This window comes from Klebsiella sp. JB_Kp042 (assembly GCF_040065275.1).
Classification (GTDB): domain Bacteria; phylum Pseudomonadota; class Gammaproteobacteria; order Enterobacterales; family Enterobacteriaceae; genus Klebsiella; species Klebsiella quasipneumoniae.
The window spans coordinates 1-165843 of record NZ_JBEAJL010000098.1 but is presented as its reverse complement, the minus strand read 5'-3'; the positions used below and the strand labels follow the sequence as shown (position 1 = coordinate 165843).

At 57.6% G+C, this 165843-nt stretch carries 174 protein-coding genes, 1 tRNA gene, 5 pseudogenes and 1 riboswitch; of the genes and pseudogenes, 85 read left to right on the top strand and 95 right to left on the bottom strand.

Annotation, left to right across the window (positions count from 1 at the left end; genetic code table 11):
• Positions 1-408 precede the first annotated feature (408 nt).
• Positions 409-1785, top strand: coding sequence for a cystathionine beta-synthase (locus ABLV54_RS20350; protein ID WP_072096605.1), 1377 nt, complete (start codon positions 409-411; stop codon positions 1783-1785).
• A gap of 10 nt (positions 1786-1795) precedes the next feature.
• A complete protein-coding gene (locus tag ABLV54_RS20345; protein WP_050533741.1) occupies positions 1796-2944 on the top strand; it encodes a PLP-dependent aspartate aminotransferase family protein in 1149 nt (382 codons plus the stop codon).
• Here the strand turns inward: ABLV54_RS20345 and ABLV54_RS20340 are convergent, their stop codons facing one another.
• Entirely contained in the window at positions 2945-3856 is a 912-nt protein-coding gene (locus ABLV54_RS20340) for a LysR family transcriptional regulator (protein ID WP_050533740.1), read from the bottom strand.
• Positions 3857-3953: 97 nt separating this feature from the next.
• On the opposite strand from ABLV54_RS20340, the gene ABLV54_RS20335 reads away from it, so the two are divergent.
• The 3 genes from ABLV54_RS20335 (at position 3954) to ABLV54_RS20325 (ending at position 5375) form a co-directional block, all read left to right on the top strand.
• Positions 3954-4556 (top strand): short chain dehydrogenase, encoded by a 603-nt coding sequence (locus ABLV54_RS20335; RefSeq protein WP_050533739.1) that lies wholly within the window; start codon positions 3954-3956, stop codon positions 4554-4556.
• 86 nt (positions 4557-4642) lie between these two features.
• Positions 4643-4981, top strand: a complete 339-nt coding sequence (locus ABLV54_RS20330; protein WP_023291012.1) for a hypothetical protein — start codon at positions 4643-4645, stop codon at positions 4979-4981.
• A gap of 205 nt (positions 4982-5186) precedes the next feature.
• Complete coding sequence (locus ABLV54_RS20325) at positions 5187-5375, top strand: hypothetical protein (RefSeq protein ID WP_004205204.1); 189 nt, start codon at positions 5187-5189, stop codon at positions 5373-5375.
• A 195-nt stretch (positions 5376-5570) separates the two neighbouring features.
• On the opposite strand, the gene ABLV54_RS20320 is transcribed toward ABLV54_RS20325, so the two are convergent.
• The 3 genes from ABLV54_RS20320 to ABLV54_RS20310 all read right to left on the bottom strand — a co-directional run bounded on the left by ABLV54_RS20320 (position 5571) and on the right by ABLV54_RS20310 (position 8967).
• The gene (locus ABLV54_RS20320) at positions 5571-6752 is read right to left on the bottom strand and encodes a PLP-dependent aminotransferase family protein (RefSeq protein ID WP_023291014.1); all 1182 of its coding nucleotides are present in this window, start codon (positions 6750-6752) and stop codon (positions 5571-5573) included.
• A gap of 150 nt (positions 6753-6902) precedes the next feature.
• Positions 6903-8768 (bottom strand): bifunctional glutathionylspermidine amidase/synthase, encoded by a 1866-nt coding sequence (gene gss, locus ABLV54_RS20315; RefSeq protein WP_044524715.1) that lies wholly within the window; start codon positions 8766-8768, stop codon positions 6903-6905.
• A gap of 76 nt (positions 8769-8844) precedes the next feature.
• Positions 8845-8967 (bottom strand): hypothetical protein, encoded by a 123-nt coding sequence (locus ABLV54_RS20310; protein ID WP_032454061.1) that lies wholly within the window; start codon positions 8965-8967, stop codon positions 8845-8847.
• A 20-nt stretch (positions 8968-8987) separates the two neighbouring features.
• Between ABLV54_RS20310 and ABLV54_RS20305 the strand changes: the two genes are divergently transcribed.
• Positions 8988-9548, top strand: coding sequence for a thioredoxin domain-containing protein (locus tag ABLV54_RS20305; RefSeq protein ID WP_048337265.1), 561 nt, complete (start codon positions 8988-8990; stop codon positions 9546-9548).
• A gap of 47 nt (positions 9549-9595) precedes the next feature.
• Complete coding sequence (gene yghU / locus ABLV54_RS20300) at positions 9596-10462, top strand: glutathione-dependent disulfide-bond oxidoreductase (RefSeq protein WP_032454062.1); 867 nt, start codon at positions 9596-9598, stop codon at positions 10460-10462.
• 72 nt (positions 10463-10534) lie between these two features.
• On the opposite strand, the gene ABLV54_RS20295 is transcribed toward yghU, so the two are convergent.
• The 5 genes from ABLV54_RS20295 to exbB all read right to left on the bottom strand — a co-directional run bounded on the left by ABLV54_RS20295 (position 10535) and on the right by exbB (position 13707).
• Complete coding sequence (locus ABLV54_RS20295; protein WP_002916743.1) at positions 10535-10822, bottom strand: DUF2623 domain-containing protein; 288 nt, start codon at positions 10820-10822, stop codon at positions 10535-10537.
• Between the two features lie 78 nt (positions 10823-10900).
• On the bottom strand, positions 10901-11788 hold the full coding sequence (yghX, locus tag ABLV54_RS20290) for a YghX family hydrolase (RefSeq protein WP_050533738.1): 888 nt from the start codon (positions 11786-11788) through the stop codon (positions 10901-10903).
• Between the two features lie 120 nt (positions 11789-11908).
• Positions 11909-12403, bottom strand: a complete 495-nt coding sequence (locus ABLV54_RS20285) for a TIGR00645 family protein (protein ID WP_004105804.1) — start codon at positions 12401-12403, stop codon at positions 11909-11911.
• A 140-nt stretch (positions 12404-12543) separates the two neighbouring features.
• Positions 12544-12969, bottom strand: a complete 426-nt coding sequence (gene exbD / locus ABLV54_RS20280; protein ID WP_002916785.1) for a TonB system transport protein ExbD — start codon at positions 12967-12969, stop codon at positions 12544-12546.
• A 6-nt stretch (positions 12970-12975) separates the two neighbouring features.
• Positions 12976-13707 carry a tol-pal system-associated acyl-CoA thioesterase gene (gene exbB, locus ABLV54_RS20275; protein WP_004174395.1) on the bottom strand — a complete coding sequence of 244 codons (732 nt, stop codon included), beginning with the start codon at positions 13705-13707 and terminating at the stop codon, positions 12976-12978.
• Positions 13708-13957: 250 nt separating this feature from the next.
• Here exbB and metC point away from each other — a divergent pair, with 250 nt between their 5' ends.
• Together metC and yghB are read left to right on the top strand one after the other, a co-directional pair.
• Positions 13958-15145 carry a cystathionine beta-lyase gene (gene metC / locus ABLV54_RS20270; protein ID WP_050533737.1) on the top strand — a complete coding sequence of 396 codons (1188 nt, stop codon included), beginning with the start codon at positions 13958-13960 and terminating at the stop codon, positions 15143-15145.
• A 131-nt stretch (positions 15146-15276) separates the two neighbouring features.
• On the top strand, positions 15277-15936 hold the full coding sequence (gene yghB, locus ABLV54_RS20265; protein ID WP_248860912.1) for a DedA family general envelope maintenance protein YghB: 660 nt from the start codon (positions 15277-15279) through the stop codon (positions 15934-15936).
• A gap of 49 nt (positions 15937-15985) precedes the next feature.
• Here yghB and ABLV54_RS20260 read toward each other — a convergent pair whose 3' ends face one another.
• On the bottom strand, positions 15986-16885 hold the full coding sequence (locus ABLV54_RS20260) for an AraC family transcriptional regulator (RefSeq protein ID WP_032454066.1): 900 nt from the start codon (positions 16883-16885) through the stop codon (positions 15986-15988).
• Positions 16886-17081: 196 nt separating this feature from the next.
• Here ABLV54_RS20260 and yqhD point away from each other — a divergent pair, with 196 nt between their 5' ends.
• Positions 17082-18245, top strand: coding sequence for an alcohol dehydrogenase (yqhD, locus tag ABLV54_RS20255; RefSeq protein ID WP_023291020.1), 1164 nt, complete (start codon positions 17082-17084; stop codon positions 18243-18245).
• Positions 18246-18389: 144 nt separating this feature from the next.
• Positions 18390-19217, top strand: a complete 828-nt coding sequence (gene dkgA / locus ABLV54_RS20250) for a 2,5-didehydrogluconate reductase DkgA (protein WP_032454068.1) — start codon at positions 18390-18392, stop codon at positions 19215-19217.
• A 146-nt stretch (positions 19218-19363) separates the two neighbouring features.
• Here dkgA and ABLV54_RS20245 read toward each other — a convergent pair.
• The 6 genes and pseudogenes from ABLV54_RS20245 to ABLV54_RS20220 form a co-directional block, all read right to left on the bottom strand.
• Positions 19364-21576: pseudogene (locus ABLV54_RS20245) on the bottom strand (YgiQ family radical SAM protein); the annotation flags it as partial.
• Positions 21577-21609: 33 nt separating this feature from the next.
• Positions 21610-23022 carry a cell division protein FtsP gene (gene ftsP, locus ABLV54_RS20240; protein WP_044524723.1) on the bottom strand — a complete coding sequence of 471 codons (1413 nt, stop codon included), beginning with the start codon at positions 23020-23022 and terminating at the stop codon, positions 21610-21612.
• An 83-nt stretch (positions 23023-23105) separates the two neighbouring features.
• Positions 23106-23843 carry a 1-acylglycerol-3-phosphate O-acyltransferase gene (plsC, locus tag ABLV54_RS20235; protein WP_004205223.1) on the bottom strand — a complete coding sequence of 246 codons (738 nt, stop codon included), beginning with the start codon at positions 23841-23843 and terminating at the stop codon, positions 23106-23108.
• A 191-nt stretch (positions 23844-24034) separates the two neighbouring features.
• Positions 24035-26293, bottom strand: a complete 2259-nt coding sequence (gene parC, locus ABLV54_RS20230; protein WP_004205224.1) for a DNA topoisomerase IV subunit A — start codon at positions 26291-26293, stop codon at positions 24035-24037.
• 120 nt (positions 26294-26413) lie between these two features.
• The gene (locus tag ABLV54_RS20225; protein ID WP_050533736.1) at positions 26414-27283 is read right to left on the bottom strand and encodes an AraC family transcriptional regulator; all 870 of its coding nucleotides are present in this window, start codon (positions 27281-27283) and stop codon (positions 26414-26416) included.
• Positions 27284-27360: 77 nt separating this feature from the next.
• Positions 27361-27768 (bottom strand): YgiW/YdeI family stress tolerance OB fold protein, encoded by a 408-nt coding sequence (locus tag ABLV54_RS20220; protein WP_023291025.1) that lies wholly within the window; start codon positions 27766-27768, stop codon positions 27361-27363.
• A 149-nt stretch (positions 27769-27917) separates the two neighbouring features.
• Here ABLV54_RS20220 and qseB point away from each other — a divergent pair, with 149 nt between their 5' ends.
• From qseB to ABLV54_RS20200, 4 genes are all read left to right on the top strand, one after another.
• Positions 27918-28577 (top strand): quorum sensing response regulator transcription factor QseB, encoded by a 660-nt coding sequence (gene qseB / locus ABLV54_RS20215; protein ID WP_044524726.1) that lies wholly within the window; start codon positions 27918-27920, stop codon positions 28575-28577.
• Positions 28574-29923 carry a quorum sensing histidine kinase QseC gene (qseC, locus tag ABLV54_RS20210; RefSeq protein WP_050533735.1) on the top strand — a complete coding sequence of 450 codons (1350 nt, stop codon included), beginning with the start codon at positions 28574-28576 and terminating at the stop codon, positions 29921-29923. Before qseB ends, qseC begins: the two co-directional genes overlap by 4 nt.
• A gap of 106 nt (positions 29924-30029) precedes the next feature.
• Positions 30030-30611, top strand: coding sequence for an NAD(P)H-dependent oxidoreductase (locus ABLV54_RS20205; RefSeq protein WP_023291028.1), 582 nt, complete (start codon positions 30030-30032; stop codon positions 30609-30611).
• Between the two features lie 81 nt (positions 30612-30692).
• A complete protein-coding gene (locus ABLV54_RS20200) occupies positions 30693-31007 on the top strand; it encodes a putative quinol monooxygenase (protein WP_050533734.1) in 315 nt (104 codons plus the stop codon).
• Between the two features lie 73 nt (positions 31008-31080).
• Here the strand turns inward: ABLV54_RS20200 and parE are convergent, their stop codons facing one another.
• Genes parE through nudF form a run of 5 tightly spaced genes read right to left on the bottom strand, consistent with a single transcriptional unit; the run spans position 31081 to position 35485 of the window.
• Positions 31081-32976: a DNA topoisomerase IV subunit B gene (gene parE, locus ABLV54_RS20195; RefSeq protein WP_004205235.1), complete on the bottom strand. Its 1896-nt coding sequence runs from the start codon at positions 32974-32976 to the stop codon at positions 31081-31083.
• 30 nt (positions 32977-33006) lie between these two features.
• The gene (yqiA, locus tag ABLV54_RS20190; protein ID WP_004205236.1) at positions 33007-33582 is read right to left on the bottom strand and encodes an esterase YqiA; all 576 of its coding nucleotides are present in this window, start codon (positions 33580-33582) and stop codon (positions 33007-33009) included.
• Complete coding sequence (gene cpdA, locus ABLV54_RS20185; protein WP_050533733.1) at positions 33582-34409, bottom strand: 3',5'-cyclic-AMP phosphodiesterase; 828 nt, start codon at positions 34407-34409, stop codon at positions 33582-33584. The genes yqiA and cpdA overlap by 1 nt, the downstream gene beginning before the upstream one ends.
• A gap of 24 nt (positions 34410-34433) precedes the next feature.
• Entirely contained in the window at positions 34434-34856 is a 423-nt protein-coding gene (locus ABLV54_RS20180; RefSeq protein ID WP_348814215.1) for a DUF1249 family protein, read from the bottom strand.
• A complete protein-coding gene (nudF, locus tag ABLV54_RS20175) occupies positions 34853-35485 on the bottom strand; it encodes an ADP-ribose diphosphatase (RefSeq protein ID WP_004205241.1) in 633 nt (210 codons plus the stop codon). The genes ABLV54_RS20180 and nudF overlap by 4 nt, the downstream gene beginning before the upstream one ends.
• A gap of 196 nt (positions 35486-35681) precedes the next feature.
• Between nudF and tolC the strand changes: the two genes are divergently transcribed.
• From tolC to ABLV54_RS20160, 3 genes are all read left to right on the top strand, one after another.
• Positions 35682-37142 (top strand): outer membrane channel protein TolC, encoded by a 1461-nt coding sequence (gene tolC, locus ABLV54_RS20170; RefSeq protein ID WP_023291030.1) that lies wholly within the window; start codon positions 35682-35684, stop codon positions 37140-37142.
• Positions 37143-37309: 167 nt separating this feature from the next.
• The gene (locus tag ABLV54_RS20165) at positions 37310-37981 is read left to right on the top strand and encodes a DUF1190 family protein (RefSeq protein ID WP_002916849.1); all 672 of its coding nucleotides are present in this window, start codon (positions 37310-37312) and stop codon (positions 37979-37981) included.
• Positions 37982-37986: 5 nt separating this feature from the next.
• Positions 37987-39147, top strand: a complete 1161-nt coding sequence (locus ABLV54_RS20160; RefSeq protein WP_023291031.1) for a glutathionylspermidine synthase family protein — start codon at positions 37987-37989, stop codon at positions 39145-39147.
• A gap of 42 nt (positions 39148-39189) precedes the next feature.
• On the opposite strand, the gene ygiD is transcribed toward ABLV54_RS20160, so the two are convergent.
• Complete coding sequence (ygiD, locus tag ABLV54_RS20155; RefSeq protein WP_004205244.1) at positions 39190-39981, bottom strand: 4,5-DOPA dioxygenase extradiol; 792 nt, start codon at positions 39979-39981, stop codon at positions 39190-39192.
• Positions 39982-40167: 186 nt separating this feature from the next.
• On the opposite strand from ygiD, the gene zupT reads away from it, so the two are divergent.
• Complete coding sequence (gene zupT / locus ABLV54_RS20150) at positions 40168-40938, top strand: zinc transporter ZupT (protein WP_048335299.1); 771 nt, start codon at positions 40168-40170, stop codon at positions 40936-40938.
• A gap of 63 nt (positions 40939-41001) precedes the next feature.
• Here the strand turns inward: zupT and ribB are convergent, their stop codons facing one another.
• A complete protein-coding gene (ribB, locus tag ABLV54_RS20145; RefSeq protein WP_023159075.1) occupies positions 41002-41655 on the bottom strand; it encodes a 3,4-dihydroxy-2-butanone-4-phosphate synthase in 654 nt (217 codons plus the stop codon).
• Between the two features lie 105 nt (positions 41656-41760).
• A riboswitch (FMN riboswitch) is annotated at positions 41761-41912 on the bottom strand.
• 120 nt (positions 41913-42032) lie between these two features.
• Between ribB and ABLV54_RS20140 the strand changes: the two genes are divergently transcribed.
• Positions 42033-42305 carry an accessory factor UbiK family protein gene (locus ABLV54_RS20140; RefSeq protein WP_004174355.1) on the top strand — a complete coding sequence of 91 codons (273 nt, stop codon included), beginning with the start codon at positions 42033-42035 and terminating at the stop codon, positions 42303-42305.
• Positions 42306-42339: 34 nt separating this feature from the next.
• Here the strand turns inward: ABLV54_RS20140 and glgS are convergent, their stop codons facing one another.
• Positions 42340-42537: a cell surface composition regulator GlgS gene (gene glgS / locus ABLV54_RS20135; RefSeq protein WP_004205248.1), complete on the bottom strand. Its 198-nt coding sequence runs from the start codon at positions 42535-42537 to the stop codon at positions 42340-42342.
• On the opposite strand from glgS, the pseudogene ABLV54_RS20130 reads away from it, so the two are divergent.
• Positions 42529-42675: pseudogene (locus ABLV54_RS20130) on the top strand (hypothetical protein); the annotation flags it as partial. The gene glgS and the pseudogene ABLV54_RS20130 overlap by 9 nt on opposite strands.
• A gap of 80 nt (positions 42676-42755) precedes the next feature.
• Here ABLV54_RS20130 and hldE read toward each other — a convergent pair.
• Genes hldE through ABLV54_RS20115 form a run of 3 tightly spaced genes read right to left on the bottom strand, consistent with a single transcriptional unit; the run spans position 42756 to position 48404 of the window.
• Positions 42756-44189: a bifunctional D-glycero-beta-D-manno-heptose-7-phosphate kinase/D-glycero-beta-D-manno-heptose 1-phosphate adenylyltransferase HldE gene (gene hldE / locus ABLV54_RS20125; protein ID WP_023291033.1), complete on the bottom strand. Its 1434-nt coding sequence runs from the start codon at positions 44187-44189 to the stop codon at positions 42756-42758.
• A 58-nt stretch (positions 44190-44247) separates the two neighbouring features.
• Complete coding sequence (glnE, locus tag ABLV54_RS20120; protein ID WP_072096604.1) at positions 44248-47085, bottom strand: bifunctional [glutamate--ammonia ligase]-adenylyl-L-tyrosine phosphorylase/[glutamate--ammonia-ligase] adenylyltransferase; 2838 nt, start codon at positions 47083-47085, stop codon at positions 44248-44250.
• A gap of 20 nt (positions 47086-47105) precedes the next feature.
• Positions 47106-48404 carry an inorganic triphosphatase gene (locus tag ABLV54_RS20115; protein WP_050533731.1) on the bottom strand — a complete coding sequence of 433 codons (1299 nt, stop codon included), beginning with the start codon at positions 48402-48404 and terminating at the stop codon, positions 47106-47108.
• A gap of 214 nt (positions 48405-48618) precedes the next feature.
• Between ABLV54_RS20115 and ABLV54_RS20110 the strand changes: the two genes are divergently transcribed.
• Together ABLV54_RS20110 and ABLV54_RS20105 are read left to right on the top strand one after the other, a co-directional pair.
• Positions 48619-49239 carry a TIGR04211 family SH3 domain-containing protein gene (locus tag ABLV54_RS20110; protein ID WP_023291036.1) on the top strand — a complete coding sequence of 207 codons (621 nt, stop codon included), beginning with the start codon at positions 48619-48621 and terminating at the stop codon, positions 49237-49239.
• Positions 49240-49300: 61 nt separating this feature from the next.
• The gene (locus ABLV54_RS20105; protein WP_050533730.1) at positions 49301-50542 is read left to right on the top strand and encodes a multifunctional CCA addition/repair protein; all 1242 of its coding nucleotides are present in this window, start codon (positions 49301-49303) and stop codon (positions 50540-50542) included.
• A gap of 11 nt (positions 50543-50553) precedes the next feature.
• Here ABLV54_RS20105 and bacA read toward each other — a convergent pair whose 3' ends face one another.
• Together bacA and folB are read right to left on the bottom strand one after the other, a co-directional pair.
• A complete protein-coding gene (gene bacA, locus ABLV54_RS20100; protein ID WP_023291038.1) occupies positions 50554-51375 on the bottom strand; it encodes an undecaprenyl-diphosphate phosphatase in 822 nt (273 codons plus the stop codon).
• Positions 51376-51573: 198 nt separating this feature from the next.
• Positions 51574-51957, bottom strand: a complete 384-nt coding sequence (gene folB, locus ABLV54_RS20095) for a bifunctional dihydroneopterin aldolase/7,8-dihydroneopterin epimerase (protein ID WP_004150923.1) — start codon at positions 51955-51957, stop codon at positions 51574-51576.
• Between the two features lie 107 nt (positions 51958-52064).
• On the opposite strand from folB, the gene plsY reads away from it, so the two are divergent.
• Both plsY and ABLV54_RS20085 read left to right on the top strand, forming a co-directional pair.
• Entirely contained in the window at positions 52065-52682 is a 618-nt protein-coding gene (plsY, locus tag ABLV54_RS20090) for a glycerol-3-phosphate 1-O-acyltransferase PlsY (protein WP_004205257.1), read from the top strand.
• 149 nt (positions 52683-52831) lie between these two features.
• A pseudogene (locus ABLV54_RS20085) lies at positions 52832-52933 on the top strand (hypothetical protein); the annotation flags it as partial.
• 10 nt (positions 52934-52943) lie between these two features.
• On the opposite strand, the gene ABLV54_RS20080 reads toward ABLV54_RS20085, so the two are convergent.
• Positions 52944-53090, bottom strand: a complete 147-nt coding sequence (locus ABLV54_RS20080) for a hypothetical protein (protein ID WP_032428993.1) — start codon at positions 53088-53090, stop codon at positions 52944-52946.
• On the opposite strand from ABLV54_RS20080, the gene ABLV54_RS20075 reads away from it, so the two are divergent.
• From ABLV54_RS20075 to ABLV54_RS20040, 8 genes are all read left to right on the top strand, one after another.
• On the top strand, positions 53080-53904 hold the full coding sequence (locus ABLV54_RS20075; RefSeq protein WP_050533728.1) for an urease accessory protein UreD: 825 nt from the start codon (positions 53080-53082) through the stop codon (positions 53902-53904). The genes ABLV54_RS20080 and ABLV54_RS20075 overlap by 11 nt on opposite strands.
• Before the next feature lie 9 nt (positions 53905-53913).
• Positions 53914-54216, top strand: coding sequence for an urease subunit gamma (locus ABLV54_RS20070; RefSeq protein ID WP_002916871.1), 303 nt, complete (start codon positions 53914-53916; stop codon positions 54214-54216).
• Positions 54217-54225: 9 nt separating this feature from the next.
• Positions 54226-54546, top strand: a complete 321-nt coding sequence (locus ABLV54_RS20065) for an urease subunit beta (protein WP_023291040.1) — start codon at positions 54226-54228, stop codon at positions 54544-54546.
• Entirely contained in the window at positions 54539-56242 is a 1704-nt protein-coding gene (gene ureC / locus ABLV54_RS20060; RefSeq protein WP_023291041.1) for an urease subunit alpha, read from the top strand. The genes ABLV54_RS20065 and ureC overlap by 8 nt, the downstream gene beginning before the upstream one ends.
• Positions 56243-56251: 9 nt before the next feature.
• Positions 56252-56728 (top strand): urease accessory protein UreE, encoded by a 477-nt coding sequence (ureE, locus tag ABLV54_RS20055; RefSeq protein ID WP_044524740.1) that lies wholly within the window; start codon positions 56252-56254, stop codon positions 56726-56728.
• Between the two features lies 1 nt (position 56729).
• Positions 56730-57404 carry an urease accessory protein UreF gene (locus ABLV54_RS20050; RefSeq protein WP_032428994.1) on the top strand — a complete coding sequence of 225 codons (675 nt, stop codon included), beginning with the start codon at positions 56730-56732 and terminating at the stop codon, positions 57402-57404.
• A gap of 8 nt (positions 57405-57412) precedes the next feature.
• Positions 57413-58030, top strand: coding sequence for an urease accessory protein UreG (gene ureG / locus ABLV54_RS20045; RefSeq protein WP_023291043.1), 618 nt, complete (start codon positions 57413-57415; stop codon positions 58028-58030).
• Between the two features lie 152 nt (positions 58031-58182).
• A complete protein-coding gene (locus ABLV54_RS20040; protein WP_044524742.1) occupies positions 58183-59790 on the top strand; it encodes a cytosine permease in 1608 nt (535 codons plus the stop codon).
• A 44-nt stretch (positions 59791-59834) separates the two neighbouring features.
• Here ABLV54_RS20040 and tsaD read toward each other — a convergent pair whose 3' ends face one another.
• Positions 59835-60848, bottom strand: coding sequence for a tRNA (adenosine(37)-N6)-threonylcarbamoyltransferase complex transferase subunit TsaD (gene tsaD, locus ABLV54_RS20035; RefSeq protein WP_002916879.1), 1014 nt, complete (start codon positions 60846-60848; stop codon positions 59835-59837).
• Positions 60849-61085: 237 nt separating this feature from the next.
• Between tsaD and rpsU the strand changes: the two genes are divergently transcribed.
• From rpsU to rpoD, 3 genes are all read left to right on the top strand, one after another.
• Positions 61086-61301 (top strand): 30S ribosomal protein S21, encoded by a 216-nt coding sequence (gene rpsU, locus ABLV54_RS20030; RefSeq protein ID WP_001144069.1) that lies wholly within the window; start codon positions 61086-61088, stop codon positions 61299-61301.
• A gap of 111 nt (positions 61302-61412) precedes the next feature.
• Complete coding sequence (gene dnaG, locus ABLV54_RS20025) at positions 61413-63158, top strand: DNA primase (RefSeq protein ID WP_017899733.1); 1746 nt, start codon at positions 61413-61415, stop codon at positions 63156-63158.
• Between the two features lie 219 nt (positions 63159-63377).
• A complete protein-coding gene (gene rpoD / locus ABLV54_RS20020) occupies positions 63378-65219 on the top strand; it encodes an RNA polymerase sigma factor RpoD (protein ID WP_004174339.1) in 1842 nt (613 codons plus the stop codon).
• Positions 65220-65305: 86 nt separating this feature from the next.
• On the opposite strand, the gene mug is transcribed toward rpoD, so the two are convergent.
• Positions 65306-65812, bottom strand: coding sequence for a G/U mismatch-specific DNA glycosylase (gene mug / locus ABLV54_RS20015; RefSeq protein ID WP_002917636.1), 507 nt, complete (start codon positions 65810-65812; stop codon positions 65306-65308).
• Positions 65813-65936: 124 nt separating this feature from the next.
• Between mug and ABLV54_RS20010 the strand changes: the two genes are divergently transcribed.
• Positions 65937-66012 (top strand) — tRNA-Ile (locus ABLV54_RS20010).
• 158 nt (positions 66013-66170) lie between these two features.
• Here the strand turns inward: ABLV54_RS20010 and ABLV54_RS20005 are convergent.
• From ABLV54_RS20005 to ABLV54_RS19935, 15 genes are all read right to left on the bottom strand, one after another.
• Positions 66171-66389 (bottom strand): DNA-binding transcriptional regulator, encoded by a 219-nt coding sequence (locus tag ABLV54_RS20005; RefSeq protein ID WP_080936111.1) that lies wholly within the window; start codon positions 66387-66389, stop codon positions 66171-66173.
• 68 nt (positions 66390-66457) lie between these two features.
• Positions 66458-67624, bottom strand: a complete 1167-nt coding sequence (locus tag ABLV54_RS20000) for a phage late control D family protein (protein WP_248860914.1) — start codon at positions 67622-67624, stop codon at positions 66458-66460.
• A complete protein-coding gene (locus ABLV54_RS19995) occupies positions 67624-68103 on the bottom strand; it encodes a phage tail protein (RefSeq protein ID WP_248860951.1) in 480 nt (159 codons plus the stop codon). The genes ABLV54_RS20000 and ABLV54_RS19995 overlap by 1 nt, the downstream gene beginning before the upstream one ends.
• An 11-nt stretch (positions 68104-68114) precedes the next feature.
• The gene (locus tag ABLV54_RS19990; RefSeq protein ID WP_248860915.1) at positions 68115-70553 is read right to left on the bottom strand and encodes a phage tail tape measure protein; all 2439 of its coding nucleotides are present in this window, start codon (positions 70551-70553) and stop codon (positions 68115-68117) included.
• Complete coding sequence (locus tag ABLV54_RS19985; RefSeq protein ID WP_014838982.1) at positions 70546-70665, bottom strand: GpE family phage tail protein; 120 nt, start codon at positions 70663-70665, stop codon at positions 70546-70548. Before ABLV54_RS19985 ends, ABLV54_RS19990 begins: the two co-directional genes overlap by 8 nt.
• Before the next feature lie 32 nt (positions 70666-70697).
• Complete coding sequence (locus tag ABLV54_RS19980) at positions 70698-70973, bottom strand: phage tail assembly protein (protein ID WP_165551464.1); 276 nt, start codon at positions 70971-70973, stop codon at positions 70698-70700.
• 60 nt (positions 70974-71033) lie between these two features.
• Positions 71034-71549: a phage major tail tube protein gene (locus ABLV54_RS19975; protein WP_014838984.1), complete on the bottom strand. Its 516-nt coding sequence runs from the start codon at positions 71547-71549 to the stop codon at positions 71034-71036.
• A 13-nt stretch (positions 71550-71562) separates the two neighbouring features.
• Positions 71563-72744: a phage tail sheath protein gene (locus ABLV54_RS19970; protein WP_248860916.1), complete on the bottom strand. Its 1182-nt coding sequence runs from the start codon at positions 72742-72744 to the stop codon at positions 71563-71565.
• 110 nt (positions 72745-72854) lie between these two features.
• Entirely contained in the window at positions 72855-73928 is a 1074-nt protein-coding gene (locus ABLV54_RS19965) for a phage tail protein (protein ID WP_248860917.1), read from the bottom strand.
• Positions 73929-73979: 51 nt separating this feature from the next.
• On the bottom strand, positions 73980-75098 hold the full coding sequence (locus ABLV54_RS19960) for a hypothetical protein (protein ID WP_348814214.1): 1119 nt from the start codon (positions 75096-75098) through the stop codon (positions 73980-73982).
• A gap of 9 nt (positions 75099-75107) precedes the next feature.
• Entirely contained in the window at positions 75108-77057 is a 1950-nt protein-coding gene (locus tag ABLV54_RS19955; RefSeq protein WP_248860919.1) for a CotH kinase family protein, read from the bottom strand.
• A gap of 1 nt (position 77058) precedes the next feature.
• Positions 77059-77718 carry a phage tail protein I gene (locus tag ABLV54_RS19950; protein WP_248860952.1) on the bottom strand — a complete coding sequence of 220 codons (660 nt, stop codon included), beginning with the start codon at positions 77716-77718 and terminating at the stop codon, positions 77059-77061.
• Positions 77719-77725: 7 nt separating this feature from the next.
• Positions 77726-78634 (bottom strand): baseplate assembly protein, encoded by a 909-nt coding sequence (locus ABLV54_RS19945; protein WP_248860920.1) that lies wholly within the window; start codon positions 78632-78634, stop codon positions 77726-77728.
• Between the two features lie 4 nt (positions 78635-78638).
• Complete coding sequence (locus ABLV54_RS19940; RefSeq protein WP_248860921.1) at positions 78639-78986, bottom strand: GPW/gp25 family protein; 348 nt, start codon at positions 78984-78986, stop codon at positions 78639-78641.
• Positions 78983-79576, bottom strand: coding sequence for a phage baseplate assembly protein V (locus tag ABLV54_RS19935; protein ID WP_248860953.1), 594 nt, complete (start codon positions 79574-79576; stop codon positions 78983-78985). Before ABLV54_RS19935 ends, ABLV54_RS19940 begins: the two co-directional genes overlap by 4 nt.
• Before the next feature lie 393 nt (positions 79577-79969).
• Here ABLV54_RS19935 and ABLV54_RS19930 point away from each other — a divergent pair, with 393 nt between their 5' ends.
• The 4 genes from ABLV54_RS19930 to ABLV54_RS19915 are packed head-to-tail and all read left to right on the top strand — an operon-like array spanning position 79970 to position 81609.
• Positions 79970-80770 (top strand): ATP-binding protein, encoded by an 801-nt coding sequence (locus ABLV54_RS19930; protein ID WP_248860922.1) that lies wholly within the window; start codon positions 79970-79972, stop codon positions 80768-80770.
• A gap of 11 nt (positions 80771-80781) precedes the next feature.
• Positions 80782-81009, top strand: a complete 228-nt coding sequence (locus tag ABLV54_RS19925) for a hypothetical protein (protein ID WP_248860923.1) — start codon at positions 80782-80784, stop codon at positions 81007-81009.
• Positions 81002-81247, top strand: coding sequence for a hypothetical protein (locus ABLV54_RS19920; RefSeq protein WP_248860924.1), 246 nt, complete (start codon positions 81002-81004; stop codon positions 81245-81247). Before ABLV54_RS19925 ends, ABLV54_RS19920 begins: the two co-directional genes overlap by 8 nt.
• A complete protein-coding gene (locus ABLV54_RS19915; RefSeq protein ID WP_248860925.1) occupies positions 81244-81609 on the top strand; it encodes a hypothetical protein in 366 nt (121 codons plus the stop codon). The genes ABLV54_RS19920 and ABLV54_RS19915 overlap by 4 nt, the downstream gene beginning before the upstream one ends.
• Positions 81610-81771: 162 nt before the next feature.
• Here ABLV54_RS19915 and ABLV54_RS19910 read toward each other — a convergent pair whose 3' ends face one another.
• The 11 genes from ABLV54_RS19910 to ABLV54_RS19860 all read right to left on the bottom strand — a co-directional run bounded on the left by ABLV54_RS19910 (position 81772) and on the right by ABLV54_RS19860 (position 87523).
• The gene (locus tag ABLV54_RS19910; protein WP_248860926.1) at positions 81772-82221 is read right to left on the bottom strand and encodes a phage virion morphogenesis protein; all 450 of its coding nucleotides are present in this window, start codon (positions 82219-82221) and stop codon (positions 81772-81774) included.
• On the bottom strand, positions 82214-82681 hold the full coding sequence (locus tag ABLV54_RS19905; RefSeq protein WP_248860927.1) for a phage tail protein: 468 nt from the start codon (positions 82679-82681) through the stop codon (positions 82214-82216). Before ABLV54_RS19905 ends, ABLV54_RS19910 begins: the two co-directional genes overlap by 8 nt.
• Positions 82644-82895 carry an Rz1-like lysis system protein LysC gene (gene lysC, locus ABLV54_RS19900; RefSeq protein ID WP_248860928.1) on the bottom strand — a complete coding sequence of 84 codons (252 nt, stop codon included), beginning with the start codon at positions 82893-82895 and terminating at the stop codon, positions 82644-82646. The genes ABLV54_RS19905 and lysC overlap by 38 nt, the downstream gene beginning before the upstream one ends.
• Positions 82777-83208 carry an Rz-like lysis system protein LysB gene (lysB, locus tag ABLV54_RS19895; RefSeq protein WP_248860929.1) on the bottom strand — a complete coding sequence of 144 codons (432 nt, stop codon included), beginning with the start codon at positions 83206-83208 and terminating at the stop codon, positions 82777-82779. The genes lysC and lysB overlap by 119 nt, the downstream gene beginning before the upstream one ends.
• Complete coding sequence (locus ABLV54_RS19890; protein ID WP_248860930.1) at positions 83205-83702, bottom strand: glycoside hydrolase family 104 protein; 498 nt, start codon at positions 83700-83702, stop codon at positions 83205-83207. Before ABLV54_RS19890 ends, lysB begins: the two co-directional genes overlap by 4 nt.
• Complete coding sequence (locus ABLV54_RS19885; protein WP_004175164.1) at positions 83689-83979, bottom strand: phage holin family protein; 291 nt, start codon at positions 83977-83979, stop codon at positions 83689-83691. The genes ABLV54_RS19890 and ABLV54_RS19885 overlap by 14 nt, the downstream gene beginning before the upstream one ends.
• A gap of 4 nt (positions 83980-83983) precedes the next feature.
• Positions 83984-84187, bottom strand: coding sequence for a tail protein X (locus ABLV54_RS19880; protein ID WP_248860931.1), 204 nt, complete (start codon positions 84185-84187; stop codon positions 83984-83986).
• Complete coding sequence (locus tag ABLV54_RS19875; RefSeq protein WP_248860932.1) at positions 84187-84693, bottom strand: head completion/stabilization protein; 507 nt, start codon at positions 84691-84693, stop codon at positions 84187-84189. The genes ABLV54_RS19880 and ABLV54_RS19875 overlap by 1 nt, the downstream gene beginning before the upstream one ends.
• Positions 84694-84789: 96 nt before the next feature.
• Positions 84790-85533 carry a terminase endonuclease subunit gene (locus tag ABLV54_RS19870; protein WP_248860933.1) on the bottom strand — a complete coding sequence of 248 codons (744 nt, stop codon included), beginning with the start codon at positions 85531-85533 and terminating at the stop codon, positions 84790-84792.
• A gap of 3 nt (positions 85534-85536) precedes the next feature.
• Positions 85537-86595 carry a phage major capsid protein, P2 family gene (locus ABLV54_RS19865; protein WP_248860934.1) on the bottom strand — a complete coding sequence of 353 codons (1059 nt, stop codon included), beginning with the start codon at positions 86593-86595 and terminating at the stop codon, positions 85537-85539.
• Between the two features lie 73 nt (positions 86596-86668).
• Positions 86669-87523 carry a GPO family capsid scaffolding protein gene (locus ABLV54_RS19860; RefSeq protein ID WP_348814213.1) on the bottom strand — a complete coding sequence of 285 codons (855 nt, stop codon included), beginning with the start codon at positions 87521-87523 and terminating at the stop codon, positions 86669-86671.
• Positions 87524-87688: 165 nt separating this feature from the next.
• Between ABLV54_RS19860 and ABLV54_RS19855 the strand changes: the two genes are divergently transcribed.
• The 3 genes from ABLV54_RS19855 to ABLV54_RS19845 all read left to right on the top strand — a co-directional run bounded on the left by ABLV54_RS19855 (position 87689) and on the right by ABLV54_RS19845 (position 91580).
• Complete coding sequence (locus tag ABLV54_RS19855) at positions 87689-89458, top strand: terminase ATPase subunit family protein (RefSeq protein WP_248860936.1); 1770 nt, start codon at positions 87689-87691, stop codon at positions 89456-89458.
• The gene (locus ABLV54_RS19850) at positions 89458-90498 is read left to right on the top strand and encodes a phage portal protein (protein ID WP_248860937.1); all 1041 of its coding nucleotides are present in this window, start codon (positions 89458-89460) and stop codon (positions 90496-90498) included. The genes ABLV54_RS19855 and ABLV54_RS19850 overlap by 1 nt, the downstream gene beginning before the upstream one ends.
• 95 nt (positions 90499-90593) lie before the next feature.
• Complete coding sequence (locus tag ABLV54_RS19845; RefSeq protein WP_248860938.1) at positions 90594-91580, top strand: hypothetical protein; 987 nt, start codon at positions 90594-90596, stop codon at positions 91578-91580.
• A gap of 354 nt (positions 91581-91934) precedes the next feature.
• Here ABLV54_RS19845 and ABLV54_RS19840 read toward each other — a convergent pair whose 3' ends face one another.
• From ABLV54_RS19840 to ABLV54_RS19795, 10 genes are all read right to left on the bottom strand, one after another.
• The gene (locus ABLV54_RS19840) at positions 91935-92552 is read right to left on the bottom strand and encodes a hypothetical protein (protein WP_348814212.1); all 618 of its coding nucleotides are present in this window, start codon (positions 92550-92552) and stop codon (positions 91935-91937) included.
• Positions 92553-92817: 265 nt separating this feature from the next.
• The gene (locus tag ABLV54_RS19835) at positions 92818-93258 is read right to left on the bottom strand and encodes a DinI-like family protein (RefSeq protein WP_052454855.1); all 441 of its coding nucleotides are present in this window, start codon (positions 93256-93258) and stop codon (positions 92818-92820) included.
• Positions 93259-93375: 117 nt separating this feature from the next.
• Positions 93376-95445 (bottom strand): replication endonuclease, encoded by a 2070-nt coding sequence (locus ABLV54_RS19830; RefSeq protein WP_348814216.1) that lies wholly within the window; start codon positions 95443-95445, stop codon positions 93376-93378.
• 146 nt (positions 95446-95591) lie between these two features.
• Entirely contained in the window at positions 95592-96872 is a 1281-nt protein-coding gene (locus tag ABLV54_RS19825) for a phosphoadenosine phosphosulfate reductase family protein (RefSeq protein WP_248860939.1), read from the bottom strand.
• Positions 96873-97094 (bottom strand): TraR/DksA family transcriptional regulator, encoded by a 222-nt coding sequence (locus ABLV54_RS19820; RefSeq protein WP_248860940.1) that lies wholly within the window; start codon positions 97092-97094, stop codon positions 96873-96875.
• Positions 97094-97321 carry a DUF2732 domain-containing protein gene (locus ABLV54_RS19815; RefSeq protein ID WP_248860941.1) on the bottom strand — a complete coding sequence of 76 codons (228 nt, stop codon included), beginning with the start codon at positions 97319-97321 and terminating at the stop codon, positions 97094-97096. The genes ABLV54_RS19820 and ABLV54_RS19815 overlap by 1 nt, the downstream gene beginning before the upstream one ends.
• A 67-nt stretch (positions 97322-97388) precedes the next feature.
• Positions 97389-97727, bottom strand: a complete 339-nt coding sequence (locus ABLV54_RS19810; protein WP_248860942.1) for a DUF5347 domain-containing protein — start codon at positions 97725-97727, stop codon at positions 97389-97391.
• Positions 97691-97891, bottom strand: coding sequence for a phage filamentation protein Fil family protein (locus ABLV54_RS19805; protein WP_248860943.1), 201 nt, complete (start codon positions 97889-97891; stop codon positions 97691-97693). The genes ABLV54_RS19810 and ABLV54_RS19805 overlap by 37 nt, the downstream gene beginning before the upstream one ends.
• A 7-nt stretch (positions 97892-97898) precedes the next feature.
• Positions 97899-98408 carry a phage regulatory CII family protein gene (locus ABLV54_RS19800; protein WP_248860944.1) on the bottom strand — a complete coding sequence of 170 codons (510 nt, stop codon included), beginning with the start codon at positions 98406-98408 and terminating at the stop codon, positions 97899-97901.
• A 20-nt stretch (positions 98409-98428) separates the two neighbouring features.
• On the bottom strand, positions 98429-98704 hold the full coding sequence (locus tag ABLV54_RS19795) for a hypothetical protein (RefSeq protein WP_020437882.1): 276 nt from the start codon (positions 98702-98704) through the stop codon (positions 98429-98431).
• A 132-nt stretch (positions 98705-98836) separates the two neighbouring features.
• Between ABLV54_RS19795 and ABLV54_RS19790 the strand changes: the two genes are divergently transcribed.
• The 3 genes from ABLV54_RS19790 to ABLV54_RS19780 are packed head-to-tail and all read left to right on the top strand — an operon-like array spanning position 98837 to position 101324.
• A complete protein-coding gene (locus ABLV54_RS19790; protein WP_248860945.1) occupies positions 98837-99412 on the top strand; it encodes a phage repressor protein CI in 576 nt (191 codons plus the stop codon).
• A complete protein-coding gene (locus tag ABLV54_RS19785) occupies positions 99412-100416 on the top strand; it encodes a tyrosine-type recombinase/integrase (protein WP_248860946.1) in 1005 nt (334 codons plus the stop codon). Before ABLV54_RS19790 ends, ABLV54_RS19785 begins: the two co-directional genes overlap by 1 nt.
• Positions 100417-100418: 2 nt before the next feature.
• Positions 100419-101324 (top strand): hypothetical protein, encoded by a 906-nt coding sequence (locus ABLV54_RS19780; RefSeq protein WP_248860947.1) that lies wholly within the window; start codon positions 100419-100421, stop codon positions 101322-101324.
• 335 nt (positions 101325-101659) lie between these two features.
• Here the strand turns inward: ABLV54_RS19780 and ABLV54_RS19775 are convergent, their stop codons facing one another.
• The 3 genes from ABLV54_RS19775 to ABLV54_RS19765 are packed head-to-tail and all read right to left on the bottom strand — an operon-like array spanning position 101660 to position 103978.
• Positions 101660-102232 (bottom strand): GNAT family N-acetyltransferase, encoded by a 573-nt coding sequence (locus ABLV54_RS19775; protein ID WP_049015112.1) that lies wholly within the window; start codon positions 102230-102232, stop codon positions 101660-101662.
• A 1-nt stretch (position 102233) separates the two neighbouring features.
• On the bottom strand, positions 102234-103046 hold the full coding sequence (locus tag ABLV54_RS19770) for a TSUP family transporter (protein WP_223825684.1): 813 nt from the start codon (positions 103044-103046) through the stop codon (positions 102234-102236).
• Positions 103047-103057: 11 nt separating this feature from the next.
• Positions 103058-103978 carry a TauD/TfdA family dioxygenase gene (locus tag ABLV54_RS19765; RefSeq protein WP_050533727.1) on the bottom strand — a complete coding sequence of 307 codons (921 nt, stop codon included), beginning with the start codon at positions 103976-103978 and terminating at the stop codon, positions 103058-103060.
• 750 nt (positions 103979-104728) lie between these two features.
• Between ABLV54_RS19765 and ABLV54_RS19760 the strand changes: the two genes are divergently transcribed.
• A complete protein-coding gene (locus ABLV54_RS19760) occupies positions 104729-105574 on the top strand; it encodes an MBL fold metallo-hydrolase (protein ID WP_050533726.1) in 846 nt (281 codons plus the stop codon).
• Between the two features lie 31 nt (positions 105575-105605).
• A pseudogene (locus tag ABLV54_RS19755) lies at positions 105606-105683 on the top strand (hypothetical protein); the annotation flags it as partial.
• Between the two features lie 71 nt (positions 105684-105754).
• Here ABLV54_RS19755 and ABLV54_RS19750 read toward each other — a convergent pair.
• The gene (locus ABLV54_RS19750) at positions 105755-106120 is read right to left on the bottom strand and encodes an HdeA/HdeB family chaperone (RefSeq protein ID WP_072096603.1); all 366 of its coding nucleotides are present in this window, start codon (positions 106118-106120) and stop codon (positions 105755-105757) included.
• A 301-nt stretch (positions 106121-106421) separates the two neighbouring features.
• On the opposite strand from ABLV54_RS19750, the gene evgA reads away from it, so the two are divergent.
• Both evgA and ABLV54_RS19740 read left to right on the top strand, forming a co-directional pair.
• On the top strand, positions 106422-107036 hold the full coding sequence (gene evgA / locus ABLV54_RS19745) for an acid-sensing system DNA-binding response regulator EvgA (RefSeq protein ID WP_023291050.1): 615 nt from the start codon (positions 106422-106424) through the stop codon (positions 107034-107036).
• 4 nt (positions 107037-107040) lie between these two features.
• Entirely contained in the window at positions 107041-110283 is a 3243-nt protein-coding gene (locus tag ABLV54_RS19740; RefSeq protein ID WP_050533725.1) for a transporter substrate-binding domain-containing protein, read from the top strand.
• 90 nt (positions 110284-110373) lie between these two features.
• Here ABLV54_RS19740 and ABLV54_RS19735 read toward each other — a convergent pair whose 3' ends face one another.
• Complete coding sequence (locus tag ABLV54_RS19735) at positions 110374-111036, bottom strand: YfdX family protein (RefSeq protein ID WP_072096602.1); 663 nt, start codon at positions 111034-111036, stop codon at positions 110374-110376.
• Positions 111037-111276: 240 nt separating this feature from the next.
• Here ABLV54_RS19735 and ABLV54_RS19730 point away from each other — a divergent pair, with 240 nt between their 5' ends.
• Positions 111277-111852: an HdeD family acid-resistance protein gene (locus ABLV54_RS19730; RefSeq protein ID WP_044524797.1), complete on the top strand. Its 576-nt coding sequence runs from the start codon at positions 111277-111279 to the stop codon at positions 111850-111852.
• A gap of 26 nt (positions 111853-111878) precedes the next feature.
• On the top strand, positions 111879-112184 hold the full coding sequence (hdeB, locus tag ABLV54_RS19725; RefSeq protein ID WP_023291054.1) for an acid-activated periplasmic chaperone HdeB: 306 nt from the start codon (positions 111879-111881) through the stop codon (positions 112182-112184).
• Positions 112185-112252: 68 nt separating this feature from the next.
• On the opposite strand, the gene ABLV54_RS19720 is transcribed toward hdeB, so the two are convergent.
• Genes ABLV54_RS19720 through ABLV54_RS19700 form a run of 5 tightly spaced genes read right to left on the bottom strand, consistent with a single transcriptional unit; the run spans position 112253 to position 117638 of the window.
• A complete protein-coding gene (locus ABLV54_RS19720; RefSeq protein WP_044524799.1) occupies positions 112253-113056 on the bottom strand; it encodes an MIP/aquaporin family protein in 804 nt (267 codons plus the stop codon).
• A 53-nt stretch (positions 113057-113109) separates the two neighbouring features.
• Positions 113110-114933, bottom strand: coding sequence for a diol dehydratase reactivase subunit alpha (locus ABLV54_RS19715; RefSeq protein ID WP_050533724.1), 1824 nt, complete (start codon positions 114931-114933; stop codon positions 113110-113112).
• Positions 114934-114945: 12 nt separating this feature from the next.
• Entirely contained in the window at positions 114946-115371 is a 426-nt protein-coding gene (locus ABLV54_RS19710; protein ID WP_050533723.1) for a glycerol dehydratase small subunit DhaB3, read from the bottom strand.
• 2 nt (positions 115372-115373) lie between these two features.
• Positions 115374-115958: a propanediol/glycerol family dehydratase medium subunit gene (locus ABLV54_RS19705; protein WP_050533722.1), complete on the bottom strand. Its 585-nt coding sequence runs from the start codon at positions 115956-115958 to the stop codon at positions 115374-115376.
• Between the two features lie 12 nt (positions 115959-115970).
• Complete coding sequence (locus ABLV54_RS19700) at positions 115971-117638, bottom strand: propanediol/glycerol family dehydratase large subunit (protein ID WP_050533721.1); 1668 nt, start codon at positions 117636-117638, stop codon at positions 115971-115973.
• Positions 117639-118053: 415 nt separating this feature from the next.
• Between ABLV54_RS19700 and ABLV54_RS19695 the strand changes: the two genes are divergently transcribed.
• The 4 genes from ABLV54_RS19695 to ABLV54_RS19680 are packed head-to-tail and all read left to right on the top strand — an operon-like array spanning position 118054 to position 120572.
• Positions 118054-118482 (top strand): heme-binding protein, encoded by a 429-nt coding sequence (locus ABLV54_RS19695; protein WP_032454130.1) that lies wholly within the window; start codon positions 118054-118056, stop codon positions 118480-118482.
• 21 nt (positions 118483-118503) lie between these two features.
• Positions 118504-119667, top strand: a complete 1164-nt coding sequence (gene dhaT / locus ABLV54_RS19690; protein WP_050533720.1) for a 1,3-propanediol dehydrogenase — start codon at positions 118504-118506, stop codon at positions 119665-119667.
• A gap of 20 nt (positions 119668-119687) precedes the next feature.
• Positions 119688-120041: a glycerol dehydratase reactivase beta/small subunit family protein gene (locus ABLV54_RS19685; RefSeq protein WP_023291062.1), complete on the top strand. Its 354-nt coding sequence runs from the start codon at positions 119688-119690 to the stop codon at positions 120039-120041.
• Positions 120042-120572, top strand: a complete 531-nt coding sequence (locus tag ABLV54_RS19680; protein WP_044524805.1) for a cob(I)yrinic acid a,c-diamide adenosyltransferase — start codon at positions 120042-120044, stop codon at positions 120570-120572.
• Here the strand turns inward: ABLV54_RS19680 and dhaR are convergent.
• Together dhaR and ABLV54_RS19670 are read right to left on the bottom strand one after the other, a co-directional pair.
• Positions 120550-122475: a dihydroxyacetone kinase operon transcriptional regulator DhaR gene (gene dhaR, locus ABLV54_RS19675; protein ID WP_050533719.1), complete on the bottom strand. Its 1926-nt coding sequence runs from the start codon at positions 122473-122475 to the stop codon at positions 120550-120552. The two genes, ABLV54_RS19680 and dhaR, sit on opposite strands and share 23 nt — an antisense overlap.
• 101 nt (positions 122476-122576) lie before the next feature.
• The gene (locus ABLV54_RS19670) at positions 122577-123674 is read right to left on the bottom strand and encodes a glycerol dehydrogenase (protein ID WP_008806556.1); all 1098 of its coding nucleotides are present in this window, start codon (positions 123672-123674) and stop codon (positions 122577-122579) included.
• Between the two features lie 251 nt (positions 123675-123925).
• On the opposite strand from ABLV54_RS19670, the pseudogene ABLV54_RS19665 reads away from it, so the two are divergent.
• The 5 genes and pseudogenes from ABLV54_RS19665 to ABLV54_RS19645 all read left to right on the top strand — a co-directional run bounded on the left by ABLV54_RS19665 (position 123926) and on the right by ABLV54_RS19645 (position 129153).
• Positions 123926-124128: pseudogene (locus ABLV54_RS19665) on the top strand (hypothetical protein).
• Between the two features lie 155 nt (positions 124129-124283).
• Positions 124284-125354, top strand: a complete 1071-nt coding sequence (dhaK, locus tag ABLV54_RS19660) for a dihydroxyacetone kinase subunit DhaK (protein ID WP_050533718.1) — start codon at positions 124284-124286, stop codon at positions 125352-125354.
• Positions 125355-125364: 10 nt separating this feature from the next.
• The gene (gene dhaL / locus ABLV54_RS19655; protein ID WP_017899726.1) at positions 125365-125997 is read left to right on the top strand and encodes a dihydroxyacetone kinase subunit DhaL; all 633 of its coding nucleotides are present in this window, start codon (positions 125365-125367) and stop codon (positions 125995-125997) included.
• Between the two features lie 10 nt (positions 125998-126007).
• Positions 126008-127429, top strand: coding sequence for a dihydroxyacetone kinase phosphoryl donor subunit DhaM (gene dhaM, locus ABLV54_RS19650; RefSeq protein ID WP_050533717.1), 1422 nt, complete (start codon positions 126008-126010; stop codon positions 127427-127429).
• Positions 127430-127503: 74 nt separating this feature from the next.
• Complete coding sequence (locus tag ABLV54_RS19645; RefSeq protein ID WP_050533716.1) at positions 127504-129153, top strand: glycerone kinase; 1650 nt, start codon at positions 127504-127506, stop codon at positions 129151-129153.
• Positions 129154-129254: 101 nt separating this feature from the next.
• Here ABLV54_RS19645 and ABLV54_RS19640 read toward each other — a convergent pair whose 3' ends face one another.
• The gene (locus ABLV54_RS19640) at positions 129255-130031 is read right to left on the bottom strand and encodes a siderophore-interacting protein (protein ID WP_072096601.1); all 777 of its coding nucleotides are present in this window, start codon (positions 130029-130031) and stop codon (positions 129255-129257) included.
• A 238-nt stretch (positions 130032-130269) separates the two neighbouring features.
• Between ABLV54_RS19640 and ABLV54_RS19635 the strand changes: the two genes are divergently transcribed.
• Complete coding sequence (locus ABLV54_RS19635) at positions 130270-130824, top strand: PadR family transcriptional regulator (protein ID WP_023291070.1); 555 nt, start codon at positions 130270-130272, stop codon at positions 130822-130824.
• Positions 130825-131081: 257 nt separating this feature from the next.
• Positions 131082-132461 (top strand): putrescine aminotransferase, encoded by a 1380-nt coding sequence (ygjG, locus tag ABLV54_RS19630; RefSeq protein ID WP_023291071.1) that lies wholly within the window; start codon positions 131082-131084, stop codon positions 132459-132461.
• A gap of 69 nt (positions 132462-132530) precedes the next feature.
• Here ygjG and lsrG read toward each other — a convergent pair whose 3' ends face one another.
• The 6 genes from lsrG to lsrA are packed head-to-tail and all read right to left on the bottom strand — an operon-like array spanning position 132531 to position 138261.
• Positions 132531-132827, bottom strand: coding sequence for a (4S)-4-hydroxy-5-phosphonooxypentane-2,3-dione isomerase (lsrG, locus tag ABLV54_RS19625; protein WP_004181386.1), 297 nt, complete (start codon positions 132825-132827; stop codon positions 132531-132533).
• The gene (gene lsrF, locus ABLV54_RS19620; RefSeq protein WP_023291072.1) at positions 132824-133711 is read right to left on the bottom strand and encodes a 3-hydroxy-5-phosphonooxypentane-2,4-dione thiolase; all 888 of its coding nucleotides are present in this window, start codon (positions 133709-133711) and stop codon (positions 132824-132826) included. The genes lsrG and lsrF overlap by 4 nt, the downstream gene beginning before the upstream one ends.
• Positions 133712-133722: 11 nt before the next feature.
• On the bottom strand, positions 133723-134736 hold the full coding sequence (gene lsrB / locus ABLV54_RS19615) for an autoinducer 2 ABC transporter substrate-binding protein LsrB (RefSeq protein ID WP_050533714.1): 1014 nt from the start codon (positions 134734-134736) through the stop codon (positions 133723-133725).
• Between the two features lie 7 nt (positions 134737-134743).
• Complete coding sequence (gene lsrD / locus ABLV54_RS19610; protein ID WP_072413577.1) at positions 134744-135742, bottom strand: autoinducer 2 ABC transporter permease LsrD; 999 nt, start codon at positions 135740-135742, stop codon at positions 134744-134746.
• On the bottom strand, positions 135743-136777 hold the full coding sequence (lsrC, locus tag ABLV54_RS19605; RefSeq protein ID WP_023291075.1) for an autoinducer 2 ABC transporter permease LsrC: 1035 nt from the start codon (positions 136775-136777) through the stop codon (positions 135743-135745). It abuts the gene before it with no gap.
• A complete protein-coding gene (gene lsrA / locus ABLV54_RS19600) occupies positions 136774-138261 on the bottom strand; it encodes an autoinducer 2 ABC transporter ATP-binding protein LsrA (RefSeq protein WP_023291076.1) in 1488 nt (495 codons plus the stop codon). The genes lsrC and lsrA overlap by 4 nt, the downstream gene beginning before the upstream one ends.
• 218 nt (positions 138262-138479) lie before the next feature.
• Between lsrA and lsrR the strand changes: the two genes are divergently transcribed.
• From lsrR to ABLV54_RS19585, 3 genes are all read left to right on the top strand, one after another.
• Positions 138480-139451 carry a transcriptional regulator LsrR gene (gene lsrR, locus ABLV54_RS19595; RefSeq protein WP_348814211.1) on the top strand — a complete coding sequence of 324 codons (972 nt, stop codon included), beginning with the start codon at positions 138480-138482 and terminating at the stop codon, positions 139449-139451.
• A 37-nt stretch (positions 139452-139488) separates the two neighbouring features.
• The gene (gene lsrK, locus ABLV54_RS19590; protein WP_050533711.1) at positions 139489-141087 is read left to right on the top strand and encodes an autoinducer-2 kinase; all 1599 of its coding nucleotides are present in this window, start codon (positions 139489-139491) and stop codon (positions 141085-141087) included.
• A 220-nt stretch (positions 141088-141307) separates the two neighbouring features.
• On the top strand, positions 141308-143329 hold the full coding sequence (locus ABLV54_RS19585; RefSeq protein ID WP_248860949.1) for an NADPH-dependent 2,4-dienoyl-CoA reductase: 2022 nt from the start codon (positions 141308-141310) through the stop codon (positions 143327-143329).
• Between the two features lie 155 nt (positions 143330-143484).
• On the opposite strand, the gene rlmG is transcribed toward ABLV54_RS19585, so the two are convergent.
• Together rlmG and ABLV54_RS19575 are read right to left on the bottom strand one after the other, a co-directional pair.
• Positions 143485-144615 (bottom strand): 23S rRNA (guanine(1835)-N(2))-methyltransferase RlmG, encoded by a 1131-nt coding sequence (rlmG, locus tag ABLV54_RS19580; protein ID WP_023291080.1) that lies wholly within the window; start codon positions 144613-144615, stop codon positions 143485-143487.
• 85 nt (positions 144616-144700) lie between these two features.
• On the bottom strand, positions 144701-145408 hold the full coding sequence (locus tag ABLV54_RS19575; protein ID WP_048298386.1) for a B3/4 domain-containing protein: 708 nt from the start codon (positions 145406-145408) through the stop codon (positions 144701-144703).
• 43 nt (positions 145409-145451) lie between these two features.
• On the opposite strand from ABLV54_RS19575, the gene ABLV54_RS19570 reads away from it, so the two are divergent.
• From ABLV54_RS19570 to sstT, 5 genes are all read left to right on the top strand, one after another.
• On the top strand, positions 145452-146054 hold the full coding sequence (locus ABLV54_RS19570; protein ID WP_043520967.1) for an XRE family transcriptional regulator: 603 nt from the start codon (positions 145452-145454) through the stop codon (positions 146052-146054).
• A 19-nt stretch (positions 146055-146073) separates the two neighbouring features.
• Positions 146074-146574 (top strand): M48 family metallopeptidase, encoded by a 501-nt coding sequence (locus ABLV54_RS19565; protein ID WP_032454156.1) that lies wholly within the window; start codon positions 146074-146076, stop codon positions 146572-146574.
• Between the two features lie 73 nt (positions 146575-146647).
• Positions 146648-147637 carry a Gfo/Idh/MocA family oxidoreductase gene (locus ABLV54_RS19560; protein WP_050533709.1) on the top strand — a complete coding sequence of 330 codons (990 nt, stop codon included), beginning with the start codon at positions 146648-146650 and terminating at the stop codon, positions 147635-147637.
• Between the two features lie 272 nt (positions 147638-147909).
• On the top strand, positions 147910-148881 hold the full coding sequence (locus ABLV54_RS19555; RefSeq protein WP_004188496.1) for a TerC family protein: 972 nt from the start codon (positions 147910-147912) through the stop codon (positions 148879-148881).
• A 267-nt stretch (positions 148882-149148) separates the two neighbouring features.
• On the top strand, positions 149149-150396 hold the full coding sequence (gene sstT, locus ABLV54_RS19550; RefSeq protein ID WP_023291085.1) for a serine/threonine transporter SstT: 1248 nt from the start codon (positions 149149-149151) through the stop codon (positions 150394-150396).
• A 15-nt stretch (positions 150397-150411) separates the two neighbouring features.
• Here sstT and ABLV54_RS19545 read toward each other — a convergent pair whose 3' ends face one another.
• The 3 genes from ABLV54_RS19545 to uxaC form a co-directional block, all read right to left on the bottom strand.
• Positions 150412-150966: a YgjV family protein gene (locus ABLV54_RS19545; protein ID WP_049013415.1), complete on the bottom strand. Its 555-nt coding sequence runs from the start codon at positions 150964-150966 to the stop codon at positions 150412-150414.
• A gap of 130 nt (positions 150967-151096) precedes the next feature.
• Positions 151097-152584 (bottom strand): altronate dehydratase family protein, encoded by a 1488-nt coding sequence (locus ABLV54_RS19540; RefSeq protein WP_044524824.1) that lies wholly within the window; start codon positions 152582-152584, stop codon positions 151097-151099.
• A gap of 18 nt (positions 152585-152602) precedes the next feature.
• Positions 152603-154015, bottom strand: coding sequence for a glucuronate isomerase (gene uxaC / locus ABLV54_RS19535; RefSeq protein ID WP_023291088.1), 1413 nt, complete (start codon positions 154013-154015; stop codon positions 152603-152605).
• Positions 154016-154495: 480 nt separating this feature from the next.
• Between uxaC and ABLV54_RS19530 the strand changes: the two genes are divergently transcribed.
• From ABLV54_RS19530 to ABLV54_RS19480, 11 genes are all read left to right on the top strand, one after another.
• Complete coding sequence (locus ABLV54_RS19530) at positions 154496-155797, top strand: MFS transporter (protein WP_023291089.1); 1302 nt, start codon at positions 154496-154498, stop codon at positions 155795-155797.
• 130 nt (positions 155798-155927) lie between these two features.
• Entirely contained in the window at positions 155928-156704 is a 777-nt protein-coding gene (exuR, locus tag ABLV54_RS19525; protein ID WP_004206120.1) for a transcriptional regulator ExuR, read from the top strand.
• Positions 156705-157045: 341 nt separating this feature from the next.
• A complete protein-coding gene (yqjA, locus tag ABLV54_RS19520) occupies positions 157046-157708 on the top strand; it encodes a DedA family general envelope maintenance protein YqjA (RefSeq protein ID WP_050533708.1) in 663 nt (220 codons plus the stop codon).
• A gap of 8 nt (positions 157709-157716) precedes the next feature.
• Entirely contained in the window at positions 157717-158094 is a 378-nt protein-coding gene (gene mzrA / locus ABLV54_RS19515) for an EnvZ/OmpR regulon moderator MzrA (protein WP_072096611.1), read from the top strand.
• A 149-nt stretch (positions 158095-158243) separates the two neighbouring features.
• A complete protein-coding gene (locus ABLV54_RS19510) occupies positions 158244-158612 on the top strand; it encodes a DUF1090 domain-containing protein (RefSeq protein ID WP_050533707.1) in 369 nt (122 codons plus the stop codon).
• Between the two features lie 45 nt (positions 158613-158657).
• Positions 158658-158963, top strand: coding sequence for a YqjD family protein (locus tag ABLV54_RS19505; protein WP_002917916.1), 306 nt, complete (start codon positions 158658-158660; stop codon positions 158961-158963).
• A 2-nt stretch (positions 158964-158965) separates the two neighbouring features.
• The gene (locus ABLV54_RS19500) at positions 158966-159364 is read left to right on the top strand and encodes a phage holin family protein (RefSeq protein WP_023291093.1); all 399 of its coding nucleotides are present in this window, start codon (positions 158966-158968) and stop codon (positions 159362-159364) included.
• A complete protein-coding gene (locus tag ABLV54_RS19495) occupies positions 159361-159657 on the top strand; it encodes a YqjK-like family protein (RefSeq protein WP_023291094.1) in 297 nt (98 codons plus the stop codon). The genes ABLV54_RS19500 and ABLV54_RS19495 overlap by 4 nt, the downstream gene beginning before the upstream one ends.
• Positions 159658-160017: 360 nt before the next feature.
• A complete protein-coding gene (locus ABLV54_RS19490) occupies positions 160018-160410 on the top strand; it encodes a DoxX family protein (RefSeq protein ID WP_002917920.1) in 393 nt (130 codons plus the stop codon).
• 79 nt (positions 160411-160489) lie between these two features.
• Positions 160490-161476 carry a glutathione S-transferase family protein gene (locus tag ABLV54_RS19485; protein ID WP_023291095.1) on the top strand — a complete coding sequence of 329 codons (987 nt, stop codon included), beginning with the start codon at positions 160490-160492 and terminating at the stop codon, positions 161474-161476.
• A 126-nt stretch (positions 161477-161602) separates the two neighbouring features.
• Positions 161603-161971, top strand: coding sequence for a DUF805 domain-containing protein (locus ABLV54_RS19480; protein ID WP_004206131.1), 369 nt, complete (start codon positions 161603-161605; stop codon positions 161969-161971).
• A 39-nt stretch (positions 161972-162010) separates the two neighbouring features.
• Here the strand turns inward: ABLV54_RS19480 and ABLV54_RS19475 are convergent, their stop codons facing one another.
• Positions 162011-162907 (bottom strand): LysR family transcriptional regulator, encoded by an 897-nt coding sequence (locus ABLV54_RS19475; protein ID WP_004144865.1) that lies wholly within the window; start codon positions 162905-162907, stop codon positions 162011-162013.
• Positions 162908-163011: 104 nt separating this feature from the next.
• On the opposite strand from ABLV54_RS19475, the gene ABLV54_RS19470 reads away from it, so the two are divergent.
• Positions 163012-163713: a pirin family protein gene (locus ABLV54_RS19470; RefSeq protein WP_023291096.1), complete on the top strand. Its 702-nt coding sequence runs from the start codon at positions 163012-163014 to the stop codon at positions 163711-163713.
• Positions 163714-163737: 24 nt separating this feature from the next.
• Entirely contained in the window at positions 163738-163905 is a 168-nt protein-coding gene (locus ABLV54_RS19465) for a hypothetical protein (RefSeq protein ID WP_004206134.1), read from the top strand.
• A 73-nt stretch (positions 163906-163978) separates the two neighbouring features.
• Here ABLV54_RS19465 and ABLV54_RS19460 read toward each other — a convergent pair whose 3' ends face one another.
• Together ABLV54_RS19460 and ABLV54_RS19455 are read right to left on the bottom strand one after the other, a co-directional pair.
• Positions 163979-164386 carry a Spy/CpxP family protein refolding chaperone gene (locus ABLV54_RS19460; RefSeq protein ID WP_049013644.1) on the bottom strand — a complete coding sequence of 136 codons (408 nt, stop codon included), beginning with the start codon at positions 164384-164386 and terminating at the stop codon, positions 163979-163981.
• A 149-nt stretch (positions 164387-164535) separates the two neighbouring features.
• A complete protein-coding gene (locus tag ABLV54_RS19455) occupies positions 164536-165399 on the bottom strand; it encodes a mechanosensitive ion channel domain-containing protein (RefSeq protein WP_050533706.1) in 864 nt (287 codons plus the stop codon).
• Positions 165400-165843: the final 444 nt, after the last annotated feature.

Below are 165843 nucleotides of genomic sequence, written 5' to 3'. Positions count from 1 at the left end.
AGTCCGGGCACCACTATTTAAAGAACCCGCCCAAAAGGCGGGTTTTTGCTTTTCTACATCCGGACTCTCCATCGAACTGCGTTAACCCGTGATTTCCCTGCTGCGCTTTTCTCCTGGCCAGCCCGCTGCCACTTAACGGCAAGCGCAGGCTTGTTCCCCATAGAATCTTTTCGCAAATACATTGCCAGATATCAGATAACACGCTGATTAAAATCGCCTTTTTGTCGCCAAAAGCGGCTAAAAACGCCCTTTTCTGGCAATCGATCCGCCCAGGCGGCTACCCTGCTTTCCCTCCGGATGGCTGAATAGCATCTTATATTCCATTTTGCGCTAAATGACAGAGAAATATTCTTTAAATAACCGATTTCACAGACCTACCATGCAAAAATATCTTAAACGAGTGGGTAAATGGTTATGTCACTGTTTCATTCCGTGAGCGACCTGATCGGTCATACTCCCCTGCTCCAGTTGCACAAACTGGATACCGGCCCCTGCAGTCTGTTTTTAAAACTGGAAAATCAGAATCCGGGCGGCTCAATTAAAGATCGGGTTGCGCTGTCGATGATTAACGAAGCCGAGCGCCAGGGAAAACTGGCGCCCGGCGGGACAATTATCGAAGCCACCGCCGGCAATACCGGCCTCGGCCTGGCGCTGATTGCGGCGCAGAAAAATTACCGCCTGATCCTGGTGGTGCCGGACAAAATGAGCCGCGAGAAAATTTTTCACCTGCGGGCGCTGGGCGCGACGGTGCTGCTCACCCGCTCCGACGTCAATAAAGGCCACCCGGCCTACTACCAGGATTATGCCCGCCGCCTTGCCGATGAAACGCCGGGGGCTTTTTACATCGACCAGTTTAACAACGACGCTAATCCGCTGGCGCACGCTACCTCCACCGCGCCGGAACTTTTCCAGCAACTGGAGGGCGACATAGACGCCATCGTCGTCGGCGTTGGCTCCGGCGGCACGCTGGGCGGGCTTCAGGCCTGGTTTGCAGAACATTCGCCGAAAACGGAATTTATCCTCGCCGATCCGGCGGGCTCGATCCTTGCCGATCAGGTTGATACCGGACGCTACGGCGAAACGGGATCCTGGCTGGTCGAAGGGATTGGAGAAGATTTCATCCCGCCGCTGGCCAGGCTGGAAGGGGTGCATACCGCCTATCGCGTCAGCGACCGCGAAGCGTTCCACACCGCGCGCCAGCTGCTGCAGGTCGAGGGGGTACTGGCCGGCTCCTCCACCGGCACCCTGCTCAGCGCCGCGCTGCGCTACTGCCGGGCGCAAAGCCGTCCGAAGCGGGTGGTGACCTTCGCCTGCGACAGCGGCAATAAATACCTGTCAAAAATGTTCAACGACGACTGGATGCGCCAGCAGGGGCTGATCGCCCGCCCCGAACAGGGCGATCTCAGTGATTTTATCGCCCTGCGCCATGACGAAGGCGCCACCGTCACGGCCGCGCCGGACGACACCCTGGCCGCAGTATTTACCCGCATGCGGCTGTATGACATCTCCCAGCTGCCGGTGCTGGAGGATGGCCGCGTGGTCGGCATCGTCGATGAGTGGGATTTGATCCGCCACGTAAGGGGCGATCGCCAACGCTTCTCTCTGCCGGTCAGTGAAGCGATGAGCCGCCATGTTGAAACTCTCGATAAGCGTGCGCCAGAGAGCGAACTGCAGGCCATTCTCGATCGCGGTCTGGTGGCAGTGATCGCTGACAACGCGCGTTTTCTTGGCCTGGTCACCCGCAGCGATGTACTGACCGCCTGGCGTAACCGAGTCGCACAATAAGGAATTTTTTATGTCATCTATCCACACCCTGAGCGTACATAGCGGAACCTTCACCGACAGCCACGGCGCAGTGATGCCGCCGATTTACGCCACCTCCACTTTTGCTCAGCCGGCGCCGGGGCAGCATACCGGCTATGAATATTCCCGTAGCGGAAACCCTACCCGCCACGCGCTGGAGACGGCGATCGCCGACCTGGAAAACGGCACGCGCGGCTACGCGTTCGCCTCCGGGCTTGCCGCCATCTCCACCGTGCTGGAGCTGCTGGATAAGGACAGCCACCTGGTGGCGGTCGATGATGTGTATGGCGGCACTTACCGCCTGCTGGAAAACGTTCGCCGCCGTAGCGCTGGTCTGCAGGTGAGCTGGGTGAAACCCGACGACCTGGCGGGGATTGAAGCGGCGATCCGCCCCGATACGCGCATGATCTGGGTGGAGACGCCCACCAACCCGCTGCTGAAGCTGGCGGATCTCAGCGCCATCGCCGCCATCGCGCGCCGCCATAACCTGATCAGCGTCGCCGATAACACTTTCGCCTCGCCGGCGATCCATCGCCCGCTGGAGCATGGGTTTGATATTGTGGTCCACTCCGCGACCAAGTACCTCAACGGCCATTCCGATGTCGTCGCCGGCCTGGCGGTGGTTGGCGATAACGCTGAGCTCGCGGAAAAGCTTGGCTACCTGCAGAATGCGGTAGGCGGTGTACTCGACCCGTTCAGCAGCTTCCTGACGCTACGCGGCATCCGCACCCTGGCGCTGCGGATGGAGCGCCACAGCGCGAACGCGCTGCAGCTCGCCGAATGGCTGGAACAGCAGCCGGAGGTGGAGCGAGTCTGGTTCCCCTGGCTGGCCTCGCACCCGCACCATCAGCTGGCGCGCCAGCAAATGGCCCTGCCCGGCGGCATGATTTCCGTCGTGGTGAAGGGCGATGACGGTTACGCCGAACGCATTATCAACAAGTTGCGCTGGTTCACCCTTGCGGAGAGTCTGGGCGGCGTGGAGAGCCTGGTGAGCCAGCCCTTCAGCATGACCCACGCCTCGATCCCGCTGGAGAAGCGCCTGGCGAACGGCATCACGCCGCAGCTGATCCGCCTGTCGGTCGGGATCGAAGATCCTCACGATCTGATTGCCGACTGGCAGCAGGCGCTACGGGAGGAGTAATTATTCCGACGCGCGGGTCGTCGCCAGCGCGTCGGCCATTCCCTGCTGAAGGTGGGCGATAAACTGCGTCAGCTTCGGCAGGGGCCGGCGATCCTGACGCCAGAGCAGATGTACAGGCCTCGGCTGTGGGGTCCACGCCTCCAGCACCCGCATCAGGCTGCCGCTGGCCAGCGCATCGGCCAGCAGCACCTCCGGCTGCATCAGCAGCCCGGCCCCGGCGATCGCCGCCTGGCGCAGCGCATAGCCATCGTTGCAGCGCAAAACCGCATCGCGCTTCCAGCGCACTTCTCCCTCCATGCCCGGCAGCCGCCACTCGTTGCGCGCGGTCCAGACCGTATGGGACAGGCAGAGATGATCGGCGAGATCTTCCGGCGTCCCTGGCGTTCCGTAACGCGCCAGATAAGCCGGCGCGGCGCAGATCACCATCCGATAGGGCGCCAGATAGCGGGCCACCAGATCCTCCTGATGGATCTCGCCAATGCGGATCGCCAGATCGAAACCTTCATCCACCAGATCGACCATCCGGTTGGTCAGATCCAGTTCCACCCGGACCGCTGGCCAGGCCTGCAGAAAGGTGGCGGTCAGGGGAGCGATCACGCTGGCGCCGAACGAGGTGGGCGCGCTCACCCTCAGGGTGCCGGCGGGCGCCAGCCGCAGCCGCTCAACGGCGCTTTCGGCGATGGAGACCTGCTCCATCACCCGTTTTGCTTCGTCAAAATAGACCCGCCCGGCGTCGGTGAGGCTCTGGCGTCGGGTGTTACGCTCCAGCAGACGCGTCGCCAGCTGGGTTTCCAGCTGGGCGATGTATTTCCCGACCATTACCGCCGACAGCCCCAGGCGCGACGCCGCCCCGGTAAAGCTGCCGCACTCCACCACGGCAATAAACGTCTCCATCCCTCGCAGCTTATCCATATTGCTAACCTCTGGTTAGTAATGTTCTAACTTTTAGCCAGTTTATCCGATATCCGTTTTATTAAAGAATAGGCTTTCACCTCACCAGGAGTCAGCCATGAAAATTATCGTTATCGGTGCCAGCGGCACCATTGGTCGCGCGGTCAGCGAAGAACTGGGCCAGAGACATGACGTTATCCGCGTCGGCCGCACCCGGGGGGATTATCAGGTGGATATTACCTCCCAGGGGAGCGTCGAGGCGCTGTTTGCGCAGACCGGCGAAGTAGACGCCATCGTCTCCACCACCGGCAATCTGCACTTTGGGCCGTTAAGCACCATGACCGATAGCCAGTTCAACCTCGGTCTGCAGGACAAGCTGCTGGGGCAAATTCGCCTGGCGCTGATAGGCCAGCATTTCCTGCGCGACGGCGGGTCGATTACTCTGGTCAGCGGCATTGTCGCGCAGGAGCCGATTGCTCAGGGCGTTAATGCCACGACGGTTAACGCCGGTCTGGAAGGCTTTGTGCGCGCCGCCGCCTGCGAACTACCGCGCGGGCTCCGCATTAATCTCATCAGCCCCACCGTGCTCAGCGAGTCGCTGGCGGCCTACGGCGACTTTTTCCCGGGCTTTGCCAGCGTCCCCGCCGCCGCCGTGGCGCAGGCCTATCGCCGCAGCATTGAAGGGGTGCAGACCGGCCGCATTTACCCGGTCGGCTACTAGCCTGCGCCGGCCCGCCGGGGCCGGCGCTTACATCCTGACGTCGTTGCAGGTACACTGACGGCTGATTGTCTCCGGCCGAAAAACTGATGTTGAAAAAATTACCCTTTATTATCCCGCTGCTGGCGCTTACCGCGCTGCTGGTCTGGTGGTTCACCCCCCATTACACCGAGGAAGACGAAGCTTACTACCGGGCGGTATTTTGCGTGATCGATCATGACGACAGCCGCCAGTTCCTCGACGATATGCAAAACATCGTCGAGGGGGGGAATTCTGACTACGCGCTGCATAAAGCGCATTACCTGCCGGCGCTGGGGCAGCGGATGCTGGACACCTGGCATCAGCTCAGCCCGCAGGAACAGCAGACGCTGCGTCAGGACCGGCAGCGCTGCGGCGAGATATTACGGGCAAAACAGCAGGGTGAATAATCCCGGCGGGCTGGCGAAACAGCAGCCCGTCCCAGCGTCCGATAAGATCCCGCTGTTGATGAGCCGATCGCTGTCACAAAATCCTCCTCTATCGCCGGGCCACGGGATGTCGTTTTTTTCTGCGGTCGCATACGATAAAAAGTAGTTGATCTGGTACGAACTAACTCTTATTTTGCTTCTCAGTTTTCAAAATGAGATAAAACTGATGCCTGTCATTATTGCCAGTAGTGTTAAAGAAGCCAAAGCGTTAATTAACGGTGGGGAATACAGGGAAATTATTCTTAACTTCGATATTGATGCCGATGACTTTTTCTCTCTCGCCAGCCATTCGGCTGGGACAAAAATCTCCATCTCCGACCGAAACGATCGCTCTCCGGTAAAATCAGCAAAATAATTAACCCGTGAGGGACATCTATGTGGTTGTTTATTGGTACCTTTGCGGTGGCTTTTCTCGCAGCGCTGATGTTGGTCTGGCTGGATGATCGCATCGCCGATACGGAGTGACCCCTGCGCTGAACGCTAGCGTCACCCCCTCTCGCTACTGAGGCGAAGAGGGTGCGCCGCCGCTTAGCGGCGCACAGCAGGGTCGTTACAGGGAGGCCGCCAGCCGCTCAACGGCGGTCAGCAGCCCCGCTTCCGACACCGTGGAGTAGGAAAGGCGCAGGGTACGGGTATCCGGATTATCGTGATAGAACGCTTCCCCCGGGACGTACACAACGCCGTTTTCCAGCGTTTTCTTCATCCATGCCATGGTATCGAACGGATAGCGGAAACGCGCCCACAAGAACATTCCACCCTGTGGGCGGCTGAATTCCAGATGCTCGCCAAGGCGACTCTCCAGCGCGTCGGCCAGCGCCACGCACTTCTTGCGATAGTCTTCGCGAATCAACGCAATCTGATTTTGCAGCCGGTTCAGGCTGAGGTATTCCGCGGTGATCACCTGCGACAGCATATTGGTATGCAGATCCGCCGCCTGCTTAACGATCACCGTCTGCTGCGCCAGCCAGTCCGGCATGACGATCCAGCCGATACGCATCCCCGGCGCTAGGATCTTTGAAAACGTCGAGGTGTAAACCACCTGATCTTCACAGCCCAGCTCAACGGCGTGCTGATAGAGCGGACGTCGCACGGCGTCAGTAAAGCTAATTTCACCGTAGGGATCGTCTTCCAGAATGACGAAGTCATATTTTTTCGCCAGCTCGACCAACCGGCGACGACGCGCCTCGCTCAGCGTTTTACCGCCGGGGTTGCCGAACGTCGGCACCAGGTAGACGGCTTTGACGCGGGTGGTCTCCAGCAGGTCGGCCAGTTGCTCCACCAGCATCCCGTCATCATCGGTATCGACGCTGAGGATATTGGCCTGCGCCAGCTGAAACACCTGCAGCGCCGCCAGATAGGTGGGTCGCTCAACGACGATAGTATCGCCTGGATCGAGCAGCGTACGGGCAACGATATCCAGCGATTGCTGGGAGCCGGAGGTAATATAGACCTGAGCGGCTGAACAGGTCACGCCACGGGCGTGGCAGATTTCACTCACCGCCTGACGCAGCGGCGGGTAGCCCTCGGTCAGACCGTACTGAAATGCGTCATGAAAACGCTCGCTCATCACCTTCTGCACCGCCAGCTCCAGGCCTTCGGTATCAAACAGTTCCGGGGCCGGAATGCCGCCGCCAAGCGAGATCACGCCCGGCAGTTTACTGTGCTTGAGAAGTTCGCGGACGGCGGAGGGCTTGAGTTCACCCGCGCGGGCGGCGAGACGCCGATCGTGCATACTATTTTCCTTTTCTGTCTTGTTGTTGTGTTAATTATCTTGGCTTTGTTGCAGGTGTTCCCCAGCGGCGCTTACCGGACCGGGCTATCCTGGTTCGTGTCTCTGCGCTCTCCCCGGACAGGGCGCGAGCCGCTATCCGGGGTCAGCACATCACGCTTTATCTTTCAATACGATCAGCGGCTCTATGTCGCTCTCTTTTTTCACCACCAGCGACGAATCGCCGCGCAGGCAGGTACCGCCGTAGTTACCGCCGACGGTAAAGGTGCACACCTGGATATACTTGCCATCCACTTTCGGCAGGCACCACAGCTGCTGGTAGATATTCTTACGATCGACAAACTGGCCGCTGGTCTGATCCAGAACCTCATCCTGCGGCCCGATCAGGTCGATATTGTTCCCGCAGCGTCCGGAAATGGGCTTCACGGCATAACCGGTTTTCGCCAGCTCGTCGTTAACCACAAAATCGGTATCCAGCAGATAGCGATGATGCGGGAACAGCGACCACAGCACCGGCAGGATCGCTTTGTTGCCCGGGATCACCGTCCACAGGGGTTCGAATACCAATACTTCAGGACGCAGCAGGACGTCAATCAGTCGCACCTCATTCTGCGGATGTCCGGTACGAATCGGCACCGCCGCGTACTCATCGGCGCTGACTTCGCGCACCTGCTCAATGGCGGTTTCCCATGCCCAGGTTTTCCAGACGCAGTTCACCAGCCGCCCGTCGGCGTCGATCAGCTGGCCGGCGGCATCCCAGCGCAGTTCATCGAGGCCAAAGAGAATTTTGCTCTCGAAACCGGCCTGGGTCAGCGAACGCTGGATAAACTTCGCGTGGTAATTCTCTTCCAGATCCTTGTCCTGCATGATGTGCACGAAAGGCCGCGCCCGGCTGTGTTTCCACGCCCCCGCCAGCTCATCGAGCAGACCTTCAGCCGGATTGTGACCCGTGCCGTAGTAGCCCTGCTTCAGCCACTGCTCGAGGATCAGCCCGCCTTCGGTATGGCAGGAGGCGGAGTCGGCATTGTACTCGTACACCTTCAGCCCGCGCTCGTCCATGCAAAAATCCATGCGCCCGGTGATCATATGATGACGCCGGCGCTGCCACGAGAGACGCAGACGCGGCCAGAGGATTTTCGGGATATCAAACAGCGCCAGCAGGTTATCATCCTTCATTACCTTATCGGTGGCGTGCAGATACATCAGGTGCAGCTCGTTGGTGGCTTTAATCAGCTCCTGTTCGGCGCTTTCGCTGATGGTGAAATACTGATAGGGATCCTGATTGATAAAATGGCCGTTGGCCGCCACGTAGGCTTTCTGCAGCGGATCTTTCTCGTTCAGCCATTTGCCGCGGAACTGGCCGTTGTTCGGCAGCCGCGCGCCCTTGATCGCCATCGCCTCGCCCGGCAGCACCGGCTGCGGCAGGCTGTGTTCGGTATCGTCGGTCTGGATCATCCAGCCTAAAATTTCGGTATCGGCAAAGGTATCTTTGATGGTGTACCGGCCGGCGTTGACCTCGAGGGTCAGCTCGCGGGTCCACTGCTGGCCCTGCGGCAGCGGCGAGTGAATGACGTTCTGCTCGGCGATACGCACCTTATTGCCGACAAGCTGGGTGATCACCGCGACGTGGCCGGTGTGCTTAAACTCGCCGCCCTTCTGCCAGATCAGCAGCGAACCGGCGATCGGCGGACGACGGGCGCCGTTGGCGAAGGCCTGCAGCGGGAGAATATTGTCATTGACCACTTCGCGCAGAAAGCGCAGGGAGAAGATTTCATAGGCCATCCCCACATCGGTAAAGACAAACCCGTAGGTCAGGAACAGAAAGCGGCGCGCAAATTCAACGCACTGCCATTTATGCCCCATATACTCATTGCCGATGTAGCTGCGAAACGTCGCGTCATCCGGATAGTCCTGCGGATTTAAGCTACTGTAATTCGATGAATAAATTGCCACGCCGCCGGGCGCGTAGCCTAACAATGTCCCAAACGGGGCGTCACTGCTTGTCGATCCTTTGCTCATTTAGCCTGACCTCAAATAAATGCAGCCCGGGCAGTTGGCGAAACAAAACTCCCTCTTCTTATCCTGCCGCAGGCACTTACCAGACAGAGGTGTAACGATGATACCACTCATTCGTTTCGCTAATCGTGCCGTTAAGGAAAATAACCCTGCAGCCGAAAGCAGAAGTGATATCGTTATCGGTGATATAACAAAAAAACAACGCAACATCAGGAGTCGACAATGAGCACACCCTCGCATCTGAATGCCCAACCGCTGGTCTGGGGACACGGCCCGCGGACGTTTGAGGTGTTCCTTGAGCCCACCTGCCCCTACTCTGTCCGCGCGTTTAATAAACTCGACGATCTGCTCGATGAGGTCGGCGCCGATAACGTAACCATCAAGATACGGCTGCAGTCGCAGCCGTGGCATCTGTTCTCCGGGGTGATTGTCCGCTGCATCCTCGCCGCGTCCACCCTGCCGCATGGCAGAGAGCAGGCGCATAAGGTGATGCAGGCCGTGGCAGACCATCGGGAAAAGTTTGAATTTACCGATCACTGCAGCGGGCCGAACATGAACGCCACGCCGCAGCAAATCATTGAACGCATTGAGCGCTACAGTCACGTCCTGCTGGGAGCCGCCTTTGCCCGCCCGGAGCTGCAGGACGTGATCAAGTGGCACAGCAAATATGCCCGCCAGAACGGCATCCATGTCTCGCCGACCTTTATGGTCAATGGTCTGGTGCAGCCGGATCTGGGCAGCGGCGATGATGTCAGCGTGTGGGCCGCGCGGATTATGGCCTGAGGTCACCTGCTACACTTTTTGTACATCCACGAAAAAGGCAAACCAGCATGTCAGAGCAAAACTACCAGCCACCAAAAGTGTGGGAATGGAAGCAAAACAGCGGCGGCGCGTTCGCCAACATCAACCGTCCCGTTTCCGGCGCGACTCATGAACGCGTCCTGCCGGTGGGAACCCATCCGCTCCAGCTATACTCACTTGGCACGCCCAACGGCCAGAAGGTGACGATCATGCTGGAGGAGCTGCTGGCGCTGGGCGTCAGCGGCGCGGAGTACGACGCCTGGCTGATACGCATTGGCGAAGGCGATCAGTTTTCCAGCGGCTTTGTCGACATCAACCCGAACTCGAAGATCCCGGCGCTGAGCGATCACTCCACCACGCCGCCCACCCGAGTATTCGAATCCGGCAACATTCTTCTCTATCTGGCGGAAAAATTTGGCTTCTTCCTGCCGAAGGATCCCGCCGGCCGCACTGAAACCCTTAACTGGCTGTTCTGGCTGCAGGGCGCCGCGCCCTTCCTCGGCGGCGGCTTCGGCCACTTCTATAACTATGCGCCGGTGAAGATCGAGTACGCGATCGATCGCTTTACCATGGAAGCCAAACGCCAGCTCGACGTGCTGGACAAACAGCTCGCCCGCGGTCGCTATGTGGCCGGCGAGGAGTATACCATCGCCGATATGGCGGTCTGGCCATGGTATGGCAACGTGGTGCTGGGCAATGTCTATAACGCGGCGGAGTTCCTCGACGCCGGGAGCTACACCAACGTGCTGCGCTGGGCGCAGGATGTCGGCAACCGCCCCGCCGTCAAGCGCGGACGCATCGTTAACCGCACCAACGGCCCGCTCAATGAGCAGCTGCATGAGCGCCACGACGCCCGCGACTTTGACACCCAAACGGAAGATAAGCGCCAGGCGTAAGGTCTTCACCCTTTCCCGTTGACGGGAAAGGGTTCCCACCACAGGACGGTTCCGCCTGCGAAGCCGTCCTGTTTAGCTTTCCAGCCGATAGCCCGCCAGAAAATAGCGCATCGCCATACCCGACCCACCTTCTTTGAAGAAATCCATCACCATATCCCTGTCCAGGCCATAGCGACGAGTGAGGATCCCCGCTTCCCAGGCGCTGAGCTGGCGGTCGCCGGTTTTTTCAAACATGCGGTGCGAGTAGCCGAGCACAAACCCGCGTTTATAGTCGGCGCAAAAATTCGCCGCATGCGCGGCGGTGTCAGCATAGGATGCCTGTAGCCCCGCCATTAAGCCTTTGCCAAAATGATTTTCCATCGCGCCCTCCCAATCGTTATATAATAAATTATATAGCGTTTTTTTGAGCGAGCGGTAGCGCTATTTATGACGGTTGCGCTAGCGTAAATACTTCTCAAACCATGCCAGCGTGCGTTGCCAGGCCAGGTCCGCCGCAGCCCGATCGTAGCGCGGCGTGGAATCATTATGAAAGCCGTGATTCACGCCCTGATAGAGATAGGCCTCATAGATTTTATGATGTTCCTTCAACGCCTGTTCATAGGCGGGCCAGCCTTCATTAATGCCGCTATCGAGGCCGGCATAGTGCAGCAGCAGCGGCGCTTTAATTTTATCGACCTCCTTCAGCGGCGGCTGGCGGCCGTAAAACGGCACCGCGCAGGCCAGCTCCGGAATGGCGACCGCCGCCGCGTTGCTGACGCCACCGCCGTAACAAAAACCGGTGATACCAACCTTCCCCGTCGCCTGCGGATGCTTCGCCATAAACGCGACCGCGGCAAAAAAGTCATTCATCAGCTTCACGGGATCGACTTTCTGCTGCAGCGCGCGGCCTTCATCATCATTCCCCGGATAGCCGCCGACGGAGCTCAGGCCATCCGGCGCCAGCGCGATATACCCCGCTTTCGCCACCCGCCGGGCGACGTCTTCAATATAGGGATTCAGGCCGCGGTTCTCATGCACCACCACCACGGCGGGCGCTTTGTCGGCTATTTTCGTCGGCGTCACCAGGTAAGCCCGCACTTCGCCGTGGCCGTCAGGAGAGGGATAATGAATATACTCCGGGCGGATATCCGGGTCGGTGAACGGTACCTGCTCTGCCAGGGCATAGTCGGGCTTCAGCAGATTAAACAGCGCCAGCGCGGTCATCCCGCCGACGGTATATTTCCCCGCCAGCTGGAGAAACTCGCGTTTGCTGATTTTACCGTGGGCATAGTAGTCATAATACTCGAGCAGCTGCTGCGGGAAATCTTTGGCCGTTAATCGCGTCATCACCCTGCCTCCGTTGTTAAGCGCCCTTTAAGCAAAGCAGAAGCCCGGACATACGCCAGCCCAGAACAGCAGAAACGGGGAGAAACAGCCCAGCGGCTAACGCCGCCGGGAGAGAAAGGATCAGTGTTTCACTTTGGTCAGACGATCGAGGTAGCCCATCACAAAGGCCGACAGCACAAAGGTCAGATGGATGATGACATACCACATCAGCTTATTGTCCGGGACGTTTTTCGCATCCATAAACACCCGCAGCAGGTGAATAGAGGAGATCGCCACGATGGAGGCGGCAACCTTATTTTTCAGCGACGTCGCGTCCATTTTGCCCAACCAGCTGAGTTTTTCTTTACCCTCGTTAATATCCAGCTGCGAGACAAAATTTTCATACCCGGAGAACATCACCATCACCAGCAAACCGCCCACCAGGGTCATATCCACCAGCGACAGCAGGGTCAGAATCATATCCGACTCACTGACGCTAAAAATATGCGGCAGTATGTGGAAGATCTCCTGAAAAAATTTGATGGTCAGCGCAATCAGACCGAGCGAGAGGCCAAAATAAACCGGCGCCAGCAGCCAGCGCGAGGCGTACATAGCATTTTCCAGAAAGCGTTCCATAAGATCCTGTCAGTTAACAAAAAGAAGCGACATTATATCTCAGACAGATAACGTGATGGCAACGCCAGGCCAACACTTCGCTGGCAGAGGACAATAAAAAAGGCCGGCGCGCGGCCAGCCTTTTCAGGAAAAGCATCGGGTTATTTGGCTTTGACGGTCTCTTCGCCCACCAGCCCGATCTTGAGATAGCCCGCCTGATGCAGGGTATCCATCACTTTCATCATCGTCTCGTAATCGACGGTTTTATCCGCGCGGAAGAAGACGGTGGTATCTTTTTTGCCGGCGGTCAGGCTATCCAGGGCGTTAATCATATTCGCTTCGGTCACCGGGTCGTTGCCGAGGAACATGCTCTTATCCGCCTTCACCGACAGGTAGATAGGTTTTTCCGGTCGCGGTTGCGGCTGGCTGGAGGAGGCCGGCAGATTGACCTTCACGTCGACCGTCGCCAGCGGCGCAGCTACCATGAAGATAATCAGCAGAACCAGCATGACGTCGATAAACGGCGTCACGTTGATCTCATGCATTTCGCCGTTATCGTCCAGATTTTCATTAAGACGCATCGCCATAGCCGATCAACCTACCCGTAATTTCTGCGCGCTGCGCACCGGCTTCACGCCGCTGGCGCTGAGGTCCAGGTCGCGGCTTTGCAGCAGGAGGACCTGAGCGGCGACGTCGCCGAGCGAGGCCTTATAGCTGCCGATCATGCGGGCGAAGATGTTATAGATGACCACTGCCGGGATGGCGGCGAACAGACCGATAGCTGTCGCCAGCAGCGCTTCCGCGATGCCCGGCGCCACCACCGCAAGGTTGGTGGTCTGGGTCTGGGCGATGCCGATAAAGCTGTTCATGATGCCCCAGACGGTGCCGAACAGGCCCACGAACGGCGAAATGGCGCCGATGGTGGCCAGGTAGCCGTTGCCGCGCCCCATATGGCGACCGACGGCCGCGACGCGGCGCTCAAGGCGGAAACCGGTTCGTTCCTTGATGCCTTCATTGTCTTCGGCACCGGCGGAGAGTTCGAGTTCGTTCTGCGCTTCATTGATAAGCTGGGTGGTGAGGCTTTTCGCCTCAAAGGCGCTGGCGATATCGCTGGCCTGATCGAGAGAGCGGGCTTCCGCCAGCTGCTGCTGTTCACGTTTGAGGCGACGCTTGCTGGCGAGGATTTCCGCCCCTTTACCGAAGAAGATGGCCCAGGTGACGACCGACGCCAGAATCAGGCCAATCATCACCACCTTAACGACAATATCGGCATGATGATACATACCCCAAACGGAGAGATCCGCCTGCATCAAATTATTACCCACGCTCTATCTCCACGACGATAATCACAAAATCTGCCCACAATAATATCAAAACGACATCGAATTGATAGTGGTTCTCATTAGTATTTACACTGTGCAGCAAATCACGTTTATTTTCCTTGCGCTTACGCAGTAAAAAAGTGGCTAACCGCGGGCCTGGTAAAATTTTCGCCTGTATCGGCAGCGCGCTGGTACAGAAAAGAAGATTCATGCTAGTTTAGACGTCCAGACGTATAAAAACAGGTTCATCAACATGGCTGATAAACATCTTGATACCGCGCTGGTCAACGCCGGGCGGAGCAAAAAATATACCCAGGGCTCAGTGAACAGCGTGATCCAGCGCGCGTCATCGCTGGTTTTCGACACCGTAGAGGCCAAAAAGCACGCCACCCGCAATCGGGCCAACGGCGAGCTGTTCTACGGGCGTCGCGGCACCCTGACCCACTTCTCGCTGCAGGAAGCGATGTGCGAGCTGGAGGGCGGCGCCGGCTGCGCCCTCTTCCCCTGCGGCGCGGCCGCGGTGGCCAACACTATCCTGGCGTTTGTCGAGCAGGGCGACCATGTGCTGATGACCAATACCGCCTATGAGCCAAGCCAGGATTTTTGTACCAAAATTCTCGCCAAGCTCGGCGTGACCACCAGCTGGTTCGATCCCTTAATCGGCGCCGATATTGCCCGTCTGGTTCGCCCTGAGACCCGCGTGGTGTTCCTGGAATCGCCTGGCTCCATCACCATGGAAGTGCACGATGTGCCGGCGATTGTCGCCGCCGTGCGTCAGGTCGCCCCGGAAGCGATTATCATGATCGATAACACCTGGGCGGCGGGGATCCTGTTCAAAGCGCTGGATTTTGGCATTGATATTTCTATTCAGGCAGGCACCAAATACCTGATCGGCCACTCCGACGCCATGGTCGGCACCGCGGTGGCGAACGCGCGCTGCTGGCCGCAGCTGCGTGAGAATGCCTATCTGATGGGGCAAATGCTGGACGCCGATACCGCCTATATGACCAGCCGCGGCCTGCGCACGCTGGGCGTCCGCCTGCGTCAGCATCATGAAAGCAGCCTGCGCATCGCCGAATGGCTGGCGCAGCATCCGCAGGTGGCGCGGGTCAACCACCCCGCTCTGCCCGGCAGTAAAGGCCATGAGTTCTGGAAGCGCGATTTTACCGGCAGCAGCGGGCTGTTCTCGTTTGTGCTCAACAAGCGTCTCAACGACGCTGAGCTGGCAGCGTATCTCGACAACTTCAGCCTGTTCAGCATGGCCTACTCGTGGGGCGGCTTTGAATCGCTGATTCTGGCCAATCAGCCGGAGCAAATCGGTCACATCCGACCGGATGCGGAAGTCGACTTCAGCGGCACGTTGATCCGTTTGCACATTGGTCTCGAAAATGTTGACGATCTGCAGGCGGATTTAGCAGCGGGCTTCGCGCGTATCGTGTAAAGTGACAGTCAGTGGCAACAATAGCGGACGCTTTTTATCGGAGCGGCCGCTTTTGTTGCGCCCGGGATCAAGGTGCTCGGGTCTCTTCAGGAGTACACTAGTCAACAATACGGTACCACTTAGGAAAGTCCATGGTTGTCATTCAAGAGATTGTCGCCGCGCTGTGGCAACATGATTTTGCCGCATTGGCGAACCCTCATGTTGTGGGCGTTGTATATCTGGTTATGTTCGCGACCCTGTTTCTGGAAAACGGGCTGCTGCCTGCCTCCTTTTTACCTGGAGACAGCCTGCTGCTGCTCGCCGGCGCGCTGATTGCTAAAGGCGTCATGGACTTTGTGCCCACTATCGCCATTCTGACCGCCGCCGCCAGCCTCGGCTGCTGGCTGAGCTATATACAGGGACGCTGGCTGGGCAATACGCAAACGGTGAAAGGCTGGCTGGCGCACCTGCCGCATAAGTACCATCAGCGCGCCACCTGCATGTTTGACCGCCACGGTCTGCTGGCACTGCTCGCGGGCCGCTTTCTGGCATTTGTCCGTACCCTGCTGCCAACCATGGCGGGGATTTCCGGTCTGCCGAACCGCCGCTTCCAGTTCTTCAACTGGCTGAGCGCCCTGCTGTGGGTCGGCGTGGTCACGGGCCTCGGCTATGCGCTGAGCATGATCCCATTCGTGAAGCGTCATGAAGATCAGGTGATGACCTGCCTGATGATCCTGCCGATTGCCCTGCTGCTGGCTGGCCTGCTCGGCACGCTGTTCGTGGTGATCAAAAAGAAATACTGCAGCGCCTGACGTCGACTGCCGGGGGGCTGCGCCCGCCCGGCCTGCTCCCTCCCCGGTATTACATTCCCTGCATCGTACGAATACGCGCGGCGTCTTCCCCGGGCGTCATCCCGAAGTAGCGCTTAAACTCGCGACTGAACTGGGAAGGGCTTTCATAGCCCACCTGTATCGCCGCCGCACTGGCCTTCATCCCGTCATGGATCATCAGCATGCGCGCCTTGTGCAGACGGTAGGTTTTCAGATACTGCAGCGGCGAAGTGCTGGTCACCGATTTAAAATTATGGTGAAACGCCGATACGCTCATATTCGCTTCCGCCGCCAGCCGATCGACGCTGAGGTTTTCGGTGTATTGACTCTCGATATGCTTGAGTACGCGGCTAATCAGGCTGAAGTGGGTCTGCCGGCTGACCAGCGCCAGCAGCGCGCCGCCGCAGGGTCCCGTCAGCACATAGTAGAGAATTTCGCGGACGATCTGCTTGCCAAGGATCCGCGCGTCCAGCGGCCGCTCCATCACGTCGAGCAGCCGTTCAGCAGCGCACAAGATATCCTCCGAGAGCACTGCGGAGTTTATCCCGCTGGAGGCGACGGCGGGCTGAAACAGCGGATCCTCGCCAATATCCATCAGCAGCTCCTGCAGCTGCAGGATATCGACGTTCAGGCGCATGCCGGCCAGGGGCACCTCCGGGGTGGCAAAGGTTTCGCATTCGAAAGGCAGCGGTACGGTCAGCAGCAGATATTCGTTTGTATCGTAGCGAAACGTCCGCTCATTGATATAACCAATTTTATGGCCAGAAAAGAGAAAAACGATCCCCGGCTGGTACATCACCGGCATCCGCGGTCCCGGCTGCGTCCCGTACAGCAGGCGGACGTCGGGTAGTAGCGAACTTAACATTTCGTGCTTATCTTTCAGCTGGTTAACCTTTTCTGTCAGAGTCTGACATATCTCTGCGTGTTGCATTGCCACCGTCTCTCCCGATGTTTCTTCACCCGTACATTGTGCGCAGGCCGCCGCGAATTCTCCAGCCATATGGAGAAATAGGCAAGACATAGGCAGAAATGTGCATTGAGGGGCAACGGCGCCAGGACCACAATAACCGTCATCGGGCAGCGGTATCGTCCCTGTCGGCGGTTTTACTCTTTTGAGGACTCAAGCAATGAATAATTTTGACCTGCATACCCCAACCCGCATTCTGTTTGGCAAAGGCGCGATTGAAAAACTGCGTGAACAGATCCCGGCGGAAGCTCGCGTACTGATCACCTACGGCGGCGGCAGCGTGAAAAAAACGGGCGTCCTGGATCAGGTACTGACCGCCCTGAATGGCCTGGACGTCCTTGAATTTGGCGGCATCGAGCCGAACCCGTCTTACGAAACCCTGATGAACGCGGTGAAGCTCGCCCGCGAAGAGAAGGTCACCTTCCTGCTGGCGGTCGGCGGCGGTTCGGTGCTGGATGGCACCAAATTTATCGCGGCAGCAGCCCACTATGACGCCAACATCGATCCGTGGGAAATTCTGGAAACCTATGGCAGTAAGATCGCCAGCGCCATTCCAATGGGCTCGGTTCTCACCCTGCCGGCGACCGGTTCTGAATCAAACAAAGGGGCGGTGATTTCGCGGAAAACCACCGGCGACAAACGCGCGTTTATGTCTTCCCATGTTCAGCCGCAGTTCGCGATCCTCGATCCGGTCTACACCTATACCCTGCCGCCGCGCCAGGTCGCCAACGGCGTGGTTGACGCCTTCGTCCATACCGTCGAACAGTACGTCACCTACCCGGTTGACGGCAAAATTCAGGACCGCTTCGCCGAAGGCATTCTCCTGACCCTGATCGAGGATGGCCCGAAAGCGCTGCAGGAGCCGGAAAACTATAACGTGCGCGCCAACATTATGTGGGCCGCGACCCAGGCGCTGAACGGCCTGATCGGCGCAGGCGTGCCGCAGGACTGGGCAACGCATATGCTTGGTCACGAACTGACGGCGATGCATGGTCTCGATCACGCCCAGACGCTGGCTATCGTTCTGCCGGCGCTGTGGAATGAGAAGCGTGATACCAAGCGCGAGAAGCTGCTGCAATATGCGGAGCGCGTGTGGCATATCACCGAGGGCTCAGACGACCAGCGCATCGATGCCGCCATCGCCGCGACGCGCCAGTTCTTCGAGCAGATGGGCGTGCCGACCCGCCTCTCCGATTACGGTCTCGACGGTAGCTCCATCCCGGCGCTGCTGGCGAAACTGGAAGAGCACGGCATGACCAAGCTGGGCGAGCGCCAGGATATCACCCTGGACGTCAGCCGTCGTATCTACGAGGCTGCCCGCTAAGTTACCCCGCCTGATTCACCTCCCCTTACGTTAAACAAACGTCGGGGAGAGGTGTTTTTACTACCGTTTTTAGCTATTTCGTCCAGACTTAATGCTACCCCTCGGCGGATCCTGCTTCGCCGAGTTCATTAACAGGAGGAAGGCATGACACATCCAACCGTTATAAAACTACACGACGGCAACCTGATGCCGCAGCTGGGTCTCGGCGTGTGGAAAGCTGGCAACGAGGAAGTCGTCTCCGCCATTCATAAGGCGCTGGAAGTCGGTTATCGCTCTTTTGACACCGCCGCCGCGTACCAAAATGAGGCTGGCGTCGGCAACGCCCTGCAAAGCGCTGGCGTCAATCGCGATGAGCTATTCATCACCACCAAGCTGTGGAACGACGATCAAAAACGGCCGCACGAGGCGCTGAAAGAGAGTCTCAGCAAGCTGAAGCTGGACTATGTGGATCTCTATTTAATCCACTGGCCGGTGCCGGCTATCGGCCATTACGTCGAGGCCTGGCAGGCGCTGATTGAGCTGCAGCAGCAGGGGCTGGCGAAGAGCATCGGCGTGTGTAATTTCCAGGTGCCGCATCTGCAGAAGCTGATTGATGAAACCGGGGTTGCGCCGGTGATCAACCAGATAGAGCTGCATCCGCTGCTGCAGCAGCGGCAGCTGCACGCCTGGAACGCCACCCACAAGATCCAGACCGAATCCTGGAGCCCGCTGGCCCAAGGGGGTAAGGGCGTCTTCGATCAGAAAGTTATCCATCAGCTGGCTGATAAATATGGCAAAACGCCGGCGCAGATTGTCATCCGCTGGCATCTCGACAGCGGTCTGGTAGTGATCCCCAAATCCGTCACGCCGTCGCGCATCGCCGAAAACTTTAACGTCTGGGATTTCCGCCTGGATAAAGAAGAATTGGGGGAGATTGCCAGGCTGGATCAGGGCAAGCGTCTGGGGCCCGACCCGGATCAGTTCGGCGGATAACAGGTAAAAAAGCCGGGCAGCGCTGACGCGTGTCCGGCTTGAGAAACCGCCCGGCCAGCGAAACGCTGCCGGGCGCAAAGTCAGGCTTAACGCCCGGCGACTTTACCCCGTTTAACGGGCTTTTTCGCCGTTGCGCCACCGTTAGAACGCTGATGCACAATCGGCGTGTGCTTGGTCAGCGCCGGGCGGGTATGACGGTTCTGGCGACGCGCTTCGCGCATCTCATCCAGAGTCGGCGCCGGCACCAGGCAGTCGCGACGTGAGCCAATCAGGTGTTTCTTGCCCATCGCCTCCAGCGCCTGACGGATCAGCGGCCAGTTGGCCGGATCGTGATAGCGCAGCAGCGCTTTGTGCAGACGGCGCTGTTTATCGCCCTTCGGCACCACCACCTCTTCACTCTTATAGCCGATCTTGCCCAGCGGGTTTTTGCCGGTGTAATACATGGTGGTCGAGTTCGCCAGCGGCGACGGATAGAAGTTCTGCACCTGGTCGAGACGGAAGCGGTGCTTCTTCAGCCACAGCGCCAGGTTCACCATGTCTTCATCACGGGTCCCCGGGTGGGCGGAGATAAAGTACGGGATCAGATACTGCTCTTTACCCGCCTGCTTCGAATAGGTGTCGAACAGCTCTTTAAAGCGGTCGTAGCTGCCCATTCCCGGCTTCATCATCTTCGACAGCGGGCCCTCTTCGGTATGCTCCGGCGCGATCTTCAGATAGCCGCCGACGTGGTGGGTCGCCAGCTCTTTGATATAGCGCGGATCTTCGACCGCGATGTCATAGCGTACCCCGGAGGCGATAAGGATCTTTTTGATGCCCTTCAGCTCGCGGGCGCGACGGTAAAGATTGATCGTCGGCTCATGGTTGGTATCCATGTGCGGGCAGATATCCGGGTAGACGCAGGAGAGTCGGCGGCAGGTCTGCTCGGCGCGTGGCGATTTGCAGCGCAGCATATACATGTTGGCGGTGGGTCCGCCGAGATCGGAGATCACGCCGGTAAAGCCCGGCACCGTGTCGCGAATAGCTTCGATCTCATTGATGATCGAATCCTCTGAACGGCTCTGGATAATGCGTCCTTCGTGCTCGGTGATCGAGCAGAACGAACACCCGCCGAAGCAGCCGCGCATGATGTTGATCGAGAAACGGATCATCTCATACGCCGGGATGCGCGCATCGCCATAGGAAGGATGCGGCACCCGCTTGTAAGGCAGGGCGAAGACGCTGTCCATCTCTTCAGTGGAGAGCGGGATTGCCGGCGGGTTTATCCAGATGTAGCGCTCGCCGTGCTTTTGCATCAGCGCCCGGGCGCAGCCGGGGTTGGTTTCATGGTGCAGAATGCGCGAGGCGTGAGCGTACAGGACCTTATCGCCTTTCACCTTCTCGAAAGAAGGCAGCAGCACATAGGTTTTTTCCCACGGTTTTGGCCGCGGCGGCTGCACAGTGATGCTTTTCGCTTCCTGTTTCTTCGGCGCGACCGGTTTGTTATCGGCGCACGGCAGATCTTCACCATACGGGTGCGGGATGGGGTCGATTTTGCCCGGGGTATCCAGACGGGTGGAGTCTACGCCGCTCCAGCCCGGGAGAGCCTCTTTCACCATGATGGCGGTATTGCGCACATCGCGGATCTGGTCGATGGTTTCGCCCATCGCCAGGCGATGGGCCACTTCCACCAGCGGACGCTCGCCGTTGCCGAACATCAGCATATCGGCCTTGGAGTCCACCAACACCGAGCGTCGCACGGTATCGGACCAGTAATCATAATGCGCGGTACGGCGCAGGCTGGCTTCGATGCCGCCGAGGATCACGGGCACATCTTTCCACGCCTCTTTACAGCGCTGGGTATACACCAGGGTGGCGCGGTCCGGGCGCTTGCCCGCCACGTTGCCGGCGGTGTAAGCGTCGTCATGGCGCAGCTTACGGTCGGCGGTGTAGCGGTTGATCATCGAGTCCATGTTGCCGGCGGTCACCCCGAAGAACAGGTTCGGTTTGCCCAGACGCATGAAGTCGTCTTTGGTGTTCCAGTCCGGTTGGGAGATGATCCCCACGCGGAACCCCTGCGCTTCCAGCATGCGGCCGCAGATAGCCATCCCGAAGCTCGGGTGGTCGACGTAGGCGTCGCCGGTTACCAGAATAATGTCGCAGCTATCCCAGCCAAGTTGATCCATCTCTTCACGCGACATCGGTAAAAATGGCGCAGGGCCAAAACAGGCAGCCCAGTATTGCGGCCAGGAAAAAAGGTCACGATCCGGTTGGATCAGGGATATTGCGCTCATATTGCTTCCGGGGAAATGATAAAAAAATAACCAAAAGGGCGTGGATTATAAGCCGGAATGATAGTGGAAATGAAGGAGGATTTTCTCAAACCCTGACCGTATGCCGGCCAGGGTCGAACAGTTTACGGTGCGGGATTCACCAGCATCTGGCCAATCGAACCGCGGTCGGCCAGCTCCAGCGTCTGGCTCAGATACTGGAACGGGAAGTGCGGCCACGACGGCTGGGCGTAGTAGACCAGCAGTTCGACCTGCCCGTCGACCCACACGGTGTCCTTCCAGCCGCGGTCTTCCGGGAAAGGGGTCGAGCCGTTGACGTTACGGATCTGGAACATCACCCCTTCAATATGGAACGACTGCGGGCGATCGGCGCGCACCGTCCAGCGCTCCCAGGTCCCCTGCTGCGCCGTGATATCGATACGCTGCGGATCCCACAGCTGGCCGTTAATCCCCGGATCGTCGCCGAGCGTGATATCCCGGCTGCGGATCGGCGTGCCGGAGAGCAGCTCCGTCGGCAGCAGACGCGCCGGCAGGCTGTCGGTGACCAGCGGCAGCAGCCCGGTCGGGCGCAGGGTCAGCACCAGCGTGGAGACCAGAATGCTGGACGGTTCAAAAAAGCCGCGGATACGGTCGACGATGCTCGCCGCTTCGCCGCAGGTAATGGACACTTCATCGCCGTTGGTCATATCGACCAGAATTTCACGCCGTTCCCCCGGCGCCAGCGACAGCTGCTTGAGCGAAACCGGCGCCGGCAGGAACCCCTGGTCGCCGGAAATGACATGCAGCAGTCGGCCATCGCTCATCTGTAGCTGATAGCGCCGGGAGTTGGAAGCGTTCAGCAGGCGCAGACGCACCCAGCCGCGGGACACTTCGACATAGGGGCTCTGCGCGCCATTGACCAGCAGCGTATCGCCGACGAAGCCGCCGCTGCCCGGTTCGCTATATTCCGGCGTGCCGAAGTTATCCAGCCGTTTGTCCTGAATTATCACCGGGAAGTCATCGACGCCATAGTGGTTAGGGATCGGCAGGTTCTTGCTCACCTCATCCTCCACCAGCCACATGCCGGCCAGACCGTTATAGACCTGCTTCGCCATCCGGTTCGGCGTATTGGCCTGGTACCACAGCGTCGCCGCACTCTGACGGATCGGCAGCACCGGCGCCCAGTCGGCGTTCGGCGACATCATGCGCGCCGCGCCGCCGATTAGCGGGCCAGGCACCTGCAGGCCGCGGATGGTCATCGCGACGTTCTCCGTCAGACGGTTGCTGTAGATAAGCTTGACGTCGTCCCCGCTCCAGACGCGGATCGTCGGCCCCATATAGCGGCCATTGATCCCCCAGACGGGGGCGCGGGTGCCTGGCGTAAACGACCAGTGCGAACGCTGCAGCGTCAGAAACAGCGGCTGACCGCGACGGGACTCCAGCAGCGGCGGAACCGGCAGCGCAGGCTGCTGGCCGGCGGCATGGGCCTTCAGCGGCGCGGCGCCAGCGCACAGCGCTACGCCGGAAGCCTTAATAAACTGACGCCGACTGAGTGACATATTAACTCCATGACATACTGACAAATGAAAAAGGGAATTCGTTTCCCGCCAGCAATACGCGCGCGTTGGCGGCGTTTCCTGTCTTATTGCTTACCGGCCGCTTCGCGCTCGGCCACTTCGTTGTCCAGCTCAGCGATTTTGGCGGCCATCAGCTCGCGGCAATGCGTCGCCAGCGCGCGCACGTTGTCTTTACCGAACTGGCTGGTATCCACCGGCGGCAGCATTTCCACAATCACCAGACCGTTGTTCCAGCGATTGAGCTTTATTTTATTCGATGTATTCGAGACACACACCGGAATAATCGGCACGCCGGCGGCAATAGCCGCGTGGAAGGCGCCGGTTTTAAACGGCAGCAGACCGCGACCGCGGCTGCGGGTCCCTTCCGGGAACATCCAGAACGAAATTTTACGCTTTTTAAAGGCGTTGACGACCTCGGCAATGGTGCCGTGCGCTTTGGTTCGGTTATTGCGGTCAATCAGCAGATTACCGGTCAGCCAGTACAGCTGGCCAAAGAACGGGATCCACAACAGGCTCTTTTTCCCCACGGTGACCGTCGGGGCCTGCACGATGTTAGATGCCGTCACCATATCATAGTTGTTTTGGTGGTTAGCGATGTAGATCGCGTTGCCATAGCTTTCCGCATCGGCAGGTTTGCGCAGCTCCACCTTCAGACCAAACACCGGGGATAAGCGGCCAAACAGATGGCCGAAAGTGGCAACATGTTTTGGATTACGCGGGCTGAACAAGCAGTACAGACAGCCAAGTATGCACACTACGATGCAATAAATGACCACGAAAATTACTCGAAAAATGAATAGCATAGCTACCTCTAAAACCCAAACCGCTTAGAATTATTCGCTGCTGGCAGAAGGCAGGCTCACAAGTTCTGCGCAGGCCGGGACCGTTCTTCCTGGGCCCCTGATGATGGACATTGTTAATCGCAACGCCTGAATAAACAACGATTTTGCGGCTTTTTTTCGCCTCCTCCCGTCAAAGACGGGAGGAGAAGCGCTTACTCTTCGCTATCGCCTGCCGCGGCGCGGCGCGGCGAGTCAATTTCAACACGGTCAATCTTCTGCAGACCGCGCATCAGCGAACCGCGGCGGCCGCGCTCGCCGGTGACTTTTTGCAGCTCTTCCGGACGCAGTTTGATCTTCCGTTTGCCGACATGAATGGTCAGCGTACTCTGCGGCGGCAGGACAAACAGATGTGCGAGGCCGTCCTGGCCGGCGGCGGCTTCCGCCGCAGGAATGTTGATGATTTTGTTGCCCTTGCCTTTCGACAGCTGCGGCAGATCGCTGACCGGGAACATCAGCATTCGCCCGGCGGCGGTGATGGCCAGCAGCATATCGGACTCGTCCTCAATGACCAGCGGCGGCATCACATGCGCGTTGTCAGGCAGGGTGATCAACGCTTTGCCGGCGCGGTTGCGCGCCACCAGATCGTTGAAGGTGCAGACAAAACCGTAGCCGGCGTCGGAGGCCATCAGCAGTTTCTGATCGTCGCCTTCCATCAGCATATGTTCCACGGTCGCGCCCGGCGGCAGCGTCAACTTGCCAGTCAGCGGCTCACCCTGGCCACGCGCCGAGGGCAGGGTAATCGGATCGATGGCATAGCTGCGCCCGGTGGTATCGATAAACACCACCGGCTGGTTGCTCTTGCCCTTCGCCGAGGCTTTCCAGCTGTCGCCCGCTTTATAGCTCAGCCCCTGGGCGTCGATGTCGTGCCCTTTGGCGCTGCGCACCCAGCCCATCTGCGACAGAACGATGGTGACCGGCTCAGACGGCAGCATATCATGCTCGCTCATCGCTTTCGCTTCTTCACGCTCGTGAAGCGGCGAGCGGCGATCGTCGCCGAAAGCATCGGCATCGGCCTGCAGCTCTTTCTTCAGCAGGTTGTTCATCTTACGTTCAGAGGCCAGAATCGCCTGCAGCTGATCGCGCTCTTTTTCCAGCTCGTTCTGCTCGCCGCGGATCTTCATCTCTTCCAGTTTGGCGAGATGGCGCAGTTTCAGTTCCAGAATCGCTTCCGCCTGGGTTTCGCTGATGGCAAAGCGCGACATCAGGGCTGGCTTCGGCTCATCTTCCGTGCGGATGATCTCGATGACTTCATCAATATTGAGGAACGCCACCAGCAAACCTTCAAGGATATGCAGGCGCTTAAGGACCTTCTCTAACCGGTGGTTCAGACGGCGACGTACGGTATCGCGACGGAACACCAGCCATTCGCTGAGGATCTCCAGCAGGTTTTTTACCGCCGGGCGGCCGTCGAGACCGATCATATTGAGGTTGATGCGGTAGCTCTTCTCCAGATCGGTGGTGGCGAACAGGTGGTTCATCACCTGCTCCATATCCACCCGGTTGGAGCGCGGGACGATCACCAGGCGGGTCGGATTTTCGTGGTCCGATTCGTCGCGCAGGTCGTCCACCATCGGCAGCTTTTTATTGCGCATCTGCGCGGCAATCTGCTCCAGTACTTTGGCGCCGGAGACCTGGTGCGGCAGCGCGCTGATCACTACCGCGCCGTCCTCTTTGCTCCATACCGCGCGCATGCGCACTGAGCCGCGTCCGTTCTGGTAGATTTTGCGAATTTCCGCCCGCGAAGTGATGATCTCCGCCTCGGTCGGGAAATCCGGTCCCTGCACGATATCCAGCAGTTCGTCGAGGGTCGTTTTCGGCTGCTCAATCAGCGTAATCGCCGCTTTCGCCACTTCACGCAGGTTGTGAGGTGGAATATCGGTCGCCATGCCCACCGCGATGCCGGTGGTGCCGTTGAGCAGGATGTTTGGCAGGCGCGCCGGCAGCATTTTCGGCTCCTGCAGCGTACCGTCAAAGTTTGGCACCCAGTCGACCGTCCCCTGCCCCAGCTCGCTGAGCAGCAGCTCGGCATACTTCGACAGGCGGGATTCGGTGTAACGCATGGCGGCGAAGGATTTCGGATCGTCCGGCGCCCCCCAGTTCCCCTGGCCATCCACCAGCGGATAGCGATAGGAGAAGGGTTGCGCCATCAGCACCATCGCTTCATAGCAGGCGCTGTCGCCGTGTGGGTGATATTTACCCAGCACGTCGCCAACGGTGCGGGCGGACTTTTTGAATTTGGCGCTGGCGTTCAGCCCCAGTTCGGACATCGCATAGACGATGCGACGCTGGACCGGTTTTAAGCCATCGCCAATAAACGGTAATGCCCTGTCCATGATCACGTACATGGAGTAGTTCAGGTAAGCATTTTCCGTAAATTCATGCAGCGCAAGGCGCTCTGCCATATCGCTCATTAATCGTGGATCCTCAATCTGGGTACCGACCGTTCGGACGGCAAAACTACCCGCGATAATACCCGATCTCACGCCCTGAGTCACAGGCCGTGAGATCGGTTGAGGATTCCGTCACCTTAATCAGGCCAGCGGCAGATAAATATCGGTTTGCAGCTCATGCTCAGCCACCTGGTGGACAAAATTGTGGTAACGGAAGTAGACCGGAAAATCCCGTAACGTCTCGCCTGAAGCGGGTAACCAGTCGCGATAGAGATACCAAACGCTGTTCGCCAGGGTGTCCAGCGAGCCGTGATGGCGCACGACAGCGCAGCGTCCGCCGGGGATTTCGCCGTTAATCACGCCAAAGGCGTTTTCACCAACCGGCCGTTCGACCGTACCGCAGAGATCAAAACGAAATGCCTCCTGCGGGGTAGTCTGCGGATCGTCCCAGGCGATCCCCCAGGTTTCGCTGGTGGCAACGGGCGATAATCCGCTCGTCTTACGCCAGGCGATAAAACGCGCGGCGGTGGCGTTGACAAGGTCCGGGCTGCCACGATGTTGCAGGACGGCTACCCGGGTGGTGGGGAACGAAATGATATTGACGTCCATCGACGTTTGCTCCTGTAGCGTATGTTTCGGTACGCGTCGATGCCACTCGGCCCAGTCCGGTTGCTGACGGAACTGGGTCGGGCTTTGGTCAAACGCGGTACGGAAGGCACGGCTGAACGACTCCGCATTCTGAAATCCGGCATCAAGGGCAATGTCGATGATTTTATCGCGGGGGTTGAACGCCAGGCGCCAACAGGCGCGTCGCAGACGTAACCACTGAATATACCGGTACAAGGGAATGCCGGTATACGCGCTAAATTGCCGGTGAAAATGGTAAGGCGAACTGTGCGCTATCGCGCTCAGCGCCTCCAGCGACAGCGGCTCATCAAGATGACGCGCAATGTATCTACAGACGCGCTGGAAGCGCCCGGCATACGCCGGGCTGGCCTTAATATCGTTCATCGTCTCCTCCTCGCGACATACTCTGACAGAGCGAGGATAGCGATTCCTGACCGATCTTGCGCTTATCCGCCGGAGACTTATGGCGTGATTTTACGGATCTGTTTAACGTCGATCTCCACCGAGTTCCAGTCCTTATCGACTTCCCCCTGAATTTCTACCGTGTCCTGCGGGCCGACGGTGACGCCGTTCCAGCGTTTGTGGTCGATATCGACATTGATCACCCCGGTAGCATCCTGGAACTTATACAGATCATCGGACACGCGCTCGGTAATTTTGCCCCGCAGGGTCACCCAGGTATCGTCCCGCAGCGATTTGACATTGGTGACGGTGGTGACCGCGCCGCTCGGGCCGGTAAATCCGCCGCCCTGGGTGGTCGAACTTGCCGGCGTGGTCGCAGAAGGACCGGTATACCCGCCCTGTCCGGCAGCCAGCACCGGCATGGAAACCAGGGCAACGATCGCGGTCATCGCAGCAATTTTCTTCATGATGTGTTCTCCCTTCGTGTTGATATGGCTCCTATTACGCCCGACAAAACTTAACGACTTCTTAAGGGGAAAAAAGAAATTTTAATGCTGTACAACCCCGGTCGCAACGCGGTTTACTGCGCAGAGCAGCCGGGTTGGCAGGAGGGAAAATGCGCATATTATTGGTGGAAGATGACAAGTTAATCGGCGATGGCATCAAGGCCGGGCTGAGCAAAATGGGCTTCAGCATCGACTGGTTTACCGCCGGGCTGGAGGGCAAAAACGCCTTATACAGCGCCCCCTACGACGCGGCAATTCTTGATCTCACCCTTCCCGGCATCGATGGCCTCGATATTCTGCGCGAGTGGCGCGACAAAGGCCGCCATGAGCCGGTGCTGATCCTCACCGCCCGCGATGCGCTCAGCCAGCGGGTGGAGGGGCTGCGCCTGGGCGCCGATGATTATCTGTGCAAACCTTTCGCCCTGATTGAGGTAGCGGCCCGCCTCGAAGCATTGATCCGCCGCGCCCACGGCCAGAGCAGCAGCGAGCTGCGCCACGGCAAGGTGAGCCTTGACCCGAACCGCTTAACCGCCAGCCTCGACGGCGAAAGCCTGACGCTGAAGCCGAAGGAGTTCGCCCTGCTGGAACTGCTGCTGCGTAACGCCGGGCGCGTACTGCCGCGTAAGCTTATTGAAGAAAAGCTCTACACCTGGGACGACGAGGTCTCCAGCAACGCCGTGGAAGTTCACGTCCATCATCTGCGCCGCAAACTCGGCAGTGAATTTATCCGCACCGTCCACGGCATCGGCTATACCCTGGGTGACGCATGAAACGACTTGCCCGCCTGAGCCTGCGCCTGCGTCTGACGCTGCTGTTTGCCGTGCTGACCGCCGCCGCCTGGGGGGTGGCCAGCGTGATCGCCTGGCAGCAGACCAGTAAAAAGCTGGATAAGCTGTTTGATACCCAGCAGCTGCTGTTCGCCCGCCGCCTGAGCGTCATGAATTTCGAAGAGCTCCGCGCCCCGCCGACATCGCTCGGGGAAAAGAAAAAGGTGCGCCACGGGCATATCGACGACGATGCGCTGGCATTCGCCATCTTCACCCGCGACGGCAAAATGGTGCTTAACGACGGCGAAAACGGGGAGGATATTCAATGGCACTCGCAGCGCGAGGGTTTCAGCGATGGCTACCTGCGCGGCGATGATGACGAGTGGCGCTTCCTGTGGTTAACCACCGCCGATGGCCGCCACCGCATCGCCGTCGGCCAGGAGTGGGATTATCGCCGCGAAATGGCGATGGACATTGTTACCTCGCAGCTAACGCCGTGGATGATCGCCCTGCCGCTGATGTTCGTGCTGCTCATCGTGCTGTTAAGCCGCGAACTGGCGCCGTTGAAACATCTGGCGCGCATGCTGCGCCTGCGCGCGCCGGACTCGGCGGAATCGCTCAGCGTGGAGAAGATCCCCACTGAAGTCCGCCCGCTGGTCGAGTCGCTGAATCAGCTGTTCCAGCGCACCCACGACGTCATGCTGCGCGAGCGTCGGTTTACCTCTGATGCCGCCCACGAGCTGCGCAGCCCGCTGGCGGCGCTGAAGGTGCAGACTGAAGTCGCCCAGCTCTCTCTGGACGATCCACAAGGGCGTGAGAAAGCCCTGGCTCAGCTCCATCAGGGGATCGATCGAGCCACCCGTCTGGTGGATCAGCTGCTGACGCTGTCGCGGCTGGACTCGCTCGCCCAGCTGGACGACGTGCAGCCGGTCGCCATCGACGATCTGCTGCAGTCGGCGGTAATGGAGATGTACCACCCGGCGCAGCAGGCCGGGATTGAGCTGCGCCTGCATCTTAATGTCTCTGGCATCTCCCGCACCGGCCAGCCGCTGCTCCTCAGCCTGCTGGTGCGCAATCTGCTGGATAACGCGGTGCGCTACAGCCCGCGCGGCAGCCAGGTCGATATCACCCTCAACGCCCGCGAGTTTCGGGTACGCGATAACGGCCCCGGCATCAGCCCGCAGGCGCTGGCGCGCATCGGCGAGCGTTTCTACCGCCCGCCGGGTCAGGATGCTACGGGCAGCGGCCTGGGCTTGTCGATCGTCCGGCGCATCGCCTCGCTGCACGGCATGCGCGTCGAGTTTGCCAATGCCCGCGACGGCGGCTTCGAAGCCCGCGTTGACTGGTAGCGATATTATTGCTCATTTAGCAAAAGACTTTGCACATTTTGCTCATTTTACTGCCCCGCTTCGCGGGGTAAGATCGTCGGCAAATTTTCAAGATTGAGGACAAATGATGAGCAACATCCTGATTATCAATGGCGCAAAAAAATTCGCGCACTCGAATGGCCAGCTGAACGACACCCTGACCGAGGTCGCGGAGAGTTATCTGCGCGACGCCGGACACGATGTTAAAAGCGTTCGCGCCGACAGCGAGTACGACGTAAAAGCCGAAGTGCAGAATTTCCTCTGGGCCGATGTGGTGATCTGGCAGATGCCGGGCTGGTGGATGGGCGCCCCGTGGACGGTGAAAAAATATATGGATGACGTCTTTACCGAAGGCCACGGCTCGCTGTACGCCAGCGACGGCCGTACCCGCTCCGATGCCAGCAAAAAATATGGCTCCGGCGGCCTGGTGCAAGGGAAAAAATATATGCTCTCCCTGACCTGGAACGCGCCGATGGAAGCCTTCACCGACGAAGAACAGTTCTTCCACGGCGTCGGCGTTGACGGCGTTTACCTGCCGTTCCATAAAGCCAACCAGTTCCTGGGTATGGAGGCGCTGCCAACCTTTATCGCCAACGACGTGATTAAAATGCCTGATGTCCCACGGTATATCGCAGAATATCGCAAGCATCTGGCGGAAATTTTTGGTTAACTAGGGGTCTATGCTCTACATATTTCGAGTTATTCGAACCTGGAGTATGACAAGATCCACACAGAAGGAGTTGAGTTAACCATGTTAACAGTGATTGCAGAAATCCGTACCCGCCCGGGCCAGCACCACCGCCAGGCGGTTCTCGATCAGTTCGCGAAAATTATTCCAACCGTTTTGCAGGAAGCCGGCTGCCACGGCTATGCGCCCATGGTGGATCATGCCGCTGGCGTCAGCTTCCAGACCACCGCTCCTGACTCTATCGTCATGGTGGAGCAGTGGGAAAGCGTCGCGCATCTTGAAGCGCACCTGCAGACCCCGCACATGAAAACCTGGTCGGAAGCGGTCAAAGGCGATGTGCTGGAGACCAACATCCGTATCCTGCAGGCCGGCGTCTAAGCCCGCTGACGCAGAAACGAAATAAGAAAAGGGAGCCTGAGGCTCCCTTTTACGTCTGGCGCAGCGCGCGGTCTTACACTTCCAGGTCCGCCATATCGCCCTTCTCCTGCAGCCAGTTGCGACGATCTTCGGAACGCTTCTTGGCCAGCAGCATATCCATCATCGCCGTGGTCTGCTGCTCATCCTCATCGCTGATCACCAGCTGCACCAGGCGGCGGGTATTCGGGTCGAGGGTGGTTTCCCGCAGCTGCATCGGGTTCATCTCGCCGAGACCTTTAAAGCGCTGGACGTTTGGCTTGCCCTTCTTACGCTTCAGCTGCTCCAGCACACCGGTTTTTTCTTCTTCCGTCAGCGCGTAGTAGACCTCTTTGCCGAGGTCGATACGGTACAGCGGCGGCAGCGCCACGTAGACGTGCCCCTCTTTCACCAGAGTACGGAAATGTCTCACAAACAGCGCGCACAGCAGCGTGGCGATGTGCAGGCCATCGGAGTCCGCATCCGCCAGAATACAAATTTTTCCGTAGCGCAGCTGGCTTAAATCATCGCTATCCGGGTCAATCCCAATCGCCACCGAAATGTCGTGTACTTCTTGCGAAGCTAACACTTCATCGGAAGAGACTTCCCAGGTATTCAGGATCTTGCCTTTCAGCGGCATGATCGCCTGATATTCACGATCGCGCGCCTGCTTGGCTGAACCGCCCGCCGAATCCCCTTCGACGAGGAACAGCTCGGTACGGTTCAGATCCTGGGCGGTGCAGTCGGCCAGCTTACCCGGCAGCGCCGGACCGCTGGTCAGCTTTTTGCGCACCACTTTCTTGGCGGCGCGCAGACGGCGCTGGGCGCTGGAAATGGCCATCTCCGCCAGCAGCTCCGCGGCCTGCACGTTCTGGTTCAGCCACAGGCTGAAGGCGTCTTTCACCACGCCGGAGACGAACGCCGCGCACTGGCGCGACGACAGGCGCTCTTTGGTTTGCCCGGCGAACTGCGGATCCTGCATCTTCACCGACAGCACGTAGGCGCAGCGATCCCAGATATCTTCCGCCGACAGTTTCACCCCGCGCGGCAGGATATTACGGTACTCGCAGAACTCACGCATCGCGTCCAGCAGCCCCTGACGCAGGCCGTTGACGTGCGTCCCGCCCTGCATGGTCGGGATCAGGTTGACGTAGCTCTCGGTCAGCAGCTCGCCGCCTTCCGGCAGCCACAGCAGCGCCCAGTCCACCGCTTCCGTCTCGCCGGAGAAGGTGCCGACGAAAGGTTTTTCCGGCAGCAGCGGCAGGCCGTTCACCGCTTCGCTCAGGTAGTCGTTAAGGCCATCGGCATAGCACCAGCTCTGCTCGCTGTTGTTGACCTGGTCGCGGAAAACAATTTCCACGCCCGGGCACAGCACCGCTTTCGCTTTTAACAAGTGGGTCAAACGCGAAACGGAGAAGCGCGGGCTATCGAAGAAGCTTTCGTCCGGCCAGAAATGGACGCTGGTCCCGGTGTTGCGTTTACCGCAGGTGCCGGTGACGTGCAGGTCCTCTACTTTCTCACCATTCTCAAAGGCGATGCTGTAGACCTGACCGTCGCGACGCACGTTGACCTCCACGCGTTTTGACAGGGCGTTGACCACCGAAATCCCCACCCCGTGCAGACCGCCGGAAAACTGGTAATTTTTGTTGGAAAACTTACCGCCCGCGTGCAGCCGGCAGAGGATCAGTTCAACCGCCGGCACCCCCTCTTCCGGGTGAATGTCGACCGGCATCCCGCGCCCGTCGTCAATCACCTCGAGGGACTGGTCGGCGTGCAGGATCACTTCCACGCGTTTAGCATGGCCTGCCAGCGCTTCGTCCACACTGTTATCAATCACTTCCTGACCAAGATGGTTAGGACGGGTGGTGTCGGTATACATGCCCGGACGGCGGCGCACCGGCTCTAGCCCGGTGAGTACCTCAATGGCATCAGCGTTATATGAAGATTGCGTCATGGTGTGTATTCGTAGGTCGTTCAGGGCCGTTTAGCGCAGGCCGAGAAATTCGATAATCTGAGTGAAATGATCGTCAAAGCCGACAAATGCGTGATTACCGCCCTCCTCCACCGTCTGCCGGCAGGAGGCGTAGTAATGAACGGCCTGGCGGTAATCAAGCACTTCATCCCCGGTCTGCTGCAGCAGCCAGAGTAAATCCGGCGCTTCGAGCGGGTCGATTTGCATGACTTTGAGATCGTAAATATGGCGAGACTCTAGCACATATTGCTGCCCGGTGTACGGATTCTCATTGTGGCCGAGAAAATTGTTCAGCAGCTCAAACGGCCGCACCGCCGGGTTAACCACTACCGCTGGCAGCATAAAGCACTGCGACAGCCAGGTCGCGTAGTAGCCGCCCAGCGACGACCCTACGACCCCCAGCGGCTCGCCGCCGTGCTCCAGCACGATGGACTCCAGCAGCTCCGCCGTTTCCGCCGGGTAAGGCGGCAGCTCCGGCACCACCATGGCGATCTCAGGATAGTGCTGCGCCAGCCAGGTCTTTAACGCCGTCGCCTTCGCCGAGCGTGGAGAACTGTTAAAGCCGTGCAGATAAAGGAGCGTCGCCATCAGTAGCCTTCTGAAGCAATATCCGGATGAAACGCCGCGCCTTCCAGGCGGCACACTTCGGTGGTCAGCGTTCCGTCAGGGTGAAGCTCCAGCCAGCGCCAGCCCGGCGACACCGTATCGAGGGTGAAATTGGCGCAGTGCGGTTTGAACTGAACGCAGGTCGACGGCGTCGCCATCATACGTCGGCCATTCCAGTCGAGATCCAGCTCCTGATGAATATGGCCGCACAGCAGATGCTTCACCCGCGGCCAGGCCCTCAGCGCGCTGTCCAGCGCGCCGGCGTTGCGCAGACTGTGTTGATCCAGCCAGCTGCAGCCGGCCGGCAGCGGATGATGATGCAGCAGGAGTAAGGTATAACGCTCCGGCGCCTCCGCCAGCTTATGTTCGAGCCATTCCAGCTGGAAGTCGCTCAGCTCGCCATGGGGAACGCCAAACACCTGGCTGTCCAGCAGCAGGATCTGCCAGTGGTCGCCGAGAAACACGCGCTTGGCGGGGGAAATGCCCGACTCCTGCAGGGTGCTGTACATCGCCGGCTGGAAATCATGGTTGCCCGGTAGCCAGACGCAGGGTGCAGCGAAACTCGCGATGCCCTCAGCAAAATGCTGGTAGGCCGCGGAGGAGTGATCCTGCGCCAAATCGCCTGTTGCGACAATCAAATCGCATGGACGCTGTGAGGCATGAATGGCCGACAGTACGGCCTGATAGCTTTCCCAGGTATTGATGCCTAACAACGTTTCATGTTTTTCAGCAAACAGGTGAGTATCAGTAATTTGTAAGATCCTGACTCTGGCCTCACCAGCCAGAGGTAGGTTTAACAGGCTTTCCAAATGGTGTCCTTAGGTTTAACGACGCTAACAAACCGGAATCGCCATCGCTCCATGTGCTAAACAGTAACGCAGCCAGTCGGCCAGAAACTGGTTAATTTGATGCTTTTCGTCGCGTTGATGCAACTTTTTATTAGGATAATCATATCGCGCTTTGAAGCGAAAGATCTGCTGACTCGAACACACTTCGGCCACCATGGCGTCATGGTAGAGGCGAATGGTCATCGACGGCAGACTCCAGTAGCTCACCGCTGGCAGAGTCTGCTCTATCGCCACCAGTGTAGTGTAGCGGGTTGATTCCGTTATCGTTAACCGATATTGCGCGCTTCCCACCTGATAGCTCACCTTCTCACCCGCTGCATCCGTTCGCGGCAACAGGCGGCGCAACTGGGCGAAATTGGTCTCGCACAGGCGCATCATCTTAGGGAAGTCAGGTGTATAACGCTTCATTTTGTCCACTCGTTTCGTAAATTGTGATAATGCAATTGCAGCCATTGCAAGGCGATGACAGAGGCTGCGTTGTCGATTTTCCCCTCTTCTACCCACTGGTAAGCCTGCTCCCGGCTCACCACATGAACCCGAATATCCTCATTTTCCTCGGCCAGGCCGTGAATGCCTTTTGCCGTCGATGCATCAACTTCGCCCACCAGGATCGATAACCGTTCGCTGGTGCCGCCAGGACTGGCCAGATAGCTTAATATTGGTTTCGTCCGCCCAACTTCAAGTCCGGCCTCCTCCAGCGCTTCCCGACGGGCGACATCTTCTACCGTCTCACCCGCCTCGATCATGCCGGCGACCATTTCCAGCAGCCAAGGGCTCTCGCTGGTATCATAGGCGGCGATACGGATTTGTTCGACCAGCACCACTTCGTCCCGCACCGGGTCAAAGGGTAGCAAGACGGCGGCATGCCCGCGCTCAAAAATTTCACGGGTGACTTCGCCGCTCATGCCGCCGTTAAACAGACGGTGGCGAAAACGGTATAAATCGAGCGAAAAAAAACCACGATACAGCGTTTCGCGTGCAATAATTTCTACATCATTTTTGGAGAAGGTAATTCCCTGGTGAATGGGTTTGCTCATTGTCATGTCCTGCTAATCCGAAATGAGGGATTTCCAGACCGTTTGGCTACCGTTTTACGGTCCGTATGTTAGATTGGTGCAAATTACCGCCGGATGGCACGTAACGCCAACTTTTTACGGCGGCAGAATCGATACAATCAGCGGAATTTTTCTTAGAATTAGACCAGCGCTAAATGCTTCACAACAAGGAATGCAAATGAAGAAATTGCTCCCCATTCTTATCGGCCTGAGCCTGACCGGGTTCAGCGCCATGAGCCAGGCGGAAAACCTGCTTCAGGTTTACCAGCAGGCGCGCATCAGCAACCCCGATCTGCGTAAATCGGCAGCCGATCGTGACGCCGCGTTCGAAAAGATCAACGAAGCGCGCAGTCCTTTACTGCCTCAGCTCGGGCTGGGAGCGGATTATACCTATACCAGCGGCTTCCGTGATTATAAAGACCAGAATTCTAACGTCACCAGCGGCTCGCTGCAGTTAACGCAGGTTCTGTTTGATATGTCGAAATGGCGCGCCCTGACGCTGCAGGAAAAAACGGCAGGCATTCAGGATGTCACGTATCAGACCGATCAGCAAACGCTGATTCTGAATACCGCGACGGCCTACTTCAAAGTGCTGGCCGCCATCGACACGCTCTCTTATACCGAAGCGCAGAAACAGGCAATTTACCGCCAGTTGGATCAAACCACCCAGCGCTTTAACGTCGGTCTGGTGGCGATCACCGACGTGCAGAACGCCCGTTCACAATACGACGCCGTGCTGGCGAACGAAGTGACCGCGCGTAACGATCTCGACAACGCCGTGGAAGAGCTGCGCCAGGTTACCGGCAACTACTACCCGGAGCTGGCCTCCCTGAACGTAGACGGCTTCAAAACCAGCAAACCGCAGGCGGTGAACGCCCTGCTGAAGGAAGCGGAGAACCGCAACCTGTCGCTGCTGCAGGCGCGTCTGAGCCAGGATCTGGCCCGCGAGCAGATTCGCCAGGCGCAGGACGGCCATTTGCCGACCCTGGATTTGAACGCCTCGTCGGGCGTTTCCAACAACCGCTACAGCGGCTCAAACAGCATCACGCAAGATGCTGATATCGGTCAGAACAAAATCGGCCTGAGCTTCTCCATGCCGCTGTATCAGGGCGGGATGGTTAACTCGCAGGTTAAACAGGCGCAGTACAACTTCGTCGGCGCCAGCGAGCAGCTGGAAAGCGCTCACCGCAGCGTGGTCCAGACCGTGCGTTCTTCGTTTAACAACGTGAATGCTTCTATCAGCAGCATCAACGCTTACAAACAGGCGGTGGTCTCTGCGCAAAGCTCCCTGGATGCGATGGAAGCAGGCTACTCGGTGGGTACCCGTACTATCGTTGACGTCCTCGACGCCACCACCACGCTGTACAACGCCAAACAGCAGCTCTCGAATGCGCGCTACAACTACCTGATCAACGAGCTGAACATCAAGTCGGCGTTAGGTACGCTGAACGAGCAGGATCTGGTCGCCCTGAACAACACCCTGGGCAAACCGATCTCCACCTCCGCGGACAGCGTCGCGCCGGAAAATCCGCAGCAGGATGCCACTGCCGACGGTTACGGCAACACGACCGCGGCTGTGAAGCCGGCGTCTGCACGGACGACGACCCAAAGCAGCGGCAGCAATCCGTTCCGTCAGTAATTCTCATACTGTGACGCGCATCGCCTGTCCATCGGACAGGCGATGCGTTAAACGTAAGGCAACGTAAAGATCCCCTGCTTAGCGCCCCTCTTCGCTTCATTTTCCACCACTCATCCTCTATCCTGAGCGTTAACACACGCCATACCACTGGGTCCTGGAAGACAAATATGAAACGGACAAAAAATATTAATCATTCGTCGTTCCGCAAAAGCTGGAGCGCACGCCACCTGACGCCGGTCGCCCTGGCCGTCACCGCGGTCTTTATGCTTGCCGGTTGTGAAAAAAGCGACGAAACGGTCTCGCTGTACCAGAACGCCGATGACTGCTCCGCCGCCAACCCGGGCAAAGCAGCCGAATGCACCACGGCCTACACCAACGCGGTGAAAGAGGCAGAGCGCACCGCGCCGAAATATGCCACCCGCGAAGACTGCGTCGCCGAGTTTGGCGAAGGCCAGTGCCAGCAAACGCCTGCCCAGGCGGGCGTCGCCCCGGAAAACCAGGCGCAGGCGCAAAGCAGCGGCAGCTTCTGGATGCCGCTGATGGCCGGCTACATGATGGGCCGCCTGATGGGCGGCGGCATGGCGCAACAGCAGCCGCTGTTCAGCTCCAAAAACCCGGCCAGCCCGGCCTACGGTCAGTACACTGACGCCAGCGGCAAGAGCTATGGCGCCGCCCAGCCGGGCCGCACCATGAACGTGCCGAAAACCGCGATGGCGCCGAAGCCAGCGACCACCACCACCGTCACCCGCGGGGGCTTCGGCGAGTCGGTGGCGAAGCAGTCGACCATGCAGCGTAGCGCCGCAGGCTCCACCTCCTCTTCTCGCTCAATGGGCGGCTAAGCAACATGGAAAGAGTCAGCATTACCGAGCGCCCGGACTGGCGCGAGAAAGCGACCGAATACGGCTTCAACTTCCACACCATGTACGGCGAGCCCTACTGGAGCGAAGAGGCTTATTACAAGCTGACCCTCGCCCAGGTGGAAAAGCTGGAGGAGGTCACCGCCGAGCTGCATCAGATGTGTCTTCAGGTGGTGGAAAAAGTGATCGCCAGCGATGAGCTGATGGCCAAATTCCGCATCCCTAAACACACCTGGGGCTTTGTGCGCCAGTCGTGGAAAACCAACCAGCCGTCACTCTACTCACGTCTCGACCTGGCCTGGGATGGCGTCGGCGAGCCGAAGCTGCTGGAGAACAATGCCGACACGCCGACCTCGCTGTATGAAGCGGCCTTCTTCCAGTGGATCTGGCTGGAAGACCAGCTCAACGCCGGCAAGCTGCCGGCGGGCAGCGATCAGTTCAACAGCCTGCAGGAAAAGCTAATCGATCGCTTCGGTGAGCTGCGCGAGCAGTTTGGCTTCCAGCTGCTGCATATGGCCTGCTGCCGCGATACCGTTGAAGATCGCGGCACCGTGCAATATCTGCAGGACTGCGCCGCCGAGGCGGGGCTGGCGACGGAATTCCTCTACATCGAAGATATTGGTCTGGGTGAAAAAGGCCAGTTTACCGATCTCCAGGATCAGGTGATTGGCAACCTGTTCAAGCTCTATCCGTGGGAGTTTATGCTGCGGGAGATGTTTTCCACCAAGCTGGAAGACGCCGGCGTCCGCTGGCTGGAGCCGGCGTGGAAGAGCATCATCTCCAACAAAGCGCTGCTGCCGATGCTGTGGGAAATGTTCCCTAATCATCCGAATCTGCTGGCGGCTTACTTCAGCGAAGATGCCCATCCGGAGATGGAGAAGTACGTCATTAAGCCAATCTTCTCCCGCGAAGGCGCCAACGTGTCGATCGTTGAGAATGGCAAAGTTTTGGAAGCCGTGGAAGGCCCGTACGGAGAAGAAGGCACAATCGTGCAGGAATTTTACCCGCTGCCGAAGTTTGGTGACAGCTACACGCTGATTGGCAGCTGGCTCATCAACGATCAGCCCGCCGGGATCGGCATTCGTGAAGACCGGGCGCTGATTACCCAGGATCTGTCGCGCTTCTATCCGCACATTTTCGTCGAATAATGTCGCGCTCCGGCGACGATACCGCCGCCGGAGCACAATCTATCAGGCGCCAACTACCACCGACAGCATACTCAACGAGCCCATCTCGATGCCATCGACCGGGGTCGAAATCGCCTCAACGCCGTCCCACGCCCCCAGGACATATAACAGCGGCAGGAAATGCTCCGCCGTTGGGTTGGAGAGCGAGCCCCCTTCATGTGCCAGGTAGTTAACCAGCGGGTGCTGATCGTCCGGGCCCTGCCACTGCAAATTCGCCTTCACGTAGTTGTTGAAGGACTCCGCCCACGGATACGGCGTGTTCTCGCCATGCCAGCGGGCGGTACGCAGGTTATGCACCACGTTGCCGCTGGCCACCAGCATAATGCCTTCATCACGCAGCGAGGCCAGCTTCCGCCCCATTTCAAGATGCCAGGCCGGCGGTTTGGTGCTGTCGATGCTCAGCTGAACCATCGGGATATCCGCCTGCGGATACATCTTAATCAGCACGCCCCATGAACCATGGTCAAATCCCCAGGCTTCTTTATCGAGGGTGACCGGCACCGGCGAGAGCAACTCCACCAGTCGTTGCGCCAGCGCCGGGGAACCCGGAGCCGGGTAATGGGTGTCATACAGCGCCTGCGGGAAGCCGCCGAAGTCGTGAATGGTCTTCGGGGCCTCCATCGCCGTCACGCCCGTACCGCGCGTGAACCAGTGCGCAGAGACCACCACGATCGCTTTCGGACGCGGCAGGGTTTCGCCCAGGTGAGCCCAGGCGCGGGTATAGCGATTGTCTTCCAGCACGTTCATTGGGCTGCCATGGCCGAGGAACAACGCGGGCATTCGGGTACGGGACATGATGATATCCTTAGGGTGTCAATGTGATGTGCTCACATTACGCGCTTTTGCGCCAGGATAAACTCAGATAACCATGATGATGATCGTCAGAAAATTTGAATGTAATTCGCGGTAAAGGGAGCTGTCCCGTACGCGCATCCTCAGGCAATATACTCGTATGCACTTATTTTCGCAGGGAGAGAAGCGATGTCATCACCCTTAATATTGACGCTGTTAGCCGGTAGCGCAACCTTTATTGGCGCCATATTCGGCGTGATTGGCCAGAAACCCTCTAACCGCCTGCTTGGCTTCTCCCTCGGCTTTGCCGCCGGGATCATGCTGTTGATTTCGTTGATGGAAATGCTGCCTGCCGCGCTGGCCGCCGAGGGCATGTCGCCGCTGCTCGGCTACGGAATGTTTGTTGTCGGCCTGCTGGGCTACTTTGGTCTCGATCGCCTGCTGCCGCACGCCCATCCGCAGGATCTGATGACCCCCGCCGCGCCGCGGCCGCGCAATTTACGCCGCACCGCCATTTTGCTGACGCTGGGTATCAGCCTGCATAATTTTCCGGAAGGCATCGCCACCTATGTCACGGCCAGCAACAACCTCGAGCTTGGCATGGGAGTGGCGCTTGCCGTCGCCCTGCACAATATTCCTGAAGGTTTGGCGGTTGCCGGGCCGGTATATGCCGCTACCGGATCGCGCAGCAAGGCGGTGCTCTGGGCCGGTATTTCCGGCATGGCGGAGATTTTAGGCGGCGTGCTGGCGTGGCTGATTCTGGGCAGCCTGGTCTCGCCGCTGGTCATGGGCGCGATCATGGCCGCCGTCGCCGGGATTATGGTGGCGCTGTCGGTCGATGAACTGATGCCGCTGGCAAAAGAGATCGATCCGCAAAGCAACCCGAGCTATGGCGTCCTGTGCGGGATGTCGGTGATGGGGCTAAGCCTGGTGGTGCTCCAGACGATGGGCATCGGTTAAGGCGCAGAAACAATACAGCCCACTAAAAAGTGGGCTGTTTTCACTGGCGTTGTCAGCCGCTGATTAGCTGGCTTTACGCTCATGTTCGCGACGATAGGCCACCAGATCTTCAATCGTGACCACTGCCATATTGTGCTGCTGAGCGAACTTGATGCACTCCGGCGCGCGGGCCATAGTGCCATCGTCATTGGTCAGCTCGCACAGCACGCCTGCCGGTTTGAAGCCGGCGAGAGTCACGAGGTCGATAGTGGCTTCGGTGTGGCCGCCGCGGGTCAGTACGCCGCCCGGCTGCGCCCGCAGCGGGAAAACGTGGCCAGGACGGTTGAGATCGGAAGGTTTCGCGCCGTCGGCAATCGCCGCGCGGACGGTGGTCACGCGGTCGGCAGCGGAAACGCCAGTGGTCACGCCTTCGGCCGCTTCGATGGTGACGGTAAAGCCGGTGCCGTAGGCGCTGGTGTTGTTCTCCACCATCATCGGCAGATCCAGCTGTTTACGGCGATCTTCGGTCAGGCACAGGCACACAATGCCGCTGCCGTGACGAATGGTCAGCGCCATCTGCTCTACGGTCATGGTTTCGGCGGCGAAAATCATATCGCCTTCGTTTTCACGGTCTTCATCGTCAAGCACCATCACGCCGCGGCCTTCGCGCAGGGCGTTTAAAGCGTGTTCCACACGTTCAAAAGCGGTACCAAAAGAAGAAAGGAGCGTCTGATTCATGGTAAAAAAACCTCATTAAAATTATGGTTACCAGAATCAGGGCAGTCTTAGGAGCGCCGGTTTAGCGGCAAAAGTCAACGCGAGCGGGCCTGGGCCCGACTGTGCCGTTACTCTCTCCCATCCGGACTTTAACCGTCGGCCCCGGAATTACACCGGATCTGCTGACCTTCCCGTAGTCACGGGAAGCGCTCGCGGGCTTTCAACGCCATGGTTGATTTACCGCCGGTGGGGAATTTCGCCCCGCCCTGAGAATAAGCGAGATAACTATAACGCTATTGACTATCCTCGGCAATGCATAAGCTTCAAACATTTCTGGTTTATAGGCGGCCTGGTTCGCACTACAATGATCAATCATCCGACCCGAGCAGGAAACCACCATGATTGACCCGAAAAAAATTGAACAAATCGCCCGCCAGGTCCATGAGTCGATGCCAAAAGGACTTCGCGATCTGGGTGAGGATGTTGAGAAGAAAATCCGCCAGGCGCTGCAGTCGCAGCTGACCCGCCTGGATCTGGTTAGCCGCGAAGAGTTTGACGTGCAGACTCAGGTTCTGCTGCGGACCCGCGAAAAACTGGCGCTGCTGGAACAGCGCCTGAATGACCTTGAAAACCGCCCGGCGACGACGCCTGGCAGCGAAGAGCAGCAGTAAAAAAACGGGCCCTCAGGGGCCCGTTTGCGTTGACTTAGTGTGCGGCTTCCGCCGGGCTGTTCACCTGACGACAGTACAGTTCATAGCGCTGGCAAAACCATTCACGATGTTCTTCATCCATATTGCCGACGATGGCCTGAAGATCAACTGGCTGGCCCTGGGCGTGCATTCTGGCGAAACTCCGCGCCAAAAAATCAAAATTCTTCATTGAATACATATCGTTATGGTTCATGCGCATACTCCTTCAGCGGTGGATGTTCTGATCAGTCATATGCCTTTTACTCACTTCAGTATTTACGCTTACCTTAACGCCATTTGTACGAAAAATGCGCTTAATGTGATTATTTATTGCGCCAAATCATTTTCCACATCATTAAATAAAAACGGCCCGCGATATCGCTATCGCAGGCCGTGATGCCGCACCGTTCTGGTGGGTGAATAGCGAAACGGTTATTTTTCGCTATCTTTCTGTATTTTCTTAATAATGTTGGTGGTTGAGCACCCATCTTCAAAGTTGAGCACCAGCACTTCGCCACCGTTCGCCCAGACCTCTTCACTGCCGGCGATCTGTTCCGGTTTGTAGTCGCCGCCTTTGACCAGCAGATCCGGCAGGATCCCGGCAATCAGGCGCTGCGGTGTATCTTCTTCGAAGGAGACCACCCAGTCGACCGCCTCCAGCGCCCCCAGCACGATCATCCGCTGCTCCAGCGGGTTCACCGGGCGGGTTTCGCCTTTCAGACGTTTGGTGGAGGCATCGCTGTTGACCGCCACGATCAGACGGTCGCCCAGTTTGCGCGCATTCGCCAGATAGGAGACATGGCCGGCGTGCAGAATATCGAAGACGCCGTTGGTCATAACCACTTTCTCGCCGCGCTTGCGCGCTGCCGCAACTGCCTGTTTGAGTTCCTCTTCGCTCATCACGCCGAAGCCAGTCTCAGCCCGTCCGCGAACCGCATTTTCCAGCTCGACAGGAGAAACGGTGGAGGTCCCCAGCTTGCCAACCACCACGCCCGCCGCGGCGTTGGCGAAATAGCAGGCCTCTTCCAGGGTATTGCCGGAGGCCAGGGTCGCCGCCAGCACGCCAATCACCGTGTCGCCGGCGCCGGTGACATCGTACACTTCCTGGGCCTGGGTCGGCATATGCAGCGGCGGACGCCCCGGCTGCAGCAGTGTCATCCCCTGCTCAGAGCGCGTCACCAGCAGCGCTGACAGTTCGAATTCGGCGATGAGCTTCATGCCGCGCTCAACGATCTCCGCTTCATTCTGGCACTTGCCCACCACCGCTTCAAACTCAGAGAGGTTCGGCGTGAGCAGCGTTGCGCCGCGATAGCGTTCGAAATCGGTACCTTTCGGATCGATCAGCACCGGCACGCCTGCTTCACGGGCGAGCTTGATCATCGTCTGGACGCTGGTCAGCGCCCCTTTAGCGTAGTCCGAGAGAACCAGCGCGCCAATCGAGCCCAGCGCCTGCTGAATGCGCTCGTGCATCGGCTGCGGATCAACGCCGGAAAAGCCCTCTTCAAAGTCGAGGCGAATCAACTGCTGGTTGCGCGACAGCACCCGCAGCTTGGTGATGGTCGGGTGTGTCGGGACGGAGACAAAGTCGCACTTCACATTGACGTTGGCCAGCGCCTGGCTCAGCGCGCGGGCGGCGTCATCAATCCCGGTCAATCCCACCAGGCGCGACGTCGCCCCCAGGGAGGCGATGTTCATCGCTACGTTTGCCGCGCCGCCAGGACGTTCTTCGATATTTTCCACCTTCACCACCGGCACCGGGGCTTCCGGGGAAATACGACTGGTGGGGCCGTACCAGTAGCGGTCCAGCATCACATCACCCACCACCAACACTCCTGCACGTTCAAACTCCGGCAGCGTTACTTTCATGACTCTCTCCTGCGAGACGCAAACTTTGCGCGCGATAATAGCACACCCGATTTTATAGTTAAGCCATCAGCCACTTCTGCCAGCTGGCGCTGACCTGCTCACGCTCCCGGCTGAATGCCTCTGGCGCCACGTGTCCCGGCAGCTCCTGCAGGGCCAGGTGATGGAGCGCATCACGCAAGGTGGTGTACGCGTGCGTTAAGGCTCGCGCTTCCTCCTCGTCCATGATGTCGTTCTGCGCCAGCAGCTCGAGAATACGCACGTTATCAGACCAGCGGGTCAACTTCGGCTTGTCGCTGGCATAGCGTAGGACCAGATACTGGGTAATAAATTCAATATCCGTGATCCCACCGGCATCGGCTTTGATATCAAAACGATCGGCATGTTTATTGCCGAGGTGGGCGCGCATCTTCTCACGCATCTCGCGAACTTCGGTCTGCAGGGTCGCGCCATCCCGCGCGGTGGTCAGGATATCGCGACGAATGGCGTCAAATCGCGCCTGCAGCGCCGGGTCGCCATAGACCACGCGAGCGCGCACCAGCGCCTGATGCTCCCATGTCCAGGCTTCGTTCTGCTGATAGTCGGCAAACGCGTCGGCGGTGGTGACCAGCATCCCCGCCGCGCCGGAAGGGCGCAGCCGGGCGTCAACTTCGTAGAGAATACCGGACGAGGTGCGGGTGCTGAACAGATGCATGATCCGCTGAGCCAGCCGCAGGTAGAACTGACGGCCGTCGATCTCCCGCTCGCCGTCGGTCATCACCTCCGCCGGGCAGTCATGGAGGAACACCAGGTCGAGATCGGAACTGTAGCCCAGCTCCCAGCCGCCGAGCTTGCCGTAGCCGACGACGGCGAAGCCGCGCCCCTGGCGATCGTGCAGGTGGGTCGGCTGGCCGTAGCGGGCCACCATCTGTCCCCATGCCTGCTGCACCACCGCGTCGAGGATCGCTTCGGCAAGCCAGGTTAAGTGATCGCTGACCTTCATCACCGGCAGCGTGCCGGCGATATCCGCCGCGGCGATATGCAGCTGCTGCGCCTGCTTGAACTGGCGCAATGCCTCCAGCTGCTGCTCTTCATCCTCTTCCGGCACGCGCAGCAGATACTGGCGCAGCTCGTCGCGATAGGCATCGGTCGCCGTCGGCTGATAGAGGGTGTTGGGATCCAGCAGTTCATCAAGCAGCAGCGGGTGGCGCGCCAGCTGGCTGGCGACCATCGGCGACGCCGCGCAGAGCGTAATCAGGTGCTTCAGCGCGCCGGGGAATTCGCTCAGTAGCTCAAGATAGGTGGTGCGAGTGACGATCCCGGTCAACAGCGGCGTGATCCGCGCCAGAGGCAGAGGCGCATCGGCGCGCGAGCAGATTTCGCTCAGCAGATGCGGCATCAGTTGATCCAGCACCTGGCGGCCTCGCGGGCCGATGGTGCGCCGATCCAGCTCTTTACGGAAATCAGCAATCAGCGCCAGCACGCTGCGGCGGTCGGCGTCGTTTAAATGCGCCAGCGCCGGGCTGGCGTCATCTTCTTCCAGCGCATCCTGCCACAGTTCGCGCCAGTACTCCGCCAGCTGCTCATCCGGCGACTGGGCCTCATCATCGCCGATCAGCTCATTAAACACCCGCCGCACGCTGGCCATATGGCTCGCCAGCTGCGCGCTCAGCGTCTCCCAGTCGTCGGTATGCATCCCCCACGCCAGCCTGGCGCGGTTCAGTTCATCCTGCGGCAGAGTCTGAGTCTGCTCATCGTTGAGGCTCTGCAGCAGATTTTCCAGCCGGCGCAGGAACAGATAGGCCGCGCGCAGCAGCGTCGCGTCGCCTTCCGGCAGCAGATGCAGCTCATCAATCGCCGCCAGGGTCGGGAGCAGCGCGCGCTGCTGCAGCGCAGGTTCGCGACCGCCGCGGATCAGCTGAAAGACCTGCACGATAAACTCAATTTCACGGATCCCGCCGGCGCCGAGCTTGATGTTGTCTTTCAGCCCGCGACGCCGCACTTCGCGAGCGATCATGCCTTTCATGTTACGCAGCGACTGGATCACGCTGAAGTCGATATAGCGGCGGAAGACGAAGGGGCGAAGCATCGCGCGCAGCTCGCTGGCGTAGGCGTCGTCGTTATCGCCCATGATCCGTGCTTTCACCATCGCGTAGCGTTCCCAGTCCCGGCCCTGCTCCTGGTAATAATCCTCCAGCGCCGCAAAGCTGAGCACCAGCGGCCCGCTGTCGCCAAACGGCCGCAGGCGCATGTCCACCCGATAAACAAAGCCGTCCTGCGTCGGCTGGTCGAGCGCCTTGATAAGCCGCTGCCCCAGGCGGGTAAAGAACTGGGCGTTATCCAGCTCGCGGCGGCCGCCGCGGGTGGCGCCATGCTCAGGCCAGGCAAAAATCAGATCGATATCGGAAGAGAAGTTCAGCTCGCCGCCGCCCAGCTTTCCCATCCCGAGGATCAGCAGCGGCTGCGGCTGGCCCTCGGCATTGCAGGGCGTTCCCCACTCTTTACAGCAGGCGGCGTACAGCCAGTCGCGGGCGGCGACAATCAGGGTCTCCGCCAGGACGCTCAACTGCTGCAGCGTCTCTTCTTCGCTTACCAGCGACAGCGCCTGCGCCCAGGCGATGCGGACCATCATATGACGGCGGAAAAGACGCAGCTCTCGCATCAACCCCGCTTCGTCAGCCACCGCCTGCAGGCGATCCTGCAGCCAGGTCTCATAATGCCGCCACTCTTCCGCCTCCGGTGAAGACTGGGCAAGCTCGTTCAGCCAGCCTGGCTGGGCGATCACACTCTGTTCGACAAAATCACTGAACGCCATCACCGACCTGGCCTGCGGGCTCAGTTCGGCGACGGGGAAATCCGCTGGCAGGCGGTCAGCGACCGTCTGCCAGTGCTGCTGTAACTGCGAAGAAAGCGGCATCATAGGGGCTCCCTGGCCTGTAATTATCGTTTTCCACTATGCAGCCAGAACGGCTCGGCAGCCAGCGCCTGGCGACGGAAATATTCAAAGACGCTGCGGTCGTCATGCTCTATCGCACGCTGTAGTTCCTGCCAGTTCTCCAGCCACGGCGCGACGGCGTCGCCATAGGCGCCCGCCAGCAACTGGACGCTGTCGATGTCGCGCGCCAGCTTCGGCAGCTGGTCGGGGGCATCCTCCACCGCCAGGTGCTGCACGGCGCCGCGCAGCTCAGCCGCCGCCCGGGAAAGGTGAATATCGGCAAACCGTTTGAACGATCCGGCTATTTTTTTCTCTCCCGCCTCGTTGAGGAACGGACGCCAGCCGCGCTGGACCAGCCATTCGGTCAGCGCCAGTTTGGCGGCGACGACCTCGGTGCGGAATAACGCCTCATCGGCGGTGTCCGCGGCCAGCAGCGCCGCTTCGGCGTCGTTCAGCAACGCGCGGAGGTGGGTGGTCGCCTTCCGCGGCACGATGCCGCCGAACAGCACCAGCGCATGGCGCACGCGGGCTATCGCCAGCAGGATTTCCGCTTTGGCTTTCGCGTTGCCGCGCAGCCAGACCTCATCGTGATACAGCCAGTGCGCCAGGGCGCTCTCCAGCGCCGCCTCCAGCCCCTGCTCCACGCTGGCCTTCGCCGCTACCGGCAGCACCGCCAGCCGGGTTACCGGGCGCTCGTCGTTGCCTTGCGCCAGATGATACCCGCGCGCGGCTTTGCTCAGGCTCCCCTGACGCAGGACGCCGCTCTCCAGCAAACGCTGCGCGAGGCGCAGCAGATCGGCGGTCTCCCCGGCGAGCAGCTCCAGCTCCAGCTCGCAGATCGGCTCCTGATGCTCGCCCGCCTTCACTTCGCCGCGATCGAGGGCAATCTCAATTTCACTCTTTCCTTCCTGGATCACCCAGCGTTCACGGGCAAAGTCGGTGCTGAACAGCGGTTGCACATGCTCCGCCAGCGCGGCTGGAAGTTCCCCTTGCGGCCAGACCTCCGCCGGCAGGCGCTCAAGCGCCAGTTCCGGTTTATCCAGTGGAATATTGTATTCCGGGCGCTGGTGCAGGCCGCCCACCACCCGACCGGCGATTTTCAGCGTCATCTCATAACGCCCCTGGTCGCCGCGGATGCGCAGCCCCATGTCGTGACGACGCAGCCAGTTATCGGCGGTTTCATAGTAAATGTTCAGCAACTGGCCCGCGGGCGTATGTTTCGCCTCGAGCGCATTGAGCTGCTCGCGCAGCGTCTCTACCCCATCCTGAGCGACGATAAACTTAAGTTCGATTTCTTGAGCCATGACTGAATTCTTCCGCTTCTGTGCTGCGCCGACAAATTGCGGCGAACTTACGACGATATTTTTTGTCAGTAGATAGTATTTTGCGGCGAATCGCCATGCAACGCGCTTTTTGCCGGGCCACCTCCTGGATGATTCCGATTGTGGTGGAAAACTTTGCGTCGCTCTGGCGATGCCTCTACTATCGTTCCACTTTTTATGACCAAACGATGACCTGATGCCAAAATTACGCCTGATTACTTTTACTTTGCTCGCGCTTAGCGCCGCCACGGCGGTTCACGCAGAAGAAAAGCGCTACGTTTCCGATGAGCTGAACACCTGGGTTCGCAGCGGCCCGGGCGATAATTATCGTCTGGTCGGCACCATCAACGCCGGGGAAGAAGTGTCGGTGCTGCAAACCAACGACAGCACCAGTTACGCGCAGATCCGCGACGCGAATGGGCGTACCGCCTGGATCCCGCTGAAAGAGCTGAGCAACGAGCCCAGCCTGCGCACCCGCGTCCCGGATCTGGAAAACCAGGTCAAAACGCTGACCGATAAGCTGAATAATATCGACGCCACCTGGAACCAGCGCACGGCGGATATGCAGAAGAAAGTCGCCGGCAGCGACAGCGTGATCAACGCGTTGAAAGACGAGAACCAAAAGTTGAAAAACGAGCTGGTTGTCGCGCAGAAGAAGGTGAATGCGGCGAATCTGCAGCTTGATGATAAACAGCGCACCATTATCATGCAGTGGTTTATGTACGGCGGCGGCGTGCTGGGCGTCGGTTTGCTGCTGGGTCTGGTGCTGCCGCATCTGGTGCCAAGCCGCAAACGTAAAGACCGGTGGATGAACTAATTCGTCTTCTCTGCCAGACTTACGTATCATCTTGCGAAAAACAGATACGGGAGAATCAGGCGTGAAGAGTTATCTGGTCGGTGGTGCGGTGCGCGACGCGCTGTTAGGACTGCCGGTCAAAGACCGAGACTGGGTGGTGGTGGGCGCCACCCCGCAACAGATGCTTGACGCGGGCTATCAGCAGGTAGGCCGCGACTTTCCCGTGTTTCTTCATCCGCAAAGCCGGGAAGAGTATGCCCTGGCCCGCACCGAGCGCAAATCCGGCGCAGGCTATACCGGTTTTACCTGCTATGCCGCCCCGGACGTCACTCTTGAGGCGGATCTGCTGCGCCGCGACCTGACGGTCAACGCCCTCGCCCAGGATGCCGACGGCACGATTATCGACCCCTACGGCGGACAAAACGATCTCCGCCAGCGCCTGCTGCGCCATGTCTCTCCCGCCTTTAGCGAAGACCCGCTGCGCGTGCTGCGCGTGGCGCGCTTTGCCGCCCGCTATGCCCATCTCGGTTTTCGCATCGCCGAAGAGACCCAGACCCTGATGGCCGCCATGGTTGAGGCTGGCGAACTGGTCCATTTAACGCCGGAGCGGGTGTGGAAAGAGACGGAAAGCGCGTTGACCACCCGCAACCCGCAGGTCTTTTTCCAGACGCTGCGCGACTGCCAGGCCCTCAAGGTGCTGTTCCCGGAGATTGACGCCCTGTACGGCGTGCCGGCCCCGGCCAAATGGCACCCGGAAATCGATACCGGCCTGCACACCCTGATGACCGTCACGATGGCCGCGATGCTATCGCCGGACGTCGAGGTGCGCTTCGCCACCCTGTGCCATGACCTCGGCAAAGGGCTGACGCCGAAAGCGCTCTGGCCGCGTCACCACGGCCATGGCCCGGCGGGAGTCAAGCTGGTGGAGCAGCTCTGCGCGCGTCTGCGGGTGCCGAACGATATCCGCGATCTCGCGAAACTGGTGGCGGAGTACCATGATCTGATCCACACCCTGCCGATCCTGCAGCCAAAAACCCTCGTCAAACTTTTCGACAGCATTGACGCCTGGCGTAAACCGCAGCGCGTGCAACAGATCGCCCTCACCAGCGAAGCCGACGTCCGCGGGCGTACCAGCTTTGAGGCCAGCGATTATCCGCAGGGGCGCCTGCTGCTGGAAGCCTGGGAAGTGGCGCAGTCGGTCTCCACCAAAGAGGTGGTAGCGGCGGGCTTTAAAGGGGCGGAAATTCGCGAGGAGCTGACGCGGCGGAGAATTGCGGCGGTGGCGCAGTGGAAGGAACAGCGTTGCCCCCAGCCGCAAGGCTGAGGGCGATGGCCTTAGAAAAAGACCACGTACACCGCTGCCGCGACGATAAAGCGGTAGATAGCGAACGGAATGAACGAGATCCGTTTGATCAGCTGCAGGAAGGTTTTAATCGCAATCAGCGCCACGATAAACGCCATCACGAAGCCGACGGCAAACATCGGAACATCGCCCATGTTGAGGAAGCCGATGCTCTTGTAGACGTCCAGCACCGTGGCGCCCATCATCATCGGTACCGCCAGCAGGAATGAGAACTCCGACGCCGCGTAGCGGCTGACGCCCATCAGCATGCCGCCGGAGATGGTCGCCCCTGAGCGGGAGAAGCCCGGCCACAGCGCCAGGCACTGGAAGCAGCCGATAACGAATGCCTGACGATAGGTCATATCGTCAATCCCGACCGCGCGCGGCTGTTTCGGCTTCAGCACTTCCGCCGCAATTAACAGCACACCGCCGACAATCAGGGCGTACATCACGTTTACCGGGTTAAACAAGGACTTAATGGTGTCGTGGAAAATAAGCCCCATCACCACCGCGGGGATCATGCCGAGAAGGATATGGATAAGCGATAAGCGACCGCTGCCCTTGCCTTCATGCGCCGGCGGCTTGCCGAAATGGATGCCGATCAGGCCGAACAGGCGACGCCAGAACATCACCACCACGGCGAGTATCGAGCCTAGCTGAATAACCACTTCAAAGGTATTTGCCGTATCACCTTCAAACCCCAGCAGGTGACCAACAATAATCATATGACCGGTACTGGAAACAGGTAAAAATTCTGTTAACCCCTCAACCACACCCAATATTGCCGCCACCAGCAGCGAGTGTATATCGCTCATCCAATTAAACCCTTTAAAAAAGTAAAATGAAAAAAACCAGGAACACGGTATCGTTCAACAGGCATAACCCGGCTGCCAGAGGGCGCGCAATCCGCAGCGTACACGGCGTACACAAGGATTCACCTGCCGTTCTGGTAGGAGATCGCCAGTAAAATTGCCTGATGACCGGATGCTATGACCGGTATAAACGCAATTTGTTTAACAAGTATGACCTGAAAAGTTTTGTTTCAGATTAAGGCCACGTTCAATAATCACCCCGACGTTTGCCGCGCGAGCCACGGCGCCAGGTTTGCTGACTTTAATGCGCACCCATGGCGACTGGAATGTCTCCAGCAGCAGGTCGGCCACCTCTTCCGCCACCCGCTCCACTAACGCGAATTTTCCCCCCTCAACATGCGCGATGACGCGCTCGCTAATATCAGCATAGCTAAGGCAATCGCTGACATCATCGCTGGCGGCCGCCTTGCGGTTATCCCATGCAATTTCGATATCGAACACCAGCTTCTGTTCAATGGTTTGTTCCCAGTCATAAACACCAATGGTGGTGATTACCGAAAGTTGCTCTATAAATACAATATCCATCACGCCCTGCCTGCTTTTTAGCTAAACCGGATACCACTTCCGGCGAATTATGCGTATTATCCACAGATGCAGAGAATACAACGACATTTTCAAAACGGAACAGCGTTATGAGTGCAATCGCGCCTGGACTGGTACTCCTCGCCTACCTCTGCGGCTCCATTTCCAGCGCCATTCTGGTATGTCGCCTTGCTGGCCTGCCCGACCCACGCGACAGCGGCTCAGGCAACCCCGGGGCCACTAACGTACTACGAATCGGCGGAAAAGGGGCGGCCGTAGCGGTACTTATTTTTGATGTGCTGAAGGGCATGCTGCCGGTATGGGGCGCCTGGGCGCTGGGCCTGACGCCGTTCTGGCTGGGTTTAGTGGCGATTGCCGCCTGCGTGGGCCACATCTGGCCAGTCTTCTTTCATTTCCGCGGCGGTAAAGGCGTCGCCACGGCCTTCGGCGCTATCGCCCCCATCGGCCTCGACCTGACCGGCGTGATGGCCGGGACCTGGCTGCTGACCATCCTGCTCAGCGGTTACTCTTCCCTTGGCGCTATCGTCAGCGCGCTGATCGCTCCGTTCTACGTCTGGTGGTTCAAACCGCAGTACACCTTCCCGGTGTCGATGCTCTCCTGCCTGATCCTGCTGCGCCATCACGACAACATTCAGCGTCTGTGGCGCCGCCAGGAGAGCAAAATCTGGACGCGGGTGAAGAAGAAAAAAACGCCAGAAGAGAAGTAATCTCCCCTCCCGGCCACGCCAGCCGGAGGGATCCCCGATTCTATTTAGCGGTCTCACCCGCTCTTTCGCCTTACGTCATCATGATTGGCGATCATCGCCACATCCCCCTTTTGTAACAATGCGTTAGCGGCGACCCACAGCAAAATTCCCGCCAGCGACCGGCGGCGCGGCGTGACCCGCGCTGACGCCTTTTCCGCCGCGGCCAGGCAACGGTTCAGGATATTGACGGCAATGATTATCCGGGTGAATAATCCGGAGCGGTTATGCCGCTTTCCCCTCGCGCCCGATGCGACGCTCCGGGTAACAAATGACATAAGCGTTTCGTATGACCGGGATAATCTCCCGCCGATCAATACTCATTGCTGCTGTTTTATCTTGATTTTGCAGGGGCGCAACATTGCACGGCACCGTGTTACCACCACTCAAAAAAGGCTGGCAGGCCACGCTGGATCTGCGCTTTCAGCAGGCCGGCGGCAAGACCGTTCTCGCCAGCGCCCAACACGTCGGCCCGCTGACCGTCCAGCGCCCGTTTTACCCGGAAGAAGAGACCTGTCATCTCTATCTGCTTCATCCCCCCGGCGGCATCGTCGGCGGTGATGAGCTGACGATTAGCGCCCACCTTGATCCCGGCTGCCATACCCTGATAACCATGCCTGGCGCCAGCAAGTTTTACCGCAGCAGCGGCGCGCAAGCGCTTTTGCGCCAGCGGTTGACCCTCGCCCCGCAGGCGACCCTGGAGTGGCTCCCGCAGGATGCCATCTTCTTTCCCGGGGCGAACGCCCGGCTGTCCACCACCTTTCACCTTTGTGCCTCCAGCACGCTGCTGGCCTGGGATCTGCTCTGCCTTGGCCGCCCGGTGATTGGCGAAACCTTCAGCCACGGCACCCTCAGCAACCGGCTGGAGGTATGGGTGGACGATGAGCCGCTGCTGGTCGAGCGCCTGCGCCTGCAGGAGGGAGAGCTGTCCAGCGTCGCCGGACGCCCCTGGGTCGGCACGCTGCTGTGCTATCCGGCAACCGATGCCCTGCTCGACGGGGTGCGCGACGCGCTGGCGCCGCTCGGCCTCTACGCCGGCGCCAGCCTGACCGACCGCCTGCTGACGGTGCGCTTCCTCAGTGACGATAATCTGGTTTGCCAGCAGGTGATGCGCGACGTCTGGCAGTTTCTGCGCCCTCATCTCACCGGCAAATCCCCCGTACTTCCCCGAATCTGGCTGACTTAAGAGAACGTTATGGAACTGACCCCCCGAGAAAAAGACAAGCTGTTGCTGTTTACCGCCGCGCTGGTGGCGGAACGCCGCCTGGCCCGCGGCCTGAAGCTCAACTATCCGGAGTCCGTGGCCCTGATCAGCGCCTTTATTATGGAAGGCGCCCGCGACGGCAAAAGCGTGGCCTCGCTGATGGAGGAAGGCCGTCACGTCCTGACCCGCGAGCAGGTGATGGAGGGCGTCCCGGAAATGATCCCGGATATCCAGGTCGAAGCCACCTTCCCGGACGGCTCGAAGCTGGTCACCGTTCACAACCCGATTATCTGAGGTAGCGCCATGATCCCCGGTGAATATCACGTTAAGCCCGGCCAGATAGCCCTCAACACCGGCCGGGCGACCTGTCGCGTGGTCGTTGAAAACCACGGCGATCGGCCGATTCAGGTCGGTTCGCACTACCATTTCGCCGAGGTCAACCCGGCGCTGAAGTTCAACCGTCAGCAGGCCACCGGCTATCGCCTGAATATCCCGGCCGGCACGGCGGTACGCTTTGAACCTGGCCAGAAACGCGAGGTTGAGCTGGTGGCCTTCGCCGGTCACCGCGCCGTTTTCGGCTTCCGCGGCGAGGTCATGGGCCCTCTGGAGGCAAACGATGAGTAATATTTCACGCCAGGCCTATGCCGACATGTTCGGCCCCACCATTGGCGACAAGGTGCGCCTGGCCGATACCGAGCTGTGGATAGAGGTGGAGGACGATTTGACCACCTATGGGGAAGAGGTCAAATTCGGCGGCGGCAAAGTGATCCGCGACGGGATGGGTCAGGGACAGATGCTGGCCGCCGACTGTGTCGACCTGGTGCTCACCAATGCGCTGATCGTCGATCACTGGGGGATCGTTAAGGCCGATATCGGTGTGAAGGACGGTCGGATCTTCGCCATCGGCAAAGCCGGCAACCCCGACATTCAGCCCAACGTCACCATCCCCATCGGCGCCGCGACGGAAGTCATTGCCGCCGAAGGAAAAATCGTCACCGCCGGCGGGATCGATACCCATATTCACTGGATCTGTCCGCAGCAGGCGGAAGAGGCGCTGGTCTCCGGCGTGACCACCATGGTCGGCGGCGGCACCGGCCCGGCGGCGGGTACCCATGCCACCACCTGCACCCCGGGGCCATGGTATATCTCACGCATGCTGCAGGCGGCCGACAGCCTGCCGGTCAATATCGGCCTGCTGGGCAAGGGCAACGTTTCTCAGCCGGACGCTCTGCGCGAGCAGGTGGCGGCGGGCGTTATTGGCCTGAAGATCCATGAGGACTGGGGCGCCACCCCGGCGGCGATCGACTGCGCGTTAACCGTCGCCGATGAGATGGATATTCAGGTCGCGCTGCACAGCGACACGCTCAATGAGTCCGGTTTTGTGGAAGATACCCTCGCCGCCATCGGCGGGCGCACCATTCACACCTTCCATACCGAAGGGGCCGGCGGCGGCCATGCGCCGGATATCATCACCGCCTGCGCCCACCCGAACATTTTGCCGTCCTCTACCAACCCAACGCTGCCCTACACCCTTAACACCATCGATGAACATCTCGATATGCTGATGGTCTGCCACCATCTGGACCCGGACATCGCCGAGGACGTGGCCTTTGCCGAGTCGCGCATTCGCCGGGAAACCATCGCTGCGGAAGACGTGCTGCACGACCTTGGCGCCTTCTCGCTCACCTCCTCGGATTCGCAGGCCATGGGCCGCGTCGGGGAAGTGGTTCTCCGCACCTGGCAGGTGGCGCACCGCATGAAGGTGCAGCGCGGAGCGCTGGCGGAGGAGACCGGGGATAACGACAACTTCCGCGTGAAGCGCTACATCGCCAAATACACCATCAACCCGGCGCTGACCCACGGCATCGCACACGAAGTCGGCTCCATTGAGGTGGGTAAGCTTGCGGACCTTGTGGTCTGGTCGCCTGCCTTCTTCGGCGTGAAACCGGCCACCGTGATCAAAGGCGGCATGATCGCCATCGCGCCGATGGGCGATATCAATGCCTCTATTCCAACCCCGCAGCCGGTGCACTACCGTCCGATGTTTGGCGCGCTGGGCAGCGCCCGCCATCACTGCCGCCTCACCTTCCTGTCGCAGGCGGCGGCGGACAACGGCGTTGCCGAGCGGCTGAACCTGCGCAGCGCGATCGCCGTGGTGAAAGGCTGCCGTACGGTGCAGAAAGCCGACATGGTGCACAACAGCCTGCAGCCTAACATCACCGTCGACGCGCAGACTTATGAGGTGCGGGTGGATGGCGAACTCATCACCAGCGAGCCGGCAGAGGTTCTGCCGATGGCGCAACGTTATTTTCTGTTTTAAGGAGAGCGGATGCTTTATTTAACTCAACGTCTGGAGACCCCCGCCGCCGCGACCGCCAGCGTTACGCTGCCGATTGATGTTCGCGTCAAAAGCCGGGTAAAAGTCACCCTCAACGATGGCCGGGAAGCCGGCCTGCTGCTGCCCCGCGGGCTGCTGCTGCGCGGCGGCGATGTGCTCAGCAACGAAAACGGCACCGAATTTGTGCAGGTGATTGCCGCTGATGAAGGAGTGTCGGTGGTGCGCTGCGACGATCCGTTTATGCTGGCGAAGGCCTGCTACCACCTCGGCAATCGTCACGTACCGCTGCAGATTATGCCGGGCGAGCTGCGCTACCATCACGATCACGTGCTGGACGATATGCTGCGCCAGTTCGGCCTGACGGTGACCTTTGGCCAGCTGCCGTTCGAGCCGGAAGCCGGCGCTTACGCCAGCGAAAGCCACGGTCATCATCATGCTCATCATGACCACCACGCTCACAGCCACTAGCATGTCGACAGCGGAACAACGCCTGCGGCTGATGCAGCTGGCCAGCAGCAACCTGCCGGTAGGGGGTTACAGCTGGTCCCAGGGGCTGGAGTGGGCTGTGGAAGCCGGATGGGTGCCGGACGTCGCGGCCTTCGAGCGCTGGCAGCGACGGCAGATGACGGAAGGCTTTTTTACCGTCGACCTGCCGCTGTTCGCCCGCCTGTACCGCGCCTGCGAACAAGGCGATATCGCCGCGGCCCGGCGCTGGACGGCTTATCTGCTGGCCTGCCGGGAGACCCGTGAACTGCGGGAGGAAGAGCGCAACCGCGGCGCGGCGTTTGCCCGCCTGCTTGGCGACTGGCAGCCGGACTGTCCACCGCCGTGGCGCACGCTGTGCCAGCAAAGCCAGCTCGCCGGGATGGCCTGGCTCGGCGTGCGCTGGCGCATCGCGCTGCCCGAGATGGCCCTAAGCCTGGGCTACAGCTGGATTGAGAGCGCCGTGATGGCCGGCGTTAAGCTGGTGCCCTTCGGCCAGCAGGCCGCTCAACAGCTGATTTTACGTCTTTGCGACCACTACGCGGCGGCGATGCCCCGCGCGCTGGCCGCGCCGGACGGCGATATCGGATCGGCCACGCCGCTCGCCGCCATCGCCTCTGCCCGGCATGAAACCCAATACTCCCGATTATTCCGTTCCTAGGAGAAGCCATGAATTCTTATAAACACCCGCTGCGCGTCGGCGTTGGCGGCCCGGTCGGCTCCGGTAAAACCGCCCTGCTGGAAGCGCTGTGCAAAGCGATGCGCGATACCTGGCAGCTGGCGGTGGTCACCAACGACATCTACACCAAAGAAGATCAGCGCATCCTCACTGAAGCGGGCGCGCTGGCGCCTGAACGCATTGTCGGGGTGGAAACCGGCGGCTGCCCGCACACGGCGATCCGTGAAGATGCCTCGATGAACCTCGCCGCGGTGGAAGCGCTGAGTGAAAAGTTCGGTAACCTCGACCTTATCTTCGTGGAAAGCGGCGGCGATAACCTGAGCGCCACCTTCAGCCCGGAGCTGGCGGATCTGACCATCTATGTTATCGACGTGGCCGAAGGGGAGAAGATCCCGCGCAAAGGCGGGCCGGGGATCACCAAATCCGATTTTCTGGTGATCAATAAAACCGACCTTGCCCCCTATGTGGGCGCTTCACTGGAGGTGATGGCGAGCGATACCCAGCGTATGCGCGGCGATCGCCCATGGACCTTCACCAACCTGAAGCGTGGCGACGGCCTGAGCACCATTATTGCCTTCCTCGAAGACAAAGGCATGCTCGGCAAATAGGCCTTTTGCACCAGCCGGGCGCAAGCGCGTCCGGATGGTGCAGCCCCTGCCCTCTCTTCTATCACCCTGCACCACCCTCCCCGCCACGCCTGCCCTGCAATATGGCATAAGGTTTGCTAATTCAAGTCATGCCTAACCATTAAGGAATGACTATGTCATCACTGGATCTCAACCCTGAATTACCCGCGACCGCGCGGACTTCCGGCTCCCGGGAAACCTTAGAAGATTACACCTTACGTTACGCCCCGCTGAGCTTCCGCCGCTGGGGACCGGGCGTCGTCGCGGTCACGGCGCTGGGCGGCATCGCCTATCTGGCGGACTTTTCCATCGGCGCCAGCATCGGTATGGCCTGGGGCACCAGCAACGCCATCTATTCGATCCTGGTGGCGGCGCTGGTGATCTTCCTCACCGGCATTCCGTTGGCGATCACCGCCGCGCGCTACAACATTGACCTTGACCTGATCACCCGCAGCGCCGGCTTCGGCTATTTCGGCTCGGTGATCACCAGCATTATTTTTGCTGGCTTCACCTTTATCTTCTTCGCCCTCGAAGGCTCGATCATGGCCCAGGGGCTGCTGGTGGGCCTCGGGATCCCACTGTGGATGGGGTATCTGATCGCCACCCTGATGGTGCTCCCGCTGGTGGTCTATGGCATGAAAGCCCTGACCCGCCTGCAGGTGTGGACCACTCCGCTGTGGCTGGTGCTGATGGTGGTGCCGGTGGTGTGGCTGATTGTCAAAGATCCGCAGCTGGTGGACGGCTTCCTGCATTTCGCCGGTAAAAACAGCGCGTCGACGGTGGATATCACCGCCATCATGCTCGGCGCCGGGGTATGCCTGTCGCTGATCATGCAGATTGGCGAGCAAATTGATTACCTGCGCTTTATGCCGCCTAAAACCGCTGAGAACCGTAAAGCCTGGTGGCTGGCGGTCTTTTCCGCCGGCCCGGGCTGGGTGGTGCTAGGCGCGATCAAACAGATTATCGGCGCTTTCCTCGGCTTCTATCTGTTGACCCGTTTCCCGACGGTACACAATACCGAACCGGTGCAGCAGTTCGTCAGCGTCTTCGATAACCTGGTGCCCGGCTGGCTGGCTCTGACGCTGGCGGTGGTGCTGGTGGTGATCTCGCAGATCAAAATTAACGTCACCAATGCCTATTCCGGCTCGCTGGCGTGGACCAGCGCCTGGACCCGCACCACCAAACGCTATCCGGGGCGGATTATTTTTGTGGTGGTCAACCTGGCGATTGCCCTGGCGCTGATGGAAGGCGATATGTTCAGCGCCCTGTCGTGGATCCTCGGCTTTTACTCCAACTTCGCCATCGCCTGGGTCGTGGTGGTGGCGACCGACATCACCTTTAATAAAGGCTTGCTCAAGCTGGCGCCGGCGCAGCCGGAGTATCGTCGCGGCATGATCTACAACGTGAACCCGGTGGGCGTAGTCTCCTTTGGCCTGGCCGCCGGGCTGTCGATCTGCGCCTTCTTCGGCCTGCTGGGGGCGACGCTGGCGCCCTTCTCGCCGCTGATTGCGCTGGTCGTCGCCTTTGTCATGACCCCGCTGATGGGGATCCTCACCCGCGGGCGCTACTACATTAAGCAGAGAGATGACGGGATCGCCGAACCGCGCTATGACGCGGCGGGGAACGCCTCGACCACCGTATATCAATGCGTTAGCTGTGAGGAAGAGTACGAGCGCCCGGACGTGATGCACTCGCATAAGCATAAGGGCGCCATCTGCTCGCTGTGTAAAAGTATGGAGTAGTCAGGAAGGCAGGCCGACGTGACGTCGGCCTGTGTCAGGACGCTTTAGGCGGCAGGCAGCTCGGCCAGCGGCCAGCGCGGGCGGACCGTCACGCCGAGCTCGGCTTTGGCGCCGGTTTGCAGACGCACCATGCCGGCGTAGGCGATCATCGCGCCGTTATCGGTACAGAACTCAGGGCGGGCGTAGAACACCTCGCCGCCGCGTTTTTGCATCATCTCCGCCAGCTTCGCCCGCAGGGTGCGGTTGGCGCTCACGCCTCCCGCCATCACCAGACGCTTAAAGCCGGTTTGCTCCAGCGCGCGGCGACATTTAATCATTAGCGTATCGACGACCGCATCCTCAAACGCGCGGGCGATGTCGGCGCGGGTTTGCTCATCGTCGCCGTTGCTGCGAATGGTATTGGCGGCGAAGGTTTTCAGACCGGAGAAGCTGAAGTCCAGCCCCGGACGGTCGGTCATCGGACGCGGGAAGACGAAGCGGCCTTCAGTACCCTGGGACGCCATTTTCGACAGCATCGGCCCGCCGGGATAATCCAGCCCCAGCAGTTTCGCGGTTTTATCAAAGGCTTCGCCCGCCGCATCGTCAATCGACTCGCCCAGCAGCTCGTACTGGCCGATGCCGGTGACGCTGATCAGCTGAGTATGACCGCCGGAGACCAGCAGCGCGACGAACGGGAACGCTGGCGGGTTATCTTCCAGCATCGGCGCCAGCAGGTGCCCTTCCATATGGTGTACCGGAATCGCCGGCACGTTCCAGGCGAAGGCCAGCGACCGGCCCACGGTGGCGCCGACCAGCAGCGCCCCCACCAGGCCAGGACCCGCCGTATAGGCGACGGCATCGATATCTTTCGCCGTCAGACCGGCCTCTTTCAGCGCCGCCTGGATAAGCGGCACCGTTTTGCGCACGTGGTCGCGCGATGCCAGCTCCGGCACCACGCCGCCGTAGTCCGCATGCAGTTTCACCTGACTATACAGTTGGTTGGCTAACAGACCTTGCTGGTCGTCATAAATCGCGATGCCGGTTTCATCGCAGGATGTTTCAATGCCCAGTACACGCATGAGTTGTTTTACCTCGCTTCAATACCGCGCAGTGTAGGTCCAATGACCGGCGATGTAAAACTTTGCTCACCCCTGGTGCTCTCTTCGTGTATACTCCTCACCCTTATAAAAGTCCCTTTCAAAAAAGGCGCCGGTGCTTTACAAAGCAGCAGTAGTTGCAGTAAAATTCCGCACCATTTTGAAATAAGCTGGCATTGCGGCCAGCGGCAAACCGAATTAATCAAAGGTGAGAGGCACATGCCGGTAATTAAAGTACGTGAAAACGAGCCGTTCGACGTAGCTCTGCGTCGCTTCAAGCGTTCCTGCGAAAAAGCAGGTGTTCTGGCGGAAGTTCGTCGTCGTGAGTTCTATGAAAAACCGACTACCGAACGTAAGCGCGCTAAAGCTTCTGCAGTGAAACGTCACGCGAAGAAACTGGCTCGCGAAAACGCACGCCGTACTCGTCTGTACTAATCTGTTGAGAGCGACGCTCTCAATTCAGACCGAGTTGTAGTTGTAAGGCCGTGCTTCCGAAAGGAATGCGCGGCTTATTTTCGTTTATAGTCATCAGAAATAACGGGGCTTATGGCTGGACGAATTCCACGTGTATTTATTAGCGATCTGCTTGCCAGAACCGACATCGTCGATCTGATCGATGCGCGGGTAAAGCTGAAAAAGCAGGGCAAAAATTTTCACGCGTGCTGTCCGTTCCATAACGAAAAAACCCCCTCTTTCACCGTCAACGGTGAAAAACAGTTTTACCACTGCTTCGGCTGCGGGGCGCACGGCAATGCTATCGATTTCCTGATGAACTACGACAAGCTCGAGTTCGTGGAAACGGTCGAAGAGCTGGCCGCCATGCACAACCTCGAAGTGCCTTATGAAGCAGGCAACGGACCCAGCCAGATAGAGCGCCATCAACGGCAGAACCTCTACCAGTTACTGGATGGTCTGAATACGTTTTATCAACAGTCTCTGATGCAGCCCGCCGCCGACCCTGCGCGCCAGTACCTGGCAAAACGGGGGTTAAGCAGCGAGGTGATTACGCGCTTTGCCATCGGCTATGCTCCCCCAGGTTGGGATAACGTTTTAAAACGTTTTGGCGGCAATCAGGAAAACCGCCAGTCGCTTATTGATGCCGGCATGCTGGTCACCAACGATCAGGGACGCAGTTACGACCGCTTCCGCGAACGGGTAATGTTTCCCATCCGCGATAAGCGAGGCCGGGTGATTGGGTTTGGCGGACGGGTGCTGGGCGATGCCCTGCCTAAGTATCTCAACTCCCCGGAAACCGACATATTCCATAAAGGCCGTCAGCTGTATGGCCTGTATGAAGCGCAGCAGGACAACCCCGAACCACCGCGGTTGCTGGTTGTCGAAGGCTATATGGACGTCGTGGCGCTGGCGCAGTACGACATCAACTATGCTGTCGCCTCGCTGGGTACCTCGACCACGGCCGACCATATCCAGCTGCTGTTCCGGGTGACCAATAACGTCATCTGCTGCTACGACGGCGACCGGGCCGGCCGCGATGCCGCCTGGCGCGCGCTGGAGACGGCGCTGCCGTACATGACCGATGGTCGCCAGCTGCGCTTTATGTTTCTGCCTGACGGCGAAGACCCGGATACGCTGGTGCGTAAAGAGGGCAAAGCGGCGTTCGAGGCGCGGATGGAGCAGGCTCAGCCGCTCTCCACGTTCTTGTTTAACAGCCTGCTGCCGCAGGTCGACCTCAGCACGCCGGACGGGCGCGCGCAGCTGAGCACGCTGGCGCTGCCGCTGATAACCCAGGTGCCGGGCGAAACCCTGCGCATCTATTTGCGTCAGGAGCTGGGCAACAAGCTGGGCATTTTAGATGACGCCCAGCTTGAACGTTTAATGCCAAAACAGGCGGAAAATGGCGCGCCGCGCCCCGCACCACAGCTAAAACGCACGACCATGCGTATACTGATAGGACTGCTGGTGCAAAACCCGGATCTGGCGCCGTTAGTCCCACCGCTGGAAGGGCTGGACTCGCGCAAAATGCCGGGGCTGAGCCTGTTCGGCGAGCTGGTGAAAAGCTGTCTGGCGCAGCCTGGTCTGACAACCGGGCAACTTTTAGAGCAATATCGCGGCACAAAAGAGGCCGCAACCCTTGAAAAACTGTCGATGTGGGACGATATAGCAGATAAAGATATCGCTGAACAAACCTTCACCGACTCGCTCAACCATATGTTTGATTCACTGCTGGAACTGCGACAGGAAGAGTTGATAGCTCGCGATCGCACACACGGTTTAAGCAGTGAGGAACGCCGGGAGCTCTGGACCATCAGCCAGGAGCTGGCGAAGAAATAAATGACAGACTCAGTCATTCACGTTGCATTGATGCAGCAGCAGAACGCAGAGCAACGTGAAGGACACCGTATTTAACGGCTTAAGTGCCGAGTATCGATCGGGAAGCCCCCGACAGCCGCGCAGAGGCGCAGCGGCAATAATATAAGTACGCCCTCGCTTTAAATGTCGACAGCCCGCCTGCCGACACCAATCAAACGAATTAAGTGTGGATACCGTCTTATGGAGCAAAACCCGCAGTCACAGCTGAAGCTTCTTGTCCAACGTGGTAAGGAGCAAGGCTATCTGACCTATGCCGAGGTCAATGACCATCTGCCGGAAGATATCGTCGATTCCGATCAGATCGAAGACATCATCCAAATGATCAACGACATGGGCATTCAGGTGATGGAAGAAGCACCGGATGCCGATGATCTGATGCTTGCCGAAAACACCGCGGATGAAGATGCTGCCGAAGCCGCCGCGCAGGTGCTCTCCAGCGTGGAATCCGAAATCGGGCGCACGACCGACCCGGTGCGCATGTACATGCGTGAAATGGGTACCGTAGAGCTGCTGACCCGTGAAGGCGAAATCGACATCGCCAAACGCATCGAAGACGGCATCAACCAGGTGCAGTGCTCCGTTGCCGAATATCCGGAAGCGATCACCTACCTGCTTGAGCAGTACGACCGCGTTGAAGCGGAAGAAGCCCGTCTGTCCGATCTGATCACCGGTTTCGTCGATCCGAACGCCGAAGAAGATATGGCGCCGACCGCCACCCACGTTGGCTCCGAGCTGTCTCAGGAAGAGATGGATGACGACGAAGACGAAGACGAAGATGAAGACGCCGACGACAACAGCGATGACGACAACAGCATCGACCCTGAGCTGGCCCGTGAGAAATTCGCCGAGCTGCGTACCCAGTACGAGCTGACGCGCGACACCATCAAAGCCAAAGGTCGTAGCCATGCCGCCGCCCAAGAAGAGATCCTGAAGCTGTCCGAAGTCTTCAAGCAGTTCCGCCTGGTGCCGAAGCAGTTCGATTACCTGGTCAACAGCATGCGCAGCATGATGGATCGCGTTCGTACTCAGGAACGTATCATCATGAAGCTGTGCGTTGAGCAGTGCAAAATGCCGAAGAAAAACTTCATCACCCTGTTCACCGGCAACGAAACCAGCGAAACCTGGTTCAACGCCGCGGTGGCGATGAACAAGCCGTGGTCCGAGAAGCTGCTGGAAGTGAAAGAAGACGTGCAGCGCGGCCTGCAGAAGCTGCAGCAGATCGAAGAAGAGACCGGCCTGACCATCGAGCAGGTGAAGGATATCAACCGTCGCATGTCCATCGGTGAAGCGAAAGCCCGCCGGGCGAAGAAAGAGATGGTGGAAGCGAACCTGCGTCTGGTTATCTCGATCGCCAAGAAATACACCAACCGCGGTCTGCAGTTCCTCGACCTGATTCAGGAAGGCAACATCGGTCTGATGAAAGCGGTTGATAAGTTCGAATACCGTCGCGGCTATAAGTTCTCGACCTACGCCACCTGGTGGATCCGTCAGGCCATTACCCGCTCCATCGCGGATCAGGCGCGCACCATCCGTATTCCGGTGCATATGATTGAGACCATCAACAAGCTCAACCGTATCTCCCGCCAGATGCTGCAGGAGATGGGCCGTGAACCGACCCCGGAAGAGCTGGCTGAGCGCATGCTGATGCCGGAAGACAAGATCCGTAAAGTGCTGAAGATCGCCAAAGAGCCTATCTCCATGGAAACGCCGATCGGCGACGATGAAGATTCGCATCTGGGGGATTTCATCGAGGATACCACCCTCGAGCTGCCGCTGGATTCCGCGACCACCGAGAGCCTGCGCGCGGCAACGCACGACGTGCTGGCCGGCCTTACCGCTCGTGAAGCGAAAGTCCTGCGTATGCGTTTCGGTATCGACATGAACACCGACCACACGCTGGAAGAAGTGGGTAAACAGTTCGACGTGACTCGCGAACGTATCCGTCAGATCGAAGCGAAGGCGCTGCGTAAACTGCGCCACCCGAGCCGTTCTGAAGTGCTGCGTAGCTTCCTCGACGATTAATCGTCGCCAGCCTGTTAAAAAGCTCCCTGCGGGGAGCTTTTTTTATGGCGTTCAGGTGGCCATCCGGGGAAAGTCGCCCCTCTCCGCTACTGGCCGCGGGTCGCCAGGGCATCATCCAGTTCACGATAGGCCGCCACCAGCTTGTCGAGCGTCGCCCGATTTAAGCCGCTGGGATTGGGCAGCACCCACACCTGGGTCGTGCCGATGGTCATGGCCTGTTTCCCCCACTTCGCGCCGCGCTGGTTAAAGGCCAGCTCGAAGGCCTGCTTGCCGAGCACCGCCAGCGCCTGCGGCTGATACTCCTCAATCTTCCTCACCAGCTCACGGCCGCCGCTGCGCAGCTCCTGCAGGGCGACCTCGCTGGCCTGCACCGTCGGACGCTCAACCAGCATGGTGATGCCGCAGCGCGTATCCAGCAGCTGCAGCTCCTCTTCCGGCCTGAGCTGTCGGTCGGTAAACCCGGCCTGATGGATGACCTTCCAGAAGCGATTGCCAGGATGGGCAAAATGAAAGCCGGTATGGGCGGAGGACTTCCCCGGGTTGATACCGCAAAAGACAACGCGCAGGCCCGGCGCAAGGATATCGCTAATCATGTTTTCTCCGGCTGTATGGCTAAAACATGATTATAAAGGATTGAAAATGCATTGTTTATAAAAACAGCAGCTGCGCGCTTTACGCTGGATTGCAACCGTCAGTTACTTTATAATCCCTCGCCACGGCCCCTTAGCTCAGTGGTTAGAGCAGGCGACTCATAATCGCTTGGTCGTTGGTTCAAACCCAACAGGGGCCACCAATTTTTAGATTTAAAATCAAATAATTAAGCCACTCGATAGAGTGGCTTTTTTGTTGTCTTGTTTTTGAGTGGCGATAGAATGGCGGTGGATTTTTTTACCGCCACTTAACTGAGTGCATAAAAAAACCCGCACGCGGCGGGCATCTAGCAGAAGTTGATCAGAGCCACAATGGCCGCTGACCGCCAACAGTCGGGTGCGGTGGTGCCGGAACTATCGCACCAGGTGTAACAATAAAACGTTCCACCGATTCCATCGTTACAAACGTACAGCTGCAATTTATGTTAGTGCATTGATGGTAACGCTCTTTGGTATTCTCACTAAGATAGCGACTGGTGCGCGCATGTGCCGCGTGCTGACATTTCGGACAATGGAACATTTCACACCTCAATAAATTCACAAAAAGTGAATAAATGATACTTAATTTTTCACCATTTGAGAACACCTTTACTCTTCTGCTTCTTCAGAACCGTAATCTACATCCAACAATCTAACCTCAAGCTCTAGGCTCGTCGTGAAGCCGCTATCACTTAGAGAATGAGTAACCTTCGTGATTGTCCATGCCTGCTCGTCTATAACGCGCTTAAAGCCTTTGACTACTACCGGCGTTTCTGGAAACAAATCAGCACAGCCAAAAGCCAGCCTGATAGAAAACTCAGCAACACCACGTTGCAGTTTGTCCCATTTGGCCTGGGCGGCTCGCATGGCCTGCGCTTTGGTAGAAAAAATCGTCGTCAGGGCAAACACGTTGTCATCCTCACCCACCATATACTCACCTTCCCTGGCCTCTGGCGTCTTCACCGCTTTTTTCTTCGTTACCGGTTTGGCTTTGGGGTGCTGTAGTGCGCGTAAATGTTGCTCTTTGGATTTGCGTTTTAGCGCGACCTTTTGCTTTTGTGGCTTCGGGTCTTTGGTGTGCAACCATTTTGCCGTAACGCCGGTATATGCCCCACGATCAGCAATGGAAAACTGATGGCGGTCGCCATCACTGCGGGTGATCGCGACCTGCGGAATGGTTTTTCCGCTGGCTGTCACCCCACGACCGGCTTTCAGAAAAAGTAACTTTCCCGCTTTTACCGAAACCTCACCACCGTTTCGCTCGGCGAGACGGGTTAGAAATTTGGCGTCCGATTCCTGTGACTGGTCGATATGCGGAATTTTTATTCCGGCCAGCTCCGGGATAACGCTCGACGCCAGTTTGTTACGTGTCGCTATCGCCGCCACGATTTCGCCGAGCGTCTTGTCATGCCAGGACTCTTCCCGACGTGAGTTCAGCGTCCCCCGAAAATCGGCGCTACGGGCGCGGATTGTCACCGTGTCCGGCGCGCCATGATGTTCAACCTCATCGACGGTAAAACTTCCCTTACCCGTCAACGCAAAGCCTTTCCACCCGAGGTAAAGCGTCAGTACGGCCCCGCGTAACGGCAGCTCGACCAGCCCGTCAGCATCATCAAGCTCGATGTCGAGCTGGTCGGCCTCAAATCCGCGATTGTCAGTCATCGTCAGGCTCATCAACCGGTTACTGATATTGCCGGTAATGTCTTTGCTGTCGAGCATCAGCATAAAATCGGGCGTCAGTACGCCACCCGCATTCATATTCAGCATATCGAGCATCAGCTAATCCCCACCATGCCAGCCACTGACAAGGCCATATTTCCCGCCTTGCCAATCAGTGATTTGGCCTGTTCGCCGATATCGCCATACAGAGCCGCAAGGGATTCATCCACGCGGGTGAGCGTCAGCGTAAAATCAATTTTTCGCGCCGTTCCGTCAGCAAAAAACAGGCTTCCTGTCTCGCTGATACTATTGATGACGTACATACCGTAAATCGTGCCGGTGCCATCCAGTAACGGCCAGGCGCGCCCCTGGTCAGCCATCAGGCGGATAGCCGTCATCGTCAGCTTTCCGCCAGTGAGCTCCGGGTAAAGCGTTCCGGCCAGAGTGATTTTTTCCTCACCCGGCCCTAAAAACTGAAACGAATCCCGTTTCCCGACGCGTGAATTTGACGGCCATCGATAGTCTGCATCGCGTTGCATCGTCTGGTGTGGCAACGTCTGACGCATAAAAACAAACATTCCAAGAGCTAGCATCATCATCCACCTCCTTAATCGTGCATCATGCTTGCTCGGGCTCTGGCCCGCTTATCGCGCTCATATTTTTCTAACGCGTCCTGCAACTGGTTTCCGAGTTGACCGCCCGGCGCTCCACCCGGCATGTTGATTTGATAGGTTGGGCTGCTCTGGTCAATGTAGGTACGACCGGCGGAGGCCGTCACAGGCTGATAAGCCTGATAACCGCCATAAGTGCTGGTCGCGGGAATATAAGAGCCACCCTGCGTGGCGGCACTGGCTTTCGCGGCAGTCTGGTCAAGCGTGCTGGACTCTTTATTGATAACGCCGAGCTTCTCAAGCACCCAGTCAATACCGCTGCGCAGCTTATTAAATGCCGTCAGTGGCAACGTTAAGGCATCCGCCAGTCGCTGGCCGAACAACACACCGGCATCACGAAAACGGTTTAACGTCTCCTGCGAGGATTTGACCGGTACAATCAGGTTGTTAAACCAGTCCCACGCGGCTTTCAGCTTTCCGCCCAGCCAGTCAAACATCGGTTTAAGTGGCGCAAACAGGTCAGCTACGGGCGCAAAGGCGGCCCGCAAGCCGTCAATCACTCCGCCGAAAAATGCGCTGATGGGCTCCCAGTATTTACGGATGAGCAATGCCCCGGCGACAATGGCAGCCACAACAGCAACAACCGGCCAGGAAATCGCGCCGATAGCGGTAATGATGCCGCCGGCCACCGTAGTAAATACGGCACCGAGAGCAGTCGCAGCGGCGATGATGGCATTCACGCCTGTTATCACCGGCCAGGCAATCAGCCCAATGGTCCCGATCATACCCACGACACCGATAGCCACGGCGGTAATGACGCCAAGGGTCTGCGCGAGCGCTTTATTACGCTGGATCCAATTATCAAGTTTGAGCACGTAGCCAGTCGCTGTCTGCACCAGTTTGCGTAAGGAGGATTCCTGCTGGTCAAACATGTCAGTCCCCACGGCCTCATAAGCAGACTGAAACTCTTTAAAGTCGCCGCCGAGGTTATCCTGCATAACCTTAACCAGTTCCTCTGTCTTGCCGTCCGAGGCTTTAAATGCCGCAGTGAGTTGGTCCAGCTTTCCCGATTGCGCTGCGTTCATCAGAACAGCGGCGGCCGAGCTGGCCTCTTCACCGAATATCGTTTTCATGTATTCGGCGCGCTGACCGGTACCCAGCTTATTTTTTTCAAAACTGGCCTGCATTTCCTTCAGGATGGTAAATACAGGGCGGGTATTCCCTTTACTGTCTGCTGTTTTAATCCCGAGCTCTTTAATCGCCGTATATGCCTGCCCGGTGGGTGCCTGCAGTCGACTTAAAATGGCACGACTCCCCGTCCCCGCCATTGAACCTGTAATTTTCGCATCATGAAGTGCGCCAACCATTGCAGCAGCTTCCTCAATACTGACACCGGCATTTTTCGCCACCGGCGCGGTATAGGTCAGCGCATCACTCAACCCGTCAAAATCTGCAGCGGTTTTATTCATTGTCATCGACAGGACATCACCGATGTGAGAGACCTGATCGTTAGTAAGCTGGAAAGCTGATTTCATCCCCATCAGCAAACCGGCGTTCTCCTCCATCGTCCGACGGTTAGCGAGCGCCATATTCAGCGTGACGGGGGTCGCCGCCTGGATTGCTGCCGCATCGCCGCCCGCTTTCGCGATAATAATCTGAGCACCGGCCGCATCATCGGCAGAGGCGGCAGTATTGTCGCCGAGCTGTCGGGCCTGCTTTCGCAACGCCATCATTTCGGCAGATTCTTTCGCCACGCCGAGCACGGCCTGTAACTCAGCGTTTTTCTGCGCAAAATCATAACCGGGTTTCATCAGTGCAACACCGGCCAGCGTGCCGGTCGTCGCCATACCGACACCGGCGGCACCCATTGCGGCAGCGTTTCCGGCCAGCGCTTTACCTGCCTGATATCGCTGCTTAACCGCGTTGAGCTTTGCCTGTTGAGCGCTGACGCGCGCCAGCGCTTCACGCTGGCGATTGAGCTGCGTCGTCGTTTCACTTATCCGGTTTTTCAGCCCTTTTTCATCATTTGCGAGATTGCGGGTATTAATGCCCACGACACCGAGTTCACGCTGTTGCCGTTTCACTGACTCAGTAAGGCTGTTGTATTTCTTCTGTAACCCTTCCGCAGAACGTTTAGCGGATTCCAGTGCCTGCGCCTGTGCCCGGGTCGGGCGTTCAGTATTTTTAAACTGAGTACCTAACGCCTCTGCCTCTGCTTTGGCTTTCTCAAGCGCATGACCGGTAACGGCAAGTTGCGCGCTGGCCTTGCGAAATCCGTCAATACGGGATGCCTGACCGTTCAGTTCACGCAGTGATTTTTGAGTGTCCCGGATATCACCAGACAGCGCTTTGCTCGCTGTCTGGATGGTTTTAAACGGGCGGGTCGCCTGGTCAACAGCCTTGAGTAAAACCTGTAATTTAACGTCGCTACTCATTCGTGTTTCCGCTTCGTTGAATGGCCTTTTCTCGCCAGGTGGTGAGCTCGGTCAGGCTCATGGGATACAACTCTGATGGCGGCCAGTGAAAAATCACCGCGATATCCGCCATCAGGTCATCGACCGACAGGTTTTTCGGGAAATTTAATCCGCCAAATTCGGCGACAAAAAACCGATCACCTTCGTTGCCAGCGCCATCAGGTCGGGCAAATCCATCATCACGACATCCGACTCAGTCAGTGACGGGCTGGTCATACGCGGCAGCACCTTAATCAGGGCATCGACTTCAGAGCGGGCGACATCGGCCAGGCTGACACCGCGCAGGGTTCCGGCGTTGGGCTTCAACAGGGTGATGGTTTCAATGACCTGCTCGCCGCGTTTGATGGGGTTTTCCAGGGTGACGATATTTTCTTTGCTCATGGTGTTCTCACTGTTTACGGGGTCTTAATTGACCGGCCAGGCATGCTGGCCGGGGAAAAATTACAGGCCGATATTGCGGCGGTGCTGGTCGAGTCGGTCGACGCCGTTCACCTTCTCAATCATGTTGAGGACGTCGATTTCGACCAGCTCTTTACCGTTCATGGTCAGCCTGTAGTACGTGCAGACCAGCGATAACTTGCTGCTGGTATCCTCGCCCTGTTTGCTCTCGCCGTTATCGACTTCCTTCACCTTGAAACGGGTCTCCACTTCAACTGCGACGGTTTCGCCGGTATCGTCCCGCTGGTAAGAGCCTGCATAGCGCAGCAGCGTCCCGGTACCGACGGCACCGTAAAGCGACCAGATAGCATCGTCAGGGAAGCCGCCGAGGGAGATTTCCATCGTCAGCGCATCATCGTCGAGGCCGAAATCGACAGGGGCAGAGCCGGACATCCCGCCGCCCCGGTAATTTTCCAGCTTACGGGTCAGCTTTGGCAGGGTGACGGACTCGATAACGCCGAGATAGCTGACGCCATCCAGAAATGTGTTCAGGAATTTAAGTTTTCGCGGCATTGCCATGGGTTAAGGCTCCTTAATTGCTGTTCACCGATGACACCAGATTCGCCAGGTATTTATCGGTAATGCGCTGGCGCAGCGTCAGGTTTTCGAGAGGGGGAACCGGCGTATAGTCGTAATCGATATACAGTTTCCCGGCTTTGAGGGTCGCCGCGTCGTTGGCCGCTTCATCAAACCAGCAGGTCGCATCGACGATGTAGCCCGCCGTTTTCATCTCGCGGAATTTCGCATTGATACCCGCAACGATGTCACGGATGAGAGTGGCGGTAATGGGCTTGTCGACCGCCCACATGTGACCGGCGGCCATGGTGTCGGCGATAACCTGCGCGGTGCGGGTGTAGTTCTCGAACAGGAACAGCGGGTCATCGGAGCAGGAGCGGTTGCCCCAGAAGCGGAAACCGTCTTTGCGAATGAGTGTGGTGACGCCAGCCTCGTTCAGCAGGTCGGCATCGGTGCCGGACTCCTGCAAATCCCAGAACACCGACGCGCTGATGCCGGTGACGCCATTCACACCGACGTTTGACAGGGTTTTATGCCAGCCTGTTTCCTGGTCGATTCTGGCGCGCAGGCCCAGCGCGCGGGCGGTCGCCCAGGCGGTTTCGGTCGCGTTCGCCGTGGTATCCCATGCCAGAAAATCCGGCCAGATAACCATCAGCTCGCGCTGGCTGAAATGCTTACGATAAAGCATGGCCTCGGAAAGGGTCTGACAGTTCCAGGCGCTGATATAGCCAAAGGCGCGCAGCTTCTGACAAACCGGCGCGAGCGCGGTCGCCACTTCGAGGGAGTCGAGACCCGGCACGCCGAGGATGCGCGGTTTAACGCCGGTGACGGCCTCCGCCGTGAGCAGCGCTTTGAGCCCGGTGTAATGGCCGCTCTCGTCAGTGCCACCGATGATATTAGAGACAGTCTGCGCTTCGGCATCGTCGCCGGTCCCTTCCGCAACGCGCACGACAACAATGACCGGTTTTGACTGGTCGGCGATGGCCTGGAGGGAGGCGGCCAGGGTGCCTTTGGTACCCGCTTTCGCAATGGCGCTTTGCACGCTGGTGATCAGTACGGGCTTGTTGAGCGGGAAGGTGACGGCATCGGCATCGCTGGCCGTGCAGACCATGCCGATAATCGCTGTGGATACGGTGGAAATGACTCGGGTGCCGTCGTTAATCTCGACAACCTGGACGCCGTGATGAAAATCGCTCATCCGTTTAACTCCGTGGTTAAGGGTGAGCATTATTTTCAGTCGTGGGGGAAAGAATGACGAGTCATCCCCGCTGTACCGGGTACAGTACAACAGGAATGCCCGCCGGAGAGTCAGGCAACGCGGCTCCAGCACATCAGCAGGGTGTGAGCCTCCACCACGCTGAACGATTCACCCTCGCCGAGGTTGTCAGTTTTGCCGCTGGTCGTGTGTTTGTGCGGCGGTACTGTGACTTCGTGTTCGTGCTCTCCGGCATCATCCGTCACACCCGGCTCTTTCGGGTTAAAGAGCTGCCGCACATCCCCGCCAATTTCCCACGGGTCATCTTTACCGGCCACACCACCATGATGGTGAATACCGCCGCGCGTGGTCGTCAGCTTCTGCTCAGGCTGCTCGCTGGTCTCCCCGCTTACATCAATCTGCACGGCGGGGAGATTAGCCCGCCGCAGGGTGACCGTATCGCTGCCGCCGGTGGTGCCGACGTTCGAACCGTCCGCTTTTGCCACGCGGAGGGTTCTGTTCTCACCGGTATACGTCCACGTTGACCACGGGTAGCGTTCATTCGGGTCCACATGCTGGCTGTAAAACCGGACCGTGCCGACGGGGTTTTCCGTTTCCCAGAAGTCACGAATGGCGATGCTGACCGCTGATGCAATGGCCTCCCTTGTCTCATTCTCCAGAGTGGAAACAATGTCATCGGCATAATCTTTGGCGTTGTTCCCCGCCCGGCGGACTTCTTCCACCGTCGCCAGAATGACTGACGGGTCGGCAATCATCTGCACATCGCCAGTCTGACTCACCATCAGCCAGATATTAATCACCTGAAAACGTCCCGACCCTTCCGCCAGAAGCGGCTTGTAGGATTCGGGCAGGTTCGCCACCGCCAGGCAGATGCCGGTCTCGTCAAAGAGCGCGGCCTCGCGTATCCAGAAGCCCCCGGCCTGCGGCGGCATTATCATTTCGGCGCGGATAACATTTGCCGCCTGGTCGGCGATAACCAGCCGGTTTAACGGTGCGCGGTACTGCTCGTTAATCAGGGCGGTCTGGTCCGGGGACGGCACCGGCAGGACGCCGCCCCCGTCGCCGACGGCCATGTGAGTGATACCCAGGGGGATACCCTTCACCGCCGCGGCGGCCAGGCGTTCAGCCCCCTGCGTGGTCAGTATGGCGCTGAATTTTTTACTCATAAGGCAGTCCGTAATAGCGGGCTTCCCCGCCGGAGCGGGGCGGCCTCGGGATTAACTCAGGGGCGCGTAATACACCGGGCGCAGGCCCATCTCGGAATTCAGCACCTCGATATTGTTGGCAAAGCCAAACTGGAAAATATCGTTCTTACCGCGCACCGGATGCATGCAGCTTGTCGCGCCCGCGTTGTAGTTGACGGTCGACCCCGCGGGGACAATCGCCTTACCGGTCAGGGACGGCCACACGCCATACAGCTCCAGAAGATTTTTTACCGCTTCCGGCAGCGTGTTCTGCGGCTGAACGAAGGTCCCGCCCCAGGCCGGGTGATAAAACTCGTTGTCAGCCAGTCCGGTGGTCTTTGTCACCGCCCGCACGCTGTTGGGGGTGGTGGCCACATAGTCCGCCGTGGTGGTGTTCCCGGTGTGTGTCGGGGTGATAAAGGCCCCGGTCACCGCATGGATAGCGTACCAGCCCGGCACATCAGCGCCGTGCGCACTGAACACCGCGGAGGCGGCGAGCGCGGCCTCATTGCCTGTGCCGTAGAGCTGGATTTCGCCACCCACCACACGCGCGCCGTAGGTACGCTCCCAGACATTTCCGGCAAGGTCGCTGATACCGTTGTATTTTTTGTCCTGGCGATAAGAGACCGGACCGGAGCCGGTATAAATGCGCGGAGACTGCGAGGACAAATCGCCTGCCTCTTTGCCGTCGATACGGCGCCCGGTCTGGGTCGCATCCAGCGCGGACTTGCCGTACACATCGGCACCCAGGGGACTGTACCGGCTTTTCACGGCCATCGCCTGCATCAGCGCCCACTCGACCGACGTCATGCCGTGCCAGGTGCTGCCCATCGCTTTCAGTAACGGGGAAAGGGTGACGCTGGTTGCGTTACAGGCATTCGCATCCACGTTGGGCAGACTCAGGACCTCACCGTTCAGCACGCATCCCTGATAGGTTCCGACATACAGATACGGGATTTCCCTGTCGCCCTGCTTAAAGGCCGGGTGTACGCCGGAAATCCCCAGCGCCGGGTTCATGCTTTCGATACTCACCTTCGGGATAATATTCACAAAGGTCGGCTGTCCCTTCGGGGTATACAGCACCGTCTGTTTTCCGCCCGAAGCCGCCTCAACGGAGGTCCGCAGCGCATCTTTGACTAAAATCGTGGTCATGGTGGGTCCTTACTGGTGGTAGCTGAAAAAAGTGTCCAGGTATTCAATACGCTGTCGGGTCCAGTCCATCATCTGGTCCAGACTGGTGATGCTCAGGGAGGGCACATTCGGCCATTTTTCATATTCAGCCTGCATCAGTTCCGGGGTGTAGCGCCCCAGCAGGTCGCGGGCCAGCTCCAGCACGCCGCGCTGTGAAAACAGACCGTTATCCCGCAGTTCCGCATAGCGGGCATTCATTTCCGCCTGGAAGGTGGTACGGACCTTCTTCCAGAAGGTGCGGTTGACCTGCATGGCGAGACCGTTATCAAACAGATTCAGGTCTGGCGGATAGGCAATGGACGTCCCGGCGTAATGCAGACCAAAGGTGGTATCCAGGTCATAGGGCATGAAAAACCATTTCGTGCCGTCCCAGGTGATAAACGTGGTGTTCTTCTGCACGCAGTCCGGGGCGCAGATAAAGCTGAGGAAGACGTAGAAATCCACCACGTTGTTTTTATCCAGATACGTACCGGCGGCAGCGGTAAACGCGTCCTGCGCGGACTGCGCGAAGTCCCGCCAGCGGTCAAGGCAGGCAGCCGTTTCCGCCGTGGGTTTCGAAGGTGAGTCCATCACCCAGGTGCCGTTCTCCGTAAGCGCCGGGATGTTAATCGCCCCGTCCCAGATAATCATGATTTGCTCCGGGCTGTTTTTGGCGATGTTGTAATCCTTGCGCGAGGAGTTGTAGAGAAAATCCCCGATACCGTAAAACTCGCCGTTGATATACAGCACGCAGGCGTACCCTTTCGGGCAGCCGATGGCACCGGTATCAATGGCGCTGGCCCCCAGCTTCCCCACGTAGCTGTTATCAATATCCCGGCGCGGCCAGCCGCTGCGGGTCGCCATCACCTTCTGCCACAGGTTGTAGCAGAGCACATTGCGCAGGTGGGTCGAGTCAATCCAGTTCGCCTTGAAAATCCATTTGTCCTTCGGCACCACATCGCCGATTTTCAGGCTGACATTTTCGGTATGCGCCGCGTCGGCAAACAGCTCGAATTTCATGTTCTTTTTCGGGTACCCCGCCGACGAGGCCCCCTGAACCTTGAAGGACACGTATGCCGTGAACATCTCCCCGTCGACGTCCACCTTTAAGGTGCCGTTAACCGGGTTGTCCTTGCTGGTCGGTGCGCCGCTGTCGGAGGTCACGTCCAGGCGAATCAGACCGCGCGGCTCACCGAAGGCAAACACGCCCGGATATTTCGCCTGCGCCTCCCGGTTTCCCGTGCCGGTGCCTGCCGCTGACGGGTCGAAACCGTCGAGCGGGAGAAGCTGACGGGCCAGCACCTGGAAGGCATAGAGGTTACTCAGCTGATGACTTTCCACCTCCTCGGGGGTGGCCTCCACCAGAGCCAGCGCCCGCATACCGGACTGAAACGCCAGCATCAGCGCCTGAATCTGGTCTGACTGGCTTTTTTGCGAAGCGGCCATGCTGGTCACCTGCGCGGCCATCTCATCGAGACCGAGCTGCATCAGGGCGGCCGTCAGCGACTGGAGACCGGACTGCAATGCGGTCAGGCCATCCAGAGCCGCGCCGGTGTCCTGCTCCAGCTGCTGTCGCAGGGACGTAATCGCCTGCTGACTTGCCAGAGCATTCAGCCGGTTCGCCTGGCCATTGCGCTTCTGGTAATAGATAAAGGCCAGCAGTTGCCCCTCGCTGTCAGGCACCACCACGCGAAAGAGTTTCCCCTCCGGCGTACCGGCAAGCCCCGCAACAGTACCGTCCGGGTCATCCGGGGTCATGAAGAAGGTATAATCCCGGTAGTCCTGCAGCGACTCAACGGCGGTTTTTAAATAGCGGGTACGGTTCGCCAGCTGCCGGGCCTGTTTGTTTGACGGACCATAAATGCCGCCCTCCACCCGGTCTTCACGCGCCAGCAGGTAAACCTCATCTTCCCATTTTGTCTGTTCGTTAATTGCACTCATGTTATTCTCCTGCGTAAACGCCACGGCCATCGTGAAAGGTGCGACCGTCATAGCGGTGAGGTTCTTCCCCGCGCTGGTTTTCGGTATAGGTGGCCGAGCCGGAATGGAACCCGCCGCTGTCATAACGGGCGGCCTCATCCGGCGTGTATTCCGGCGGATACACGCTGATAACCTCCCCGCCGCACGAAGTCGCGCCGGTATACACCGGGCCGGTGGTCCCCGCTGACAGTGACAGGCGGGCAATGTGGCGGCTGACCGGTCGCGCATCGCCAATAATCCGCTCCAGCTCCTTAATCATCGTCTCGGTAATACCGATATCATTCAGGTCAATCTCAAGGCGGAATGTCCCGGCGGGGTCGGCCACCTCCCACCATTCCTGAAGCGTCATGCTGTAGCCGAGGTTTTCAATCACCCGGCGAACCGCCGCCACCGTCCCCTTGCGTTGGTGGATCCAGAACGCATCGCTGACCGCCTGGCGCTTTTCCCTCTCAGACCAGTTTTCCTCCCAGCGATCGACAGAAAACGCCCACGCCAGATACGGCAGAAACTTCACCGGGCATTTCCACGGGTTCCACAGGTCACGCAAGGGGACATTCAGGTCACTGATGACGGCGCACGCGGCGGCGGCGCGCTGTTCCAGCTGTGATGACCCGGTCGCCATCAGTGAATTACTCATCCGAGCCCCCAATCACCACGCGGGTGTCGGTGCAGTACGCGGCCTGAGTTTTATCGAGCACCACATCCGCCCGCGGCTGAAGCAGTTCGACACGCTGGACACCCTGCACATGCAGCGCGGCGTATATCGCTGACATCCGGATGTCACGACCGAGGCGACGCTGCTCGGTGATATAGGCGGTCAGTTGTGTTCTGGCGGCGGCCAGAATGGGCTCGGTCGCCGGGCCGGGGTACACGTACAGCACGGCATCGACGGCATAAGGGATAATCTCAGCCGAAACAACCGTCAGGCGGTCACCGACCGGGCGTACCGTCTCATCATTCAGCGCCGTACTGACGGCCAGCAGCAAATCATCCGATGCCGTGCCGTCACCTTCCCGCGACAACACCGCGACAGTGACTTCTGCGGGGGCGGGACTGTTCGCCGTGGCATCCGCCACCCGACCATCGGCGCTCATGGCGTGAAATTCATAGGCACCGGCTGGCCCGGCAACGCTCATCCCTTCAAACGCCGCCGGGATGCGCTGGCGTAAATCGCTGTCGGACTCCATGACCGCCGCCACCGGCGGGATTTGGGTGTCGTCTGCGGCGGTGATGACCAGGCGCTCAATGTTATTATTTGCCGCAAGCTGGTCGAGGTCGTTTTTGATGGCATAGGCCACCATGCCGGCCTGTGCCGCCTCGTTAATACGCTGGCGCAAAATCACCTCCCGGTAGGCATTCTCTTCCAGATATTTCACCAGTGGCTCTGACTCCAGCGTCAGCGCTCTGGCGACCGCGTCCTGCTCATCCGCCGGGTAGAGCGAAACCAGCGTGGCCTTGCGCGCTGCGAGGATGGTTTCAAAGTCCAGCGTTTCCACCACATCTGGCGCGGGGAGCTGGCTCAGGTCGATAACTGCCATAGATTCAACTCACAGGAAGGGTTAAGGAAAGGCTCTCGCCGGTATCGGTGATTTGTCCGGTCACCTCGACGACCATCTGGCCGTCAAACTGCCGCGCGGTAGTAATACTGGTCAGCCTGACGCGCGGTTCCCACTTCAGGATCGCCATGTAGCACGCCGCCATAATTTGCAGCTCAAGCGCCGGGGTCTGAGGCTGGTCAATCATCTGCGACAACAGCGAGCCGTATTCACGACGCATGACGCGGGAACCAACAGGTGTGCGCAGAATATCCCCGATGCTCTGGCTGATATGGTCCACGTCTGAAATGCGCTTGCCGGTCGCACGGTTCATACCAAGATAACGGGCGGTCATTGGGTCCCCTCCGTCCATTCATCGCCGCGTCTGATGCCGCCGTGACTGTGTTTATCCACCTGGACACCGTTCGATGTGAAAGCGCCGCCGCTGTGCTCGATATCGCCGGACATCCTGCCACCTTGCTTCACCTCCAGCGTGCCGGTCGTCAGCTTATTGGTGCAGACCACCTCCGGCGTATCGAGAGTGACGCGGGTGGAGGCTTTGACCAGCACCACCGGCACGCTGACGGCAACCGAACCGGATGCGGTCACATCGGCAGTTTTAATGCCGGTGACGGTCAGCGCGCCGGTTTCCGGCTCATAACTCATAACGGCACCGTCGGGAAATTCAACGTGCCAGGCATCCGCCGAGGCCGACGGCGCGGGGTTGTCATCGGAATAAATGCCCGGCAGCACAAAAGCGGTATCGAGCTCACCGCCCACGGCCAGAATCATCACCTGCTCACCAACGGAGGGAGCCCACCAGGAGCGCGAGCGCCCGGCGCGGTGGGTTAACCACTGGAGCCAGTCGGTATAAATGCCGCCGGTCTGCACGCGACAGCGCCCGGCGTCGAGGTCAGTTTCGACGACAATGCCTGTGCGGATGATGTTGCGTATCGCCCTGGCGAGTTCCTGGATAGATGCGAGAGTATTCATAGGAGAAAGGATGCCGTCGTGGCGTTCCGGCGGCAATCTGCGGACGTTTTGTCCTGGCTGGCACAACGCTATCTGTATCAGCCCGGATTTGTTCTGACACGTCTATGACACAGTGCCAGACCTAATCTGACGGGCAGCTCTGTGCCAAAGAGGGCTCTGTTAACATCACTAACATTTACCAGATGTGCTCCTAACCACGCAATGTGCACAACTAGGTGTGCCAAAAAACATTGAAAAAGTGGTGTAATTTGATTAATTTATTCTGAATAGGGTCAAATGAAGTATTTTTTTACTGAAGCGCATCACGTTATATCCAGAAAATCTTAATCATGGAGTGCGAGAAAATTGATAACTTCTAATAAGCTATATTGTTTAGATGGTAAAATCGAGAAACTCTACAATTCCTGCCAGGTTTTTTTAACTTCTGATAGTATAGAGATTTCGAAGCTTTCTCACTTATCAATATTCCCAACGTTTTTATTTAATGGGTACCCAGGCACCGGAAAAAGTTCTGTTGCAAGCATTCTTTATGAGAAACTTAAAGAAAAACATAACATTGATATTGCGAGGTTAAATATCGATGAATTAATTTCACACAACTTTGGCGAATCTTCATCTAACTTAAGGGCGTACTTCCACAGCAAAAAAGAAGAGATTAAAAATAACAAATCCCACTACTTCATTATAATTGACGAATTGGATTCATTCACAATCAATAGATATCAAAATGACAACGACAGTATAAAAAGAATACTTCTAACGTTTAATACAATTATAGATGATTTAATTAGAAATGATGAAATCTATAAATTCATAATAATAGCAACGACCAATATCAAAGAAGTCATCGATACATCCATTCTTAGGCGATTCTATTTTAAAGAGGATTTTAATATTCAGCTTAATGAAGATGATTTTGTAAAACTACTGAATGAATTGGGTGACCTTACAGAAATTCGCCCCAAAGGGTCATTGACTGAAATATTCCAAATATACAATAAAAAAAAGTATACTTTGGGGGAGGTGAAGTCAATTTATTCAAAGGTGTATTTTAACACCCTAATCTGTAAAGAAAAATCCTTTATAGAAGCTAAGGATTTCTCAGATTATCAAACCTTCTATGAATTAGAATCAAGCTATAAATAGGGAGATATACAGTGTCAACTGATGAGGATAAGATGATAAAAAAACTTGAAGAACATAGGGATGCAACTAAACTAGTCGTGGAAATTGCAAGGTTGCATGATATATTAGTGACTCCAACTATCAATGGTGATCCAAGGGGAGACTTTGAATATCCTTATGATGAAAAAGATAAGCTAATTAGTGCCTTAGACAAATACATTGGGAAGTATAAGCATATTCAGGAGAGTTCTAATGACTAAAAAGTTTGGGGAAATCAAAACAAGGAGAAATATATTCCCCTCTCAAGTGAAAAAAATCATAGAGACAGGCACGGTGGATATATTAATCATTCAGGCAAAAGCGTCTCAGAAAACAAAGAACATGTTAAACAAAAGTGGTATTACCTTATATGAGGGTGTTGAACCAAGTGAAGTTGACCGTTTGAGAGAAGTCATTGCAAAAGAATTAGAGTCCAAAGAAAAAAAGGAGACTGAATGATGATGGAGTTAACGTTCTATAATAAAAACAAAGAGCCAGATGTTGTTTCAGTGTCTGATGATTGCTATGAGAAATTAGCAAGGATTGGTTTTTCCACAAAGATCGAATATCATGAAGAACCTTTCATTATCGAAGGGGAAGAATATACTGTTTTATTTTCAAAGCTCACGAGTAAAAACAGAAAGATTTTACTTTCTCTTGTTGAGAGCGAAAGGCAAGAGGAATTAGAAAAAATATTTAAAAATATAAATGACAATCCAACAATAAAAGAGATGAGAGATAGTTTATTATATGTAAGGGAACTAACAGAAGTTTATAAACTATTGAAAGCAGAAAATAATATGTATTTTTCATTTGATTGAACAATATATCATTAGCCAAACACCCGGCTCAGCGAGGCAACAGATCTGCGCCGGTGTTTGAGGTGAAGTATTAAAGTCCTCCTTTTGTTCAAAGCAGACAGCTAGAGTTGGTTGTGTGCCCCCACTAAAAGCTGTATCAGCTCAAATCTGAGCTGATACAGTTCAATCAGCGAGATAGTCGATAATGACGCTTTCCACAAGTTGCCGGTCGTCTTCGGTAAAGCCCAGAAGCTGACGTTGTGGATATTCAACTTCGGCGCTTTTTGGTGATGGTTTATCCTTGAGCCCGAGCTGATGCACGCGGGCGATGCGCTGCACTTTCCCGGTAAATTCCACCACCGCCGCGTTATCGCCGCCGCTCGCTTTCATATAGCGGTTGGTACGCAGTTTCGCGAACATCTCGCGCTTAATCCGGCCTTGCTTTGCCCTGACGGGCGGGCGCTTACGCGGGGCAAATGGAGAACCGTCCGGCGCTTTTTGCGATTTAATGCGCTGTTGTTGCCGCTGGCGCAGTTTCTTCGCAATATCGGCGGTCATCCGACGACGCCCCGCGGGCGAAAGGACCGCTATCAATCCGGCGAGCTTGTCTTCAAAGGGTTTGAAGTCATTCATCCCATTTACTCACCCGTTCGCCATTACTCCACATCTCAACAGGGCGCGTCACCGGCTCAGGCGGTGGCGGCTCCGGGATGTTCTCAACGTACATTGCGCCGTCGACCTCGTTGACCAGCGTGCGTTCGGTCAGCAACAGGCTGATGCTGACATCGATGCTGCTGTCGTTATTAATGTCAGCGCACCAGGCAAATCCTTTTTTTCGCCCCTCGTCGGTTGTCATGATGTCCGGCTGATTAACGCGCAACCAGGCCATAATCGGCACAAACAGCAGGTCAATATCGTCGGTAAAATCCGTGACCACGATGTTAAGCGTGTACCGCTTTTCAAACGACAGGGATCGCGCCAGCGTCGCCGTATTGTTGCCATCGTCCAGGCGAAGGCAAAGCATATCGGGGTTGGTACGCAGTACCGGCACCGCATCAGTTAAGGCTTTTCGCAGACTGTTGGGCTTTTGCATCGATTTCATCCTGGCATTGTTTAACCGTATCGACCTGGATTGCGCAGCTTTTCAGGGCGTTTTCGAGCTGGCGTATATCCGCACTCAGGTCGCCATTAGTCATCGGGTCGCTGCCCGGCATCGGACAGGGGCTGACCTTCGGGCAGGCGTTGTAAACAATCACCGGCGGCGGCGTTGGTGCAGGCGGCGCGCTGGTGCACCCGGCGCACAGCATCAGGTAAATCAGCGCGATACCAGCGGCGAAACGCGTCATTTTCATTGAGTAACCTCGTGATAGTTTGTTCACGCCGAAAAGCCAGCAGGTTAGCGGCGGTGAGCTTGTCCCTCATGGCAACCTGCGCCTGCTCTTTGCGCTGCGACTGCTCTGCCGCAACGTTGAGCTGATTTTTCAGCATGGTGATTGTCGTTTTGTGTTCACCGGCGACCCGGTTCGCACGTTCAAAAGAGGCGCGCAAATTGCTGTTATCGTGTCGCATCCACAGCAGACCCGCACAGGCCAGCGCCAGCAGGATAATGACCATTTTCATGCGGATACCCCTCCGGCCTTGCGCCACACTGCGATCAGTCTGTCGAGGCTGTGCTCGCGCTGACCGTACCCGGCCCCCGGCAATGAGGCCCAGATATTGCGACAACGGGAAATGGCGCGCTCAATGCGCCCCTGCTGCAAGTCTTCCAGCGCGCCGCGCTCACGAATCAGCTGAATGGCGAGCCTGTCCTGTGATACCGGGCTGAAATCCAGCAAAGCGAGCTGCTTTTTGTAATGCGGCCAGAACAGATAAAGCTGCTGGTAACGCCCGGATGCCGTGGATTTTTCCCCGCGACGATTGAAGACCTTCGCCGGGCGCCCACCGGCAAACGGGTGATCGCGATAGTCGGTAAAAATCTCCGGCCTGCCATCGATACCGGTGACAATGACGTCGTATCCGTTGTTTCTGGTCAGCGGGTGCGTCGCCGTACCCTCTGAAAACGCCAGCGTGTCTAGGAATGCCGCGACGTTGGGGTGTGTCTTAATGACCGCCATCGTTTTCCCCTTTTTTAATCCTGCGCTGAATCGCAATTTCCACCGCCTGATAACCGGCGATACCCAGCATGGAGCCAAATCCGCACACGGCAGCAGGTGGCAGGTCGGGAAACTGCACCAGTGCCACCCCGGCCACCATCGAGACAAAGCCGCCCAGCAACATGCGACCAATAAAAAGCCGGGCGGTGATGGGCTCACCACCGGCCAGCACTTTACCGACGACAATCAGCACGCCGATAACAAAGAGGGACAGGACGCTTTTTTCACCTTCCGTCATGTGTTTACTCCCAGAGATTAATTGTTTCAGTTACGGGGGATGACTGGACGTCGGGCAGTTCGACCGCCGTACCATGTGGCAGCACTGCGCCGAGTTCCGCCAGCCCCGGATTTGCGGCGAGCACCGACTCGAACACCCCCTCAGTGCGCCCGTAATAGCGGGCGCAAATCATGTCCAGCGTGTCGCCCTGTTGCGCGATGCCCTGCATCAGATTTGGCTCACGATGCAGCGGGGTTTGTCCTGGACGCGTGATACGGCCCAGCGCATATCCCGCCACAGCTCGTCGACAGTGGTGTCGATACTGTCGGCCTTTTTATCGCCTCTGGCGCTGGCATCCACCCCGCGATAACGTTCATAGAGCGTGGCGGTCGCCATTGAGGTGACGGCGCGCAGGTAATAGAAAATACGCACGCTCTCGCCGTCGAGCTCATCAGCCGGTACGTCGGCCAGTGTGCTAACACCCCCGGCAACCTGCTGTTCCCGCCACAGATACAGCTCGGCATTGGTTTCGGCGATGCCGGTTTTGATGGCCTCACGCAGCCGGGCCGGGGCGACGGTCTGTTCAAGGCGCATCCCTTCACGCACGCGTTTCGGGTCAATGTCAGGAAAGAAAAACGTATTTTTTATCACCGGCTCATCGCTGGCAGGCGGCGGGATGACCAACACGCCACCCGGCTGCGGCTCATCGTTCTTTTTAATAATCAGCGTCGTCATGACTACCTCTGAATAGGTGGGCGGTGGACGCCGGTCTCAGGTCGGGTAAATCACCCTCATCGACCGGCGTGCCGCCCTGGCGCGGGGCGCATTCTGTTAACCGGGGTTCTTTTTCGGTCGGCCACGTTTAGCCGGTGCCGCGGTTTTCACGGCGCGCGGCGCTCTTACCGGGGCTTTAACGACCGTTGCCGGTCTGGGCTTCAGCTCACGCTCAAGCCGTTCAATGTCTTTTTTAACGCCTGCCTGACAATCGAGCTGCATCGCGCGTTTGAGGTGGGCCAGCGCGTCGGCGGGCTGTTTGTTATCCCGCAACACCTGGCCGGTGATTTTGTGCAGTTTTGCGCGCACTTCGTCCGGCATATCGGCAGCGGCGGTCAACGCCAGCGTGTCGAGCAACTGGCTGATGACGACAGGTTCACCGGCGGCATGGGCGCGCATGGCGGCGAGCGCCACCTCTTCGGTAAACATGTACTGCGGCGGGCGGCGGTGTTTGCCAGGCATGGTCAGACCGTACTTAAACGCGTAGCGGGCAATATCCATAGCGCCGCCGATATCGCCGACATCAAGACGCCATAGCATGACGGTCATCACGATGTCATCCTGCGCGCCTTTGCCCTGTTCCAGCACGCCACTGATCCACGGCAGATAGAACGGCAGCAACTCGCGCTTTTTCCTGGCTTTCAGCTCTTTACCAAAGATGGCTTTTAACGTGCGTTGGTCTGCGGCCAGCTTAACCAGCATCTGCTCGTAGGCAGTGGCATGCCGCAGCGGGTTATTTTCCCGCTGCGCGGTTTCAATGGCCGAGACCCGCATCATGTGACGCTGTGCGGGGCTCGTCATCGCTTAGCCCTCCGGTTGCGCGGCAGAGAAATCGCCCAGCTTGATATTTTCAATGAAACACCCGGCGGCGTAGGTTTCGACCACGTAATCGATGTTCATCGATTCGTAGTTTTCCACCTGGTCGAGTCTCGGGTTTTCGATGATGGAGCGGCGGTGACTTTCGTCCATGAAATAGATGGACAGGTTATCCAGGCGCGTCACCATAATTGCGTTCGGCGGGAAATACGGCACACGCACGGCAGGCAGGTTGCCGATGCGTTTCTGGCTGATGATGATGTCAGCCGCCAGCGCTTCACTGTTGGGCTGGTCTTTGTTGACGATAGGGAAATATTTGTCGGCCAGCAGCTTACGCCCCACAATCGCCACGAGCTCCGAATCTTCCTGATAAATTTCGTCAATCAGGTTGTCGGTGGCATCCATGACCAGTGCATCAAGGCTGACGTAATCGCCGTTTTTACCCACGCGGATCACAGAGGAAACCACGTTCCCTTCCGCGTCGACGACTTTGCTCATCACACGGGTCGCCGCTTCATTGCGGTATTTCTGCGGCCAGCCTACGGCGACATCCTGCAGCATCGGATGGGCTTTGCGGTCAGAGGTTTCGGCACGCTCAACGCCGTTGAACCCGGCCATGATGAAATCAAGCGCCTGTCGCTGGATGATGGCATCGCGAATACGGCGCTGGAAGTCCTGGAAGCGCGCCCACAAATCCAGCTTTTTATATTTGAAATGGAAGTCAAAGTTGACCTGGTCGCATTCGTATTTTTTGGATTCCAGCGCAGCGAAGTCGGCAGTTTTACGCTCCTGGCCGCTGTTGGTGTCCGTGGTGCTGGCGATGGTGCCATTGACGCCGACGCCAATTTTTTCACCCTTCAGCTCATCCACCGGCACGATATTAATTTTCTGCAAAAAGGCCGAGGACATCTGCACGGTGTTCATCATGGTTTGCGTGACGGACGGCTCGACGGAGAATTTTTTACTCACGTCGTCCGGGTCGATGCCGTTCAGCTCGGCAACGCGGGACAGATAGCCATTGAATTTAAAACGGGTTTCCTGACGCATAGTCTTTCCTGTTGGGTTAAATCGGGTTGTCTGACCGGGCAAAGCTGTTGCCCGGCGATAAATTCATGACCGTTTAGCAGTCAGTCAGCAGCTCATCACCACCGCCACCGGTGGAGAGCTTGCGGCGGGGCTGCGTGGTGCTTTCGGTGTTATCCAGCGACGTTTTTAACTGGCTGAATGCCTGACGGGTCTGGTCGGCTTTACTGGTGACGTCCTGTTTCAGTGTCGCAAAGGCATTTTCCAGTTCGGCAAGACGTTGCCCGGTAGCGGTGAGGTTTTCCTGCACATGCTCACTGACGGTCGTCACGGCTTCATGCACATCCTGAAAACGGGCGTCATCACTGGCCTGTTTGCGGCTGAAAATCGACTTCACCTTGTCGCTCAGGGCGGTGAAAACATTTTCCGGCAGGTCTTCGAATTCCAGCTCGGCGAGGGTGGCAACAGAAATCAGGTTGCCCGGCGCGGCTTTGAAGCGGTTAAGGGGGTTGAATTTGGCCCCCCGGCAAAATTCGAGGTATTCGGTGCCGAGGCTGGCCGGGTCATCGGTCACGGCGAGGCCGACCAGGTAGCATTTACCGCTATTGGCGAAATTCGGCTGAATTTCCATTGAGGTGTAGACCTTCTGCAATTTTTTATTCATTGCGATCAGGTCATCGGTCGGGGTGATTTTAGCGAACAGCGCCAGCTTGCCGTTCAGCACTGAATCGTCGTCAATTTTTTCAGACTTCAGCTCGACCACATCGCCGTAACGGCTGAACGGCCCCTCCGGCAGGATGCCTTTCAGGTGTTCGAGGTTAATGCGGCAACCATAGACGCGGGGGTCAAAGGTCTCTGCCATTTCCTGAATATCCGTCGCGCTGATAACGCGGCCGTCACAGGTATCGCCTTCGACACCGATGCGAAACCATTTTGAAACTTTTTTTGCCATTGTCAGGAGTCCTGATATCGGGTTAACGGGTCGGGGCTAGTTTCCCGACGTCGCCGCTCTCCCGCCATCAGTCGCGGATGGCTTATCCCCCACACAACAGCACCTTAGCGATTCGCACCCCCCGTTTCTTTAGCCTTGCCCTGTATCAATCACGGCGAGGCATCCATGACCATCACCACCGACACCACTTTGTTAAACGACCCGCGACGTCAGGCGGCTTTGCTGTACTGGCAGGGGTTCTCCGTGCCGCAGATTGCCGACATGTTGCAGACCAAACGCCCCACGGTGCAGAGTTGGAAACAGCGCGACCACTGGGAGGAAACCGCACCGCTGAACCGGGTCGAAAGCACCTTAGAGGCCCGGCTGATCCAGCTTTATGCGAAACCCAGCCTGACGCCCCACGATTTCAAGGTCGCCGATTTTCTGGCCCGGCAGATGGAGCGCTTTGCGCGGATTAACCGCTACGGCCAGACCGGAAACGAGGCTGACCTGAATCCCCGCGTGGCCAACCGCAACAAAGGCGACCGCAAAAAGCCGACAAAGAACTTTTTCAGCGACGAGGCTATCGAAAAACTGGAAGAGATTTTTTTCGCGGAGTCTTTCGAATATCAGCTCCGCTGGTACCGCGCCGGGCTTGAGCACCGTATTCGCGACATTCTGAAATCGCGCCAGATTGGGGCGACGTTCTACTTTTCCCGTGAGGCGCTGCTGCACGCGCTGAAAACCGGCCATAACCAGATTTTTCTGTCAGCAAGCAAAACGCAGGCGTATGTATTCCGTGAGTACATCATCCAGTTTGCCCGCCGGGTTGATGTGGAGCTGACCGGCGACCCGATCGTCATTGGCAACAACGGCGCAAAGCTGATTTTTCTTGGCACCAACTCAAACACCGCGCAGAGTCATAACGGCGACCTGTATGTCGATGAAATATTCTGGATCCCCAACTTCCAGAAACTGCGCAAAGTATCGTCGGGCATGGCCTCACAAAGCCACCTGCGCAGCACCTATTTTTCAACACCGTCCACCCTGGCACACGGCGCTTACCCGTTCTGGTCCGGGGAATTATTTAACCGTGGCCGCGCCCGCGTCAGTGAACGCGTCGACATCGATATCAGTCATGATGCCCTCGCCGCTGGCGTGGCATGTCCTGACGGCCAGTGGCGGCAGATTGTCACCATTGAGGATGCGCTCGCCGGGGGCTGTACGCTGTTTAACCTTGAGCAGCTCCGACAGGAAAACAGCGTCGACGACTTCCGCAATTTGTTTATGTGCGAGTTCGTTGACGACAAGGCGTCGGTGTTCCCGTTCGAGGATTTGCAACGCTGCATGGTCGACAGTCTGGAGGAGTGGGAAGACTTTGCGCCGTTCGCCGACAACCCGTTCGGCTCCCGCCCGGTGTGGGTTGGCTACGACCCGTCGCACAGCGGCGACAGCGCCGGGTGTGTGGTGCTCGCGCCGCCGGTTGTCGCCGGTGGCAAGTTTCGCATTCTGGAGCGTCACCAGTGGAAAGGCATGGACTTTGCGACGCAGGCCGAATCCATTCGCCAGCTCACCGAAAAATACAACGTCGAGTACATCGGTATCGATGCGACCGGCCTCGGTATTGGCGTCTTCCAGCTGGTTCGCTCGTTTTATCCTGCCGCCCGCGATATCCGCTACACGCCGGAAATGAAAACCGCGATGGTGCTTAAGGCAAAAGACGTTATTCGCCGCGGCTGTCTCGAATACGACGTCAGCGCCACCGACATCACTACCTCGTTTATGGCTATCCGCAAGACCATGACCAGCAGCGGGCGCAGCGCGACCTATGAGGCCAGCCGCACCGAGGAGGCCAGTCACGCGGACGTCGCCTGGGCGACCATGCACGCGCTGTTAAATGAACCGCTGACCGCTGGCAGCGGCCAGGCAACATCTTCCATTCTGGAGTTCAACTGATGAGTAAATACAAAGGCCGAAAGCCGCAGCCACAAAAGCGCACGCACAACATGAAAGACACCGCGCCCCAAAAAGTGGAGGCGTTTACGTTTGGTGAACCGAGCGCGGTGCTCGACCGCCGCGATATTCTGGATTACGTGGAATGCGTCAATAACGGCAAATGGTTCGAACCACCGGTCAGCTTTAACGGGCTGGCGAAAAGCCTGCGCGCCGCCGTTCATCACAGCTCGCCGATTTACGTTAAGCGCAACATTCTGGCCTCAACGTTTATTCCGCATCCGCTTTTATCACAACAGGACTTCAGCCGCTTCGCGCTCGACTTTCTGGTGTTTGGCAACGCCTTTTTAGAGCAACGAAAGAGTGTCACTGGTCGCCCGCTGAAACTGGAAGCGTCACCGGCAAAATACACCCGGCGTGGTATTGAGGAGGATGTCTACTGGTGGGTGCCGTCATTCGACCAGCCGCACCCGTTCGCGCCGGGCTCCGTATTCCACCTGCTGGAGCCTGACATCAACCAGGAGCTGTACGGCATGCCGGAATATCTCAGCGCACTCAATTCCGCCTGGCTGAACGAGGCAGCAACGCTGTTCCGTCGCAAGTATTACCAGAACGGCGCACATGCCGGTTACATCATGTATGTGACAGACGCCGCGCAAAGCGGTACCGATGTTGAGGCGCTGCGTGATGCGATGCGCAGCTCAAAAGGTCTTGGGAACTTCAAAAATCTGTTTTTCTACGCACCGCACGGAAAACCGGACGGCATTAAAATTGTGCCGCTCAGCGAGGTGGCCACGAAAGACGACTTTTTCAATATCAAGAAAGTCAGCGCCGCCGACCTGCTCGACGCGCACCGCATCCCGTTCCAGTTGATGGGAGGTAAACCGGAAAACGTCGGCTCGCTCGGCGACATCGAGAAGGTGGCAAAGGTGTTTGTCCGTAACGAGCTTATACCGCTGCAGGACCGGATGCGCGAGGTCAACGCGTGGGCCGGTCAGGAGGTGATCCGCTTCAAAAGCTACACCCTCGACAACCCGGAATAACTCAGGTCGCCTCAATCTCTGCACTCATTATTGAAGATGTACTCTGCGAAAGTTATAGTGCATGAGAAATCAAAATAATGGGTGTGGAGAATAATATGTTGGAAGCTGATTTTAAAATAACCCTTGAAGGGTTTGCAACCGAAGAAGAAGCAAATAATATCGGCAACTTCACACTAGAAGCCATCAGGATTTTATCTAACAACCTCAACCTTGAAATCTCAAAATTAAAATGCGCAGTTATTTCCTATAATTTTAGCGAAGCCCTCAAAAAGGTTACATCCATTTACCAACACCAATCCCCTAGCTCATTTACCAATAGCAAACAGGGCACAGCCATCGCACAGCTAGTATCAAAAACTGGCAGCAATGGACAATGTGAAGAATACACCCTTGTACTATCCATTGATTTTTTTGTTGAGCTTTTTAACGACGGTAGTTTCTTAAAGTTGAACGAAGACGGTTATCCCGCTGTGATCCATCGCATTCACCATGAGTTAGTACATGTACATGAAAAAAACTTACTAACATGCTTAGATCAGAAATTTATGGTCAACGAGTATGGAGACGCGCTACTTATCTCTGCTACACGCGCATGGTCTGAGTACCTCGCTAATTATATGTCTTCACGCTCAGCCCCTTTAGAGACTATCAATTTATTTTTAGAGAGTCTTGACACTGTCATAAGTGAAGTGTCTGACGAGATTGAAAATCTCATATGGAGCTATAAAACCAATAATATTTCTTTGGATACGATGTATCTCGAAGCCAAAAAACGTATCAAGCTAATCATCAACTCTTATGCATATGCTATAGGTTATATCCACTCTCTGGACATCAACATTGATGAATACAACCCAAAACTAGCTCTTACACTATCCACCTCAAAAATAAATAATCAATTATCAGAGTTAGGCGTTGCATTTAAGAATCTTTATGACAAATTTAATGACCAGCACATTAATGGTTTTGATGATTACCGGGATATTACAGTAGCCATTGATGGAATATTCAAGCAGTTTGGGCTTGTTTTAGAGTGCCCAGACTGGTCCAGTAACTCTGGACTCTACATACATGTAAATTAGTTTAATAGTTGTAGGAATATAAGCAGTTTGAAACCTACCTCTCCTGTTAAGCCGCTGTGCCTAAGCGGCTTTTCCAACGTGTCGCCAATACACGTCGGAAGCTACACAGGTGAACGACCACACCCACACGACAGCGTTCATGACCGCGTCATCACGATGCTCTCAGCCGATAATCTTTAATATTACAACACTTCACTACTGGCGCGCGGTGCTTTCCCCGCCTCGCCTGCCCGCTTAATGGGGCGGTTTTAATGCAGTTGCATGACCACTCTGGATCCGCGCCAGCTCTGGCGGCGAACGACCAGAACAAGCAACCTCGTTGCATGCAAAACCATGCACGTGATACATGCATACCTATTTTAGCGCTCGATAGCGCGAATAAGCATCTTTGAAAGCCGTTAAATAAACGGAGGGTAACTTAGACTCGTACGTATTAAGATTAGTCGTTATAAAGAGCTTTCCTTTTTTAAAGTCTATGCCTTGATCTTTTTCGAATAATGAATATGTCCCCCACCATGTCACTCCAGAATCAATAACAAAACTGGCAGTTAATAGCTCGCCCTTATATGACATGGAAAGGTCACGTCTACCAATTGCATTTTCTAAAGAGTAACGCCCCGACGAGTTACCTAGGGAAAAAAAAACCCCCGTAACATTCAATTTTAAGTTTCTCATATTTTGAATCGTAATTGAGCAATTCACCCCCTTTCCATGGGAAACTTCCCCGCTTATCCCATGTATAACCCTCAGCTTTTCAGTATCATTCTGAACAGCCTGGTATGCCATATACAAAGAAACCAGCACGGCAGCCAAAGTTGCAAACGCTGATAGCCATCCGCCTAGCATGCTCCATAGCGCCACTTCGTTTGAGTGTTTGCCCCCAGCCCACTCCCAGTTAACCCCACCAAAGAAGAAACCTAACGCAAACATCAAAGCACAAAGAGCGACTATCCAAATAAATTTTAAATTCATATGATTAGCTCATTTCTAAACTGTGATTGTTCATAGCGCACTAACGCCTCACGGGGCTCGCTGTTCAACCCCGCCAGCACTGAAAACAAGTTTCAGCCCCGGCGGCGTTTGTCACTATATTGTTTAATTGTCGACTATCGAATCGACTTCACCTGGTCACACGTTGACACGTGCCGCTATCCATAATTTTCCTTTGTGTGTAATCCTATACAAAACAGCCCTATGCTATCAAACATGGGGTCAAGGATTGCACATTTTTCAGGGATTAACGCCAGCTCTCATCTTCCCACACTTCCTGAAGGATGCCATCCAGCGCTTCGCGGTCTGAATCTTTATCGAATCCCATCAGCTCGACACTGGTCATGGATCCCTTTTTAACAGTAACGCGCGTTGACGGAAAAACAGACTGTATTCGCCTAGTCAATTCGCACTGAAAAGCATCAATTACCGGCTGGTCGATTTTTTGGTCTTTATCCAACGTGATATTTACTTTCACTTTGCCCTCCTTTGCAAATGTTTCATCAACAGGCGGCGCGGAAAAAACAACAGAAAAATTATTATTTTTCATTAGGTTGCCTCTTGCTATTTCCGCAATTAAATTTAATGCGATTTCACGGTCTCTTTCCTGACAAGCGCCCTCAGCCGTCAGACGCGCAATCATTTCGACCCGCTCAATCATAACGTGCTCGCATAACTCTCTATCCACATAACCTCCACCATGAGACACTGTACAAATAAACAGTATAACGTATTAGCAAAAGGTGTGAAGAAAAAATCACTGTTAAATGCACTGTATGTACATGATATGGATGAATATTAGTGGTTACATTTTAGTTTCCAGCTCAGCTAAAGCAGCGGCACGACTAAGGATTTTTCTGGCTTTAGACTCATGCGATGGCATTGCGGAAAATATTTCTTCTTTAGGCGTTGCGCGTAGCCATTTGCCATCAAAACAACTTTTACCACCGGCCATCAGATGCAGGGCTTCGCCCCGGCTGATAGTGATGCCGGTTGTCAGATGTATCTCGTCGATAGTTTTCGCTATAGCTGCATTTTGCTTATCCGATCCGTGGATGAATTTTCGCCGTATTGCAGGCTTTTGCTTCCGGAGACGGTTGGTCAGCTCTCGTCTTTCGCGCCGACTCAGTGGTTTTGTTAAATCCAGTATTGGTGGATCGCTTTCGCTTCCCGTACAGTTATTGACAGAACTCCGAGAGGGCGCAGGAGCGCCCTTAACGTCAACGGCCAAATCAACGTCACGCTTCGGCACAATTTTCCACTGTGTGAGCCGGGTTAAAATCGGAGTGTCTGCGCCGACGGCGGAGTCGTACACGCCACGAATGCAAACAGTTTCCTCGCCATATTGATTGAACTCTGCGCGCGGCTCATACAGCGTACGCACCTGCAAATCGTCACGACGTACAAACGGGCCACCCTGTGCATTAACGTAGCCAGCCCAATCACCAGCATCGGCAGCATCATGGACAGCAGCAAACTCAACGCTCAGACCATGTGCGGTCTCGGTATCAGCGAGACGACGCAGCTCACGGTAAACCGTTACCGGCGCACCGCCGACAAACTGAAATTGACGGATATGCCAGCGCGCCGCCCATGCTGAAACGGCGGGGGCAGTCTCTTTCAGCAGCTCACCGCTTTCGTCATCGGTTTCACCATCAAGGGCATAACCGTCGATATTTTTCGAAATGTATTTAGCGACATAGCCGGTAGCACTGCCCTTTTCCGGGTCAATGGCCTCGGCATGAAAGCGCGCTTTTTGGGCTTTATCGCTTCTCAGTTCGTGGCGGTCTTCCTCCCACGCATAATCACGGATGATGAGGCGCACGCGCTCGATGTCTTCCGGCAACATGAACATAAGCATGTGCCAATGCGGCGTTCCGTCGTGATGAGGCTCGGCAACACGTATGCCGAAAATGCGGATTTCTTCCCGGTGCAGCTTGGCGCGTATGCGCGCCCAAAGGCCGGTTAGATAGCTCTGCGTGTCAGACGGGCTAGCACCGCCCCATTTGCTGTTACGGTAACCAGCTTTGGTGGTAGCGTGAAATTTAGACGGTGCAGTCAGGGTGTAAAACTCCCCGACGTATCCGAGTTCATTGCAGATATTTTCAAACCCACGGATGCGGGTCATCAGCTCGCAGCGACGTATCGCAGGGTTAGCGACCGAACCGTCGTATTTTTCGATAAGACTAATGCGGTTGCCGTCTTCGTCTTCGAGATCCAGCCCCTTGAGGAATTCACGCGTGCGTCGCTTCTGCTCGCGCCAGTCAGTCACGCAGTTTTTACTCGCGTATGCATGCTTTTTCTTGCTGACGTTGCCAACGGCAATTTGCAGATGCTCGCGCCATGCAGCCGCGACGCGACGTAGACGACCACGCCACCACGTATCGTTAAACATGCGGGTGATAGCCGGTGCGATTTCATCCTCACCGATATATTTCTTTGCCACCCGCTCCCAGTGCGGCGGGGTAACGTTGAATTGTAGGGAAATAATACCGGCGCGCATGTACCATGTGTACAGCGTTTTGAGCTCACTAAATCCGGTGTCATCAATGCTGGCCAGCTCTGACCGGATGAAATTAGCGATATCAGCGGCCAGCAGGTCAATATCGGCGCGCGACATATCAGGGAGACGATTATATCTGGCGACTATATTGACCATGCGTGACGCCAGATATTGCATAAGCTGGGTATGAAAATGACCACCAAAAACAGCGGCTGAAACATTGCTGTTGATACCCGCGCACTCGTATTTTTTTGCGACCAGTTCAAGACGTGGTAATGCCTTTTTGCAGAAGCTGATTAAAAAGGCATTAGCTCGTTGACTGCCCTGAGTTTGTTCCAGCACTGCAGCGGTGCGATAAACATCAAAACGCACGCACTCAGGCTGGAGAGAAAGCACCTTTCTCACATGCAGCAAAGCCGCGAACATACGGTCGCGGCGATACTGTTGCTCATAGGTAAGATATGGGCTGGATATTGCCGACCGTGGAGCGTTCCACGGGTAAGCAAAGGAGACATCACTCATTCGCACAGGCCATATCGTGATGAGCAGGTGGCAGTATTCAGGCTGGCCTTAACTAAATCATATACTTTGCCGCCCCGACCTGTCCTGGCCCATTCCACCACTTCGGGTACCGATGGCGCGCCCATTCCCCCACGCGGCCCATAAAACCCGGACCAGTCGAGATGCTGAACTTCCGTATCAAGACCATAAAGGCGCGGCACGTCTCCCAGTAGACGCCTGACTTTCACTGTTTCGCCACGTCGATTTGTTATCTCGCGGAAACCGATTATCGAGTTGACCCATGCCTGACTCACCGTACCGGTACTCATCCAGTGCACCCAGCGGGAGGCCAGACGAACCTTCATCTCCCACTGGCGATGTTTTTCAATATGCTCCGGCCAACGGGCAGCGGTTTCTGAAATTTCCTCTTTGTTGCAAAGCACGCAGTTCATGCAACCGACGCGAGAAGCCCCCTGCAAATACAGTGGATTTGGCTTAATACCGAAATATCTATGCAAGGCAAATACATCTGCAGCCGTCCACTGATGAATTGGCAGGAAGTTATAGAGATAACCTTCATCGCGCATATCGACTGCGAAGCGGTCATAACCGGCACGTTTGGATGACTCATCACCACGGACGCCTGACCACTGAACTACTACCTCCCCCTCATCCAGCATCGGACGAATTGCCGCATCATAGGCAATCTGTATCTTGAGCTCGTCGGTGCAGAACCGGTCGCGGAGCATCGGGAATTTACCGTGTAGGAGAGCCGCATCGAGAAAACTGTTTCCGCTCGGATGCATCACGGACAAGGCAGCATCTAAAGCAGTCTCAAAGTCGATACCCCAGCGCTTCGCTGTTTTTAGCCATGCCTGACCAAATGCGGTATCCGTCCGGCCCAGTGACGGCATGATGACGCCTCGGTAAGCGCCCATGCGAATGGCCTGCTTCTTCGTCCAGTTCTTTTTCATGTAGGCACGTCGGCGAGCAAAATCTGCCTCGCTGTATATGCGCTTCACAACCTGAACCGGGTGACATCCAATCTGTTCATGGATAGTCCTAGCGAAACCCATAGTCAGCTCATGCTCATTATCTGTATCAGCCATCACAGCCTGTACGCGACAGCCAAACAGCGCATTCGCCACGGCCAGTGTCGCAGTGCTGTCTTTACCCGCTGAATAATTCACAACAATCCTGTGATCTTCCGGAATACGGAATACATCCAGATAATTGCGATATGCAGTTTCTATTTCCCTTACCTTTGCCGAAATATCAGAGACTGCAATGACCCCCATTTATACCCCCCGGTAATGTTTGGATTTCAGTTCTGTGACTTCTTGACAGGTCACACAAAAGGCCACGCCGGGAATCGCAGCACGACGTGCCTCCGGAATTGGTGCGTCACATACTTCGCAGAGGAATTGAGAAGGTACAGAGGTACGGCTGCGCGCATTGTTGATGTAACGCTCGCGGTCTTCCTGCTCGCGCTGTTGTACTAGATCCATTGCGTCGGCCATTAGTGCAGCTCCTGTGATTCATTCTCAAAGCGGGTTGCTTCACGGCGCAGCAGTTCGGCAGCTTCGGTGCCGTTCATACCCTCTTTGGTGATATGAATAGCCAGCGCCTCAAGGCGGATGGAAACAGCGAGCGCGCGGTCTTTGCGCTCTTCTTTTTTTGCATCGGTCAGCAATACGGCCAGCGCATCACTATCAGTGTTAAAACAACGGATTTCGATATTACGCATAATTAACTCTCCTGATTTCGGGCAATAAGAATCCCGGCGGGTTTACGCCATTAAATTTCTGTTTGGATTAATTCGGCATGGTTAGCCGTTTGGGAAATAAACTCACCACTGCACGAAAATGATTCATCGCTGTAATAAGCGCTTTTTTCTCGTCAGTAGTCAGCTCACTTAATTCGAGCTCATGACGAGCCGCCGGTAATTTTGCCAGAAAGAAAATAGCGGCCAGCGCCCGATTATTTTCTTCAAATTGCGGGTCACGTTTATCGCGCATATCATCGACAAAGCGCTCAACCTCTTTCCAGCTATCGCCCCAATATCTCGCGCGCAATTCAGCCACATGATTGAGACCGGCCAGACGCTCACCCGCTTTTAGCGGAACAGTTGCGGAAACAGCTTCGATAGCCATGATTCCCCCTGCTTTTGAGTTGAGAGGCCAGCTAGTAAATCAGCCTGTGAGCGGCTCGGATGCCAGCGCTTGCCGTTCTTACCTGCGATCCAACCGTGGCCGTAGTGCATGCCGGGGCTTTGCTTAACGAGCAGAGACGCGAAGGATGGTTCACTTTTCAGCATAAGCACCTCAAATCAGCCCGAATGATGCGCCAATACCGCTCATGGTATCGACAACACTCGTCATAGCTGGATTTGTCTGTAGGCGCGCATGTAGCGCCAGCGCCGACAGTGACAACATGCGAATGCCAGAGTTAACACTTTCAATCATGTTGTGCTTACGGGCGGAGGTCAGACGTTCATCAGATACAGCACCGTTCGCCAGTTCGCCGAGTTCACGCATTGCGCGCATGACATAAGACTGCAATTTGTCTTTAGCCAGCTCATTAACCGGTACGCATGGCAGACAATGAATCTGTGCCAGAAAGCCATCAACCAGGGTTGAGTCTTCGGTCAGGTCAGTCAGCAGCCACAATTCAGGCGGTGTGAACTGGTGAGGCTGCTCGGGGTTGAGCTTGTTACGTAACGTTTGAACATTCATACCTGCACGCCCGGCCAGCTTCGCCATATTGTGACGCTTCGCGAAAGCACGGCACGCTTCGTCATAGTGGGGGTGTTTGGAAACCTGAAAATCAAACATGTCGCATCCTTAAAATTCACTTAAAGTGAATATGGGTTCTCAATAATGAGCTGAAAACGTGCATGACCCAAAGCTTTACGCAACTGTTCTTCTTTCCAGCGAGCGTAATAAATCCGGATAGGACCACCTGCTTTCTTACGACCTTTGCGGATGACTCGTTTTTCGATTGGTACACGTGGGGTGTCACCTGTAGTCCAGCGATAGGCAGTACGTTCGGAAACACCCTCAAGTTCTGCGAATTGCTGAAGCGTGACTACAGGAGACGGGATTTTGATGATTGCGATTTCAGAAGCCATGTTGCATGATTCCCATTTTGACAATGTTTGCAATCAACGGCCTCTGTTTGCCAACTTCTGCCACTGATTGCCCGAATTAACAACGATACTAATACTCGATTGAATATTAGTAAATACCAAAAGGAATAAATTTTGATACTTGATACTCAGGTGAATAACGACGAGTTACTGGATAGAATTTGTCAAGTATATGGTTTTACTCAAAAAATCCAGCTAGCACGGCACTTCAATATTGCCGCCAGCTCCCTACAAAACCGCTACACGCGAGGCACTGTTTCTTATGATTTTGCCGTGCAGTGCGCACTAGAAACTGGGGCAAGCCTACTATGGCTTCTTACGGGGCAAGGCTCTCAATATGATGGCAAACCGTCCCCAATGGATCCGAAAACGATAGATACCTTCACTCTGAGTGATGGAAAACTCGAAGAAAATTCACCATTGAGTATTGATGCTGGTTTTTTTAGCAAGCAAATGTCAAAAGGTATTGCTGTTCGCGCCGATGGAAAGTTGCACTTCATAGAACAAGATGCCTCACTTTCTGATGGCCTTTGGTTGGTTGATATTGAGGGGGCTACCAGCATCAGAGAATTGACGCTCTTACCCGGCAAAAAGTTACACGTTGCGGGCGGCAAAGTACCGTTTGAGTGCGGGATAGATGAGATAAAAACGATTGGCCGTGTAGTGGGTGTATACAGCGAGGTTAATTGATGACTGTCCGTAAAAATCCGGCTGGAGGTTGGATTTGTGAGCTCTACCCAAACGGTGCAAAAGGTAAACGTATCAGAAAGAAATTCGCTACTAAGGGCGAGGCTCTGGCGTTTGAGCAGTACACCGTTCAAAACCCGTGGCAGGAAGAAAAGGAAGACAGGCGCACGTTAAAAGAGCTGGTTGATTCATGGTATAGCGCTCATGGTATTACACTGAAAGACGGTTTAAAACGTCAGTTAGCCATGCACCATGCTTTTGAGTGTATGGGTGAACCGCTCGGTCGTGATTTCGATGCGCAGATGTTTTCCCGCTACCGGGAAAAACGGTTGAAAGGTGAGTATGCCCGTTCAAACAGGGTGAAAGAGGTATCGCCTCGCACGCTTAATCTTGAGCTGGCCTACTTTCGAGCAGTCTTCAATGAACTGAATCGTCTCGGTGAATGGAAAGGTGAAAATCCACTTAAAAATATGCGGCCCTTCCGTACTGAAGAAATGGAGATGGCCTGGCTGACTCAAGACCAGATTGCACTGCTGCTCGGAGAATGCAAACGCCATGACCACCCTGATTTAGAAAGCGTGGTCAGAATCTGCCTGGCAACTGGTGCACGGTGGTCTGAAGCCGAGAGCATGAAAAAAAGCCAGCTAGCAAAATACAAAATCACCTATACCAACACAAAGGGCAGAAAAAATCGCACCGTTCCAATTAGCAAAGAGCTCTATGAGTCACTGTCTGATGATAGAAAAGGTCGGTTGTTCAGTGATTGTTATGGCGCATTCCGGTCTGCACTGGAAAGAACAGGCATCGAATTACCAGCAGGACAACTCACCCACGTTTTGCGCCACACCTTCGCCAGTCACTTTATGATGAATGGTGGTAATATTCTGGTCTTGCAGCGCGTACTTGGCCATACCGACATTAAAATGACCATGCGCTATGCGCACTTTGCCCCAGATCATTTAGAAGACGCCGTCAAATTAAATCCTCTGGCCTCAATTAGGAGCTGACTATGCCTGCTGAAAAATGTGATAAATGTAGCATATTAACTGATATCTCAAATCACACGCATGAACTAGCACTATTTACTTCGTGTTACCGCGGCGAGCACCAAGAGAAAACAAACGCAATTAGTGAGTGGTTAAAGTTAGCCTCCATGCTTGAAAAGGTAGAAATTTCCGCTTGGAAGCACGAACCGTTCAGCATGTTCACCTGTGAGCCCACTAATGCCATGTTAAATTCAGAGGGCAAATACAACACAGCTTATGCTACAGAATTAACAAGATTTATATTCACATGTAACGCTCTAGAAGAAACTTATAAATTGATGGCCACATATTATAATAAAGACCATCATCCACGTAACGAAACACCTCAGAGTTCTAGTATTAAAACTATAGTTTTTTTTAGCAGCATTGATGACAGCCTTCTTCCACAACATTTCTATCACTATTTAAACACACTGGAAGAATTAGTTAGAAAACATATCGAACATCACGATCATCTTAGTGGTGAATTCAAATATCTAGACATCTATGAAGATGGGCACAAATGCCGAGCATTAGATACCATTAGGCTACTTAGAAATCATTGTGCACACGGGACAATACCTATAAATCTTACACCTGATTACGATTGCTCAATGCGAGTATGGAATAATCTATTTCAAATAATAAAAAGAGCCACAAGAGTTATATTAATATGCATACAAGCCTTGCTGAACAAGCACACATCGCAATTTGACTATGATTTTTATCTCGAATGCATTGCGTACGAGTACTGGTTAGAACGCCAAGAATTTGAAATGGATGAAGAGGAGCATTTTTTGCTAATCCAACAGGAAACTCCCAGTAAAGAACAAATATTGAACAAACTTCATTTGAACGACAGCTTTGGCTTCTACAAATTTTGCCAGTAAGTATTGTCGCAATAATGGCGATAAAGTGGCGATAGAAATGGCGAAAAAGAGGTAATCATTGGCAAACAGATGCAAAGTATGTCAATGAAAAATAAAGCGACCCATTGATTTTCGGTTATTTCCATAGGAACTCATAATCGCTTGGTCGTTGGTTCAAACCCAACAGGGGCCACCAGATATCAAGGGCTTACGTGAAAACGTAGGCCCTTTTCCTTTTCCAGACGCCTCTGAAAAGAGCAGAATTCGGTTAGCCACCGGCCAAACCCGGACCTTCGCTTATGCCGGCAGGCGCCGAAGACGCCCGCCGGGTCTGCCGCAATGTATCAGCCCACCTCTCAGGAGGTCGGTAACGCCATCATGTGGTACTTATTGCCATTGAAGTGAAAGAAACCGACGTCCTCAAACTGGTTGCGGGTATGAAATGCATACGAGCGCGGGTTCAGCACATTGACAAAGGTAACGATGACGGGATAACGCGGTGCAAACACCTTGCGTTGATACTCAAGCAGCATCTCGCCTACGCCCTGGCCACGATACTCTTCTGCGACACAGATGGGGCCATACTGGTATGAGCTAACCGCATCCAGATTTTTTCCCTGGTAGTGATATTCATTGAGAATACTTGCCATGTATTTAAACATGGGCCAGGGGCTGAGAAATTCCCACGATCCACCAAGCAACAGGCCAATGACCTTGCCGCATGTACTATCAACCGCAATCACCACACCACTTTCGGCTGAACGCAGTTCATTTAACTGCTGCTCCGTCATATCGGTGGTGACAAATCCATTCGCCCGCTGCTCTCCCGCAAGATTTTTTGCGTGATAGCGCTCCAGCAGTTGTTTCACCTCTGGAATATCTGAGTCTTGCGCCAGCCGCACGACGATATTTTCATTGCCCATTGCCATTTCATACTCCTGTAAAATATTTTACTGAAAGCGTCACCATCATCGCACCCACGGTGACAAACAGAACTTTGCGGATAATTTCACCATTGGTTTTAATGGCATGCAGACTGCCAATATGATTACCAGCCAGGCTGGCAATAATCATCGGAATACCGATTAAATAAGCCATCTTACCGGCAATCGCAAAGGCAACAAACGCCCCTATATTGGATGCAAAATTAAAGATCTTGCTGGTCGCGGATGCCTGCAGCAGTCCAAACTTATTAATAACCGTTAAGGCAATGATGAAAAGGCTACCGGTCCCAGGGCCAAAAAAACCATCATAAAAACCCACGATAAAACACACTACAAAGATTGCCAGAAAGTTAGTCCTGGCAGAGTCGTCTGCGGACTCTTTAATTTTTCCCTTAATCGTTGCTGCGAGTAAACCAACGGGTAATAGCACCACAATGACGATCGATAAGGTCTCCACAGGCAAAAGTAATATCACCTTCGCGCCCACATAGGCTCCCGCCAGGGCAGAAATTAATCCCGCAGGGATAACGCGCCAGATAACAGACTTATTTTTAACAAAGTTCTTAATGGCAGCGATGGTGCCTATAGTACTGACCAGTTTTTCCTGTCCCAGCGCAAGCTGAGGTGGTAACCCTGTCAGGATAAAGGCTGGAATTAACACGAGTCCAGCACCGCCCGCAATCGCATCAATATAGCCCGCGATAAATGATGCAATAACCAGCAGGATCACCCCGAGAACAAGGTAATGAGCAATAACGCTTCCCTCAATGAACATTGAGTGATTAACTAAATCTGACATTTTTTGTTCCGTTATAGTGTGCGCAGGTGGTGGAGACAAAGTGAAGAATCGACAAGCTGCGTATCAGTTGGTCTGTGTTTCATAGCAAAAACCCGCAATAACCACCTGTCCGTGCCATCAAAACGAGGTTCAAAAGCATTTCTGGTATGCATTGTTCTTTGGTTTAAAAAAGTCACTGCATAGCCTGGTTCCAGCGGAACATTGAACCACAGGTCATGTTCCAGGGTGATAAATCGCATTTTTTCCAGCGCGGCTTCGGCTTCGAGAGTCATACCTTGTGTATTGTGCCAGTCAAATCGTGAATACCAGACACCGTTGTCGCTCACAATAATCGGCACCTTCTCAATACTGGATCCCTCTGTAAAGCTGGCTGGCCGTTTAATCCTGAAGGCGGGGCTGGCAAGAATAGCGATATCCTTATCAGAAAGCCTCTTCAGAATCTGATCCAGTTTTAACAGACTGGTGTGAACGCCTTCCTCTTTCCTGAGACACAACAAACTCAGAGTGTCAGGACAGCCGCCAAGTCGGTTAGACGGCGTCTCGCCGGTAATGTACAGATCGGGATTATCGACATGCGGGTAAAAGTCATACTTAGCCCCCTGAGAACTTATTTTCTCTTCTGCCTGAAGCATCGGGCAGACATGCCTTATAAGATGTCCGTTATTTTCGCCCTGATAGACGACGGGCCATAGGCCGGCCTGAAAATGTGCAGAAAGATAAGCGCCATGTAACGCTGCATTTTTTGACTCGACATAATCAGCATAAGAGGGAACAACGGGGGTTTGAGTGATTTCTTGTGCATCAAAGTGTGGCAATTTCCATATTACATAACAGTCCTCTTCAAGCCTTTTCCTGAATTCGTCTGTTGGTATGGGAAGCGCATCTTTGATACGGTCGGCGATTGATAGAATAATTCCATTCTTCATAAACATACCCTGTCCTGAAGCTACCAGTATAATAAGATTTATTTCACTATTTCTCTGAATTGTTCATTCAGATATTTCCATTTCATTCTAAATAGTGCGGTTAATTTATAACGCAGATTTATTAATCCCTTCAAGGTAGCGGATAAAATCCAGACGATCTTTCTATCTTTAGCGCTGACTACAAACCTTTAAATTTTAATCACATAATTTTTACAAAATATTATCCTGTGAGCCATTAGCTGAATCAGTTCAGCTAAATACTGTCAATGATTCATTAATAACAAATAGAAATAAGATATATCAATATTAGCAATTCTACTGGATACGACGTTTCTCAAGTCAGGTCAGCGATGCGGGCAACTGCGCATTCCTATCCCTGCTGCCCTCAGGATCGTTCATGTCGAACGGCCCGACTTTACGGTAGCGTTCGATTGGTCGACCATCAGGGCGTGGCGCGATATCGGTATCCCCATAGACCGGTTGTGTTGTCAGGGATAAAAAACAGCGATTGCATAACTACCGTCTCCCTTGCGATGAGCATGGCCGCGATTGCATACATGGCTAACGCAAGCGAGAAACGGCACGATGCAAATTTTTTAGTTAAGCTCATCCTTTTTCCCGGCGGCATCTGGTCAGCCCTGGCATGCATGACAAATGTTGGTGAATTGCTTATCCGCAATGACTGTGGCATAACACCAGTCCAGAATAGAAAGATGTCGTTTTTTATATTGTTGGCGCCACATCGAGGATTTATTGATGCAATTAACGGTTCTGGTTGATAATAATACATTCATTGACAGGTACCTTATCGGTGAACCTGGTGTGTCTTATCTGATTGAGTATGATGGCCAAAAAATTCTTTTCGATACGGGATATTCAGATGTTTTCCTGCAAAATGCGCAAACGTTGAAAATAGATTTGACCAGTATCGATAGTATCGTGTTATCCCATGGCCATAACGATCATACCTGGGGACTCAATCATTTAATCCAATATTATGATCGACTCAACTTCACTCCCGAGAAAAAGATAAACTTAATCTGCCATCCAGATGCATTAAGCCCAAAGTATTTTGATGAAAAATCTATAGGGATAAACTACAGATTCGATAAAAATGATCTCTTCTTCAACAAAATTTGCAGCCAAAAACCTTATCCACTCACTGAAAACATCATCTTCCTTGGTCAAATACCAAGGGACAATAAATTCGAGATGCTGACACCGGTAGGCCAAACGGTGGATGAGAAAGGCGAAATCACTGATGATTACGTTATGGATGATTCTGCGCTGGCAATAAAGACAGAAGATGGACTGGTGGTAGTCACAGGCTGTTCTCACGCGGGAATAGCTAACATTATTGAATATGCGAAACAGGTTACCGGAGAACATCACATTGTTTCGGTCATTGGCGGGTTCCATTTGCAAAATGCTGATGAAGATCGCCTCACACAGACAGGGGATTACCTTAAAGCATTGTCCCCGGGCTCCGTCTATCCATGCCATTGTACCGATCTTGCGGCGAAGGTTAGCCTGGCGCGTTTTATCAAAATTAACGAGGTCGGCGTTGGATTAACGCTGAATTTTTCTGCCGCCGGGAAATAAATGTGAAAGCGCGCAGATGACAGCGCCTCTGGATGCCATCTGCGCCGGCGCCAACCCGACGCCAGCGAGCAAGGCCTGCGACGCCCTGTCGCAAAAAGCGGACCGCTGCCGATCCCCGGCGCAGGAATGGGCTGCTAACTGCACATTTAGTCACTTTTTCTGCCGCTTTATCGCGGTCGCTTAATTTAGCGACCGCACCTGCTGGTAGGAATTGAGCCGTTCACGCAGCGAAGTCAGCCAGGCATCTGGCTCCTGACGGCAGATTTCGGTGAGGATCGGCGTCAGCACCAACTCGGCTTCATGGAAGTCGGTCCACTCCGGCGGCTGCAGGGAAAAAGGATCGTTCATCAGCCAGATCACCATCGGCGTCCAGGTGCGCGGATCCAGCTGCAGATAATCCTGACAGCGCATCATATCGCGCGTCCGCGCCTCAGCGGGCGAGGCGTCCTTTCCCACCGCGGCGCTACTCATTGCCACGAGTATTATTCCTGCCATTAGACGTTTCCAAACCCATTTTTGCCAAAGGGCGAGCTTCACTTTTGCCATTGTTATTATTTTACCTGCCAGTTGTCACCGGACGATATTCCCGGCAACTCACCTTAAAAAGAGCAGATTAATCGTTTGCATTTTTTTTAATACCAGACAGCGCTGAAGTAAGCGAACGCCTGTTCCTACAGCTGTCATCCAGATATGCAAATATATTCAGCGAGGGTTCGCCCAGAATATCTTCCCCGGGCGAAAACGATTTGTGTTACAATTGCGCCTTATTACGGCATCGATAAAAATAACCCCCGCCGCACCTGCACCAGACATCGCCCTTCTTTTTCATATCAGGATTTACGCCCCCATGAATGCGATAATCATTGACGATCATCCATTGGCACGTATCGCCATTCGCAACCTACTCGATACCAACGGTATTACCGTCGCGGCAGAGCTCGACAGCGGCGCTCATGCGGTGCAGGCCGCCGAAACGATGCAGCCTGACCTGCTGATCGTTGACGTCGATATTCCGGAGCTCAGCGGCATCGACGTTCTTGAGCAGCTGCGCAAACGCCGCTACCAGGGAAAAATTATCGTCATTTCCGCCAAAAATGAACGGTTCTACGGCAAACGCAGCGCAGACTGCGGGGCCAATGGTTTTGTGAGTAAAAAAGAGGGAATGAATAATATCCTCGCCGCGATCGAGGCGGCCAATAATGGCTACAGCTATTTCCCCTTTTCACTGGAGCGCTTCTGCACCCACGGCATCACCGATCAGGACCGGCTGGATACGCTGTCAACGCAGGAGATGAAAGTCTTCCGCTATATCCTCAGCGGCGTCGACTACACCACCATCGGCAGCAAAATGAATATCAGCAATAAGACGGTCAGCACCTATAAGGTCCGTCTGATGGATAAATTAGGCTGCAGCTCCCTGCTTGAGCTTTATGACTTTGCGCAACGCAATAAAATAGGGTGATGCCATGGTCGTTCGTCTTATTTTATCCCTGATTGTCGGACTGGCGCTAAGCCACTCCCCCGCCGCGTTTGCCATGAAGCAACTGGAGCTGAAAAGCCATGCCCACATTGCGGCAATCGACATTCCGCTTAACGATACGGAAAAGGTCTGGCTGGCCGCCCGGCCGACGCTGACCGTCGGCACCTGGCTGCCTGAGATGACGCCTATCGTCTACGACAGCGACGAGGAGAGCTATCAGGGAATTAACGCCGACTATCTGGCGCTAATGGCGCACAGCCTCGGGTTGAAGGTGGTTATCCGCCAATATGACACCGAGCAGCAGGCGCTGGCCGCCCTGGCCGACCGCCAGGTGGATACCCTGCTCACTCAGGTGGCGCATCGGGATGCGCTCGCGCCGGGACTGACGCACACCGCACCGCTGATCAAAACCTGGCCGACGCTGGTCACCTCGCTAAAATCCCCCCTGCCGCCGCTGACCACCGACCGCCGCGTCACGCTGGCCTGCACCCGCGATTGCGCCTTTTTCGATATCATTCAGCAGGCGTTTCCCAACGCCAAAATCACCCTTTACGATAGCGACTATCAGGCTCTCGCCTCGGTGGTCAGCGGCGAGAATCAGTATTTCATCGGCAACAACATCACCACCGGCCACTGCATCTCGAAATATTTCTCGCAATCGCTGGTCATCGCGCACTATTTTCGTCAGCAGGAGCAGCACAACCGCTTTGTCACCCGCGAGGATCGACCGGCGCTGCACCTGCTCCTTGACCGTTTTATCCACGCTATCGACAGCGATACCGCGATGCGGATCATGCAAAACTGGCTCAACCGCGGCGATCTGTCATTTCTCAATACGCCGCTATCCTTTAGCGCCGAAGAGCAGCGCTGGCTACAGAAGCATCGTCGCGTCCGCCTGCTGGTCAACCCCTACTTTCCGCCTTTTACTCTGGTGGATGACGAGGACGAGCTGCGCGGCATTATGGCCGATATGCTGAATATTTTCTCGCTACAGACCGGGCTGCAGTTTGACCCCATCCTGGTGCGCAACCGTCAGGATCTGGCAAAGCGGATGGAAAAAGAGGACTGGGCGATCATGCCCGCCGCGACTCTGACCCCACAGCCGCAGGCCTACGTCACCCTCAGCGACCCGCTGATTAACGTGGCTTTTGTGCTGGTCGCCCGCGGCAGCGCCCCCGACCCACATCTGCTGGCCCGCCCGGCGCGGATCGCCCTGCCAGTGGGGCCAATCGCCGCCCACGACCTGAAAGCGCGCTTTCCGCAGGTTGACTGGGTGGAGACGGATAATGTTGGCGTCGCGATGAAGATGGTGGAGGAAGGCGAGGTGGATGCCGCGGTAGCGTCGGAGCTTTCCGCCCGCTATATGATCGACCACTATTATCCACAGGGTCTGCACTACGCCCGCATCGACGGACTCCCGGTCGCCGCCATTCGGCTGGCGATCCCGCGCGATGAGCCGGTGCTGGCCGCCATCCTCAGCAAAGCGCTGCAGGCCATTCCGCCGCGGGATATTCTGCAGATGACCGAGAAGTGGTCGAAAATTTCCAGCCAGCAAATAGAGAACTGGAGCCAGTACAGCCGCCAGTTTTACCAGCTGATCGCCTTCGCGCTGGTGCTGATCGCCATCAGCCTCGGGTGGGGACTCTCCCTGTGCCGGGAAGTGCGCAAACGTAAAGACTCTCAGCAGCGGCTGGAGGAGGAGCTGGCGCAGAAGGAGGCCCTCTCCTGCGCCCTGGAGCGGGAAAAAGACAAAGCAATTCAGGCGACAAAAGCCAAGAGTCGCTTTCTGGCCAGCATGAGCCACGAGCTGCGCACGCCGGTGAGCGCCATCGTCGGCTTTCTGGAACTGCTGGCGAAACCGGAGCTGAACGTCGGTCAGCGTAAAGAGGCGATCGAGCTGGCGGGGTCGACGGCGCAAACCCTGCTGGGGCTGATCGGTAATATTCTCGATATCGACAAGATTGAGTCGGGAAAATACCAGATCACCCCGCAGTGGAGCGAGGTCGCACAGGTCGTGTCGCAGCAGTGTCACACCTTCGGCGCGCTGGCGCAGCAAAAGGGGATCGCGCTCCACAACCATAACGCGCTACAGGAGGGGACCATGCTGTGGATCGACCCGCAGGCGCTGCGGCAAATCCTCAATAATCTCATCGGCAATGCGCTGAAGTTTACCACCGAGGGCGCGATTCAGGTCGACTGCCAGCTGACGCAAGCGGATGAGACGCAGGGGGAGCTGACCCTCATCATTAGCGACAGCGGCTGCGGGATCGGCGAAGAAGAGCAGACCACTCTCTTTCACCGTTATGCCCAGGCGCGCCAGGGGCGCAAACAGACCGGTTCCGGCCTGGGTCTGGTCATTTGCCAGGAGCTGGTCGCACTCATGCAGGGCCGACTGGAGATGGTTAGCCATCCTGGCGTGGGGACCACCTTCACCATCATCCTGCCAGTCAAGGTGAGTCGCTGCGCCGTTCGCGCGCCGAAGGCGTTGCCGGCCAGGCAGCAGGTCTTGCCCGGGCTGTCGATATTGATAGCCGACGACCATCCCACCAACCGGCTGCTGCTCAAGCGCCAGCTCAGCACTATCGGCTATAGCGTCGATGAAGCCTGCGACGGTGAAGAGGCGGAGAATAAGCTCGCTGGCAAACATTACGATCTGCTGATCACGGACCTCAATATGCCGAAGAAAGATGGCCTGGCGCTGGCGGCGTCGCTACGTCGGCGCTACCCGGACCTGATGATTTGGGGGGTGACCGCCAGCGCGCTGCCGCAGTCGCGGGAGGCCTGTCTGGCCAGCGGCATGAATATGTGTCTGTTTAAGCCGGTGTCGGTTCAGACGCTGAGCCACGAGCTGAGCCGTTTAGCGGTGGGCCACGCATCGCCAAACGTCGCCCGACACCTGCGGCTCAGCGTGCTGACCGAAAATACCGGGGGAGACCAGGCGCTGATGACTGAGATGCTGGAGACGTTCCGCGATGCGTCGGCCGCGGATTTACAGGCTGCCGGACAGGCAATCGCCCGGCATGAGCCGCAGATCTTTCTGCGAGCGCTGCACCGTCTGCACGGTTCAGCGCAAATTCTGGGGATTACTGCGCTGCAAGCGCTGTGCGCCCCTTTTGAGGCGAAGCGGCCTGACTCGCTAACGCCGGCAAGCTGTCTGGAGGTGGTACAGCGCATCACCGGCGTCATGCGCGAGATCGATGGCGAAATCGACGCCCTGATCGGCCGCTAGCCGTTCCGGTCGGGCAGTCCGCCTGCCCGACCGTTAAGGGGACATCCTTGTCAGTTTCTCCCTCTGCGCTCTCTCAGGGTGGAACAGGTATCAGTTGCCTGCCACCAGCATCTCGCTGTCCACCACGATGCCCTCTTCAGCGCCTTTCAGCACCAGATTCGCTTCGTAATATTTTCCAGCTTTCAGCAGGTCTTGCGCCTGCGCCACCGCCTTACGGGTCTGGTTGAGCGGCATCAGATACTGGTTCTCAATTACGCCAATACCGGCCAGACGGAGGGTATCGATAGCCCCTTTCTGATCGCCTTTCGCCAGTTTTTCGTTAGCGGATTTAATGGCACTCTCTTTTTCCGGCGTGGCTACATAGTCTTCAGACAGAGCGATAGAGGCGTTAATGACCACATAGCGATCGGCGATCATTTTGGCTTTAGCATCGGTTTTCACAAACTTCGCCCAGCTGGCGTCATCGGCGGCCAGCAGCGCGGCGGCGTCGTCAGTCAGTTTTTTCGCGCTATCCGGCTGGCCATGGAACAGCGCCAGACGGGCGAACTGGACGTCGCGCATCGCGTTCGCACCCTGCACCGCCACCTGCAGCACATCGGCGGCTTCTTTCTGCACCTGCGCTGTGGCTGCCGCGGCTGGCGCTGCCGTCGCGCTATCTGCTGCCCACACCGGAGAGGTACCCATCATGGTTGCCAGCAGGCTCGCCAGAATGACTTTTTTCATCGTTAACTCCTGATTAAAATCGGTAAGCATCACCAAACGCAGCCAGCTTAAAAAATATCTTGGGCATTGAGAATCAGAGCCCGGAAGGAATATTGCGGGCCTTGTCTGACAGCTGTCAGACAAGGCGTATAAAGTCACCTCAGCGCTCTTATTTACGCCTACCGATAGAGCGGCCTACTATTTTCCTCAGACCTTTCTTTTGGCCCGCTGAATAAAGCATGACGCATTATATTCAGCGTCAGGCCGGCAACCGGGATCTGCGGAGCAATTATGTTTATGTTTAGCCATTACACCTTAAATGCGTTTAACCCACGCGTCTTGATTCGATATAAACGGCATGCCGGCTTGATGGCCGCGCTGCTGTTTATCTGCGGGGCCTGTTGCCTGGCCTGGCCGCTGGTCGCCGGCTGGTATCTCGCCACGGTGACCGGCATGTTGTTGATGATCTGCGGCTTCTACTCACTGTACAGCCTGATCGTCTTCCGCCAGCAGCACTGGAAATCACGCCTGGTGGCGCTGATCTTCGCCATCGCCTGGATCGTGCTCGGTCTGAGCTTTGTCGTTAATCCTCTTAACGGCATGAGCAGCCTGGCCCTCTTATTCGGCTTTTTATTTGTTCTCGGCGGTATTTCCCGCATCGTCAACGGATGTCAAACCCGAAAACAAAGCGGCGCCGGCTGGAATATTTTTATCGGCCTGTTGGATTTACTTATCGCCTGCCTGTGGCTGGTCATGAATCCGCAGCAAAGCTGGATATTTATTACCGCCTTTATCGGCGTTGAAATGATATTTAGCGCCATCGGCTTGCTGGTCCTGCGCAATAAAATGAAGCACGCCCAGGCTTAAGCCCTATTTTGTCACTGGAGAAGAAAATGAATTTGCCTAAAGCACTCGTACTGACCGTAGCGGCCACCACATTCTGTCTGATGACCAGCCCGGCGTTCGCGGTTCTGGAAACCACACCGCAGAATATGACCTGTCAGGAGTTTATGGATATGAACCCAAAAAGCATGACCCCGGTGGCCTTCTGGGTGGTGAACCGCAACACCGACTTCAGCGGCGGGGACTACGTCGACTGGCATGAAGTCGAGACCGTTTCGGTGCCGAAAATGTTGCAGCAGTGCCACAAGAACCCCGCCGCCAAACTCGGCGAGCTCAATGCGGTCATCAAGAAATAACCCTGATCCCCGGCGACTCGCCGGGGGAAGTTAACCTCGTTGCCCGCCGTGATGCGGCGGGCCCCGTCTCACTCATCGCTAGCGCATTCGCACGGCAGATGGTGGCCGATAAGCTTGCGGTATAAAAACGCTCCCATAATCGCCCCCACCACCGGCGCCAGCAGCGGCACCCAAAAGTAGGGTATCGACTGCCCGCCGGTAAAGGCCATCGCGCCCCAGCCGGCCAGACTGGTAAACAGTTTAGGGCCAAAATCACGCGCCGGATTCAGCGCAAAGCCGGTTAGCGGCCCCATCGACGCGCCGATCACGGCGATCAGCAAGCCAATCAGCAACGGTGCCAGCGGCCCGCGCGGGATGCCATTGCCGTCGTCGGTCAGAGCCATGATCATCGCCATCAGGATCGCCGTGATGGTGGTCTCTACGGCAAACGCCTGCCAAAAGGTGATATGCGGATGCGGGTAGGTGGAAAAAACCCCGGCCAGGTTAAGGCTGGCGACGGTACCGCGAACGATATGCTGGCTCTGTTCAAGATCGAGAAACAGCTGACGATAGAGCCCGTACACCAGGGCGGCGGCGCAGAATGCCCCGGCCGTCTGGGCGACAATAAACGGCAGTACTTTACGGCGTTCAAAACAGGCGAACAACCACAGGGCAATGGTGACGGCCGGATTAAGGTGCGCGCCGGAGACGCCGGCCGTCAGATAGATGGCCATGGCGACGCCGAGGCCCCAGATAATACTGATTTCCCACTGGCCAAAGCTGGCTCCGGCGACCCGCAGCGCAGCGACACAGCCCGCGCCGAAGAAAATGAGCAGTCCGGTGCCAAGAAACTCGGCCACGCACTGCCCGGTTAAGCTAGAAGTCTGGTTCATCATTGGCATCCTGAAATAGCACGTTATAGAGAGAGGCTGGCGCGAGCGCCGGCTTAATCGGCATGTCCGGCCAGCACCAGCCCGGTGGCGACCGCATTGCGCGGCCCTTCTGTTCCCCGAATGTTGCCCTGCCCGGCGACCACGCCGTAGTGCGACAGGGCGTCGGTGATCAGCTGCGGGATTTCAAAATCCAGCGATGAGCCGCCCACCAGCACCACAAAGGCGATATCGCGAATGGAACCGCCGGGGGAGACCTGGCGCAGCGCGCGCAGGCAGTTGGTAACAAACACTTTCTCCTTCGCCTGGCGGCGCACAAGACGAATTTTTTCCAGCGGGCTGGCGTTATCGATCGGCACTAGTTCGCCCTCCTTGATGTACACCACTTTGGCGAACACCGCCGGGCTGAGGGCTTCCCGGAAGAACTCCACTGCGCCATTCTCGTGGCGGATACTGAACAGGCTTTCCACTTTGGCCAGCGGGTATTTTTTTATCGCTTCCGCCTGCGAAAGATCCTCGAGACCCAGCTCGGTTTTAATCAGCAGGCTGACCATATTTCCCGCCCCGGCGAGATGCACCGCGGCGATCTGCCCCTCCGCGCTGACGATCGCCGCATCCGTCGAACCGGCGCCGAGGTCGAGGATCGCCAGCGGCGCCGCACAGCCCGGCGTGGTTAACGCCCCGGCGATGGCCATGTTGGCTTCAACGCCGCCCACGACCACCTCAGTCTGGAGTCGGGCGCTCAGCTCGCGGGCGATAACCTGCATCTGCAGACGATCCGATTTCACCATCGCCGCTATCCCGACGGCATTCTCCATGGCGCACTCCCCAGCCATCCCGCCCTGCACCTTGCGCGGAACAAATGTATCCACCGCCAGCAGATCCTGGATGTAGATCGCGCTCATCTCATGGCCGGTCAGGGACGCCATCACCTTGCGCACCCGCTCGAGCATGCCGCCGGCGTGGGTGCCCGGTTCGCCGCGGATGTCGCGTACCGGAGCGCAGGCGCTTATCGCCTGCATGATCGCCTCCGCGCCCTCGGCGACATCGGCTTCTCCACGGCGCTTTTCGCCGCTGATGTAGATCTTGCCCGCCGGGATCACTCGCGACTGCACGTCGCCCTGGGGAGTCTTGAGCACCACCGCTGAGCGGTTGCCAATCAGCGCGCGGGCGATGGGGACGATGGCCTGGGTCTCCTCCGGGCTCAGCCCAAAGAAGGTGGCGATGCCGTAGGGATTCGACAGGATCCGCACCACCTGCCCCGGCGCGGCCACCTCCACCGCCGCCATCACCCCCTCGGGCACGTGCTCCAGGAGCGTCACTTCATCCACCACCGGCAGGGTTTTGCGCAGGCGGTTGTTCACCAGCACGCCGTCGTCCTTTTTGAGGATCGCCGCCACCACGTTGATCCCGCGGTCGATCGCCTCATTGAGCCACCACACGGCGTCAAGGAAATCGACAGCGTCGTCAATCAGCGCGATCCACCCCTCGGCATACCGCGCCGCCGGCAGCGTCGCCAGCCGGCCGAGGGCGATGGTCGTCCCCACGCCGACGCCCACCCCGCCCGGGGTCTGCGGGTTATGACCGATCATGGTTGACTCGGTGATAATGGTCTCGGTGATGGTCTCCATCGCCACATCGCCAATGACCGGCGCGGCTTCGTTAAGATAGATGCGAGACACATCGCGCATTGACCATGGCGTTTTCGCCAGAGCCTGCTCCAGCGCGGCGAGGGTCCCGGCGATATTGTCCCGCGTCCCTTTCATGCCCGTCGTCGCGACGATCCCGCTGGCAACAAACGTCCTCGCCTGCGGGTCGTCGGACGCCAGCGCCACCTCGGTGGTGGCGTTGCCGATATCAATCCCGGCTATTAACGGCATGCTGACCTCCGCTTAGCTTCCTTTACGCAGCTTATGCCGCTGCTGATACACTTCCGCCGCCTCCCGGACAAAGGCGGCATTCACCGTCGCATGCCAGGTGTGCTCCAGCTCGTCGGCGATCACCAGCAGCTCCGCCTGCGAGGAGCGGAACGGGCGCAGCGCGTTATAGATAGCCAGAATGCGCTCGTCAGGGATGGCGATAAGCTCCGCCGCGCGGCGAAAATTGCGCGCCACCGCATGGCGCTGCATCTGCTCGGCAATCTGCGCCTGGTACTCAAGGGTTTGCCAGGAGATCCGCACATCCTGCGGGCCCACCTCGCCAGAGAGCACTTTCTCGAGGGTGATGTCGGTCAATGGTTTGCCGGTGGGCGTCAGGATATGCTCCGGGCAGCGGGTGGCTAACGGATAATCCTGCACGCGCATGGTTTTCTCGCTCATGGTCACTCCCTTACTAAGTCGACGTGCAGGGTGACGGGCTCGGCGTCCTGCACCACATGTTTGGTCTCTTTGATATGAAACAGGGCGGCTTTGGCCATAAATTTCGGCCGCACCATCTGGTCGTTCACCACCGGCACCGGCGAAGGTGACTCGTTGCGCGCATAGCGCGCGGCGTTTTTGCCAATCTGCCGGTAGGTCTCCAGCGTCAGCAGCGGCGCCTGGGAGAACAGCTCCAGGTTGCTGAGCGGCAGCAGATCGCGCTGATGGATGACCGTGGTCCCCTTCGACTGGATACCGATGCCGATCCCCGAGCCGCTCAGGTTCGCCGCATCCCAGGCCATAAAGGAGACGTCGGACGTGCGCAAAATGCGCACCACTCGGGCGTGAAGTCCCTCTTCCTCCACCCCGGCAATCAGCTCTTTAAGGATCGCGCCATGGGGCATATCGATCAGGGTGTGATGCTGGTGTTTATCGAAGGCGGGGCCGACGCCGATCACCACTTCATCGGCGCGTTCCTCGGCAGAAGCCGCCCCGCCCTCGCGGGTTTTCAGGGTAAAAGAGGGCTGAATTTGGGTTGTCTGTTGCACAGGAATACCGCCTTATTCAATGGTGTCGGGCTGGACCACGCCCGGAATATTTTTGATCTCCGCCCAGCGTTCGGCGGAGATGCGATAGCCGGTGCCCGGCCCCTGATAGTCATTGATGTCGTTGACCGCGCTCACCACCTCGAACTGTCGATCGAGAATGGCCGAGGTCTGCAGGTAATCGCCGGTGACCCGCTGGCGCAGCATATTGAGAATATTGCTGGCGATATCCTCAAAGCCGCTGCGGCTCAGCGCGCCGACAATATCGAGGCCGGTAATATTGCGCTTCATCATCTCTTCCACCGCGCTCAGGTCCTCCACCACGTTACGCGGCGGCATCTCGTTGCTGCCGTGCGCGTAGGTGGCGGCTTCCACCTCCTCGTCGGCGATCGGCGGCAGCCCCAGCTCGCGAAAGACCGCCTGGATCGCCCGCGCCGCTTTCTGGCGAATGGCGATGGTTTCCGCCTCGGTCACTGGACGCAGTCCACCGTCAACCATCAGGTCGCGCTGCAGGATGTTGTAATCATCAAAATCTTCCGCATCGAAGTTCGAGCCGGCGAACATGTTGTCGTAGTTCGGCACCGCGCTGTAGCCGGAGAAAATAAAGTCGGTGCCCGGCAGCATCTGCATCAGGGTGCGCGCGGTGCGGCGGATATCCGAGTGGGAGAAGGTCTGGTCGTTGGCCGAGGCCACTTCGAGGTCGAGCATGGAGGCGATCAGATTTTCCGCCAGCACCGCCCGAATGCCCGAGGGCACGGCGCCGGTCATGCCGATGCAGCTCACCGCCCCGTTCTGTAGACCCTGCACCCCGGCGCCTTTGGTAATGAAGATGCAACGCGATTCGAGGTAGAGCATCGACTTGCTCTCCGAATAGCCCATCAGCGCTTCGGAGCCGGTGCCGGAGGTGTAGCGCATTTTCAGCCCCCGGGAGGCGTAGGCCGAGGCGAGGAACGCCTTTGACCATGGGGTGTCATCGCCGTCGGTAAATACCGCCTCGGTGCCGTAGACTGACACCGTCTCGGCGTAACTGGTTAAGCCACGCATGCCCAGCTCCAGCTCGGTGGCCTCTTCCACCGAGCATTGCGTCAACACGCCGGGGCGGCCGCACTGCGAGCCGACCAGCAGCGCCAGGACGTTGAACGGGGCATAGCGCGCAATACCGACCGTGGTCTCCTGCTCGGAGAAGCCGCGGATCCCGGCCTCGGCGGCGTCGGCGGCAATCTGCACCGGATTATCCTTCAGGTTGGTGACATGGCACTGGTTGGAGGGCGTTCGGCGGGCGCGCATCTTTTGCAGCGCCATCATCATCTCCACCACGTTCATCTGCGCCATGACTTCAACCGCTTTGGCCGGCGTGATGGCGGTGGTGATGGCGATGATCTCCTCCCGGCTGACGTGGATATCCACCAGCATGCGGGCTATCTCCAACGCCTCCAGACGCATCGCCTGCTCCGTGCGCTCAATGTTGATCGCGTAGTCGGCGATAAACCGGTCGATCATATCAAACTGGTCCCGGCGCTTGCCGTCCAGCTCGACGATCCGACCGTTTTCCACTTTGACCGACGAGACCGGGTCAAAGGGGCTTTCCATGGCGATCAGTCCCTCTTCAGGCCACTCGCCAATCAGCCCGTCCTGATTGACGGGGCGCTGGGCCAATACTGCAAATCGTTTTGATCTTTTCATTGTTCATGGGCTCAAAAGGTGAAATCCGCAGACGGTAGCGAACACGCCGGGCCAGCGTCGCTGCCCGCCCGGCCATTACCGGCAATAGCGGAACTTTAAAGGAGCCACTGGTGAAAAAAATAAAATTAATTTTGTTTCAATCTGGCACGTTAAATCGGCAAACAGTTTCACTATGAAACCCCGCCGCAACGGTTAAAATAAAAAATGTGATCGCCAGCATTGATATAAATCAATTAATAAAAAAAGCCCGCCACCGCGTTTTTCCGAAGCCTTTTTAGACCTGTTGACTAAATCATGGCGGGCGACAAAATAACGCTGAGAAAAATAAATTAAGCCAACCGCGTGGCGATAGTTTTTTTACTTTCGCCCCCTACTGACTATTCGCGTCAGCATTACCCTGGCGCGGGAGATAATCATGAACAAGAGCCAACACATTCAGACTATCACCCTGGCCGCCGCCCAGAAAATGGCGGCGGCAGTGGAGAAAAAAGCTAATGAGATCAACGTAGCGGTGGTATTTTCCGTGGTTGACCGCGGCGGCAACACGCTGCTTGTCCAGCGGATGGACGAAGCCTTTGTCTCCAGCTGCGATATTTCGCTGAATAAAGCCTGGAGCGCCTGCAGCCTGAAACAAGGCACCCATGAAATTACGCCAGCGGTTCAGCCCGGACAATCTCTGTATGGTCTGCAGCTGACCAATCAACAGCGAATCATTATTTTTGGCGGCGGCCTGCCGGTTATTTTAAACCAGCAGATAATTGGTGCCGTCGGCGTTAGCGGCGGTACGGTCGAGCAGGATCAATTATTAGCCCAGTGCGCCCTGGATTGTTTTTCCGCATTATAACCTGAAGCGAGAAGGTATATTATGAGCTATCGTATGTTTGATTATCTGGTGCCAAACGTTAACTTTTTTGGTCCCAACGCTATTTCCGTGGTCGGTGAACGCTGCAAGCTGCTGGGGGGTAAAAAAGCCCTGCTGGTTACCGACAAAGGCCTGCGGGCGATAAAAGATGGCGCGGTGGATAAAACTCTGCATTATCTGCGAGAGGCCGGTATCGAGGTGGCGATCTTTGACGGCGTCGAGCCGAACCCGAAAGACACCAACGTGCGCGACGGTCTCGCCGTGTTTCGCCGCGAGCAGTGCGACCTTATCGTCACCGTGGGCGGCGGCAGCCCGCACGACTGCGGCAAAGGCATCGGCATCGCCGCCACCCATGAGGGCGATCTTTATCAGTATGCCGGGATTGAGACCCTGACCAACCCGCTGCCGCCCATCGTCGCGGTCAACACCACCGCCGGCACCGCCAGCGAGGTCACCCGCCACTGCGTCCTGACCAACACCCAAACCAAAGTGAAGTTTGTGATCGTCAGCTGGCGCAACCTGCCGTCGGTCTCCATCAACGATCCGCTGCTGATGATCGGCAAACCGGCCGCCCTGACCGCGGCGACCGGGATGGATGCCCTGACCCACGCCGTAGAGGCCTATATCTCTAAAGACGCCAACCCGGTGACTGACGCCGCCGCCATGCAGGCGATCCGCCTCATCGCCCGCAACCTGCGCCAGGCCGTCGCCCTCGGCAGCAATCTTCAGGCGCGGGAGAACATGGCCTACGCCTCTCTGCTGGCCGGGATGGCCTTCAATAACGCCAACCTCGGTTATGTGCACGCCATGGCGCATCAGCTGGGCGGGCTGTACGACATGCCGCACGGCGTGGCCAACGCCGTCCTGCTGCCGCACGTGGCTCGCTATAACCTGATCGCCAACCCGGAAAAATTCGCCGATATCGCCGAACTGATGGGCGAAAATATCGCCGGACTGTCGACCCTCGACGCGGCGGAAAAAGCTATCGCCGCCATCGCGCGTCTGTCGATGGATATCGGGATTCCGCAGCATCTGCGCGATCTGGGGGTGAAAGAGGCCGACTTCCCGTACATGGCGGAGATGGCCATGAAAGACGGCAACGCGTTCTCGAACCCGCGTAAGGGCAACGAGCAGGAGATTGCCGCGATTTTCCGCCAGGCATTCTGAGTGTTAACGAGGGGACCGTCATGTCGCTTTCACCGCCGGGCGTACGCCTGTTTTACGATCCGCGCGGGCACCATGCCTGCGCCATCAATGAGCTGTGCTGGGGGCTGGAGGAGCAGGGGGTCCCCTGCCAGACCGTATCCTGCGACGAAGGCGGTGACGCCGATACGCTGAGCGCCCTGGCGGCCAGAAGCTCGACGCTGCGGGTGGGCATTGGGCTCAGCGCCGCCGGCGAGATCGCGCTAACCCATGCCCAGCTGCCGGCGGACGCGCCGCTGGCGACCGGGCACGTCACCGATAGCCGCGATCATCTGCGTACGCTCGGCGCCAACGCCGGGCAGCTGGTGAAAGTCCTGCCGTTAAGTGAGAGAAGCTGAATGTACCGTATCTATACCCGCACCGGAGATAAAGGCACCACCGCCCTGTACGGCGGCAGCCGCATCGAGAAAGACCATATTCGCGTCGAGGCCTACGGCACCGTCGATGAACTGATATCCCAGCTGGGCGTCTGCTATGCCACCACCCGCGACGCCGGGCTGCGGGCAAGTCTGCATCAGATTCAGGAGACGCTGTTCGCGCTGGGGGCCGAACTGGCCAGCGATGCGCGGGGCCTGGTCCGCCTGAGCCAGACGATCGGCGAGGAGGAGATCACCGCCCTGGAGCGACTTATCGACCGCAATATGGCCGAAAGCGGCCCCCTGAAACAGTTTGTGATCCCGGGGAAGAATCTCGCCTCCGCCCAGCTGCACGTGGCGCGCACCCTGGCCCGTCGGCTGGAACGTCTGCTGACGGCCATGGACCGCTCGCACCCTCTGCGCGACGCGCTCAAACGCTACAGCAATCGTCTGTCGGACGCCCTGTTCTCCATGGCGCGTATCGAGGAGACTAGGCCTGATGCTTGCGCTTGAACTGGCTGGCGTCGATATCGTACTGCTTCATTTTGCGCCACAGGGTGGTGCGGCCGATATTCAGCAGTTGCGACATCTCATGCACCCGCCCGCTGGTCACCCGGGCGGCGTGGATAATGGCCTCTTTTTCGATGGCGCTAAAGGTCAGGCTGGCCGGCAGCAGCGATGAGCCGCTATCGGCCCCCGGTCGATCGGAAAAGAGATATTCCGGCAGGTTGCTCAGGCGAATGTGGCCGTTATCGCTGCTGATGGCGATGTTCTCTATCACGCTGTTAAGCTCAAAATCATTTCCCGGCCACGAGTAGGCCACCAGCTGGGCCAGCGCGTCATCGTCCACTTTCAGCCGGGAAGAGAAACGCTTCTCCAGGCTTTTCAGCCGGTTATGCACCAGCGACGGGATACTGTTGCGCCGGGCGCGCAGCGGCGGAATGACGATCTCGAATGAGTGCAGCGCATAGTACAGCTGGCGGCTAAAGCGGTTCTGTTCCACCAGGTTGGCCAGATCGACGGTGGTGGTGGCGATCACCTTCACATCCACCGGGATCAGGCGGCGGGCGTCGAGCCGGGTAAGCACTCCCTGCTTAATCACCTGCAGCAGGGCGGACTGTAGCTCCGGCGCCAGATACTCAATTTTTTCCAGAAACAGGGTGCCGCCGTTGGCCAGCTCAAGGCGGCTCAGGCGGCCATTTTCATCATCGGTGGGGGCGCTCCCCATAAAGTCCTGGCCCAGCACGCTGTCGGCATACAGCTGGCAGTTGACGGCGATGTAGGGGCCGCCCGCCCGCTCGCTTTCATTGTGGATGGCCTGGCTCAGCAGCTCTTTCCCCACCCCCTCTTCACCGCACAGCAGTACCGGAAAGCCGCCGCGCGCCGCCTGGCGGCCAAAGTGGATCAGCCGCCGGGTTTCCGGATCGTCGGCTGACATCTGCTCAAAGGTGTGGCTGACTTTGCCCAGCTGGCTGGTCATCAGCTGCCGCATCTGCTCCACCGGGTGCAGCAGCAGAATAAAGCTGTTGCCTTGCGACTCGACAATCGGTTTTAAGGTGATCACCGCGTCGATAAACTGGTGCTGGCTTTCAAAGGTGACTTCAACGTGATTCAGGCCGCGGGCGTGTTTGATGGCGCGGCGCAGCAGCGCCGGCAGGGTCACCAGATCGGCGATATTTTTTCCCTGGCTGGCCTGGGCATCAAGATGCAGCAGTCTCGCCGCCTGAACATTGAGAAATTGCAGTACCCCCTGTTCGTTCCACGCCATCACCCCGTCGTCCATGCTCTCCAGCAGGCCGTACATTTGATTGAGGTGGCGGTTGGATTCCGCCAGCAGGCTGTCGGTGAGCAGGGAATTGCCCACCTCGCGGGCAATGGCCAGCGTCAGGGAGAGGTCGGCGCTGGACTGGTGCTCCACCAGACAGCAAAGCGAGATAGAGCCGAACAGCCGCCCGTGGTTATCGAACACCGGCGTCGAACAAAAGCTCCATGGCTGCAGGGCCTGCTTAAAATGCCGATCGCCGGCGGTGTTGATCGGCTGCCCCTGCATCGCGGCCAGCGACAGCGCGCAGGTGCCGATAATGCTCTCCGCGCAGTAGCTGCCGTCGCGAAACCCCAGGTCAGCCAGCTGCGCCAGCGTTTGCGGTTCGCCGCAGCGGCTCAGAATACAGGCGGTCTCATCAAGGATAAACAGCGCGCAGGGGCGACCGTCCATAAACTCCCAGGCGTCCTCCAGCGCCGCCTGACCGATGGTCAGCAGCGCGGTTTTACGCCGACAGATCGAGTCAAAGGTCAGGCCCTGGGCCTGGTGCGGTTTTTGCCAGGTTTCGCGCTGCATAAACTTGCTGCAGCGATGCCATGACTGGGCGATGACGGAAGAGACCGCCTTCCCGGTATCCTGAGTCTGAACAGTCATACTGTTTTCCGCGTTTTACCATAGAGAACCCCTCCGGCAGCCGCTGCCAGAGGGGAGAAAGAAAGACCGCCGACCGGCGCCAGCGGTTTAGCCACCGCGAATTAACGCGCCAGCCACTGCTGGCCTAACAGATCGGCGGTGAGGATAGCGGCGTGCACGCTCTCCGGGGTCACCGCAAACGGCATATTGTGGATGGTTTCCCCTTCCGCGCAGGTGGCTTTCGCCACCGCGGCGATTTTCGCGTCGATCCCCTCTTTGACGCCCATCTGCGCGAGGGTCACCGGCAGGCCGACGCGCTGGCAGAAGCCCAGCACGGTTTCAATCTCGTCCATCGGGCTGTTCTGCAGCACCAGCTGCGCCAGGGTGCCGAAGGCCACTTTCTCGCCGTGATACAGGTGATGGCACTCTTCCAGAATGGTGAAACCGTTGTGGATCGCGTGGGCGGCGGCCAGGCCGCTGCTTTCAAAGCCAATGCCACTGAGGTAGGTGTTCGCTTCGATGATGCGCTCCAGCGCTTCGGTCACCACCCCGGCCTGCGCCGCCAGACGGGCCTTTTCGCCCTCCGCCAGCAGCGTATCATAGCACAGGCGGGCCAGGCTCAGCGCCGCCTCGGTGGACTGCCCCCCGGCCATGCTGGTGGCGCGCGCATCGTAGCAGGCTTTGGCCTCAAACCAGGTGGAGAGCGCATCGCCCATGCCGGAGACCAGCAGGCGTACCGGCGCTTTGGCGATAATCGCCGTGTCCATCACCACCATATCCGGGTTTTTCGGATAGATCAGATACTCTTCAAACTCGCCCGCTTCGGTGTAGATCACCGACAGCGCGCTGGTCGGCGCATCGGTCGAAGCGATAGTCGGGATCACCACCACCGGCAGCTTCTGGTAGTAACCGATCGCCTTCGCGGTATCGAGGGTTTTACCGCCGCCGATGCCAACCACGCCGCGGCAGCCCTGTTTTTGCAAAATCGCCATCAGGCGGTTAATTTCCGCATGGCTGCATTCGCCGTTAAACCGTTCCGCATGGCAGCGAATATCGTGACTCTGCAGGCCATTCACCACTTTCTCCCCCGCCAGCTTCATCACGAAGTCGTCAGCGATGACGAAGAAGCTCTCCGCCAGGTTTTTGGCATATTGACCGAACAGGACAGCAGCATCAGGACCCTGAAGATATTTGGCTGGAGATTGAATAACTTTTAGCATTCCTTTCACCCTCAAATAAGTGCGCATGTAGACATGATGAGCCCTGGCGTTATCCGCGCCGGCCGGTAAAGCGCGGCCTCAACGGAATGTACCGGAGCAGTGCGATCACTGTAGGGCCGGCACGGAACAAAAAAATCTTTCGCCTTTTTGTTCTGATTTGAAACACAGGTTAAATTTTTACGTTCCATATTGGAACAAAAAACCCTAGTCTTCGTCAGGATTGCGATCCCGATCCGCTCCTCTGCCGCATAATTCCCTTACTATCCCCCTTTAGCGGCAGGCTTTTTCCCCACAGCCGGGGGAAATTTAGCAAAAAATTTTTTCAGCCCGCTGCGCCAGCCGCGATGACCGGCGCTTAAGGCAGAGGAAAAAAAGCGCGCCAGCTCGCATTTTCACCGTTTCCTCAGCAAAAACGTTCCATAAAGAAACAAAATCAGCAGGCGATGTTTCGTAATGAAACCCGATCGCCGGAGCATTCTTTTTTTCGTCCGCTCAGCCAGAATCATCATATCGCCAGGCACGCTGCACCGTCAGACGATACCCCTACGCGATGACCGCCTCCGCCAGCAGAGAGGCCGCATCGAACCTTCTCCAACGGAGCACTGAATAATGAAAAAGCTGATTAACCGTGTTGAAGATGTACTGAATGAACAATTAGAGGGGCTGGCTAAAGCCCACCCGCAGCTGACCCTGCATCAGGACCCGCTGTACGTCACCCGCGCCGACGCGCCGGTGGCCGGCAAGGTCGCCCTCCTCTCCGGCGGCGGCAGCGGCCATGAGCCGATGCACTGCGGCTATATCGGCCAGGGGATGCTCTCTGGCGCCTGCCCGGGGGAAATCTTCACCTCGCCGACGCCGGATAAAATGTTCGAATGCGCGATGCAGATTGACGGCGGCGAAGGCGTCCTGCTGATTATCAAAAACTACACCGGCGACATCCTGAACTTCGAAACCGCCACCGAGCTGCTGCATGAGAGCGGTATAAAAGTCACCACCGTGGTGGTCGACGACGACGTGGCGGTGAAAGACAGTCTCTATACCGCAGGCCGCCGCGGCGTCGCCAATACCGTTCTGATCGAAAAACTGGTCGGCGCCGCCGCCGAGCGAGGCGATTCGCTGGAGGCCTGCGCTGAACTGGGGCGCCGCCTGAATAATCTCGGCCACTCCATTGGCATCGCCCTTGGCGCCTGCACCGTACCGGCTGCCGGACAACCCTCCTTTACCCTGCAGGACGATGAAATGGAGTTCGGCGTCGGCATTCACGGCGAGCCGGGCATCGACCGCCGTCGCTTCAGCTCACTGGACCAAACCGTCGATGAGATGTTCGATACCCTGCTGGAGAATGGCGCCTACAGCCGCACGCTGCGCCAGTGGGATACCGTTAAGGGCGCGTGGCAGGAAGTGAAGCAGAGCAAAACCGCGCTACACAACGGCGACCGGGTCATCGCCATGGTCAATAACCTCGGCGCCACGCCGCTGTCCGAACTGTACGGCGTCTATCACCGGCTCGCCCAGCGCTGTGAAGCGTCCGGCATCATCATCGAACGCAACCTCGTCGGCAGCTACTGCACCTCGCTGGATATGGCGGGCTTCTCCATCACCCTGCTGAAAGCGGATGATGAGACGCTGGCGCTATGGGACGCCCCGGTTCATACCCCGGCGCTGAACTGGGGAAACTAAGGAGCACGACATGTCACTGAACAGAACGCAAATCGTCGACTGGCTGTACCGCTGCGGCGATATCTTCACTAAAGAGAGCGATTTTCTCACCGGCCTCGATAAAGAGATCGGCGATGCCGACCACGGCCTGAATATGCACCGCGGGTTCAGCAAGGTGGTGGAAAAGCTGCCGTCGATTGCTGATAAAGATATTGGCTTTATCCTCAAAAACACCGGCATGACGCTGCTCTCCAACGTCGGCGGCGCCAGCGGCCCGCTGTTCGGCACCTTCTTCATTCGCGCCGCGCAGGTCACTCAGGCCCACCAGAGCCTGACCCTCGACGAACTATACCTGATGATCCGCGAAGGCGCGGACGGCGTCGTCAACCGCGGTAAAGCGGAGCCAGGGGATAAAACCATGTGCGACGTCTGGCTGCCGGTGGTGGACTCCCTGCGCCAGTCCAGCGAGCAGCATCTGTCGATCGCCGCCGCGCTGGATGCCGCCTGCAAAGCAGCGGAGGCCGGCGCCCACAGCACCATCACCATGCAGGCGCGCAAAGGCCGCGCCAGCTACCTTGGCGAACGCAGCATCGGCCATCAGGATCCGGGCGCCACGTCAGTGATGTTTATGATGCAGATGCTGGCCGCCGCGGCCAAAGAGTAAGGAAATCGCGATGGTAAACCTGGTTATTGTTTCTCATAGCGCCCGGCTGGGCGAAGGTGTCGGAGAACTGGCCCGGCAGATGTTAATCAACGACGGCTGCAAGCTGGCGATCGCCGCCGGGATCGACGATCCCGACAGCCCGATCGGCACCGATCCGATCAAGGTCATGGAAGCGATCGAATCCGTCGCCGATACCGACCACGTGCTGGTGATGATGGATATTGGCAGCGCGTTGCTTAGCGCCGAAACCGCCCTCGACCTGCTCGATCCGGCGATTGCCGCGAAGGTGCGGCTGTGCGCCGCGCCGCTGGTGGAGGGGACGCTGGCGGCCACCGTCAGCGCCGCCTCCGGCGCCGGGATCGACAAAGTGATCGCCGACGCCATGAACGCCCTGGAGGCCAAACGGATCCAGCTGGGTTTACCTTCGCCAACCCCTGACGCCGCCCCGGCGCCGACGCTTGCCGACGATGGCGACAGCAAGTCGCTTGCGGTCGTCATACAGAACCACAACGGCCTGCACGTGCGTCCGGCGTCGAAGCTGGTCGCCGCGCTGGCGGGCTTTAACGCCGATCTGCTGCTGGAGAAAAACGGGAAGTGCGTCAAACCGGACAGCCTCAACCAAATCGCCCTGCTGCAGGTGCGGCGCAACGATAAGCTGCGCCTGCTGGCCCGCGGGCCAGAGGCCGATGCGGCGCTGGCGGCGTTTCAGGCGCTGGCCGCCGATAACTTCGGCGAATCGCCTGCGGCGCAACCGGCAGCGGCCCCGGCCGCCCCCGAGCGCGTCGAAGGCATCGCGCTGCGCTATCCGCTGGCCCTGATCCAGCCGGTCCGCCCGGCCGCCGCCGATGTCGCCCACGAGCAGCAGCGGCTGCGCCGGGCTATCGACCAGACGCTGGCGGATCTCACTGCCCTGACCGAGCTGGCGGAGAATAAATTTAACGCCGATATCGCGGCGATTTTCGCCGGGCACCACACCCTGCTCGACGATGAGGATCTGTTTGATGCCGCCAACGATCGTCTGCTCACCGAGCCGTGCTCGGCGGAATGGGCGTGGCATCAGGTGCTGATGGAGCTCAGCCAGCAGTATCGCCAGCTGGATGACCCCTATCTCCAGGCGCGCTATATCGATATCGAAGATATTCTGCAGCGCACCCTGCGCCATCTGCAGGACGTGCAGGAAACGCTGCCGATGCCCGGCGAGCCGACCATTATTATCGCCGACAACATGTTCCCGTCAGCCGTCCTGCAACTGGATGCCAGCCGCGTGAAAGGCCTGTGCCTGCGCGACGGCAGCGAACAGGCCCACGGCGCGATTATCGCCCGCGCGGCGGGGATCGCCTGGCTGTGTCAGCAGGGCGAGGCGCTGAACAGCGTGCAGCCCGGCGAGCCCATCGCGCTCGATATGCGCCGCCAGCGCCTTATCCGTCACTAAATCCACTTTGTCCGTTACCGCTCCGGAGGCCTGCCTCCGGAGGGTGAGTTTTCGCTTACTCTTCAGGAACCACTATGTCTCAATTCTTTTTTAACCAGCGCGCCAGCCTCGTCAACGATGTGATTGAGGGAACCATCATCGCCAGTCCGTGGAACAACCTCGCCCGGCTGGAGAGCGATCCGGCGATCCGGGTGGTGGTCCGTCGCGACCTGAATAAAAACAACGTGGCGGTGATCGCCGGCGGCGGCGCCGGCCACGAACCGGCGCACGTCGGCTTTATTGGTAAAGGCATGCTGACCGCCGCGGTTTGTGGCGATCTGTTCGCCTCGCCGAGCGTCGACGCGGTGCTTACCGCCATTCAGGCGGTGACCGGCGAGGCGGGCTGCCTGCTGATCGTAAAAAACTATACCGGCGACCGGCTGAACTTCGGCCTCGCGGCGGAGAAAGCGCGCCGTCTCGGCTACAACGTGGAAATGCTGATCGTCGGCGACGACATTTCGCTGCCGGAAAACAAACAGCCGCGCGGCATCGCCGGTACGCTGTTCGTCCATAAAGTGGCGGGCTATTTTGCCGAGCGCGGCTGCAATCTCGCCACCGTTCTGCGCGAAGCGCAGTATGCCGCCAACCACACCGCCAGCATCGGGGTGGCGCTGGCCAGCTGCCATCTGCCGCAGGAGGCGGACAGCGCGCCGCGCCATCAGGCCGGCCACGCCGAGCTGGGAATGGGCATCCACGGCGAACCTGGCGCCTCCACCATCGCCACGCAAAACAGTGCGGACATCGTCAACCTGATGGTGGAAAAACTGACCGCTGCCCTGCCGGAAACCGGCCGTCTGGCGGTGATGCTCAATAACCTCGGCGGCGTGTCGGTGGCCGAAATGGCGATCCTGACCCGCGAACTGGCCAACACGCCGCTGCAGGCGCGCGTTGACTGGCTGATTGGCCCGGCCTCGCTGGTGACGGCCCTGGATATGAAGGGTTTCTCGCTGAGCGCCATCGTGTTGGAAGAGAGTATTGAGAAAGCGCTGCTGGCGGATGTGGAAACCGCCGGCTGGCCGCGGCCGGTGCAGCCGCGGACGGTTAACATCATGCCGTCCACTCTCGCCAGCCCGCGCGTCGACTTTACGCCTTCGGCCAACCCGCAGGTGGGTGATTACGTGGCCCAGGTGACCGGCACCCTCGTCGGGCTTGAAGACCATCTCAACGCGCTGGATGCCAAAGTGGGCGATGGCGATACCGGCTCCACCTTCGCCGCCGGGGCGCGTGAGATTGCCGACCTGCTGCAGCGCCAGCAGCTGCCGCTGAACGATCTGCCCACGCTGTTCGCGCTCACGGGCGAACGCCTGACGGTGGTGATGGGCGGCTCCAGCGGGGTATTGATGTCGATCTTCTTCACCGCTGCCGGGCAGAAGCTGGGGCACGGCGCCAGCGTGGCCGAGGCGCTGAACGCCGGTCTGGAGCAGATGAAATTTTACGGCGGCGCCGAGGAAGGCGACCGGACAATGATCGACGCGCTGCAGCCAGCGCTGGCGGCGCTGCTCGCCGAACCGGAGAACCTGCAGGCCGCTTTTGCCGCGGCGCAGGCCGGCGCGGATCGCACTTGCCAGTCGGGCAAAGCCGGCGCCGGACGAGCGTCCTATCTCAATAGCGACAGCCTGCTCGGCAACATGGACCCCGGCGCTCACGCGGTGGCGATGATGTTTAAAGCGCTGGCGGAACGATAAACTTCCCCCGGTGGCGCGGCGCTTACCGGGGCTACAAATCGGCGCCAACCGTAGCCCGGATAAGGCGCAAGCCGCTATCCGGGTTTTACCACGATGGCTTTTTACTTGCTGTGCCAGTACGCCTGCGAGCGCACCAGCTGCTGATCGATGCTCTCATCCTCAAAGCGCGCCAGCAGCGATTTCACCACCGCGCCTTCGCCGGTCAGCCAGATGAAATAATCCTCCGCCGGCACCTTCACCTGCGCCAGACGCTCGGCGACGAACGCCGGATGGTGGCCCACCACCCACTCGATGTTAAAGCCGTCGAGGTCCGCCAGATAATCTTTATATGACGCATCGGCGATAGTGACGATGGCCGTCACCTGCGGCGTCACCGCCAGCTGACGCAAACCCAGCAGACGACGACGCAGCGCCGGCATACCGGACTCATCGCAGATATACAGTTGCCAGGCGTAATCCTCCGGCACCACCAGCGAGCCGCGCGGACCGCCGATCACCAGCTTATCGCCCGCTTTTGCCTCCAGCGCCCAGCGGCTGGCGATTCCGCCGTCGTGGATAAAGAAGTCGTACGCCAGCTCATGGCGTTCGGCATCGTACAGCGGCGTATAGTCGCGGGTAGCAGGCCGCACGCCCTCGCCCCAGTCAATCCCCTCCTCGGTCACCTGCGGCGGGGCAAACGCCGCGCCCGGCTCCGGGAAGAAAAGCTTGGTGTGGTCGTCAAAGCCGCGGGAAACGAAACCTTCCAGCGCCTCGCCTCCCAGCACGATGCGCTGGAAGGCCGCGCCTGCGCGCTCCACGCGCAGCACCGTCAGCTCACGGAAACGCAGCTCATTGCGGACACGCTGCGGGTACTTGTCTGCTTTGGTTTTTGTCATCATCGATCGCCTTCGTGAACAGTAAATAGATATATCTAAACTCGATGCAAATGATAATGATTGCCATCTAAAAAGAATGCAAGTCTTTTTTTGATATAGTCAAAACAAACCGCATTAAAATACCAGCATCAAAAATAAACAGATAAATATCAACAAATTAAAAAATAAATCACAACCAGCATTGCGAGCATTCATTTTTTAGATATAAATTAGATATATCAAAACATAGCAGGAGGTAACCATGCGACATCATCATGAAGACGGGCGTGGGCCGCGCGGGCGCCACGGTGACCCCAGCGAACACGGCGACCATGGCCGTCGCGGCGGCGGACGTCGCCAGCGTTTCTTTGGCCACGGCGAACTGCGGCTGATTATTCTGGACATCCTCAGCCGCAGCGCCAGCCACGGCTATGAGCTGATCAAAGAGATCGAAACCCTCACCCAGGGGAACTACAGTCCCAGCCCGGGGGTGATCTACCCGACGCTGGATCTGCTCCAGGACCAGGGTCTCATCAGCGTGGAAGACGACAACGGACGCAAAAAAATCGTCATCAGCGAAGAGGGGAAACAGCTGCACGCGGAGAACCAGGAGCATCTGGCCCATATCCAGGAGCGTCTGCAGGCGCGGATGGTCGGCTGCGAGCTGCGCCGCGATCCGCAGATGAAGCGCGCGCTGGAGAATTTCAAAGCGGTCCTCGACCTGAAAGTGAACCAGCAGGCCAGCAGCGCCGCCCAGCTCAAGCAGATCATCGGCATTATCGACCGGGCGGCGATGGAGATCTCCCAGCTCGACTAAGCCTCCTTTCTCACCATCAGCTGCCCCGCGCTGGGGCAGCCCGCACCACGACGGATCGTGCCGCTCAACGCCGCAAGGCAGAAAATCTCGTCAGCTCAGGAATAAAACGTGCCAATAATGGCGCCATGAGATTAAATTTTACACATTTCGTCTTTTACTTTGCATTTATCCCGATTTTCACCGCTTCTGCCGAACTGGCGTAATCCCTGCAATACTTAATCCAGTATCGTGTGATACGTCCGCCCCAGGAGCACATTTTGAACAGGTTACCTTCCAGCGCATCGGCTCTGGCCTGCAGCGCACACGCACTGAATCTCATTGAAAAGCGCACGCTTGACCATGAGGAAATGAAAGCACTTAACCAGGAGGTCAGAGAATACTTTAAAGAGCATGTGAATCCGGGGTTTTTAGAGTATCGAAAATCGGTCACAGCCGGCGGGGATTACGGAGCCGTAGAGTGGCAAGCGGGAGGGTTAAATACGCTTGTCGACACCCAGGGACAGGAGTTTATCGACTGCCTTGGCGGGTTTGGCATCTTCAATGTAGGGCACCGTAATCCAGTTGTGGTATCCGCCGTCGAGAATCAACTCGCGAAACAACCGCTTCACAGTCAGGAACTGCTGGATCCGCTACGCGCGATGCTGGCGAAAACCCTGGCGGCCTTAACGCCCGGCAAACTGAAGTACAGCTTCTTCTGCAACAGCGGTACCGAATCGGTAGAGGCGGCCATCAAGCTGGCGAAAGCCTATCAGTCGCCGCGCGGTAAATTCACCTTCATCGCCACCAGCGGCGCCTTCCACGGCAAATCGCTGGGCGCGCTGTCGGCCACCGCCAAGTCGACTTTCCGCAAACCGTTTATGCCGCTGCTGCCGGGCTTCCGCCATGTGCCGTTCGGCGATATCAACGCCATGCGCACCATGCTGAGCGAGTGCAAGAAAACCGGCGACGACGTCGCGGCGGTGATCCTTGAGCCGATTCAGGGCGAAGGGGGCGTGATCCTGCCGCCGACGGGGTATTTGCCGGCGGTGCGTAAGCTGTGCGACGAGTTTGGCGCCCTGCTGATCCTCGACGAAGTGCAGACCGGCATGGGCCGCACTGGCAAGATGTTCGCCTGCGAGCATGAGAACGTTCAGCCCGACATTCTGTGTCTGGCGAAAGCCCTCGGCGGCGGCGTGATGCCGATCGGCGCGACGGTGGCGACGGAAGAGGTCTTCTCGGTGCTGTTCGACAACCCGTTCCTGCACACCACGACCTTCGGCGGCAACCCGCTGGCCTGTGCGGCGGCGCTGGCGACCATCAACGTGCTGTTGACGCAAAACCTGCCGGCGCAGGCGGCGCAGAAAGGCGATATGCTGCTGGACGGTTTCCGCCTGCTGGCGCAGGAGTATCCGGACCTGGTGAATGAAGTGCGCGGGAAAGGCATGCTGATGGCCATCGAGTTTGTCGATAACGAGATTGGCTACGACTTTGCCAGCGAGATGTTCAGACAGCGGGTGCTGGTCGCCGGGACGTTAAATAACGCCAAGACGATCCGCGTTGAACCGCCGCTGACGCTCACCCTTGAGCAGTGCGAGCAGGTGCTGAAGGCGGCGCGTAAGGCGCTGGCGGCCCTGCGCGTCTCGGTTGAAGAGGCGTAATAAACTGCCCCTCCCCCGGTCCTCTCCCAATGGGAAAGGACCGGGGTTATCTTCTGCTCTGGATTTCCCTCACACCTGCGGTAGCAGGCCGATAAAGCTGCGCTTCTGCCGCGGCTGCGACATCATCTCTTCCAGCTTTTCGACGCAGGCTAAATAGTGCGGGGTCTTCTTGTGCGCCAGCACCGCCTCATCGTCTTTATAGGCTTCGTAGATAAAAAAGCGGGTCTTCACCTCCGGGTCCTGCAGGACATCAAAGCGCAGGTTGCCCGGCTCCCGCAGCGCCCCTTCGTGGTTGGCGCGGAACACCTCGAGAAACTCATCCACCCGCTCGGGTTTGATATTGATCTCCACCAGCGTCACATTCATTTCCGCTCTCCCTGTTTCTCTTCCTGCCAGAACTGGTACGCTTCGCGCGCGTTCAGATTCTCATGCACCACCTTTTTCACCGCCTTCAGCATTGCGCGCGGGGCGCTGGACTGGAAGATATTGCGCCCCATATCCACCCCGGACGCCCCCTGGTCGATCGCCCGCCAGCACATCTCCAGCGCCTCATGCTCCGGCAGCTTTTTCCCCCCGGCGATGACGATCGGCACCGGGCAGCTGGCGGTCACTTTTTCAAAGCCTTCCTCAACGAAATAGGTCTTCACAAACTGCGCCCCCATTTCGGCGGCAATCCGGCTGGCCAGCGAGAAGTAGCGCGCATCGCGGGTCATCTCTTTGCCGACGCCGGTCACCGCCAGTACCGGCATACCGTAGCGGTTGCCGGCGTCCACCAGTTTGATGATGTTGTTGATCGACTGATGTTCGTATTGGCTGCCGATATAGACCTGCGCCGCCACTGCGCAGACGTTCAGGCGCAGCGCATCTTCCATCGCCACCGCCACGCACTCGTTGGAAAGTTCGCTGAGGATCGAGTTGCCGCCGGAGGCGCGCAGCACCACCGGTTTGTTGGTCGCGGCCGGCACCTGACTGCGCAGTACGCCGCGGGTGCACATCAGCACGTCGGTTTCCTCGAACAGCGGCGCAATCGACAGATCGATGCGCTCCAGCCCGGTGGTGGGTCCCTGGAAGTAACCGTGATCGAAGGCCAGCATGACCGTGCGGTTGCTGTGCGGATTAAAAATGCGCGCCAGCCGCGACTGCATGCCCCAGTCCAGCGAGCCGCAGCCTTTCAGGGTATACAGCGTGTTCTGCTGCGGGCGGTCGAGGCCGAAGTCCTTGCCCTCTTTGATATCGTCTAAATCAGCCATCTCATCCTCCGTCAGAAGTCGTAGTTATTGATGTTCTCTTTGCTGAACACCACGCGCTCCGGCAGCAGCACGATACCGTTGCCCTTCGCCTCATACTGGTAGCCCTGCACGCTGTTCGGTTCGACCTTCAGCGAGCCGATATCTTTCACCTCAACGCTGTCGCCGACGTTAAGATCGCCCTTTTTCAGCAGACGATCGGCGACGTTAACCGCAATTTTGCCCTGCTGAACCACATCCCACAGGCCAAAGGCTTTCACCGTGCCGCGCTCCACGTACGGGCGCATGACGTTGGGGGTACTAAAGCCGACGATCGCCACGCCCTGACGCTTGAGGTTCTCCGCCGCCTGCGCCGCCGCCGGCAGGGCATTGGCATCCGGCGCGATAATGGCGTCGAGATCCGGATACGCTTTTAAGATCCCCTCGGCAGTTTGCAGCGATTTGGTGGCATCGTTATAGCCAAACTGGGTGGTGACGATTTGCCACTGCGGATGTTCTTTTTCGATTTTGGCTTTGGCTTCCTTCACCCACTGGTTCTGGTCGGTCACCGTCGGGCTGGAGTAGAAAAACGCCACTTTGGCAGCGGGCCTGGTCACCTGCTTTTCCGCCATCTCCACCAGCAGGCCGCCGAGCTGCTGCGGCGTGCCCTGATTGATATAGATGCTGCGGCACTCCGGCTTGGTATCGGAATCCCAGGTCAGGACTTTCACCCCGCGCTGCATCGCCCGCTTCAGCGCCGGACACAGGCCGTCCGGTGAGACGGCTGAGACGATAATCGCGTTGTAGCCCTGGTTGACGAAGTTGTTGATAAGCTGCACCTGGCCGGAGACGCTGGGCTCGGTGGGGCCGTCATAGGTGACATCCACGCCCAGCGCTTTCCCCGCCTCTTTCGCGCCGTTGCCGCCGCTGGTAAAGAAGCCCACGCCGACCAGCTTAGGTATAAAGGCGATGCGGTCCGCCGCCTGGGCGGTTACCACGCTTAACGCCAGCGCCAGGACGCTCGTCTGGAGGATTCGTTTGGTTTTCATCGTATGTTTATGCTCCGATTGTTTTACGCGAGAAAAGACGCCGCCAGGTCGCGCGCACCCATTCACGGTGCAGGCTCAGCGAACGCCCCATCACCACCACCACCAACAGCGCCCCTGACAGCGCGCTCGACACCTGGTTGGGGATGCCGACCATCTGTAAACCCTGTTGCAGATACCCCACCAGCAATGCCGCCAGCGCGGTACCCAGTATCGATCCCGAGCCGCCGTAAATATTGGCTCCGCCGAGCACCGCCGCGGTCAGCGCCGGCATCAGCAGGTCACGGCCTAAATCCGAACGCGCCGAGCCAAAATAGGAGACCATCACCAGCGCCGCCACTGCCGACGCCACGCCCACCAGGCCATACAGCACATACGGGATGCCGTTGACCGACAGCGCGGCATAGCGGGCGGCGCGCGAGTTTTGCCCGAGTAAAAAAAGATGGCGGCCAAAGCGCCCGCGATGGGCCAGCAGCCAGAAGAGAAAGGTGATGACCGCGAACAGCACCAGCGGCAGCGGCAGCCCGCCCAGGGTTAAATTGGCGAAGGCGGTGAAGCTGTCGGGAAAGCCGCCGATCCCTTCATAGCCGGTGGCGCCGGCCATGCCGGAAAGCAGCAGCGCGCCGCCGCCGTACAGATACAGCGTCCCGAGGGTGATCACCAGCGGGCTGATGCCGGTGTAGTGGATCAGCGCGGCGTTGATTAACCCGCACAGCAGCCCCAGCAGCAACGTCAGCGACACCGCCAGCCACAGCGGCCAGCCCGCCTGGGTCATCACCCCGAGGGCGATGGCGCACAGGCCGATGGTCGAGCCCAGCGAAATATCGATCCCGCCGCTGATGATCACCAGCGTCAGCGGCAGCGCGACGATGCCGATGCAGATAAAGTCGCTGGTGCTAAAGAGCAGCATATTGAGATCCAGCATGCGCGGATTCAGCGCGCCGAACAGCAGGATTTCCACGACTAACAACGCCAGCAGCGCGCTTTCCCAGTTAAGCTTCAGCTTCATTTACGCCACCTCTTTGCTTTTGCGTTCGGGAAAGCGGGCAACCTGTTTGCCCCCTTTGTTGCCGGGCTGGAAACGGCTGTACTTCAGCGCCCGCTGATGGCGGGTCAGCGCCTGGCGCAGGCGGCCATCAAGGACCAGCACCCCGAGCAGGACCAGGCCGGCGATAAAGTCATTCCACCAGGCGGGAAGGCGGAACAGCACCAGCACGGTGTCGATTTGGGTGAGGAAGAAGGCGCCGAGAAACGCGCCGAGCAGGGTGCCGGTACCGCCGAGCAGCGAAATCCCGCCCAGCACGCAGGCGGCGATGGCTTTCATCTCCAGGCCGCTGCCGGTCTGATTGGGCACAAAGCCAATCTGCGCGGCGAAGACGATCCCGGCGCAGGCCGCCAGCATACCGTTGAGGGTAAAGGCCAGCATCCGCGTGCGGTTGACCGCCACGCCCAGCTGGCGGGCAGCGGCGAGGTTATCGCCAACGGCATAGAAATCACGCCCAGAGGCGGTGCGCGACAGCAGCCATGCGCCCGCCAGCAGCAGCGCCAGCACCAGCCAGCCCAGCGGCGAGACGCCGATAAACAGCGGCTCCGAGAGCGATTTCAGGCTATCGGGCAAGCCTTCGATCCATTTCCCGCCGGTCCACAGCAACATCACCCCGCGATACAACCCCAGCGTGCCGAGGGTGGCGACGATCGCCGGAATGCGCAGCCCCACCACCAGCAGGCCGTTAAAAGCCCCGGCCAGCGCGCCAATCGCCAGCGCGAAGGCGATCGCTGTCGCCAGCCCGTAGCCGTTGTTCAGCGCCACCCCAACGGCGATGGCGCTCAGGCCAACGGTGGAGCCCACCGACACGTCGATATTGCGGGTCAGCATCACCAGCGTTGCCCCCAGCGCCAGCAGGCACAGGATTTGCGAGCTGGCGAAAATCATCGCCAGCGTCTGCAGGCTGAAATAGGCCGGATTGAGCGCCACCAGCACGGCAAACAGCGCCACGATGGCGAAGAAGGCGCTCAGTTCGCGATTCTTGAGTAACGTTTTCATGCCTGCCCTCCAAAGGCCAGGGTCATCATGCGATCGACGGTCACCGCCTGCCGCGCCAGCTCGCCGCTGTAGCGGCCCTGATGCATCACCAACACCCGGTCGGCCAGGCCAACGAACTCATCCAGATCGCTGGAGATCATCAGCACCGCCACATTTTGCGCGGCAACGCTTTTCAGCAACTGATAGATATCGGCGCGGGCGGAGACATCCACGCCGCGCGTCGGTTCATCAACAATCAACAGCAGCGGGTTAGCCTCCAGACAGCGCGCCAGCAGCACCTTCTGCTGGTTGCCGCCGGAGAGGGTACGCACCGGCTGATCGCCATCGGCCAGCTTGATCCCCAGCGCCCGGTGATAGCGTTCGACCACCGCCGCCTCCCGTTTCCCCTGCTGCCACCACGACGGCTGATTGAACATCACCGTGTTCCAGCGCACCGGCGCATCGAGAAACAGCCCGGAGACCTGGCGGTCTTCGGGCAGATAGACCAGCCCGCTGGCCAGCCTGGCGCGGGTGCTCTCCTGACTAATCTCGCGGTTCTCCAGCCAGATCCGCCCGGCGCGCGGCGGACGCAGGCCGTATAAGGTTTCGGCAAATTCGGTGCGCCCGGATCCCACCAGCCCGGCGAGGCCGACGATCTCCCCGGCGCGGATCTCCAGACTGAGATCGATAAAACCTTCGCCGGTGAGATCCTCCACCCGCAAAACGGGAAAATCCTGCGCCTGGGTGCGGCGGTTGCCCGGCAGCGCCAGCCACAGCTTTTGCGTGTCGCTCAGCGCATGGTCGCGGCTGGCCGGCGTCATGGCGCTGATAAGCTGTTGGTCGCCGTAGCCCGCCGTTTCGCCGCTGAGCACTACCGCCCCATCGCGCATCACCGACACATGGCTGGCAAGCTGGCGGATTTCCGGCAGTTTGTGCGAGATAAAGACGATCCCCACGCCGAGCCCCTGCAACGCCCGGATCTGCTGAAACAACCTTTCCGTTTCGCCCGGCGTTAAAGAGGCGGTGGGTTCATCAAGGATCAGGATCCGCGCCTCGCGCATCAGGCCGCGCAGGATCTCGACCATCTGTTGATCGGCTACCTCAAGCGTGCTGGCGCTGGCGTCCAGGTTGATCTGGCAGTTCAGCTGCTGCAGTTTTTCCTGCAGCCGCGCGGCGGTATCCGCCCGCTTCGGCAGACGAAAAAGAATGTTCTCGCGCACGCTGAGGTTGGGAAACAGCATCGGCTCCTGCGGCACCAGATAGATGCCCAGCTGGTGGGCCAGCGCCGGGTTAAGGCGCGCAAACGCGCGTTCGCCGATCGTCAGTTCACCGCTATCCGGGGTTTCGACGCCGGCGATGATCTTCATCAGCGTCGATTTACCCGCGCCGTTGCCCCCCATCAGCGCATGCACCTGGCCCGCGCATAGCGTAAAGTCGATGCCCTTCAGCACGGCAACGCCGGAGAACTGTTTGCGGATCTGGCGAGCTTCAAGCAGTGGCTTCATCGTCGCGCCTCGTTTGAACAAATGATTTTTAAATTTAATAATGTTCAAAAGCGTAGACGGTGAACTATATTTACAACCGTGCGAAGATCACAGTTTGGCGCTTTAGATCGTCCGGAAAAAAGGGGCCAGAGAGGAAAGATCCGTTTTGCCAGTCGGCTCACACTTTCCGGCCGCGCAATAGCGAACATATGATCTAAATTTTTATAAGAGTTCAATTTATGAGCGAAAAACGCATTACGGAAGACCATCGCTACGCCGGGCTGGCGTTAGCCGAGGAAGAGCTGGTGGCGCGGGTGGCGTGGTGTTACTACCACGACGGCCTGACGCAAAACGACATCGGCGAGCGTTTGGGGCTGCCGCGGCTGAAGATTTCCCGCCTGCTGGAGAAAGGTCGCCAGTCCGGGGTGATCCGCGTGCAGATCAACTCGCGCTATGAAGGCTGTCTGGCGCTGGAAAGCGAACTCCAGCAGCGCTTTGGCCTCAAGATTGCTCGCGTGCTGCCGGCGCTCAACCCCCCGCCGATGAATACCCGGCTGGGGATCGGCGCGGCGCAGTCGCTGATGGGGATTCTGCAACCGGGACAGCTGCTGGCGGTCGGCTTCGGCGAAGCCACCATGAGCTGCCTGCAGCATCTCAGCGGCTTTATCGGCTCGCAGCAGGTGCGGCTGGTGACCCTCTCCGGCGGCGTCGGCCCCTATATGACCGGCATCGGTCAGCTGGATGCCGCCTGCAGCGTGAGCATTATTCCGGCGCCGCTGCGGGTCTCGTCGGCGGAGGTCGCCGAAATCCTGCGCCGCGAATCCAGCGTGCGCGATGTGATGCTGGCGGCGACGGCGGCGGACGCGGCGGTGGTTGGCATTGGCGCTATCGATCAGCGGCGCGACGCGACCATTCTGCGCTCCGGCTATATCAGCGAGGGCGAACAGCTGATGTACGCCCGCAAAGGGGCGGTCGGCGACATTTTAGGTTATTTCCTGCAGGCCGACGGCCGGCCGGTAGAGGGGCTGGAGATCCATCGGGAACTGCTCGGCGTGACCCTGGATGAGCTGGCGCAGCTGCCGACCATCGTCGGCGTCGCCGGGGGAGAACAAAAAGCGCAGGCGATTCATGCCGCTCTGACTGGAAAGCGGATTAATGGCCTGGTAACGGAAGAGACAACAGCACGCGCGGTGCTCGCACTGGCCTCCTGACGGCCCGGCGCCGCGCGACAACAGTGAGGCGCATGTCATGAGTTACCTGTTAGCGTTAGATGCCGGGACCGGCAGCATACGGGCGGTCATTTTCGATCTCAATGGCCGCCAGCTGGCGGTGGGCCAGGCCGAATGGAAACACCTGAGCGTCGATAACGTCCCCGGCTCGATGGAGTTCGACCTTACCACCAACTGGCAGCTGGCCTGCCAGTGCATTCGCCAGGCGCTCGACGCCGCCCGGCTCTCTGCCGCCGATATTCAGTCCGTCGCCTGCTGTTCGATGCGCGAAGGGATCGTCCTCTATGACCGCAACGGCGAGGCCATCTGGGCCTGCGCCAACGTTGATGCCCGCGCCAGCCGCGAAGTGGCGGAGCTTAAGGAGATCCACGACTATCGTTTTGAATCCGAGGTGTACGAGGTCTCCGGGCAAACGCTGGCGCTCAGCGCCATGCCACGCCTGCTGTGGCTGGCGCACCATCGTCCCGATATCTACCGCAAGGCGGCGACTATCACCATGATCAGCGACTGGCTGGCGGCGAAGCTTTCCGGCGAGCTGGCGGTCGACCCGTCAAACGCGGGCACCACCGGCATGCTCGATCTGTTCAGCCGCGACTGGCGTCCGGCGCTGCTGGATATGGCCGGGCTGCGCGCCGATATGCTGTCGCCGGTGAAAGAGACCGGCACGCTGCTGGGCGCCGTCACCGAAGCGGCAGCCCAGCAGAGCGGCCTGCGCGCCGGGACGCCGGTGGTGATGGGCGGCGGCGACGTGCAGCTCGGCTGCCTGGGGCTCGGGGTGGTGCGCGCCGGACAAAGCGCAGTGCTCGGCGGCACCTTCTGGCAGCAGGTGGTGAATCTGCCGCAGGTGCGCACCGACCCGCAGATGAATATTCGCGTTAACCCTCACGTCATTCCCGGCATGGCGCAGGCGGAGTCCATCAGCTTTTTTACCGGCCTGACCATGCGCTGGTTCCGCGACGCCTTCTGCGCTGAAGAAAAGCTGATTGCCGAGCGCCTCGGCGTCGATGCCTATTCGCTGCTGGAGGAGATGGCCAGCCGCGTACCCGCCGGTTCCCACGGCGTGATGCCTATTTTTTCCGACGCCATGCACTTTAAGCAGTGGTACCACGCCGCGCCGTCGTTTATTAACCTCTCCATCGATCCGGAGAAGTGCAATAAAGCCACTCTGTTCCGCGCCCTGGAGGAGAACGCGGCGATTGTCTCCGCCTGCAACCTGGCGCAGATATCGCAGTTTTCCGGGGTGACTTTCGATAGCCTGGTGTTTGCCGGCGGCGGCTCGAAGGGAGCGCTGTGGAGCCAGATCCTCAGCGACGTCACCGGCCTGCCGGTGCGGGTGCCGGTGGTCCGCGAAGCCACCGCCCTCGGCTGCGCCATCGCCGCCGGCGCTGGCGCCGGGCTGTACGGCGACATGGCCAGCGCCGGAGAAAAGTTAGTGAGCTGGCACCGCGAGTTCACCCCTAATCCGCAGCATCGCGAGCTGTATCAGGAGATGATGAGTAAATGGCAGTCGGTCTATGCCGATCAGCTTGGTCTTGTCGATAGCGGGCTGACAACGTCGATGTGGCAGGCGCCGGGCCTCGAACGCCGCCCGCGCGCTGTGTCTTCCCCCTCACCCTAATCCTCTCCCGGCGGGAGAGGGAACCGTTCAGCGCGAAGCCTGATTTTCAGTGCCCGCTTTCCCCCTCTCCCTTTGGGAGAGGACCGGGGTGAGGGGCAACGCTTCGCCGTTCTTTGAATCCCATCACAATCACCGCACTCCCCTTTTCCCTTTTTCTCCACGACGGCTAAATTAGTAACTCATCCGACCACATAACAATAATTTTACATTGGAAGCCATTATGAGCCGCTATCCGTCGCTTTTCGCCCCGCTTGAGCTGGGCTTCACCACCCTCAAAAACCGCGTGTTGATGGGCTCCATGCATACCGGTCTGGAAGAACTGCCCGACGGCGCGCAACGGTTAGCGGCCTTTTACGCCGAGCGCGCGCGGCACGGCGTGGCGCTGATCGTCACCGGCGGCATCGCGCCCGCCCCGTCCGGGGTGACCATGGCCGGCGGCGCGGTACTCAACGATGCCAGCCATCTGGCGCATCATCGCCAGATCACCGACGCGGTACATCAGGAAGGCGGTAAAATCGCCCTGCAGATCCTGCACACCGGGCGCTACAGCTACCAGCCCGCGCTGGTCGCCCCCTCTTCTCTGCAGGCGCCGATTAACCGGTTCGCCCCTCATGAGCTGAGCCACGATGAGATCCTCACGCTGATCGATGATTTTGCCCACTGCGCCCAGCTGGCGCGGGAAGCAGGCTATGACGGCGTGGAGGTGATGGGCTCTGAGGGCTATCTGATTAACGAATTCCTCGCCGCGCGCACTAACCAGCGCAACGATCAATGGGGCGGCGATTACGCGCGCCGGATGCGTTTCGCCGTTGAAGTGGTCAAGGCCGTGCGCCAGCGCGCCGGTCACGATTTCATTATCATCTACCGTCTGTCGATGCTCGATCTGGTTAACGACGGCAGCACGCTGGCGGAAGTCACCGCGCTGGCCAAAGCCATCGAGGCGGCGGGGGCGACGATCATCAACACCGGCATCGGCTGGCACGAAGCGCGCATTCCGACCATCGCCACTCCGGTACCGCGCGGCGCCTTTAGCTGGGTCACCCGCAAACTGAAGGGCGCCGTGTCGATCCCGCTGATCACCACCAACCGCATCAACGATCCGCAGGTCGCGGAGGCGATCCTCGCCCGCGGCGATGCCGACATGGTCTCAATGGCCCGCCCGTTCCTTGCCGATGCCGAATTTATGTCGAAAGCGCAGAGCGATCGCGCCGATGAGATCAACACCTGCATCGGCTGCAACCAGGCGTGTCTCGATCGGATCTTTGTCGGCAAAGTCACCTCCTGTCTGGTCAACCCGCGCGCCTGCCATGAAACCCTGATGCCGGTCCTGCCTGCCAACGCCCCTAAGCGGCTGGCGGTGGTCGGCGCCGGGCCTGCCGGTCTGGCCTTCGCGGTTAACGCCGCCGCACGCGGTCATCACGTCACGTTGTTCGATGCCCTCCCGGAGATCGGCGGCCAGTTTAATATCGCCAAACAGATCCCCGGCAAAGAGGAGTTTCATGAAACCCTGCGCTACTACCGTAGAATGCTCGATCTTAACGGCGTCGATCTACGTCTGCACACCCGCGTCACGGCAGACGATCTGCTGGCGTTCGATGAGACGATCCTCGCCACCGGCATTGCCCCGCGCCTGCCGGCGATCGTCGGGATCGATCATCCCAAGGTGCTCAGCTACCTGGATGTCTTACGCGATAAAGCGCCGGTTGGCGCGAAGGTGGCGATAATCGGCTGCGGCGGCATCGGCTTCGACACCGCGATGTATTTAAGCCAGTCGGGGGGGGCCACCAGCCAGGATATCGGCGAGTTCTGTCGCGAATGGGGTATCGATACCAGCCTGCGGACGGCGGGCGGGCTGCGTCCTGAAGGCCCGCAGCTGAGTCAAAGCCCGCGACAGATTGTGATGCTGCAGCGCAAGGCGAGCAAACCGGGCGACGAGCTCGGCAAAACCACCGGCTGGATCCACCGCGCCACGCTGCTGGCGCGCGGCGTGAAAATGATCCCGGCGGTCAGCTATGAGAAGATCGATGATGAGGGATTACACGTGACGATCGGCGGCGAGCGCCAGCTGCTGGCGGTGGATCATGTCGTGATCTGCGCCGGTCAGGAGCCGCGCCGCGAGCTGGCGGATCCGCTGCGCGCGGCGGGAAAAACGGTGCATTTGATCGGCGGCTGCGACGTGGCGGCGGAGCTGGATGCGCGCCGGGCGATTGCCCAGGGCACGAAGCTGGCCCTGGCGATTTAGCCGTGTCCCGGGGGCGGCGCGATGCGCCTTCCCCGGGCTACCACGATAATCCCGAACGGTAGCCCGGCTAAAGCGACAGTCGGTAGCCCGGCTAAGGCGACAGTCGGTAGCCCGGCTAAGGCGACAGCCGCAAGCCGGGGAAATAGCCACACGGATCAGCGCTGTTTACGCACCTTCGTTGCTTTCAAAATGACAAACTTATTGTTCGTCGCAATCGTCGTGCAGTTACCAAAAGCGCGCTTCAGCTTACGGAAGTAGTCGAGATGACGGTTGCCGACGACGTACAGCTCACCGCCGTATTTCAGGCTGCGGCGGGCGTCGTTAAACATCTGCCAGGCGATATGGTCGGTAATGGCGTGCTGCTGGTGGAACGGCGGATTGCACAGGATCGCCGTAAAGCGGTCCGGCTCAATGCCGGAGAGCGAGTTGTTGACCATAAATTCACAACGGTCAATATCGTCCGGCAGGTTGTGCTCAACGTTCAACCGGCTGGAAGCCACCGCCATGTGCGACTCATCGGTGAACATCACGCGGGCATGGGGGTTCTGCGCCAGCGCCTGCAGGCCTATCACTCCGTTGCCGCAGCCGAGATCGGCGATCTCGCCTTCTAAATCAGACGGTAAATGCTGCAGGAAGAAGCGCGCGCCGATATCCAGACCGCTGCGGGCAAAGACGTTGGCATGGTTGTGGATGGTCCACGGCGTGCCGTCCAGCTTCCAGCTGTAGGTTTGCGGCGCATCGGCAAGCTCAGGGGCGGTGAAAACGCAGTGGATCAGACGCGCTTTTTTCCACGCCAGCGAGGTGGTGGTGGTGCCGAGGATTTTTTCAAACAGCGCCAGCGTCGAGTTATGCACATCGCGCGCTTTCGCCGCGGCGATAATGCGGGTTTCCGGCGTCACCACTGCGCGCAGGGCGCGCAGCTGCTGTTCCAGCAGCGCCAGCTGCTTTGGCACCTTAATCAGCACCAGCGCCGGCGCGGCCGGCAGCGGGCTCAGGCTATCCTGAAAACGCACACTCTCTTCATCAATGCCGTTCATCCGCAGGTTGTGGCGGGTCGCCAGCTCGGAGATAAAGGAGTCGTTGATGCTCACCGGGTTGCGTTCCGCCAGCGCGCAGGCGAGCGCGCCGAAGCCGTCGTTGAAGATGAGCGTCAGGCCGTCGACGTCATTCACCTGTTGCAGCAGATATTCATCCGCCGCTTCCCACGCCTGAAGCGCTTCTTCTTCAGCGTTAGGTGGGAACCGCTCTAATGTGAATAACTCACCGTTTAACTCTGCCTGGCTCATCGCCTCTCCGCCTCCGGAATAGTAAAACCCGCGAGTTTATACGCAAATCCTGTCCAGTTGAAGAGAGATCGCTGATCATCGCCGCTCAGCGTAGATCGTCCTCGTCATCGGCTCGCAGCAGCGTTATCGAGGCGCGGGCGCCGGGCATCAGCTGCTGCAGATAGCCTACCAGCCGCTCTCCCGCCTCATGCAGGGCCGACAACGGCATCGCCGGCAGGCTTTCGAGAATAAACCACATCGTCTGCGCGCCGCTGTCCAGCCGGGTGCGTACGCCCTGCCGCCAGTTCCAGCGTCGGCAGGTTACGCCTATATCATCCCGCCAGATGACTTCGCCCGGCTCCGGATATTCCACCACCGGCTCTGCCGATTTCAGCGTATCGAATGGCTCATCGCCGCGGGCAATGGCCAGCCGCGGTTCGCCACGGTAGGCGGCCAGATTTTCCCCACCGACCGGGATGGCATAGCGAATGCTGATCGCGTTGTAGATATCCACCACCGGATCGATGGCCGGCAGGCTCCCCTCCTTCAGCACCCGCTTGCGCAGCGCCTGCGCCGAACAGGGGGTACGTTTCGCCTTCGCGCCGAAGGCGCTGAACGCTTCATCCCATGCCGCCAGATGCGCTTGCGCCCAGGGCACATCATCCTGCTGCACCGCCAGGCAGGCCTCGGCCAGCGCCTGTTCCGCGACGGCGGGATTGGCCACCGGCGCGCTCTCCACCACAATACTTAATGCCCGAAAGCCCGGCGCCAGGCGGCTGACCGCAGATTCGATTGACGGCGTTACGCTACGCATTCGATAATCCTGTAATGACCAATTTGTTTCATCATAGTGACCAATGAACGTAAAAGTCAATATAACGACCGATTCAGGATCTGATGTCGACCAGGTAAGTCGCGCCGTCGCTACGCGGCTGAAGGCCTACCGTAAAGCGAAAAAAATGTCGCTGGACGAGCTGTCGCGCCGGGCCAGCATCAGCAAAGGCATGCTGGTCGAGATGGAAAAAGAGGCCGCCAACCCCAGCATTGCGATCCTCTGCAAACTCGCCGCCGCGCTGGGCGTCTCGGTGGCGGATATTGTCAATGTGGCTAGCGAACCCGCGTTGCATATTATTCCCGCCGAGCAGATCCCTACCCTCTGGCAAGGCCCGCTGGGGGGCAGCGCCAGGCTCCTCGCCGGCACCGCCGGGCCGAATATGATTGAGCTGTGGCGCTGGGAGATGCAGCCCGGCGAAGCCTTTACCTCGCCCGGCCATCCGGCGACGACCTTCGAGCTGCTGCACGTGGAAGCCGGCGCGCTGACGCTGACGCTTGGCGAGACCTGCCGCACGGTGGCGGCCGGGGAATCCGCGGTGGCCCGTACCGAAACAGAGCACGGGTACCGGAATGCGGGGCCCGCGCCGCTGGTCTTTACCATGACCGTGGCTGAACTGCCCTCCTGACAAACATAATGATAAGACGATGACAAAACTCATTTATTTACAGGGCTATCCTGAATCGCTGCTGGCGCAGGTGACCACGTTAATCGAGCAAAACCGCCTTGGGGAGGTGCTGCAAAAGCGCTATCCGCATGGGCACGACGTTAACAGCGATAAAGCGCTATATCAGTACACCCAGGATTTGAAAAACCGCTTTCTGCGCGGCGCGGCGCCGATCAACAAAGTGATGTATGACAGTAAGATCCACGTGCTGAACAATGCGCTCGGCCTGCATACCGCCATTTCCCGCGTTCAGGGCGGCAAGCTGAAAGCCAAAGCGGAGATCCGCGTGGCGACGGTATTTCGCGACGCGCCGGAGGACTTTTTGCGGATGATCGTGGTCCATGAACTGGCGCATCTGAAAGAGAAGGAGCACAACAAAGCCTTCTACCAGCTGTGCTGCCATATGGAGCCGCAGTACCATCAGCTGGAGTTCGACACCCGCCTGTGGCTGACGCACCTTTCGTTAAATCGTTCTGCGTAGTCACGCACTGGTTTTGTCATGGGGGCATGATAGAGTGACGACAGGTTCCCTTTAATGGAGTTCGTCACCGTTTATGATACGTTTCGCAGTTGTTGGCACAAACTGGATCACTAAGCAGTTTGTCGATGCCGCCCATGAAACCGGCAAATATAAACTTACCGCCATCTACTCCCGCAGCCTCGAACAGGCGCAAGCCTTCGCCAATGACTATCCGGTCGAGCATCTGTTTACCTCGCTGGAGTCGCTGGCGCAAAGCGACGCCATTGACGCGGTATATATCGCCAGCCCGAACTCCCTGCACTTCCCGCAGACGCGGCTGTTCCTGAGCCACAAAAAGCACGTCATTTGCGAAAAACCGCTGGCGTCGAATCTGCAGGAGGTCGAGGAGGCCATCGCGATGGCGAAAGCCAACAACGTGGTGCTGTTTGAAGCCTTCAAAACCGCCAGCCTGCCCAACTTTCTGCTGCTGAAGGAAACCCTCGGCAAAGTGGGTAAACTGCGTAAAGCCTTCATTAACTACTGCCAGTACTCTTCGCGCTACCAGCGCTATCTCGACGGCGAAAACCCCAACACCTTTAATCCGGCGTTCTCCAACGGGTCGATTATGGATATCGGCTTCTATTGCCTGGCGTCCGCTGTGGCGCTGTGGGGCGAACCGCGGGCCGTTCATGCCACCGCCAGCCTGCTGGACAGCGGCGTGGACGCCCAGGGCACCGTGGTGCTGAGCTACGGCGACTTCGACGTGACGCTGCATCATTCCAAGGTGAGCGACTCGGCGATCCCCAGTGAAATTCAGGGCGAAGACGGCGTATTAGTGATCGAAAAAATCTCCGAGTGCCAGAAGCTGGCGTTTGTGCCGCGCGGCGGCAAAGCCCAGGACCTGACGCAGCCGCAGCATATCAATACTATGCTGTATGAGGCGGAGACCTTCGCGCGGCTGGTGGAAACAGAGGATGTCGACCATCCGGGCCTGGCAGTGAGCCGTATCACGGCGAAACTGTCGAGCGAAATTCGTCGCCAGACCGGGGTGATCTTCCCGGCCGATACGCAGCCGCTGGCGTAAAAGAGTGTAAAGGCCCGTCTGGCCGCCATTGACGAAAACCGCCCCGTGACATATTTTGTTACGAGCAAAGGGGAGTAACTTCCTTGCCGGCCGATCGTCATTACGATGCGTGTAACACCGCATCCGGTCGCCGGGCAATTACCAAAGCCCATCGCGATGAACTTTGGTTGTTGTAAGTGAGACCTTGCCGGAAGGCGAGGTCTATGCATAAAAGCGCAGCGGCTGCCGTCTTCCGACGTCAGCCGTTTTTGTTTTTATGTAAGGAATATCAAATGAATACTGTCGGCACGCCGTTGCTATGGGGTGGATTCGCTGTCGTCGTCGCGATCATGTTGGCGATCGACCTGCTGCTTCAGGGACGACGCGGTTCGCATAGCATGACCATGAAGCAGGCCGCTGGCTGGTCTATCCTCTGGGTCACACTTTCTCTGTTGTTTAACGCCGCGTTCTGGTGGTATCTGGTGCAAACCCAGGGCCGCGCCGTCGCCGATCCGCAGGCCCTGGCCTTCCTCACCGGCTATCTGATTGAAAAAGCGCTGGCGGTCGATAACGTCTTCGTCTGGCTGATGCTGTTCAGCTACTTCGCCGTGCCGCCTGCTCTGCAGCGCCGGGTGCTGGTGTATGGCGTCCTCGGGGCGATTGTTCTGCGCACCATTATGATCTTCGCCGGCAGCTGGCTTATCTCCCAGTTCGACTGGCTGCTGTACGTCTTCGGCGCCTTCCTGCTGTTTACCGGCGTGAAGATGGCGCTGGCGAAAGAGGACGATTCCGGCATCGGCGACAAACCGCTGGTGCGCTGGATCCGCAGCCATCTGCGAATGACCGATAAAATCGAGAGCGAGCGCTTCTTCACCCGTAAAAACGGGGTGCTGTTCGCCACGCCGCTGCTGCTGGTGTTGATTCTGGTCGAGCTGAGCGATGTGATATTCGCCGTCGACAGTATCCCGGCGATCTTCGCGGTCACCACCGACCCGTTTATCGTGCTGACCTCGAACCTGTTTGCCATTCTTGGCCTGCGCGCCATGTACTTCCTGCTGGCGGGGGTCGCTGAGCGCTTCTCAATGCTCAAATATGGCCTGTCGGTGATCCTGGTGTTTATTGGCGTGAAGATGCTGATCGTCGATTTCTACCATATCCCGGTCGCCATCTCGCTGGGGGTCGTGGGTGGTATCCTGACCGTCACGCTGTTGATTAACGCCTGGGTCAACAAGCAGCACGACAAGCAGCGCAAACTGCCTGAGTAACCTGCCTGGCGCGCCGTCGACCCCCGCTGGCGGCGCGGTAATCAGCTATAGCAGATCTTTTCGTAACGATAATGCCTGCTCATGTCACAATTATGTTGCTACATAGTTAAAAAATAAGATCCAGATTAAAATCACAGTATTTTGCGCTTCCCGCCCGTCATTCTTTCCGTATACTCGACTATGCAAACATATACTTACATCCTGACATAAACGTAACAAATAATACGTGGCTGGGATGGCTTGCTACATCACTGGAAGGAATGAATTATGACCACACGCACTCCCTCATCAGGGTGGCTTTCCCGCCTGGCACAAGGCAGCCTGGTGAAACAAATTTTAGTCGGCCTGGTACTTGGCGTGCTGCTGGCGCTGGTCTCTAAGCCTGCGGCCATCGCCGTCGGCCTGCTGGGGACCCTGTTCGTCGGCGCGTTAAAGGCGGTAGCGCCGGTGCTGGTATTGATGCTCGTCATGGCCTCGATCGCCAACCATCAGCACGGACAAAAAACCAGTATCCGCCCCATTCTGTTTCTCTATCTGCTGGGCACCTTCAGCGCGGCGCTGACCGCAGTGTTGTTCAGTTTTGTCTTTCCCTCGACCCTGCACTTAACCACCGCCGCCGACAGCATCACGCCGCCGTCGGGGATTGTTGAGGTGCTGCGCGGCCTGCTAATGAGTATGGTGTCCAACCCGATCGACGCCCTGCTGAACGCCAACTATATCGGTATTCTGGTGTGGGCGGTGGGCCTTGGCTTCGCCCTGCGTCACGGTAACGACACCACTAAAAACCTGATCAACGATGTCTCCCACGCGGTGACCTTTATCGTTAAAGTGGTGATCCGCTTTGCGCCGTTGGGGATCTTCGGTCTGGTCTCTTCCACCCTGGCGACCACCGGTTTTGAAACCCTGTGGGGTTACGCCCAGCTGCTGCTGGTGCTGGTGGGCTGTATGCTGCTGGTAGCGCTGGTGATTAATCCGCTGCTGGTGTTCTGGAAGCTCCGCCGCAACCCCTATCCGCTGGTGCTGACCTGCCTGCGCGAAAGCGGCGTCTACGCGTTTTTCACCCGCAGCTCCGCCGCTAATATTCCGGTGAATATGGCGCTGTGTGAGAAGCTGAACCTGGATCGCGATACCTATTCGGTCTCCATTCCGCTGGGGGCAACCATCAATATGGCGGGCGCGGCAATCACGATCACCGTGCTGACGCTGGCGGCGGTCCATACGCTGAATATTCCGGTGGATCTGCCGACGGCGCTGTTGCTAAGCGTGGTCGCTTCGCTGTGCGCCTGCGGCGCCTCCGGCGTGGCGGGCGGTTCGCTGCTGCTGATCCCGCTGGCCTGTAATATGTTTGGTATTCCGAACGATGTGGCGATGCAGGTGGTTGCCGTCGGCTTTATTATCGGCGTGCTGCAGGATTCTTGCGAAACCGCGCTGAACTCCTCCACCGACGCCCTGTTTACCGCCGCCGCCTGCATGGCGGAAGACGACCAGCTGGCGAAAAACGCCCTGCGTAGCTAATGCCTTTCCCCTCCGCTACCGCGCGGAGGGGCTCTCTTCCTGCACCGCGTTTTCAACCCTGAACGGATCGATACCCCGCTTTTGCATCCGGCGGAAGCGAATAATGTTCAGGCCGTTGACGATCAGGAAGCTGCCTTCAATCAGCGTCCCGCCGATGGAACCCAGCCACAGGTTATGCGTCGCCCAGCAGGCGGTGGAGCACCACATCACGCAGCGGACGGTCAGCCCCTTACAGCGAAACAGCGCCCAGGTGCTGGCGACAGTGCCAATAATCGGCAGCAGCTCCATAGCATGCTGCAGCTTGCCAAGGCCGAGGATCAGCGTCAGCAGGATAAAGATCGTCATCACCCACAGGCTGCGGGTGCGTAGGGAAATGACCGTGCGGAGCGCATTAAGCCCGGCGCTCATCCCGGCAGGCGCGGCGCCCATCAGGAAGAAATGGACGCCGATAACGCCGCTATAGACCGCCAGCTGAAGCCTGAAGCGACGTTCGTCGCGGTTGATAAAGGTGGTAATGCCGATAAGAAAGGCGATGACGCCGACGCCCTGGGCCAGCCAATATGCGGTCATGAAAGCTCCCCGAGAGAAAAAAACAAACGGCGCTTCACAGGCTGAAACGCCGCTGTTGCTTACCCGATGACGCTGCGCTATCAGGCCAATGCGCGATCAACGCCGCCCGGGCGCCAATATGAATGCGCCTTTACAGGGTAACACCGCTTTTAAAGATGGCCAGCTCGCGGAAGTCATTCTGCTCATTACAGGTCGGTTTGCCGTTGGCGAAAGCCACAATGGTGTCCACGAACTCCTCCAGCAGCTGCGGCATCGCTTTGCCGTGGATCAGCTGTCCGGCATCGAAGTCGATCCAGTGCTTTTTCTTTGCCGCCAGCTCGCTGTTGGTGGCGATCTTCACCGTCGGCACAAAGCCGCCGTACGGCGTGCCGCGGCCGGTGCTGAACAGCACCATATGGCAGCCGGCGCCGGCCAGCGCGCTGGTGGCGACGGCATCATTGCCCGGCGCGCTCAGCAAGTTCAGACCATGTACCTTCAGACGCTCGCCGTAGCGCAGGACATCCACCACCTGGCTGGAGCCCGCTTTCTGGGTACAGCCCAGCGACTTATCTTCGAGGGTGGTGATCCCCCCGGCCTTGTTGCCCGGCGAGGGGTTTTCGTAAATAGGCTGGTCGTGAGCGATAAAGTACTGCTTAAAGTCATTGACCATGGTCACCAGCTTGTCGAAGGTCGCTTCGTCGCGGCAGTGGCTCATCAGCAGCTGTTCGGCGCCGAACATCTCCGGCACTTCGGTCAGTACGGTGGTGCCGCCGTTGGCGATCACATAGTCTGAGAAGCGCCCCAGCATCGGGTTAGCGGTGATGCCGGACAGGCCGTCCGACCCACCGCACTCGAGGCCAAACTTCAGCTCGCTCAGCTTGCCCGGCTGACGTTTATCCTGACGCATCACGTCATACAGCTGGTGGAGATGCGCCACCCCTGCCTCCACTTCATCGTCCTGATGCTGACAAACCATAAAGTGCACGCGCTGCGGATCATACTCGCCCAGCGTTTCGCGAAAAGCATCCACCTGGTTGTTTTCACAGCCAAGGCCCACCACCAGCACCGCTCCGGCGTTCGGATGGCGGACCATATTCTGCAGCATGGTGCGGGTGTTGATGTGGTCGTCCCCGAGCTGTGAGCAACCGTAGGTATGGCTGAAGAGATGCACCCCATCGATATCTTCGGCGCCGTTCGCCTCTTTCAGAAAACGGTTCTGCATCTGACGGGCCATGGCGTTGACGCAGCCGACGGTCGGCAGGATCCATAGCTCATTGCGCACCCCGACGTCGCCATTGGCGCGACGATAAATCTGCACTTCGCGATCCGCTGGCTGCGGCGGTTGGGCAACCTGCTCCGGTTGATAGCGATACGCGTCAAGGTCGCTGAGATTGGTGCGCGTATTGTGCGCATGGACATGCTCGCCCGGCGCGATATCCGCCAGCGCATGGCCAATCGGCAACCCATACTTAACGACGTTTTCCCCTTTCGCGATAGCGCGCAGTGCAAACTTGTGTCCGCGAACGATATCCTGACCGAGGGTGACCGGGTCATTGTCGATCGTCACCACGCTACCGGCCGTCATATCCGCCAGCGCGACCGCGACGTTATCCTGCGAATGGATTTTGATGTATTGCATATCAACCGACCTCTGGTCTTAGTTCAGTTCAATGGCGAAATAGTCACGCGCATTGTTAAAGCAAATGTTTTTCACCATCTCGCCCAGCAGCGCGATATCCGCAGGCGCTTCGCCGGCGGCCACCCAACGGCCGATCATCTGGCACAGAATACGACGGAAGTATTCGTGGCGGGTGTAGGAGAGGAAGCTGCGGCTGTCGGTCAGCATCCCGACAAAGCGGCTCAGCAGGCCGAGCTGCGCCAGCTGGGTCATCTGCCGCTCCATGCCGTCTTTCTGATCGTTGAACCACCAGCCGGAGCCGAACTGCATCTTGCCCGGCATCCCTTCGCCCTGGAAGTTACCGATCATGGTGCCCAGCACTTCGTTATCGCGCGGGTTCAGGCAGTAGAGAATGGTTTTCGGCAGCAGGTTCTCTTCGTTCTGCTTGCTCAGCAGCTTAGACAGCTCTTCAGCCATCGGGCGATCGTTGATCGAGTCAAAGCCAACGTCCGGGCCTAACAGTTTGAACTGACGCAGGTTGTTATTGCGCAGCGCGCCGATGTGGTACTGCTGCACCCAGCCGCGACGGGCATACTCTGCGCCGAGGAACACCAGCACCGCGGTTTTGAACTGCGCCACTTCGCGTTCGCTGAGGGTTTCGCCAGCCAGGCGACGCGCCAGAATGGCGTCCAGCTCGGCGTCAGTCGCTTCCGCAAACAGCACCACGTCCAGGGCGTGGTCGGAGACTTTGCAACCGTGAGCGGCAAAGTGGTCCAGACGTTTGGTCAGCGCGCTTTGCAGGTCCGCAAAACGGCGAATATCGGTGTCGGACACTTCACCCAGCTTAGCCATATAGTCATTGAAGGTCGCCTGCTCGATGTTGAACGCTTTATCCGGGCGCCAGCTCGGTAACACCTTGATATCAAATGAAGTGTCTTTGGCGACAACCGCATGGTGTTCCAGGGAATCAATCGGATCGTCGGTGGTGCCGACCATCTTCACATTCATCTGCTTCATGATCCCGCGGGCGGAGAAAGCGTCCTGCGCCAGTAACGCATTGCACTGGTCCCAGATCTCATCGGCGGTGGAAGGCGACAGCAGCTTACCTGTAATACCAAATGGGCGACGCAGCTCTAAATGGGTCCAGTGGTATAACGGGTTGCCAATCGTGTGAGGCACGGTGGCTGCCCAGGCGTCAAATTTCTCGCGATCGGAGGCATCACCGGTACACAGACGCTCCGGCACGCCGTTGGTGCGCATCGCGCGCCATTTATAGTGATCGCCTTTCAGCCAGATGTCATACAGATTTTTGAAACGGTAATTTTCGGCAACCTGCTGCGGCGGAAGGTGGCAATGGTAGTCGAAAATAGGCTGATCTTTGGCGTAATCGTGGTACAGGCGGCGGGCAAATTCGCTATCGAGTAGAAAATCTTCGGTCATAAACGGTGTCATTCGTGTGTCCTCTTCGCTCCGGAGCGGGAGCCTTTCAGATGATTGACTACAATGCTGACAAAGTTATCACACCAATTTCTACAGACCGAACTGTTTTTCGTGAGTTAGATCAATAAACGCTGATAAAAAAAACCGTCTGCGCGCGGCAAACATCTCGCCAGGGCGCGCCGTATCTGGCTTTCTTCACCAATCATAAAGACCACACTAACTTTCCCGCTTTTGTGACAGCACTCAACTTTTAAAGTTGTATGACAAGTTATCTTTCTGCCGTCGCAACATATAAACCGACGGAATGCTTTACCGGTGTTTATGGCATCGGCTTATACGGAATGGATACCGACTTTTTACATAACAACTGATGGTAAGGTTCGGGCCAGAGGAGACCGCCCTCCTGAACCCTCCGTTTCGCTTTCCCGACCGCGTATCGCCGTCAGGAGAGGCCGCACCTGGTGCGGAGAAATTACAGACGATGAGGTTTACATGCGTAAAATTAAAGGGTTACGTTGGTACATGATCGCACTGGTGACGCTGGGCACCGTGCTGGGCTACCTGACCCGTAACACCGTGGCGGCGGCCGCGCCGACGCTGATGGAAGAGTTACACATCTCGACCCAACAGTACTCCTATATCATTGCAGCCTATTCCGCTGCCTATACCGTCATGCAGCCTGTCGCAGGTTATGTCCTTGATATACTGGGGACTAAAGTCGGCTATGCCTTCTTCGCTATCGCCTGGGCGATATTCTGCGGCTCGACCGCCCTCGCCGGCAGCTGGGGCGGACTGGCGCTGGCCCGCGGCGCGGTGGGCGCGGCGGAAGCGGCGATGATCCCCGCCGGGCTGAAAGCCAGCTCCGAATGGTTCCCGGCAAAAGAGCGCTCTATCGCGGTGGGCTACTTCAACGTAGGTTCCTCTATCGGCGCCATGATCGCGCCGCCGCTGGTGGTGTGGGCGATCGTCATGCACAGCTGGCAGATGGCGTTCATTATCTCCGGGGTTCTGAGCTTCGCCTGGGCCATCGCCTGGCTGATCTTCTACAAACACCCGCGCGACCAGAAGAAATTATCTGACGAAGAACGCGACTACATCATTGGCGGCCAGGAGTCTCAACACCAGACCAATAATGCGAAGAAAATGTCGCCGTGGGAGATCCTGCGCAACCGTCAGTTCTGGGGTATAGCCCTGCCGCGCTTCCTCGCCGAGCCGGCCTGGGGGACCTTTAACGCCTGGATCCCGCTGTTCATGTTTAAGGTTTACGGCTTTAACCTGAAAGAGATCGCGATGTTCGCCTGGATGCCGATGCTGTTCGCCGACCTCGGCTGCATCGTCGGTGGATACCTGCCGCCGCTGTTCCAGCGCTGGTTCGGCGTTAACCTGATCGTGTCGCGTAAAATGGTGGTCACCATGGGCGCCCTGCTGATGATTGGCCCGGGGATGATCGGCCTGTTCACCAGCCCGTACGTGGCGATTGCCCTGCTGTGCATCGGCGGGTTTGCTCACCAGGCGCTGTCCGGGGCGCTGATTACCCTCTCTTCCGACGTCTTTGGCCGTAACGAAGTCGCTACCGCCAACGGTCTGACCGGGATGGCCGCCTGGCTTGCGAGCACCATGTTCGCCCTGGTCGTCGGCGCGCTGGCAGACACCATCGGTTTCAGCCCGCTGTTTGCGGTACTGGCGGTCTTTGACCTGCTGGGCGCGCTGGTCATCTGGACGGTGCTGAAAAACAAACCGGCTGACGATGACACGACGCCGCTTAGCAGCCGCAAACCGGCCACCCAGAGTTAGAGACGCTTATACTGAGGTGATCGCCTGCCAAGCCGCCTTCTCAGGCGGCTTTTTCATCCCTGCCAGTGGTGGAAATCGCGTAAAAGTGGTATAACAAATCGAATATTGTCGCCATCTTGCGGGAGCGAATATGGAAATCATTGAACCACGCCGTCTTTATCAGCAACTTGCCGCTGAGCTGAAGACGCGCATCGAACAAGGTGTCTACCTTGTAGGGGATAAGCTGCCCGCCGAGCGCTTTATCGCCGATGAAAAAAACGTTAGCCGCACCGTGGTTCGTGAAGCCATTATCATGCTGGAAGTGGAAGGCTATGTCGAAGTCCGCAAAGGGTCGGGCATTCACGTCATCTCCAACCATCCGAAATACCAGCAGGTGGCCGATGAAAGCCTGGAGTTCGCCAACTATGGCCCCTTTGAGCTGCTGCAGGCGCGGCAGCTTATTGAAAGCAATATCGCCGAATTCGCGGCCACTCAGGTGACCAAGCAGGACATCATGAAGCTGATGGAGATTCAGGAGAAAGCGCGCAACGAAAAGTGTTTCCGCGACTCCGAATGGGATCTGCAGTTTCACGTCCAGGTGGCGCTGGCCACGCAGAATAGCGCCCTGGCGGCGATCGTGGAAAAAATGTGGACCCAGCGCGTGCATAACCCGTACTGGAAAAAGCTGCATGAGCATATCGATCTGCGCACCGTCGATAACTGGTGCGACGACCACGATCAGATCCTGAAGGCTCTGCTGCGTAAAGATCCGAACGCCGCCAAACTGGCGATGTGGCAGCATCTGGAAAATACCAAGCAAATGCTGTTTAACGAAACCAGCGACGACTTTGAATTTAATGCCGATCGCTACTTATTTGCCGAAAACCCGGTGGTTCATCTCGATACCGCGGCCAACGGCGCGAAATAAGCCTTTATCCCCCCGGCGCGCGGCCCCTGCGCGCCTGTTCCCCATGCCGGCTGGGGTAAGCAAAACATATATAGTGTCAGCCTGTGTAAATCCTCTCGCCTCCCATCGCCGCAATCAGCAAAATCAACGAGCAACACCTTGCAATTTCTCTGACGGAAAGTCAGGTGATTTGTTACAATTAGATGCATTTTGCCGTTCTGGGAGTAGGTATCGACTTACTTCAATTTTATACAGGGAAGCGTTCAGAGCGCCGAAGCAGCGACCATAATCTCATAAAAATCTTGTCGCCCTACATGCCGCGCGCTCAGACGTGCCGTTAACCGATGTACCAGGAATCGTGAATGGAACTATTAACCCAGTTATTGAATGCCTTGTGGGCTCAGGATTACGAAACGCTCGCGAATCCCTCCATGATTGGCATGCTGTATTTTGTCTTGTTTATGATTTTGTTCCTTGAGAACGGGTTATTGCCTGCCGCGTTTTTGCCGGGGGACAGCCTGCTTGTGCTCGTGGGCGTGCTGATCGCCAAAGGGGCGATGGGCTTTCCGGAAACGTTGCTGCTGCTCACTGCCGCCGCCAGCCTCGGCTGCTGGCTGAGCTACATCCAGGGGCGTTGGCTGGGCAATACGCGGATCGTGCAAAACTGGCTGTCGCATCTGCCCTCTCACTATCATCAGCGCGCGCATCACCTGTTTCATAAACATGGACTCTCCGCGCTGCTGATCGGCCGCTTCATCGCCTTCGTGCGCACACTGCTGCCGACCATCGCCGGGCTTTCCGGCCTCAATAACACCCGCTTTCAGTTCTTTAACTGGATGAGCGGCCTGCTGTGGGTGCTCATCCTGACCTCGCTGGGCTATCTGCTGGGCAAAACCCCGGTATTTCTTAAGTATGAAGATCAGCTGATGTCCTGCCTGATGCTCCTGCCGGTTGCGCTGTTGGTCTTCGGACTGGTCGGCTCGCTGGTGGTGCTGTGGAAGAAAAAATACAGAAGCCGGGGCTAATGATGGTCATAAAACGCCCTTCCCTGCGCCAGCTCAGCTGGCTGCTGGGTGGCTCTCTTCTGCTCTGCGCGCTGTTCTGGCTATGGCTGGCGGTGCAGCAGCAAGAGGCCACGCTGGCGATCCGTCCGGTTGGACAGGGCGTCAGTATGCCGGATGGTTTCTCCGTCTGGCATCACCTCGACGCCAACGGTATCCGCTTCAAGAGCATTACGCCGCAAAAGGATGGCCTGCTGATTAAGTTTGATTCCACCGCCCAGGGCGCGGCGGCGAAAGAGGTTCTCGGCCGCGCTCTGCCTCATGGTTATATTATCGCCTTGCTGGAAGACGATAACTCGCCCACCGCCTGGTTATCCCGCCTGCGCGACGCGCCGCATCGGCTCGGGTAAACGGCCGTCAGACTGCGTTTTCAACGCAGTCTGGTGGTTTCCCGCATTTGTTACTATGCTTAAACCTGCGTGAATCAACGCATTCACGTTTACCAACGGGAACGGGTTTATCCTCCGGGTATCCCCTAAGACAATGGAAGGTACTATCCATGAAACACCGCATCGCTCTGCTTCTGGCCCTGTCTTCACTTAGCGCCAGCGCCATAGCCGCCTCTCCCTGCCAGGAAAAAGAGCAGGATATTCAACGAGAGATTAGCTATGCCGAAAAGCATCACAATCAAAGTCGCATTGATGGGCTAAATACCGCGCTACGCCAGGTACGGGAGAACTGCAGCGACAGTAAACTCAAAGCCGATCATCAGCAAAAAATTGCCAAACAGCGGGAAGAGATCGCTGAACGTCAGCGCGATCTGCAGGAAGCCCGGAAGAAAGGCGATGCGGAAAAAATCAACAAACGCCAGCATAAACTCAATGAAGCGCAACAGGAGTTGAAAACGCTGGAGTCTCGGGATTACTAATCACTATTAACTTTCGCAATACGGACCACGCTACAGGAGAACGACATGGCTAAAGAGAATGTGACTGACGACCTTCGTGCAGAACTGAAAACGCTGGCGGACACCCTGGAGGAAGTACTGAATTCCTCGGCGGACAAGTCGAAAGAAGAGATGGGTAAACTGCGCAGTAAAGCCGAGAGCGCGCTGAAAGAGAGCCGCGCCCGTCTGGGTGAGACCAGCGAAGCGATTCTGCGTCAAACTCGTGAGACCGCCGCGCGAGCGGATGATTATGTTCGCGAAAATCCGTGGACAGGGGTCGGGATTGGCGCCGCCGTCGGGCTGGTGCTGGGTGTCCTGCTGTCGCGTCGCTGATTATGGCAAATACTCAACACACGCAGGGGCCGGGTCAGCGCGTCTTCTCCATTGGCCAGCGTATCGTTACGCTGCTGGTCGAAATGGTGGAAACACGGCTGCGCCTGGTCGTCGTGGAGCTGGAGGAGGAGAAAGCCAACCTCTTCCAGCTGCTGATCATGACCGGACTGACGCTGCTGTTTGCCGCGTTTGGCCTCATGAGTCTGCTGGTGCTGGTTATCTGGGCCGTTGACGCTCAGTACCGCCTGCACGTCATGATCGCCACCACCGTCGTGCTGCTTCTCGCCGCCGCGATTGTCGGTATCCTTACCTTACGTAAGGCGCGACGCTCCACGCTGCTGCGCCTGACGCGAAGAGAGCTGGAGAACGACCGTGCCCTTCTGGAGGAAGATAAACCATGAATGGCCGACAGGAGCGTGAACGGCAAAAGGCGCAGCTGCTGCGCCAGATCCAGCAGCAACGGCTGGAGCTGAGCGCCTGTCGCCGCCACTGGCTGGAAGCGACGGCGCCCTTAGACCGCGGCTGGCATACGCTGCTTAGTTTACGTTCGTGGCTGATGGTGGGCAGCGGTCTGATGGCCGTGTGGTCCGTCCGACACCCGCATTTTTTAATGCGCTGGACCAAACGCGGACTGGGTTTATGGAGTACCTGGCGGCTGGTCCGCGGGATCCTGCGCCAGTCGGCAGTCCGTTAGCCGCCCGGAGCGCGGGCGCTTTTCCCGGCGCCCCGCTCTGCCACTTCCTCGCCCGATACGCAACGCTGTGCGTAAAAACTTGCCCTCTGGCCGCCATCCGCGGTCAGCCAGCCCTCTGATCCCATGCCATTCCGCCCGGCCAGGCCTTTACCAGCGCCGGTCATGACCTATCGCGTTGAGGCATTTTTCGCCCCCTCTTACCGATTACTCAGAAACTTTGAACTAGATCTACAGTTTTCCTTGCTAACAATTCCCTCTCCGCCTCGCTACTATCCTCTCCATCGACAGCAACACCGCGTAACTACGCGGGATTGCGCTAAAAAACAAAACCGCCGCCCTTTGGGTTTTCTGGAGTAAGAAATGAAAAAATTAGAAGATGTTGGTGTACTGGTAGCGCGCATTCTGATGCCGATTCTGTTTATCACTGCAGGATGGGGCAAAATCACCGGTTATGCGGGAACCCAGCAGTATATGGAAGCCATGGGCGTACCGGGTGCGCTGCTGCCGCTGACCATTCTCCTTGAATTCGGCGGCGGACTGGCGATTCTGTTCGGTTTCCTGACCCGGACCACCGCGCTGTTCACCGCAGGCTTTACGCTGTTGACCGCGTTCCTGTTCCACAGCAACTTTGCGGAAGGCGTGAACTCCCTGATGTTCATGAAAAACCTGACCATCGCTGGCGGTTACCTGCTGCTGGCCATTACCGGACCGGGCGCCTTCAGTATCGACCGTGTACTGAATAAGAAATGGTAAGCGCACTATACTGAATGAATGAAAAAGCGAGGAGGCCACTCCTCGCTTTTGCTATCTGAAGTCTGAAGGAGGAATAAAGATGGGCCAATTAGTCGACGGCGTCTGGCAGGATACCTGGTATGACACAAAATCCACCGGTGGGCGTTTTAAGCGTTCCGTTTCCGCCTTCCGTAACTGGCTCACCGCCGATGGCGCGGCCGGACCGAGTGGTGAAGGGGGATTTGCGGCGGAAAAAGATCGCTATCATCTGTACGTTTCTCTCGCCTGCCCGTGGGCGCATCGCACGTTAATTATGCGTAAGCTGAAAGGACTGGAGCCTTTTCTCCCTGTCTCCGTGGTCAATCCGCTGATGCTGGAAAACGGCTGGACTTTTGACGACAGCTTCCCGGAAGCCACCGGTGACACCCTTTATCAGCACGATTTTCTCTATCAGCTGTATCTGCACGCCGACCCGCACTACACCGGTCGCGTCACCGTCCCGGTACTATGGGATAAAAAACAGCAGACCATCGTCAGCAATGAGTCGGCAGAAATCATCCGTATGTTTAATACCGCCTTCGATGGCCTGGGCGCCAGAGCCGGGGATTACTACCCGCCGGCGCTGCGGGAAAAAATCGATGAACTGAACGGCTGGATATATGACAACGTCAATAACGGCGTGTATAAAGCCGGCTTTGCCACCAGTCAGCAGGCTTACGACGAAGCGGTGGATGCGGTGTTTACCTCGCTGGAGCGGCTGGAGCAGATCCTCGGTCAGCATCGTTACCTGACGGGCAATCAGCTGACGGAAGCGGATATTCGCCTGTGGACGACGCTGGTACGCTTCGACCCGGTGTATGTGACCCATTTTAAATGCGACAAACGACGCATCAGCGATTATCTCAATCTCTACGGCTTCCTGCGCGACATCTACCAGATGCCGGGTATCGCGGAGACGGTGAGCTTTCCGCATATTCGTCACCACTATTACCGCAGCCATAAAACCATTAACCCTACCGGCATCATCTCCATTGGGCCGCAGCAGGATCTCAGCGAACCACACGGTCGCGACCAGCGCTTCCGTTGATCCGTCGGGCGCCAGTGATGGCGCCCAATAATTCAGAAAACAGATATTTACCCACCATTCATTCACGTCTATTCTTATTGCGATCGCTTAAAAAACAAGTGATTGACGGTTAATTGAGGCGTAGAAATGGACTGGTATCTCAAGGTATTAAAAAACTATATAGGATTTGGCGGCCGTGCGCGGCGCAAAGAGTACTGGATGTTTATTCTGGTCAACCTCATCCTGACCGGCGTATTGAGCATCATCGATAAAATGCTGGGCTGGCAGCGGGCGGGCGGCGAAGGCATTCTGACGACCATCTATGGCATACTGGTCTTTTTACCGTGGTGGGCGGTGCAGTTTCGGCGTCTGCACGACACCGACCGTTCGGCATGGTGGCTGCTGCTGCTGTTGATCCCGGTCATCGGCTGGCTGGTGATCCTGATCTTTAACTGCCAGCGCGGAACGGAAGGCAACAACCGATTCGGGGCCGATCCAAAACCCTTTTCCTACTGATCTTCCTGCTCCTCCCGCTAGCGGGAGGAGTGTCCTCGACTATCTGCCGGCAAACAGCTTAGGGATCTCACGCAAGCACCAGGACTTCGCTTCGCCCATGCTGTCCCGTCGCCAGGCCATGATAATGTCAATTTCATTGGTATATTCCGGACTGACCACCCGCAAGCGTCCTTCAGCAATATCCTTCTCCACCAGCGGATAGGGCATGGTCGCCACGCCTAATCCGGCCAGCAGCGCCTGGCGCTTATCTTCAATGGTGCTCACCGTTAAGCGCGGCTGTTTATCCAGCAGCTGAACGGTGAGAACGGGCCGCTCGCGCGCGGTATCCGCCACCGCGACGCCACGGTATTTCACGCGGGTGACCTCAGAGAGCGGTTCAGGCTCCTGGTGGATCGGGTGGTCCGGCGCCGCGACGTACACGCTGAGCACCGAATAGAGTTTGCGCGAGTTAATCTCCGAGGAAGAACGAAAATGCATATCCGGCGCGACAACGATATCCGCCCGCCCCTGCTCCAGCCGCTCCCAGGCGCCGGCCAGCACCTCGGTGATAATCGACAGCTGGGTATTGGACTTGGTCGCCAGTTTCTCAATCAGCGGAAACAGATCCGGCGTGGGCACCAGCGCTTCGGTGACGATCGTCAGGTGAGTTTCCCAGCCGCGAGACAGGGCTTCGGCATCGGTGGTGAGCTTGTCCGCCGCCTCGAGCAGCACACGACCGCGCTCCAGCAGCATACGCCCGACGTTGGTGAACTTTGTGCGATGACCTGAGCGGTCAAACAGCACCACGTCCAGCTCTTCCTCCAGTTTTTGCATGGTGTAGCTCAGGGCGGAAGGCACGCGTCCCAGCTCATCAGCCGCGGCAGCGAAGCTCCCGCGACGGTCGATCGCATCCATCACGCGTAACGCTTCCAGCGTTAATGCTCTCTCTTTAGCCATCGCTTTCTCATTCAGGAAATTTGAACATACCGGGCAGAATATCTGGCTAACAATACAGCGTCCATACCTTTACCATTGATTTAGTGTAAAGAGAGGTCAAGAACATGATTACTACCCGAACAGCCAAACAATGCGGACAAGCAGACTTCGGCTGGCTGCAGGCCCGCTACACCTTCTCCTTTGGCCACTACTTCGACCCAAAATTACTGGGCTTCGCGTCCTTACGCGTTCTCAATCAGGAAGTGCTGGCCCCCGGGGCCTCGTTCCAGGCCAGAACGTATCCCAAGGTCGATATCCTGAACCTGATTCTGGAAGGCGAAGCGGAGTATCGCGACAGCGACGGCAATCACCTGCAGGCCAGGGCCGGCGACGCGTTGATTATCGCCACTCAGCCTGGCGTGAGCTATAGCGAGCACAATCTGAGCAAAGAGCAGTCGTTAACGCGGATGCAGCTATGGCTCGATGCCTGCCCGCAGCGAGAAAACCCGCTGCAGCAGAAAATCGAGGTCGCCAACGCGCCGCTACAGCTGCTGGCCTCACCGGATGGGGGGAATAATAGCCTCCAGCTTCGCCAGCAGGCCTGGGTCTATCATATCGCGCTGGAAAAAGGTGAGCAGATCAACGTGCAATTGCATGGCCCGCGCGCCTACCTGCAGTCGATCCACGGCACCGTCCATGCCGTCGCGCAGGAACAACCCAAACAGGCTCTCACCTGTGGTGATGGGGCATTTATTCGTGACGAAGCTAACATTACCCTCGTCGCCGATACGCCGCTGCGCGCTTTGCTGATAGATTTACCGGTGTAACAACGGAAGGGATGGAGTCTGTCAGTGAGTAAGAAGAAAAACAGAAAAAAGGCGTCTCCGACGCCGCTAGCCCCGACGCCGCCGGAAACCGTCGGCGTCGTCAGCTTTGGTTATGATGAGATGCTTAGCGAACTGGAAGCCATCGTCGCCGAGGCGGAGATTCGCCTGCGGGATGAAGAAAGTCTCGCCTGAAGCTGCAGCATGGATTATTCGACTATCGTTGATGACCTGCCGCTAATACCGGCCCCGAAAGGGGCTGAGGGCATTATTCACTCAGCGCGTCGGCAAGATCTTTTTTCACCTGGGTGCGCTGCTCCGGCGTCAGTACCTGATTCACATCAAAATAGTACTTCACGCGATAATAACGTACCTGTTGATCAATTTTACTGAATGCCGCCAGCTGATCCTTCACCGCTTTCTCATTCCATTTACCGGAATCAATCACGTTAATCAGCGCGCCATCTTTAATGTCTTGCTGTGAAATCTGCTCAACGTTTTTTTCCATTTGCTGATGCAGGCTGTTAATTTTGCTCACCTGATCGGGAGTCAGTTTTAAGTGCTGGACGATGGGGTCCTTAGCGGGTGCTGGCGCAGTCTCTTCCGCGGCCTGCGCCGCCAGCGAAAAACCGGCAACGGCGGCGGTCAATAATATAGCTCGTGATACTTTTGTCATTTTATTATCCTGTATAAGTGCGTCATGATAAGACGCACTATTATTCCCTGAACAATAATGGCGATGTGTAAAAAAGCATGAACATAATTGTAAAAGGGGTTGGATGCATTCATAGATCAAATGATCTATAAGCTAAACATCCGCATTGTTTATTTTTTTAGGTCCGATAACGCCGAGGAGGTTAAATTAATATCCATCCGTTGCGCGGCGAGGGTGATCTGATGTTCATCGAGTGCTTCTTTAATCGCCTCAAGAAAATCAAAATAAGTCTCCCAATATTCGCTATTTTTCACCCAGACACGAACAGTGAAGTTAAGTGTGCCCGGCATCATTTCAAGCAGACGAACCGTAGTACCACGAGATTGATCGATTCGCTTTTCACTATCAATGATAGCCTGAATGACCTGCTTAACCTGCACAATTTTAGTCTCGCTGGCCACGCCGAGGGTCAGATCGATTCGCCGAAAAGGATGGCAGGAATAATTCACAATACTGTCGGCGATGACTTTACCATTTGGAATAATAACTTCTTTATTATCAACGGTTAGTAGTGTAGTTGAAAAAACATGTACGGACTGCACCATACCAGAAATCGCGCCGACCTGTACAAAATTGCCGGCCCGAAAAGGACGTAAAGTGACTAACAGAACACCAGCGGCAAAGTTAGAAAGCGAGCCTTGCAGCGCCAGACCAATTGCCAGCCCTGCCGCGCCAATAACCGCGATGATGGAAGACGTCTCAATCCCTACCCGACCTAATGCGGCGATTATCGCAAAAGCCATCGTAATATAACGAACGAGCGCAGCAAAGAAATGAACGATTGTCGCATCGACGTTGCGTCGTAAGAGAATTTTCTCGAAGGCTTTAGCGAGGACTTTTGCAAGCATTCGCCCGACAAAAAGAATAATCAGCGCTGCCACGATATTCCAGGCAAACTGCATAATTGTTTCACCATGACCGATAAGCCAGGCTATTGCCGATTTGAGCTGCGGGAATAATACTACATTTTTCACGTCTATCACTCCTGTCTGGATAACCTATAAACCTGCTATCCATTAAGCTGAATGATGACCGCTGCAAATCAGGGAATGGAGACTAACGGATAGACAATAAAACATCGTAGCGTGACAGTATTAACGAATCCGGTGTTTAAAGCAGCCAAAAAACTGTTTAAAAGTGGATATTCTGCAAACCTGATTTACAACCGACTGAAATTAAAAATAAACACCTTCGTCGAGAGGTTTTATAGAGATAGTTGCAACTGACCGATAAGCCGCTTTTTTTTGGGTATAGCGTCGTGGACAGTCATTCATCTGCGTCACGGATTCAGATAGCAAAAACCCCGCCGAAGCGGGGTTTTGCGTAAAGCGGTGAAGCTGACCGATAAGCCGCTTTCTTTTGAGTATAGCGTCGTGGACAGTCATTCATCTGCGTCACGGATTCAGATAGCAAAAACC

What these genes read in the sequence shown, in the direction of transcription:
- ABLV54_RS20350 (WP_072096605.1), top strand. Translation starts at nt 409, where the DNA reads ATGGTTATGTCACTGTTTCATTCCGTGAGCGACCTGATCGGTCATACT.
- ABLV54_RS20345 (WP_050533741.1), top strand. Translation starts at nt 1,796, where the DNA reads ATGTCATCTATCCACACCCTGAGCGTACATAGCGGAACCTTCACCGAC.
- ABLV54_RS20340 (WP_050533740.1), bottom strand. Translation starts at nt 3,856, where the DNA reads ATGGATAAGCTGCGAGGGATGGAGACGTTTATTGCCGTGGTGGAGTGC.
- ABLV54_RS20335 (WP_050533739.1), top strand. Translation starts at nt 3,954, where the DNA reads ATGAAAATTATCGTTATCGGTGCCAGCGGCACCATTGGTCGCGCGGTC.
- ABLV54_RS20330 (WP_023291012.1), top strand. Translation starts at nt 4,643, where the DNA reads ATGTTGAAAAAATTACCCTTTATTATCCCGCTGCTGGCGCTTACCGCG.
- ABLV54_RS20325 (WP_004205204.1), top strand. Translation starts at nt 5,187, where the DNA reads ATGCCTGTCATTATTGCCAGTAGTGTTAAAGAAGCCAAAGCGTTAATT.
- ABLV54_RS20320 (WP_023291014.1), bottom strand. Translation starts at nt 6,752, where the DNA reads ATGCACGATCGGCGTCTCGCCGCCCGCGCGGGTGAACTCAAGCCCTCC.
- gss (WP_044524715.1), bottom strand. Translation starts at nt 8,768, where the DNA reads ATGAGCAAAGGATCGACAAGCAGTGACGCCCCGTTTGGGACATTGTTA.
- ABLV54_RS20305 (WP_048337265.1), top strand. Translation starts at nt 8,988, where the DNA reads ATGAGCACACCCTCGCATCTGAATGCCCAACCGCTGGTCTGGGGACAC.
- yghU (WP_032454062.1), top strand. Translation starts at nt 9,596, where the DNA reads ATGTCAGAGCAAAACTACCAGCCACCAAAAGTGTGGGAATGGAAGCAA.
- ABLV54_RS20295 (WP_002916743.1), bottom strand. Translation starts at nt 10,822, where the DNA reads ATGGAAAATCATTTTGGCAAAGGCTTAATGGCGGGGCTACAGGCATCC.
- yghX (WP_050533738.1), bottom strand. Translation starts at nt 11,788, where the DNA reads ATGACGCGATTAACGGCCAAAGATTTCCCGCAGCAGCTGCTCGAGTAT.
- ABLV54_RS20285 (WP_004105804.1), bottom strand. Translation starts at nt 12,403, where the DNA reads ATGGAACGCTTTCTGGAAAATGCTATGTACGCCTCGCGCTGGCTGCTG.
- exbD (WP_002916785.1), bottom strand. Translation starts at nt 12,969, where the DNA reads ATGGCGATGCGTCTTAATGAAAATCTGGACGATAACGGCGAAATGCAT.
- metC (WP_050533737.1), top strand. Translation starts at nt 13,958, where the DNA reads ATGGCTGATAAACATCTTGATACCGCGCTGGTCAACGCCGGGCGGAGC.
- yghB (WP_248860912.1), top strand. Translation starts at nt 15,277, where the DNA reads ATGGTTGTCATTCAAGAGATTGTCGCCGCGCTGTGGCAACATGATTTT.
- ABLV54_RS20260 (WP_032454066.1), bottom strand. Translation starts at nt 16,885, where the DNA reads ATGCAACACGCAGAGATATGTCAGACTCTGACAGAAAAGGTTAACCAG.
- yqhD (WP_023291020.1), top strand. Translation starts at nt 17,082, where the DNA reads ATGAATAATTTTGACCTGCATACCCCAACCCGCATTCTGTTTGGCAAA.
- dkgA (WP_032454068.1), top strand. Translation starts at nt 18,390, where the DNA reads ATGACACATCCAACCGTTATAAAACTACACGACGGCAACCTGATGCCG.
- ftsP (WP_044524723.1), bottom strand. Translation starts at nt 23,022, where the DNA reads ATGTCACTCAGTCGGCGTCAGTTTATTAAGGCTTCCGGCGTAGCGCTG.
- plsC (WP_004205223.1), bottom strand. Translation starts at nt 23,843, where the DNA reads ATGCTATTCATTTTTCGAGTAATTTTCGTGGTCATTTATTGCATCGTA.
- parC (WP_004205224.1), bottom strand. Translation starts at nt 26,293, where the DNA reads ATGAGCGATATGGCAGAGCGCCTTGCGCTGCATGAATTTACGGAAAAT.
- ABLV54_RS20225 (WP_050533736.1), bottom strand. Translation starts at nt 27,283, where the DNA reads ATGAACGATATTAAGGCCAGCCCGGCGTATGCCGGGCGCTTCCAGCGC.
- ABLV54_RS20220 (WP_023291025.1), bottom strand. Translation starts at nt 27,768, where the DNA reads ATGAAGAAAATTGCTGCGATGACCGCGATCGTTGCCCTGGTTTCCATG.
- qseB (WP_044524726.1), top strand. Translation starts at nt 27,918, where the DNA reads ATGCGCATATTATTGGTGGAAGATGACAAGTTAATCGGCGATGGCATC.
- qseC (WP_050533735.1), top strand. Translation starts at nt 28,574, where the DNA reads ATGAAACGACTTGCCCGCCTGAGCCTGCGCCTGCGTCTGACGCTGCTG.
- ABLV54_RS20205 (WP_023291028.1), top strand. Translation starts at nt 30,030, where the DNA reads ATGAGCAACATCCTGATTATCAATGGCGCAAAAAAATTCGCGCACTCG.
- ABLV54_RS20200 (WP_050533734.1), top strand. Translation starts at nt 30,693, where the DNA reads ATGTTAACAGTGATTGCAGAAATCCGTACCCGCCCGGGCCAGCACCAC.
- parE (WP_004205235.1), bottom strand. Translation starts at nt 32,976, where the DNA reads ATGACGCAATCTTCATATAACGCTGATGCCATTGAGGTACTCACCGGG.
- yqiA (WP_004205236.1), bottom strand. Translation starts at nt 33,582, where the DNA reads ATGGCGACGCTCCTTTATCTGCACGGCTTTAACAGTTCTCCACGCTCG.
- ABLV54_RS20180 (WP_348814215.1), bottom strand. Translation starts at nt 34,856, where the DNA reads ATGAAGCGTTATACACCTGACTTCCCTAAGATGATGCGCCTGTGCGAG.
- nudF (WP_004205241.1), bottom strand. Translation starts at nt 35,485, where the DNA reads ATGAGCAAACCCATTCACCAGGGAATTACCTTCTCCAAAAATGATGTA.
- tolC (WP_023291030.1), top strand. Translation starts at nt 35,682, where the DNA reads ATGAAGAAATTGCTCCCCATTCTTATCGGCCTGAGCCTGACCGGGTTC.
- ABLV54_RS20165 (WP_002916849.1), top strand. Translation starts at nt 37,310, where the DNA reads ATGAAACGGACAAAAAATATTAATCATTCGTCGTTCCGCAAAAGCTGG.
- ABLV54_RS20160 (WP_023291031.1), top strand. Translation starts at nt 37,987, where the DNA reads ATGGAAAGAGTCAGCATTACCGAGCGCCCGGACTGGCGCGAGAAAGCG.
- ygiD (WP_004205244.1), bottom strand. Translation starts at nt 39,981, where the DNA reads ATGTCCCGTACCCGAATGCCCGCGTTGTTCCTCGGCCATGGCAGCCCA.
- zupT (WP_048335299.1), top strand. Translation starts at nt 40,168, where the DNA reads ATGTCATCACCCTTAATATTGACGCTGTTAGCCGGTAGCGCAACCTTT.
- ribB (WP_023159075.1), bottom strand. Translation starts at nt 41,655, where the DNA reads ATGAATCAGACGCTCCTTTCTTCTTTTGGTACCGCTTTTGAACGTGTG.
- ABLV54_RS20140 (WP_004174355.1), top strand. Translation starts at nt 42,033, where the DNA reads ATGATTGACCCGAAAAAAATTGAACAAATCGCCCGCCAGGTCCATGAG.
- glgS (WP_004205248.1), bottom strand. Translation starts at nt 42,537, where the DNA reads ATGAACCATAACGATATGTATTCAATGAAGAATTTTGATTTTTTGGCG.
- hldE (WP_023291033.1), bottom strand. Translation starts at nt 44,189, where the DNA reads ATGAAAGTAACGCTGCCGGAGTTTGAACGTGCAGGAGTGTTGGTGGTG.
- glnE (WP_072096604.1), bottom strand. Translation starts at nt 47,085, where the DNA reads ATGATGCCGCTTTCTTCGCAGTTACAGCAGCACTGGCAGACGGTCGCT.
- ABLV54_RS20115 (WP_050533731.1), bottom strand. Translation starts at nt 48,404, where the DNA reads ATGGCTCAAGAAATCGAACTTAAGTTTATCGTCGCTCAGGATGGGGTA.
- ABLV54_RS20110 (WP_023291036.1), top strand. Translation starts at nt 48,619, where the DNA reads ATGCCAAAATTACGCCTGATTACTTTTACTTTGCTCGCGCTTAGCGCC.
- bacA (WP_023291038.1), bottom strand. Translation starts at nt 51,375, where the DNA reads ATGAGCGATATACACTCGCTGCTGGTGGCGGCAATATTGGGTGTGGTT.
- folB (WP_004150923.1), bottom strand. Translation starts at nt 51,957, where the DNA reads ATGGATATTGTATTTATAGAGCAACTTTCGGTAATCACCACCATTGGT.
- plsY (WP_004205257.1), top strand. Translation starts at nt 52,065, where the DNA reads ATGAGTGCAATCGCGCCTGGACTGGTACTCCTCGCCTACCTCTGCGGC.
- ABLV54_RS20070 (WP_002916871.1), top strand. Translation starts at nt 53,914, where the DNA reads ATGGAACTGACCCCCCGAGAAAAAGACAAGCTGTTGCTGTTTACCGCC.
- ABLV54_RS20065 (WP_023291040.1), top strand. Translation starts at nt 54,226, where the DNA reads ATGATCCCCGGTGAATATCACGTTAAGCCCGGCCAGATAGCCCTCAAC.
- ureC (WP_023291041.1), top strand. Translation starts at nt 54,539, where the DNA reads ATGAGTAATATTTCACGCCAGGCCTATGCCGACATGTTCGGCCCCACC.
- ureE (WP_044524740.1), top strand. Translation starts at nt 56,252, where the DNA reads ATGCTTTATTTAACTCAACGTCTGGAGACCCCCGCCGCCGCGACCGCC.
- ABLV54_RS20050 (WP_032428994.1), top strand. Translation starts at nt 56,730, where the DNA reads ATGTCGACAGCGGAACAACGCCTGCGGCTGATGCAGCTGGCCAGCAGC.
- ureG (WP_023291043.1), top strand. Translation starts at nt 57,413, where the DNA reads ATGAATTCTTATAAACACCCGCTGCGCGTCGGCGTTGGCGGCCCGGTC.
- ABLV54_RS20040 (WP_044524742.1), top strand. Translation starts at nt 58,183, where the DNA reads ATGTCATCACTGGATCTCAACCCTGAATTACCCGCGACCGCGCGGACT.
- tsaD (WP_002916879.1), bottom strand. Translation starts at nt 60,848, where the DNA reads ATGCGTGTACTGGGCATTGAAACATCCTGCGATGAAACCGGCATCGCG.
- rpsU (WP_001144069.1), top strand. Translation starts at nt 61,086, where the DNA reads ATGCCGGTAATTAAAGTACGTGAAAACGAGCCGTTCGACGTAGCTCTG.
- dnaG (WP_017899733.1), top strand. Translation starts at nt 61,413, where the DNA reads ATGGCTGGACGAATTCCACGTGTATTTATTAGCGATCTGCTTGCCAGA.
- rpoD (WP_004174339.1), top strand. Translation starts at nt 63,378, where the DNA reads ATGGAGCAAAACCCGCAGTCACAGCTGAAGCTTCTTGTCCAACGTGGT.
- mug (WP_002917636.1), bottom strand. Translation starts at nt 65,812, where the DNA reads ATGATTAGCGATATCCTTGCGCCGGGCCTGCGCGTTGTCTTTTGCGGT.
- ABLV54_RS20005 (WP_080936111.1), bottom strand. Translation starts at nt 66,389, where the DNA reads ATGTTCCATTGTCCGAAATGTCAGCACGCGGCACATGCGCGCACCAGT.
- ABLV54_RS20000 (WP_248860914.1), bottom strand. Translation starts at nt 67,624, where the DNA reads ATGCTCGATATGCTGAATATGAATGCGGGTGGCGTACTGACGCCCGAT.
- ABLV54_RS19995 (WP_248860951.1), bottom strand. Translation starts at nt 68,103, where the DNA reads ATGATGCTAGCTCTTGGAATGTTTGTTTTTATGCGTCAGACGTTGCCA.
- ABLV54_RS19990 (WP_248860915.1), bottom strand. Translation starts at nt 70,553, where the DNA reads ATGAGTAGCGACGTTAAATTACAGGTTTTACTCAAGGCTGTTGACCAG.
- ABLV54_RS19985 (WP_014838982.1), bottom strand. Translation starts at nt 70,665, where the DNA reads ATGGCGGATATCGCGGTGATTTTTCACTGGCCGCCATCAGAGTTGTAT.
- ABLV54_RS19980 (WP_165551464.1), bottom strand. Translation starts at nt 70,973, where the DNA reads ATGAGCAAAGAAAATATCGTCACCCTGGAAAACCCCATCAAACGCGGC.
- ABLV54_RS19975 (WP_014838984.1), bottom strand. Translation starts at nt 71,549, where the DNA reads ATGGCAATGCCGCGAAAACTTAAATTCCTGAACACATTTCTGGATGGC.
- ABLV54_RS19970 (WP_248860916.1), bottom strand. Translation starts at nt 72,744, where the DNA reads ATGAGCGATTTTCATCACGGCGTCCAGGTTGTCGAGATTAACGACGGC.
- ABLV54_RS19965 (WP_248860917.1), bottom strand. Translation starts at nt 73,928, where the DNA reads ATGAGTAAAAAATTCAGCGCCATACTGACCACGCAGGGGGCTGAACGC.
- ABLV54_RS19960 (WP_348814214.1), bottom strand. Translation starts at nt 75,098, where the DNA reads ATGACCACGATTTTAGTCAAAGATGCGCTGCGGACCTCCGTTGAGGCG.
- ABLV54_RS19955 (WP_248860919.1), bottom strand. Translation starts at nt 77,057, where the DNA reads ATGAGTGCAATTAACGAACAGACAAAATGGGAAGATGAGGTTTACCTG.
- ABLV54_RS19950 (WP_248860952.1), bottom strand. Translation starts at nt 77,718, where the DNA reads ATGGCGACCGGGTCATCACAGCTGGAACAGCGCGCCGCCGCCGCGTGC.
- ABLV54_RS19945 (WP_248860920.1), bottom strand. Translation starts at nt 78,634, where the DNA reads ATGGCAGTTATCGACCTGAGCCAGCTCCCCGCGCCAGATGTGGTGGAA.
- ABLV54_RS19940 (WP_248860921.1), bottom strand. Translation starts at nt 78,986, where the DNA reads ATGACCGCCCGTTATCTTGGTATGAACCGTGCGACCGGCAAGCGCATT.
- ABLV54_RS19920 (WP_248860924.1), top strand. Translation starts at nt 81,002, where the DNA reads ATGACTAAAAAGTTTGGGGAAATCAAAACAAGGAGAAATATATTCCCC.
- ABLV54_RS19915 (WP_248860925.1), top strand. Translation starts at nt 81,244, where the DNA reads ATGATGATGGAGTTAACGTTCTATAATAAAAACAAAGAGCCAGATGTT.
- ABLV54_RS19910 (WP_248860926.1), bottom strand. Translation starts at nt 82,221, where the DNA reads ATGAATGACTTCAAACCCTTTGAAGACAAGCTCGCCGGATTGATAGCG.
- ABLV54_RS19905 (WP_248860927.1), bottom strand. Translation starts at nt 82,681, where the DNA reads ATGCAAAAGCCCAACAGTCTGCGAAAAGCCTTAACTGATGCGGTGCCG.
- lysC (WP_248860928.1), bottom strand. Translation starts at nt 82,895, where the DNA reads ATGCTGTGCGCCGGGTGCACCAGCGCGCCGCCTGCACCAACGCCGCCG.
- lysB (WP_248860929.1), bottom strand. Translation starts at nt 83,208, where the DNA reads ATGAAAATGGTCATTATCCTGCTGGCGCTGGCCTGTGCGGGTCTGCTG.
- ABLV54_RS19890 (WP_248860930.1), bottom strand. Translation starts at nt 83,702, where the DNA reads ATGGCGGTCATTAAGACACACCCCAACGTCGCGGCATTCCTAGACACG.
- ABLV54_RS19885 (WP_004175164.1), bottom strand. Translation starts at nt 83,979, where the DNA reads ATGACGGAAGGTGAAAAAAGCGTCCTGTCCCTCTTTGTTATCGGCGTG.
- ABLV54_RS19880 (WP_248860931.1), bottom strand. Translation starts at nt 84,187, where the DNA reads ATGCAGGGCATCGCGCAACAGGGCGACACGCTGGACATGATTTGCGCC.
- ABLV54_RS19875 (WP_248860932.1), bottom strand. Translation starts at nt 84,693, where the DNA reads ATGACGACGCTGATTATTAAAAAGAACGATGAGCCGCAGCCGGGTGGC.
- ABLV54_RS19870 (WP_248860933.1), bottom strand. Translation starts at nt 85,533, where the DNA reads ATGACGAGCCCCGCACAGCGTCACATGATGCGGGTCTCGGCCATTGAA.
- ABLV54_RS19865 (WP_248860934.1), bottom strand. Translation starts at nt 86,595, where the DNA reads ATGCGTCAGGAAACCCGTTTTAAATTCAATGGCTATCTGTCCCGCGTT.
- ABLV54_RS19860 (WP_348814213.1), bottom strand. Translation starts at nt 87,523, where the DNA reads ATGGCAAAAAAAGTTTCAAAATGGTTTCGCATCGGTGTCGAAGGCGAT.
- ABLV54_RS19855 (WP_248860936.1), top strand. Translation starts at nt 87,689, where the DNA reads ATGACCATCACCACCGACACCACTTTGTTAAACGACCCGCGACGTCAG.
- ABLV54_RS19850 (WP_248860937.1), top strand. Translation starts at nt 89,458, where the DNA reads ATGAGTAAATACAAAGGCCGAAAGCCGCAGCCACAAAAGCGCACGCAC.
- ABLV54_RS19845 (WP_248860938.1), top strand. Translation starts at nt 90,594, where the DNA reads ATGTTGGAAGCTGATTTTAAAATAACCCTTGAAGGGTTTGCAACCGAA.
- ABLV54_RS19840 (WP_348814212.1), bottom strand. Translation starts at nt 92,552, where the DNA reads ATGAATTTAAAATTTATTTGGATAGTCGCTCTTTGTGCTTTGATGTTT.
- ABLV54_RS19825 (WP_248860939.1), bottom strand. Translation starts at nt 96,872, where the DNA reads ATGGGGGTCATTGCAGTCTCTGATATTTCGGCAAAGGTAAGGGAAATA.
- ABLV54_RS19820 (WP_248860940.1), bottom strand. Translation starts at nt 97,094, where the DNA reads ATGGCCGACGCAATGGATCTAGTACAACAGCGCGAGCAGGAAGACCGC.
- ABLV54_RS19815 (WP_248860941.1), bottom strand. Translation starts at nt 97,321, where the DNA reads ATGCGTAATATCGAAATCCGTTGTTTTAACACTGATAGTGATGCGCTG.
- ABLV54_RS19810 (WP_248860942.1), bottom strand. Translation starts at nt 97,727, where the DNA reads ATGGCTATCGAAGCTGTTTCCGCAACTGTTCCGCTAAAAGCGGGTGAG.
- ABLV54_RS19805 (WP_248860943.1), bottom strand. Translation starts at nt 97,891, where the DNA reads ATGCTGAAAAGTGAACCATCCTTCGCGTCTCTGCTCGTTAAGCAAAGC.
- ABLV54_RS19800 (WP_248860944.1), bottom strand. Translation starts at nt 98,408, where the DNA reads ATGTTTGATTTTCAGGTTTCCAAACACCCCCACTATGACGAAGCGTGC.
- ABLV54_RS19795 (WP_020437882.1), bottom strand. Translation starts at nt 98,704, where the DNA reads ATGGCTTCTGAAATCGCAATCATCAAAATCCCGTCTCCTGTAGTCACG.
- ABLV54_RS19785 (WP_248860946.1), top strand. Translation starts at nt 99,412, where the DNA reads ATGACTGTCCGTAAAAATCCGGCTGGAGGTTGGATTTGTGAGCTCTAC.
- ABLV54_RS19780 (WP_248860947.1), top strand. Translation starts at nt 100,419, where the DNA reads ATGCCTGCTGAAAAATGTGATAAATGTAGCATATTAACTGATATCTCA.
- ABLV54_RS19775 (WP_049015112.1), bottom strand. Translation starts at nt 102,232, where the DNA reads ATGGCAATGGGCAATGAAAATATCGTCGTGCGGCTGGCGCAAGACTCA.
- ABLV54_RS19770 (WP_223825684.1), bottom strand. Translation starts at nt 103,046, where the DNA reads ATGTCAGATTTAGTTAATCACTCAATGTTCATTGAGGGAAGCGTTATT.
- ABLV54_RS19765 (WP_050533727.1), bottom strand. Translation starts at nt 103,978, where the DNA reads ATGTTTATGAAGAATGGAATTATTCTATCAATCGCCGACCGTATCAAA.
- ABLV54_RS19760 (WP_050533726.1), top strand. Translation starts at nt 104,729, where the DNA reads ATGCAATTAACGGTTCTGGTTGATAATAATACATTCATTGACAGGTAC.
- ABLV54_RS19750 (WP_072096603.1), bottom strand. Translation starts at nt 106,120, where the DNA reads ATGGCAAAAGTGAAGCTCGCCCTTTGGCAAAAATGGGTTTGGAAACGT.
- evgA (WP_023291050.1), top strand. Translation starts at nt 106,422, where the DNA reads ATGAATGCGATAATCATTGACGATCATCCATTGGCACGTATCGCCATT.
- ABLV54_RS19740 (WP_050533725.1), top strand. Translation starts at nt 107,041, where the DNA reads ATGGTCGTTCGTCTTATTTTATCCCTGATTGTCGGACTGGCGCTAAGC.
- ABLV54_RS19735 (WP_072096602.1), bottom strand. Translation starts at nt 111,036, where the DNA reads ATGCTTACCGATTTTAATCAGGAGTTAACGATGAAAAAAGTCATTCTG.
- ABLV54_RS19730 (WP_044524797.1), top strand. Translation starts at nt 111,277, where the DNA reads ATGTTTATGTTTAGCCATTACACCTTAAATGCGTTTAACCCACGCGTC.
- hdeB (WP_023291054.1), top strand. Translation starts at nt 111,879, where the DNA reads ATGAATTTGCCTAAAGCACTCGTACTGACCGTAGCGGCCACCACATTC.
- ABLV54_RS19720 (WP_044524799.1), bottom strand. Translation starts at nt 113,056, where the DNA reads ATGAACCAGACTTCTAGCTTAACCGGGCAGTGCGTGGCCGAGTTTCTT.
- ABLV54_RS19715 (WP_050533724.1), bottom strand. Translation starts at nt 114,933, where the DNA reads ATGCCGTTAATAGCCGGGATTGATATCGGCAACGCCACCACCGAGGTG.
- ABLV54_RS19710 (WP_050533723.1), bottom strand. Translation starts at nt 115,371, where the DNA reads ATGAGCGAGAAAACCATGCGCGTGCAGGATTATCCGTTAGCCACCCGC.
- ABLV54_RS19700 (WP_050533721.1), bottom strand. Translation starts at nt 117,638, where the DNA reads ATGAAAAGATCAAAACGATTTGCAGTATTGGCCCAGCGCCCCGTCAAT.
- ABLV54_RS19695 (WP_032454130.1), top strand. Translation starts at nt 118,054, where the DNA reads ATGAACAAGAGCCAACACATTCAGACTATCACCCTGGCCGCCGCCCAG.
- dhaT (WP_050533720.1), top strand. Translation starts at nt 118,504, where the DNA reads ATGAGCTATCGTATGTTTGATTATCTGGTGCCAAACGTTAACTTTTTT.
- ABLV54_RS19685 (WP_023291062.1), top strand. Translation starts at nt 119,688, where the DNA reads ATGTCGCTTTCACCGCCGGGCGTACGCCTGTTTTACGATCCGCGCGGG.
- ABLV54_RS19680 (WP_044524805.1), top strand. Translation starts at nt 120,042, where the DNA reads ATGTACCGTATCTATACCCGCACCGGAGATAAAGGCACCACCGCCCTG.
- dhaR (WP_050533719.1), bottom strand. Translation starts at nt 122,475, where the DNA reads ATGACTGTTCAGACTCAGGATACCGGGAAGGCGGTCTCTTCCGTCATC.
- ABLV54_RS19670 (WP_008806556.1), bottom strand. Translation starts at nt 123,674, where the DNA reads ATGCTAAAAGTTATTCAATCTCCAGCCAAATATCTTCAGGGTCCTGAT.
- dhaK (WP_050533718.1), top strand. Translation starts at nt 124,284, where the DNA reads ATGAAAAAGCTGATTAACCGTGTTGAAGATGTACTGAATGAACAATTA.
- dhaL (WP_017899726.1), top strand. Translation starts at nt 125,365, where the DNA reads ATGTCACTGAACAGAACGCAAATCGTCGACTGGCTGTACCGCTGCGGC.
- dhaM (WP_050533717.1), top strand. Translation starts at nt 126,008, where the DNA reads ATGGTAAACCTGGTTATTGTTTCTCATAGCGCCCGGCTGGGCGAAGGT.
- ABLV54_RS19645 (WP_050533716.1), top strand. Translation starts at nt 127,504, where the DNA reads ATGTCTCAATTCTTTTTTAACCAGCGCGCCAGCCTCGTCAACGATGTG.
- ABLV54_RS19640 (WP_072096601.1), bottom strand. Translation starts at nt 130,031, where the DNA reads ATGATGACAAAAACCAAAGCAGACAAGTACCCGCAGCGTGTCCGCAAT.
- ABLV54_RS19635 (WP_023291070.1), top strand. Translation starts at nt 130,270, where the DNA reads ATGCGACATCATCATGAAGACGGGCGTGGGCCGCGCGGGCGCCACGGT.
- lsrG (WP_004181386.1), bottom strand. Translation starts at nt 132,827, where the DNA reads ATGAATGTGACGCTGGTGGAGATCAATATCAAACCCGAGCGGGTGGAT.
- lsrF (WP_023291072.1), bottom strand. Translation starts at nt 133,711, where the DNA reads ATGGCTGATTTAGACGATATCAAAGAGGGCAAGGACTTCGGCCTCGAC.
- lsrB (WP_050533714.1), bottom strand. Translation starts at nt 134,736, where the DNA reads ATGAAAACCAAACGAATCCTCCAGACGAGCGTCCTGGCGCTGGCGTTA.
- lsrD (WP_072413577.1), bottom strand. Translation starts at nt 135,742, where the DNA reads ATGAAGCTGAAGCTTAACTGGGAAAGCGCGCTGCTGGCGTTGTTAGTC.
- lsrC (WP_023291075.1), bottom strand. Translation starts at nt 136,777, where the DNA reads ATGAAAACGTTACTCAAGAATCGCGAACTGAGCGCCTTCTTCGCCATC.
- lsrA (WP_023291076.1), bottom strand. Translation starts at nt 138,261, where the DNA reads ATGAAGCCACTGCTTGAAGCTCGCCAGATCCGCAAACAGTTCTCCGGC.
- lsrR (WP_348814211.1), top strand. Translation starts at nt 138,480, where the DNA reads ATGAGCGAAAAACGCATTACGGAAGACCATCGCTACGCCGGGCTGGCG.
- lsrK (WP_050533711.1), top strand. Translation starts at nt 139,489, where the DNA reads ATGAGTTACCTGTTAGCGTTAGATGCCGGGACCGGCAGCATACGGGCG.
- ABLV54_RS19585 (WP_248860949.1), top strand. Translation starts at nt 141,308, where the DNA reads ATGAGCCGCTATCCGTCGCTTTTCGCCCCGCTTGAGCTGGGCTTCACC.
- rlmG (WP_023291080.1), bottom strand. Translation starts at nt 144,615, where the DNA reads ATGAGCCAGGCAGAGTTAAACGGTGAGTTATTCACATTAGAGCGGTTC.
- ABLV54_RS19575 (WP_048298386.1), bottom strand. Translation starts at nt 145,408, where the DNA reads ATGCGTAGCGTAACGCCGTCAATCGAATCTGCGGTCAGCCGCCTGGCG.
- ABLV54_RS19570 (WP_043520967.1), top strand. Translation starts at nt 145,452, where the DNA reads ATGAACGTAAAAGTCAATATAACGACCGATTCAGGATCTGATGTCGAC.
- ABLV54_RS19565 (WP_032454156.1), top strand. Translation starts at nt 146,074, where the DNA reads ATGACAAAACTCATTTATTTACAGGGCTATCCTGAATCGCTGCTGGCG.
- ABLV54_RS19560 (WP_050533709.1), top strand. Translation starts at nt 146,648, where the DNA reads ATGATACGTTTCGCAGTTGTTGGCACAAACTGGATCACTAAGCAGTTT.
- ABLV54_RS19555 (WP_004188496.1), top strand. Translation starts at nt 147,910, where the DNA reads ATGAATACTGTCGGCACGCCGTTGCTATGGGGTGGATTCGCTGTCGTC.
- sstT (WP_023291085.1), top strand. Translation starts at nt 149,149, where the DNA reads ATGACCACACGCACTCCCTCATCAGGGTGGCTTTCCCGCCTGGCACAA.
- ABLV54_RS19545 (WP_049013415.1), bottom strand. Translation starts at nt 150,966, where the DNA reads ATGACCGCATATTGGCTGGCCCAGGGCGTCGGCGTCATCGCCTTTCTT.
- ABLV54_RS19540 (WP_044524824.1), bottom strand. Translation starts at nt 152,584, where the DNA reads ATGCAATACATCAAAATCCATTCGCAGGATAACGTCGCGGTCGCGCTG.
- uxaC (WP_023291088.1), bottom strand. Translation starts at nt 154,015, where the DNA reads ATGACACCGTTTATGACCGAAGATTTTCTACTCGATAGCGAATTTGCC.
- ABLV54_RS19530 (WP_023291089.1), top strand. Translation starts at nt 154,496, where the DNA reads ATGCGTAAAATTAAAGGGTTACGTTGGTACATGATCGCACTGGTGACG.
- exuR (WP_004206120.1), top strand. Translation starts at nt 155,928, where the DNA reads ATGGAAATCATTGAACCACGCCGTCTTTATCAGCAACTTGCCGCTGAG.
- yqjA (WP_050533708.1), top strand. Translation starts at nt 157,046, where the DNA reads ATGGAACTATTAACCCAGTTATTGAATGCCTTGTGGGCTCAGGATTAC.
- ABLV54_RS19510 (WP_050533707.1), top strand. Translation starts at nt 158,244, where the DNA reads ATGAAACACCGCATCGCTCTGCTTCTGGCCCTGTCTTCACTTAGCGCC.
- ABLV54_RS19505 (WP_002917916.1), top strand. Translation starts at nt 158,658, where the DNA reads ATGGCTAAAGAGAATGTGACTGACGACCTTCGTGCAGAACTGAAAACG.
- ABLV54_RS19500 (WP_023291093.1), top strand. Translation starts at nt 158,966, where the DNA reads ATGGCAAATACTCAACACACGCAGGGGCCGGGTCAGCGCGTCTTCTCC.
- ABLV54_RS19495 (WP_023291094.1), top strand. Translation starts at nt 159,361, where the DNA reads ATGAATGGCCGACAGGAGCGTGAACGGCAAAAGGCGCAGCTGCTGCGC.
- ABLV54_RS19490 (WP_002917920.1), top strand. Translation starts at nt 160,018, where the DNA reads ATGAAAAAATTAGAAGATGTTGGTGTACTGGTAGCGCGCATTCTGATG.
- ABLV54_RS19485 (WP_023291095.1), top strand. Translation starts at nt 160,490, where the DNA reads ATGGGCCAATTAGTCGACGGCGTCTGGCAGGATACCTGGTATGACACA.
- ABLV54_RS19480 (WP_004206131.1), top strand. Translation starts at nt 161,603, where the DNA reads ATGGACTGGTATCTCAAGGTATTAAAAAACTATATAGGATTTGGCGGC.
- ABLV54_RS19475 (WP_004144865.1), bottom strand. Translation starts at nt 162,907, where the DNA reads ATGGCTAAAGAGAGAGCATTAACGCTGGAAGCGTTACGCGTGATGGAT.
- ABLV54_RS19470 (WP_023291096.1), top strand. Translation starts at nt 163,012, where the DNA reads ATGATTACTACCCGAACAGCCAAACAATGCGGACAAGCAGACTTCGGC.
- ABLV54_RS19460 (WP_049013644.1), bottom strand. Translation starts at nt 164,386, where the DNA reads ATGACAAAAGTATCACGAGCTATATTATTGACCGCCGCCGTTGCCGGT.